Source organism: Puniceibacterium sp. IMCC21224 (assembly GCF_001038505.1).
GTDB lineage: Bacteria > Pseudomonadota > Alphaproteobacteria > Rhodobacterales > Rhodobacteraceae > Puniceibacterium.
The window spans coordinates 227,380-441,716 of sequence record NZ_LDPY01000002.1; the positions used below are offsets into that span (position 1 = coordinate 227,380).

The 214,337-nt window shown below is 60.1% G+C and carries 192 protein-coding genes and 15 pseudogenes (1 of these 207 running past the window's edge); 108 read left to right on the plus strand and 99 right to left on the minus strand.

Going from position 1 to position 214,337, the window contains the following annotated elements; genetic code table 11:
• From IMCC21224_RS20520 to IMCC21224_RS20535, 4 genes are all read right to left on the minus strand, one after another.
• Positions 1 to 793 carry the 5' portion of an SMP-30/gluconolactonase/LRE family protein gene (locus tag IMCC21224_RS20520; protein WP_047997444.1) on the minus strand. Its footprint begins 188 nt before the window's first position, so the window shows 793 of its 981 coding nt (coding positions 1-793); its start codon is at positions 791 to 793; its stop codon lies off the left edge, out of view.
• A gap of 14 nt (positions 794 to 807) precedes the next feature.
• Positions 808 to 2,088, minus strand: a complete 1,281-nt coding sequence (locus tag IMCC21224_RS20525; protein ID WP_047997445.1) for a TRAP transporter large permease — start codon at positions 2,086 to 2,088, stop codon at positions 808 to 810.
• Between the two features lie 2 nt (positions 2,089 to 2,090).
• Positions 2,091 to 2,657, minus strand: a complete 567-nt coding sequence (locus IMCC21224_RS20530) for a TRAP transporter small permease (protein WP_053079115.1) — start codon at positions 2,655 to 2,657, stop codon at positions 2,091 to 2,093.
• A 110-nt stretch (positions 2,658 to 2,767) separates the two neighbouring features.
• A complete protein-coding gene (locus tag IMCC21224_RS20535) occupies positions 2,768 to 3,781 on the minus strand; it encodes a sialic acid TRAP transporter substrate-binding protein SiaP (RefSeq protein WP_053079116.1) in 1,014 nt (337 codons plus the stop codon).
• A 144-nt stretch (positions 3,782 to 3,925) separates the two neighbouring features.
• Between IMCC21224_RS20535 and IMCC21224_RS20540 the strand changes: the two genes are divergently transcribed.
• From IMCC21224_RS20540 to IMCC21224_RS20575, 8 genes are all read left to right on the plus strand, one after another.
• Positions 3,926 to 5,470 (plus strand): UxaA family hydrolase, encoded by a 1,545-nt coding sequence (locus IMCC21224_RS20540; protein WP_047997648.1) that lies wholly within the window; start codon positions 3,926 to 3,928, stop codon positions 5,468 to 5,470.
• Positions 5,467 to 6,456 (plus strand): GntR family transcriptional regulator, encoded by a 990-nt coding sequence (locus IMCC21224_RS20545; protein WP_231582164.1) that lies wholly within the window; start codon positions 5,467 to 5,469, stop codon positions 6,454 to 6,456. The genes IMCC21224_RS20540 and IMCC21224_RS20545 overlap by 4 nt, the downstream gene beginning before the upstream one ends.
• 163 nt (positions 6,457 to 6,619) lie before the next feature.
• Positions 6,620 to 6,940, plus strand: a complete 321-nt coding sequence (locus IMCC21224_RS20550; RefSeq protein ID WP_047997447.1) for a YciI-like protein — start codon at positions 6,620 to 6,622, stop codon at positions 6,938 to 6,940.
• Positions 6,941 to 7,066: 126 nt separating this feature from the next.
• On the plus strand, positions 7,067 to 7,342 hold the full coding sequence (locus IMCC21224_RS20555) for a hypothetical protein (RefSeq protein ID WP_047997448.1): 276 nt from the start codon (positions 7,067 to 7,069) through the stop codon (positions 7,340 to 7,342).
• 252 nt (positions 7,343 to 7,594) lie between these two features.
• Positions 7,595 to 8,653: an ABC transporter substrate-binding protein gene (locus IMCC21224_RS20560; RefSeq protein WP_231582165.1), complete on the plus strand. Its 1,059-nt coding sequence runs from the start codon at positions 7,595 to 7,597 to the stop codon at positions 8,651 to 8,653.
• 71 nt (positions 8,654 to 8,724) lie between these two features.
• Positions 8,725 to 9,483 carry an ABC transporter ATP-binding protein gene (locus IMCC21224_RS20565; protein WP_047997450.1) on the plus strand — a complete coding sequence of 253 codons (759 nt, stop codon included), beginning with the start codon at positions 8,725 to 8,727 and terminating at the stop codon, positions 9,481 to 9,483.
• A gap of 4 nt (positions 9,484 to 9,487) precedes the next feature.
• Complete coding sequence (locus IMCC21224_RS20570) at positions 9,488 to 10,294, plus strand: ABC transporter permease (RefSeq protein ID WP_047997451.1); 807 nt, start codon at positions 9,488 to 9,490, stop codon at positions 10,292 to 10,294.
• Between the two features lie 32 nt (positions 10,295 to 10,326).
• Positions 10,327 to 11,838: an amidohydrolase family protein gene (locus IMCC21224_RS20575; protein WP_047997452.1), complete on the plus strand. Its 1,512-nt coding sequence runs from the start codon at positions 10,327 to 10,329 to the stop codon at positions 11,836 to 11,838.
• Between the two features lie 34 nt (positions 11,839 to 11,872).
• On the opposite strand, the gene IMCC21224_RS20580 is transcribed toward IMCC21224_RS20575, so the two are convergent.
• The gene (locus IMCC21224_RS20580) at positions 11,873 to 13,993 is read right to left on the minus strand and encodes a calcium-binding protein (RefSeq protein ID WP_197089269.1); all 2,121 of its coding nucleotides are present in this window, start codon (positions 13,991 to 13,993) and stop codon (positions 11,873 to 11,875) included.
• Between the two features lie 433 nt (positions 13,994 to 14,426).
• On the opposite strand from IMCC21224_RS20580, the gene IMCC21224_RS20585 reads away from it, so the two are divergent.
• The 6 genes from IMCC21224_RS20585 to mnhG are packed head-to-tail and all read left to right on the plus strand — an operon-like array spanning position 14,427 to position 20,350.
• A complete protein-coding gene (locus IMCC21224_RS20585; RefSeq protein ID WP_047997453.1) occupies positions 14,427 to 17,306 on the plus strand; it encodes a monovalent cation/H+ antiporter subunit A in 2,880 nt (959 codons plus the stop codon).
• 1 nt (position 17,307) lies between these two features.
• On the plus strand, positions 17,308 to 17,664 hold the full coding sequence (locus IMCC21224_RS20590) for a Na+/H+ antiporter subunit C (RefSeq protein ID WP_047997454.1): 357 nt from the start codon (positions 17,308 to 17,310) through the stop codon (positions 17,662 to 17,664).
• On the plus strand, positions 17,661 to 19,202 hold the full coding sequence (locus IMCC21224_RS20595; RefSeq protein ID WP_047997455.1) for a monovalent cation/H+ antiporter subunit D: 1,542 nt from the start codon (positions 17,661 to 17,663) through the stop codon (positions 19,200 to 19,202). The genes IMCC21224_RS20590 and IMCC21224_RS20595 overlap by 4 nt, the downstream gene beginning before the upstream one ends.
• 1 nt (position 19,203) lies before the next feature.
• The gene (locus tag IMCC21224_RS20600; protein WP_047997456.1) at positions 19,204 to 19,704 is read left to right on the plus strand and encodes a Na+/H+ antiporter subunit E; all 501 of its coding nucleotides are present in this window, start codon (positions 19,204 to 19,206) and stop codon (positions 19,702 to 19,704) included.
• Entirely contained in the window at positions 19,701 to 19,988 is a 288-nt protein-coding gene (locus IMCC21224_RS20605) for a K+/H+ antiporter subunit F (protein WP_047997457.1), read from the plus strand. The genes IMCC21224_RS20600 and IMCC21224_RS20605 overlap by 4 nt, the downstream gene beginning before the upstream one ends.
• Positions 19,985 to 20,350: a monovalent cation/H(+) antiporter subunit G gene (gene mnhG, locus IMCC21224_RS20610; RefSeq protein ID WP_047997458.1), complete on the plus strand. Its 366-nt coding sequence runs from the start codon at positions 19,985 to 19,987 to the stop codon at positions 20,348 to 20,350. The genes IMCC21224_RS20605 and mnhG overlap by 4 nt, the downstream gene beginning before the upstream one ends.
• Before the next feature lie 245 nt (positions 20,351 to 20,595).
• Here the strand turns inward: mnhG and phnE (IMCC21224_RS20615) are convergent, their stop codons facing one another.
• From phnE (IMCC21224_RS20615) to phnD, 4 genes are all read right to left on the minus strand, one after another.
• Positions 20,596 to 21,408, minus strand: a complete 813-nt coding sequence (gene phnE, locus IMCC21224_RS20615) for a phosphonate ABC transporter, permease protein PhnE (RefSeq protein ID WP_047997459.1) — start codon at positions 21,406 to 21,408, stop codon at positions 20,596 to 20,598.
• Positions 21,405 to 22,211 carry a phosphonate ABC transporter, permease protein PhnE gene (gene phnE / locus IMCC21224_RS20620; protein WP_047997460.1) on the minus strand — a complete coding sequence of 269 codons (807 nt, stop codon included), beginning with the start codon at positions 22,209 to 22,211 and terminating at the stop codon, positions 21,405 to 21,407. Before phnE (IMCC21224_RS20620) ends, phnE (IMCC21224_RS20615) begins: the two co-directional genes overlap by 4 nt.
• The gene (gene phnC / locus IMCC21224_RS20625; protein ID WP_047997461.1) at positions 22,211 to 23,029 is read right to left on the minus strand and encodes a phosphonate ABC transporter ATP-binding protein; all 819 of its coding nucleotides are present in this window, start codon (positions 23,027 to 23,029) and stop codon (positions 22,211 to 22,213) included. The genes phnE (IMCC21224_RS20620) and phnC overlap by 1 nt, the downstream gene beginning before the upstream one ends.
• 69 nt (positions 23,030 to 23,098) lie before the next feature.
• Entirely contained in the window at positions 23,099 to 24,049 is a 951-nt protein-coding gene (phnD, locus tag IMCC21224_RS20630) for a phosphate/phosphite/phosphonate ABC transporter substrate-binding protein (RefSeq protein WP_047997650.1), read from the minus strand.
• A 346-nt stretch (positions 24,050 to 24,395) separates the two neighbouring features.
• Between phnD and IMCC21224_RS20635 the strand changes: the two genes are divergently transcribed.
• Positions 24,396 to 25,412: a siderophore-interacting protein gene (locus tag IMCC21224_RS20635; RefSeq protein ID WP_231582166.1), complete on the plus strand. Its 1,017-nt coding sequence runs from the start codon at positions 24,396 to 24,398 to the stop codon at positions 25,410 to 25,412.
• A gap of 45 nt (positions 25,413 to 25,457) precedes the next feature.
• On the opposite strand, the gene IMCC21224_RS20640 is transcribed toward IMCC21224_RS20635, so the two are convergent.
• Positions 25,458 to 26,426 carry a LysR family transcriptional regulator gene (locus IMCC21224_RS20640; RefSeq protein ID WP_047997462.1) on the minus strand — a complete coding sequence of 323 codons (969 nt, stop codon included), beginning with the start codon at positions 26,424 to 26,426 and terminating at the stop codon, positions 25,458 to 25,460.
• Between the two features lie 167 nt (positions 26,427 to 26,593).
• Between IMCC21224_RS20640 and chvE the strand changes: the two genes are divergently transcribed.
• The 6 genes from chvE (at position 26,594) to IMCC21224_RS20670 (ending at position 34,154) form a co-directional block, all read left to right on the plus strand.
• Positions 26,594 to 27,658: a multiple monosaccharide ABC transporter substrate-binding protein gene (gene chvE / locus IMCC21224_RS20645; protein ID WP_047997463.1), complete on the plus strand. Its 1,065-nt coding sequence runs from the start codon at positions 26,594 to 26,596 to the stop codon at positions 27,656 to 27,658.
• Positions 27,659 to 27,751: 93 nt separating this feature from the next.
• Positions 27,752 to 29,287 carry a multiple monosaccharide ABC transporter ATP-binding protein gene (mmsA, locus tag IMCC21224_RS20650; protein ID WP_047997464.1) on the plus strand — a complete coding sequence of 512 codons (1,536 nt, stop codon included), beginning with the start codon at positions 27,752 to 27,754 and terminating at the stop codon, positions 29,285 to 29,287.
• Positions 29,284 to 30,495 (plus strand): multiple monosaccharide ABC transporter permease, encoded by a 1,212-nt coding sequence (gene mmsB, locus IMCC21224_RS20655; protein ID WP_047997465.1) that lies wholly within the window; start codon positions 29,284 to 29,286, stop codon positions 30,493 to 30,495. Before mmsA ends, mmsB begins: the two co-directional genes overlap by 4 nt.
• A 3-nt stretch (positions 30,496 to 30,498) precedes the next feature.
• The gene (gene araD1, locus IMCC21224_RS20660) at positions 30,499 to 31,491 is read left to right on the plus strand and encodes an AraD1 family protein (protein ID WP_047997466.1); all 993 of its coding nucleotides are present in this window, start codon (positions 30,499 to 30,501) and stop codon (positions 31,489 to 31,491) included.
• 7 nt (positions 31,492 to 31,498) lie between these two features.
• Positions 31,499 to 33,241, plus strand: a complete 1,743-nt coding sequence (araD, locus tag IMCC21224_RS20665; RefSeq protein ID WP_047997467.1) for an L-arabinonate dehydratase — start codon at positions 31,499 to 31,501, stop codon at positions 33,239 to 33,241.
• On the plus strand, positions 33,228 to 34,154 hold the full coding sequence (locus IMCC21224_RS20670; protein WP_047997468.1) for a Gfo/Idh/MocA family protein: 927 nt from the start codon (positions 33,228 to 33,230) through the stop codon (positions 34,152 to 34,154). The genes araD and IMCC21224_RS20670 overlap by 14 nt, the downstream gene beginning before the upstream one ends.
• Positions 34,155 to 34,176: 22 nt before the next feature.
• Here IMCC21224_RS20670 and IMCC21224_RS20675 read toward each other — a convergent pair whose 3' ends face one another.
• From IMCC21224_RS20675 to IMCC21224_RS20700, 6 genes are all read right to left on the minus strand, one after another.
• Positions 34,177 to 35,031 (minus strand): shikimate dehydrogenase, encoded by an 855-nt coding sequence (locus IMCC21224_RS20675; RefSeq protein WP_082135371.1) that lies wholly within the window; start codon positions 35,029 to 35,031, stop codon positions 34,177 to 34,179.
• The gene (locus tag IMCC21224_RS20680; protein WP_047997469.1) at positions 35,028 to 35,711 is read right to left on the minus strand and encodes a class II aldolase/adducin family protein; all 684 of its coding nucleotides are present in this window, start codon (positions 35,709 to 35,711) and stop codon (positions 35,028 to 35,030) included. Before IMCC21224_RS20680 ends, IMCC21224_RS20675 begins: the two co-directional genes overlap by 4 nt.
• 18 nt (positions 35,712 to 35,729) lie before the next feature.
• Complete coding sequence (locus tag IMCC21224_RS20685; RefSeq protein WP_082135393.1) at positions 35,730 to 36,455, minus strand: class II aldolase/adducin family protein; 726 nt, start codon at positions 36,453 to 36,455, stop codon at positions 35,730 to 35,732.
• 91 nt (positions 36,456 to 36,546) lie between these two features.
• A complete protein-coding gene (locus tag IMCC21224_RS20690) occupies positions 36,547 to 37,665 on the minus strand; it encodes an ornithine cyclodeaminase family protein (RefSeq protein WP_197089270.1) in 1,119 nt (372 codons plus the stop codon).
• On the minus strand, positions 37,646 to 38,098 hold the full coding sequence (locus IMCC21224_RS20695) for a tripartite tricarboxylate transporter TctB family protein (protein WP_047997470.1): 453 nt from the start codon (positions 38,096 to 38,098) through the stop codon (positions 37,646 to 37,648). Before IMCC21224_RS20695 ends, IMCC21224_RS20690 begins: the two co-directional genes overlap by 20 nt.
• Positions 38,088 to 39,599 (minus strand): tripartite tricarboxylate transporter permease, encoded by a 1,512-nt coding sequence (locus IMCC21224_RS20700; RefSeq protein ID WP_047997471.1) that lies wholly within the window; start codon positions 39,597 to 39,599, stop codon positions 38,088 to 38,090. The genes IMCC21224_RS20695 and IMCC21224_RS20700 overlap by 11 nt, the downstream gene beginning before the upstream one ends.
• Before the next feature lie 215 nt (positions 39,600 to 39,814).
• Between IMCC21224_RS20700 and IMCC21224_RS20705 the strand changes: the two genes are divergently transcribed.
• From IMCC21224_RS20705 to IMCC21224_RS20720, 4 genes are all read left to right on the plus strand, one after another.
• Positions 39,815 to 40,678, plus strand: coding sequence for an NAD(P)-dependent oxidoreductase (locus IMCC21224_RS20705; protein WP_047997472.1), 864 nt, complete (start codon positions 39,815 to 39,817; stop codon positions 40,676 to 40,678).
• Between the two features lie 109 nt (positions 40,679 to 40,787).
• Complete coding sequence (locus tag IMCC21224_RS20710; protein ID WP_047997473.1) at positions 40,788 to 41,363, plus strand: cupin domain-containing protein; 576 nt, start codon at positions 40,788 to 40,790, stop codon at positions 41,361 to 41,363.
• A 12-nt stretch (positions 41,364 to 41,375) separates the two neighbouring features.
• The gene (locus IMCC21224_RS20715; RefSeq protein WP_047997474.1) at positions 41,376 to 41,972 is read left to right on the plus strand and encodes a cupin domain-containing protein; all 597 of its coding nucleotides are present in this window, start codon (positions 41,376 to 41,378) and stop codon (positions 41,970 to 41,972) included.
• Between the two features lie 72 nt (positions 41,973 to 42,044).
• The gene (locus tag IMCC21224_RS20720; protein ID WP_047997475.1) at positions 42,045 to 43,250 is read left to right on the plus strand and encodes a tripartite tricarboxylate transporter substrate binding protein; all 1,206 of its coding nucleotides are present in this window, start codon (positions 42,045 to 42,047) and stop codon (positions 43,248 to 43,250) included.
• Positions 43,251 to 43,302: 52 nt separating this feature from the next.
• Here the strand turns inward: IMCC21224_RS20720 and IMCC21224_RS20725 are convergent, their stop codons facing one another.
• The 9 genes from IMCC21224_RS20725 to IMCC21224_RS20765 all read right to left on the minus strand — a co-directional run bounded on the left by IMCC21224_RS20725 (position 43,303) and on the right by IMCC21224_RS20765 (position 51,789).
• Positions 43,303 to 44,547 (minus strand): MFS transporter, encoded by a 1,245-nt coding sequence (locus IMCC21224_RS20725; RefSeq protein WP_047997476.1) that lies wholly within the window; start codon positions 44,545 to 44,547, stop codon positions 43,303 to 43,305.
• A complete protein-coding gene (locus tag IMCC21224_RS20730) occupies positions 44,544 to 46,301 on the minus strand; it encodes a thiamine pyrophosphate-binding protein (RefSeq protein WP_047997477.1) in 1,758 nt (585 codons plus the stop codon). The genes IMCC21224_RS20725 and IMCC21224_RS20730 overlap by 4 nt, the downstream gene beginning before the upstream one ends.
• Positions 46,302 to 46,338: 37 nt before the next feature.
• Complete coding sequence (locus IMCC21224_RS20735; protein WP_047997478.1) at positions 46,339 to 46,854, minus strand: hypothetical protein; 516 nt, start codon at positions 46,852 to 46,854, stop codon at positions 46,339 to 46,341.
• A complete protein-coding gene (locus tag IMCC21224_RS20740) occupies positions 46,851 to 47,450 on the minus strand; it encodes a hypothetical protein (RefSeq protein ID WP_047997479.1) in 600 nt (199 codons plus the stop codon). Before IMCC21224_RS20740 ends, IMCC21224_RS20735 begins: the two co-directional genes overlap by 4 nt.
• A 10-nt stretch (positions 47,451 to 47,460) precedes the next feature.
• Positions 47,461 to 47,913: a hypothetical protein gene (locus tag IMCC21224_RS20745; RefSeq protein ID WP_047997480.1), complete on the minus strand. Its 453-nt coding sequence runs from the start codon at positions 47,911 to 47,913 to the stop codon at positions 47,461 to 47,463.
• 48 nt (positions 47,914 to 47,961) lie between these two features.
• The gene (locus tag IMCC21224_RS20750; protein WP_053079120.1) at positions 47,962 to 48,768 is read right to left on the minus strand and encodes a sulfite exporter TauE/SafE family protein; all 807 of its coding nucleotides are present in this window, start codon (positions 48,766 to 48,768) and stop codon (positions 47,962 to 47,964) included.
• A complete protein-coding gene (locus tag IMCC21224_RS20755) occupies positions 48,765 to 49,319 on the minus strand; it encodes a hypothetical protein (RefSeq protein ID WP_047997481.1) in 555 nt (184 codons plus the stop codon). The genes IMCC21224_RS20750 and IMCC21224_RS20755 overlap by 4 nt, the downstream gene beginning before the upstream one ends.
• A gap of 3 nt (positions 49,320 to 49,322) precedes the next feature.
• Positions 49,323 to 50,609: an aromatic ring-hydroxylating dioxygenase subunit alpha gene (locus tag IMCC21224_RS20760; protein WP_047997482.1), complete on the minus strand. Its 1,287-nt coding sequence runs from the start codon at positions 50,607 to 50,609 to the stop codon at positions 49,323 to 49,325.
• Between the two features lie 64 nt (positions 50,610 to 50,673).
• Positions 50,674 to 51,789: a cupin domain-containing protein gene (locus tag IMCC21224_RS20765; protein WP_047997483.1), complete on the minus strand. Its 1,116-nt coding sequence runs from the start codon at positions 51,787 to 51,789 to the stop codon at positions 50,674 to 50,676.
• Between the two features lie 121 nt (positions 51,790 to 51,910).
• Between IMCC21224_RS20765 and IMCC21224_RS20770 the strand changes: the two genes are divergently transcribed.
• The 6 genes from IMCC21224_RS20770 to IMCC21224_RS20795 all read left to right on the plus strand — a co-directional run bounded on the left by IMCC21224_RS20770 (position 51,911) and on the right by IMCC21224_RS20795 (position 58,304).
• The gene (locus IMCC21224_RS20770) at positions 51,911 to 53,650 is read left to right on the plus strand and encodes an ethanolamine ammonia-lyase reactivating factor EutA (protein WP_047997484.1); all 1,740 of its coding nucleotides are present in this window, start codon (positions 51,911 to 51,913) and stop codon (positions 53,648 to 53,650) included.
• Between the two features lie 77 nt (positions 53,651 to 53,727).
• Entirely contained in the window at positions 53,728 to 54,561 is an 834-nt protein-coding gene (locus IMCC21224_RS20775; protein WP_053079121.1) for an IclR family transcriptional regulator, read from the plus strand.
• A gap of 37 nt (positions 54,562 to 54,598) precedes the next feature.
• Positions 54,599 to 55,594, plus strand: coding sequence for a 2Fe-2S iron-sulfur cluster binding domain-containing protein (locus IMCC21224_RS20780; protein ID WP_047997485.1), 996 nt, complete (start codon positions 54,599 to 54,601; stop codon positions 55,592 to 55,594).
• A 30-nt stretch (positions 55,595 to 55,624) separates the two neighbouring features.
• Positions 55,625 to 56,611, plus strand: coding sequence for an ABC transporter substrate-binding protein (locus IMCC21224_RS20785; protein ID WP_047997486.1), 987 nt, complete (start codon positions 55,625 to 55,627; stop codon positions 56,609 to 56,611).
• A gap of 20 nt (positions 56,612 to 56,631) precedes the next feature.
• Complete coding sequence (locus IMCC21224_RS20790) at positions 56,632 to 57,453, plus strand: 3-methyl-2-oxobutanoate hydroxymethyltransferase (protein WP_047997487.1); 822 nt, start codon at positions 56,632 to 56,634, stop codon at positions 57,451 to 57,453.
• Positions 57,453 to 58,304, plus strand: coding sequence for an alpha/beta hydrolase (locus IMCC21224_RS20795; protein WP_047997488.1), 852 nt, complete (start codon positions 57,453 to 57,455; stop codon positions 58,302 to 58,304). Before IMCC21224_RS20790 ends, IMCC21224_RS20795 begins: the two co-directional genes overlap by 1 nt.
• A gap of 65 nt (positions 58,305 to 58,369) precedes the next feature.
• On the opposite strand, the gene IMCC21224_RS20800 is transcribed toward IMCC21224_RS20795, so the two are convergent.
• Complete coding sequence (locus tag IMCC21224_RS20800; RefSeq protein ID WP_047997489.1) at positions 58,370 to 59,314, minus strand: hypothetical protein; 945 nt, start codon at positions 59,312 to 59,314, stop codon at positions 58,370 to 58,372.
• Between the two features lie 9 nt (positions 59,315 to 59,323).
• On the minus strand, positions 59,324 to 59,617 hold the full coding sequence (locus tag IMCC21224_RS20805; RefSeq protein ID WP_047997490.1) for a hypothetical protein: 294 nt from the start codon (positions 59,615 to 59,617) through the stop codon (positions 59,324 to 59,326).
• Positions 59,618 to 59,726: 109 nt separating this feature from the next.
• On the opposite strand from IMCC21224_RS20805, the gene IMCC21224_RS20810 reads away from it, so the two are divergent.
• The 5 genes from IMCC21224_RS20810 to IMCC21224_RS20830 all read left to right on the plus strand — a co-directional run bounded on the left by IMCC21224_RS20810 (position 59,727) and on the right by IMCC21224_RS20830 (position 63,906).
• A complete protein-coding gene (locus tag IMCC21224_RS20810; RefSeq protein ID WP_047997491.1) occupies positions 59,727 to 60,830 on the plus strand; it encodes a zinc-binding dehydrogenase in 1,104 nt (367 codons plus the stop codon).
• 4 nt (positions 60,831 to 60,834) lie between these two features.
• Positions 60,835 to 61,806, plus strand: a complete 972-nt coding sequence (locus IMCC21224_RS20815) for a GTP-binding protein (protein WP_047997492.1) — start codon at positions 60,835 to 60,837, stop codon at positions 61,804 to 61,806.
• 13 nt (positions 61,807 to 61,819) lie between these two features.
• Positions 61,820 to 62,515, plus strand: a complete 696-nt coding sequence (locus tag IMCC21224_RS20820) for a 4-carboxy-4-hydroxy-2-oxoadipate aldolase/oxaloacetate decarboxylase (RefSeq protein ID WP_047997493.1) — start codon at positions 61,820 to 61,822, stop codon at positions 62,513 to 62,515.
• Positions 62,516 to 62,518: 3 nt separating this feature from the next.
• Entirely contained in the window at positions 62,519 to 63,544 is a 1,026-nt protein-coding gene (locus IMCC21224_RS20825) for an amidohydrolase family protein (RefSeq protein ID WP_047997494.1), read from the plus strand.
• Between the two features lie 140 nt (positions 63,545 to 63,684).
• Positions 63,685 to 63,906, plus strand: coding sequence for a DUF1127 domain-containing protein (locus IMCC21224_RS20830; protein ID WP_047997495.1), 222 nt, complete (start codon positions 63,685 to 63,687; stop codon positions 63,904 to 63,906).
• Positions 63,907 to 63,909: 3 nt separating this feature from the next.
• Here IMCC21224_RS20830 and IMCC21224_RS20835 read toward each other — a convergent pair whose 3' ends face one another.
• The 4 genes from IMCC21224_RS20835 to IMCC21224_RS20850 are packed head-to-tail and all read right to left on the minus strand — an operon-like array spanning position 63,910 to position 67,092.
• A complete protein-coding gene (locus IMCC21224_RS20835; RefSeq protein ID WP_369796058.1) occupies positions 63,910 to 64,851 on the minus strand; it encodes a LysR family transcriptional regulator in 942 nt (313 codons plus the stop codon).
• A 12-nt stretch (positions 64,852 to 64,863) separates the two neighbouring features.
• Positions 64,864 to 65,841: an EamA family transporter gene (locus IMCC21224_RS20840; protein ID WP_047997496.1), complete on the minus strand. Its 978-nt coding sequence runs from the start codon at positions 65,839 to 65,841 to the stop codon at positions 64,864 to 64,866.
• A 19-nt stretch (positions 65,842 to 65,860) separates the two neighbouring features.
• A complete protein-coding gene (locus IMCC21224_RS20845; RefSeq protein WP_047997497.1) occupies positions 65,861 to 66,463 on the minus strand; it encodes a cupin domain-containing protein in 603 nt (200 codons plus the stop codon).
• 2 nt (positions 66,464 to 66,465) lie between these two features.
• Positions 66,466 to 67,092 carry a cupin domain-containing protein gene (locus IMCC21224_RS20850; RefSeq protein ID WP_082135374.1) on the minus strand — a complete coding sequence of 209 codons (627 nt, stop codon included), beginning with the start codon at positions 67,090 to 67,092 and terminating at the stop codon, positions 66,466 to 66,468.
• Between the two features lie 252 nt (positions 67,093 to 67,344).
• Between IMCC21224_RS20850 and IMCC21224_RS20855 the strand changes: the two genes are divergently transcribed.
• Positions 67,345 to 67,668 carry a non-heme iron oxygenase ferredoxin subunit gene (locus IMCC21224_RS20855; protein ID WP_047997498.1) on the plus strand — a complete coding sequence of 108 codons (324 nt, stop codon included), beginning with the start codon at positions 67,345 to 67,347 and terminating at the stop codon, positions 67,666 to 67,668.
• 95 nt (positions 67,669 to 67,763) lie between these two features.
• Here IMCC21224_RS20855 and IMCC21224_RS20860 read toward each other — a convergent pair whose 3' ends face one another.
• The 5 genes from IMCC21224_RS20860 to IMCC21224_RS20880 all read right to left on the minus strand — a co-directional run bounded on the left by IMCC21224_RS20860 (position 67,764) and on the right by IMCC21224_RS20880 (position 73,574).
• Positions 67,764 to 69,281, minus strand: a complete 1,518-nt coding sequence (locus tag IMCC21224_RS20860) for a tripartite tricarboxylate transporter permease (RefSeq protein WP_047997499.1) — start codon at positions 69,279 to 69,281, stop codon at positions 67,764 to 67,766.
• Between the two features lie 70 nt (positions 69,282 to 69,351).
• The gene (locus tag IMCC21224_RS20865; protein WP_053079123.1) at positions 69,352 to 70,302 is read right to left on the minus strand and encodes a tripartite tricarboxylate transporter substrate binding protein; all 951 of its coding nucleotides are present in this window, start codon (positions 70,300 to 70,302) and stop codon (positions 69,352 to 69,354) included.
• Positions 70,303 to 70,388: 86 nt separating this feature from the next.
• Positions 70,389 to 70,898 carry a tripartite tricarboxylate transporter TctB family protein gene (locus tag IMCC21224_RS20870; protein WP_047997500.1) on the minus strand — a complete coding sequence of 170 codons (510 nt, stop codon included), beginning with the start codon at positions 70,896 to 70,898 and terminating at the stop codon, positions 70,389 to 70,391.
• Between the two features lie 4 nt (positions 70,899 to 70,902).
• Complete coding sequence (locus IMCC21224_RS20875) at positions 70,903 to 72,375, minus strand: ethanolamine ammonia-lyase reactivating factor EutA (RefSeq protein ID WP_047997501.1); 1,473 nt, start codon at positions 72,373 to 72,375, stop codon at positions 70,903 to 70,905.
• On the minus strand, positions 72,372 to 73,574 hold the full coding sequence (locus IMCC21224_RS20880; protein WP_047997502.1) for a cupin domain-containing protein: 1,203 nt from the start codon (positions 73,572 to 73,574) through the stop codon (positions 72,372 to 72,374). Before IMCC21224_RS20880 ends, IMCC21224_RS20875 begins: the two co-directional genes overlap by 4 nt.
• 198 nt (positions 73,575 to 73,772) lie before the next feature.
• Here IMCC21224_RS20880 and IMCC21224_RS20885 point away from each other — a divergent pair, with 198 nt between their 5' ends.
• Positions 73,773 to 75,560: a thiamine pyrophosphate-binding protein gene (locus IMCC21224_RS20885; protein ID WP_231582167.1), complete on the plus strand. Its 1,788-nt coding sequence runs from the start codon at positions 73,773 to 73,775 to the stop codon at positions 75,558 to 75,560.
• Positions 75,561 to 76,272: 712 nt separating this feature from the next.
• Here the strand turns inward: IMCC21224_RS20885 and IMCC21224_RS20890 are convergent.
• The 5 genes from IMCC21224_RS20890 to IMCC21224_RS20910 all read right to left on the minus strand — a co-directional run bounded on the left by IMCC21224_RS20890 (position 76,273) and on the right by IMCC21224_RS20910 (position 82,835).
• Complete coding sequence (locus tag IMCC21224_RS20890; protein WP_047997503.1) at positions 76,273 to 76,833, minus strand: hypothetical protein; 561 nt, start codon at positions 76,831 to 76,833, stop codon at positions 76,273 to 76,275.
• Between the two features lie 4 nt (positions 76,834 to 76,837).
• Positions 76,838 to 78,346 (minus strand): tripartite tricarboxylate transporter permease, encoded by a 1,509-nt coding sequence (locus tag IMCC21224_RS20895; protein ID WP_082135375.1) that lies wholly within the window; start codon positions 78,344 to 78,346, stop codon positions 76,838 to 76,840.
• A gap of 80 nt (positions 78,347 to 78,426) precedes the next feature.
• On the minus strand, positions 78,427 to 79,467 hold the full coding sequence (locus IMCC21224_RS20900; protein ID WP_047997504.1) for a tripartite tricarboxylate transporter substrate binding protein: 1,041 nt from the start codon (positions 79,465 to 79,467) through the stop codon (positions 78,427 to 78,429).
• Between the two features lie 252 nt (positions 79,468 to 79,719).
• On the minus strand, positions 79,720 to 80,637 hold the full coding sequence (locus IMCC21224_RS20905; protein ID WP_197089271.1) for an EamA family transporter: 918 nt from the start codon (positions 80,635 to 80,637) through the stop codon (positions 79,720 to 79,722).
• Positions 80,634 to 82,835, minus strand: a complete 2,202-nt coding sequence (locus IMCC21224_RS20910) for a xanthine dehydrogenase family protein molybdopterin-binding subunit (protein ID WP_053079125.1) — start codon at positions 82,833 to 82,835, stop codon at positions 80,634 to 80,636. The genes IMCC21224_RS20905 and IMCC21224_RS20910 overlap by 4 nt, the downstream gene beginning before the upstream one ends.
• A 258-nt stretch (positions 82,836 to 83,093) precedes the next feature.
• Between IMCC21224_RS20910 and IMCC21224_RS20915 the strand changes: the two genes are divergently transcribed.
• Complete coding sequence (locus IMCC21224_RS20915; RefSeq protein WP_047997505.1) at positions 83,094 to 83,672, plus strand: TRAP transporter small permease subunit; 579 nt, start codon at positions 83,094 to 83,096, stop codon at positions 83,670 to 83,672.
• The gene (locus tag IMCC21224_RS20920) at positions 83,672 to 85,063 is read left to right on the plus strand and encodes a TRAP transporter large permease subunit (protein ID WP_047997506.1); all 1,392 of its coding nucleotides are present in this window, start codon (positions 83,672 to 83,674) and stop codon (positions 85,061 to 85,063) included. Before IMCC21224_RS20915 ends, IMCC21224_RS20920 begins: the two co-directional genes overlap by 1 nt.
• Before the next feature lie 56 nt (positions 85,064 to 85,119).
• Here IMCC21224_RS20920 and IMCC21224_RS20925 read toward each other — a convergent pair whose 3' ends face one another.
• From IMCC21224_RS20925 to IMCC21224_RS20945, 5 genes are all read right to left on the minus strand, one after another.
• Positions 85,120 to 86,214 carry a TRAP transporter substrate-binding protein gene (locus IMCC21224_RS20925; protein WP_047997507.1) on the minus strand — a complete coding sequence of 365 codons (1,095 nt, stop codon included), beginning with the start codon at positions 86,212 to 86,214 and terminating at the stop codon, positions 85,120 to 85,122.
• 146 nt (positions 86,215 to 86,360) lie between these two features.
• Positions 86,361 to 87,314 carry an NAD(P)-dependent oxidoreductase gene (locus IMCC21224_RS20930; protein WP_047997508.1) on the minus strand — a complete coding sequence of 318 codons (954 nt, stop codon included), beginning with the start codon at positions 87,312 to 87,314 and terminating at the stop codon, positions 86,361 to 86,363.
• A gap of 27 nt (positions 87,315 to 87,341) precedes the next feature.
• On the minus strand, positions 87,342 to 88,637 hold the full coding sequence (locus IMCC21224_RS20935) for a TRAP transporter large permease (protein ID WP_047997509.1): 1,296 nt from the start codon (positions 88,635 to 88,637) through the stop codon (positions 87,342 to 87,344).
• Positions 88,634 to 89,155: a TRAP transporter small permease gene (locus tag IMCC21224_RS20940; protein WP_047997510.1), complete on the minus strand. Its 522-nt coding sequence runs from the start codon at positions 89,153 to 89,155 to the stop codon at positions 88,634 to 88,636. Before IMCC21224_RS20940 ends, IMCC21224_RS20935 begins: the two co-directional genes overlap by 4 nt.
• 109 nt (positions 89,156 to 89,264) lie before the next feature.
• Positions 89,265 to 90,236, minus strand: coding sequence for a TRAP transporter substrate-binding protein (locus IMCC21224_RS20945; RefSeq protein ID WP_082135377.1), 972 nt, complete (start codon positions 90,234 to 90,236; stop codon positions 89,265 to 89,267).
• A 214-nt stretch (positions 90,237 to 90,450) separates the two neighbouring features.
• On the opposite strand from IMCC21224_RS20945, the gene IMCC21224_RS20950 reads away from it, so the two are divergent.
• The 3 genes from IMCC21224_RS20950 to otnC are packed head-to-tail and all read left to right on the plus strand — an operon-like array spanning position 90,451 to position 93,065.
• A complete protein-coding gene (locus tag IMCC21224_RS20950) occupies positions 90,451 to 91,119 on the plus strand; it encodes an FCD domain-containing protein (protein ID WP_197089272.1) in 669 nt (222 codons plus the stop codon).
• Between the two features lie 48 nt (positions 91,120 to 91,167).
• Positions 91,168 to 92,418 (plus strand): 3-oxo-tetronate kinase, encoded by a 1,251-nt coding sequence (gene otnK / locus IMCC21224_RS20955; protein WP_047997513.1) that lies wholly within the window; start codon positions 91,168 to 91,170, stop codon positions 92,416 to 92,418.
• The gene (gene otnC / locus IMCC21224_RS20960) at positions 92,415 to 93,065 is read left to right on the plus strand and encodes a 3-oxo-tetronate 4-phosphate decarboxylase (RefSeq protein ID WP_047997514.1); all 651 of its coding nucleotides are present in this window, start codon (positions 92,415 to 92,417) and stop codon (positions 93,063 to 93,065) included. Before otnK ends, otnC begins: the two co-directional genes overlap by 4 nt.
• 113 nt (positions 93,066 to 93,178) lie before the next feature.
• On the opposite strand, the gene IMCC21224_RS20965 is transcribed toward otnC, so the two are convergent.
• The 5 genes from IMCC21224_RS20965 to IMCC21224_RS20985 all read right to left on the minus strand — a co-directional run bounded on the left by IMCC21224_RS20965 (position 93,179) and on the right by IMCC21224_RS20985 (position 99,127).
• Positions 93,179 to 95,065, minus strand: a complete 1,887-nt coding sequence (locus IMCC21224_RS20965; RefSeq protein WP_047997515.1) for a bifunctional sugar phosphate isomerase/epimerase/4-hydroxyphenylpyruvate dioxygenase family protein — start codon at positions 95,063 to 95,065, stop codon at positions 93,179 to 93,181.
• Positions 95,062 to 95,913, minus strand: a complete 852-nt coding sequence (locus IMCC21224_RS20970) for a shikimate dehydrogenase (RefSeq protein WP_047997516.1) — start codon at positions 95,911 to 95,913, stop codon at positions 95,062 to 95,064. The genes IMCC21224_RS20965 and IMCC21224_RS20970 overlap by 4 nt, the downstream gene beginning before the upstream one ends.
• Positions 95,910 to 97,418: a tripartite tricarboxylate transporter permease gene (locus tag IMCC21224_RS20975; RefSeq protein WP_047997517.1), complete on the minus strand. Its 1,509-nt coding sequence runs from the start codon at positions 97,416 to 97,418 to the stop codon at positions 95,910 to 95,912. The genes IMCC21224_RS20970 and IMCC21224_RS20975 overlap by 4 nt, the downstream gene beginning before the upstream one ends.
• Positions 97,418 to 97,993 (minus strand): tripartite tricarboxylate transporter TctB family protein, encoded by a 576-nt coding sequence (locus tag IMCC21224_RS20980; RefSeq protein WP_047997664.1) that lies wholly within the window; start codon positions 97,991 to 97,993, stop codon positions 97,418 to 97,420. The genes IMCC21224_RS20975 and IMCC21224_RS20980 overlap by 1 nt, the downstream gene beginning before the upstream one ends.
• Before the next feature lie 135 nt (positions 97,994 to 98,128).
• Positions 98,129 to 99,127 (minus strand): tripartite tricarboxylate transporter substrate binding protein, encoded by a 999-nt coding sequence (locus tag IMCC21224_RS20985; RefSeq protein ID WP_047997518.1) that lies wholly within the window; start codon positions 99,125 to 99,127, stop codon positions 98,129 to 98,131.
• A gap of 165 nt (positions 99,128 to 99,292) precedes the next feature.
• Here IMCC21224_RS20985 and IMCC21224_RS20990 point away from each other — a divergent pair, with 165 nt between their 5' ends.
• Positions 99,293 to 99,976 (plus strand): TetR/AcrR family transcriptional regulator, encoded by a 684-nt coding sequence (locus tag IMCC21224_RS20990; RefSeq protein ID WP_047997519.1) that lies wholly within the window; start codon positions 99,293 to 99,295, stop codon positions 99,974 to 99,976.
• 383 nt (positions 99,977 to 100,359) lie between these two features.
• Here IMCC21224_RS20990 and IMCC21224_RS20995 read toward each other — a convergent pair whose 3' ends face one another.
• The 11 genes from IMCC21224_RS20995 to IMCC21224_RS21045 form a co-directional block, all read right to left on the minus strand.
• Complete coding sequence (locus IMCC21224_RS20995) at positions 100,360 to 101,529, minus strand: CaiB/BaiF CoA-transferase family protein (protein ID WP_047997520.1); 1,170 nt, start codon at positions 101,527 to 101,529, stop codon at positions 100,360 to 100,362.
• Positions 101,522 to 102,340 carry an SDR family NAD(P)-dependent oxidoreductase gene (locus IMCC21224_RS21000; RefSeq protein ID WP_047997521.1) on the minus strand — a complete coding sequence of 273 codons (819 nt, stop codon included), beginning with the start codon at positions 102,338 to 102,340 and terminating at the stop codon, positions 101,522 to 101,524. The genes IMCC21224_RS20995 and IMCC21224_RS21000 overlap by 8 nt, the downstream gene beginning before the upstream one ends.
• On the minus strand, positions 102,340 to 103,434 hold the full coding sequence (locus IMCC21224_RS21005; RefSeq protein WP_047997522.1) for a CoA transferase: 1,095 nt from the start codon (positions 103,432 to 103,434) through the stop codon (positions 102,340 to 102,342). The genes IMCC21224_RS21000 and IMCC21224_RS21005 overlap by 1 nt, the downstream gene beginning before the upstream one ends.
• A gap of 2 nt (positions 103,435 to 103,436) precedes the next feature.
• Entirely contained in the window at positions 103,437 to 104,774 is a 1,338-nt protein-coding gene (locus tag IMCC21224_RS21010) for a phenylacetate--CoA ligase family protein (RefSeq protein WP_047997523.1), read from the minus strand.
• A gap of 138 nt (positions 104,775 to 104,912) precedes the next feature.
• The gene (locus IMCC21224_RS21015; protein WP_197089273.1) at positions 104,913 to 105,410 is read right to left on the minus strand and encodes a TetR/AcrR family transcriptional regulator; all 498 of its coding nucleotides are present in this window, start codon (positions 105,408 to 105,410) and stop codon (positions 104,913 to 104,915) included.
• A 19-nt stretch (positions 105,411 to 105,429) separates the two neighbouring features.
• The gene (locus tag IMCC21224_RS21020; protein WP_047997524.1) at positions 105,430 to 106,605 is read right to left on the minus strand and encodes an acyl-CoA dehydrogenase family protein; all 1,176 of its coding nucleotides are present in this window, start codon (positions 106,603 to 106,605) and stop codon (positions 105,430 to 105,432) included.
• Positions 106,602 to 107,582, minus strand: coding sequence for a branched-chain amino acid ABC transporter permease (locus tag IMCC21224_RS21025; protein WP_197089274.1), 981 nt, complete (start codon positions 107,580 to 107,582; stop codon positions 106,602 to 106,604). Before IMCC21224_RS21025 ends, IMCC21224_RS21020 begins: the two co-directional genes overlap by 4 nt.
• Before the next feature lie 7 nt (positions 107,583 to 107,589).
• Positions 107,590 to 108,456 carry a branched-chain amino acid ABC transporter permease gene (locus IMCC21224_RS21030; protein ID WP_047997526.1) on the minus strand — a complete coding sequence of 289 codons (867 nt, stop codon included), beginning with the start codon at positions 108,454 to 108,456 and terminating at the stop codon, positions 107,590 to 107,592.
• Positions 108,453 to 109,199, minus strand: coding sequence for an ABC transporter ATP-binding protein (locus tag IMCC21224_RS21035; protein ID WP_047997527.1), 747 nt, complete (start codon positions 109,197 to 109,199; stop codon positions 108,453 to 108,455). Before IMCC21224_RS21035 ends, IMCC21224_RS21030 begins: the two co-directional genes overlap by 4 nt.
• The gene (locus IMCC21224_RS21040) at positions 109,196 to 109,981 is read right to left on the minus strand and encodes an ABC transporter ATP-binding protein (RefSeq protein ID WP_053079127.1); all 786 of its coding nucleotides are present in this window, start codon (positions 109,979 to 109,981) and stop codon (positions 109,196 to 109,198) included. The genes IMCC21224_RS21035 and IMCC21224_RS21040 overlap by 4 nt, the downstream gene beginning before the upstream one ends.
• A 25-nt stretch (positions 109,982 to 110,006) precedes the next feature.
• Positions 110,007 to 111,125: an ABC transporter substrate-binding protein gene (locus tag IMCC21224_RS21045; protein WP_047997528.1), complete on the minus strand. Its 1,119-nt coding sequence runs from the start codon at positions 111,123 to 111,125 to the stop codon at positions 110,007 to 110,009.
• A 451-nt stretch (positions 111,126 to 111,576) separates the two neighbouring features.
• On the opposite strand from IMCC21224_RS21045, the gene IMCC21224_RS21050 reads away from it, so the two are divergent.
• From IMCC21224_RS21050 to IMCC21224_RS28615, 14 genes and pseudogenes are all read left to right on the plus strand, one after another.
• Positions 111,577 to 112,368: an enoyl-CoA hydratase/isomerase family protein gene (locus IMCC21224_RS21050; RefSeq protein WP_047997529.1), complete on the plus strand. Its 792-nt coding sequence runs from the start codon at positions 111,577 to 111,579 to the stop codon at positions 112,366 to 112,368.
• A gap of 3 nt (positions 112,369 to 112,371) precedes the next feature.
• Positions 112,372 to 112,932 carry a hypothetical protein gene (locus IMCC21224_RS21055; protein ID WP_047997530.1) on the plus strand — a complete coding sequence of 187 codons (561 nt, stop codon included), beginning with the start codon at positions 112,372 to 112,374 and terminating at the stop codon, positions 112,930 to 112,932.
• Complete coding sequence (locus tag IMCC21224_RS21060) at positions 112,932 to 113,312, plus strand: Zn-ribbon domain-containing OB-fold protein (protein ID WP_047997531.1); 381 nt, start codon at positions 112,932 to 112,934, stop codon at positions 113,310 to 113,312. Before IMCC21224_RS21055 ends, IMCC21224_RS21060 begins: the two co-directional genes overlap by 1 nt.
• Positions 113,309 to 114,466 (plus strand): acetyl-CoA acetyltransferase, encoded by a 1,158-nt coding sequence (locus IMCC21224_RS21065; protein ID WP_047997532.1) that lies wholly within the window; start codon positions 113,309 to 113,311, stop codon positions 114,464 to 114,466. The genes IMCC21224_RS21060 and IMCC21224_RS21065 overlap by 4 nt, the downstream gene beginning before the upstream one ends.
• 15 nt (positions 114,467 to 114,481) lie before the next feature.
• Positions 114,482 to 115,396 carry an SDR family NAD(P)-dependent oxidoreductase gene (locus tag IMCC21224_RS21070; RefSeq protein WP_047997533.1) on the plus strand — a complete coding sequence of 305 codons (915 nt, stop codon included), beginning with the start codon at positions 114,482 to 114,484 and terminating at the stop codon, positions 115,394 to 115,396.
• Positions 115,396 to 116,253 (plus strand): MaoC/PaaZ C-terminal domain-containing protein, encoded by an 858-nt coding sequence (locus IMCC21224_RS21075; protein WP_047997666.1) that lies wholly within the window; start codon positions 115,396 to 115,398, stop codon positions 116,251 to 116,253. The genes IMCC21224_RS21070 and IMCC21224_RS21075 overlap by 1 nt, the downstream gene beginning before the upstream one ends.
• Positions 116,254 to 116,269: 16 nt before the next feature.
• Complete coding sequence (locus IMCC21224_RS21080) at positions 116,270 to 117,430, plus strand: acyl-CoA dehydrogenase family protein (protein ID WP_047997534.1); 1,161 nt, start codon at positions 116,270 to 116,272, stop codon at positions 117,428 to 117,430.
• A gap of 3 nt (positions 117,431 to 117,433) precedes the next feature.
• Positions 117,434 to 118,558 (plus strand): NAD-dependent epimerase/dehydratase family protein, encoded by a 1,125-nt coding sequence (locus IMCC21224_RS21085; protein WP_047997535.1) that lies wholly within the window; start codon positions 117,434 to 117,436, stop codon positions 118,556 to 118,558.
• Complete coding sequence (locus IMCC21224_RS21090) at positions 118,555 to 119,574, plus strand: cyclase family protein (protein WP_047997536.1); 1,020 nt, start codon at positions 118,555 to 118,557, stop codon at positions 119,572 to 119,574. The genes IMCC21224_RS21085 and IMCC21224_RS21090 overlap by 4 nt, the downstream gene beginning before the upstream one ends.
• 8 nt (positions 119,575 to 119,582) lie before the next feature.
• Positions 119,583 to 119,864: a hypothetical protein gene (locus IMCC21224_RS21095; protein WP_047997537.1), complete on the plus strand. Its 282-nt coding sequence runs from the start codon at positions 119,583 to 119,585 to the stop codon at positions 119,862 to 119,864.
• A 186-nt stretch (positions 119,865 to 120,050) separates the two neighbouring features.
• Complete coding sequence (locus IMCC21224_RS21100) at positions 120,051 to 121,187, plus strand: TAXI family TRAP transporter solute-binding subunit (RefSeq protein WP_047997538.1); 1,137 nt, start codon at positions 120,051 to 120,053, stop codon at positions 121,185 to 121,187.
• Entirely contained in the window at positions 121,187 to 123,199 is a 2,013-nt protein-coding gene (locus tag IMCC21224_RS21105) for a TRAP transporter fused permease subunit (protein ID WP_082135378.1), read from the plus strand. The genes IMCC21224_RS21100 and IMCC21224_RS21105 overlap by 1 nt, the downstream gene beginning before the upstream one ends.
• Before the next feature lie 85 nt (positions 123,200 to 123,284).
• Positions 123,285 to 124,466, plus strand: coding sequence for a beta-ketothiolase BktB (gene bktB / locus IMCC21224_RS21110; protein ID WP_047997539.1), 1,182 nt, complete (start codon positions 123,285 to 123,287; stop codon positions 124,464 to 124,466).
• 65 nt (positions 124,467 to 124,531) lie between these two features.
• Positions 124,532 to 125,142 (plus strand): annotated as a pseudogene (locus tag IMCC21224_RS28615) (IS5 family transposase); the annotation flags it as partial.
• A gap of 52 nt (positions 125,143 to 125,194) precedes the next feature.
• On the opposite strand, the pseudogene IMCC21224_RS27325 reads toward IMCC21224_RS28615, so the two are convergent.
• The 3 pseudogenes from IMCC21224_RS27325 to IMCC21224_RS29005 form a co-directional block, all read right to left on the minus strand.
• Positions 125,195 to 126,138 (minus strand): annotated as a pseudogene (locus IMCC21224_RS27325) (transposase).
• A 107-nt stretch (positions 126,139 to 126,245) separates the two neighbouring features.
• Positions 126,246 to 127,189, minus strand: a pseudogene (locus tag IMCC21224_RS29000) (dihydroxyacetone kinase subunit DhaK).
• Positions 127,183 to 127,323 (minus strand): annotated as a pseudogene (locus IMCC21224_RS29005) (dihydroxyacetone kinase subunit DhaK); the annotation flags it as partial. The pseudogenes IMCC21224_RS29000 and IMCC21224_RS29005, both read right to left, overlap by 7 nt.
• 360 nt (positions 127,324 to 127,683) lie before the next feature.
• On the opposite strand from IMCC21224_RS29005, the gene IMCC21224_RS21130 reads away from it, so the two are divergent.
• From IMCC21224_RS21130 to IMCC21224_RS21155, 6 genes are all read left to right on the plus strand, one after another.
• Positions 127,684 to 128,502 (plus strand): IclR family transcriptional regulator, encoded by an 819-nt coding sequence (locus tag IMCC21224_RS21130; protein ID WP_047997540.1) that lies wholly within the window; start codon positions 127,684 to 127,686, stop codon positions 128,500 to 128,502.
• 138 nt (positions 128,503 to 128,640) lie between these two features.
• The gene (locus IMCC21224_RS21135; RefSeq protein ID WP_047997541.1) at positions 128,641 to 129,120 is read left to right on the plus strand and encodes a tripartite tricarboxylate transporter TctB family protein; all 480 of its coding nucleotides are present in this window, start codon (positions 128,641 to 128,643) and stop codon (positions 129,118 to 129,120) included.
• A 17-nt stretch (positions 129,121 to 129,137) separates the two neighbouring features.
• Positions 129,138 to 130,607: a tripartite tricarboxylate transporter permease gene (locus tag IMCC21224_RS21140; protein WP_231582168.1), complete on the plus strand. Its 1,470-nt coding sequence runs from the start codon at positions 129,138 to 129,140 to the stop codon at positions 130,605 to 130,607.
• Between the two features lie 151 nt (positions 130,608 to 130,758).
• Positions 130,759 to 131,736: a tripartite tricarboxylate transporter substrate binding protein gene (locus tag IMCC21224_RS21145; protein ID WP_047997543.1), complete on the plus strand. Its 978-nt coding sequence runs from the start codon at positions 130,759 to 130,761 to the stop codon at positions 131,734 to 131,736.
• Between the two features lie 62 nt (positions 131,737 to 131,798).
• The gene (locus IMCC21224_RS21150) at positions 131,799 to 132,719 is read left to right on the plus strand and encodes a dihydrodipicolinate synthase family protein (RefSeq protein WP_047997544.1); all 921 of its coding nucleotides are present in this window, start codon (positions 131,799 to 131,801) and stop codon (positions 132,717 to 132,719) included.
• 106 nt (positions 132,720 to 132,825) lie between these two features.
• On the plus strand, positions 132,826 to 133,788 hold the full coding sequence (locus IMCC21224_RS21155; protein WP_053079131.1) for a tripartite tricarboxylate transporter substrate binding protein: 963 nt from the start codon (positions 132,826 to 132,828) through the stop codon (positions 133,786 to 133,788).
• A gap of 633 nt (positions 133,789 to 134,421) precedes the next feature.
• Here the strand turns inward: IMCC21224_RS21155 and IMCC21224_RS21165 are convergent.
• Both IMCC21224_RS21165 and IMCC21224_RS21170 read right to left on the minus strand, forming a co-directional pair.
• Complete coding sequence (locus IMCC21224_RS21165; RefSeq protein WP_047997546.1) at positions 134,422 to 135,525, minus strand: AbrB family transcriptional regulator; 1,104 nt, start codon at positions 135,523 to 135,525, stop codon at positions 134,422 to 134,424.
• A 64-nt stretch (positions 135,526 to 135,589) separates the two neighbouring features.
• On the minus strand, positions 135,590 to 138,205 hold the full coding sequence (locus IMCC21224_RS21170; protein ID WP_197089276.1) for a CoA transferase: 2,616 nt from the start codon (positions 138,203 to 138,205) through the stop codon (positions 135,590 to 135,592).
• Positions 138,206 to 138,426: 221 nt separating this feature from the next.
• On the opposite strand from IMCC21224_RS21170, the gene IMCC21224_RS21175 reads away from it, so the two are divergent.
• The 5 genes from IMCC21224_RS21175 to IMCC21224_RS21195 all read left to right on the plus strand — a co-directional run bounded on the left by IMCC21224_RS21175 (position 138,427) and on the right by IMCC21224_RS21195 (position 143,106).
• Complete coding sequence (locus IMCC21224_RS21175; protein ID WP_156178388.1) at positions 138,427 to 139,449, plus strand: tripartite tricarboxylate transporter substrate binding protein; 1,023 nt, start codon at positions 138,427 to 138,429, stop codon at positions 139,447 to 139,449.
• 83 nt (positions 139,450 to 139,532) lie between these two features.
• Positions 139,533 to 141,050: a tripartite tricarboxylate transporter permease gene (locus tag IMCC21224_RS21180; protein ID WP_047997548.1), complete on the plus strand. Its 1,518-nt coding sequence runs from the start codon at positions 139,533 to 139,535 to the stop codon at positions 141,048 to 141,050.
• Positions 141,047 to 141,538 (plus strand): hypothetical protein, encoded by a 492-nt coding sequence (locus tag IMCC21224_RS21185; RefSeq protein WP_156178389.1) that lies wholly within the window; start codon positions 141,047 to 141,049, stop codon positions 141,536 to 141,538. Before IMCC21224_RS21180 ends, IMCC21224_RS21185 begins: the two co-directional genes overlap by 4 nt.
• A gap of 12 nt (positions 141,539 to 141,550) precedes the next feature.
• Entirely contained in the window at positions 141,551 to 142,669 is a 1,119-nt protein-coding gene (locus tag IMCC21224_RS21190; protein ID WP_047997550.1) for a thiolase family protein, read from the plus strand.
• An 11-nt stretch (positions 142,670 to 142,680) separates the two neighbouring features.
• A complete protein-coding gene (locus IMCC21224_RS21195; RefSeq protein WP_047997551.1) occupies positions 142,681 to 143,106 on the plus strand; it encodes a Zn-ribbon domain-containing OB-fold protein in 426 nt (141 codons plus the stop codon).
• 8 nt (positions 143,107 to 143,114) lie between these two features.
• On the opposite strand, the gene IMCC21224_RS21200 is transcribed toward IMCC21224_RS21195, so the two are convergent.
• From IMCC21224_RS21200 to IMCC21224_RS29010, 3 genes and pseudogenes are all read right to left on the minus strand, one after another.
• Complete coding sequence (locus tag IMCC21224_RS21200; RefSeq protein WP_047997552.1) at positions 143,115 to 144,152, minus strand: LacI family DNA-binding transcriptional regulator; 1,038 nt, start codon at positions 144,150 to 144,152, stop codon at positions 143,115 to 143,117.
• 184 nt (positions 144,153 to 144,336) lie between these two features.
• Positions 144,337 to 144,582 (minus strand): annotated as a pseudogene (locus IMCC21224_RS21205) (transposase); the annotation flags it as partial.
• 12 nt (positions 144,583 to 144,594) lie between these two features.
• Positions 144,595 to 144,690: pseudogene (locus IMCC21224_RS29010) on the minus strand (helix-turn-helix domain-containing protein); the annotation flags it as partial.
• 143 nt (positions 144,691 to 144,833) lie between these two features.
• Between IMCC21224_RS29010 and IMCC21224_RS21210 the strand changes: the two are divergent.
• From IMCC21224_RS21210 to IMCC21224_RS21240, 7 genes and pseudogenes are all read left to right on the plus strand, one after another.
• Positions 144,834 to 145,733: an SMP-30/gluconolactonase/LRE family protein gene (locus tag IMCC21224_RS21210; RefSeq protein ID WP_053079133.1), complete on the plus strand. Its 900-nt coding sequence runs from the start codon at positions 144,834 to 144,836 to the stop codon at positions 145,731 to 145,733.
• 441 nt (positions 145,734 to 146,174) lie between these two features.
• Positions 146,175 to 146,418: pseudogene (locus IMCC21224_RS27335) on the plus strand (transposase); the annotation flags it as partial.
• A gap of 555 nt (positions 146,419 to 146,973) precedes the next feature.
• Entirely contained in the window at positions 146,974 to 148,716 is a 1,743-nt protein-coding gene (locus IMCC21224_RS21220; RefSeq protein ID WP_047997554.1) for a PQQ-binding-like beta-propeller repeat protein, read from the plus strand.
• 80 nt (positions 148,717 to 148,796) lie between these two features.
• Complete coding sequence (locus IMCC21224_RS21225) at positions 148,797 to 149,651, plus strand: ABC transporter substrate-binding protein (RefSeq protein WP_047997555.1); 855 nt, start codon at positions 148,797 to 148,799, stop codon at positions 149,649 to 149,651.
• Positions 149,648 to 150,643, plus strand: a complete 996-nt coding sequence (locus IMCC21224_RS21230) for an ATP-binding cassette domain-containing protein (RefSeq protein ID WP_047997556.1) — start codon at positions 149,648 to 149,650, stop codon at positions 150,641 to 150,643. The genes IMCC21224_RS21225 and IMCC21224_RS21230 overlap by 4 nt, the downstream gene beginning before the upstream one ends.
• Entirely contained in the window at positions 150,640 to 151,461 is an 822-nt protein-coding gene (locus IMCC21224_RS21235; RefSeq protein WP_231582169.1) for an ABC transporter permease, read from the plus strand. Before IMCC21224_RS21230 ends, IMCC21224_RS21235 begins: the two co-directional genes overlap by 4 nt.
• A gap of 23 nt (positions 151,462 to 151,484) precedes the next feature.
• Positions 151,485 to 152,264 (plus strand): ABC transporter substrate-binding protein, encoded by a 780-nt coding sequence (locus tag IMCC21224_RS21240; protein WP_197089277.1) that lies wholly within the window; start codon positions 151,485 to 151,487, stop codon positions 152,262 to 152,264.
• Between the two features lie 3 nt (positions 152,265 to 152,267).
• Here the strand turns inward: IMCC21224_RS21240 and IMCC21224_RS21245 are convergent, their stop codons facing one another.
• The 4 genes from IMCC21224_RS21245 to IMCC21224_RS21260 form a co-directional block, all read right to left on the minus strand.
• Positions 152,268 to 152,873 carry a hypothetical protein gene (locus tag IMCC21224_RS21245; protein ID WP_047997557.1) on the minus strand — a complete coding sequence of 202 codons (606 nt, stop codon included), beginning with the start codon at positions 152,871 to 152,873 and terminating at the stop codon, positions 152,268 to 152,270.
• Between the two features lie 19 nt (positions 152,874 to 152,892).
• Positions 152,893 to 153,396, minus strand: a complete 504-nt coding sequence (locus IMCC21224_RS21250; protein WP_197089278.1) for a cytochrome c — start codon at positions 153,394 to 153,396, stop codon at positions 152,893 to 152,895.
• Positions 153,397 to 154,472: 1,076 nt separating this feature from the next.
• A complete protein-coding gene (locus tag IMCC21224_RS21255; protein WP_047997559.1) occupies positions 154,473 to 154,766 on the minus strand; it encodes a CcdB family protein in 294 nt (97 codons plus the stop codon).
• Between the two features lie 12 nt (positions 154,767 to 154,778).
• A complete protein-coding gene (locus IMCC21224_RS21260; RefSeq protein WP_047997560.1) occupies positions 154,779 to 155,000 on the minus strand; it encodes a type II toxin-antitoxin system CcdA family antitoxin in 222 nt (73 codons plus the stop codon).
• A gap of 426 nt (positions 155,001 to 155,426) precedes the next feature.
• Here IMCC21224_RS21260 and IMCC21224_RS21270 point away from each other — a divergent pair, with 426 nt between their 5' ends.
• From IMCC21224_RS21270 to IMCC21224_RS21280, 3 genes are all read left to right on the plus strand, one after another.
• Complete coding sequence (locus IMCC21224_RS21270) at positions 155,427 to 156,377, plus strand: TAXI family TRAP transporter solute-binding subunit (RefSeq protein WP_047997562.1); 951 nt, start codon at positions 155,427 to 155,429, stop codon at positions 156,375 to 156,377.
• An 86-nt stretch (positions 156,378 to 156,463) separates the two neighbouring features.
• Positions 156,464 to 158,377, plus strand: coding sequence for a TRAP transporter fused permease subunit (locus IMCC21224_RS21275; protein ID WP_053079135.1), 1,914 nt, complete (start codon positions 156,464 to 156,466; stop codon positions 158,375 to 158,377).
• A 31-nt stretch (positions 158,378 to 158,408) separates the two neighbouring features.
• Positions 158,409 to 159,425 (plus strand): amidohydrolase family protein, encoded by a 1,017-nt coding sequence (locus IMCC21224_RS21280; RefSeq protein WP_047997563.1) that lies wholly within the window; start codon positions 158,409 to 158,411, stop codon positions 159,423 to 159,425.
• A gap of 377 nt (positions 159,426 to 159,802) precedes the next feature.
• Here the strand turns inward: IMCC21224_RS21280 and IMCC21224_RS21285 are convergent.
• Positions 159,803 to 160,393: pseudogene (locus IMCC21224_RS21285) on the minus strand (IS6 family transposase); the annotation flags it as partial.
• Between the two features lie 174 nt (positions 160,394 to 160,567).
• Between IMCC21224_RS21285 and IMCC21224_RS21290 the strand changes: the two are divergent.
• Positions 160,568 to 161,101, plus strand: a complete 534-nt coding sequence (locus IMCC21224_RS21290; RefSeq protein WP_197089279.1) for a MarR family winged helix-turn-helix transcriptional regulator — start codon at positions 160,568 to 160,570, stop codon at positions 161,099 to 161,101.
• Here IMCC21224_RS21290 and IMCC21224_RS26745 read toward each other — a convergent pair.
• The 9 genes from IMCC21224_RS26745 to IMCC21224_RS21335 are packed head-to-tail and all read right to left on the minus strand — an operon-like array spanning position 161,098 to position 171,599.
• Positions 161,098 to 162,180: a mandelate racemase/muconate lactonizing enzyme family protein gene (locus IMCC21224_RS26745; protein WP_053079137.1), complete on the minus strand. Its 1,083-nt coding sequence runs from the start codon at positions 162,178 to 162,180 to the stop codon at positions 161,098 to 161,100. The genes IMCC21224_RS21290 and IMCC21224_RS26745 overlap by 4 nt on opposite strands.
• On the minus strand, positions 162,177 to 164,114 hold the full coding sequence (locus tag IMCC21224_RS21300) for a TRAP transporter fused permease subunit (protein ID WP_053079138.1): 1,938 nt from the start codon (positions 164,112 to 164,114) through the stop codon (positions 162,177 to 162,179). Before IMCC21224_RS21300 ends, IMCC21224_RS26745 begins: the two co-directional genes overlap by 4 nt.
• Before the next feature lie 57 nt (positions 164,115 to 164,171).
• Positions 164,172 to 165,308, minus strand: a complete 1,137-nt coding sequence (locus IMCC21224_RS21305) for a TAXI family TRAP transporter solute-binding subunit (protein ID WP_053079139.1) — start codon at positions 165,306 to 165,308, stop codon at positions 164,172 to 164,174.
• A 45-nt stretch (positions 165,309 to 165,353) separates the two neighbouring features.
• On the minus strand, positions 165,354 to 166,340 hold the full coding sequence (locus tag IMCC21224_RS21310; protein ID WP_047997564.1) for a nitronate monooxygenase family protein: 987 nt from the start codon (positions 166,338 to 166,340) through the stop codon (positions 165,354 to 165,356).
• A complete protein-coding gene (locus IMCC21224_RS21315) occupies positions 166,337 to 167,956 on the minus strand; it encodes an AMP-binding protein (protein ID WP_047997565.1) in 1,620 nt (539 codons plus the stop codon). Before IMCC21224_RS21315 ends, IMCC21224_RS21310 begins: the two co-directional genes overlap by 4 nt.
• Entirely contained in the window at positions 167,953 to 168,732 is a 780-nt protein-coding gene (locus tag IMCC21224_RS21320; RefSeq protein WP_047997566.1) for an enoyl-CoA hydratase/isomerase family protein, read from the minus strand. The genes IMCC21224_RS21315 and IMCC21224_RS21320 overlap by 4 nt, the downstream gene beginning before the upstream one ends.
• Positions 168,729 to 169,919 carry a CaiB/BaiF CoA-transferase family protein gene (locus tag IMCC21224_RS21325; RefSeq protein ID WP_047997567.1) on the minus strand — a complete coding sequence of 397 codons (1,191 nt, stop codon included), beginning with the start codon at positions 169,917 to 169,919 and terminating at the stop codon, positions 168,729 to 168,731. Before IMCC21224_RS21325 ends, IMCC21224_RS21320 begins: the two co-directional genes overlap by 4 nt.
• Positions 169,916 to 170,668: an enoyl-CoA hydratase/isomerase family protein gene (locus IMCC21224_RS21330; RefSeq protein ID WP_047997568.1), complete on the minus strand. Its 753-nt coding sequence runs from the start codon at positions 170,666 to 170,668 to the stop codon at positions 169,916 to 169,918. The genes IMCC21224_RS21325 and IMCC21224_RS21330 overlap by 4 nt, the downstream gene beginning before the upstream one ends.
• Positions 170,655 to 171,599: a hydroxymethylglutaryl-CoA lyase gene (locus IMCC21224_RS21335; RefSeq protein ID WP_047997569.1), complete on the minus strand. Its 945-nt coding sequence runs from the start codon at positions 171,597 to 171,599 to the stop codon at positions 170,655 to 170,657. The genes IMCC21224_RS21330 and IMCC21224_RS21335 overlap by 14 nt, the downstream gene beginning before the upstream one ends.
• A 219-nt stretch (positions 171,600 to 171,818) precedes the next feature.
• Between IMCC21224_RS21335 and IMCC21224_RS21340 the strand changes: the two genes are divergently transcribed.
• The 4 genes from IMCC21224_RS21340 to IMCC21224_RS21355 are packed head-to-tail and all read left to right on the plus strand — an operon-like array spanning position 171,819 to position 175,873.
• Positions 171,819 to 172,784 (plus strand): tripartite tricarboxylate transporter substrate binding protein, encoded by a 966-nt coding sequence (locus IMCC21224_RS21340; protein WP_047997570.1) that lies wholly within the window; start codon positions 171,819 to 171,821, stop codon positions 172,782 to 172,784.
• A gap of 6 nt (positions 172,785 to 172,790) precedes the next feature.
• The gene (locus IMCC21224_RS21345) at positions 172,791 to 173,912 is read left to right on the plus strand and encodes an enolase C-terminal domain-like protein (RefSeq protein WP_047997571.1); all 1,122 of its coding nucleotides are present in this window, start codon (positions 172,791 to 172,793) and stop codon (positions 173,910 to 173,912) included.
• Positions 173,905 to 174,363, plus strand: coding sequence for a tripartite tricarboxylate transporter TctB family protein (locus IMCC21224_RS21350; protein ID WP_047997572.1), 459 nt, complete (start codon positions 173,905 to 173,907; stop codon positions 174,361 to 174,363). The genes IMCC21224_RS21345 and IMCC21224_RS21350 overlap by 8 nt, the downstream gene beginning before the upstream one ends.
• 4 nt (positions 174,364 to 174,367) lie before the next feature.
• Positions 174,368 to 175,873, plus strand: coding sequence for a tripartite tricarboxylate transporter permease (locus IMCC21224_RS21355; protein ID WP_231582170.1), 1,506 nt, complete (start codon positions 174,368 to 174,370; stop codon positions 175,871 to 175,873).
• A 78-nt stretch (positions 175,874 to 175,951) separates the two neighbouring features.
• Here IMCC21224_RS21355 and IMCC21224_RS27980 read toward each other — a convergent pair.
• Positions 175,952 to 176,113 (minus strand): annotated as a pseudogene (locus IMCC21224_RS27980) (ISKra4 family transposase); the annotation flags it as partial.
• On the opposite strand from IMCC21224_RS27980, the pseudogene IMCC21224_RS27345 reads away from it, so the two are divergent.
• The 4 genes and pseudogenes from IMCC21224_RS27345 to IMCC21224_RS21375 form a co-directional block, all read left to right on the plus strand.
• Positions 176,097 to 176,418: pseudogene (locus IMCC21224_RS27345) on the plus strand (IS6 family transposase); the annotation flags it as partial. The pseudogenes IMCC21224_RS27980 and IMCC21224_RS27345 sit on opposite strands and share 17 nt — an antisense overlap.
• 257 nt (positions 176,419 to 176,675) lie before the next feature.
• Entirely contained in the window at positions 176,676 to 178,289 is a 1,614-nt protein-coding gene (locus IMCC21224_RS21360; RefSeq protein ID WP_047997574.1) for a BCCT family transporter, read from the plus strand.
• Between the two features lie 145 nt (positions 178,290 to 178,434).
• Positions 178,435 to 179,567 (plus strand): IS3 family transposase gene (locus tag IMCC21224_RS21370; protein ID WP_156178390.1). Its coding sequence is split into 2 segments (ribosomal slippage): positions 178,435 to 178,675 and positions 178,675 to 179,567, totalling 1,134 coding nucleotides; the frame shifts between segments, so codons are not numbered across the junction.
• Between the two features lie 27 nt (positions 179,568 to 179,594).
• Positions 179,595 to 179,801, plus strand: a complete 207-nt coding sequence (locus IMCC21224_RS21375; RefSeq protein WP_047997577.1) for a DUF3500 domain-containing protein — start codon at positions 179,595 to 179,597, stop codon at positions 179,799 to 179,801.
• A gap of 90 nt (positions 179,802 to 179,891) precedes the next feature.
• Here the strand turns inward: IMCC21224_RS21375 and IMCC21224_RS21380 are convergent, their stop codons facing one another.
• A complete protein-coding gene (locus IMCC21224_RS21380) occupies positions 179,892 to 181,940 on the minus strand; it encodes a tripartite tricarboxylate transporter permease (RefSeq protein ID WP_047997578.1) in 2,049 nt (682 codons plus the stop codon).
• Between the two features lie 473 nt (positions 181,941 to 182,413).
• Between IMCC21224_RS21380 and IMCC21224_RS21385 the strand changes: the two genes are divergently transcribed.
• From IMCC21224_RS21385 to IMCC21224_RS21395, 3 genes are all read left to right on the plus strand, one after another.
• Complete coding sequence (locus IMCC21224_RS21385; protein WP_082135386.1) at positions 182,414 to 183,412, plus strand: tripartite tricarboxylate transporter substrate binding protein; 999 nt, start codon at positions 182,414 to 182,416, stop codon at positions 183,410 to 183,412.
• Positions 183,413 to 183,483: 71 nt separating this feature from the next.
• Positions 183,484 to 183,924: a tripartite tricarboxylate transporter TctB family protein gene (locus IMCC21224_RS21390; protein ID WP_047997579.1), complete on the plus strand. Its 441-nt coding sequence runs from the start codon at positions 183,484 to 183,486 to the stop codon at positions 183,922 to 183,924.
• Positions 183,924 to 185,453 carry a tripartite tricarboxylate transporter permease gene (locus IMCC21224_RS21395; RefSeq protein ID WP_047997580.1) on the plus strand — a complete coding sequence of 510 codons (1,530 nt, stop codon included), beginning with the start codon at positions 183,924 to 183,926 and terminating at the stop codon, positions 185,451 to 185,453. Before IMCC21224_RS21390 ends, IMCC21224_RS21395 begins: the two co-directional genes overlap by 1 nt.
• 167 nt (positions 185,454 to 185,620) lie before the next feature.
• Here the strand turns inward: IMCC21224_RS21395 and IMCC21224_RS27350 are convergent.
• Positions 185,621 to 185,872 (minus strand): annotated as a pseudogene (locus IMCC21224_RS27350) (transposase); the annotation flags it as partial.
• 165 nt (positions 185,873 to 186,037) lie between these two features.
• Here IMCC21224_RS27350 and IMCC21224_RS21405 point away from each other — a divergent pair.
• Together IMCC21224_RS21405 and IMCC21224_RS21410 are read left to right on the plus strand one after the other, a co-directional pair.
• Positions 186,038 to 186,685, plus strand: a pseudogene (locus tag IMCC21224_RS21405) (IS110 family transposase).
• A gap of 370 nt (positions 186,686 to 187,055) precedes the next feature.
• On the plus strand, positions 187,056 to 187,376 hold the full coding sequence (locus IMCC21224_RS21410) for a replication initiator protein A (RefSeq protein ID WP_047997581.1): 321 nt from the start codon (positions 187,056 to 187,058) through the stop codon (positions 187,374 to 187,376).
• Here the strand turns inward: IMCC21224_RS21410 and IMCC21224_RS27355 are convergent.
• Both IMCC21224_RS27355 and IMCC21224_RS29015 read right to left on the minus strand, forming a co-directional pair.
• Positions 187,319 to 187,892: pseudogene (locus IMCC21224_RS27355) on the minus strand (transposase); the annotation flags it as partial. The gene IMCC21224_RS21410 and the pseudogene IMCC21224_RS27355 overlap by 58 nt on opposite strands.
• A gap of 49 nt (positions 187,893 to 187,941) precedes the next feature.
• Positions 187,942 to 188,169, minus strand: a pseudogene (locus tag IMCC21224_RS29015) (recombinase family protein).
• Between IMCC21224_RS29015 and IMCC21224_RS28620 the strand changes: the two are divergent.
• The 4 genes and pseudogenes from IMCC21224_RS28620 to IMCC21224_RS28855 all read left to right on the plus strand — a co-directional run.
• Entirely contained in the window at positions 188,092 to 188,280 is a 189-nt protein-coding gene (locus IMCC21224_RS28620) for a hypothetical protein (protein WP_231582171.1), read from the plus strand. The pseudogene IMCC21224_RS29015 and the gene IMCC21224_RS28620 sit on opposite strands and share 78 nt — an antisense overlap.
• 121 nt (positions 188,281 to 188,401) lie before the next feature.
• On the plus strand, positions 188,402 to 189,499 hold the full coding sequence (locus tag IMCC21224_RS21420; protein ID WP_231582172.1) for a GSCFA domain-containing protein: 1,098 nt from the start codon (positions 188,402 to 188,404) through the stop codon (positions 189,497 to 189,499).
• Positions 189,496 to 190,266: a hypothetical protein gene (locus IMCC21224_RS21425; protein ID WP_047997582.1), complete on the plus strand. Its 771-nt coding sequence runs from the start codon at positions 189,496 to 189,498 to the stop codon at positions 190,264 to 190,266. Before IMCC21224_RS21420 ends, IMCC21224_RS21425 begins: the two co-directional genes overlap by 4 nt.
• 628 nt (positions 190,267 to 190,894) lie before the next feature.
• Positions 190,895 to 191,059 (plus strand): annotated as a pseudogene (locus IMCC21224_RS28855) (transposase); the annotation flags it as partial.
• Between the two features lie 39 nt (positions 191,060 to 191,098).
• Here IMCC21224_RS28855 and IMCC21224_RS21430 read toward each other — a convergent pair.
• Positions 191,099 to 192,115: an ABC transporter substrate-binding protein gene (locus tag IMCC21224_RS21430; protein WP_047997583.1), complete on the minus strand. Its 1,017-nt coding sequence runs from the start codon at positions 192,113 to 192,115 to the stop codon at positions 191,099 to 191,101.
• 376 nt (positions 192,116 to 192,491) lie between these two features.
• On the opposite strand from IMCC21224_RS21430, the gene IMCC21224_RS21435 reads away from it, so the two are divergent.
• From IMCC21224_RS21435 to IMCC21224_RS21450, 4 genes are all read left to right on the plus strand, one after another.
• Positions 192,492 to 193,529 carry a tripartite tricarboxylate transporter substrate-binding protein gene (locus IMCC21224_RS21435; protein ID WP_047997584.1) on the plus strand — a complete coding sequence of 346 codons (1,038 nt, stop codon included), beginning with the start codon at positions 192,492 to 192,494 and terminating at the stop codon, positions 193,527 to 193,529.
• A 134-nt stretch (positions 193,530 to 193,663) separates the two neighbouring features.
• Positions 193,664 to 194,518: an amidohydrolase gene (locus IMCC21224_RS21440; protein ID WP_047997585.1), complete on the plus strand. Its 855-nt coding sequence runs from the start codon at positions 193,664 to 193,666 to the stop codon at positions 194,516 to 194,518.
• A 93-nt stretch (positions 194,519 to 194,611) separates the two neighbouring features.
• Positions 194,612 to 196,660: a tripartite tricarboxylate transporter permease gene (locus IMCC21224_RS21445; RefSeq protein ID WP_047997586.1), complete on the plus strand. Its 2,049-nt coding sequence runs from the start codon at positions 194,612 to 194,614 to the stop codon at positions 196,658 to 196,660.
• 52 nt (positions 196,661 to 196,712) lie between these two features.
• Entirely contained in the window at positions 196,713 to 197,243 is a 531-nt protein-coding gene (locus tag IMCC21224_RS21450) for a carboxymuconolactone decarboxylase (RefSeq protein WP_047997587.1), read from the plus strand.
• Here the strand turns inward: IMCC21224_RS21450 and IMCC21224_RS27985 are convergent.
• From IMCC21224_RS27985 to IMCC21224_RS21460, 3 genes are read right to left on the minus strand one after another with little or no spacing between them, the layout of a single operon-like run.
• Entirely contained in the window at positions 197,191 to 197,652 is a 462-nt protein-coding gene (locus IMCC21224_RS27985; protein WP_156178391.1) for a hypothetical protein, read from the minus strand. The genes IMCC21224_RS21450 and IMCC21224_RS27985 overlap by 53 nt on opposite strands.
• Positions 197,649 to 198,500, minus strand: a complete 852-nt coding sequence (locus IMCC21224_RS21455) for an HpcH/HpaI aldolase/citrate lyase family protein (protein WP_047997588.1) — start codon at positions 198,498 to 198,500, stop codon at positions 197,649 to 197,651. Before IMCC21224_RS21455 ends, IMCC21224_RS27985 begins: the two co-directional genes overlap by 4 nt.
• 21 nt (positions 198,501 to 198,521) lie before the next feature.
• Entirely contained in the window at positions 198,522 to 199,496 is a 975-nt protein-coding gene (locus tag IMCC21224_RS21460; protein WP_047997589.1) for an ABC transporter substrate-binding protein, read from the minus strand.
• A 429-nt stretch (positions 199,497 to 199,925) separates the two neighbouring features.
• Here IMCC21224_RS21460 and IMCC21224_RS21465 point away from each other — a divergent pair, with 429 nt between their 5' ends.
• The 3 genes from IMCC21224_RS21465 (at position 199,926) to IMCC21224_RS21475 (ending at position 203,166) form a co-directional block, all read left to right on the plus strand.
• The gene (locus tag IMCC21224_RS21465; protein ID WP_053079142.1) at positions 199,926 to 200,960 is read left to right on the plus strand and encodes a tripartite tricarboxylate transporter substrate binding protein; all 1,035 of its coding nucleotides are present in this window, start codon (positions 199,926 to 199,928) and stop codon (positions 200,958 to 200,960) included.
• 102 nt (positions 200,961 to 201,062) lie between these two features.
• A complete protein-coding gene (locus IMCC21224_RS21470) occupies positions 201,063 to 202,337 on the plus strand; it encodes an MFS transporter (protein WP_047997590.1) in 1,275 nt (424 codons plus the stop codon).
• A 16-nt stretch (positions 202,338 to 202,353) separates the two neighbouring features.
• The gene (locus tag IMCC21224_RS21475; RefSeq protein ID WP_047997591.1) at positions 202,354 to 203,166 is read left to right on the plus strand and encodes a glutathione S-transferase family protein; all 813 of its coding nucleotides are present in this window, start codon (positions 202,354 to 202,356) and stop codon (positions 203,164 to 203,166) included.
• A gap of 16 nt (positions 203,167 to 203,182) precedes the next feature.
• Here the strand turns inward: IMCC21224_RS21475 and IMCC21224_RS21480 are convergent, their stop codons facing one another.
• From IMCC21224_RS21480 to IMCC21224_RS21505, 6 genes are all read right to left on the minus strand, one after another.
• Entirely contained in the window at positions 203,183 to 204,034 is an 852-nt protein-coding gene (locus IMCC21224_RS21480; protein ID WP_047997592.1) for a fumarylacetoacetate hydrolase family protein, read from the minus strand.
• On the minus strand, positions 204,031 to 204,903 hold the full coding sequence (locus tag IMCC21224_RS21485) for an amidohydrolase (protein WP_197089281.1): 873 nt from the start codon (positions 204,901 to 204,903) through the stop codon (positions 204,031 to 204,033). Before IMCC21224_RS21485 ends, IMCC21224_RS21480 begins: the two co-directional genes overlap by 4 nt.
• Before the next feature lie 15 nt (positions 204,904 to 204,918).
• Entirely contained in the window at positions 204,919 to 205,893 is a 975-nt protein-coding gene (locus IMCC21224_RS21490; RefSeq protein ID WP_047997593.1) for a 4,5-dihydroxyphthalate decarboxylase, read from the minus strand.
• A 155-nt stretch (positions 205,894 to 206,048) separates the two neighbouring features.
• A complete protein-coding gene (locus tag IMCC21224_RS21495) occupies positions 206,049 to 206,612 on the minus strand; it encodes an NADPH-dependent FMN reductase (protein ID WP_047997594.1) in 564 nt (187 codons plus the stop codon).
• A gap of 69 nt (positions 206,613 to 206,681) precedes the next feature.
• Positions 206,682 to 207,659, minus strand: coding sequence for a VOC family protein (locus IMCC21224_RS21500; RefSeq protein WP_047997595.1), 978 nt, complete (start codon positions 207,657 to 207,659; stop codon positions 206,682 to 206,684).
• A gap of 3 nt (positions 207,660 to 207,662) precedes the next feature.
• A complete protein-coding gene (locus tag IMCC21224_RS21505; RefSeq protein WP_047997596.1) occupies positions 207,663 to 208,547 on the minus strand; it encodes a phosphate ABC transporter substrate-binding protein in 885 nt (294 codons plus the stop codon).
• A 548-nt stretch (positions 208,548 to 209,095) separates the two neighbouring features.
• Between IMCC21224_RS21505 and IMCC21224_RS21510 the strand changes: the two genes are divergently transcribed.
• The 4 genes from IMCC21224_RS21510 to IMCC21224_RS21525 all read left to right on the plus strand — a co-directional run bounded on the left by IMCC21224_RS21510 (position 209,096) and on the right by IMCC21224_RS21525 (position 214,195).
• Positions 209,096 to 210,358 carry a LysR family transcriptional regulator gene (locus tag IMCC21224_RS21510; protein WP_047997597.1) on the plus strand — a complete coding sequence of 421 codons (1,263 nt, stop codon included), beginning with the start codon at positions 209,096 to 209,098 and terminating at the stop codon, positions 210,356 to 210,358.
• Positions 210,359 to 210,490: 132 nt separating this feature from the next.
• Complete coding sequence (locus IMCC21224_RS21515; protein WP_047997598.1) at positions 210,491 to 211,516, plus strand: amidohydrolase family protein; 1,026 nt, start codon at positions 210,491 to 210,493, stop codon at positions 211,514 to 211,516.
• Positions 211,517 to 211,524: 8 nt separating this feature from the next.
• Positions 211,525 to 213,198 (plus strand): thiamine pyrophosphate-binding protein, encoded by a 1,674-nt coding sequence (locus tag IMCC21224_RS21520; RefSeq protein WP_156178392.1) that lies wholly within the window; start codon positions 211,525 to 211,527, stop codon positions 213,196 to 213,198.
• Between the two features lie 85 nt (positions 213,199 to 213,283).
• A complete protein-coding gene (locus IMCC21224_RS21525) occupies positions 213,284 to 214,195 on the plus strand; it encodes a hypothetical protein (protein ID WP_047997600.1) in 912 nt (303 codons plus the stop codon).
• Positions 214,196 to 214,337 lie beyond the last annotated feature (142 nt).

A 214,337-nucleotide genomic window follows, 5' to 3' on the forward strand; every position in this document is an offset into this window, starting at 1 on the left:
AAATTCCTGCGTGGTAATCGGCTTCCATTTCTTCCAAACGGGCATCCGGGTCCTCGAACACCACGAACGGAGCCTCGCCCGGCACCAGCCGGATGAGCCGGTTCGAGATGACGCTGGTAAGCCAGATACCGCCTTCGGCATCAAACGCCATGCCGTCAAGAAAGATTCCGTGGCCGAACTCCATGACCGTCTCGCGCGGGCCAAGGCTGCCGTCCGCACCAAGCGAAAAGCGTGTCAGGCGGCGCCCAAAGGTTTCGTTGACATAGATGTAGGCGCCCTGGGGATCGACCACCGCCTCGTTGGTAAAGCCAAACCCCTCGGCCACGATACGTGCGCCGCGGTCGTCGACCAACACCAGGAAACCTTCGGCGGCATCCGCGTGATAGGTGTCGGTTCGTGGCTGGCTACGGGCGCTTACGGTGATCCAGATCCGGCCCGCCGCATCGCGCGCCACAAAGTTCGCCGGCAGCAGCGGCATACCGTCCACCTCGGTGATGTGGGGTGTCGTTTCACCATCCAGAGCGATCCGCCAGACGCCGCCCTCATCAGCGAGATTGGCGGCAAGAAAGCTGCCGTCGGGCATCATGGTGATGCCGTTAGGCACCAGCGGCCCGCCCCAAGGTTCGCCCATATTGCCAATGAAATGCTGGCTGCCGCCGGATCCGATCCGCATGATGCCGCCCCGCGCATCACAGCAAAAGACTGTTCCGGATCGGGTGGCGAGTACGCATTCGGGGCGCACAAGGTCTTTGCCGACTGGCGTCAGGGTGGCCGGATCAATGGTTAAGTTCATCGCGATCTCCCGATTCAACGGTAAAGGAGGGTGGGCAGCCACATCGAAACGGCTGGAATGAAGGTCACCAGAGCCAGAACGACAAGCAGCGGCAGGATGAACGGCATCGTGGCGCGGGCCGTGGTTTCGAAACTGACGTCCGACACCTTGGCCAGGATGTAAAGGACCATGCCGACCGGCGGCGTCAACAGCCCAAGCATCAGGTTCAGCACCATGATCACGCCGAACTGCACCGGATCGACACCGGCCGCAACCGCCAGAGGAAGAAGCACAGGCACCAGAATGGTAATCGCAGCCACCGTTTCCATGAAACATCCCACCACAAAGAGGATCAGGTTGATCAGTATGAGGATGGCAAAGCGATTGTTTGTCAGTTCCGAGATCAGCGCGGCGAATTCCTGTGGTACCCGGTTCTGCGTCAGCACCCACGAGAAAATCGAAGCCGCAGAGATCACGAACATAATCACCACCGTCGTTTCCAGCGACGCGAGGCTCACACGATAGAGCGCCCGGAGCGGCAGGTTGCGATAGACCACCATGCCAAGGAACATTGCCCAGGCGACGGCGGCGATGGCCGCTTCGGTGGGGGTCATGATGCCGAACAGGATTCCGCCGATGATGATTGCGGGGGTAATCAGCGACAAGGCAGCGGCGCGAAAGCTGGTCCAGAGCACGCACAATGAAAAGGCATTGGCACGGGCATATCCACGACGGCGGGCGTATATGTTGACCATCACCATCAGCGCCACAGCCATCAGCAACCCGGGAATGACTCCGGCGGCAAAGAGCTGACCGATCGAAGCTGAGGCCAGAACACCGTAGATCACCATGGGCAATGACGGCGGGATCAGCGGACCGATGGTCGAAGATGAGGCGGTGATGCCGATTGCGAAATCGGTGTCATAGCCGGCGTCCCGCATGGCACGAATCTCGATCGCCCCTAGCCCGCCCGCATCGGCAACCGCTGCACCGGACATGCCCGCAAAGAGCACCGAGGCGCCAACATTTACGTGCCCCAGTCCGCCGCGCATCCAGCCAACCAGCGCCTGAGCGAAGGCGAAGATGCGCGCCGTGATACCGGCAGAATTCATTAAGTTGCCGGCAAGGATAAAGAAAGGCACCGCCAGCAACGGGAAGCTGTCAACACCAGCAACCATTCGGTGCACGACGACCAGACCGGGCACCTGTCCTGCAACCAGAACATAGACCAATGATGCGCCCGCAAGGCTTAGCGCGACTGGCAGTCCGATGATAACAAAGACGGCAAGTGCGCCAAAAAGGATAAGGATAAGCATTGTCAGCCGCCGTTCTGTCTATGTGCGCGGACACGGCCCACAAGAGCGATGGCACTGCGCAGGGTCATACCAGCAAAACCGACTGTAACGGTCCAGTAGATGATGCCGGTCGAAAGGTCGATTGACGTCATAGGTTGATTGCCCATGAGATTGGCCACCTGCGCACCGTAGTAGGTCAGCGCGGCCAAAAGCGCGACCGAGCAGAACCCGACAGCCACGTCGAGCCAGCGGCGCGGCCCGGGCGTAAGGCGGTCAGCAAAATAGGTCAGAGCGATGTGTTCGCCGCGTGCAAACACTGCCGAGGCTCCGATAAAGGTCATAGCGATCAACAGATAGCGGGCGATCTCCTCGGTCCAGCTCAGAGAGTTATTGAGTGCGTACCGCGTGAAGAACTGCAAGAAAACGGTGATCCCTGTCGCCCAAAACAGGATAAGCGCGACGATGTCTTCGGGCGTGGCGCGGATCTGGCCTGTTTCCTCGTCGGCAAGATGCTTGTCTTGCTCTCCGAGATGGTCGAGAAAACCGGCGCCCGCGCGGATCTTGGCGGGGCGTTCATCCTTGTCTTGCATTTGTCCTCCTGGGTGTTGGATCGCCGACCCGGTCTATGAGCTGAGCGGCACCGGCACCGTCTGGGATGCCGGTGCTGCGGGTGGCGCGGCGAACCGCGCCGCAAGCCTTATCAGATGGCTTGGACCTGTTCATATTCCGCCGTCGACCACGGCAGGTCGTCACCGGTCAGCATCGGCTCGACCGCGGCCTTGAACGCATCGCGATCAACCTCGTTCACCGTTGTACCCGCGTCCCGCAGTGTCTGGACCAGCGCCTCCTCCTCGGCGCGCACGTCGCCGGTGCACTGTGCCATCGCGTCCTGGAACACAGCCGAGAACACCTCTTTGTCCGCATCCGAAAGCCGTGACCAGAGCGGTCCGCTTGTCTGCGCAACCAGCGTGTCGATCATGTGATCGGTCAGCGCGACATGGCTCTGCACCTCGTGGAACTTTTGCGCATATATTGTCGGCAGCGGGTTTTCCTGCCCGTCCACGGCGCCCTGCTGCAGGGCCAGATATACCTCGGAAAAGGAAATCGGCGTGGGGTTCGCCCCAACCGCGCGCGGATAGATCAGATAGAGGGGCACGTTGGGCACACGCAGCTTCATCCCCTTCATGTCCTCAGGCGTTTCGATCAGCCGGTTTGAACTGGTCTGGCGCTGACCATAATAGACGCTCGCCATGGCATGCAAACCGGACCGCTGGTTGTATTCAGTCATCACATCCGCGCGGGCCGTGCTGTCACGGTAGGCGGACCAGTGATCGAAGTCGCGGAACATCATCGGCCCACCGATGATTGCCATCGGGCCAAACGTCCGGCTTGCCGAAGCGCTGCCGGTCAGGCCCATGTCGATTGTGCCCAGCGTCATACCCTGAAGGATATCCACTTCGCCACCCAGCGAAGACGAGGGAAAGACCTGAATGTTATAGCGCCCGTCTGTCTGTTCGCGGATCTGATCAGAGGCCCAGACGCACCATTTATGGAATGGCTGTTGCTCGTTAAAAATATGCGCCATGCGCAGTTCAGTTTCCTGCGCGAAAATCGGCGTGGCGCCGAACCCCAGTGCCGTAGCGGCGCCAAAGGCCCCCGTTCGCTTGAGAAACCCGCGTCTCCCGAGCCCCGCAGTCGTTGCGTTTTTGTTCATGTCTTTCCTCCCTTTTAGCAAAGTATTCCGCTCCACCCGACGCGATTCTGGCCAGCGCCGTCCCTCAGTCGGCAAAATACCGGTTGACTTGGGCGCAAGCTGGCATAAATGTTTTCTGCATGCAACAATCATTTTGGAGTCAAAATGCCATCCCAGCCCGATGTCGCGCCGTTGATCTGTCTCAGCCCGGATGACAACGTGGGAGTGGCGCGGTCGCTGATCCCCGCCGGTACACCGCTTGCACTCGACACCGCGCGCTTTTCGGCGGCCGTCGATATTCCGAGCGGGCACAAGGTCGCACTCCGTCGCATTGAAGTGGCCGAGACAGTGCGCAAATACGGTCAGGCCATTGGCGTGGCGACAGCCGATATCATGCCCGGAGATCACGTACACCTTCACAATATGGCGATGCAGGACACCGTGGGCACGCATGATTTTGCCACCGATGGCGGGCCGACGCCGCTCTTGCCTGCGTCCGAGCGAAAGACGTTCATGGGCTATTTGCGCGCCGATGGGCAGGTGGGCACCCGCAACTATATCGGCATAGTGACTTCGGTAAACTGCTCGGCCACGGTGGCGCGGGCGGTTGCGGATCACTTCAACCGCTCGGACGAACTTGCGGCCTGGCCGAATGTGGATGGGGTCGTCGCGCTGACGCATGGATCTGGCTGCGCGATGAGCACAAAGACCGAAGGCTACGCCATACTACAGCGGGTGCTGTCCGGCTATGCGCAGAACCCTAATTTTGCCGGCATTCTGATGATCGGCCTCGGGTGCGAGACCAACCAAATAGCGCCTATTGTCGAAAAATTCGGCCTCAAGGAAGGCGCATTTTTGCGTACGATGACCATCCAGCAGCTTGGCGGGACGCGCCGAACCGTCAAGCAGGCAAGCGAAATGATTCGCGAAATGCTGCCCGAAATCAGCGCGATGCAGCGTGAAGAGGTGCCGCTATCCGGTCTGAAGCTGGCCCTGCAATGCGGCGGATCGGACGGCTATTCGGGGATCTCTGCCAACCCTGCCCTTGGGGTTGCCTCAGATCTCGTGGTGCGCAATGGCGGCACCTCGGTGTTGTCGGAAACGCCGGAGATTTATGGCGCTGAGCATCTTTTGACGCGGCGCGCCGTTACTCCGGCGGTTGCGCAAAAACTGATGGACCGGATCGCATGGTGGCGCGCCTATACCGAGCGTCACGAGGCAGAACTCAACAACAACCCCAGCCATGGCAACAAGCTTGGCGGACTCACCACCATCCTGGAGAAATCGCTGGGCGCTGTTGCCAAAGGCGGGACCATGCCGCTGATGGCGGTCTACGAATACGCTGAACTGGTCCGGACGCCGGGGTTTGTCTTTATGGATACACCCGGATACGATCCGGTGGCTGTGACGGGACAGGTGGCGGGCGGCTGCAACCTGATTGTCTTTACCACTGGACGTGGTTCCGTTTCGGGGTTCAAGCCTGCGCCCTGCATCAAGGTTGCGACCAACACCGAAATGTACACACGGATGGACGAGGACATGGATATCAACTGCGGCGGCATCGTCACTGGTGACGACAGCATCGAACAGGCCGGCCAGCGATTGTTTGACATGATACTCGACGTTGCGTCGGGCCGACATACCATGAGCGAGGATCAAGGCTTTGGCGACAGCGAATTCGTGCCGTGGCAAATCGGTGCGGTTACTTGAGGCCAGCCGTTTCCTCTGTCGACCGAACGCCGGTCTATTCCACGATTGCCGATCACATCCGCACCGCAATCGACACTGGCACGCTGCCCGAAGGAACGGTGTTGCTCGAGGGACCTCTGGCGGTGCTGTTTCGATCCAGCAGATCACCGGTCAAGCAAGCCTTGCTGCTTCTTGAGTCCGAGGGACGCCTTGCGCGTTTTGAGGGCCGCGGGCTTGTTGTCGGGCAAGGGTCCGCGCCGCAGCGCCGACAACTGACCCCGAGCATGATCGGCCTGCCCGAGCATGCGTTGGCCGAGGTCCGCGCCCCGGCTTGGCAATCGCTCTGGTACGAGTTTGAACGCGACATCATTCTGCGATCGCTTTTTGGCGAAGGGCGGATCAACGAACTGGCGCTGGCACGGCACTTTGATGTCGGCCGGACTGTTGCGCGCGATCTTTTGCTGCACGCGCAGACCATTGGCATCGTGGCGCGGGACGACCGCGAACGCTGGTCGCTGGTACCCTTTGATCTGGCCCGCTTTGCCAATCTCTACGAGTTGCGGTTGATGCTGGAACCCGCCGCAATCCAAAGCGCCGTGGGCCGCGTTGCACCATCCGATCTTGACAAGATGGTGGCGCGCTGCAAGAGCGCGGCCGAGCACTATCCGCAGGTTGAGGGCGAGCTGCTGGACCGGCTTGAAACCGACTTGCATATCGACTGCGTCGCGCACGCCGCCAATCCGGAACTGCCGCGCGCACTGTGGCATAGCCGCAGCATGCTATTGGCAGGCAAACACATTCAGGACGCCGCCAGCAGGATGCCCGCACGCATCGACCCGTTTATGGGCGAACATCTCAAGGTGCTGCGCGCCATGTCTGAGGGGCGTCCACATGCCGCCCGGACGGCAATGGAGGACCACCTGGAATCGTCGCGCGACAAGGCCGCACACCGGTTTGAGATGTTCCGCAGTCAGAGCGAAGTCTATCCCCTCGGGTATGTGACCTGACCAACCCACCCCGTTTTCAAACCGTGGCATTCTGCGACAAAGACGCCAGGGCTGCTCACTCAGGTGACTGAGACCTTCAAATACCGGCGCTCGACGCGCCGGGACATCCCGCACCGCAACCGGAGGGGCGTTCCATACATCCGGTCAATTCTGAGAGGCTTCCATGCGTCACTTTCTTCTGTTTTACGACCTCGCTCCTGACTATGCCGAGCGTCGCGGCGCGTATCGCGACGCCCACCTTGTTCACACCTGGGCCGCCAGCGATCGTGGCGATCTGGCGTTGGCGGGGTCGCTTGCCGATCCGACGGATACCAATGTGCTGTTCTTCAAGGGGGATGGCCCGGAAGCGGCCGAGGACTTCGCTCGGACAGACCCGTATGTTCTGAACGAAATCGTCACCGGGTGGCGGGTCCGGGAATGGATGACTGCGGTTGGCAAAGAGCCAGCGTCGATGGCCCCCCGCCCCCAGATTACTTCAACCTGAAGCTGCGTCCGCGACGTTTCAACGCCCCTGCCCAGTCTGGCCTGAACAGACGGCCGACACGCGGCGATCCTTGCAAATGGCGGCTTGTTAATGTGACAAAACGATACGCGCCATTTTAGTCAGGCAGTGCGGCACCTGATAAACCTGCGACAACTTGCTATCGGTGCGGTTCTGCTACCTGCTTGTCCGCTGGTCGAAGAGGGTATCGGCGTCGCCGTTGTCGATCGGATGACCTATGTCGCGGGACAGTTCCCCAACGTCGTAGCGGTATCGTTCACCAGCATGATGGAAACCAGCCGAGTGATGATCAGCCATGCGCGAAAGCATGCGTTATCGCGCAGTAGCACCATCTTTATTGAGAGATACCTGCGACATCGTCTGGATGCCCTGAACTCTGGTTAAGACGCCGGACGGCTCCTGATTGAGGTTTAAAAATGGGCGCGTCGCCTATTTGATGTGCATTCATTCATCGCGAGAGCATGTCACCCTCTCGCCTCTGCATGCTTTTCACAAAGCACCAAAGAGGTCAAAGCCCATCAGGGCATGGGTTTGCGCCCATTGATGTTGATACTGAATAACCTGAAGTTATTCTACTGAGCTTTTAAATAATTTGTCGTGATGGACGGCCGGTGTCCAACGTTATGACTAGCGTAATTGCGCAATGAAAAACGAAGCCAGCTAACAGGAAAATTAATGTTGACCCTTTGCAAACATACTAACAGGTCCATGCCCCTTGGTTCAGTCGCAAGCGCAGCCCTCTTGTCCGTCACGATGGCCCTGCCTGTGGCGGCTCAGGAAATCCAGAATGTCAGCTTTATTCTGGATTGGATTCCGTCCGGCGAAATGGCCGCCTATTACTCGGGTGTTGCCAACGGCTTTTTCGAAGAAGAGGGCATCAACCTGTCGATCAGCCGCGGCTATGGCTCGTCTGACACCGTCGCGAAAATCGCAGGCGGCGTTGCCGACTTCGGGATTGCCGACATCGCAGCGGTCTTCACAGGCCGCGCAGTTGCACAAGCGCCGGTCAAGGCGATCAGCGCGGTTTACACGCATTCACCCCATTCGCTTTTCGTGCTTGAAAGCAGCGGCATAGACGGCTTCGACGACCTGGAAGGCAAAAGCATCGCCGTTTCGGCGGGAAACAGTCACCGGCTGTATTTTCCGGCCGTCGCAGAGCGGTCCGGTATTGATGCGGACAAAATCAAATGGGTGACAGCAGATGCGTCATCAATGGCGGCCTTGTTGATCGCCAAACGTGTTGACGCGGCCCCGTTCTTTTCGATCCACGAATATTATCAGAATAAGGCCGCCGAAACGCAGGGCGAAAAGATCAAGGTTCTTCCCTTTGTCGAGGCAGGGTTTGCAATCTATTCGACCTCCGTGATCGCCACTGAAGAGACGCTGGAAAAAGACCCGGAACTAGCCAAAAAATTCCTGTCAGCTTTGCAGAAATCTCTGGTGTGGGCGAATGACAACATTGACGAGGCATGCGACCTGCACGTGGCAGCCGTTCCCGAAGTGGCGCTGGATGACTGCGTGGGCAGCCTGACCGCGATGCTCGCCTTTGTGTTCAACGATTCTCAAGAAGAATTCGGACTAGGTCGGTTCGGGCAAGACCGCCTTGATTTTACTTACAAGCAGGTCGCCGCTGCGCAGGATCTGGCCACGGATTTTGATACGTCGACAGCGATCGACGAAAGCTATCTTCCGTAACTTCGGACAAATTCGCATCTGTCCTATGTCCGGCCCCCGCACGAGGGGATCGGAACAATGAAAGACCCCAAATGACCAACATTTCCATCGACGGGGCCACAAAGGTCTTCAATTCCCGCGACGGTGAAAAGATAGTCGCGTTGCAGGACGTGACTTTGGCGGTCCGCCCCAATGAATTCATCTCACTTGTGGGGCCGTCCGGCTGCGGAAAGTCGACGCTGTTGCGCATGATCGGGGGGCTTTTGCCGACGACCGATGGTGCTGTTTTGATCGACGGAAACGTCGTAGACGGACCACAGATCAAATGCGGTTTTGTGTTCCAAAAGGCAACATTGCTGGATTGGAAAACAATCCTGGAAAATGTGCTGTTTCCATTGAATGTTTTGAAAACCCGCACGTCGGCCTCGGTAGACAGCGCACGGGAATTGCTGGCCTTTGCCGGACTATCTGATTTCGAAAGCAAATATCCGTCGGAGCTTTCGGGTGGAATGCAGCAACGCGCCGGTATTTGCCGGGCTTTGATGCACGATCCGGATATCCTGCTTATGGACGAACCCTTTGGCGCCCTCGACGCGTTGACGCGCGAGGATATGTCGCTCGAACTTTTGCGGATTTGGCGGGAGCGTCCGAAAACAATCGTGTTTGTGACGCATTCGATTGCAGAGGCCGTTCTTCTTTCTGACCGAGTGGTTGTCATGTCGGCGCGCCCCGGCAGGGTCAGTGAGATTGTTGATATTCCGTTGCCGCGTCCACGCAGCTTCGAAGCGCAAAAAGACGTGCTCTTTCAGGAAAAAGTGGAACACATCCGCTATCTGATCACGGGAAAGTAGAGAAATGGCTGACACAAACATCACATTCGGCCAAGGTCTTCGCCGCATCTGGTTCCGCTCTCAGGGGGTCCTGATGCCAGTGATTACCCTGATCATTCTTCTGGCGATCTGGGAAATCGCAGTCGTGGGTTTCGCGATTCCTGAATACCTTTTGCCTGCGCCAAGCCAGATTTGGATCGCGACCAGCGCTCAGCCGGCTCTGGTCTGGGGGCATACGATGGCGACCCTCAAGACAGTGTTACTGGGTTTTGGACTGTCGATCAGCGTTTCGTTGCCATTGGCATTCGCGCTAACCGCGTCACAGACCGTGGCAAGCGCCGTCTATCCGCTGCTCATCCTGACCCAGTCGATCCCAAAGGTCGCCCTGGCCCCGATCCTTGTGATAGCCCTTGGTGCCAACGAGATGCCGCGCATCATCATCACGTTCCTTGTCGCCTTTTTTCCACTTGTGATAGCGATCACGACGGGCCTTCTTTCTGTTCCCTCAGATCTGGTCGAACTTGGACGGTCCTATCGCGCCTCGCGCTTGCAGCAGATGGTGATGATCCGCATGCCTTATGCAATTCCGTTCATCTTTAGCGGTTTGAAAACAGCGGTGGCCCTTGCTGTGGTGGGGGCCGTCGTCGGCGAATTCGTGACCTCTGATCGCGGTCTTGGCTATCTGATCCAGACCTCGACTGCCTTTTTTCGGATGCCTCTTGCTTACGGAGCGATGCTGGTTTTGTCGGCGATGGGGATAATCCTGTTTCAGCTCGTCGCGGTGACTGAACGGCTTTTGTTCCCGTGGGCCACGGCGAACCGCGAACAGTAATCACTCAACTTTTGAATACGTGGAGAACCGGTATGACCGAGAGTTTCAAAATCATTCGCAACGGTCTTTTGCCCGATGACAAAACCGGTCGCCCGGAGCGCCGCGATATCCTTGTGCAAGACAACCTGATCGTCGAGATCGGCGTACATGGCATGGACGCGCCAATCGGAGCGGAAGAGATCGACGCCGAAGGTTTCCTGTTGATGCCCGGCCTGGTCAATGCGCATTCCCACGGTCACGGTGCATTGGGGCGGGGCCTTGGGGATCGCTGGACCTTGGAGCACCTCCTTCATGCAGGCCCATGGATGAACGGCGGTCGCGAATTGGAAGATATGGCGCTGACCGCGCGCCTGAATGCGGCCGAGATGCTGTTGAACGGCTGCACGTCTGTTTACGATTTGTATTTCGAATTTCCCGGCCCGACGATCCAGACGATAGATGCGGTCGCCGGAGCCTACGAAGAAGTCGGTGTGCGTTCGGTCATTGCACCGATGATGGCTGATTTGTCGCTCTATCAGGCTCTGCCTGAGCTTTTGGCCGCCTTACCAGAAGATAAACGTGCCCGGTTCGAAAATGTGAGGATGGCGCCGACCGAAACGCTGCTATCAACCTGCCGCGAACTTCTGTCCAACTGGCGGTTTGACACGCGCCGGACAAAGATCGCGCTGGCGCCGACGATTCCCCTGCATTGCACCGAAGAGTTTCTGATCGGATGCCGCGATCTTTCGGCCGAATTCGAGGTTGGATTGCACATGCATCTTGCCGAAAGCCGAATTCAGGCGGTTACGGGGATGCAGCGATATGGTCAGACACTGACATCTTACCTGGACGGTCTTGGGATGTTATCGGAACGCTTTACAGGCGCGCATTGTGTCTGGATGGACGATGATGATCTGCGCCGCATGGGCGATAACGGCGCCAGCATCGCGCATAATCCCGGATCCAACATGCGGCTCGGAAACGGTATCTCACCCGCACGCCGCAGTCTTGCGGCAGGGGTAAATCTGGGTATCGGCACGGATGGGTCTAGCTGTTCTGACGACCAGAATATGTTCATCTCCATGCGCCTGGCTTCGTTTGCCTCACGCATTGTCAGCCCTGACACCTCCGACTGGCTGTCGACCCGCGAAGTTTTGGATGCGGCAACCAAAGGCTCTGCCAAGGCTCTCGGCTTTGGCGACAGCATCGGCAGGATCAAAGCCGGGGCCGAAGCGGATATCGTCTTTCTGGATCTTGATTCCATTGGCTTCGTTCCCCTGAACGATCCGGTCAACCAGATCGTCCATGCCCAGGACAGCTCGTCCGTTCGTCATGTCATGGTTGCCGGCGAGATCGTTCTGAAAGATCGGAAATTCACTCGGATTGATTTTTCCAGGCTGCGACACGAGGCCCAGACCGCCGCAGACCGGCTGCTTGCGAACCAGAGCGAACTGCGGGATTTTGCCAGTAGTCTCAACAAATATGTCTCTGGTTTCTGTGTCGGCATGGCGCAAACCCCGTATCACGTGGATCGCTGGTGCAACCACCACAGCCATTCCCAATGACCATGGCGTGATGCACCAATCGGCCGTGCGGCAATCAGATGAAGATGATGTCGTCGAGGGTGAGTTGGGCCGCCGTGATGCCGAGGATCTCGATAATTTGGCCGTCATAGTTCAGAACAACACCGGCCTGTCCATCAATGTCTGCATCCGTCACTGACAGCGCGTCGAGTTTACCCTGAAGGCCGGAGCCTGGCGCATTCACGATGCCAGACGCGTCAAGTCGGAGGGTATCAATATTGTCCTCGAAATCGGTAATGCGGTCCACCGCTTGTTCATCGCTAACGGTCCAGACGAAGGTGTCTGCCCCCGCGCCGCCCGACAGAAGATCACTGTTGACACCCCCGTTCAGGGTGTCGTCGCCAGTGCCACCCACAATCGTATCCGAGCCATCGCCGCCAGCAAGGAAATCGTCGCCTTCATCGCCGGTCAACATGTCGGCGCCCAGACCGCCACCGGCAAAATCATCGCCCGCGCCGGCCTCAATCGTGTCCTGCCCGCTGCCACCACCAAGGTTGTCGTTGCCCGCGCCGCCGTCCACAAAGTCAAAGCCGTAAGACGCACCCATCGTGTCGTTTCCGTCACCACCTGTCAAATGGTCGTCCTCGTTGCCACCCGCGAGCACGTCATCCCCTGCGCCAGCCATGATCGTATCATCTCCGCTGCCGCCGCCGATGGTGTCATTGCCGATACCGGCGTCGATCAAATCCGCCCCGGGCCCACCGCCAAGGCGGTCGTTTCCGTCGCCTCCGCTCAGTGTGTCATCGCCGTAGCCCGCCGCGATGTTGTCGTTGCCGACACCCCCAATGAGCACATCATCGCCGTCACGCCCGATAAGACCGTCGTCACCCGTGCCGCCGTCAAGTGTATCGCTCCAACTGCCACCCTCAAGCCGGTCGTCGCCCGCGTCGCCGCTAAGCATGTTTGGACCCTCGCCGCCCTCAAGGACATCGTTCCCACCACCCCCCGAAAGGGTGTCGGCGCCATCGCCGCCAATGATGGTTTCACCGGCCACACCCCCGGTCAGGCTGTCATCGCCGGGTGTGCCGTCAATCGTCAGCGCAAGTGTTTTGATATCCTGAAAACTCAGGATCTCTCCGCCGATCTCAATCTGTTCCACGTCGTCGGCGACAAAAACAGTGAAATTCGATGTCGGCGTAAGGCCCGCCAGGGTGACTGCATAGGTCTGGACATCGATCCGGACGGTTCCGTCCTCCTCAAGGCTATACTCAGTCTCTGACGTGCGGCTCTCGGACAATTGTGCAGCGTCGTACATCAGCAAAAGGTCGGTTCCGTCGCCACCGAATACTGTGCGGGTGCCATTACGACCTTCGATCGTGTCGTCACCTTCGCCGCCAAAGACTGTGTCGATAACGGGACTGCCGTCGGCGGGAGTCGAGGACCGGATGAGGTCGTTCCCCTCATCGCCATACAGCACGTCGGTGCCCCCGCCACCAAGCAGGGTATCGTCGCCGACACCACCGCGCAGAACATCGTCGCCATAGTTGCCGACAACCTGGTCATTGCCGGCACCGCCCATCAGCACGTTGCCCCATGTCTCAGGCCCGCGCCCGCCACTCACCGTGTCGTCGCCGTCGCCCCCGTCGATCGTATCCGCACCATCGCCGCCATAGATCGTGTCGTTCCCGGAGTTGCCGAACAAGCTGTCGTTGCCGGCCCCACCATCCAGACTGTCGTGCCCCGCACCGCCTGACAGGGTGTCATGCCCATCGCCGCCGTTCAGGTCATCATCATCGCCGCCACCCTCAAGGCTGTCGTTGCCGTCACCGCCGTCAAGGTGGTCATACCCTGCGCCGCCGTCCAGCGTATCGTCGCCATCCCGGCCAAAAAGCCGGTCGTTGCCAGGGCCAGCGGCAAGAAAGTCGTCGCCCGGTCCGCCGTCAAGATAATCTTGCGCCGCGCCACCATCGAGATTGTCGTTGCCGTCGCCCCCGAAAAGGTCGTCTGATCCGTCGTCGCCCTGCAGTATATCGTCGCCGGAATCCCCGCGCAGGAGGTCGTTGTCATCACCGCCGCTGATAACGTCGTCACCGCCACCGCCGAACAAAGTGTCCCTGCTCCCAAGGCCAAAAATGACGTCAGCTGCTGCTGATCCAGCGATGCTATCGGGGGAGGAGGTTCCGTTAAACTGTGGCATCTTAGTAAATCCTGATAGTGCTATATTGACCTTGTTGTACGCCTTCCAAAAGTGCAGACGCATCGGTCCATACGATATCCCGTGTGCCTCGTGAGTCCATGGCGCACGAAGAAAAATTATTTATTCACGGTGCAAGAACAGAAGTCTGAAAACCCGCGTGATCCCATTCATCCTGCCGCTACCACACCGCAATCATCGATCAGCAGACAGTTGCAGGCCTGCCTATCCGCAAAAAAATGGCCGACCGTGGAAGAGAGACTGTCGGGCACAAGCACCTACCCCCACATCCGCGTTGCCGGAAACCAGAAGCACGCCCCAAGAACCAGTTGCGCAACAATGCCTCACCAATGAGGCCTTGTAGGCTGTCGCGTCGTCTGTATAATTTTGGTCTGCTTTATTGCACTTAGACAGACTAACCGGGTAGAGTTTCAACGTGTCACTTTTCTTCATCGTTTCCTTGCCGTTCTTCGGTGCCTTGCTTCCTGGTCTGATGAACGCCGCAGGGCGGTCAGCCTGCGCTGGTGTGACGTTTGCTGTCTCTCTTATTGCGTTTCTGGGTCTGCTGACCAATCTTCCCTCGGTTCTGGCGGGCGAGGTCGTGATGGCCCGGATCGACTGGATGCCACTGCTTGGGCTGAATTTCACGCTTATGCTTGACGGGCTTGGGTTTTTCTTTGCTGTGCTGATCCTTGGCATCGGGCTTTTGATCATCGCATATGCGCGGCACTATCTCAGCCGCGATGACAATATGGGCGAATTCTTTACCTATCTCCTGCTGTTTCAGGGCGCGATGGTGGGCATCGTACTCAGCGACAACATTCTGCTCTTGTTGATCTTTTGGGAGCTGACATCGCTGTCGTCATTCCTGTTGATCGGGTACTGGAAGCATTTGCCAGAAGGGCGACAGGGCGCACGGATGGCCTTGGTCGTGACCGGCATGGGCGGGCTGGCGATGATCGGTGGCATGCTGATCCTGGGTCAGATCGTCGGCAGCTATGATCTAAGCGTCATTTTGCAGCACCGCGAACTGATCCAGGCGGACCCGCTTTATGTTCCGGCGCTGATCCTGATCCTGCTTGGCTGTTTCACCAAATCGGCACAGTTCCCGTTCCACTTCTGGTTGCCACATGCGATGGCCGCCCCGACACCTGTCTCGGCTTATCTGCACTCGGCCACGATGGTTAAGGCCGGGATTTTCCTGATGGCCCGTATGTGGCCGGTGCTGTCAGGCACGCCGGAGTGGATTGGGATCGTGACGACGGCGGGGCTGATCACAATGGTTCTCGGGGCGTTGATCGCCCTGTTCAAACACGACCTTAAGGCGCTTCTGGCGTTCTCGACTGTCAGTCACCTTGGGTTGATCACCATGCTTTTGGGAACCGGCACCGCCTTTGGCGCTATGGCGGCCGTGTTTCATATCCTGAACCATGCCACCTTCAAGGCGGCCCTGTTCATGTCTGCCGGGATTGTCGATCACGAGGCCCACACCCGCGATATTCGCCGATTGGGTGGGTTGCGCAGACTGATGCCAGTGACCTTTATGATTGCGACGCTCGCCGCCTTGTCGATGGCGGGCATTCCACTGCTGAACGGGTTCTTGTCCAAAGAAATGATGCTGGAGGAAACGCTGCACACCACGCTCTTTGGCATGCCGCTGTTGGTTCCCGTGCTGGCAACTATCGGTTCGCTGTTATCCGCCGCCTATTGCTTTCGTCTGATCGGGCACGTTTTCCTTGGGCCGGTGCGCGACGACTACCCGTCCAAGCCGCATGATCCGGGCCCCGGTTTGTGGCTACCGCCCGGCATTCTGGTCACTCTTGTCGTGGTGATCGGCGTCGCTCCGTTTCTGGCCGAGCCATTTGTAAAGATCGTTACCGCATCGCTGCTGGGCATCGAAGCAGACGTTCCTGATGACCATTTCAAGATTTGGCATGGTTTGGTGCCGGCGCTCTATATGTCGATTACCGCGGTGATTGGCGGCGTACTCTTGATGGTTCTGTACCGCCCACTCCTGCGCGCATGGGAAGCGGCGCCGCGACCCGAGGCCAAAGTAATCTTTGACATGATTGTCGAAGGCGCAGCGCGGCTGGCGCAAAAAATCATCTTTGCACTGCACAACGGCGCTTTCACGCGCTACGCTGTCATTGCGACAATTGCGATGCTCGCTGCGGGATTTCATGCGTGGAGCACAGGAACAGTTTCCGCGCCGACACGGGCCATGCAAGCTGCCAACCCCGTGGCCATTGCGGGTTGGGCCATGCTTGTCGCCGCCAGTTGTGCCTTGGTTCTCTTGCACCGCAACCGGCTCTTGTCATTGATCCTGATTGGTATCGTGGGTCTGATGGTTTCGATCGGATTTGTGTATCTGAGCGCGCCGGACCTTGCCATGACACAGTTCACGGTTGAGGTGGTGACGATCATCCTGCTGCTGCTGGCGCTGAATTTCCTGCCAAACTACACGCCGATCGAAAGCTCGGTTCTGCGTCGAGTGCGTGATGGTGTCGTGGCCGTCGCGGGGGGCCTGGCGACATTCGCGCTGGCCTATCACTACCTTTTGCGCGATGCCGTCGGCACGCCAATTTCCGAGTTCCACCTGGCAAACTCGTACAAAGGTGGCGGGGGGACCAATGTGGTCAACGTTATCCTGGTCGATTTCCGGGGCTTTGACACGTACGGCGAAATCATCGTTCTGGGTATTGCGGCCCTGCTGATCTACGCGTTGACGGAAACACTGCTGGACGGCCCGGTGCGCGCGCGTCTGCTGAACCGAAAACCGGATCAACCACGGGCAGGTGACAAGCATCCGATGATGATGGTTGTCCTGACCCGCGTCATCATGCCCGTGGTTCTGATGGTGGGCTTTTACATCTTTCTGCGGGGCCATAACGAACCCGGCGGCGGCTTTATCGCAGGTTTGATAGTCTCTATCGGTGTGGTGATGCAATATATGGCCAGCGGTTTCGCCTGGACCTCTGCGCGACTGAGATACCCTTACCACGGGGTCATTGGCGCGGGTGTGCTGATCGCCGGGTTTACCGGAATGGGGGCGTGGTTTGTCGGCAAACCTTTCCTGACGTCTGATTTCACCTATGTTCGCATTCCGCCTTTTGAAAAATTCGAACTCGCAACGGCGTCGATTTTCGACCTTGGTGTTTTTCTGGCCGTGGTCGGGGCAGTTATGCTGTCACTCGAGAGCTTCTCTCGACTGGCCCGGCGCGCGAATATGAAAGACAGCGAACATCCGATGGACATCGACCCGTCGCGTGATGAACTGCCACTGGATGAACACGATCCGATAAAGGGGGGCGCGTAACATGGAGCTTCTCGTTGCCTCCGCCATTGGCATCCTGACCGCAAGCGGGCTGTACCTTACGCTGCGGTTGCGCACCTTTCCGGTGATCCTGGGTATTTCGCTGCTGACCTATGCGGTGAACGTGTTTCTGTTTGCCTCCGGTCGCCTGACCGTCGGCGCGCCACCAATCCTGGCCGATGGCGTGACGGTGTATACCGACCCTCTTCCGCAGGCGCTGGTGCTGACGGCCATCGTCATTTCCTTTGGGATGACAGCTGTCGTGGTGATGATCAGTCTGGGCGCATATCTTGGAGCAGATGACGATCACGTCGATGATCAACCTGTTCAGAGTGACACCCCGGCGGAGGAGACATCATGATCCACTGGATCATCGCGCCCGTCGTTTTGCCTGCTTTGCTGGCACCGTTTATCGTGTTGGCCGCGCGCTATCACATTCAGATTCAGCGCGCCTTTTCAGTCGGCGGTGTTCTGGCGTTGATCTTCATCGCGGCCGGACTTTGTTGGGAGGTTTCTGACGGCAGCGTCGTACTCTACCAACTGGGCGATTGGGCGGCACCGTTCGGCATCGTGATTGTCGGCGACCGATTGTCGACCTTCATGGTTCTGCTGACATCCGTATTGGCGTTCTTTGTGCTGCTTTACGCCATCGGATCGGGCTGGGACAACAGGGGGTGGCATTTTCACGCGCTCTTTCAGTTTCAGCTTATGGGCATTCTGGGTGCGTTTCTGACCGGGGATCTTTTCAACCTGTTCGTGTTCTTCGAAGTGCTGTTGATCGCCTCATATGGGCTGATGATTCACGCTGGTGGAAATGCAAGGTTACAGGCTGGCGTGCAATACGTGCTTTTCAATCTGATTGGCTCAACGCTGTTCCTGTTTGCCTTGGGCGCGATTTACGCCGAAACCGGCACGCTGAACATGGCCGATCTGGCGCAGCGTGTTGCGATGATCGGTCCGGAAGAGACGGTGGGCATTCGCGTTGCATCGGTTCTACTGTTGCTGGTGTTTGCGATCAAGGCGGCTATCGTGCCTCTGCATTTCTGGCTGCCGTCAAGCTATGCCGAAGCCCCCGCACCGGTGGCGGCGCTATTTGCCATCATGACCAAGGTGGGCGCCTACGCGATCATCCGCGTTTACACGCTGATTTTTCCGCCTGACCTGGATGTCACATCGGGTCTTCATGACCTGTGGTTGCTCCCCGCTGCATTGGTGTCGCTCGCGATTGGAATGGTCGGCGTTCTGGCCGCCAAAAGGCTGGACCGGCTGGTCGCCTTTTCCATCATCGGGTCGATGGGGATGGTGATGGTGTCGATATCACTGTTCACCCCGGCGGGCATCGCGACGGCGCTGTACTATACCGTACATTCGACGCTCGCCGGAGCTGCATTGTTCCTGATCGCAGATCTTGTGCGTACCGGGCGCGGGAATCTGGAACTGACACCGCAACCGCCAATGGCCGGAACTACGCTGACGGCGGCGCTGTTTTTCCTGGGTGCCATTGCGATGGCCGGCTTGCCGCCCCTTTCGGGTTTTCTTGGCAAACTTCTGGTGTTGGAGGCGGCCTATGACACGGATCTGATGGTTTGGATCTGGGCGGTTGTCCTGATTTCCAGCCTGATCAGCATTATTGGATTTTCCCGCGCAGGCAGCATCCTATTCTGGAAGGCCCATAGCATAGAGGTGCCGGACGGCGCAGCTCAGACGACGCCACCAACGATCCTGTCATATGTCTCAGTAGGTGGGTTGTGTGTGCTGCTTGCCGCCCATACGGTCTTTGCCGGGCAGGTACATCGGTACACAACAACCATGGCGGCCCAGTTGTTCGCGCCGGAAACCTACATCTCGACCGTGATCAATACGCCCGGCAAGCTCAGCGAACCGACGGAGGATCACTGACATGACGCGCGCATACCGCTGGCTCTTGCCACACCCATTTTTGACCCTCACTCTGGTGGTCGTCTGGATGCTACTGCAGGATGGGATATCCGCAGGGATGGTTGTGTTCGGGATTATCCTGGGAATCATCATCCCGTGGGTCACGTCAATCTGGTGGCCAGATACGCCCAAGGGATTCCGGCTGGGCAAGATGGTCAGCTATAGCATCATCGTCATGTGGGATATCGTCGTTGCCAATATTCAGGTCGCCTGGATTGTTCTGACGGTCCCGAATACGAAACTGAAACCTGCCTGGATTGTCGTGCCCCTCGAATTGCGCCAACCCGAGGCTATAACGGTGCTTGCGGGCACCATCACCCTTACCCCCGGCACCGTTTCCTCGGACCTCTCCGACGAAGGCCACAGCCTGCTCGTGCATGTTCTGCACACAGATGATCCTGATGCGATACGGGATGACATCAAGATACGTTATGAACGCCGCCTATTGGAAATTTTCTCATGACCTTTGCTATGGGACTTATGAATGCAGCTTTGATCATCGCCTTTCTGGCGCTTGCGCTTGGCCAGCTCATGTCGATGGTGCGGCTGGTGGTTGGGCCGACACCGGGTGACCGAATACTCGCTCTGGATACGATGGTCATCAACGTGTTGGGGCTGGTCGTTGTGTTAGGTATTCATCAGGGCACGCAAATCTACTTTGAGGTGGCGTTGCTGATTGCGATGCTGGGGTTTGTGTCAACGGTCGCTTTGGCGCGCTTCATTTTGCGGGGGGACATTATCGAATGACGTTTCAGATCATCGGAACCTGCGTTGCCGCACTTTCGTTGCTGATCGGATCGGGCTTTGTGCTGGTCGGTGTCATTGGCCTGCTGAAATTCAACGATCCGATGACCCGCCTTCATGCACCGACCAAGGTTGGCACAATCGGAATTGGCATGCTGCTTTTGGCGTCGATGTTAAATGCCTTTGTATCCGGTAAAGGGTCGCTCAATGAACTCTTGATAATGGCATTTCTGTTTGTCACAGCACCGATCTCTGCAAACTTTATCGCAAAGGTCAGTATCCACCGCCGAGCCTGCGCAACCCCGCCGCCACCGCCACTCGACAACACATGGTCAACGCTCCAAACCCCCGAATCCGAGCAGTAAGTCCCAGAGGTCGTGACCCGCGCGTCAAAGACCGGACTGGAAGGGGCGGCGCTGACTGACGCCGGTTTCCAACAGGCTCTGTTGTCTGGCATCTGACTATCAAAGATATCGACACAGCCAACCTGTATTGGTTTGCCCGTTGCAATGCAGTGTCAACCGACCGCGCGACTGTCGTGCCACGTCCGTCGCGGGTGTTTGATCCGAGGTGACGTTGAACTGAGCAGTGTATGAGCACACAAATTCGATCAGATTATCGCATGCCGCACACGTGCAGAGATCCATTCACTCAGCACGACGGTCGCCAGAATCAAAAGCAGGATCACCGAAATCTGGCTCCAGGCCAGGGTGTTGAGAGAAGCCTGCAGCTTGAGCCCGATGCCACCCGCACCCACAAGCCCAAGGATGGTACTTTCGCGGATATTGATATCCCAGCGGAATACGGTGATGCCCCAGAAGGTTGGCATGATTTGCGGCACGATCCCATAGCTCAGAACCTGCGCCCCGCTGGCACCGGTGGCTTCGATTGCTTCAATCTGCGTCGCGTCGGTTTCTTCGATCGCTTCGTACAGCAGTTTCCCAATAAAGCCGATGGATCTGAGCGCGATTGCCACGATGCCGGCCAATAGGCCCGGGCCGATAATCGCCACCAGCAATAATGCCCAGATCAACGAATTGATCGAGCGCGAGGCCACAATGATGAACAATGCGACGGGTCGCAGAAACGCGGCGGAAGGCGTGGTGTTGCGAGCGGCCAGAAAGGCGACGGGCACCGCCATGATCACGCCGCCAATGGTGCCAAGCGTGGCAATGTTAAGCGTGTCCCAAAGCGGCTGCATCAACTCGGGCAGGTAGAACCAGCGCGGCGGCAGCATCCGACCACCGATATCGGCGGCCTGACGCGGCGCATCCTGCACGAAATACCAAATTGTATCCCGCGTCATGATCTGCCAGCAAAAGACGAATAACGCGACCAGCGCCAGCCATCCCCCCCAAAGCAGCAGCCGTCCACGCGGACTGCGATACGACCAAACCTGACTATAATGCGAAATCTCGGTCATTGCAGGAACTTCCGCAGATAGCTTGAACTGTATTCGGCGACCATCACGATGGCGATGATGATCAGAAGGATCGCGCCCGCGCTATCGTATTCATAGCGATCAATTGCCGTGTTCAATGTCGCGCCAATCCCGCCGGCGCCGACGATACCGATCACCGCGCTTTCACGGAAATTGATATCGAGCCGATAGAGCGATAGACCGATCAGCCGCGGCATGACCTGCGGCTGCACGGCATAATTGACCAATTGCGCCCACGACGCGCCGGTGGCGCGCACCGCGTCGGCCTGTGCCTCGTCTATTTCCTCGATATTGTCGGCCAGAAGTTTGGCGATAAAGCCAATGGTGGCAAAGGACAGTGTCAGAAACCCAGCAAAGGGGCCAAAGCCGAACATCGCGACAAAGAAAATCGCGATTATCACCTCTTGCAGGGCGCGGCTGACCGCGACGATCGACCGGCAGATGTAATAGATCCAGCGCGGCGCCAGGTTGCGGGCCGCCCCGATGCCGATGGGGATCGATATCACGATGCCTACCACGGTTGATGTCAGCGTCATTGTCAGGCTTTCGACCAGACCCTGACTGATGTCATACCAGCGGCTGGTAAAGTCGGGTTGCAGAAATCCCATGACAAAGCGTTGCCCACGCTCCAGCCCATCATAGACGCGCGTCCAGTTTACCTCGACCGTACCAACGGCGAGCATCAGATAGACGACGATGGCGATCTGAACCGCCAACCGCCAGCGCCGATCCTTGAGGATCTGCGGCGGGCGGCACCAGGTTGTTGGATAGGACGGCGCAGTCATCAGGTGAGCGCCGCGATACGATCACGGGCGTCGGCCTCGGCGCTGGCCTGTTCTTCGTCGCCCTGGCGCATCGCGTTCCAGTCTTCTTCGCCATAAATCGTGGTCAGGGCCTCTTGGGTCAGTTGGTCGGGCGGGCCGTCGAACACAACCCGGCCTGCGCGCAGGCCAATGATGCGCTGCATGAACTGCTGGGCCAGCGGCACGTCATGGATGTTGACGATGGCTGACAGGCCACGCTCGGCGCAGATTTCGGTAAGCAGCCGCATGATCTGGCGGCTGGTCTTGGGGTCCAGGCTGGCTGTGGGTTCGTCGACCAGCAGCAGTTTGGGATCCTGCGCCAGCGCCCGTGCGATACCGACGCGCTGTCGCTGTCCGCCCGACAGCGCATCGGCGCGGTTGTCAGCCTTGTCCAGCAATCCGACCCGGTCTAGCAACTGATAGGCGCGCTGGATGTCGGCACCGGGATATTTGCGGAGAAAGCTTCGCCAGAATGGCACGTAGCCAAGCCGCCCGGACAGGACATTTTCCATCACGGTCAGGCGCTCGACCAGTGCGTATTCCTGAAAGATCATCCCAATCCGGCGACGCTGCTTGCGCAGATCGGCCTTGCCCAACCGCGCCAGATCGACACCTTCCAGCAGCACCTGGCCGCCGGTCGGTTCCACCAACCGGTTGATACAGCGAATGAGCGACGATTTGCCTGCACCCGACGGTCCGATCAGGCCCAGTATCTGACCTTTGGGGACGGACAATGTGACGTCTGATAGCGCAGCATCGCCCGTCTTATAGGTCTTGGAGAGCGCTTGGATCTTCAACATGCGGGTAACTTTTCAAAAACGCAGACGGGCGGTGATAAACCGCCCGTCTGGTGTTTCGGTCAACAGGGGTCAGTTACAATCGTAGGTGACGCCGGTCGCCTCGTCGATGGTGCGGATCACCGACCATTCGTTTTGGAACGTGATCGGGATGAACTGCTCATCTCCGCTGCGACCAAATTCCTCGGCCAGCTTGCTGCCGTCCCAATCAAAGGAAAAGAACCCTTCCTTGATCTTGTCCTGCAGCTCGGGCGTCAGGTTGTACGCCACGCCATACCCGGTGGTCGGAAAGGTCTGCGAGGTGTAGATTGTGACCAGTTGATCTGCCTTGACGACGTCACGTTCGATCATGCGGCCCTTGACCGAGTTGGCGATCGAAGCGGCCAGGTAGTCCTTGTTCGCCACACCCAGGATCGAGTTGTCGTGTTTTCCTGAAAAGGCGGGTTCGAAATCGCGGCCTGCTTCCATGCCAAATTCAGCTTTCAGGATCGCCGAAGGGGCCTTGAAGCCCGAGTTCGAGGTTTCCGATGTAAAGGCCAGCTGCTTGCCTTTGATATCTTCGACCGTTTCGATGCCCGATCCGGGATAGGTGATGATCTCCATCTCGTAGCCAAAACTGCCGTCCTTGGCCGCCATCATGGCGAAAGGGCGGAAGCCAGCGCATGCCACGGCCAGCGGGTTCGAACCGGTGTTGAAGCCAGCGATGTGCAGCCGACCAGCGCGCATCGCCTCGATCTGGGCAGCGTTCGACTGAACGGGGAAAAACTGGACGTCCTTGCCAGTGACCTCGGACATGTGGTCAAGGAATTCGGCCCAAACCTCGGCATAGACCGCCGGATCCTCGACGGGGGTGTAGGCAAAGATCAGCGTGGAGGGATCGACGAGTTGTGCCGGATCCGTTGGGATGTCTGCGATCAGGTCACCGTCGGCATCAGTGAAACGGTCGTTCAGCTGAAACTCGGCATGAGCAGGCAGAGCAACAGCAAGTAGCGCGGCGGCGGTAAGGCTAGTGGCAGATTTCATGGTTTTCCCCAAAAATTCGATGTTTCCGGGGACCAATATTGACTGTCTGTGACAGTTTCGTGATCTTAGGCGATTTTTGTTTTTGCTCAAACAGGGCGCTGTTTGCGCCGGTCGGAGTAAACCCCGTGATCTATCCGCCGACGACTAACGCCAATCGCCCCTGAACGACATCCGGACAAATCGGGGTGCAAAAGCCACTACATAACCGCTCAGCCGCGATCTCTTTTGAGCATGGCACATATTGGCGAAGCCAGAGGGCTTCACAATATCAGAGTGTTTCACTATGAAATAGACTTCAGCCAGCACCAAGCGAGCAAGCAATCCCTAGAATATGTGCGGCAAAGCAATGACCATACACGAAGGCAAGGCGTATTTCGATCTCCCGGTGGTTCGCGCGATTGACAATTTCATCACCGTGGCACAGGCCAGTGGCCTCGGATACGAGCGCACGGAACAGGCACTGCATGTCATCGGTCCGCTCGGCTCATTCCGGCTGTCGGGCACGGGTCAGGGGACCGCGCTCGTGATTTCATCCGACAGGATAGACAAGCTGCAAGACATGCGCGACCAGATGACAGCGCGGATCACGGCACTTGGCCTCACCCTCAATTGGCAGGATCAAAAGGTCGCAGGGCGCCCCGTGAACCTTAGTTTGGCGCGGATTGAGACGATCACCCGTCTTTCGCCGTCCTATATGCGCATCACCATGTGCGGACCGGATTTGGCGCGCTTTGGCACCGGTGGCCTGCACTTTCGGCTGTTGTTCGGGCCAGCGGGTGCCAATTGGCCACAAATCGACGCTGCGGGCGTGACTCAATGGCCCGGGGGCGGCATGACGGCATGGCATCGCCCGGTTTACACCACGCGCCGTTTCGAATTGCTGGGGTCATCCGGCGCGGCACGGATCACATTTGACGTTTTCCTGCATGACGGCGGCAGGGTCACAGAATGGACCCGCACTGTGCAGCCCGGCGACAAAATCGCCATAACTGGTCCCGGCGGCAGCAAACTGCCAGACCGCAGTGGCTGGCTTGGCGTGATCGGCGACGAAACCGCCGTCCCGGTCGCGGCCCGCCTCCTCGCTGGGGTCGACCCCGCCACCCGCGGCGAGGCGATACTCTTTGTATCTGATCCCGCCGATATCCAGCAACTGGCCCACCCCGAGGGGGTTTCGCTGCGTTGGATCATACGTGGCGGCACCGAGACACCGGTAAGCGCCTTTGATTCGATGGCTTACCCCGAAGCTGATCGCTTTCTTTTTTTCGCCGCCGAACGCCGCGCGGCCGTCGAACTTCGGCCGAAATTGACCGATGCCGGGTTTCAGAAATCCGAATATCACGCTGCGGCATATTGGACGGATTAGACCCTTGGTCCTGCCCAGAGGACGCCGCGGACCCACGATAGCGCCCTACTCCACCCGCGCCAGTTCGGCTTCGATTCCCGCTATCAGGCGATCCGTGGCAGGGGTGCTGGCTTCGCCCGCCCGGCGCACCAGACCATAGGCGACCACGGCGATGTCTTCTGCGACGGGCAAATGTGCCAAACGGCTGCCCAAGGCTGCACGCGCGATAAAGAAATCAGCCGCCTTGCGCGCCAGTGGTGCGACCGCATTGGTGTCGCTGATCATCGCGAGTGTGAACAGGGTCGAGGTTGTGCTGACCGTGCGCGCGGGCAGACCATAGCCGCGCTCCATCAGATAGGCCTCGACTGTGCGGCGCAGCAATCCCCCGGGCGGCTGCATCACCCAGTCGAATTCGAGGCATTGCGCCAGATCCAGCGCGCGACGGCTCAGCAGCGGATGATCCATCCGCACGATCAGCGCCAGCGGTTCCGGTCCAATCGCGCGAAAGGTAAACAGCGACGGGTCCGCCGCATCCGGTACCCGCCCGATATAGACATCCAGATGATAGTTCAGCAGCGATTCTGACATTTCGTCTGAGGTCCCAACCTCAACCGAAATCTCAATCTGCGGATAGCTTACGCGCATTTTGCGGATCACCGGCAGTACAAGATCGAGCGACGGTCCGGTGACCGCACCAACGCGGACATGCCCGCGCATGCCGTGTGTCGTCTCCGATATCCGTTCCTGCGACAGATCAAGGCCGCGCAGCGTGCGTGCCGCCTGATCGGCCAAGATCATCCCGGCCTCGGTCAGACTGACGCCGCGCGTGTGTCGTACATATAATGGCGCGCCGACCAGCTCTTCGAGCTGGCGCAGCAGGCGCGAAGCGGCAGGCTGCGTCATGCCAAGGCGGTCTGCGGCGGCACCCACCTGTTGCGTGGCCGCCAGCGCATCTATCAGCCGCAATTGCGAGAATTTCAGCCCGCGGCGGACCAGATCATGCGGTTTCGCGGGCGCATATCGATTCTGAGACATACCCAACCTGCTATATCAATAAGCCACATCCGAATTTGACCGTTACATCGCTTGCTGACAAGTCTAAGCGCAAGTTTTTGCATCACCCTGTGGAGGAGCCGGGACGCAGAAGCGACAAGACAAGCGTCGCCCAGCAGGGTTGCGCCAAATAGTTCGGGAGGAACAAAATGCATTTTACAAGACGCGCACTGGGCGCGACGGCGCTGGCTGCCCTGATGGTATCGCCTGCTCTGGCGCAAGACAAAGGCACCGTTGGCATCGCCATGCCCACCAAATCCTCGGCCCGATGGATTGCCGACGGTAGCAACATGGTCAAGCAATTCCAGGCGGCCGGCTACGACACCGACCTGCAATATGCAGAAGATGACATTCCCAACCAGCTCGCCCAGATCGAGAACATGATCACCAAGGGTGCCGATGCACTGGTGATCGCTGCCATCGACGGCACCACCCTGACCAACGTGCTGGCCAATGCCGCCGCACTCGACATCCCGGTTGTGGCCTATGATCGCCTGATCCGCGATTCCGGCGATGTGAGTTATTATGCCACCTTCGACAACTTCAAGGTTGGTGTGCAGCAGGCAACCACTGTGGTCGATGGCCTCAAGGAACGCTTTCCGGATGACAAGCCGTGGAATGTCGAGCTGTTCGGCGGCAGCCCGGACGACAACAACGCCTATTTCTTTTACAATGGCGGCATGTCGGTGCTGCAACCTCTGATCGACTCGGGTGATATTGTCATCGGTTCGGGCCAGATGGGCATGGACACCGTCGGCACTCTGCGCTGGGACGGCTCGGTTGCGCAGGCCCGCATGGATAACCTGCTGTCTGCCAACTACACTGACAAAAAGGTCCACGGTGTTCTTTCGCCATACGACGGGTTGTCTATCGGGATTATCTCGTCGCTCAAGGGCATCGGCTATGGCTCGGGTGATATGGCGATGCCGATTGTGTCGGGCCAGGATGCCGAAGTTCCGTCGATCAAGGCGATTCTGCGCGGTGAACAATATTCCACCATCTTCAAGGACACCCGTGAACTGGCAGGTGTGACCGTCGGCATGGTCAACGCCCTGCTCGCCGGTGGCGAACCCGAGATCAACGACACCACCACCTATGATAACGGCGTCAAGGTTGTGCCGTCCTACCTGCTCGAACCGCTACCCGTCACCGCGGCGAACTGGGAAGAGCTGCTGATCGACTCTGGGTACTACACCAAAGACCAGATCGAATAATCTCTCTGTGGGCGCGCGCCAGTCGGCGCACGACCGCAACTTGCCCCCGGACGGAGTGCCGGACCGGGGGCATCCAGTCATTGGAGAGGACCTATGGCCACCATTCTAGAAATGCGCGGCATCACCAAGGAATTTCCTGGGGTGAAGGCGCTCGACACCGTCAACCTTCGCGTTGAAGAGGGCGAAATCCACGCGCTTGTCGGCGAAAACGGTGCGGGCAAATCGACGCTGATGAAGGTGCTGTCCGGGGTCTATCCGCACGGCAGCTATACCGGGGACATCGTCTATGACGGCGCGGTCAAACAGTTCGGCGGTATCACCGACAGCGAAGCCTGCGGCATCATCATCATTCATCAGGAACTCGCGCTGATCCCGCTGCTGTCAATCGCGGAGAACATCTTTCTGGGCAATGAACGCGCGACGCGCGGCATCATCGACTGGCCCGCAACCCAGCGCCGCGCCGCTGAACTGATCCAGCGTGTCGGCCTGCGCGAAAACCCACAAACGCTGGTCGACGATCTGGGTCTGGGCAAACAACAACTGGTCGAAATCGCCAAAGCCCTGTCCAAGAACGTCCGCCTGCTGATCCTGGACGAGCCGACCTCGTCACTGAACGAAACCGACAGCCAAAAGCTGCTCGATCTGCTGGTGGAATTTCGCACCCACGGCGTGACCTCGATCCTGATTTCGCACAAGCTGAACGAAATCTCCAAGGTGGCTGATACTATCACGGTCATCCGCGACGGTGCGGCGGTGTCGCGGCTCGACTGCTCGGGCGGCATTTCAGAGGATCAGATCATCCGTGACATGGTGGGGCGGTCTTTGGATGACCGCTATCCACCGCGCGAAAACCACGCGACCGACACTGTCGCCATGGAAGTCACAGACTGGACCGTGCATCACCCGCTGCATCCGGAACGCAAGGTCGTCGACAAGGTCAGCCTTCACGTCAAAAAGGGCGAAGTTCTGGGCATCGCCGGGCTGATGGGTGCCGGGCGCACCGAACTCGCGATGAGCCTGTTCGGGCGTTCTTACGGGCGCGGCATCTCGGGGAGTGTCAAGATCAACGGCGCCCCGGCAGATCTGTCAAACGTGCGCGCTGCCATTAACGCCGGGCTCGCCTATGCCACCGAGGATCGCAAGACCTATGGCCTCGTCCTCGACCAGACGATCCGGCGCAACGTGCCTCTGGCCAAACTCGAAGAGGTCGCTGACGGCATGATCGTCAACCGCCGCCGCGAGGCCGCAGTGGCAGAGCGCTACCGTTCCCGGTTGAACATCAAGTCAAGCTCGATCGAGCAGGAGACGGTGAACCTTTCTGGCGGCAACCAGCAAAAGGTCGTGCTGTCGAAATGGTTGTTCGCTGATCCCGACGTTCTGATCCTAGATGAACCGACCCGCGGCATCGACGTCGGCGCGAAATTCGAAATCTACACGGTGATTCGCGACCTTGCCAAAGCGGGCAAGGCGATCATCGTGATCTCGTCGGAGATGCCGGAACTGCTGGGCATCACCGACCGCCTGTATGTCATGAACGAAGGCCGGTTTGTCGGAGAAATGCCCACCAGCGACGCCAGCCAGGAAAAGATCATGACCGCGATTATCAAATCCGGGGACCGCAGCCAATGACCGACACAACCAACTCAACGCCGACCGACGCGCAGGACGCCCCCGTACGCGGCGACAGCTTGCGCTTTCTCAAAAATCATCTGCGCGAATACGGCATTCTGTTCGCCCTGATTGCAATCATGGCATTCTTTCAGGTCGCCACCGGGGGCATTCTGCTCAAACCGGTGAACCTGACCAACCTGATCCTCCAGAACTCGTATATCGTGATCATGGCGGTGGGGATGTTGCTGGTCATCGTCGCCGGGCATATCGACCTTAGCGTCGGATCGGTGATGGGCTTTGTCGGTGCGCTGGCGGCGGTGATGATCGTCAACCTTGATGTCCCCTACCCCATCGCTGCGGTGATCTGTCTTGCTGCCGGGGCGGTGATCGGCGCTGCGCAGGGGTTCTGGATCGCCTATTTCCGCATTCCGTCCTTTATTGTCACGCTGGCGGGTATGCTTGTGTTCAAGGGGCTGACGCTCTGGCTGCTGGCCGGACAGTCGGTCGGTCCGTTCCCCGGTCAGTTTCAACTGATTTCATCCGGATTCATCCCCGATCTGTTCGGTGGCGAAGGCTACAATCTGTTTTCGCTGGTGATTGGGGTTATCGTGGCGACAATCCTGCTGGTCCTGGCGGTGCGCAGCCGCCAGGCGCAGGCCAGAACCGGGACACCCGAAGAACCCTTTGCCTTCTTTGCCGCCAAGAATGGGCTGATCTTTCTTGCGCTGATCTACATGAGTTGGCTGATGGCCGATTTTCGCGGCCTGCCCAATGTGTTCATTGTCATGGCGCTGCTGATCGCGGTCTATTCCTTTGTCACCAGCCAGACCACCATTGGTCGGCGGATTTATGCCATTGGCGGCAATGAAAAGGCCGCGTCGCTGTCAGGCATCAACTCTCGCCGCCTGGTGTTCCTGACTTTTGCCAATATGGGGATGCTTGCCGCGTTGGCCGGGTTGGTGTTTGCCGCCCGGCTCAACACTGCTACCCCAAAGGCCGGTATCGGCTTTGAGCTGGACGTGATTGCCGCAGTGTTCATCGGCGGCGCGTCGATGTCCGGCGGCGTCGGCACTGTGGTCGGGGCCGTGATTGGCGCCTTCATCATGGGCGTGATGAACAACGGCATGTCGATCCTGGGCATCGGCATCGACTGGCAACAGGTGATCAAGGGTCTTGTGCTGCTGGCGGCGGTGATCTTTGACGTCATGAACAAAAAGAAAGGCTGAACAATGCTGCTCTCTCAATACAGAACAGTTGCAGGCGGGATTCAGGTTGTCGCACGCTCGGGGACCGAGGCCTATGATGTGCGCACCGACCAGTCGCTCCATGAACTTGCGATGGCCTGCGCCACAGACGGCAAAAGCCTGAACGACATGGTACAGTCGCTTGGCCTGAACGGCGCGGTCGACCTGGACCGGCTGTACGCCGAGGGGCGGCTTTTGAACCCGATCTCGCATCGCGATCCGGCGCATATGCACCTGACAGGAACCGGCCTTACGCACCTTGGGTCTGCCGCGACGCGATCCTCGATGCACGAACGGGCGCCAGAGGACGAAACCGACTCGATGAAGATGTTTCGTATGGGTGTCGCGAATGGCAAACCCGCCGGAGAGCTGGCAGGCGTGCAGCCAGAGTGGTTCTACAAAGGCACCGGTTCCGCGCTGATCGCCCCCGGTCAGCCGCTTTGCAGCCCCGGCTTTGCCGAGGATGGCGGCGAAGAGCCTGAAATTGCCGGCATCTACGTCATTGGTCCGGACGGCACCCCGTTCCGCATCGGTTTTGCGCTTGCCAATGAATTTTCGGATCACGTGATGGAGCGGCAGAACTACCTATATCTTGCGCATTCCAAACTGCGCCCCTGCTCGCTTGGGCCCGAGTTGCTGGTCGGCGATTTACCCGCCAGCGTGACCGGCACCAGCCGGATCCGGCGCGGCGACAGCGTCCTGTTCGAAAAGCCGTTCCTGTCGGGCGAGGCGAACATGTCCCACACCATTTCCAACCTCGAACACCACCACTTTAAATACGCCATTTTCCGTCAGCCTGGCGATGTGCATGTGCATATGTTCGGCACGGCAACCTTGTCCTTTGCGGATGGGGTCAGACCGCAGGATGGCGACGTGTTTGAGATCGAGGCCCCTGATTTTGGCCTGCCCCTGCGCAACCCGCTGGCCTGGACCCGTGGTCCGTCGCCAGAAACGCGCATCAATATCCGAACCCTGTGAGGCATCCATGACGTTTGAACCCGCCTCGTGGCCGCGCCGCCTGCGTTCGCAGGATTGGTACGGTGGCACTTCGCGCGACAATATCTACCACCGGGGCTGGCTAAAAAATCAGGGCTATCCGCATGACCTGTTCGACGGTCGCCCGGTGATTGGCATCCTCAACACTTGGTCGGACCTGACCCCCTGCAATGGCCACCTGCGCGAGCTGGCAGAAAAGGTTAAGGCCGGGATCTGGGAGGCGGGGGGCTTTCCCCTCGAAGTGCCGGTCTTCTCCGCGTCTGAAAACACGTTTCGCCCGACAGCGATGATGTATCGCAACCTTGCGGCCATGGCGGTCGAGGAATGTATGCGCGCGCAGCCGATCGACGGTGCCGTGCTGCTTGTCGGTTGTGACAAGACCACGCCATCGCTGATCATGGGGGCCGCCAGCACCGACATTCCGTCGATCGTCGTCACCGGCGGGCCGATGTTGAACGGCTGGTTCCGGGGCGAACGGGTCGGGTCGGGCACAGCCCTGTGGCAGATGTCCGAGGACATCAAGGCCGGCAAGATGACGCAAGAGGATTTTCTTGAGGCCGAACAAGCGATGAGCCGCTCTTCGGGCACCTGCAACACCATGGGCACCGCCTCGACAATGGCCTCCATGGCCGAGGCGCTTGGCATGGCGTTGTCGGGCAATGCCGCGATTCCGGGTGTCGATGCGCGTCGCCGAGTGATGGCGCAACACTCTGGCCGGCGCATCGTCCAGATGGTCAAGGACGACCTGAAACCGTCGGACATCATGACCAAACAGGCATTTGAAAATGCTATCCGCACCAATGGTGCCATTGGCGGGTCGACCAACGCGGTGATTCACCTGCTTGCCATGGCGGGCCGGGTCGGCGTTGACGTGACGCTTGAGGATTGGGACCGGCTGGGCCGCGAGGTGCCGACCATCGTCAACCTCATGCCCTCGGGCAAATATCTGATGGAAGAGTTCTATTATGCCGGCGGTCTGCCGGTAGTGCTGAAGCGGCTGGGCGAAGCCGGGATGCTGCACCGCGACGCGCTGACCGTGTCCGGCGCGACCGTCTGGGACGAGGTCAGCACTGCCGTCAACTGGAACGAGGATGTCATCCTGCCGGTGGACAAGGCGCTGACGCAATCGGGCGGGATCGCGGTGCTCAGGGGCAACCTCGCGCCGCGCGGTGCGGTGTTGAAACCCTCGGCCGCCAGCCCGCACTTGATGCAGCATCGCGGTCGCGCGGTCGTGTTCGAGGATATCGACGACTACAAGGCCCGCATCAACGACGACGCGCTCGATATCGACGAGACCTGTGTGATGGTGCTGCGAAATTGTGGCCCCAAGGGGTATCCCGGCATGTCCGAGGTTGGCAATATGGGTCTGCCACCCAAAGTGCTTAAGAAGGGTATCACCGATATGGTCCGACTCTCGGACGCCCGGATGTCTGGCACGGCCTATGGTACGGTGATCCTACATGTGTCGCCCGAGGCCGCAGCAGGCGGGCCGCTGGCGGTGGTGCAGTCCGGTGACATGATCGAACTCGACGTCGCCGCGCGGCGGCTGCATCTGGATATTTCCGATGCTGAGCTGGCCGCGCGACTAAAGGCGTGGATTCCAACCGTCGACGCCCCCAAAAGCGGATATGCCCATCTGTTCGTAACGCATGTCGAGGGCGCCGACACCGGTGCGGATTTCGATTTCCTAAAAGGATGCCGCGGAAACGAGGTGCCACGTGACAGCCACTAAAATCGCCATCATCGGTGTCGGTAAAATCGCCCGCGACCAGCACGTGCCTGCGCTGGCGGACGACGCCCGGTTTGATCTGGCCGCCACGGTCAGCAGCTCTGGCGGGCTGGTCGGGATCGAAAACTTTGGCAGCATCGCAGCGCTTTTGGCCGCGCGTCCTGATATCCCGGCGCTGTCGTTGTGTATGCCGCCGGTGCCGCGCTTTGCCGCAGCGCAGGCGGCGATTTCGGCGGGTCGCCACGTCATGCTGGAAAAACCCCCCGGCGCCAGCGTCGCAGAAGTGCTGCGGCTGCGCACGATGGCCGATGCGGCGGGCGTGACGCTGTTCGCGACCTGGCATTCACGCTACGCCACTGGCGTGGCCGCTGCCCGCGCCTGGCTGGCACAAAACCCACCACGCCGCGTCCGCATCGACTGGAAGGAAGATGTGCGAAAATGGCATCCCGGACAGGGTTGGATTTGGGAACCCGGTGGGTTGGGGGTGTTTGATCCCGGCATCAACGCCCTCTCGATCCTGACCGAGATTCTGCCGACCCCGGTACATTTGACTGCCGCCACTCTGTCGTTCCCGGAAAACCGCGCCACCCCGATTGCCGCAGAACTGGCGTTCACCGGCGCGGATTCATTGACTGTCACCGCCGATTTCGACTGGCGTCATGGTCGCAAAGAGCTATGGCAGATCGAGGTAGAGACCAACGCGGGCATCCTGTGCCTGTCCAACGGCGGCGCGACGCTCACGATTGATGGGCGCGATCAGGTGGTCACCGGCCCCGGCGAATACCCGGCGCTGTATGATCGCTTTGCCGGCCTGCTTGAGTCTGACGCCAGCGATGTGGATGCCGAACCGCTGATCCACGTCGCTGATGCCTTTATGCTGGGCCGTCGTGTCGTGGTTGACCCGTTTCCGGACTAGGACAGACCTGGTCGAGCGCTGGTCACAAGCCCGGGTCACCGCCAAGACTGCGTTCCATCCTGTGCCGCAATTCGGGCGTGATCTCGGGGGTCAGGTCGAACCACGATTGCCATGCGGCGGGCCCCTGATGCATCAGCATCCCAAGCCCGCCGACAGCGGTGTTTCCCCGCGCACGGGCCGCCTGGACAATCCCGGTTACAAGCGGCGTGTAGACGATGTCAGCAACCACCGCGTTTGGATCGAGGTGTTCGAGAGAAAGGTCAAGTTCAGGCTGAGCAACCATCCCGCAGCTGGTTGTGTTGACCACAGTCGCGGCACCCTGCAGCGCCGTATGACGCTGTTCCCAATCGAGTACGGTGATCGGGCCTCCCAGCGCGTGGGCGACATCCTCTGCCCGCGCACGGCTGCGGTTGACAAGCCGGATCTGGGGCACATTTTCCTGCATCAGTGCATGACAGATCGCCCGCGCGCCACCGCCGCCGCCAATCACCACCGCCGGCCCGGCGTCACCGCGCCATTCGGGCGCCGAAGCGCGTAGGTTAGAGAGAAAACCCCGCCAATCGTTGTTGGTGCCAAACAGGGTGCCATCCTTGCGAACCACAATGCAGCTTACCGCGCCGATTTTTGCGGCTACCGGGTCAAGCTCATCGACGAGCTCCATCGCGCGTTGTTTATGGGGGATCGTGACATTGACCCCTGCAAAGCCAAGCGGATGCAGGCCGCGCAAGGCCGGTTCCAGCTGATCGGGCGGAATTTCAAGAAAGAGGTAAGCCCCTTCGATGCCCTGCTGTTCCATCCAGTGACCGTGCATCAACGGCGACAGCGAATGCATCACCGGATAGCCCATCACCCCGGCAAGCGCGTATTTGCGGCTCACGTCCTATCCTCCAGCTTGGCCGCGAAATGATCCCAGGTGCGCTGGAACAACTTGGCATTGCGCAATTTGGTCTTGGCGGCGGCGCATTCGACGTGGCTAAAGCTGTAGGGCTGGCCGATTTGGAGCGCCATATATTGACGGCGGGCGTTCTCTTCGAGGTAGGTCATCAACACAAACGCTTCGGTTATATCGCCGCCGACAGTCACTGCGCCATGGGATTTCATCAGGGCTGCAGGGCGGTCCGTCAGCGCGCAAACAAGCCGGGCTGACATCTCTGGCGAATTGATGGAATCCGGCGTGTCAAGAACCGGAACCGGATACAGCAGCGCGCCCTGTGCAAAAACGGGAGCATAGGGGTGGCCAGTCATGCTCAGATAGGTCGACCATTGCGGGTGCGCGTGGATCACCGCATCGACCTCGGGGCGCGCTTTGTAGATCCCGGCGTGAAGGTGAAATTCCAACGGCGGGTTTCCCGCGCCCTCCAGCAGGTTCCCGTCCAGATCAACTGTGCAGATATCCGCGGCGGTCAGGCGGCTGCGCTGCGCTGAGCCGACATTGATGAACATCCGATCACGTCCAGCACGAATGCTTGCGTGGCCGTTGTAGTCGATGATACCGCCCCGCTCTAACATGCGCAGGCAAAGGGCAAGCTCAGCCTTGGGATCTTTGGTATCGCTCATGTGGTCTCCTTGGGTATGTTACCAGCCGGTTTCGGCGCGGATCTCTTGGCGCCACAGATCCCAGGCCCGCAGGCCTGCCGTCTGGTTGGGTTGATCGGCCAGCGCCCCCTCTTCGGGGCTAAGGGCTGCAAGCGGGCCACCTCCAGCCAGAGCGTGGCTCCAATGTTGAATCCGGGCGCTGACTTCGGTGTAGACGGCTCGGAATACGGCAGTTTGCAGAGTCGGGCCGCACGCAATAGAGCCATGGGCGCGCATCAGCGCCACGTCCTTGTCACCCAGTGCCTCGGCCAGCGCGACGCCTTTGGTACAGTCGCAGATCAGCATGTCGGTCGCCCCGAACCTGTCGGAAATATCAAAAACCGGCACACCCTGGGCCAGAAATGCGGCGTTGTGAAACATCGCCTGCATCGGTGTATCCGTCACACCAAACGGGATGACCGACGGCGAATGACTGTGAACCACGGCGCAGATGTCCGGGCGGGCACGATAGATTTCGCCGTGAATGTACCGCTCAAGAAAGCCCTTGGGCGCGGTCGTCTCGACCGCCTCGCTGTCGGAACCATAAACAACGATGTCCTCCGGCGTCACCAGCGCTGGCGCCAGAGCACGCGACATCAGGAACCGGTCCGGCGCAGAGGGGTGCCGCATTGAGACATGGCCAAAGCCATCCACCACGCCACGGGCGGCGAGGATGCGTGCGGCGGCGGCGAGATCGGCGATGATGTTGTCTGACACGTGCTGCATCAGACACTCACCCATGGCAGGCTGCGCACGCAAACGGCGCAGAACCGTCGTTGCACGGTGGCATATTGAAATGTGGTCACTGTGGGCATTCCTAGTTGCGGATATTCTGAAGAAACCATTCGTCGGGCAACTCGTGCCCCAGGTTGGCAGCACGGGCCGCTTCGTAAACCCGCGCGGCGACGGCATAGAACTGGGCCCCTTGCAGATTGCCGCGTTCAGACCACGTGATCTGAGCGTCGCTGGTGCGTCCGGGTTTTTCGCCGCGGATCAGTTCGTCCAGCGTGACGCGTTTATCAGGAAGCATGTTGCCGTGGGCGCGTTTCTTGTTGCCAACCGTGGCGCCGGGGGCGCGGGGCCGCCAGGCGAGGTATTCGTCATCCAGCGTTTCGTGGCCGTCGGGGGCGGGCGCATCCCCCATCCGCAGGTAAGTATCGACCCGCTCAAGTGTGCGGGTATCGGGCAATCCACCGCCGCCGATATTGACAACATGGGTTCCCCGCTCAAGCAGGTCACCGTTCAGCACAGGCTGGGCGGCATCCGTCAGCGCCGCAACGATGTCGGCCCCGCGATATATCTGTTCCGGGCTGTCGCAGACCACGGTTTCGATACCATGACGTTCCGCCATACGGGCGGCAAAGGCGTCGCGGTTGGCCTGTGTCGGGCTGAACACCCGAAGCTTGCGGATCGTTGGCCGCGCCTCGATAAAGGACAACATATGGGTGTCCGCCATACCACCCGAGCCGAGCATCCCCACAACTTCTGCCCCCTCGCGGGCCATATATTTGACACCGATCCCACCATCACCCCCAACACGCATGTGTTGCAGATTGCCATCGTTGATAAAGGCAAGCGGCAGACCGGTTTCGGCGTCAATCAGAAAGATGATGCCGCAGAACTGGCCGGGGTGACCGCAATACTTCTCTTGGGTGCGGGTGCCGTCCGGGGCGGTCTGGTGATAGATCACGTCGGATTTCATCCGAATAGCGAAATAGCCACCAGCCGACCCGCCCTCCATCGTACCCCAGCGGTACATCCTGTCCGGGTCCGAGGTGGGCAGATTTACATCAATCCGTGGGCGACAAGCCACGGTGCCGCGGGCAACGCCAAGATAGCTTTGTTCCAGCGCGGCCATCGTATCGCGCATGGTCAACAGCTTGTGAACGGTTTCATTGTCGATCAGCAGCATGATTTCACCCCAAAAGCGGGCCAAGAATCAGCCCCTCGAACAGTGACAGGCCAAGAAGCCAGATGAAGACGCCCCAGAGCACAAGAAAGGTGCCGGCGGCGGCAAAGAGAGCGGCGCGCCAGCTTTCGCGACTGGAAATCCGGATGAACGCCCCGACAAGCAGCGGCCCACCGACCACAAAACCCAGCGAAAGCAGGACCACCATAAAGGCGGCGAGCCAGGCAAACACTTCGGTTTCTGATCGCCCGCCCTCGGTTTCCTCGATCAGCACAGTGGGGGCGATGCGCGGACGGAACAGGTCGATCGCCAGTTGCACGCCGCACAGGATCGCGCCCGGGATACCGATGAGCAGAGGCATGAACGCAGCCTTTGTCGGCAGCCCTATGGCGAGGACACATGCCGTGGCAAACAGGGCGAACATGATGAGGGAAATCAGGCTGCGGCCATCAAATGTCATGGTGAATCTCCCGACCTTTGGGTGCGGTGCGTTGACGCCAGATGTAGGCCCCGACGGTCAGCACGATCATAGCGATAAAGACCAACGACAGCGGGCGCAGGAAAAAGGTCGGGCCCCAGATTGCCAATGCCTTGTGAATCGAATCCTCGGCGATTGAGCCAAGCACGAGACCGATCACAAACGGCGGGCGGGGCCAGCCATATTTCTTGAGGAAGTACCCAAGCACGCCTATCGCGGTGAGCAGGCACATGTTTTCCCACGAGGATTCCGACAGGTAAGCTCCCAGATACGCAAGGACCAGCACAAAGGGGATCAGCAGCGCACCGCGCACATAGACCAGCAGCGAAAATGCCGGTGCCATCGCCAAGAATACAAAAACCGAGAGAAAGTTCGCCAGCGCCAGCGCCCAGATCAGCGACCAGACAAGGTGCATGCCGGTCAGCGCGATATGTGGTCCCGGCTGAATGCCAAGCATCACAAACGCCCCCAGCAGGATCGCCATACCCGAGGAACCGGGGACGCCGAAGAACAGCGTCGGCAACAGCGACCCGCCCTCTTTGGAATTGTTAGCGGTTTCCGGGGCGATCACGCCGCGCACGTCACCTTTGCCAAAGTTTTCCGGATTCTTGCAGGTTTGCACCGCGTGGCCATAGCACAGCCAGCTTGCCGCATCGCCGCCCAGGCCAGGAATCGCCCCGATGGCCGCCCCGATAATCGATGTCCGCACCGTAAGCCAGGGATGGCGGAACACGTCGCCGATCCCCTGTAGCACCTGGCGAAAGTCATAGCCGGCCATTTTGCCGGTAACGCGCGAAATTGCCCCGCCTTTGACCCCGAGCGATAGCATTTCGGGGATCGCAAACAGGCCAAGAACGGCAGCGACGATATCAACGCCTTCCCAAAGCCAGAGTTGATCAAAGGTAAACCGTTGCGACCCGGTGTGCGGATCAAGGCCGACAAGTGACACCATAATGCCAAGAAACCCGACGGCGATGCCTTTGGTCAGGCTGCTGCCCGACAACATCGCAATAAAGGTAATCCCGAAAAGCGCCAGAAGAAAGAATTCAGCTGGTGAAAAGGCCAGCACCACTGGCTTGAGCACCGGCAGCATCGCCGCGAGGAACAGGGCGCCAATCACGCCGCCAACGCCCGATGCGCCAAGGGACGCGCCCAACGCGCGCCCTGCCTCGCCGCGTTGGGCCATCGGGTAGCCATCAACAATGGTGGCGGCGTCCGGCCCGGTTCCGGGCACGCCAAACAGGATCGAGGGTACAGAGCCGCCGGTGTGCACAACCGCGTGCATCGCCAGCAGAAAGACCGATCCTGCCAGCGGATCCATCCCGAAGACAAAGGGAATCAGCAGCACGATACCAAGTTTACCGCCCAGCCCCGGCACCGCCCCAAAGAACATCCCTATCGGAATTGCGAGCAGGATGAGCCCCATCAAATAAGGCGATGTCAGTATCTCAAACAGTGGTCCGAATGCTGCCTGGAATTGCATATGGAGAATCCTCCCTACGCATCTTGGGGGTCGGCAGATGCCGCGACGCACCGACCCTCCCGTGACGGTGTCCCTGCAAAATGCGCTCGGCTTACCTAAGCGTGGGTCAGACCGCTAGCAAACCAATAATGGACCGATGTTCCGCAATATGAAACGACATTGCATTCCTGAAGCTCACGCGACGCGCTAGCATATCCATAACAGGGGAGGATGAAATGAAAGTTGGATTTGCAGGAGTTGGCGCGATGGGTGCCGCGATGGCCGGCCACGTTCTGAGGGGCGGCCACGGAGTACTGGCCTATGACCCCGATGACGAAGCGCTGCGTCTTGCCGCCACGGGCGGTATTCGTGCCGCAGGTGATCTGAGCGAGCTTGCGGCCAACTGCGAGGTGATCATCGTGATGGTTGCCAATGACGCCCAATCGCGCAGCGTGACCGAAGAAATCATCGGCGCATCCCCCGCGCCCGGCACCACCATCGTGGTCGCGGCCACCAACCATCCCAAAACGATGATTGATCTTGGCGTGCTTTGCGGCGCTGCCGGGTTGCGATTTGTCGACGCGCCGGTGTGCTACGGCCTTCAGGGGGCGAAAGACGGCACACTGATTTCGCTCTGCGGCGGCGCAAAGACAGATGTCGATCACATTACGCCTGTGCTGGAATGTTACTCGCGCAGCGTCGAGCATCTGGGCGGGCATGGCTGCGGCCAGTTGGGCAAGACCTGTAACAACATGATGCACTGGGCCGCCTGCGTGGCGAATTACGAGGTGCTGGCCCTAGCGCGCAGTTGTGGGATCAATGCACAGTCGATGCGCGAGACCCTGCTGAAATGCCCGGCACGCAACACCACATTGGAACGCTGGGACACCACCCGTTTCACTTGGCACCAAAAGGACATGGATGTCGCATTGGAGCTAAGCCAGCAGGCCGGGTTGCCACTGCCGCTTTTTGGCCTGGTCGATCAGCTGGTCAAACGGCTTGGCCCTGACCGTGTGCACGAACTTCTTCACGAGGGCAGCGCCGAATACCTCGGGCTGCCGATTGCCGACCAAACGTTGGACGAGGTGTCGAAACGCTAAGCCAGATTGATGCGCGCTGCGATCATTTCCCTTATGCGGAACGCTGTGCCATTGACGGGAACCGATCAGGCTCCCTATTCTGAAATCCAACTGAACAGGGAGGAGCCGGATGTCAGACGCGGATAACGAGGCAGGCGTTGGCCACAACAGCGGCACGAAAGAGAAAGTTGTCTGGGAGCGCTGGACCAAAAAGCGCACCTTTGTACGGGCTCTCGAAGGCACCTATGGGCAGCTCAAGGAAGAGCTGTACAACCAGCCACGCGTGTATCGCACCAGCGATCTCAAGTGGAAGGGCGGGCCGCATAACTTTGGCAAAAAGGTCATCAACCCGCAGGCCAACAAGATCGCCCAGTCGATCGAGGCCCACGTGGACGCATTCGCGCCCAAGGGGTATGGCCAGATCCACGGCCACATGAATTCGGCCGTGTTTTTTGTGCTCAAGGGTAAGGGGCACGATATTCACGACGGTCGCAAGATTCCATGGGAGGCCGGCGACGCGCTAATCGTCGAAAATGCCTGTGTTCACCAGCACCTCAACGACAGCGACGACGAGACATTTGTCCTCGTCCTCAAGGCTAAGCCGCTGTTTTTGTTCATGCACATGATCTTTCAGAAAATGGTGCAATTCCCACCCGAAGAGCCGGTGCCCGGCCACGAAGACTACGCGCCGCCGGCGCATCTGTAAGGGAGCAGAGATATGGGACTTGATCCGACGACATTTGCCGATGACATTGAACGCCAGCGTTCGAAATCCAGCGGCCCCGAGGTAAGCTTTTACAAAGAGGCGCTGGAAGAGAGCCAGCGGTTCCGCAAGGAATACGATGACCGCGTAAACGTGGTGAAATGGGACGACATGCCCATGGAGCGTTCCGCGGACGGGCTTATCAAGCACGTCATCAACGAACGGATGAACACCAAGGAATGCTGCATCGACATCTACATGCAGTTCCTTGCCGCCGGTAAGGCCACGGGCACCAGCCGACACCTGTCCGAAGAACTGGCCTTTGTGATCGAAGGCACCGGGCATGATCTGCATTTCGACGTGCAGTTCGAATGCAAGGTCGAGTTCGAGTGGACTTGGGACACAACGCCAAAAACCTACGACTGGGGCCCCGGCGATTTCATCTATGTGCCGCCCTATGTGGCGCACAAACGCGTAAACACATCCGATATCGAAGCCCGCATCATCGTGTGCAACAGCCGCGTGATGAAGGCCATCGGGCTGGACTGGTTCGACCAACTTGAACCGGCAGAAGGCTTTGAGGATGTCTGGGTTCCCCCGGCGGACGAATAATCCTCCGGGGTGACAAGGCGCAGGAGGGGGTCGTACTGGCCCGCTCCTGTGTGCACACTAGGGAGGAATACCATGAAACGCATTTTGGGCGCGATTGCGCTCGCCTTGACAGCGGCGATACCCGCCGGCGCGTCGGAATATTTCGACGGTAAAACAGTGACCTACATTGTATCGACCAATCCAGGCGGCAATTACGATGCCTATGCCCGGCTGGTCGGGCGCTACCTCGGCGACAAACTTGGCGCCGACAAGGTGATGATCAAGAACGTTAACGGCGCCGGGCATATTATCGGCACCAACACGCTATATGCGTCCAAGCCGGACGGCTACACCATCGGCACTTTCAACACCGGGCTGATCTATGCCCAGATCCTCGGCCGAGAGGGCGTTGCCTTTGACCTCAGCAAGATGGAGTGGATCGGCAAGGCGTCATCAGATCCGCGGGTACTGGTGTTGTCCAGCAACTCGGGGTTCGATAGTTTCGAAGCCCTGAAAGCCACCGACAAGGTCACGCGTTTTGCCGCGTCCGGCATCGGCTCTGCTGCGTTTACCGAAACCAAGATGCTGGCCGATGGTCTGGATCTGCCGATCACCCTGATCCCGGGCTATCAGGGCAACGCCGGCGAAATGGCGATGCTGCGCGGCGAGGTCTCTGGCCAGCTGGCCTCGCTCTCGTCGATTCAGTCGTTCATTGATGCGGGCAACGGCTTTGTTGCCATCGCGGTAGGCGGTGCCGAGGAACCAAAAGCGATGGACTATGCCCAAACCGACAAGGCAAAATCCATCATCAGCCTGATCGACGCGATGTCGACGCTGGGCCGTATGACCGCCGCCCCTCCGGGCACTGACCCGGCGGTCGTGGAAGAGTTGCGCGATGCCTATATGGCGGTGATGGAAGACCCTGATTTTCTGGCCGAGGCCAAGAAACTGGGCTTGCCGATCGAACCGACACGGGGCGATGAGGTGGCGACCCTTGTGCAAGCGGCGCTGAAGCAGAGCCCAGAAACCGTCGCCATCATCTCATCGGCCCTCGACGTAGAAATTCCGACCGTGAGCGTGTCGAGCGAGATCATCTCGCTGGAAAACAAGAACAAGGTCGTCGGTTTCAACAGTGATGAGGGCGGGGCTACCGGCGAAGTATCCGGCTCGCGCACCAAGGTCATGGTAAATGGGTCCGAAGCTGGCCGAGGAGATCTGGCCGTGGGGATGGCGTGCGAGTTTGAATACAACCCCGACACCAGTCCTGTCGAGTTTGCTGCGGTCAACTGCAAAGGCTGACAGCTAGCCTATCGCGTACTGGGGGCGCCTTGTCGGCGCCCCTTTTTTGACCTCAACTTTCTTGTAGCAGGCTGCGAATGCGGCGCAGATCAGGAAAGAGCCGCGCCCAAAGGCCCACCACAACCAACGTCCCGACCCCGCCAAGGGCCACTGCGGCCACCGGCCCGATAAAGGCAGCCATTGTACCAGCGCGAAAGCCGCCAAGCTCGTTGGAGGCTCCAATAAAGACCTGATCCACCGCATTGACGCGACCGCGCAGTTCATCGGGCGTCCAAAGTTGTATCAAAGTACCACGAATGTTGACGCTGATCATATCCGCGGCCCCCATCATCGCGAGCATAAGCACCGACAACCAGACAATTTCGGACAACGCAAAGACCAGCGTGAAAGCTCCGAAAGCGGCAACGGCGATGAACATCACCACACCGGCCCGGTCCTTGATCGGGCGCATAATCAGGAAACTCCCCATCAGGATAGCCCCTATGGCCGAAGCCGAGCGCAGCATCCCAAGCCCGGCTGGACCCACATCCAGCACATCGCGGGCATAGACTGGCAACAGCGCCACAGCTCCGCCCAGCAACACCGCAAAAAGGTCGAGAGATAGCGCCCCCAGCACCACAGGGTTGGACCCGATGTAGCTAAAGCCGGCGCTGAGGGTCTTCCAATTGGTCAGGGCAGTGGATTTCTTCTGTGCCGGCTTGGGGATCGACAGCATCAGCACCGACGCCGCAAGCAGGCAGATCACCGTGGCGCCATACGCCGCGACCGGGGAAATCCCATAGAGCAGACCGCCCACAACCGGACCACAAATCGTCGCCGTCTGATTACCAGTGGTGATAAGCGCAACAGCGGTAGGCAGATCCTTGGGCGGCACAATGTTAGCCGCAAGCGCCTGACGTGCCGGGTTGTAGAACGCCCGCGCGGCGCCAAAAACCGTGATAAGCGCAAAGATTGGCCAGACCACCCCCGGATCGCTTTGGGTGTGGATGACCAGACCCACGGCGCAGACGCTCATCACCGCCAGGGCAACACCCAGGATCATCCGACGCGGCAACCGGTCCGCGACCGACCCCGTCACCAGCACAAGCGCCAGCGCCGGGGCGAATTGCGACAACCCGACCAGACCAAGGTCGAGCGGGTTGCGGGTGATGTCATAGACCTGCCACCCGACCGCAACTGTCTGGATTTGCTGGGCGAACCCGGCAAGTATCAACGCACACCAGTAGCGCGAAAACCCCCGATGGCGGAACGCGCTGAAACGCTCGCTCCGCGCAGATCGGGGGGCTGCGTCGCTCACCTGTGCCGTGTGATCACATCGACAAGCGCGGGCTTGCCGGATTTCACGATCTCAAGCGCGCGTGCCACCGCCGGTCCAACTTCGGCCGGGTCCTCGATCGGGCCTTCGGCCCAGACGCCCATGCCTTTGGCGATGGTGGCAAAATCGGGTTCCGGGTCAAAGATGTCCATGCCGATATGCGCCTTGCCCTCATCCGTGCCCCGCATCCGCGCCATGCGGATTTGGTGGTGCCAGTCGTTATAATATGCGCGGTTGTTAAACATCACGATCAAGAGCGGAATTTCATGTTTGGCGGCGGTCCAGAGGGCCCCTGCATCATACATCAGGTCGCCATCAGGCTGAAAGGTCACAACAACCTTGTCCGAATTCTTGTGCGCCAGCGCAACCCCAAGGCCCATCCCAATTTGCGTCGAAGTCCCAAGAGCTTTGCCAGGATGACGGTGCTCTTTGTCGAAATCCCACAGCTTACGGGTCCATTGCCGCAGCGTGCCTGCGGCCAGCACCCAGTCTTCGTCCTTGATCACCTCGTAGACCTCTTCGGCCAGCCGGGCGGTGGTCAGCGGTGAGGCGTCGCGCTCAATCTTTGCCTCTTCTTTCCAGCGGGCAAAGTTGGCGGCGCTGATAGCGCCAATGCGGGCCTTACGTTCCGCGATCCGGGCCGCAAGTGCCGGGTCCGCGTCGATCCGCGCCTGGGCGATCCGGGTCATCTGCGGCATCACCAGACGCGGATCGCCAAGCGCCGACAGGGTCTTGGGCAAATAGCGTCCATAATCGAGCGACCAGGAGCCAATGCCGGTTTCGTGGAAACCAACATCCATCCACAGGCAATCTTCGCGCAGATAGCTGCTGAGCTTGCGGTTGGTGCTGTCGAGTTTGGCAACCGCTTTTTCCCAATCGGTGACATCCAGCGCAAGGATCGCATCAGCCTGACCAAGGCTTGCGGTGTCCATCGATAGCGACAGCGGGTGTTTGTTGGGAAAACAAAGCGCCGAGTTCACGTCCCAGACCGCAACGCCCAGGGTTTCGGCCAGCGTTACCAGCTTGTCAAAGTTACCCGGATGGCGGCCGGTGAATTCGGCCATGATATAGGGGAAATCGGCGGCCAGCAGTTTGTCAACAATCTCGGTGATCACCGTCTCGTCCGCCGCCATCGGGGCGGGTGCCTTCATCATCGCCGGATTGATCGGCGGCAGGGTCTTGGTCAGCGGTTTTTCCTGCAACATCGCGTCGTAGCACAGGTACGTCGGGCCGGCGGGTTCGGTCACCATCGTGGAATAGGCGCGCATAAAGCTGTCGGGTACGCCTTCGATATCATGCGGCTGATAGTCGAACTTGGTAAAGTTGCGCACCGCGTCACCCTGACTTTGCGCGGTGTGGTGCCAGTCCGACCGCGGGCGGCGTTTGCTTTCGTCCATTGGACCGGTCGCGCCAAGGATGAACACCGGCGCGCGGTCGGTGAAGGCATAGTAGACCGCCATCTGGCCATGCAACAGACCAACCAGATCGTGCAGGATACAGGCCATTGGTTTGCCAAGCGCCTTGGCATAGCCGTGCGCGATCTGAACGGCGGTCTCTTCGTGCTGGCAAACCAGCATCTTGGGTTTGTCCTCGCCGTAATTCACAAGGCTGTCGTGCAGACCCCGGAACGACGCGCCGGGGTTGATCGCGATATATTCGAAATCATAGGCCTGAAGCAGATCGACGATCACGTCGGATTGATATTTCTGGTAGGTTGTCTTTGAGCCATCGGCCATTGTGGGTCCTCCCCCTTTTGCCCGTTTTGGTCCGGTCTCACATCGGGTCGGGCGCCCCGAATGAGGTGATGAGGCCTGCGAGCATCGCCAGCACCCCCGCAAACAGCGGAAGCACCAGTACTGACGTCACGCGCAGGCGAAAAAATGAGCCCCCCAAAAGCGGCAGTTCGTAAATCAGGATGCGATGCGCAGCAAAAAGGCTCCATGAGGTGATGAAAGTGATGATCGCGGCCGGTGCAGCCCCGGCTTTGGCAAAGATCGCGGCGATGGCAAAGGCGATCACCGGGCCAGCCGGAATGAGCAGCCCGGTGGCCGCCGCCACGGGCAGCGCGAGCAGTCCGGCGTCCGGCCCCATGAAACCCGATATTGTCTCTTTCGGGATCAGCTCGGCAATAAATCCTGCCGCAACGAGGGCGCAGAGCATGCGGGGCACCAGTTTGGAAAATTGTTCACAGAACCGCATTCCCACCGCCTCAAAGTCGGTTCCGGCACGGATGGCCAGCAGGATCAACACCATCAGCAGACCGACAAGGGCGATAAATCCGCCGTTCATGCTTTGACCCGGCCCGGGCCGTCCTCTTCCTTGAGTTTCATTTCAAACGGCAGGCGACGGGCAATTAGGCCGGCAATGATCGGCAGCGGCAAGGTGATCAGGATGCGAAACAGGGCAAATTCGGTGCCCATGAACGGCAGATCCCAAACCAGCACACGCTGAAGGCCCAGCATTGCCCAAGCCGAGATATAGGCCACCATCGCCCCGCGATCCGCGCCGGAAACACCAAGAACGGCAAGCAACGCATAGGCCGATGACGGGCCGCCGGGGGTGACAGTCCCGGCGATCGTGGCGATGATCAGACCCTTGATACCGGACTCGGTCCCGACCAGCGCCGATATCTTGTCGCGTGGCATCAGGAACCAAATCAGTGCGGCGATCGAAAGCGCAACACAAACCCGAGGCAGAAGTTCGAGGACAAGGCCACCATCGCGACCAAGCGCATGAGAGAATGCTTCGGGCCCGCGGATCAGGTAACAAGCGCCGCCGGTAAGCACAGCAATGCCAAGAAAGCCCCAAAAGCTGGCCCCGAACCCGTCGATCAGGACGGCGCGCCTCCAGCTGCGGTTGGATAGAAATCCGAAACGGAGCGCCATACCGGCCCCCTCAGTGTCGGTGGGCGCTGGGGTCGCCCTCGTGATGATGGCCGTGATCGTGGTGGTGATGATCGTGGGCCGAGGCGCTGGCCTGTTCGGCAGCGACCTGCGCCCCGTCGCTATGACCATCCGTCAACGACGAAATCGTTGCGCGAAACAGATCTGCCTCGGGGGGGAGATGCCCAGCGAGGTGCCCCGCGAGCCGAGCCAGGGCAATTGCCTGGCAGGCCAGCGCATCTATCGCCTGGTCATCATCAGCGCCGGCGATCCCAGCGAACGCACGGGCTAGTCCGTCGCGATAGATCGCATCCATATAAGCTGCGCGCCCGCTTTCGGTTTGAAGCGCCTCGGGTGCGCTTCCAGCCGCTGCAACTGGTGTGACACCTTGCTCGCGGGCAATTGTGCGAAGACGGTCTTGCAATTCGCCACCAATCGCCGCCTGTTCGTCGATTTCACCGCACATGACCTGTCTCCTCCCAGAGTGTGTCGCTTGGTCAAAAGACCCGCCGTTTCAGAACAACGCCATTCCACCGAAACTTTCGTAGGCCAGTGCGCTGCCGATTGTGACCGCAAGTGTGCCGATCGCCACAGTGGTGACGCCCTGCATCCATGCCGCGCTGCGCTGGAGCCGCTCCAGCGGCCAGGATGCCAGCGTGGTAAGCGCGGTCATCCCCAACATGGTTCCCAGCCCGAAGGCGGCGAAATACCCGATAGCCTCGCCAGTCGAATCCGCAGTTGCGACCGCCAGCACCACAAGGCTGGCCGACCCCGCCGCCCCATGCACAAGGCCTATCCCAAGGGTCGCCATGCCGCCGCGACGGTGCTTGTGCGCGTGCCTGGCCTCGGCATGGTTTTGCGGATCCCCGGCGTGGCTGTGCAGGTGGACGTGCTGCGCCTGTCCGTGGTTGTGAACATGCAGGTGAATACGCTCGCTGCGCAGTTTCCAGAGCACCCGCAGTCCAAGCCCAACAATCATCACACCGACCGTAAATTCCAACGCCGCTTCGAGCTGACCAGAAATGGTAAGCCCAAGCAACACAACCGAGGTACAGATCACCATGAGCGCAAGAGTGTGCCCAAGACCCCAGAGCGCGCCCCGAGCCGCCATCGCCCTGCGCGGTTCGCGCCGGTTGATCATCGCGGCAACAGCGGCAAGATGGTCACCATCCAGCGCATGCGCCAATCCCAACAGCACGCCAAGAGAAAAAAACGATGCGCCCCCTGCCCCGCCAAGAAGCGCGGTATCCTGAACATGGGCGCAAGCAGCGCCCGCGGCCATCATCGCCATTGCAAAGGCGGGAACAAACAGCCGCCTCATGCGCGTAACGCCGTCAGCATCGCGGGGATGAAATCATCATCCCGCGCCACAACCAGAACCGTGGCAAAGCGGCGCATCGAATTCACCGCCCGATCCACCGAACGGTCACTGGCCCCTTTGGCCAGCGCAAGGCCCGCACACATGATCTTGCGATGATAGGCCTCTCGCGCAATCACTTCTGCTGCGCCTTCGTTGTCGCCATTGGTGGCCAGCAGCACCACAACATCCGCGCCCTCCAGTTCGTCACCCAACGCCGCCTGAGTGCCATCGGGATGCGCCAGCGGAAGATCCTTGGCATCGGTTGCCTCTGGGTCCACCGGCGTGGCATTGGCGAGCGTCAGGAAATGCGCGCCGTTCCAAGGATCTTCGGTAATCCCATACATCGCCTCTGCCGCGCCGCCATCAAGCGCAAAGATCCGCGAAGCACGGGTGCGCGAGTTGGGGTATTGGATGCGAAACCGGGCCTCCTCCGCCGTGGTAGCCCGCGCGCAGCTTGCCCCCAGTGTCGGATGATTGGCATCAAAAAACAGGTCGCGGATGTCGGTTGTCATGCGTTACACCGACGTCTGTTTGACGCCGGGGCGCACGGTGAGGTCTTCCATCATTGCATCCTTGAACGGCTGGTCGGCGGGCAGAACCCGCGCGGCAGAGCGCACCATTTGATGCGCCGTATCGCGCCCCGGTGGCAGTGTGCCCTTGTCCCGGAGGGCTGTGACCGCTTTGCGCAGGCGGTGGCGGGCCATGATGATGCCGTTGTCGGTCGAGACGAGGTTTTCGCGCGTGCGATCGACAATCGGCCCCATGCTTTCCTGCAACGACGCGTCCTGCATTGCGATGCCCCAGACGCCAGAGAACGTCTCGCCCCGCTTTTGCGCCTCGCGGTCCATCTGGTAGTCGTTGTCCTTGTTTTGCAGCGGTCGAAAGCTGCCGGGGACGTATTGGTTGTGGACGCCGTAGCCGTCGATCATCGCCTGCCGCTCGGTCGTGGTGAGGGCGCGGGTGGGATGGTAGTCGAATGACCAGGCCCAGCAATTCTCGTCGTCGATCGGCACCCAGAAATGGCCATGCACCGGATGGTCGCCACGCGGCGGCACCATCGAAAAGCTTGGCATAACCCAGGGCGTGACGCGCCAGTAATACTGGTCATTCTCGGCCATTCGACGCGCACCGATCATCAGCCCGCCGTCGCTTTCGACCACTTCAAAGACCGGTTTCTTGTCATTCTGATTGTATTGGTTGCCTTTGGCGCCTTTGAACAGCGGATCGGTTCCCAGGCTGCCGGAGTGCAGCCAAGACACGTGCGAGCTGTCGATCCCGCCCTCAAGCGCCTGCAACCAGTTGCTTTCCTGCCAGCGTTTCGAGGTATAGGTCTGTTCGGCGGGAACGGTGGCGAATTCCCACGCGGGTTCAGGCGGGCGGTTTTCCTTGTCGCCCATATGTGTCCACAGGACATCACCGATCTTGATCAGCGGATAGCCCTTGAGCTTGATTTTGGTGCAAAAGCCGGATTCTTCGGCTTCGGAAGGAACGTCGATGCATTGGCCGGTATAGTCATATTTCCAGCCATGGTAGGGGCAGCGCAGGCCCTCTTCCTCGTTGCGACCGAACCACAGCGACACGCCGCGGTGGGCACAGAACTCGTCGATCAGGCCATAACGGCCTTTGCTGTCACGAAAGGCGATCAGCCGTTCACCCAGCAGTTTCACGCGCACGGGCGGGCAATCGTCTTCCGACAGTTCCGACGCCAGCAGCGCCGGAATCCAGTAATTGCGGAAAAGGTCACCCATCGCGGTTTCGGGCCCGGTCTGGGTGAGCAATTCGTTGACTTCCTTACGAAGCATCGGCTCCTCCTTTGGCAGGCGCCGCAACGGCGCCCTTAGCTAGTTTGATATGCGCATCACCGGATCAGGATTTCGGCGGGAGATCGGGGATCTCGGCCTCATATGCGCGGTCCATTTGCGGCGTCAGGCCGTTGGTGGCAAGCGCCTCGGCAAACATCGAACGGACCTCTTGTGACTCGTCGGCATAGTCGATCTGATCGCCGCCGATCCGCTGCGAAATCCACGCCTTGGGCACGCCCTGCGCGTTGCGGATGGCGACGCCTTCGTATTTGAAGGCGAGGTAGCGGGCCGGGGTCTTGCCGGTGTTGAAATGCTGGTGATACCACATGTTGGGTGGCACGATCATGCTGCCGGGCTTCCATTCATAACGCTGCGGCTCGGACCCTTCGGGCCACATCAGGCTGAAACCTTCGCCAGACAGGATGATCACATGCGCGCCCGGGCCGTGGCGGTGGCATTTCTTGTAGGTGCCAACCGGGAACTGGCTGATGTGGCTGTTCATCGAACATTTCGCCAGCTGGAACCGGATGTGACCGCCGCCGGCACCGCGTTCCTTGGCTTCGATCAGCGGCAGATTGACCGCGTCGGCGACAAAGTTCGTTTCCATCATCAGGCCGTTCTGTTCGCCCTGATCGGCGAAATACTCGGGCTCACCGTTGAACCGGCCCTCGAAGTTGAAGGATGTACCGAACAGGAACTCGGGATCTTCGAAAACGTTCATCAGGGGCGGCATGTTGGTCACGGACACAAAACGCGCCGGTTCGCTGCCCGAGCCGTTGAAGTGCTGATGCTGCGCGTTCAGCGGGATGCCAAAGATCGCGCCCGGGCCCCATTCAAAGCTGACTTTGCTACCCTTGTCGTCCCAAACCACGGTCGACCCGCGACCGGACAGGATCAATATCGTCTCTTCAAAAAGTTGGCGGTGGGGGGTCAGCTTGCTGCCCGGCGGGATCTCCATGACGTAGCAGTCATTGGTAGTGCGGCTGGCATCATGGTTTATGAACACCGCATTGCCGCCGCGACGGGCCCAGGGCTTCAGCTCGACCTCGTGCAGCGAGGGCACATAGGTGCCGCTGATGATGTCCAGGCCCTCGGCCGCAACAAAGCGGGTATAGGGCGTTTCCTTCTCGGTCTTGAACTTGTCGGCAAGCTTGTCTGACACGATGGCATGCGTGTTCATGGGTGATTTTCCTCCAGTAAATGCGCCGCCTCTCGGGGCATCATTTTTTCCATTGCAATCACGATACGTCAGCGGCTAGGGTGTCGTCAATGGACCGATGGTCCATATAGAGGAACACTGAATGGCCGACGAAAAGAAATCACCACGCCACACGATCGACGACCATATGTTCGGCGAGTTCTATGCGCACGAGCATGGCCCGGACGCCGATCACGAACATGACGACATCGACCCCGGCCCGCTTGAGGAAAATCCGATCTGGCAACGCGACAATGTTGCGCTGACCAGCGTTGGCATCGACATCGGGTCGTCGGGGACGCAGGTGATCTTTTCGACAATTCATTTGCAACGCGTCGCCAGCAGCCACGCCTCGCGCTATGTCATTGTTGATCGCAAGACGGCCTATGAATCTCCGGTCGCCTTTACCCCCTATGACGGGGAAACCGAAATCGACGCCCGTGCATTGGGCGAAATCATCGACAACGCTTATGCTCAGGCGGCAGTGCGCCCCGCAGATATCGACACCGGCGTGGTGATCCTGACCGGCGAAGCGCTGCGGCGCGAAAACGCCGAAGCCATTGCCGAGATCGTCGCGCAGAAAGGCGGGGATTTTGTCACAGCGACTGCCGGCAACCATATGGAAGCGATGCTTGCCGCCTATGGATCAGGCGCTGCTAAGGCCAGCCATGATGGCCAATGCAAAATTCTTAACCTCGATATCGGCGGCGGCACCACCAAGATGGCGTTGTGTGAGAATGGGCAGGTGCGCTGGACGGCAGCGTTGCATGTCGGCGGACGGCTGATCGCGACCGAGGATGGACATGTCAGCCGCGCCGAGCCGGTCGGCCGCCATCACGCCCGCGCCGCCGGGATCGAGCTTGAGCTGGGCAGCCCCTGCCCGCCCGACGCGCTCGCCCGGATTGCCGCCCATATGGGGCGGATTCTTGTTGCTGCGGTTGCGACCCGGCCGATGCCGCAGGACGTGGCAGAACTGTTCCTGACCGACACGCCAGACTCGATCGAGGGGCTTGCTGGGGTGATGGTTTCAGGCGGGGTTGGCGAATACGTCGCGGAACGTGAAAGCCGGGATTTCGGCGATCTTGGCTACCATTTGGGGCCCGTCCTGCGCGCGCATATCGACTCCGGTGACTTTGGCGCGCCACTGATCGAGGCCGCGGCCTGTATTCGGGCAACCGCCCTCGGCGCTTCGGAATACTCGGTGCAGCTCTCCGGGCAGACGTCGACTATCACCTCGCCGGGTCGCATATTGCCGCGCCGCTCGATGCAGGTCCTGAAGCCGGGGATTGATCTGATGACCACCCCCGCAGCCGATGAGATTGCGCGCGTCACCCGCGCACATTTCGAGGCGTTTGACCTTAGACCCGACGCGGATGAGGTGGCTCTGGCCTTTGAATTCAACGGCGCGCCCGACTATGCCTCAATTCGGCGCCTTGCCGATGGGATCGTCGCTGCGATGCGCCCGCGCCTTGATGGCGGGCATCCGCTCTATGTGATGATCGACGGCGATATCGCCCAGACTCTGGGTGGCATCCTGCGCGATGAACTGAAGCTTCCGAACGATTTGCTGGTCCTCGACGGATTGTCGCTACGGGATTTCGACTATATCGACCTTGGCAAGATCCGCCTGCCGTCATTTACAGTGCCGGTGACAGTGAAATCGCTGCTGTTCTCAGAAGACCCCCGTGGACCCAGACGACAAGAGCGCATACAGTTCCAGCCACCCGAGCAAGGCCATTCCCAGCCGCACGGACATACCCATGACCATAGTCACGGACATGCGCACCATCACGGGACAGTCCCGGCGCAGGATTCCGGCCCCAAGGGCGGCACGCAGGGATGACCTATTTCGCGTCAAGCATTGACTCAACAGCATTGTCATCCGAAAAATGGAACATGGTTCTACATAACGGAATGAGAATGACTGATAGTGAAACCCCCCCCACCCGCAAGGAAGTCAACCGCAACCCGCGCCGCGACAGCACCCGGCTGTCGTCGGTCACAACCGCGATACACCTTCTTAAAACATTTTCCGAACAAGACACAGAGCTGGGCATCAGCGACCTGGCCAAACGCCTTGGCGTCGCCAAAAGCACCGTGCATCGCCTTGCCGGCGCGCTGCTAGAAGAGGGACTGCTACAGCAGAACCCCGAGAACGGTCGGTATGCGCTTGGCGTCGGGCTGTTTTCGCTCGGCTCTCTGGTGCGATCGCGCCTTGACGTGACCAGCGAAAGCAAGCTGGTGCTGAACGCGCTGCGCGACAAAACCCAGGAAAACGTGCGCCTTGCCGTGCTTGAACGCGCCAGCGTGGTCTTCCTGCACGACTTTGAAAGCCCGCAAACTCTGCGCCTGAGGTCGAATACCGGCCAGCTTAAGCCTGCGTTCTGTACCGCCGAGGGGCTGTGCATCCTGTCGGGACTACGGGACAAATCACTCGACGCGTTTATGGCATTTGACCGTGAAAAGCGGACCGAAAAAACCGAGATCGAGGAAGAAGCCCTGCGCACCCGCATCCGCAAGGTCAAGCGGCAGGGCTATGCCGTTGAAGACGAGGAATGCGATGACGGCACCCGCTGTATCGCGGCACCGATCTATAACGGCGATGGCCGCATCGTTGCTGCTGTCGGCATTGCCGGCCCGCGCCTGCGGATTCGCAAGCGTCAGTTCCCGCAACTCGCCCCGCTGGCGATGGAGGCGGCGCAGGATATCTCGCAGCGTCTCGGATATATCAAACGACAGCCGATCTACATCTGACCGGACAAGGCTGCGAAGACGAGGAGAGCATAGGCCGATGGCAAGGATTACCAACGATCGCGACGGAGAAAGTTTCGATTGCAACCCCGACGATACGATCCTGCGGGCGGCTCTGCGGGCTGGGCAGGGGATGCCGTATTCGTGCAACGTCGGCTCGTGCGGCAATTGCCGATTCGAGCTGATCGAGGGCGAAGTGGTGCACCTGCGCGACGACGCCCCGGCCTGGAGCGAACGGGATCTCAAGCGCAACAGATGGCTGGGCTGTCAGGCCCGGCCCGTTGGCGATTGCCGGGTGAAATTTCGCGTCGACCCTGTGGCCGTACCACCAGCCCCGCCAATTCGGCGCGAAGCCGAATTGCTGGAGACCCGGAAGATCACCCGCGACATCACCGAATTCACCTTTGCGATCCAAGGGTCGGATGATTTCCGCCCCGGGCAATATGCCCTGCTCTCGGCCCCCGGGATCGACGGCGGGCGCGCCTATTCAATGGCGAACCTCCCCGGCGAAGGTGTCTGGCGGTTTATGATCAAACGGGTGCCCGGAGGCGGCGCGACGGGCTATCTGTTTGACAGCGCAACGCCGGGCGAGCGGATTTCAATCGACGGCCCCTATGGAACCGCCTGGCTGCGCCAGGGCGAAGAGCGCGATATACTGCTGATGGCGGGCGGTTCCGGCCTGTCGCCCATGGTGTCAATCGCCCGCGGTGCCCGCGCCGCCGGGATGCTCGACAATCGCAAGCTCGAATTCTTTTATGGCTGCCGCGCCACGCCCGATCTTTTTGAGCCGGACAATGTGCTTACGCCTGAACTGGCCAAACACGTCCACTTTACCGCCGCCTTGTCCGAACCCGGTGAGGGCTGGACCGGGCAGACCGGGTTCCTCCATGACGTGGTCAAGGCCACGACAGGCGAACGGTTGGCGCAGATGGATATCTTTTTTGCCGGCCCACCCGCGATGGCGCAGGCCATCCAGCTGATGGCCCATGAGGCCGGTGTACCGCAATCACAGCTATTTTTCGACGAGTTCTATTGAGCCGCAAGGCCATGCAAGGGGGAGGACAGAATGAGCAACATCAGCCTGACGCTGGGGTGCTGGGATTACGACCGGGTTCAGCCGTTGATCGATGGGCGGGTGCGTCCGGCGGGGATCGACCTCACCTTTCTTAACATGATTGTCGAGGAAACGTTTTTTCGCATGCTGCGCAATCACGAGTTCGATGCCTGCGAAATGTCGATGTCATCTTACACGGTTTCCCTGACACGGCCTGACCGCCCGTTTGTGGCGATCCCGGTGTTTCCCAGCCGGTTCTTTCGACACTCGTGCATTTACGTCAATGCCGCTGCGGGGATCGAAAAGCCCGAGGATCTGATCGGCAAACGGATTGGCGTTCCCGAATACCAGATGACCGCGCCAGTGTGGATCAGGGGCATCCTTCAGGATTACCACAACGTGCCGGTCGACAGCGTGACCTATGTTACGGGCGGCGAAGAAACCCCGAACCGCGATGAGAAACTCAAGCTTGACTTGCCCGACCGGATCCGAATCGAACGGATCGGGCCGACTGATACGCTGGCGCAGATGTTGGCCGACGGGCGGATTGATGCGCTGCACACCGCGCGCAAACCATCGACGTTCGACGGGCAAAAGGTAAAACGCCTGTTTCCCGATTTTGTGCCGGTCGAACAGGCCTATTGGCGCGACACCGGGATCTTTCCGATCATGCACGTGATTGCCATCCGGCGCGACGTCTACGAGGCAAACCGCTGGGTCGCGATGAACCTGTTCAAGGCGTTCCGCGAGGCGCAGGCGCTTTGCTACGAGGGATTGCAAGAGACGGCGGCGCTCAAGGGGATGCTGCCATGGTTCAACGCCCACGTTGAAGAAACGCTGGCCATGATGGGACCGGATTTCTGGCCCTACGGGCTGGATAAGAACCGCGACACGCTGGAAACCTTTCTGCGCTACCACCACGAGCAGGGGCTGTCGCCGCGCAAACTGGAGGTGGAAGAGATGTTCGCCCCAGAGGTGCTCGAAGAATTCGTGATCTGAACACCGAACAAGGAGTCGCTATGGACAAGGTGACAATCCCGGAGTTGCACCGGATGAAGCGCGACGGCGAAAAGATTTTCGGCGTTGTCGCATGGGATACGCACATGGCCGCGATTGCCGATCGCGTCGGGGTCGAGATCGTGTCGGTGGGCGATACGGTCGGAAAGAATATGTGGGGCCGTGACACGATGTTTGACATCTCGATGGACGAGATGATCTGCGTCACCCGCGCCGTGCGTCAGGGTGTCAAGCGGGCTCTGTTGTCAGCCGATTTTCCCTATGGCCCGCTGCAAGAAGGCGTTAACGAGGCCGTGCGCGCCGCGATCCGTTTCGTGAAAGAGGCCGGCGTCGACCTGATCAAGCTGGACGGCGCAGCGGACTACCCCGAGGCGGTCACCGCGCTGACCCGCGCGGGCATTCCTGTCTGGGCACAGTTCGGCATGACACCGCAGACGGCGATGGCGATGGGCATACCTTACGAAAATCAGGCGGCGGCGGGGCAGGATGTGGTGTCCGGCATGGAGGCCAAGATGCTGGCCGATGCAAAGATGCTCGAGGATGCCGGGGCGGTGCTGCTGGATTTCACCAACTCGGGTCCGGTGGTCGGTCCCAAAGTGGTCTCGGCCTCTGGCGTGCCAGTGATCGGCGGTTTTGGCGGGGGTCCCTGGCTGGACGGGCGCGTGCGCCTGGCGCAGGCGGCGGTCGGCTACAACGCCGCCGCGCTCGACAAGGAACCGAAAGGTTATGCCAATGTGGCGCGCGTGATCCACGACGCTTTGGCGGAATGCGCCAGCGACGTCCGCGAAGCCCGCCAGATCAAGGGTCAACCGGGGAGAAACTGATGCCAATTGCTGAAATCGACGGGATTGAAACCCGTTACGAGGTCATGGGCGATGGTCCGCCCCTGTTGATGTATTCCCCCGGCGGGTTTGACGCGCGGATCGAAAAGTGGAGCGACCTGGGCGTTTACAAGCGTATCCGGCTGCTCGACCACCTGCCACAGCACTTTCGCTGCATCCTGTTTGACCGCCGCGAGAACGGCCAGTCGGGCGGGCGTGTCGAAGTGGTGACATGGCAACATTTTGTGCGTCAGGGTGCCGGACTACTGGATCATCTCGGGGTGGACAAGGCGCATATCATGGGCGGGTGCATGGGATGCTGCCCGGTGTCGGCCTTTGGTGTGGCCCTGCCAGAGCGTACGCTTTCGATGGTGCATTTCTGGCCGGTTGGTGGCCCTAATTATCGGATCAGCGGCCACCAACGCTTTGCCCGCCACCTCGCCTATGCCGAGGAAAACGGCATGCAGGGCGTGGTTGATCTGGCCCGCAGCCATGACAAGAACTTTTCCGCTGATCCGCGCTGTGGTCCCTGGGCGCAACCGATCCGCAATTCCGAGGCGTTTGCCAGCGCTTATGCCGCAATGGATTTGTCGCGATATCTGCTGACAGTCAACGCCATGTATCGCGGGCTGATTGACCGCGATACATCGCCGGGCGCCGAACCAGAACAGTTGATGCAGCTCGACATTCCGTCGTTGATTGTACCTGGGGCGGATAATTTTCACTCTACCTCCGCTGCCCGCTATATGCAGGAATGTCTGCAAGGATCGGAGTACTGGGACATCCCGGCTGATGACCTGACCGAACAGAACGCCCCGACGCGACTGATCGACTTTCTCAAATCAGCAGACTGATTTGCCTCGCATTTGATAGCTGAACCCCCGCCAGAGGTGTAACCCTCTGGCGGGGTGGATGCAGCTTAGCCCACCAACTCAAGCACTTCTGGTGCAAACAGGTCTGTCAGCGGTACCGGCGCAGGGATGATCCCCTGAGCGACGGCATGTGACATCAACCGCTCAAGAATGTCCTGATTTGGAGCGATGCCATAGGGCAGCGGATCGGGCTGTGTTTCCATCACTGCGCTGTGCACCTTGTCGATGGCTGTCGGATTGGCAATCTGACCCGCCCGCAGCGCCGCGACATAGCGCCGTTTGGATTGCGCAAAACCCTCAAAAAGCTGGGTCGCCAAACCGGGATTGGCCGCGAGCACATCATTGCGGATCGCGACAAGGTGGTTGATCGGGTAAAATCCACGCTCGCGAAACGCCCGTAGCCCTGCATCACCGGGATTTTCGATCAGCGGTGCCATGTGGTCGCCCGTCGCCCCAAGGCCGACGCCGGCATCCAGCGTACCCGCCGCAATCTGCGCGGCCACATCGCCCGTGCCACCCAGATCTTCGACAAATGTCGGGGGAGCATAGCTCGCAACATGTTCAACATCCGAGCGGGCCCATGTCACTGTTTCCGGCTCTACCCCATGCTCTTCGGCCAGAACTGCGCGGGCCCAGACGCCAGTGGTGACAGTATAGCCCCGCTGCACCCCGACACGTTTGCCAATCACGTTGCGCGGCGTCGTGATCGACCCGCCAACGCGCCGAACTGCCGCCTTGTGGTGGAAGTCACGCACCAGAAAGACCGGGATCGCGGTCAGTTCGGCCCCGTGCGCGCGGGCGCAGATATAGGTTGTCAGCGCCAGTTCAGTAACCTCATAGGCCCCTTCGCGCACCATTTTGCGAAACGCGCGCACCAGCGGGTCCACCTCTTCCCACTCCAGTGCAAAGTCGGGCAACGCGACCTCGCCTGCCTTGATCGCGCGATTGTTGCCTTGCTGGCGCGATATGATGTGTATTCCGGTTTTTGGCATCTTTCCTCCTTAACAACAGTCAGGTTCGCCTGTGTCTTTGAGCGTGGTCAAAAGCCATCCCACAGGCAGATCGTTTTCTTCCACCGCACGGGCGGGTTTAAAGACACGCAGGCGGTATCGCTCGCCCGCCTGGTCGCGAAACCTTACGACAGTGTCGCGCGGTGGCAGGCCGGGAACGGCGGTCTCTTCTTCGCTCACCAGTACGAGGCAGTTTCTATCGAGCGAAAACCGCGCCCGCACCCAGACTTCGATACGCTCAAGCGCGGCGGTGTTTTCTACCGGGCCAGCAAGTCTGCGAAACATTGTCGGTGTCCTTGGTCAAAATCAATTAGTTCCTCTATATGGAACTTGGTTCTTGAATGCAGTCTGACGCTTTGCTACCGATGGGTCAACCGACAAGTGGGAGGAAACCTTGGCAGAATCTGTCCTTGCCGCCGTGCGAACGGCGCCCGAAACAACCGAATTTCGTGAATTCGATATGCCCGACGTGCCCGATGATGGCGCACTGCTAAAGGTCGAAGTGGCCGGCATTTGCGGCACCGATGTAAAGTTTTATTCCAAGCCGCCGATCACCGATCCGGTGATCATGGGGCATGAAAATATTGGCTACATCGCCAAGGCTGGCAAAAGCTTTCAAAAGCGGCGCGGGCTGAAAGAAGGTGATCTGGTGTTTGCCGAACATTACGTCGGCTGCATGAATTGCGAACATTGCCACCGGGGCGAATATCGCCTGTGCATGGCAACGGACTGGCGCAAGAACCCCGAGGGCATTCGCTTTGGCTACACCAGTGCCAACCGCGCACCGCATCTCTGGGGCGGCTTTGCGCAATATATGTATCTGCCGTGGAATGCGATCCTGCACAAAGTGCCCGATGGCCTGTCACCCGAACTGGCTGGCGTTGTCACCCCAATGGCGAACGGCATCCAGTGGGCGCTGTTTGACTGCGGTGTCGGCTACAATTCGCGCGTGCTGGTACAGGGTCCGGGGCAGCAGGGGCTAAGTCAGGTTGTGGCCTGCCGACAGGCCGGTGCCGCACTGATCATCGTGACCGGCACCAACAAGGACGTGAAACGACTGGACGTCGCGCTAAAGTTGGGTGCCGATTACGTCATCAACGTCGAGACAGAAGACCCGGTTGAACGTATCCGCGAAATCACCAGCGGCGAAGGCGTCGATGTTGCGCTGGATTGCACGGCGGGTGCTGGTACAGCGCCAATCCTGCTTGGGATTGAGGCGCTGAAGCGCAAAGGTGGCAGTCTTCTGGTACAACAGGAGGTGGGCGAATTCCCCAACTTCCCGCTTGCCAAGTTGTGCAACAAATATGCCACTGTCAAATGCGCCCGCGGCCACAACTACGAATCTTGCGAACTGGCGCTGCAACAGCTTAACTCTGATCGGTTCGATCTGGATTTGATCACCACGCACCGCTTTGGGTTGAAGGACACCCATGACGCGATCAAAGCGGTTGGCGGGTCCGGGGATGTGATCCACGTCTCGATGATGCCCTGGCAGTAGAGTGATGAACCCGCGCATCCCTGTAACGGTCGTGACCGGATACCTGGGCGCGGGAAAAACGACGCTGGTGAACCACCTGCTCAAGCAGGAAGGCATCGGACGGGTCGCGGTGATCGTCAACGAATTTGGCGACATCGGGTTGGATGGCACCCTAATCCAAAGCGGCGACGAAGAGCTGTACGAGCTTAGTTCGGGCTGCATCTGTTGCGTCGTCCGCGTCGACCTGATCCGCACCCTGCGCGCCATCACCGAAGCCACGCCAAAGCCCGACCGGATCGTGATCGAAACCACGGGCCTCGCCAACCCGTCACCCGTGATCCAGACGTTTTACGGCGACCAGCTGCTTGCGGCGCGCTGCCGTCTTGATGCGGTAGTGACCGTGGCTGACGCGCTGCATGTCGCCGCGCAGATGAGCGACAGCGACGACGCGGTGGATCAACTGGCCTTGGCCAGTGTGATCCTGCTGAACAAAGCGCGCGATGCTAAGGCGCTGGAGGATGTCGAGGCGAAAATTCGCGCGGTGAACCCGTTTGCCCCGATCCACCGCATCGACAGGGGTCGGGCCGATCCCGGCCTTGTGCTGGATACCGGCGGGTTTGACCTTGACCGTGTGTCGGATCTGGGCCCGCCAGAGACAAACGACGACCATCACCACGATCATGGCCCCAGCGGAATCACCAGTGTCACCGTCAGTACCGACGCGCCGCTTGACGCTGATGCGCTCGAATTCTGGTTGGCCGGGTATCTCGGAGTTCATGGTCCATCCATTCTGCGCACCAAGGGGATCATCTGGGCCGCAGGAGCACAGCGCAAATTGGTGATTCAGGCGGTTCACATGCTGCTCGAAGGGGATTTCACAACCCCTTGGGACACAGATGGTCCACATCAGTCCCATATGGTTTTCATCGGGCGCAATCTCAATCAAACTGAGCTGCGCGATGGGGTGTTGTCCTGTCGCGCCACGATATCCGCCTAAAGGGAGCCCCCAAATGCCTGTTGTTCTGACCAATATCAAACGCGCCGATCCCGAGGCCACGGCCCAGCTTGGGAAATACGGTGTGGCGACTGTCCACGAAGCAATGGGACGCGTCGGCTTGATGCATCAGCGGCTAAAGCCGATCTACAAAGGCCCGGTGATCAGCGGCACCGCCGTGACCTGCACTTTGCCGCCCGGGGACAACTGGATGATCCATGTCGCCATTGAGCAGTGCCAGCCCGGCGACATTCTGGTCGCGGCGCCGATTGCCGAGGCGCATTCCGGCTATTTCGGTGATCTGCTTGGCACGCTGTGCAAGGCGCGCGGACTCAGGGGGCTGATCATCGACGCCGGTTGCCGGGATATTGACGATCTTGCCGAAATCGGGTTTCCGGTCTGGTCCCGCTCCGTCTGCGCCCATGGCACGGTCAAGGAAACGCTGGGCGACGTGAACCTACCGGTAAGCTGTGGCGACACTCTGGTGAACCCCGGCGATGTGATCGTCGCCGATAGCGACGGGGTTGTCGTGGTGCCCAGACGCAAAGCCGCCGAAGTGGCGGCAGCCGCGCAGGCCCGTGAGGAAAAAGAGGCGCGCATTCGCGTCCGTTATCAGCAAAAAGAACTGGGCCTCGACATGAATAATATGCGCCCGACGTTGGAACAAAAAGGTTTGACGTATATGGATCAGGCAGATTTTGAGGGAGAGTAAGATATGATCATCGACTGCCACGGCCATTATACCACCGAACCTGCGGCCTTTATGGGGTTCCGCAAAGCGCAGATCGCACATTTTGACGATCCGACCGGCACCGCTGCGCCCGTTTTGGGTGCGATTTCCGATGACGAAATTCGCGAATCGATTGTCAACAACCAGTTGAAGGCCCTCAAAGATCGCGGCGCCGATATGACGATCTTTTCGCCGCGCGCCTCGGGTATGGGACATCACATCGGCGACGAGGCCGTGTCGCTGGAATGGACGCGACTGTGCAACGACATGATCCACCGTGTCACGCAACTGTTCCCCGAAAACTTTATCGGGGTCTGCCAACTGCCGCAATCACCCGATGCGCCGATCGAAAATTCAATTGCCGAGCTTGAGCGTTGCGTGAACGATTTGGGCGTTGTCGGTTGCAACCTCAACCCTGATCCGTCGGGCGGCATGTGGACGGGGCGCCCGCTGACTGACAAAACTTGGTATCCGTTCTTTGAAAAAATGGTCGAACTGGATGTCCCGGCAATGATCCACGTCTCGGGATCATGTAACCAGAATTTCCATGCCACCGGCGCGCACTATATGAACGCCGACACCACCGCGTTCATGCAATTGTTGCAGGGGGATCTGTTTACTGATTTTCCTGAACTGCGGCTGATCATTCCGCATGGTGGCGGTGCGGTGCCTTATCATTGGGGCCGGTATCGCGGTCTTGCCGACATGCTGGGCAAACCGCATCTGCGCGAACATGTGATGAAGAACGTCTATTTCGATACCTGCGTCTATCACCAGCCCGGCATCGACTGCCTGTTCAAAGTGATCGACGTGGACAACATCCTGTTCGCCTCTGAAATGTTCGGCGCTGTCAAAGGTGTCGATCCCGAGACCGGACATAACTTTGACGACACCAAACGCTATGTGGATGCGCTGGACATCCCCGCTGCGGACAAGGCGAAGGTTTTCGAGGGCAATGCACGGCGGGTTTACCCACGCCTAGACACAGCGCTGAAGGCGCGCGGCCTTTAAAGGCAATTTGTGGACCGGCGTTCCAGACTGCCGGTCCACAAGCTCTGCGCCTGCGGAATACCCGTCATGGCGGAGACTATGTAAGCTTGATTTATTGGTGTTTTTGCTTATGTTGCGGTGCAGCATAAAGGACAACAATTATGACCACTCTTACAGCAAACCCAACCCCGTCTCTGGCACAGATCCTCGCTTCGATTGCGCCCCAAAAGCGCGGCTTTGATCTGTTCGGTTTTGGCCTCGGGTATCGTGCGTACCAGACGTATACCCATCTCTCGGCGATGTCGGATTCGCAGTTGAACTCCCTGGGCCTCAAGCGGGCAGAGCTGGCCGGTGTGGCGATGGATTCAGTGAGCAATCGCTAATCCTTAGGCCAGCTTGCGCGTAATCGGACCCTCGGCCGAGCAAAGTCTGTCGGCGATCGCATCAATGAAGGCGTCAAAATCGGGGCCGATCCCGGTCAGCGCCCGGTCTTGTGGCGCCACAAAAGCGAGCGTTCGCACAACGGCGGGCGAAATGATCCGACGGGCAACAAATTCGCCCTTCGTAATCTCGCCTTCAGCCGCGCCCCAGGGCATGACAGCTGCCGCTGCCCCTTTTGATACCAGGTTTTTGACCGCACGGATCGATTGCACTTCGTAGGCGACATTCAGCGTCATTCCCAGACGCTCGCAGATCGCGCCCAGCGTACGCGTCACAACATCCTGAGTGCCAGTCAGCGCCAGCTCGTGTGAGATCACTTCGCGGAAAGTGATCGGCCCCTCTTCACCGCCTTCGGTCTTGGCCGCAAAAAAGAACAGGTCTTCCTCGAGCAACGCACGTCGGCTGAAACGGCTGTCGATATCCAGTGCAAATGTCAGGGCGCAGTTCAATTCACCCTGTTGCAACTGCCGCATCAGCACAAAACTGAAATCTTCGATCAGATGAAGATTGGTGCCGGGCAGCATATCGCCAAGCTGGGTGACGATTTCATCCCCCACCAGCCGGACGATGCTGGGTGTGACCCCCAGGCGCACAGTTGAATTTCGCCCGGCGGCCATTGTTCGCACCGCGCGTTTGGCTTCATCAACCTTGGCAAGGATTTCTTCGGCGTGGAGCCTTAGCAATTCCCCGCTGGGCGTCGCACGAACACCGCGCGAATGACGCTCCAGCAACGCCACGCCCAACTCTTCCTCAAGGTTGCGGATCTGAATGCCCAAGGCGGTCTGAGCCACGTGCAGCTCTTTGGCGGCGCCGGACATATTGCCGGTTTCCAATGCCTTGCGAAAGTAAATGAGCTGCTTAAAGTTGATGGCACGACCCTCGGCTATAAATACTTGCGCTCAGACCAACGGTTTCGCCAGTTGTTGCGCCAGTATTTCGGGAACTTGCAAAAAACCAAGCAGCATTTCGGTATCAGCCGCCAGTGCAACCGCCCCCAGCACCGCAAGCAGGATCGAGAACACCACCCAGCGGTCAAACACCTCATGCTCGCGGTTGATCAGCGCGTTGAATATCAGGCGGAATACGACCGACAGTCGCTGGATTGGCACCACCACGGACAACGGCGCAACCGCCAGGGCGAGATAGCGGAACAGCTGCGACAGGGCGACAAAGATCGTCGACAACAGGAACCAACGGGCCGAACTACGCTCGATACTGCGCATGTAGCCAAATCCGCCGGCAAAGATCACCAGCACAACCACGACGACCGCCGCCGCCGTGTAGGACACCAGGACGCCGCCGACACTATCGGCCAGCGTCGCCCCTTCGCCCAGGCCAAGCGCGATGAACAATGGCGAGATGCCGTATCCCAGTGCCGATACCCCGCCCCAGAACAGCCCCGGCCCGATCTGTGGTTCAAAACCCTTGGCCGCGCCGGCCTTTTTCGCAGCTGTGCGGCGGCGTACCACCATCATTGGCCCGACGATTACCAACAGGATGCCGATGACATTGATGGTATTCACGCTTTCGTCGAGAAAGATGAACCCCAGTACCAAAGCCACCAGGATCGACACTTGCTGAACCGGTGTTGAAAGGGTGGAACCGAGGGTCTGGGTGGCGCGATAGTTGCCGTAGCGGCCGATGACAAAGTGGATCACCCCGGCCGCCATCATCCAGATCCAACTGTCGAGTTCCCAGTCGCGCAGCGCCTCGAATCCACCCATGACAGCCGCGAAGCCGATAAAAATCGGCACCCCCAGTGGCACCGTGATCGCCATAGCCTGCATGACGCTTGCCCGCAGCACACCGCGGCGGACAGTGGCATTATTCAGCCCGAAAAAGCCCGCCGAAGCAAAGGCAAGGATGGCACCCAGCATGTGTCAGTGTACTCCCGGCTTAGCGCGCGCCGCGCAGAAACGCGCCCACGATTTCGGGTGTCAGGGTCACGTCGGGGTCATATTCTGGCGCATCCTCAATCTGCTCAAGGTCATTCAGCCCGCATTGTTTGAAGATCCGGTTGATGACCGAAATCAGCCGCAAGGGCCGTTCGGGATCGGCGTTGAAATGCTGGTGGATCGTGTTCGGCGGCACATAGATCACATCGCCCGCCTCGTATTCCCATTTGGACACCTTGTCCTGCGGTTTCCAGAAATAGGTGTCGGTTATCTCGACATCGCAATCCTGATGCAGATCGTACCCCTTGCCTTCGACCACATACAGGCACTCTTCGGCAAGGTGGCGGTGCTTGCCCGATTTGGAACCGGGCGGAACAATCTGCATATAGGCGTCCATCGTTTCGATCCGGGTGTTCATCGACTCGTTGATGAGGTGCTTTAGCAGCCCCTGGCGGGACATTTCCCACGGCATATCCTGCGGATGGACAACCTTTTTTCGCTCGGCATCGCGCGCCGGACGCGCGGCGGCATCATCCAGCAGATCCTGATAAAGGCCCATATTCTCGGTCCCGTCGAGCCAGACGGAAGTCTCTCCCCATGCCATGATCAGTAGCCCTCTTCAGGATGATTAAAATCGTCTTCTTCTTCGCGCACGGTAAAGTTTTCGCCACCGGGTGCTGGGGTGGTATCGCGCGGTTCAACAGTTTTCTGGAACAGCATGTTCATGAACACGAACATTGGTTTGGTTTTCAGCACCAGCGCGCGGGCGGGTTTGGTATCTGACGCGTTAAAGTGTTGATGGACGCAGTTGTTGTGAACAATCGCCACGTCTCCGGCCTTCCACTCGTACTTGATCTCGTCATGGATCTCGTAACCTTCGCCGTCGAGGATATAAAACGCGGCCTCGTTGACGTGGCCATGCTTTTGGCTTTTGCCGCCGGGGCCGTATTCCTCAAGATGCAGGTGGAATAGCTGGGTGATACCGTCCTTTGGCTCCACATAGTGGCGCGAGTAGGCCTGTGGCCCGTCAACAAATTTTATCTCGCTCGCCTTACGGACACGGGGCATGGCGCGCAGGCGTTCCAGTTCCCAGCCCAGATTATACCCGCCCTGAATTGGACGCACAAAAATCCGGTCTTTCTGGCTGTGATAATAGCCCGCAGGTCCGGGGGCCGTGCTGTCGTCATGATCGTGGTCATGCGCCTCTTGCGGTTCATCTGTTTTCTTGTCCATTTCGGATCCTCCTTGGGGCCGACTGTAGCGCGCAACGTTATGCAGAACAATATTCTTTCATGTGGAATACTCACGGGAGGTTGCGAATTTTGGATGCGAATTTAGTTGAAAACAAAGGGTTTTCAGTGGCAACTTACCTCTTGCCCGGCCCTTCCGCATCGCGGAACGACTCAAAAAAATCAGCGTGCTATTTCTTGTATATGAAACAGTGTTCCACTTATTATCCTCGCAACGGTAATTTTTGAGGATCCCATGACAGATACTGAAAACCTGATCGAACTTTGCGCCAAATCTGACGTTCCCGAAGGTGGAATCATCAAGGTTGAAACCGACCGCCTCGAACTTGCGGTCTACCGCGTCGAGGATGAGTTTTTTGTCACCGACAACATGTGTACCCATGGCCCCGGTGAACTGTCCGAAGGGTATCTAGAGGGGCATGTGATCGAATGCGACTTTCATGGTGGCCAGTTTGATATCCGGGATGGTCAGGTCGTGGCGCCGCCCTGCCTGGTGCCACTGCTCATTTACAAAGTGGTGCCACATGAAACGGCGGTGATGATTGAGCCGCCTGAATAGCGGATGCACGCGTCGTCTGATCAATGCGTTTCGGGGGGCCAGATATTGGCCCCCCGTTTGGTTTCGCGTTAAAAGTCACAGCCGACGATCAAGCGTCAGACACGCTCGCGCCGCATCTTGCCACCAAACAGGCGCGTCTTGCGCAGCCCCGGCAGCAACAAGGTCAGAAGGATCAACACAATCAGGACAAGCGATTGCGGCCGTCCGGCCATAAAGCCCAACATGTCATAATCCGAGATCAGCTGAGTCTGGTGGAACGATCGCTCGGCGGTTTCGCCCAGCACCAGAGCAATCACCAGAGTCAGGCGCGGATAGTCAAAGCGGATCATCAGATAGCCCACCACCCCCATAACCATCGCAAGGATCACATCGCCCAGCTTGCCATCCAGCACGTAAACCCCGGTCAGTGACACCGCGACCACCACTGGCACCAGAAAATGGACGTTGACGTAGGTGATAAGCACCAGCCAGCGCGACAGCAGCAGCCCAATCACCGAAGCTCCAACCGCCGAAAGGGTCAGCGCGAGGATAAGACCGTAAACCTCGGCCTGATTCTGAAGCAGGATCGTTGGCCCCGGCTCAATCCCATGCAGCACAAGGATGCCGAGGAAAAGCGCAGTTTCAGCACTGCCGGGAATGCCAAAGGCCACCGTCGGCACCAGTGATCCGCCATCCTTGGCGTTGTTCGCGGCCTCTGGCGCGATGACGCCAAGGATGTTGCCCTTGCCAAAGCTTTCCGGGTTCTTGGACGATTGCACGGTCGACGTATAGGCGATGAAGCTGGCCACCGTGCCGCCCAGTCCGGGGATCGCACCGATGATGGTGCCGATGGCTGATCCACGCAGCAGCACCGTCCAGTTTTTGAAGACGGAAAGCACACCCTCCCAGACACCGGTGATCTTGCGGCCGGCGTCTTCACCCTTGGCGGCAACCGATCCACCTTTTAGCCCCAGTTCGATCATCTGGCTCAGGGCGAACATCCCGGTGAGCGTCGGCACCAAAGGCACGCCGTCCCATAGGTAGTCGCTGTCCAGAGCAAAGCGGATTTCGCCCGACACGGTATCAGACCCGACAAAGGCCAGCATCAGCCCGAAACCGCCGGCGATGAGGCCGCGCAGCAGCTTGCCTCGGGCCGAAACGGCAATGGCCACAAGGCCAAAGATGGTGAGCAAAAAGAACTCGGCAGGACCAAAGGCCAGCACCAGCTCGCGTGCCACCGGAATGACAAGCAGCAGGGTGAACAGCCCGATAAGACCGCCCATCGCAGAGGCTGCGGCTGAGGCACCGATCGCCAGCCCGGCCTTGCCCTGCTGCGCCAGCGGGTAGCCGTCAAAGGTGGTCGCGGCGTTTGGGGCGGTGCCCGGCGTGTTCAGCAGGATGGCGGTGATCGACCCACCAAACGACGTCGCCCCCATCACCCCGCCAGCCAGGTACATCGCATCGAGGCTTTCCATTGTGAACGTCACCGGGATCAGCAGCGCCAGCGCAGTGGTGCCGCCCAACCCCGGTATCACCCCAAAGCACAAGCCCAGCAGTACGCCGAGAAAAATATAAATGATCGAACCACTCGTGAAGACGGTAAAGGTCGCGTCGAGCAGGATATCCAAGCCCATGGTGTGGCTGCCTCGTGTTATATGTGGTGCGGGGCGGGCCGCATTTGGCGCCGCCCCATTGGTCAGGCGACTACTCGGACAGCACGTCTTTGTACTGCGCATAAAAGGTCATCAGATCCGACATGATCTTTGTGGCCGCAACTGCGCCCACCGGGTCCATCGGGTTGTTGGAGCTTTCGGACCATTCCGCCACCGAAGCCGAGTCGGCCGCCGCGATCAGCGCATCTGACAGCGCGTCGCGGATGTCATCGGGGATGCCCGGAGGGCCACCAACGATCCGGCGCAAGTCGAAATTGGCGAAGTCCGGGTACCCAAGTTCGGTCGAGGTTGGCACATCTTCGATCGAGCGTTCATTCTCAAAAGTCATGAGGATGCGTACATCGCCGCTCTCGGCATATTTCTGCAGCTGCGCCACCGGTTTGATGGTTGCATCAACTTCGCCGCGCATCAGGCCAACGATCGTATCTGTCGACCCTTTGTAGCCGGTTACGTTGATGATAGGACAATCAATCAGCGACATGGCGATCCGCGCCGTCACCGATGAGGTCGAGGCCGGGCCGGTATCCGAATGCTTGAACGGTTTGCCCTGTCCGCAGATGTCCTCAAGGCTTTGAAAGCTGCTGCCGGCCTTGACAGCAAGCGCGTATTTCGATGTGGCAAGGTTGGCGATCCAAGTCACATCCGTCAGATCATAGCCCGACGATTTTCCCAAAAGCTGCGGCACCGTCAGGCCCGGCACGTTAAAGATGCCGATGGTATAGCCGTCCGGGTCAGCACGATAGACCGTCGATGCCCCCTTTTGTCCGCCTGCGCCGGGAATATTTTCGACCACTACTTCGGTCCCGAGGATCTGTTCCAGCTCGGGCGCGACAGCGCGGACATAGGCATCAAAGCCGCCGCCGGGGCTGTAGGGCACCACAAATATAATCGGTTCTTCGGGCCATTCGGCGAATGCCGCCCCGGCGCTGGCGCCAAGCGCGGCGAGCGCCATAACGGCGCCCCGGATCAATTGATTTGGCATGTCGTTTCCTCCATTTTAGGTTTCTGTCCGCGTTGCTATCGCGGTTTCTGGTGGGTGCCTGGCGTGACCGGAATGCCCCGCCCCCTTCACCAAAGGCCCAGACCCTCGGCACCCAAAAGGACGCCGCGGTAAAGCCGGTAATCGAGCAGGATTTCAAACACGACCACCACGAATCCCAACACCACCAACCCCGAGATCAGCGAGGCCAGCCAGGGCTGTTTGCCCCGCAGGATCATGTAGCCAGTGATGAACAGAGGGATTGTCGGCAGGATGCCGATCAGCAGGAAGGCGACAATACAGCCGATCATCCAGCCAATTTGCATCAGCTCACTGCGCACAGTTGGGTCGTGAGTCATTTCACGATTGTTAAAATCGGCACCCAGTCCGATTTGCAGCGCGCGACCGACCCGATTGTCAAGCCGCGACACCATATCCAGCAGGCAAAGCAAAATTGTCACCGCGCCGACAACTGTGGGCATAAGCCGCGCCACCTTGCCATAGTCCTGCGCCCAGATCGTATAGCCAAGCGCGGCAGCACCAAGCAGCAGCGGCGGCCAGATCGCGCGAATTTTGCGGGGTATATTTTGTGAGGTCATAGGATCATCCGGTGGGAAACAGCAAGGATTTCACAACCACGGGCGCGGCCCCGGTTGCGCGGATTACGGCGCCGATGTCAACAAAATCGAACTCTGACAACTGTATACCGTCGATCGAAACGATTGGGCCGGGCACGTTCTCTTCGCTGCGCGCCTGCATACCAAGAAGGCCGCCGATATCACCGTCGCAGACCACCACCAGCGGATGACCCGTATCGATAAGCGGTCGCAATCCTGCCACCAGCCCCTTGGCCAGGGCGGCAAGGCGGTCGTAAGTGGCAGATCCTTGCCACGGTATCGCAATCGCGCAGGGGCTCTCACCGTGAGCCAAACCCATGCGTTCGATCGCGATACCGACCTCGACGGCAACCGCGTCAGCGTCGATCTCGTCGCCCAGCGAAAGCTTCGGCGCAATCACCGGTAAATTGCGCAGCGGCAAAGCGTCGCCCGGGTCAAGAAAGATCGTCGCCCCAGAAACCTGCACGGTGTATTGCGAAGCCCCGACAACAGTTGCGCGGATGCGCTGACGTGCCGCAACGATGGTGGCGGATCTAAGTTGTTCGATCACCGCGAGGGCAAGCTCAGGACCGAGATCGTCGGACAGCTGGCCGGGGCTGGCGATGTATTCCGAGACGCCGCCGGAAAAGACCAGCCGCGCCGTATCAGGCGGCACAATCGGTGCAAGGCGGAGGTAGCCCATGGGGTCCTGCCCGCAAAGCGCCTCGCAAATTCGCGTCGCCATGCCGGCGGCCAGGACAGTGCGTTCCTGCGCGCTCAACACTTCACCCAGCCCCTTGGCGATGCCTGCATCCGCGAGATGCCGCGCGCCATGCGGTTCGAGCCGCACAATGCGCCCGGCGCTGTCAAACGCCAGCAGCCGCGCCCCTACATCCAGCGCTGTCACAGCACCAACCTCACCGTCTTCACAAACGGCAAGTTTGGTTGTGCCGCCGCCGATATCAACGTTGACCACCGGGCCTTGCATCGACAGTGCCGCCGCGCCCGACCCTTGCGCCGCCATCAGTGTTTCCAGCGCATCCCCGGCGCTTACGGCCACAAATTTGCCCGCCTCACCGGCAAACAATTCGCCGATTGCACGCGCATTGGCGCGGCGCGCGGCCGTGCCGGTCAGGATCAACGCACCGGTATCGATCTTTTCGGGGGTCAGTCCTGATGCCACGTATTGGGCCGCAATAAAGCGACCCAAAGCACCCGCGTCGATGGTGTTTTCGGCCGCATAGGGGGTCAGCAGGATCTCGCTCTCGAACAAGACTTCGCGCGCCGCCACAATATAGCGCGTGTCCATCCGCTCTAAGGTGATCGACGAGAACAGCAGGTGCGAGGTCGACGACCCGATATCGACCCCGACCGAGATCAGCGCTATCTCATCCTCTTCGATCAGGCTGCGGCCCGCCTCAGAGAAAAAGATCCGCCCGCCGTCCTGTCCGGTTTCCGCAATCTCGCTCATCGCGTTCATTCAGGCTTCTCATAGAGCGCCGGATCCATCCGCACAGTTCCGCCGGTATCCTTGAGGTGCTGCTCGAACTCGGCGCGGATGTGCGGGTCTTCCATCCAGTAAGGGATCGAAGTGCCGCCTTCGGTGACGTCCATCGCGGTGTAGTCGATCTGCTTTTCGCCGGGCGGCAGGCCCGTCACCAGGCTGGGATGGTTCGGGCCGAACCAGGCCGAGAGGCGGAAGGGCTCTGGCGAAGTGTTGAAGTGCTGGTGATACCAGCGCGCGCCACCCGGCGCCGCACTGACAAGGCCAACTGGTTCATAGTCAACCCGCTTCACCTTGTCGGCGTGGCCATCTTTCCACGGGTTCACACCGCAATCTTCGGGCCACGTGTAGGTATACCCCTTGCCCTTGACACAGACCAGAACGGCGGCCGAGGTGTGGGCATGAGCCTTGGAATACTTGCCAGTCTCGTGCTGGCCGATCCACAGGTAGAACTTGTTGCCGGTCATGAAGGGTTCGACCCGCCGATACCCCGGCGAGCGGCGGTTATCGAGCGGCAGTTCGCAATTTATGACATCGGGCACGAGGTTGGTACGACGCATGGCCAGACCACGGATCGGATCGGGCTCCAGCTCTTCATTGGGTTTGTAGAAATCTTTTGAACCAGTGAAACGGCTGGTAAATTCATAGGGGCAGTCAAAGATGGCGTCGGTGTCGCCGATCAGGTTCATCAGATTCGGCGCCGTGGTTCCGCCCAGCAGCAATGCTGGGGAATTCGTGGCATTGACGATGCGATGATAGGCATTCACCGGGATTGAGAACATCGAACCGGTCTGCCATTCGAACACGTGTTTTGGTCCACCCTCGGTCAGCCACACCTCGGTCGAGCCGCGCCCCTCAACCACAAAATAGATCTCTTCATACAGATGTTTTTCGACCTTCAGCGCACCCGCCGACGGCACCTCAACCACGTAGTTGCCCCACTTTCCCTCAGTGCCGTGAAGCTGGATATAACTGCCGCGACCGCCCATCCGGTCCCATTTCACCAAAGGCAGGTTCTGCACCTTTGAAATGCCAACCTCGCGAAAGATCGGGATGCCGTCAGCCTCCATAAAGCGGTCATAATCCGACTGCGGCTGACCGAACCTGCCAAAGCCGGCCCGCTCACCCTGCGTTGGCTCGTGCCAATGCACCGAGCCATCCATGTCATGGGGCATTCATAGTTCCTCCCGATCCTTGTTGGGCGCATTGTGACTCCGATCTCGCCGGGGGTCAAAGTTTTTGGAACCTCGTTTTATATAGCAGAACACTTTCTGCGATCAGGCCGCCATTGCATTTTGACAGCTGTCACTACGGTGCTGATACTTGGTAGCGCAACAGAGTTCCGCATAGAAAACCGCAAGGGAGGTGGCTGAATGCCCGAAGACATGAGTGAATCCGACTGGAAGGCCGAAGTCGTACAAGGTCCGCTGGATGAAACGCTAAGCTGGGGTTCAGATGTACCGGCGGCAATGCTGCGTCAGCTGGGCATTCCCTATATCGCGCTGACACCGGGAGCGAGCTATCGCGGATTTCACGACAGTCTGGTCAATCATCTTGGCAATGAGCGGCCCGAGATGCTGTTGTGCCTGCACGAAGAACACGCCGTCGCAATCGCGCACGGTTACGCCAAGGTGACAGGCGTGGCGATGGCGGTGGCCCTGCATTCGAACGTCGGGTTGATGCACGGGACGATGGCGATCTTCAACGCCTTTGCGGACCGCGCGCCGATGCTAATTCTGGGGGCCACCGGCCCGATGGATGCAACCGAACGCCGCCCCTGGATCGACTGGCTACACACCACGCAGGATCAGGGTGCGATGATCCGCCCGTTTATCAAGTGGGACGATCAGCCCGGCTCGGCCGCTGCGACGCCCGAGGCAATGATGCGCGGCTGGAAGATCGCGAATTCGGCGCCCTATGGTCCGGTTTACATCAACCTTGACGCCGGCGATCAGGAATCGCCGCTTGAGTCGCCGCTGGCCCTGCCCGACCCCGCGCGCTTTGCCCCCCTGCCCGAGGCACGGCCCGACGGCGCGCTGATCGCAAAAGCCGCTCAGGCGCTGCTGAATGCCAAGGCCCCAGTGATCCTGTTTGGGCGTGGTGCCCGCACAACTGCCGCGATGGAAGCCCGCGTCGCGCTGGCCGAACGCCTGGGCGCGGCGATGCTTTCAGACCTCAAGGCTGGCACAATGGTACCGTCCGATCACCCCAATCACGCCGGTGCCCCGTTCAATAAATTGCAAGCCACGGCACGGGCTGTGCTGGAAAAGGCTGATGTGATCCTATCACTTGCCGCGGTGGATCTGGGCGGCGTGCTCAAGCAGGCATATGGTGATGAATCGCCCACAGCGACGATCATCCACGCCTCGCTCGATCAACAACTTCATTCTGGCTGGAACCAAGAGCATTTTGCCCTGGCGCCGGTGGATATTGAACTGAATTGCAGTGGTGACGCGGCAGTGGCCGATTTGCTCGCCGCGCTGCCGACCGGCACGGCAAAGCGGCCCGATCTGCCGCCGACCGCCGTCCCCGACAAGGCCGTCGGCACCGCGCTGACCAACCGGGACATTGCCACGGCACTGAAATCCTGTGTGGGTGACAGCCCCCTGACGTTCGCCGGGTTATCGCGTGGTTTTCCTGTCGATATCATGCCACATCGCCACCCTCTCGACTTTATCGGCAAGGATGGCGGCGGCGGGGTTGGCTCGGGCCCTGGCCTGACCATTGGCGCGGCACTCGCACTAAAGGGGTCGGGGCGAATCGTGGTTGGATCGCTGGGGGACGGCGACACATTGATGAGCACAAATGCGCTCTGGACGGCGGCCAAGTACCGCATCCCTGCGCTGTTCCTGATTTCCAACAACCGCAGTTACTTTAATGACGAACTGCATCAGGAATCTGTCGCCAAGCGGCGGGGGCGCAACCCGGCCAACGCCTGGGTTGGTCAGCAACTCGACAATCCTGCGCCTGATATTGCCGGCATCGCACGCAGCCACGGGGTCGAAGCGATTGGTCCGATTGAGACCCACGAGCAGCTAAATACCGCAATGGCCGAGGCAGTTGCTGCCGTACGCGCGGGGCGTCCCTTCCTCCTCGATATTTTGATCGACCCACGCCAGGGCCGTGAGAAGGAGGTCAAACGCAACACCAAAGGCGGCTAAAGAGGCCGGGTATAGCCGTCAGTGGCGGCGCATGCGGCGGCGCCACTGGCCAAATATGCTTTCGTTTACGAGAAGCGTGCCAAACTCAGATGCGCGTTTGCTGTCTTCGCTTTCAGTGACCCACCGAACGGCGAGGCGGGCAAATTTACAAAGCTCCCGGCTCAGTCGCTGGCGTGGATTTCGCAACCAACGTGCGCATACATTTGTTGCGCCTTGACGTGCGCAGCTTTTGAAACGATCAAACCACCGACATCGGACCACTTTGCCACTTCGAAAGGGAACAGTACCCAGCTTTTTGGATGAGGCCAGTATGATGGCAGATCCCGCTTTCGAAATTATTGCTCGGCCTCTTCGCCGGTGCCGATTGTGATAGCCTGATCCTGGTGGACGCCTGTCGCCCCGATAAAGCAAACGTCGGGGCTATACCTCTCGAGCCAGGTGATAGTGGCCGCACCACAGGTCACAATCGAATGTCAAAACAGTCGGCAACCCACAATTTCAACATCCAGATTCGTGTGGTTGATCAGTTCCATCGCGACGTTTGGACTATGGTGAAATCCTTTACGCCAAGACAACCATCCTATTGCAGCGTCTGACGATCGCGCAATTGAAGCGAGAGACCAAATCATGATGACGTGGTTTAAGGCCTCTACTGACCAGCAAAAGGGCGGCGCAAATGGCGCCGCCCCCAATTCATCGCCGGATCCTTGGATCAAAAGAGCCGGTAGCCCGCAAAGTAGCGGTAAATCATGCCTTTATACAGTTCGACATCAAATCCGATCTCGAACAGCACGTAGAGCGCAAAGGTCGTGCCAACCGCCACACAGGCCGCGAGCAGGAACTTTTCCTTTGCAACCCACCACATCAACGCGAAACTGAAGGCAGCGATCCCGACAAGATGCCCAAAGATCAGGATCAGCACCATCAGCGCCACCATCCAACAGCACATCGACAGCACCTTGGAGAAATGAGCGTGCCCGCCGCCGCAAACGCGCCTAAGCTGGGTTACAAAGTCGGAATCTTCACGCCGTTTGCCCAACCGGTAGCCCTGAACCACGATCAGCGCAAAGAGCGGCACCATGATGACAAAGGGCGTGCGGGACGAGACGATAGAATAGCTTGTTGCCTCAAGAAACGCGGCAAAGACAAGCACACCGATAAAGGCCAGAAAGCAAATCTCAAGCGTTATCAGCCCTTTGCGGCGTTCGGTTTCGTCCTGCAATACAGCGCCGGGATCTGCAGCCGCCTCGGCGGAGGTGTCGATATCAGTCATTTTCTCAAACCTCGATGAGTTTGCGGCGGTCACGGTAGATCCCGTAGACGTTGATAGCCAGGAACACGATGGTGATGATGGCCAGCGTCAGCGGAATCGGCTGAAACACAAAGTACGGCCCGTCAAGCAACAGCGCGAGATACAGGTTCTTCTCGACTGCGAAGCCCAGCACAAAGCCGATCAGAAGCGCCGCGCGCGAATAGTTGAGTACCTTCATCACATAGCCGACCAGACCAAAGACCAGCGCAATACCGATGTCGAACACCATCCGATCCCCCGCATAAGCGCCGGTTACGATGATCGCCATAAGCACCGGCACCATGATCTCGGAACGGATCGAGGTTGCGCGGCTGAGTGGGTTTACCAGCCACATACCGATGATGGTGCCGATCAGATTGCCGATGATGATGGTGAAAATCATGATAAAGACGATGTCGACATGGTCGTTCAGCATCTTCGGTCCGGTTTCCAGCCCGAGGATGAACAGGCCCGACAGCAGGATCGCCATCGACGACGAGCCGGGGATACCAAAGGCGATGGTCGAGGCAAGCGCGCCACCTTCGACCGCATCATTCGCAGCCTCCGGGGCGATCACGCCTTCGACTGTGCCTTTGCCGAACTGATCCTTGTTCTTGGAGCTTTGCTTGGCATGGCCATAGGCGACAAAAGCTGCGGGGGCCGAACCCAGGCCGGGGATTAGCCCCATCACAGTTCCGATGGTCGAGCAGCGCAGCACCAGCCACCAGTTTTTGAATGCCAGCCCGATGCCGGTAAAGATCTGCCGCTGGGTATCGCGGGCCGAGAGCGGCTGCTGCACACCACGCGCCAACGCGCCGCCACGGGCAAACAGGTCAATCATTTCGGCCACAGCGAACAGACCCAGGATCACCGGCACAAGCGAAAGACCGTCGGCAAGCCGCTCGGATCCCATCGTAAAGCGGTGGGTGTTGGTCACGTTGTCCACGCCGATCATCGCCAACAGAAGCCCAAGCAGCGCCGCGATAAGACTGCGGGTCATATCCTCTTTGCCCAGGACCGCAACAAAGGTGAGGGCGAGGAATGCCAGCACCAGCACCTCGGGCGGGCCGAAAAACAGCACGACGTGACGCAGTACCGGAATCAGCAGCGCCAGTGCGACCGCACCAAACGTCGCGCCAAGGAAACACGACGCCATTGCGGCACCGACAGCGATGCCAGCCTGACCTTTGTCGCGCATCGGTGGACCATCGAGCAGCGTCGCCGCGTTTTGCCCAGTGCCCGGCGTCGAAAACAGGATCGCGGTCAACCCGCCACCCTGCGCGACCGTAGCATGTGCGCCAAGGATAAAGGCAATGCCTGCGGCGGGCTCCATTTCATAGAGAAATGTGACCGCCATCGCCATTGCAAAATGCCCCGACAGTCCTGGGATCACGCCAATCACAAGGCCGAAAAAGGCCCCGGTCACAAGGTAGGGCAGCACGCTCAGGCTGATCGACTGCAAGAACCCGCTCATCATTCCGTCAATTATGGTCATCGTGTCCCGGCTATTTTTCTAGGTTGGGTAAAGGCGCACCCCGGCCATACGGCAGGATGCGCCCGAATGCCTGGTGCCGCTCAGAGCTCGCCGCGAATGGCCTTTACGAAAAGCTCGTTGATATCGTCGTCAAGCTCGGTCGCCGCTTTGGCGATCGTCACCATATCGGTGCCGCTGGCAAAGGAAAGGTCGCGTTCAGCTTCGGTCATCTTTGTGACGAAAGCTTCGTCCATCATCGCCTGCTCAAAGGCATCGCGCAAAAAGGCGAGCCGATCCTCGGGCACACCTGGAGGGGCCGCGACCGGGCGACCAACCGCCGAGAGCGCATCCCAGGCTTCCAGAATGCGTATTGCGCGCTCAGGATCCTTCGAGGCGTCTGCCTTGTCCCAAACCGACGGCACCCCTTCGAGCACACCGGTCGGCTTTTTCTCGCCGTGCAGGATAACCTTGTGATCGCCCGAATTGACCCCGTCAATCGCAGAGCCAAGCGAGCCCCACATGCCGGTCACATCGCCGCGCAACATCGCTGTTCGAATGTCGCCAGACGCATCAAAGCCGGGGATCACCCGCTGATCTATTCCAAACGCCTCGCCGACGATCACCGCGTCCACATAGGTCGACCCACCAAGTCCGGTGGCCCCGACAACAGCAGTTTTGCCATCGGATTGAAGATCCTCAAAGGTGTCGATCCCGCTGTCGGCACTTACTACAAAGACGCGCACATCGGCGACCATGCGACCGACATAGCTGTACTGACTGACCTTGTAGTCGGCGCCCGCGATCCCGGCGAGCTGGTTGGTAACCATCGCAGAGCCGTTGATGATACCGATATGAGTTCCATCGGCCGGCGAGTTAAAAATTTCAACCGCGCCTTTCATCCCGCCAGAACCGGGCATGTTGACGATATCAACCCGGGAACCAGTGTACTTTTCGAAATAAGGTGCCAGCACGCGGGCATATTCGTCGTAGCCGCCGCCGGGGTTATAGGGAACAATCCATTTGATCACGTTGCCTTTGTAAAACTCGGCGGCGTCCTGCGCCTGGGCCGCAGCCGGCACAGTCAGTCCGGCAACAGCGAGCACAGCGGTACTCACCGCAGCTTTCAGAAATGTTCTTCTCATTGTGTCCTCCCAAGACAGTTTTCGCCTGCGCGTTGGCCGACGTCGCGGTGGTTGTGGGGACGACCTGTACGTGTCTGCAATGACGTATCAATACGTCGGTTTGGCACTATGTCCAAACCTCCCCTCCCTGCGCCCGGGGGCGCCCTCCGTAATGGAGCCTAATGTCCTGCTGCCATGTCCGTCAATGGGACAGCGGTCCACATAAGGGAACGATTTTCAGTGCGTTGCTAGCTGAAAATCAGTGACCTGCTCTCAGCCCGCCGCGACCAGCACGACTCCGGCCATAGCAAGGGCCGCCGCCAACAAGATCGCAACCCCGGGCAACCGTTCGCTCCGAAACACCACGACCGACAGAAAAATGGCGATAAAGATTTCGAGCGACGCAATCATCACCACGGTCGAGACGTCCTCGTAGGCCAGCGCCGAAAACATCAGGATCTGACCCAATGAGACCATCACCGCGCCAATCACGATCCATTTGTCCAAGTGCCGGAACATCCCTTTAAAATTAGCGCGGTAGCGTGGCCAGATCACAGCAAGGACCGCATAGGCGGCAAAGCCGCTCGCCGCGCTGACAAAGGTGCCAAAAGTCGGCGCACCCATCTCGTTCAGGCCCACCTTGCGGGCCACATAGGCTGACCCATAGGCCAGCGCCGCGAACACGCCAAAGAGGTAATCCCGAGGCGGCGGGACGTCCGCCAGCACCGCCCCGCGCGACCGAACAGAGTCGCGGATCAACAGGACAAAGGCCAGCGCTATCGCCACCATGCCCAGCCCGTCCAAGCGGGTGAATGGTTCGGCCAACAGGATTGTAGCAAGGATCACCGAAAAGAAGGGGTTCAAGCGTTTGACTGATGTGGATCGGCTTACCCCAAGCCGACGGATCGACTCAAAGACCAGTGTGCGCCCGAATACCATCGCCAGCAGTCCCGCCAGCACGAACATGCCAAGGGCATGAGCCTCACCTTCGAGCGACGGGGTGCCATAGCGCGGCACCTCTATCGCCAGCCAGAGCGTAGCGGATAAGCCCACGGTGACCAGCACCGAAAACATCACCCCCTTGTCGCCGCCCGAGGTGCGGGTGCGCGAAATACACACATTGGCAAAGGCAAAGGCGGTGGCCGACAGCACCGCGAGGATCTGACCAAGCAGGGGGGCCTGCTCAATCACTGCGCGGACGCATCCCGGATCGCCTGCCACACCTGGCATGGGGTTGCAGGCAATTCGAAATTCCTGACGCCGAGCGGGGCAAGTGCGTCCCGGATCGCACTGGAAAACGCCGCGGTCGATCCGACGGTTCCGGCCTCACCCACGCCCTTCGCGCCTAACGGGTTCAATATCGTCGGAACTTCAACCATGCCGAGCGAAAACATCGGAAGATCAGCGGCACGAATCATCTGATAGTCCATGAAACTGCCAGTCAGCAGCTGACCATCGTCATCGTAAACAATCCGCTCGCCCAATCCAAAGGACAGGCCCATCGCCACGCCGCCCATCACCTGCCCCTCAACCAATTGCCGGTTGAGCACGCGACCGACGTCTTCGACAGCGGCATAGCGCGTGATTTTCACCGCCCCGGTTTCAGGGTCAACCTCAACTTCACAGACGTGGCTGCCGTTGGGATAGGTCGCGGCATCGGGGGTGAATTCAGCCTCCACCTCCCACAGCCCGCCCTTCTCGGCGGCAATTTCGGCGAGGGGCATGTTTTCGTTGCTGCCTTCGCGGTAAAAGGCACCGTCGCGGAAACTCAGATCGCCCGGCGCGCAACCGAACCGATCCGCCGCGTGTGTCCGCCCCTCGTCGATCAGCCGGTCGAGCGCCGTGACCAGCGCCCCGCCCGCCACCGCCAACCCAGAAGAACCGCCGCTGCCGCGCCCGAAACTCAGCGCCGCAGTGTCGCCGTTCACATAGTCGATCTGATCGCGCGGGACGCCGAGCCGGTCAACAACAATCCCGGCCATTGAGGTTTCGTGCCCCTGCCCCACCGACATCACACCCGGCGCAAGGGTGATCCGCCCCGCGGACGAGACGCTGAGTTTGGCGTTGTCTGGCTTGGGGCTGCGTATAGGGCCTGCGGCACTTTCGATACAATTCGCAAAACCGACACCATAGAGCATTCCGCGTGCCCCGGCCGCGGCGCGCCGTGGCGCGGGATCGCCCGCAAGGTCCTGCGCCGTTTGCATGACACGGGCAAAATCGCCGCTGTCAACGGTGTTGCCAAAGGCCGTGGTGAACGGCATCGCCTCTTTGGGAACCAGGTTCATACGGCGCAGATCGACCGGGTTGACGCCCATCACCCGCGCGGCATCGTCAAGCGCCCGCTCAATGCTTTGTGCAACTTCGGGGCGTCCGTTGCCGCGTAAGGGCGCAAGCGGCGGGCGCGCCGACAATTGGCCCGTGATGCTGGCAGCCGCCACTGGCACGGCATACATGCCGGCAAGGCCCGGAATGTTATTCACAATGCCCATTGCTCGGCGGCTGGGGTAGGCGCCGGCATCGACGTCAAAAGCGGCGTCAATCCCGATCAGACGGTGATCGCTGTCAAAGGCTAATTGGATGTCGCCGGAGATGGCGCGCCCCTGAGCATCCGCCAACAGTGCCTCGGACCGGGTTGAGAACCAGCAAAGATCCACACCAAGTTGGCGCGCAGCCCAGATCACAGCGGCATCTTCTCGCGCCATCGGCCCCTTCAGCCCGAAAGATCCCCCGACATCACTGGCCTGAACATGGACCGCGCTTTTCGCCAACCCAAAGTGTTTCGCAATATCTGCGCGCAATGCAAACGGGTTCTGGGTCGAGGCCCGCACATGCAGCCCACCGTCGCGGTGACGCACAATCAGGCCGCGCGGTTCGAGTGATGTTACCGTGGCGCGGGCAATTTCGATATGTGTGGTGCTGGTATGGGCGGCTTTGGCAAAGGCGTCCGAGGTGGCAGACGCATCGCCCACGTTTCGACAAAAGCAGACACCTTGCGGTGGCACCTCTTCGTCCATGTCGACCCAGACAGCGTCGATCGCATCACCCAACGCCGCCTTGCTTTTGGCCACGACCAACGCCACAGGTTCCCCCATGTGGCGCACATGTGTGCCGCAAAGCACCGGGATTGGAAACAACTCTGCCGTGCCGCCATCGTCGCGGGGCAGCGGATCATGGGTAAGCGGAGCAAGATCGGCCATATCGGCTGCGGTAAAAACCCCAAGCACCCCGGGCATCGCGCGAGCATCGTTAGCCTGGATCGCGAGGATTCGCCCGGCAGCCATGTCCGAGCGGACAAAACCCGCAAACCGCACGTCGGCATCCAGATCATCCGCCGCATACAGGCCGCCCCCCCTCAAAAGCCGAAGATCCTCATTTCGCCCTGCTGTCATATGATTTTCCTCCCGTCTCGATCATTGCCGCACCGTAGCGTTCAATTTGGCCGCATTCAACATAATAGAACGATGTTCCGCATACCGGAAAACTGCCTGAGCAAAGCTCCCAGCATGCGGGCCTCTGACATCGGCAAGGAACGACACCCGCACACCGCTTGCACATACGAAACCCACATCTAAATCTTGACTTCTTGCCGCCGCACTTTGATTGACGTCCCAGACAAACTTCAGCAACGTTCAGAAAAGGGGCGAAAGTTGCGTTTTCTTGCCGGGATTGCCGCGTTGATATGCGCCGTAAACCTTATCATTGGAAAAACCTTTGCCTGGCTGTCACTCGCCATTGTGGTGGTGTGCTTTACGGTGGTGGTTCAACGCTACCTTTTTGCGATCAGCTATGTGTGGATGCAAGATCTGTATATCTGGTTGAACGGTGCAATGTTTACCGCTGTGGCAGGATTTGCGTTGCTGCGCGATGATCATGTCCGGGTGGACATCTTCTATCGTCCGGCGCGGATACGGACACGGGCACTGACTGATCTGATCGGAGTGGTCCTGTTTCTGCTGCCGTTTACATGGGTGGTTTACGTCTACTCCATGCCATTCGTGTTGCGCGCCTGGGGCTATCACGAGGCATCCGCAAATGTTGGCGGCATGCCGGGCCTGTTCATCCTGAAATCCTTTGTCATCGCCTTTACCGCACTGATCGCTATGCAGGGGCTGGCGATGATCATCCGTTCGGTTCTGGTCCTGTCTGGCAACGTACAACTGGTTCCAAAGTCGATGCAATACAGTCCGGACAAGCGCCCCGCTGACCTGCCAGAGGAAACCGTTTGATGGATCCGGTAATGATTGGCGAAATCCTCGCCGCTTTGATGTTCTTTGGTGTGATCGGCTTTCTGCTACTTGGATTTCCCGTCGCATTCACGCTGGCCGGCGTGTCCCTGCTGTTCGGCGGAGTCGGCATGGCGTTCGGCGTGTTTGACCCGTCGAACTTTGGCTCACTTCCCAGTCGCTATATAGGCTTTATGACGAACGAGGTGCTGGTCGCGGTCCCGCTGTTTATCTTTATGGGGGTGATGCTGGAACGCAGCCAGATTGCCGAGAAACTGCTGCTCACGATGAGCAAGCTGTTCGGGAACATGCGTGGCGGGCTGGGTTTTTCGGTGATCCTGGTTGGCGCGATGCTGGCGGCCTCAACCGGCGTGGTTGGCGCAACCGTGGTGACGATGGGCCTGATTTCGCTGCCGGCGATGCTGCGCGCGGGCTATGATCCCAAACTTGCCACCGGGGTTATTTGCGCCAGCGGCACATTGGGTCAGATCATCCCGCCGTCGACCGTACTGATCTTTATGGGGGACATGCTGTCGGGCATCAACTCTCAGGTGCAGATGGCCAAGGGGAACTTTGCCCCTGTGCCGGTATCGGTGGGTGATCTGTTTGCCGGAGCATTGTTGCCCGGCCTGCTGCTGGTGTCGCTCTATCTGATCTATGTGCTGTTCAAGGCGGTGACCGATCCCGCCTCGTGCCCCGCAACACCGGTCCCACCCGAAGAAAAGGCGGCGCTGCTGCGCGACGTCTTTGTCGCACTGGTGCCGCCACTGTTGCTGATCCTTGCGGTGCTTGGCTCCATCCTCGGGGGCGTTGCCACGCCGACCGAAGCGGCGTCGGTCGGGGCAGTTGGGGCCATGCTTTTGGCCGCGCTGCGCTGGCGCCTGTCGTTCACGATCCTGCGAGAGACGGCAATCGCAACGGCAACGATCACCAGCATGGTCTTTGTCATCCTGCTGGGGGCATCGGTGTTCTCAATCGTGTTTCGGATGATGGGTGGTGACAATCTGGTGCATGAATTCCTGAGCAATCTGCCGGGCGGCACATTGGCGGCGGTCGCGGTTGTGATGCTGATCATGTTCTTTCTGGGATTCATTCTGGATACGTTCGAGATCATCTTTATCGTGATCCCGATCACCGCGCCGGTGCTGCTGGCGCTGGACGTTGATCCGGTCTGGCTGGGTGTGCTGGTTGGAGTGAACTTGCAAACCTCGTTCCTGACGCCGCCCTTTGGCTTTGCGCTGTTCTATCTGCGCGGCGTGGCACCGCCCGATTTGCCAACCAGCGCAATCTACAAGGGCATACTGCCGTTTGTCATTTTGCAGATCGTGGCGATTGCGATCCTGTTTGCGTTCCCTCAAATTGTCACTTGGCTGCCGCGCCTGGTGGCAGGGTAAAACGAAAAAAGGCCCGGTGTTCCAACCGGGCCTTTTGTGTCGCAAGATCTGACGGATCAGTACTTGAGGTACTTTTCACGCGCACGTGTGTACGCAGAATCGATGCGCTCGGTACGGGTCCGCACAATATTCATCGCCTCGATAAAGCTCTCGGTCGTCTTTTTGACCAAGGGATCGTCGCTGTTGCGCAGCTCTTCGACCACTTCGATCGACGCTTTGGCGCCGGCCTCCATGATATCCTCGGGGAAATCACGCACCATCACGCCGTGATCTTCGACCAGCGTTTTCAGAGCACGCGGATCGTTGGCGATAAAGTCGGCCGAGACCTGATCATATTCCGCCTGGCTGACATCGCGGATGATCGCCTGAAGATCGTCAGGCAGTTCCTGATACTTCTTCTTGTCGACGACCAGTTCGGTCGCCAGACCGGATTCCACAAACGACGGCATGTAGTAGTTTTTGGCGACCTGATAAAAACCCAGCGCCAGATCGTTGTACGGACCAACGAATTCGGCAGCGTCCAGCGTACCCGATTGCAGCGCCTGGAAAATTTCGCCCGCAGCCATGTTGGTGACTGTCGCGCCCAGCTTTTCCCAGACCCGACCGCCCAGACCCGGCGTGCGGAAACGAACGCCTTTGATGTCCTCAAGGCTGGTCAGTTCATTGCGGAACCAGCCGCCTGCCTGAGTGCCGGTGTTACCCGACAAAAAGCCCTGTACGCCAAACTGGTCATAAATCTCGTCCCAGATTTCCTGGCCACCCAGAAAGCGCACCCAGGCCGTCAGTTCGGGCGTGGTCATGCCGTAGGGAACGCCGGTAAAGAACGAAAGCGCAGGCGATTTGTTCTGCCAGTAATAGGCTGCGCCATGGCTCATTTCCGCGCTGCCGTCGATGACAGCATCCAGCGACTGAAGCGGCGGAACCAGCTCGCCTGCCGAATAGACCTGAACGGTCAAACGCCCGCCCGACGCGGCGGTGATACGATCCGCCAGCCGCTGCGCCCCAACGCCCAGACCGGGGAAATTCTTTGGCCAGGTTGTAACCATACGCCAAGTGATGTTGCCCTGAGCAACCGCCGGAGCCGCCAAACCAGCGGCTGCAGCCCCGGCGCCCATCACCCCGGCTGTACGAATAAAAGAACGACGATCCATGATATCTCCTCCCGGAATCGAAAACCCTTTGAAGGCATTTCTGACAATTCGACAAATCCGCCCCGCCCGCAGATAATCCCCGGCTGCCAGAAATGTCCATGGATCTATCGGCACTGTTTGCCGCGAATGCCTTTCGTCGCGCCGACTCAGCGCGGATCTTTGTCCAGCCAGGTTTTGTAATCCGCCAACCCTGCGTCGATATTGGCGTATTTCGGTGCAAACCCCAGTTTACTTTGCGCTTTGGAAATATCCAGCGGCGCGCCGCGCGGCGTGAACGGCCCCGGTCCCAGGGTCATGCCGCTCTCTTTGCCAAGAAGTTTCGCCACCCGGTCAACGATGTCGCGGTGCTGGTAGGCAACGCCGCAGGAAATATTTACCGCTTCGCCATTCATGCCCTCGGCGTTCAGCAGCGCAAGGATGCCCGCAGCGGTATCCTCGACATGGGTCCAGTCCAGTTCCTGATCGCCGCCATTGGCCGAATGCACATCAGACATCCCAGCAAGTGGGCCGAACATCGCCTGATAGAGCGGGTGCATGATCTCGGGCCGCTTGCCGGGGCCGTAAACGAAATAGAGCCGGGCGTTGCGCACATCAAATCCATAGGTCGCACCGTATTGCGTCGCCAGAACTTCGTTCGCAACCTTGGTCGCGCCGTACAGGTCGGTCACGGTGAACGGCGTGTCTTCGGTCTGACCGCCCGGGCGATCACCATAGACAGCGCCGGACGACAGATTGACGAATTTAGGTACACCCAGAATGCGCGCCACTTCGAGCGCGTTCAACAACCCCATGGTGTTGATCGAAACGTTCCGAAACGGCCGATCCTTAAAGGTCGGGCCGGCAATGACCGCCACGCCGAATACGATCGCATCAATCTTGTCGCGATATTTCAGCGCCATCTCGATCATCGTATGCGAATCGAGCACATCCACCGACTCAAGCGTGATGCTGTCACGCACCTCTTCGAGATAATCGAGGCCAAGGCTGCTGAACCGGGCGGCGCCCATGTCAAAGATGATCACCTCTTGGCCCTGGTCAATCAGTTTCCGAGCCACCCAAGACCCGACATGCCCGAGTCCGCCATAAATCAGAACAGCCATGACTGTCTCCTTTTGTCGTTTCTAGATTCAGTGAAGCAGAAGCTGCGGCACAAAGGTCACCAATGCAGGAAGAAAGGTGATCGCCAGCAGCATCCCGAAGAGAGGAATGTAAAACGGCACGATCTCACGCACGAGCTTGCCGAACGGGATGTCCGCGACCCGAGACACTGTAAACAGGACCGTGCCCACCGGTGGCGTCACCAGACCAATCATCAGGTTAAAGATCATCATCACACCGAAATGCACCGGGTCGATGCCGTATTGCTGGACCAGCGGTGTCAGCAATGGCGTCAGCAGGAACAGCGCGGGCACCGAGTCGATGAAGCAACCGATGATCAGAATAAAGACATTCAGCAAAAGCAGCAGGACCAGCGGGTTGTCGATATTCGCCGACAGGAACCCCGTGATGTCCGATGTCACCTGATACCGGGCAAGCACCCAGGAATAGATCGCAGATCCCGCGATGATAACCAGCAGCGCGGCGGTATCCACCGCCGTTTCGCGGAAAATCCGCCACAGCTCGCGCCCTTTGACCGTGCGATAGACGACAAGCGCGATAAACAATGTGTAGACCAGCGCGACGGCAGATGCCTCGGTCGGAGTGAACAGTCCTGACAGGATGCCTGCGATGATGATGACCGGGCTCAGCATCGGAAGGAAACCACGCGCCACCGCCCGGCGGATTTCAGGCGCAGTTGCGCGTCGGGCGACCGGGTACTGACGCTTGGACGAAATATAGGCCACAAGCGCCATCATCCCAAGCCCCATGAGCAACCCCGGCACCATCGAGCCAAGGAACACATCAGCAATCGAAACGCCCGCCAGCGCACCGTAGATGACCGCCGGGATCGACGGCGGAATGATCGGACCAATGGTGGCCGACGATGCCGTCACAGCGGCGGAAAAGCCGCGATCATAGCCGTCTTTTTCCATCGCGCGCATCTGCACCGGACCAAGGCCGCCGGCATCAGCAACCGCCGACCCGGACATGCCGGCAAACAGCATCGACGACAGCACGTTCACATGGCCCAACCCGCCGCGCAGATGCCCCACCATGGCGCGGGCGACATCAAACACGCGATCGGAAATGCCCGATGCGTTCATCAGCTTGCCGATAAGCAGGAAGGCCGGGATTGCCAAAAGCGTGAAGTTGTTAACGCCGTACAGCGTGCGCTGCGCAATCATGTCGAACGGCACCGACTCTAATCCACCGCGTGAGATCGCGAGAACAATACTCGAAGCACCGATCATCGCAAAGCCAACCGGCACTCCGATGAAGATGAACAGCAGAAGACTGCCAAAAAGGGTCGCGAATATTATCATATCTTGGCGCTCTGGTCTGAGTGGTCAACGTGGTCCCAGTCGGTGATGTCTTTCCAGAGATCCCGCATCACGAGCAGGACCATCAGCACCACGCCGACCCCCTGCACCGCATAGAGCCACGCAAAGGGTACCGGCAATGTTGAGGCCATGACGCTGGAGGTGCGGTCAATCATGCCCCAGGAGCCCCACACCAGCCCGGCGGCAATCAGGATTACCAGAACATGGCTCACGATCTCAAAGATCTGGCGCACCTTGCTGGGCAGGACGTCCAGCAACACCACGATACGGATCTGTTCGCCGTACCGCTGGGCGATGGCTGCACCCAGGAAAATCTCGGCAATGAAGAGAAAGCGTGACGTCTCGTCGGTCCAGGGAACACCGGCGCCGATGGCATAGCGTGCGACAACCTGTATGAACATCACCGCGAGCATGCCCAGAAAGCTTGCCACCATGATGACTTCGACGGCAGTCCAGAACATGTTCGCGGGCGCATATCGCCTTGCGGGGCTGTCTTGCATTCCCTCATCCTCCTCACTGAACGACTTGCGCGCTCTGTCCGCAGGGACAGAGACGGCGCGGGCAAAAAAAGGAGGGTGCGTCGCGCACCCCCCCCCTTTCGGAGCCTGTTTAGTCGATGAACGACAGCACGTAGTCGCGCACTTTGGGTGCGAACCCGTCGGCGACTTCGCGGATCGCGGGCGTCGCAGCAGCACGGAACGCATCTTTGTCGACTTCGACGACAGTCATGCCGTTGGCCTCAAGATCTGCGTACAGTTCGCTCTGCATCTCATCAGTGCGGGTATCGCCCCAGGCGATGGCCTCGTCGATTGCGCCCTGGACCATTTCACGGTCCTCGTCCGACATCGAGTCGTAGAACTGCTCGTTCATCAGCCAATGGAAGAACGAGAAAACGTGCTCGGTCTTCATGATGTAATCCTGCACCTCGAACAGCTTGCCCGCGTGGATAAAGTTCACAGGATTTTCCTGCGCTTCGATCACGCCGGTCTGAAGCGACGTGTACACTTCGGGCCATGCAATCGGGCTGGGGCTGGCGCCGATACCGGACCAGATTTTGACCCAGGGCGCGATTTCCGGCACCCGCAGGCGCAGACCGTCTACGCCGTCGGGCGTTTCGATCGGTTCGTTGGCGGTCAGGTTGCGCGGGTTGCGCTTGGACAGACCGACAAGGCGAAGCTGGCCGTTCTGGATGAAAGCGTCGTTGATCGCCTCGCCAAGTTCGCCCTCGTAGACGGCGCGCGCCTCGTCGGTCGAGGTATAGACAAACGGCAGATCCGAGGCCGCGTAGTCAGGCGCATACAGGGTCATTGGCATCGACCCGCCAAGGGTGATCTGATATTCGCCAAAGCTGGCACCCTCGAGTTGGTCGCGCTCGCCACCCACTTCGGTTCCAAGCAGGGTTACAGTGTAGTCACCGCCCGAACGCTCTTCGACCAGCTCTTTCATCTTGCGACCGACGTCGAACATCAGGTGTGTCGGGTCAACGTGCAGTGCAATGGCGATGTCCGCGGCCTGTGCGGCCATCGGTGCGCCGACTAGCGCGGTTGCGCTCATGAGACACGCAATAATTGATCGTTTCATTCTGGCTCCTCCCAATTGAATATTCCGGCGACAGATGAGCACAGCGTTTGGACTTATGGTCCGCTGGCCTACTGGTCTGCCCAGTTGACCATGCAGCAAGTTTCTGGTTAGTTCAAGAGGCGAATACAAAAGCAGGCGAACGCAACCCCCATAGGGAACGGACCGGTATATGTTGAACGACCAAAGCAATCGCCGGATCTCAAAGCCGCGCCGGATGAGCGAAGATCTCGTTGAAATTCTCACGACTGACATCCGCAATGGCATCTACGAAGAAGGCGATTCGTTGCCGTCCGAGCGCACCATGGTCGAAGAATTTGGCGTATCGCGTATCACCGTACGCGAGGCGCTCGCTTCGCTCGAACGGTCTGGCCTCATTGCGCAGCATCCGGGAATGCGGGCCAAAGTGCGGATTCCCGATTCTGCCACGGTGGTCGAAATGCTGTCCGGCGCCGCTACGCTGCAACTGGCGCAGTCCGGCGGGGTCGAACATTTTCAGGATGTGCGCACTCTGGTCGAAACCGGCGTGGTCCAACTCGCGGCCGAGCGCATTGACGACACGCAGATCGCGCATCTGCGGGAGCTGCTGGCGCAAAACCAGGCTAGCCTTGGCGATGTTGAACAGTTTGCCCGAACCGACATGGCATTTCACGCGGCAATCGCCGAGGTCCTCGCCAACCCGATCATCCTTGCCTTTTACCTCGCCGTGGATCGCTGGTTGTCGGATGTTCGCCGCACAACCCTGGCACGCGACGGGCAGATGGAAACGGCCTTTGCTGCGCACTGCGACATTTTCAAGGCCATCGAGACGCGAAACCCACGGGACGCGCAGATCGCGATGCGGGCACATATCGAACAGGTAAACCGCGTTTACGGGGGCGGCTGATCCACAAACGGGCAGCCGCTGATCACAACAGATAACGGAGAACACACGATGCTGCTTGGCTGTATCGGCGACGATTTCACAGGCTCGAGCGATCTTGCCAACACGCTTGCACGACAGGGGATGCGGGTCACTCAGTATTCGGGCATCCCGGCGGTGCCCGCAGATGCCGCGGTCGAGGCCGGGGTGGTTGCGCTGAAATCACGTACCGTCCCGTGCGACGAGGCGGTGCGCCAGTCCCTTGCCGCGCTGGAGTGGTTGCAGGCGCAGGGCTGCACCCAATTCCTGTTCAAATACTGCTCAACCTTCGATTCCACCCCCGACGGCAATATCGGTCCGGTCGCGGCGGCCCTCGCCGAGGCGCTATCGGCCCGCAAGGTGCTGGTTTGCCCGGCCTTTCCAGCGGCGGGACGAACGATCTATCAGGGCCACCTGTTTGTTCAGGATACCTTGCTGAGTGAAAGCGGTATGGAGGATCACCCCCTCACCCCGATGACCGACCCCGACATACGACGCTGGCTGGCGCGGCAGACCGGGATGCCGGTCGGGCATGTTGCCTACGCCGACGTGGCCCAAGGCACTGATGCCGTCGTGGCGGCGCTTCAACGCGAGGATGCCGCCGGTCGCCGCCTGATTGTCGCAGATGCCGTCGCTGATCATGACCTGATGTCGCTGGGCACCGCCGTAGCCGACCTGCCCTTTCTGACTGGCGGATCGGGTATCGCGCTTGGCTTGCCCGCAAATTTCCGGGCCAAAGGGCTGATCACGCAGACCAGCAATGGCTGGGCGGGGGTTTCCGGCCCGGCCGTCGTGCTGTCCGGTTCATGCTCGCGGGCGACCCAGGGTCAGGTGGCCCGCCATATAGAACGCGGTGCACCCGCCTTTCGGGTCACAGTGGAAGAGATCCTCGATGGCACAATCACCGTCGACAAGGTCTGTGACTGGGCGCAGCAGCAGCAAGGGCTGCCATTGATCTATTCCACCGCCACCCCGGAAGAGGTGCGCGCCACTCAGGACAGATTCGGACGCGAAAGAGCTGCCGAGGCCGCCGAAGGGCTGATGGCCGACGTGGCGCGCCGACTGGTGGACACAGGATTCCAGCGTATTGTCGCCGCAGGCGGCGAAACATCCGGCGCTGTGGTCGAGGCCCTGAACGTCACCGCGCTAGAGATCGGGCCCGAAATTGCGCCCGGCGCACCGGCGCTGCGGGTCGGGGATATCGCCCTGGCGCTCAAATCTGGCAATTTTGGCGATGCGGATTTCTTTGAAAAGGCCGTGACCGTCATGGCCACCGCGATATGAGCGAACTTTCCAAGCTGCGTGAGCAGATATGCACGCTCGCCAAATCCATCTTTGATCGCGGTCTGACGGGCGGCGCGTCGGGGAATATCTCGGTGCGGCTGGATGATGGCGGAATCCTTGTCACACCGACCGGGTCTTCGATGGGGCAGCTTGATCCGGCGCGGCTGACGCAGCTTGACCACACCGGCCGGATTGTCAGTGGCGATGCCCCAACCAAGGAGATTCCGCTCCACTCCGCCTTTTACGAGACGCGAAGCGAAACCGGCGCCGTGGTGCATCTGCATTCGACGCATTCGGTTGCGCTGTCCATGTTGCCCGACACTGACCCGGAGAACGCGATCCCGCCGCTCACGGCCTATTCAATCATGCGTCTTGGCAAGGTCAAGCTGCTGCCGTTCTTTGTGCCGGGCGATCCGGCGATGGGGCAGGCAATTCGCGGACTCGCCGGCAAGCGCAGCGCAGTCCTTTTGGCCAATCACGGCCCGGTCGTCGCGGGCAAAGATCTTGAAGCTGCGATCTACGCCACCGAAGAGCTTGAAGAGACGGCGAAACTCGCTTTGCTGACCCACGGTCGCAACCCCATCGGGCTAAGCGACGCGCAAATCGTTCAGGTGGTGAAAAAGTACGGCATCGACTACACGTCCTGACCCGAGCAACGCCCTGGTTCAGGTTTCATTGCGTTGTGGTCAGAGCACGTCAGTGACCGCCGGATTCGCAGTGTCCCAGGCATGGGATACTGCGACCCGCGCCAGATGTTCACTCACTGCTTTGGCATTCCTTTGGGGCGCATCAGCCTTTTCTGTGCGGCGATCCGAAACGGTGCATTGGGCGCGCCATATCCTTTGTAACCCCCGCGCCGCTCAACGACCTCAAAGAACATTCCGCCTGCATAGGGTCGGGAATAAAACTGAAAATAGGCGCCGGTCGCGTCCTCGTCATAGAGGATGTTGCCCGCTCGCAGCGCGGCCAGCATCTCTGGATCGAGGCTGAAGCGCGCCGCGAGATCAGCGTAATAGTTCTCGGATATCGGTAACGGACTAAAACCTTGCCCGGCCATTGCCGCGCTTGTTGCAAAGATATCGTCGCTGGCCAGCGCGATGTGCTGCACCGAGGCGCCAAAACTGTCTGCCAGAAAGTTCCCAGCCATCGTCCGATGCGTTTCCGCCCCATTCAAGGTAATTCGAAACGCCCCATCTGGTGTTTCAAGAGCTTGGCTGCGCACCAACCCGTCAGGGTCAACCACATCAACCATCGGTGATTTCTCCATTTGGAACAGCGTGGTATAGAACAATGACCAGCTAAGCATCTCATCGTAGCTCATGGTTTGCGCGAGGTGGTCAATACGTTGCAGGCCCGCGCCAACGCCGTTGGCCGCGTTGTTGGTGAATTCGACCGACCAGACATCCAGCAGCCCAGAGGTTTCGTCTATGAAGTGCAGGACGCTGCCACTCAGCCCCCGGATCGCTGGAATAGCAAGTTCGCCCGGCCCGATGGGCTGCTTGAACGGATCAGCGCCTAGATGTTGGGCCCGCTCCACTGTTTTGGCGGCGGCATCAACCGAGATCCCTATATCACAGACGGTTGTGCCATGCATTGTATAGGCGCTGCTCGCAAATCCGGTGGTTTCGCGGTTCACAATAATCCGAATATCGCCTTGGGTCCAAAGCACCAGTTTCTTGGCGATATGTGTACCGGACTGCTGAAAACCAAGGGTTTTCAACACTGTTTCCAATGTGTCAGCTTCATCACCGCGTGTCGCAAACTCCACAAATGAGACGCCACCCACTTTGGAGCGAGCCGGCATCAATGGCACATCAGGATTAGCGGCAACACCCGCTCGACGCACATCATCCATCAAGGCAACAAGCGATCGGTAGCCATCTTTGGCGACTGTCCGGGGCTGCCCGCCCCGGAATTGATCATTGAAGATTTCGAGCGAGATCGGCCCACCATAGCCGGTCGCCATCACAGCATTCATAAAATCGGAAACGGCCAGATCACCTTCGCCCGGCATATTGCGAAAATGCCGCGACCAATACAGCAAATCCATTTCAATCTGTGGCGCATCTGCCAGTTGCACAAAGAATATCTTGTCGCCCGGAATCCGCCGGATGGTTTCGGGGTCAATCTTGCGCGCCAGCGTATGAAAACTGTCAAGAATAAGCCCGACATTTTCATGATCAGCCCGCCGGACCACCTCCCAGGCATCCCGGTGGTCGTTCACATGCCGCCCCCATGCCAGGGCCTCGAATCCCACGCGCAATCCGCGTTTGGCAGCGCGTTCGCCCAGTTCTGCAAAGTCCGCCGCCGCTCGGTCGATGCCTCCGAGCGCGTCAGCGTGGCAGCTTGAGCAGACCAGTAGCAGATCGGTCCCCAACTCCTGCATCAGGTCAAATTTGCGCTCAGCGCGATCAAACGCCTTTGCGCGCAGGGGTTCCGGCAAACCTTCGAAATCGCGAAACGGTTGGAACAGCGTAATTTCCAGGCCCATTGACCGGATCAGATCACCGACATCACGCGGATTGCCGTCGTGGGCGATAAAATCCTGTTCAAAAATTTCGAGGCCGTCAAAACCTGCTGCTGCGATGGCTTCCAGTTTCTCGGGCAAATTGCCCGAGATGGATACGGTCGCGATTGAGGTCTTCATATCTCGTCTCCTTGAATGGCGTCGCGTAGTGCCGCCTGGTCGAGCGGGATGCCGGTAAAGATATCCCAGGCATCGACGCCCTGTCCGAAAAACAGCTCGTAGCCTGAGATTACCGCAAGTCCGCTACGGGTCGCATCCTGTAGAAACTGGGTGTCAATCGGCGTGTAAACTGCATCAAATACCCAAGTGGCATTCTGCATCGCCTCAGCGGGCAACGGCGTCCCGCCGATGCCAACCATCCCCAAAGGTGTGCAGTTGACGATGCCGTCGACATCGTGCGCGGCGGTAACAGCATCGTTTGCGGTCTCGATCCGAGTGGCGGACCCCAAGGCGCGTAAAGCGTCAGCCAGCGCCTTGGCCTTGTCAGAATCCAGATCCACGCAGCGGATAGTCCTGGCATTGAGCCCGATCAGACCAAAGGCAACTGCTTTGCCGACACCGCCCGTCCCGATCAGGCAAACGGTACCGGGATTCTGATCGCCGCGCACCAGCATGTAGGCGCTCATGAAACCTGTGTAGTCAGTGTTGAACCCTTTGGGACCATCGGCGTTAAAAACCACCGTGTTGACGGCCCCGATAGCGCGTACCAGCGGATCGCTCACCGTCACTTTTGCAGTCACGGTTTCCTTGTATGGATAGGTGATATTTATCCCGCGAAACCCCGATGAATACGCTTGGTCAAAGACCTCATCAAAGGTCAGTCCCATGTCCTTTGGGATCAACCGGTCATAGGTGATCTGTTGACCTGTCAACGCCCCGGCTGTGCGATGCAGTCTCGGGGACTTTGATCGGTTGATGTTATCCCCAATCAAGCCAAGCTTGATAAGCGATGGCGCCGCGGCGGTCATGACGATGCCTTTCCCGACAAGCGGGTCTTGGTGGCAGCCCACAGGGGCGTTTGACTGACAAAAATCAGGATGACCGAGCTGAACAGAACAAACGAAAGTGGGCTGGTCAGGATACCTTCGAAAAAGCGGCCCAAATCCTCACGTTCCGAGATGATAGCGCGCCGCCAGTTTTCGTCGAGTAGCCGTGACAGGATCACCCCCAGGATCACCGGACCCAACGGATAGCCGTAGTGGCGCATAAAATAGCCAAAGACGCCAAAGCCCAGCATCCAGTAGACATCCGTGATCGAGTTGTTCACCGCATAGGCCCCGACGATCGACAACAAAAGAATCAGGGGGATGATGATCGCACGCGGCATCTCAACGATTTTAGTAAAGACCTTGATGCCGGTCAGACCAAAAATCAGCATAAAGATGTTGGCTGTGAACAACGCGCCAACGATGAACCAGAACATGTCCGGTTGGTCGATCATCAGCATCGGACCGGGGTTCAGGCCGTGGATAAACAACGCGCCAATCATGATGGCCGTCACCGCGTCGCCGGGGATTCCAAGGGTCATCATCGGGATAAACGCCCCCCCCACAGCCGCGTTGTTGGCGGTCTCTGGGGCGACAAGCCCCTCCATCGCGCCCTTGCCAAATGGCACTTCGGGGTTTTTTGTCACCCGCTTGGCGTGATCATAAGCCATGAGTGCTGCAATATCTCCGCCGGTACCCGGCAGGGCACCTATGATGACACCAATGCTCGAAGTTTGCAGCGAAAGCGGTAGATATCTTTTGATGGTTCCAAAAGACGGAACAATCCTGTCTATCTTCTGACGAACCGCCTTCATGTTGACGTTCTGCAATTGTTGAAGCGCTTCGGAGACACCGAACATCCCGATCATCACGGCAATGAATGAAATCCCGCCTTCCATGATCCGCAGATCAAAGGTGAAGCGCTCAGTGAACGTCAGTGGATCACGGCCAACTGCGCCGATCGCGATACCCAAAGCACCCGCAAAGATGCCTTTGACCAGTGAACCGCTTGAGAGCGATCCGACCAGAAGAATCCCAAGTACGGCCAGCAGCATATAGTCTCGTGGTTGAAACTTTAGCGCGAAATCCGACACAAAGGGGGCGGCGACGGCCAGCACGATGATACCGATCAGGCCGCCGAAAAACGACATGACCGTCGTCACGCCGATGGCTTGCCCCGCTTCGCCTTTTTGCGCCATCGGATAGCCGTCCATGGCGGTGGCGATGGCAGATGGCGCGCCGGGGATGTTCAACAGGATCGCCGTGCGCGAACCACCATAGACACCCCCCATATAGATTCCGACCATCAGCGAAATCGCGGGATAGACGTCCCAGGAAAAGGTGAATGATATCAGGATCGAGACTGCCATCGTGACCGACAGACCGGGAATAGCACCGATATAGATGCCAGCGAACGTGCCGACGCCGACCAGAATCAAAAGCTCGGGCTGGAGGAACACCATGACCATGGCGAGGAAAATATCCATCAATTGGCTCCGCTGGACACAAGATTGCGGAACAATTGGATGAATTCGGCTTCTGGCACGATGCCTGCCGGCAAGAGCACCGTAAAAACCACGCGGAAGACGATCCAAATGATGAACAACGCGCTCATTGCGGTCGCGAATGAGTAGCCCCACCCTTTGCGCGCCAGCACTTTGATCGCCAGGATTAAAAACAGCGCCGCCGTGGGCACGAATCCCAGCGGTTTAAGCAAGAGACCAAAGACAATCAGGAACCCGATGAACAAAAGCACTTTGCCTGGCAGGATGTCCCCGCTCAGGGTTTCGGATTGAACCTTTTTTAGTCGCGCGGTGCGATACGCCACGACCATGGCAGAAATCGCCATGACAAGCGTGGTGGCCATTGGAACAGCCCCCGGCGCAGAGAGCGCCTCGAACTCGGAAATGCCGTAGGCGCTATAGAGCAGGAATAGGCTGGCCGCCGTCAGGAAAAGGGCAAAGCCCAACTCGCCTGGTCTGCGCTGTTCAACATAGCCGCCCGGCGTTGCATCGGATGTGCCGTCGTGATGATCGCTGTCACCTCTGAAATCCGGATTCATGAACCTCTTCTCCCCCTGGGTTACGCGGGGAACTTCGCCCCGAACGCGATGCGCCGCCCAGCGATTTTCGGCGCGGGCGGCGCCATTTTCGATGGGCCAAGGGCCCATCTTAGATCATTTCGGGCAGTGCGGATGTTACGGACGGGTGATTCCGAACTCTTCCGGGGACTTTTTTGTCAGACCGGCATCATCAAGAAGCCAGGCTGTACCTTGCTGCCACTTTGTCAGAAAGGCAGTCGCTTCGTCGCCGCTGATGTTCATCATTGTAAAACCGCGGCCATCCATCAAAGCAACAAAGTCAGGATTCTCAGCGGCCGTCGAATAGGCTGTCGTCAGCTTAGCGATAACGTCATCAGGTGTGCCATTCTTGACAAACACACCAAAGAACGGACCCCAAGGCAGGTAGGTCGAATAGTCGGCGTTCACATCGGTTGCGACGGCAACTTCGGGAAGTGTGGCGTTAGTTTCAATGTCGAAGATCATCAACGGTTTTATGGCGCCTGCGCGGACCCCTTCGATCGCAGCGCCCAGAACGGCGGGCATCACGTCGATTGCACCGCCTTGCAGCGCAGTCAGTGCGGGACCATCGCCGTCATAGGGCACCGCAATCACGTCAAGATCGCCTTCGACCGTATTCATCATCGCGGTGATCACCGACGGCAAACCGCCCGGCCCGGTTGCACCCATTTTCAATTCGCCCGGATGAGCGGCAATATAGGCCAGCATTCCGGGATAATCATCAAACGGCGCATCTTTGTTGGCGACCAGAATAGGTGTGCCACGCGCAAGAAGGTTGATCGGTGTGAACGCGGAATAGTCTTTGTCGCCCAATCCCATGATCTTGTAGAGCAGCGGATTTTCCGCGCCCATCATAAGCGTGTATCCGTCAGCTTCGGCATCAGCCACATAGTTCAGCCCAATGGCGCCAACGGCACCAGTCATGTTCTGCATCACAACCGTGCCACCCAGGATTTCCTCGGCGTGCGGCGTGACCGAGCGCATGACAGTATCTGTCGATCCCCCGGCCCCCCATTGAATGATGCCCTGGATTTCCTTGGCGGGGTATTCCTGAGCGGTTGCAACGCATGCGCTCAGTCCGAACGCAACGAATGCGCCAATCAGCTTACGAGACATTCCTGTCCTCCCTTGGTGTTTGCCTGACCGACGATTCGTCTCCTCGGACCGTCAGTCACAGCAACGTTGTTGTACCTCGGGGTTAATTTGTCAATTAAAATGTACTTCGGGGTTAAATCAGTGATACTCAGCTATCAGAATCGGAAAAAGGATGAGGCCACGGAAATGGAAGGTAGCGCTGAGAGCCAGCCCCAAGAGCGGCGGACTTCGTGGAAGAAAGATCCCAAAGCCGTCAGAGAAAACATCTTGACCATCGCAACAGAAGAATTTGCGGCGCATGGGCTATCTGGCGCCAATATCAACGAGATCGCACGTCGCACGTCGACCTCGAAGCGAATGATTTACTACTATTTTGGCGACAAAGAGGGTCTCTATCAGCATGTCCTCGAGGGAATCTATTCATCTCTGCGTGACACGGAAAAGGCCCTGAACGTCGCCGATCTTGAGCCGGTTGCAGCCTTGCGCAAGCTTACAGAGGCAACATTTGATTCACATACGAACAACCCGAATTTTATTCGATTGGTAATGATCGAGAACATTCACAATGCCGAGTATGTAAAAAAGTCGGCAATCATTCCCAACCTCAACAAAACCATCATCGACAAACTGACAGACGTTTGCCTGCGAGGCAAAGCCAGCGGTGTCTTGCGCGAGGATGCGGATCCACTCGAACTTCATTGGATGACGAGTTCAGCAAGCTTTTACAATGTGTCCAACAGGGCGACATTCTCGTCGTCGTTCGGCGGTCGGCTCTATACCAAATCTGGCCAAAAGCGCCTTCGCAAACGCGTTGTCGACATGGTATTAGGCGCCGTTGTCATTGGATATGATCCGGATTCGGTCCCGTAGCAATGGCGACGACCTGCCCAATCCTGGCGCCAATTCGGCCAGCGGCGGGTCAGCCCGACCCGAAATCCCCGCGTGAGTACCACTCTGATGCGGGCACACGTCAGGTCGGCGCCGTGATGCCCAGCCGGATCACGTTCAAATCTGTCTCGCTTTTGTGCCGCTTCCTATGCTCGTTTAGGCCAGCTTGTATTTGGTTTTGGTCGGTCCCGCCGGATGCAATCCGCAATGCATCCATCGCCCAAATCGGTGAACGCAAAGACGGATCGCCCGGCGGCAGACAAACCCGTCAGCATGCCTTTCAGCTCGGCCATGCCCAGGGCGACGCGATGGTACACATCTCACATTGTCAGCACCGAATTGCTCGCTTCAGGATGACACCACCGTCACGCCTCTTGGATCTCTTGGTCGCCAAGCCAGCGTAGAACCTCTTCGGTATGCTCGCCCAGACGCGGCGGTGCCGCAGGCACGCGCACCGGCGTGTCGGAGAACCGCAGGGGCGACTGAACAAGGCGCAGCTGGCCATGCAGTGTGTCCGGTACCGCAGTGATCATCCCCCGTTCCATGACATCCGGCGACGTAAACACCTCGGACACCGTACGAACCTTGCCACCCGGTACTTTGGCAGCCTTGAGATCGGTCAGCCAATCTGCGGTATTGCGTGTTTTAAATGCCGCCTCCAGCAACGGGATCAGTGTGTCGCGATTGTTGACGCGTTCGCGGTTGCGGGTATAGCGCGGATCGTGCGGCAGATTGGGCAGGTCCAGCACGTCTTGGCACAATGCCCGAAACTGGCCGTCATTCCCGCAGGCCAAGGCCAGAGTGCCATCAGCCGAGTCGAACAACTGGTAGGGCACCACTGTTGCATGGGCGTTGCCATAGCGCGGGCTTTGCTTGCCGGTCTGAAGGTAGCCGGACGCCACGTTGGCCAGCAGCGCGACGGCGGAATCAAACAGCGCAATATCCAGATGCTGGCCCCGACCGGTCTGTTCGCGCGCGATGATGGCGGCCAGAATAGCCTGAACCGCGTTCATCCCGGTGACCAGATCCGAAATGGCAACGCCCAGCTTCATCGGCTCGCCATCTGGCTGGCCGGTGATCGCCATCAGACCGCTTTCTGCCTGAATGGTGAAATCATATCCGCCCTCGGCGGCACGCGGCCCACTGCGCCCGTAGCCCGATATCGAGCAGTAGATCAGGCGCGGGTTGACCTTCGCTAGGGTTTCCGGATCAAGCCTGAATTCCGCCAGCGCGCCGGACCGAAAATTCTCCACCAACACATCCGCCTTGGCAGCGAGACGGCATAATGTCTGCCGCCCTTCGGGCGATTTAAGATCTATTGCGACAGATTTCTTTGAGCGGTTGCAGCACATGAAATAGGTCGACTCGCCGTCCACCTCGGGTGGCATCCAGCCGCGCGTGTCGTCACCGGCAACGGGATTTTCTATCTTCCAAACCTCTGCGCCCAGATCGGCCAGCGTCTGGGTGCAACTGGGGCCAGCCAAAACGCGCGACAAATCAAGCACCCGAATCCCGGTGAGGGCGGGATCATTCATCGCTGTCACCACTGATCATATGCAAGCCCGCCCCCAGATGTGCAGCGCCGTCGATCTGTATCAGCTGGCCGGTCATCAGCGCGCCTGCCGGACTGGCGAGAAATGCGGTCAGCTCTGCCACCTCCTCGACACTTGTGGTGCGGCCCATCGGGGTGGCCGCAACGAGACTGTCCAGCATCCGGCGCGCGGCTTCGTCCGACAGGCCGGCGGTTACCACGGTGCCGGGGCCGAGGCAGTTCAGCCGGATGCCATCGCTGGCCCATTCCAACGCCAATGTCCGGGTCAGTCCAAGCACACCTGCGCGCGCCGCGACCGAATGGGCCAACCCCATAGAGCCGCGATCTATCCCGGAAAGCGAAATGTTGACGACGGCGCCGCGCGTCGCCTTGAGATAGGGGTAGGCCGCTTTGGTCGCAGAGAAGACAGCATTCAGGTTCAGTTCCACCACAGAATCCCAGCCCTTGCGGCTGATCTTGGTCGCGGGGGCAAAGAACTGCCCGCCGGCATTGTTCACCAGCAGGTTGATGCCATGCTGGTCCCCGGCGCGGGCCAGCGCCGCGTCCAGCGCTTCGGTGTCGCGTACGTTCAGTGCCTCAAAGTGAAAGGTGCCGGAGAGCTCCGCCGATAAATCAGCGGTCTCCTTCAACGCCTCTTCGCGGCGGCCAATGCCCGTCACGGCCATTCCCAACGCGCACAGGCGCAGTACGATGGCGCGGCCGATACCGCTGCCGGCGCCACTGACAACGGCACCTTGTCCGGTGAAAATACCATCCTGCAAAACCGGTTGCGGTGTGAAATCTGAGACGCTCATTAGGATGATCCTTGCTGAAATCCGGGGATGGTACTGCCAAGCAGTGGCGCAGGCGCGCGGGCAATGCGCGCGCCATCAAAAAGAGCGGGAAAGCTGGGCACATGCTCGCCCGTCGATAATGCCTCGGCACCGCCACCAGGGCGCAGCGCCTGAATGCGCGCAATGCCGTCGGCCGGTTTTCGCACGGCCCCCGACGGAATGCCGCTGGGGCCAAGCTGCGCCAACACATGTTCGACGCTGTGCTGGCGCGTCCAGTTCTCGATCATCAGGTCAAAATCGTCGGCGCGGGCCAGCCGCTCGGCCTTGGGTGCGTCTTCGCCGCCGACAATCGGGCGAAGCCGCGCCCAATAGGCATCCAGCCCGCCATAAATGTATACATGGCCGTCGTCGCAGGGATAGACGCCGGACGGCGCCGATGCACGGTCGCGATTGCCCGAAGGTGGCCCGATTTGCGCACCCTCCATCAGCAGGATCGCGGCGGGGCCGAGCAACATGGCAGACGCCACTTCCAACATAGTCAGGTCTATGACGGTGCCCTTTGTCGCAGGATCCATCAGCGCCATTGCCGTGGCGTATGAGGCGTATAGCCCCGAGTAGAAATCCACCGGCCAGCTAGAGGACACACGCGGTGTGCCATCCAGATTGCCATTCATCCAGGCAAACCCGCTTTCGCATTGCGCGATCGTGTCCATGCAGGTGCGATCATCCTGCTGGCCAAAGCCAGAGATCAACGTGACCACCAGATGCGGATGCCGCCTGCGCAAGCTGTCGCCGTCCAGCCCCAGTTTGCGCAGGGTACCAGGTGCAAGGTTGCACAAAAGCGCATCAGCCTCTGTCAGCAGCGCCTCGAACTGCGCCCGCCCCTCTTCGCTGCCCATATCGACAACAAGGCTGCTCTTGCTTGTGTTGAAGCACCTGAAATAGGCGCTGCCGAACTCGGTTCCCGGCAATTCGCGCGATCCATCCCCGCGCGCCGGTTCCAGTTTGATCACTTCGGCGCCGAAATCGGCCAGTAGCTGACCTGCTGTCGGTCCGGCAATGAACTGCGTGAATTCGATCACGCGGCGGCCTGTCAGGGGCTTGGGGGTGGGCATGGCTACTCCTTTACGACGCGGGTTGCCTTGTGGACCGTGCGGGGCAGAGCGCCGGCATCCAACACCTCAACTTCGAAGCTGACATTCAGCTGCGCGCGCAGCGCCGCCTTCAGCGTATCGCCAAGCGTGGCATCGTCGGCGTCTTCACGTTCGACGCGCAAGGTGATGCGGCGCAGCATCCCGGTGTTGGGGTCTTTCATGCTGTCGTTGACGACCAGCACATATTCGTTGGTGGTGCCAGGGTGGGCGCGCACGACATCCTCGACCGCGCTGGGGAACAAATTCACCCCCCGAACGATCAGCATGTCGTCACCACGGCCATGAACGCCGCCGACCAGCCGCGCATGAGTGCGCCCGTCAGCGGCGGGCGTGCTATCGCGCACCACGATATCACCGGTCCACCAGCGCACCAGCGGACAGGCCTCTTTGTCCAGGTGGGTCAGAACCAGCACGCCAGGGGTACCGTCAGGCACAGGCTCGTCCGTCTTTGGGTCCAGGATTTCGACATAGATAAAATCCTCGGCCAGAGTCGGGCCCGTCTGGGCGGCGGTATCCCAGCCGATTGGCTGACATTCCAGCGCGCCGTAGCAGTCAAACATCTTTGCGCCAAACTGGCGCTCGATTTTCTCGCGGGTGCCGGGGATGCTGGCGCCCGGCTCGCCGCCGACGCAGACCATCTCGACGCTGGAACTTGCCAGATCAATGCCACGGGCGATGGCGGCCTCGGCGATATGGGCCATGAACGACGGCGTGCCGATGACGCAACGGGGCTTGTACTGCAAGATCGTGTCAATCTGCCGCTGCGTATCGACAGACCCGCCGGGAATGACCAGCGCGCCCAGTTTTTGCGCCGCCATCGACGCGCCTAGGCCGCCGACAAACCATGAATAGCCGAACATGCAATGAAACACGTCGGTTTTGCGCAAACCCTGCGCATATAAATATCGCGCATAGAGGCCAGCCCAGCGATCCGCGTCAAACGCGCTCCATAGAACCGGGGCGGGCGCTGCGGTGGTGCCAGAGGAGAAATGCACGCGCACCGCGTCTTCGACGTCTACCGCGCGGAAGGTGCCAAACGGCGGATCCTGGGCCAGCCCGGCCACATAGTCCTTTTTGCGTGTCAGCGGCAGACGGCGCAAATCGTCAAGCGATGCAAAAGTTTCAGGATCAAAGCCACATGCGGCGAAAACCCCGCGGTAATGCGCGCTGTTGCGTCCGACGCGGACCAACTGGGTTTTCAGCTGTTCGGTCTGATACGCGGTTATCCGGTCACGCGGCCACAGTTCGCAGGCGTCCCAAACAGTGTTTGAAAAAGGACTCTCAGCCTTGTTTTGGCTCATGGTTCGTTTCCTTCTGAATACCTTGCATGGCGAAGGAAACCAGTGTTTCCACGATCATGCGGTTGCTTTGGGCGTCCTGTATCTTGCGCGGGCGATACCAGACGGTGACCCAGTTCAATGCGCCAAAGAACGGTTTGGTTAAAAGGCGGGGGGCATGTCATTGAACAGGCCTTCACGGGCGCCCTGATCTATGACCTCGGCAAATATCTGCTCGTACGTGTCGCGCAGCTGATTTATTTCGCGCAATTCATTGACATAGCGATAGCCCGATGAATGGAACAAATACCGCTCAAGGCCCTGGACCGACACCTTCTGGATCGGCAGATCGGCCAGCAACATTCCCAGATGTGCAGCGGCCATGCCGCGTAGCTTGTCAGCGGGACCAAGGTCACTGCGCGCGATCGGTTCGACCTCGGCCATCAGGCGACCCATGGCAGCGCGCTGGATGTCAAAGAAGATGTCGGCCTTGCTTTTGAAGTAGTAGTAGACACGCCCCTTGGTCGCGCCCAGCCGTTCGGCGATTGCGTCAATCGACGTCATGGCATAGCCAAGATCGGTAAAAAGCTCGGCAGCCGCCTGCAGGATTTCTTCGCGGGCTGCTGCTGCGGCGTCGGTGGTGGGCTGGGCGCGGGACATGGATACTCTCCAGTTGGGGTCAGGCCGATGCCTCTTGCGCGGCCTTTTCCACGTTTTTACGTACCGCACGCGCCAGGACAAGGCGCTGGATCTCGGATGTTCCTTCGTAGATCTCTAAAATCCGCTGGTCGCGATACAGCCGTTCGGCCACATTCGGCTTGCAATAGCCAAAGCCGCCCCAGACCTGCACCGCAACATCCGCCGCTTTGTGCGACACTTCGGATGTAAAAAGTTTGGCCATCGCGCCCAGGTTGGTCACGTCCTCGCCAGCGTCATAGGCGCGGGCAGCCTCGTACAGCATCAGTCGCGCAGCCGAAATTTCGGTTGCCAGATCGGCCAGTTTGAACCCGATCCCTTGGTTCTCGATGATCGGACCGCCAAAAGCCTGTCGCTCAACCGCGCGTTCTGCGGCGGTACGATATGCCGCCAGCGCCAGACCAACCGACTGTGCCGAAACCATGATGCGTCCCACGTTCAGTGTCTTCAACGCCAGACGCAGCGCACGTCCCTCTTCACCGATCATGGCGTCAGCCGCCACCCAAGTATCCAGCTTGAGATTAGAGGTTTGAGTGCCGCGAATACCCATCTTGTCGTTCAGCTCGTCGATGCTGACGCCCTCGGCCTCCTTGTCGACCATGAAGGCCGAGATACCGCGCCCGCCAGCCTTCGGGTCGGTCTTGGCGAAGACCACATAATAGCGCGAGGCCCCGCCATTGCCGATCCAATATTTCTCGCCTTTGATCCGCCAGCCTTCACCCTCGCGGTCGGCTGTAGCGGTGATGGCAGCGGCATCCGATCCGGTCGATCGTTCCGACAAAGCAAAGCTGGTGGCGGTACCTTGGGCCATTTCGCCCAAATACTTGCGCTTTTGATCGTCGCGACCGCCCAGAAGAACCGGAAACGCGCCCAGCTGGCAGGCGCACAAGATTGCGGCGGTGGACGAACAGGCGCTGGCGACACGTTCAACCGCCGCAATGGTGGCTGTCAGGGGCGCGCCGCCGCCGCCGAATTCCGTGGGAATAAACAGTCCGGCCAGGCCGGATTTCACCAGCTCATCGATGCTCTCCCACGGATAGCGTTGATCGCGGTCCAGCTCCTCGGCCAGAGGGCCGAATTTTTCGTCGCTCAAGCGCGCGGCGATGTCATGCCATTTCTGCGCGTCTTCATTCAGCTTGGGGGTCCAGATTACAGTCACTGGTGCGGCTCCTTTTTAGATGTGTATGTTTTTATGTTTTGAGCACGGTACTTGAGCCAGCGCAGCACATCGCTGACTGGCCCCGCCAGACCGCGCGGCATGAAGGACAGGACGACAATCAGAACCGATCCCAGAATGATCCGGTCCACATAGCCGCCGAAGGACAGGAACTTTTCCTGACACAGGATCAAGGCCACACCGATGAGAGGGGCCAGCAGGATGCGCCGGCCGATCAGCACGACGGCGGTCAGCATCAGGATCAGGAAATACATGTCCACCACATCGGCACTGATATAGGCGCGCTGATAGGAATAAAGCCAACCGGCAACCGCTGTGATGGGCGCGGAAAACAGGAACACCTGAATGCGCACGCGGTGCGGGTCAATGCCCGACATCGTGGCAAGGCGCGGGTTGAGATGCACGGTCATCGCTTCCTGTCCCAGCCGCGAACGGCGGAAACAGCGCACCAGATAGAGCGCGACGACCAGCAACAGCCAGGCAACGGGCCACAATTCGCGGTCCGTTTGGGCGCTGTAGCCAAAGATCTTGAACACAGGGATGCCGGTAATGCCGTCCGAGCCGCCCAGAAACGACCAGTTCGCGGCCAGCGTCATGCCAACCACCGTTACGGCATACGTGACCAGCGAGAAGACAAATTCCCGCATCCGCAATGTGACGATGCCGATTCCGGTCGCAATGATCGTGGCGGCGGCAATGGCAAGCAGCAGGGTCGTGATGGGATCAAACCCCCAGCGCGACGACCCGATGGCTGATGCATAGGCGCCAGCGGCAAAGAACACCGGATGCGCCAGGCTGACTTCGCCAAGGTCCGAGATGATAACATCAAGGCCGTAGGACATGACCGCAAAGATCGCGATCAGCACAAAGGCAGAGTAAACCGCGCCCGAACCACCCAGCAACGCAGGGGCGACCAATATCAGGCCAAGGCCTGTTAGCCATGAAAGAGGTGTCAACATGCGCATGTCAATGGCCCCCCGGGCGCGACGCAAGTCCGCCGGGGCGCACCACCAGCACGACAATCAAAAAGACAAACATCGCCGCTGTCGAATAAGCCGCCGAGACGTAAGCCCCAAAGAACGCTGCAAAAAGACCCAGTGCGATACCGGCCACATAGCTGCCGGTAACGCTGCCGATCCCGCCCAACACCACCACGACAAACGTGATGATGACCTGATCAAACCCCATCGAGGTCAGGATCGGGGTGCGTGGCGCAATCAAAGCAGCGGCAATCGCCACGGCGGCGCCTTCAAACGCAAAGACGCCCAAATAAACCTTGCGGATATCAATACCGGCCAGCAGCGCCAGCTTGGGGTCTTCGGCCACCATGCGGACCAGACGGCCCACGCGGGTTTTCTCGACGACATATTTCAGCAGCGCAAAGAACAGGATCGCGACGATGATGATGGCAATGTCCTGCCATGTGATCCAGATATCCCCGATATAGATGTCGCGCACCGACAGCGGCGTGTCCAGAATCTGCCCGGTCGAACCAAAGAACAGCGCCGCGACACCCTCGAGCACATGGCCAAAGCCCAAGGTCACGATCATCACCGATACTAGATCCTGCCGGACCGTCAGTTGCAGCATGGTGCGCTGCATCAGGTAGCCGACGCCGATACCGACCGCCATGGCAATGGGGATGGCCACGACATAGGGCAGGCCAAAGCGAGACATGACAAACCAGGTCACGAAAGCACCCACCATATACATCTGCCCGTGGCCAAAATTGACCAGCCGGGCAACGCCCAAAAGAACGGTCCAGCCGATGGCAATCAGGGCATAGGAATGACCCAGCACCAGACCATTGATCAGCTGTTGGGCAAAATTCATGAATCCGCTCCCAGATATGCGTCGGCGACACGAGGATCTGCCTTCATCTCCTCGACCGGGCCTTCGGCCAGGATCTGACCGCGCTCCAGCAGGATCAGGCGGTCAACGGCGCGGATGGCGGCCTTGACGTTTTGTTCGACCAAAAGGACGGTCAGCCCCTCGTTCACCAGCGTACGCACGGTTTGCAGCACCACCGACACCAGCTTGGGCGCGAGGCCGATCGACGGCTCGTCCAGCATCAGCACCCGCGGCGCCAGCCGCAGCGCCCGCGCAATGCCCAGCATCTGCCGCTCGCCTCCGGACAGTTGTCCGCCCAGATGATCGCGCCGTTCAGCGAGATTGGGGAATAGGTCGTAAATCTCATCCGTGGTATAAATTCGTCGGCCACTTGCCTGCGCTGGACTGGCAGCATGCGTCAGATTTTCGGCCACGCTCATGGTGGCAAAGACAAGATCGCTTTCCGGGATCAGCAGCAGACCGCGGCGCACCCGTTCGGGCGTGTTCAGGGCACTGATCGACTGACCATCCAGCAGCACATCGCCCGTCACCTTGGGCGCGCCGCGCGACCAGCCGAGCAAAGCGTTGGCAAAGGTCGATTTACCCGCACCATTGGCGCCGACGATGCCTGCCAACTCTCCCTCGTGCAGCTGGAATTGCGCAACCGACAGGGCGCGGTTCCCCGCATAGACAACGGACAGGTTGCGCACGTCCAAAACCGGTGTGGGGGGGTTGGGGGCGCTCATTCTTCGCGTCCCAGATATGCTTCGAGAACGTGGGGATCGTGGCGGATTTCGGTGGGCGTGCCGTAGGCCAGCCGCCTGCCACGATCCAACACGACAATGCGGTCGGTGATCTGCATGACAAGGTCCATGTGATGTTCGATGACAACGATCGCCATACCGCCCGCACGCAGCGCCAGCAGGCGGTCGCACAGCGCGCGCATATCCTCACCGCCAAGCCCGGCGGCCGGCTCGTCCAGCAGCAGGATGCGCGCGCCGGTACCGTTGGCCAGAGCAATCGACAACATGCGCTGCGTGCCGTAGGGGATTTCACCCGGCAGGCGATCGTGGAATTCGGGCGGTATGCCCATTTGCGCCAGCGCACCCGAAGCAATCTGACGGGTATGCGCCGCCCTGCGATGCTCGGACAAGGGGCGGAAAATCGTGCCCAACAGGCCGGTCCCATGCTCTGACTGAATGACGGCGATCATGTTCTCCAGCACCGTCAGATGGGTGAAAAAGGCATTCTGCTGGAACGCCCGCCGCAGACCCAGTGCGGCCAGTCGGCTGGCGGGCACATTTGTAACCTCGCGCCCGTCTATTTCAACTTTCCCGGTGCGATTCACCATGTTTGTTGTAGCGTTATAGCAGGTGCTTTTACCTGCGCCGTTGGGACCGATGATCCCCAGAATTTCACCTGGGTTCACTTCCCAGCTGACATCCTCCAGCGCGACCAGGGCGCCAAAGGCCACGCGCAGGTCCTCGACCCTGAGGGTGCCGCCATCTGTCTGGAACATGTTGTTCATCGGTCCCGCTCGCTCCTGCTTGCGATCAGTTGGCGCTGTCGCGAACGACGATCTGCTGATCGGTCACATCAAAGATGTAATGGTTGCTGTTCAGCTGACCGTTCTCGCCAAAGCTGACATCGCCAAGGATGGTGTTTTCGAAATCTCCGCCGCGGATACGGGGCGCGACCACCTCTTTCTCAAGACTTTGGACATCATTCGCGGCCATCGCCCAGACCTGAAGCGCTGTTGCGCCAAGGGCCATAAATTTGTCTGGCGTATAGTCGTGCAGGTCTTCTGTGATCGCGATAAAGCGCTGGTTCACCTCGTTTGAGGCGAACGGCTCGACCTTGGGAAAGTAGATATCGGCGCCGACCAACCCGTCGGACGCATCACCTGCCACCTCGATCACACTGGGCGCCACCGTGCCTACCGCCGCAACCAGCGAGCCGGGCAGACGGCTGCGTTTGGATTGGCGAATGATGGCCGGCATTCCCAGTCCTTCGTTGGCGTTGATCGCGATAGTGATGTCAGGATTGGCCGACTTTACATTTGACAGCTGCACGCGAAAATCGGCCTGATCAAAGGGGAACAGCTCTTCTGCGACCTTCTCGTACTCGTATCCCATCTCTTTCAGGGACGCCTCGATAGAGGCCTGTGCGCCTGTACCATAGGCATCGTTTTCGGTCAGGAAGGCGATGCGCGTGGCACCCGCATCAGCAATGAATCGCGCAACGACGGCACCGTCCTGCGCGTTAGAACTGTTCAGACGCACGGCCAGCGGATTGCCCTCGCCTGACAGGATCGGATCGGCCTTGGAAATGGCCGTTATATCCATGATGCCCGCGCGGGCGATGACCGGCTGCATTGCCAACGTGACGGGGCTGTTCCAGCCTTCGATGATCACGTCGACGCCTTCTGAAATCAGCTCGTTCGCCCGCGACACGCCGACAGCGGGCGTCGATTCGTCGTCGCGGCTGATAAGTTCCAGCTGACGGCCCATCACGCCGCCATCATCGTTGATCATCTTGGCCATTGCTTCGATGGCCCAGTTAACATGTTTGCCCTGCGGGCCTGCGCCGCCACTGAGCGGGAAAATCACGCCGACCTTGATTGGATCCTCCTGCGCCTGCGCACCGGATGCGAGCAAACCTGCAGCCATCATGGCGACGACTGCTGTTCTTGCGAATGTCGAAAATACCATTCTCTTCCTCCCATAAGCGGCCGCACTTTACGTGCCACCAAATCTGATCGTCTCGTCAAACCTGTGCGACCCTCCCGCCGCTGTGCCGGTTTGCGTGCTGTCTTGCGGACGCATTTCCGCGCCCGAATGGCAGTCGCACAATGCCACTGAACTCAAGAATACTAACTGGTATGTAATTTTGTCAATCGTTCTGTGATCTATTTTTCGCCAGGACGTTTATCTGAGGGATCTCGCTAAATATTCGATTTTGTGTCCATATTTGATAATTATATTACCTATTATCTCCAGTTTTCGCACGAAACTTTTTTTCGTGCGCCCGTTCGCATCGCCGAAAGACATCATTGGTCGCTTTGAAAATTTCACTTGTTAAGATACCAGTTAGTATGTCAGCCTATCGCAAAGGGGAGAATCCATGAGCTCGATTCAAACAAAACCAGGGGACTTGATCCGGTTTGATCAGCAGGGTGTCGTTGGGGTTGTCACGATGTACAGGCCGGATGCGCGCAATGCGCTAAGTGTTCCGATGCTCGAACAACTGGCGCAGATCATGGGCGCGTGCGACGCGGCCCAAGATGTGCGCTGCATCGTCCTGACCGGGGGTGACACTGTGTTTTCCGCCGGTGCGGATATCGATGTTTTGTCCGGCCACACTGCTGCCACCTATCCTGATTCGATCAACCGCCGCGCCTTTGATGCGATTCGCGCAACCCGCACGCCGGTTGTGGCGGCCGTTGCGGGGTATTGTCTGGGCGGTGGCTGCGAAATTGCGCTGAGCTGCGATCTGATCGTCGCCGCCGATACCGCACAGTTTTCGCAACCTGAGATCAATCTGGGGTTCATTCCCGGCGCAGGTGGCACGCAACTTTGGGCGACACGCGCCGGGCTGGGCACGCAGGCGCGCGCGGCCTTGACGGGAACCATGCAGGATGCGTTTGCGGCGCGCCGCGCTGGGATTGCTGATATGGTGGTGCCCGCTGGCGCGTTGGCTGCAGCGTCGCTTGAGCTGGCGCAAGACATCGCCAGTAAGGCGCCGCTGGCCACGCGCGCGGCCAAGGCTGCGATGCGTGCGCCATGGGGTGCACCGTTGAACGCAGCACTGGAGCAGGAAGTCGCCCTGATGTCCGGCCTTCTCGCCAGCTCTGACGCGAGCGAGGGCATTGCCGCCTTTCTGGACAAGCGCAAGCCCCGCTTTGAAGGGTTCTGAGCAATGGAGAAGGTTGTGCCACAGGTGATCGAAATTGACGGCGGCGTCGATGATGCAGCGCTGACCGGCGCTCTGCGCAAGGCATCGCGCGATGCGGTATGCCTGATGATTGCGGGGAATCTTTCTGCAAATCTGGGCGGGCCTGCGGGCTGGGTTCCGCTGTTGGCAGATACGCCGGTCCTGCTAAGTATATCGGTGGAGGGGCCGGTCGGCACGCGCGGTATCGCGTTGATTTTGCTGGCGGATATCGTCGTCATGGGCGCCAATCCTACATGCGACGGCACGGATATCCCCGCGCTGGCCGAGCTTGCCGCACTTCGGCTCGGGGCTTTGAACGCGCGGCGCGTGCTGCTGGCCACCGATCCCCTGTCCGAGTTGGTCGCGATTGGTCACGCCACCCGCGCCGAGGCACCGCGTGATGCGGCGCGCAGCCGTGCCGCCGCGTTTGCACCCGTGGCGCACCGGTTGCGCCAGGGCTGGCGCGCGGCACGTGATCTGCCCGCAGGCGAGGCGCTGGCCTATGCCGCCTGGTTTAACTCAATCACCAATAAGGAGGCGTCGTAGTGCCCCAAGATCCGCGTTTTGATGGCCCCGGACCTGATGCCCAATGGCAAGCCGCGTTGGCAGAGGGGCAATTCGTAATTCAGCACTGCGACACTTGCGGCGCTGCGCAATTCCCGCCTGCCGTGACTTGCCGCGCCTGCCATGGCGCAATGCTCAGGATGGTGCCGGCATCGGGCAAGGCGACGGTTTATTCCGCGACCACTGTTCGCAACCGCGAGGGCGCGCATAACGTCTCGATCATTGAGATGGCAGAGGGGCCGCGCATGATGGCCAGTGTCGAGGGCGATCCCGAAGCGGTGCGCATCGGCCAAGCGGTCACCGTACGCGTCGAGGGTGGCCAATCACCGATGGTTGTCTTTTCACCGGCGGACGCGGCATGAGCGATCCATTGCGCGGCAAGGTCGCCATCGCCGGCATCGGCAACACGCGGCGCTGGCATGCGCCCGGACGGTCAGCCTACGACCAACTGGAAGAGGCCGCATTTCTGGCGCTTGAGGATTGCGGCCTGACGCTGGGCGATGTGGATGCATTGTATTGCGCGCATTCCACCTCTGGCCTGCCGGTGCTGAACGTGGTCGAACGTCTGGGCCTTGGCCCGAACCTGCGCCATGCGGATGGCACCATGGTGGGCGGCGCGTCGTTCCTGTTCCATCTGCGCGGCGCGGTGTCGGCACTGAACGCTGGCCAGTGTGACGTGGCGCTGATTTGCTATGGTTCCAATCAAGCCAGCGCCGGCGGTCGGCTGGTGCCAATGCCGGACCCGCAACCTTACGAGGCGCCGTACAAGCCGCGATATCCGATTTCCAGCTATGCGCTGGCCGCGGCGCGGCATATGCACACCTTCGGCACTACTCGTGAACATCTGGCTCAGGTGGCGCTGGCCGCGCGGGCTTGGGCACAGCTGAACCCCGATGCGCAACAGCGAGGGCCGCTGACGCTGGACGAGGTATTGGGCGCGCGGATGGTGTCCGATCCGCTGAGCAAAGCTGATTGCTGCCTTGTCACCGATGGCGGCGCAGCGCTGGTTCTGACCCGCGCTGACCGGGCCCGTGATCTGGCACGCCTGCCAGTACATGTTCTGGGCACGGGGGTTGCAGTCAGTCATCGTCAGATTTCCCAAATGCCGGATCTGACGACCAGCGCCGCCGCCATATCCGGCGCTGCGGCACTGCGCGAGGCCGCGCTTGGCATCAAAGATGTCGATCACGCGATGCTGTATGACGCGTTCACCATCTGCACGCTGATGTTTCTTGAGGATCTGGGGTTCTGCACCAAGGGCGAGGGCGGCGATTTCGTCGCCTCCGGGGCCATTTCACCGGGCGGCGCAGTGCCGGTGAACACGAATGGCGGCGGTCTGTCGTGCAATCATCCGGGTATGTACGGGATTTTCACCCTGCTGGAGGCCGTCACCCAGCTGCGTGGGGATGCCGGCGCGCGGCAGGTTGCAGGCGCCGAGGTGGCGCTGGCCCATGCCAATGGCGGCGTTTTGTCCAGCCAGGCAACCGCGATCCTCGGCACCGCGGCGACGATATGAAACAGGAGATTTGAGATGAGCAAGATACTGGACGGCAAGGTTGCCATTGTCACCGGCGCGGGCCAAGGCGTAGGCGCTGCCATCGCCAAGGGGCTGGCAGCCGACGGCGCAAAGGTTGTGGTGAATGATGTTGGCGTCACCCTTCAGGGCGAAATCGAAAATGCCTCGGCGGCCGATGAGGTGGCGCAGGCAATCTGCGACGCGGGCGGCACAGCGGTGGGCAACGCCGACTCTGTTTCGGAATGGGACTCGGCGCAGCGCATTGTCGAGACAGCGATCGACACCTACGGGCGCGTCGATCTGATCGTGAACAATGCCGGCATTTTGCGTGACGCAATTTTTCACAAAATGCAGCCTGATCAATTTCAGGCGGTTCTGAACGTCCATTTGCACGGCGCGTTCAACGTCAGCCGCGCCGCCGCCCCGCATTTCAAAGAGCAGCAGAGCGGCAGTTATGTCCACATGACGTCAACCGCCGGGCTGATTGGCAATTTCGGACAGGCCAACTATATGGCCGCCAAGATGGGGATTGTCGGCCTGTCTCGGTCAATTGCCATGGATATGCAGCGCTCGAATGTGCGATCCAACTGCATCGCGCCCTTTGCCTGGAGCCGTATGGTCAGCTCGATCCCGACAGAAACCGAAGCTGACAAGATCCGCGTTGCCAAGCTAAAGCGCATGACACCGGAAAAGATCGCGCCCTTGGTTGCGTTTCTTGGCTCAGATGCCGCGGAAAAGATCAGCGGCCAGATATTTTCCGTCCGCAACAACGAGGTTTATCTGTTCAGTCAGCCACGCCCGGTGCGTACGCTGCATCGCGGCGACGGCTGGACGGCCGATACGCTTGCGGAAATGCTGCCCGATGCGTTTGGCACATGGCTGACACCATTGGAACGGTCGGCAGATGTCATCGCATGGGATCCGGTCTGATGCCCCTTGATCCGGACGCCTTGCTGAACATGCGTATCGACCCGGTGCGTCGGCGCTATGATTGGCGCGACAGTGCACTGTATGCGCTGGGTTTGGGATATGGCGCCGATCCGGTGGACGAGGTTCAGCTGCGTTTCGTCAGCGAGCGCGACCAGCAGGCAATGCCCACCATGGTCAACGTGCTGGGCCATGACGGAGCGTGGATGAAACGCCCCGAGACAGGTATTGATTACACCAAGGTCGTGCATGGCGAACAGGCCATGCAAATACGCACCCCCCTGCCCGTCTCGGGCGAGATCATTGCCCAGACCCATATTGACGAAGTCGTCGACAAGGGCGAGGGCAAAGGCGCGCTGGTCACGGCCCGGCGCGAGATCCGCGACGCCGAAACGAATGTGCATTATGCCACGGTGCGGATGACGATCTTTTGCCGCGGTGCAGGCGGATTTGGCGGCGCTGGCGCCGGAACGCGCCAGCGCAAAGCGCAGCCGACCGATCTGCCAGAGACGTCAACCACGCTTGCCACCCGTCCCGAACAGGCGCTGATCTACCGTCTGTCGGGCGACTACAACATGCTGCACGCCGATCCGGAGACCGCCCGAATGGCCGGATTTGACCGGCCCATCCTGCACGGCCTGGCGACGTTCGGCATCGCCGGTCGCGCCTTGATGGACCGGTTCTGCTGTGCCGATGGGGCCCGCGTACGCGGCCTTGAAGGACGATTTTCTGCCCCGGTTTATCCCGGTGAGGCGATCACGATTGACATGTGGCCCCAAGGGGCTGGGCAAGCCGCCTTCAGGGCCCGCGTGGAAGATCGCGAGGTTCTAAGCAACGGGCAGTTTGATTTCAGCGAATAAGAGTGAGGCGGAACCTATGGATTTCAATCTGACTGACGATCAAAGACAGTTGCAGGACAGCGTGCGCCGCTTTGCGCAGGCCGAACTTCCTGCACTGGCGATCGAGACCGAAGAAACCGGCCATCCGATCAACGACACCTGGATGCGGCGGTATGCCGATCTGGGCGTGCTGGGCGTCAATACACGAGAGGACCATGGCGGGCTGGGCCTGCCCCACCTCGACGCGTTTCTGGTGATGGAAGAGTTCGCCAAGGTGTCGGTCGGCGTCGCCTTTCCGGTGTTCGAGACGTCGGCCGGTCCCGTGCGCATCGTCGAAGCATTGGGCCATCCCGATCTGGCGGCGCGCGTTGTCCCCGCCTCGGTGCAGGGCAAGATGATGGTCGCCATCTGCATGTCCGAGCCAGGGGCCGGCACCGCGCTGACCGACCTGCGCACCAACGCGCGTATCGACGGCGACGAAATCGTGATCAACGGCGCCAAGCGCTGGTGTTCGGGTGCCGGCCATTCGCAGGGCTATGTGGTGTTCTGCCGATTTGACAACACCCCCGGCGCCAAGGGTATCGGCGCGGTCTTTGTGGACAAGGACACGCCCGGCCTGACCTTTGGACCGCAAGAGCGGTTGATGGGCTTTCGCGGTGTGCCATCCGCCGACATCATGCTGGATGAGGTGCGCGTGCCGCGCAATCACCAGCTGATCGGCGCGGGAGGCTTCTCCCAACTGATGGGCTTGTTCAATCTGGAACGTCTCGGTAACGCAACCATGGCGCTGGGTGTTGCGGCCGGCGCGCTGGAGCAGGTTCAGTCCTATGTTCAGGAGCGCAGCCAGTTCGGCAAGGAAATCATCGACTTTCAGGCCGTTCAGATGCGTCTGGCCGAAATGGCGATCAAGGTCGAGGCCTCTCGCCTGATGATCCACCGTGCCGCCGCGAATGCCGGTACCGGCCTGCCGAAATCGGATGAATCGGCGATGGCGAAATGCATGGCCAACGAGATCACGCGCGAAGTGACGATCGCTGCGATGCAGCTGATGGGCGGCTACGGCTACGCACGCGAATACGGAATGGAACGGCGCGTGCGCGACAGTTTCGGCTGGGGCATCGCTGGCGGTTCCATCGACATCCAGAAGGTGAACATCGCCGCCGGCTTGATCGGGCGACGTTTCAATCAACGGGGATAAGGTATGACCGATCACGTTCTGATCGCAGGCGCGTCGGGCGTCATTGGGCAGGCGGCGGTTGCTGCCTTTGCCGCCAAGGGCTGGCAGGTGACGGCACTGTCGCGCCGCCGTCCGATGGTCGATGTCAATTTTCGCCATCTCGCCGTCGACCTGACCGATCCCGCCACCAGTCGCGCTGCGCTGGAGACGCTGCCGCCTGTGACTCATGTGGTTTATGCGGCCCTGTTTGAAGAACCTGATCTGGTAAAGGGGTGGCAATCACCAGCGCAGATGGACACCAACCTTGCCATGCTGGACGCCGTAATTGCGCCGCTGACCGCGCGCGGCGACCGCCCGCATGTGTCCCTGTTTCAGGGCACAAAGGCATATGGCGTGCATATCCGCCCCTTTCCGGTGCCCGCGCGTGAAAGTTGGCCGCGCCACGACCACGCCAATTTCTATTGGTTGCAAGAGGATTATCTGCGCGCGCAGGCGGCTAAGGGTCATGTCACCCTGACCATCTGGCGCCCGCAGGTTGTGTTCGGAAACGCCGTTGGCGTTGCGATGAACCTGATCCCGGTGCTGGGCGTCTGGGCTGCGCTCTGCGCGGCAGAGGGCCGCGGGCTGTCCTTTCCCGGCGGGCCTGCCTATCTGTTGGAAGCAGTCGATGTGGGGCTGATCGCAGATGCGCTGATCTGGGCCGCCAAATCGGATCGTGCGGCGGGTGAGACGTTCAATATCACCAATGGCGATGTTTTTGTCTGGCAGAACGTCTGGTCCACCATCGCCGAGGCAACCGGGCTGGCAGTCGCGCCCCCGCAAAAGGCCGTGCTGGCCGAGGTGCTGCCCACCAAGGCAGACAAATGGCGCAAGATCGCCAAGGATCACGCGCTTGTGCAGCCGGACCTTGCCGCGATGATCGGCCATTCGCATCACTACGCGGATTTCACCTTTGCCACACATGCCAAACGCGAGCCCGCCCCGGCACTGGTCAGCACGATCAAACTGCGGCAGGCCGGCTTTGACGGCTGCATGGATACCGAAGCGATGTTCCGCCGCTTGATAGCGGATCTACAGGATCGCAACCTACTGTCAGCCCCCAGGGCGCTGGCGGATCTTGCGACACACAAAAAAGGAGCGCCAGATTGACACAGCGTTGGAAAAACCGCCCAGAGGGATCGAACTGGGGCGATTTCGGTCCCAACGATCAGATCGGGCGCATGAATCTGATCACCCCCGAGTCCCGCCTGCGCGGCGCCCGCGAAATACGAGAAGGGCACAGCTTTTGTCTGTCGCTGCCCCTGGACTATCCGGGCGGCAATGTGCTGTTCCCGCTGCGCCGCGAGCCGGTGTTCCACCACGAGCCGCGCGGTGACGGCCACAATTTCAACTACGAGATGAGCCAGGTGTCGGGCTGCTATTGCGATGTCATCTCGGACGATGCGGTGACGCTGTTCACGCAATATTCCACCCAATGGGATGCGCTGGCGCATGTCGGAATGATGTTTGACGCCGATGGCGACGGAGTGCCGGAAAAAGTCTACTACAACGGCTACCGCGCCGGGATCGACATTGTCGGCCCTGACGATCGCACCGGCGATCTGGGCGCGCAAGCGCTGGGGATCGAGAACTTAGCGGTGTCCGGCGTCCAGGGGCGTGGTGTCATGGCGGATCTCGAAGCGCGCTGGGGCCGCGAGCGGCATCTAGTGGGCTATGACGATCTGATGAGCGTGCTGGACGAACAGGGCGCCGAAATCGAGCCGGGTGATTTTCTGTGCCTTTACACCGGCTTTGCGGATCTGATCCTGTCAATGAACAGGAAACCCGACGGCGATGTGCTGGCCAAATCCTGTCCGGTGCTGGACGGACGCGACGACAAGCTGCTGAACTGGATCACCGATAGCGGGCTGGTTGCGATCTGCGCCGATAACTTCGCGGTCGAGGCGTATCCTGCCCGCATACCCGATGGCGACAGCTTTCCGGCGCTACCGCTGCACAACCTGTGCCTGTTCAAACAGGGTATCCATCTGGGCGAATTGTGGTATTTCGCCGAACTGGCGGCGTTCCTGCGCGAACACAAACGCTCGGCCTTTTTCCTGACAGCGCCGCCGCTGCGTTTGCCCGGTTCTGTCGGATCGCCACTGACGCCAGTGGCAACGGTGTGAGCCAATCCATGCGCATCAATTCGGTCGCTTTTATCGGCGCGGGGACAATGGGCGGTGGCATCGCCATCGGTTGCCTCGCTGCCGTGCAGAACCTTGCCGGGCTGGGCGCCTTTTATGCGCCCTCTGCCGTGCTTATCGCTGCGGGCAATACAAATAACCCATGGCGGATCGAAGAAGGTCTGGCACCCTTGACCGACGCCATTTGGCACAAGATCGCTGACCGTTTGCGCGCAGCTCTTTTTCTGCCCCGTGCTCGAGGCGATGCGCGCTCTGGGCTGCGCCCGCACTGAGGACGTGATCAAACCACTGATCTTACAATACGGCGCCGAAATGCCGACAGCGGAGCTAAAGCAGGCCATGGGCTGATCGCCCGGCATAGCGACACGGAGGCCAGCGCCCCGAGGGACAACAAGGGCCGCGATTGAAAGACTGAACACCACAGACAAGATACAGACCACTGAACAGGGAGGAAAAATATGAAGCACTTCTTTATTCCAACGATATGTGCGCTAGGCCTGACGCTCGCACATTCGGCAACCGCCCAGACATCGGTCGATTTGCCCGATGTTGTGACCTGGAGCGCATATGGCCAGGGTTCGACCGGCAACGCGCAGGCCGTCGCGATGGGGGCGGCGCTGAAAAACGAATTTGGCAAAACGCTTCGGATTCTTCCGGGTAAAAATGACGTGTCACGCATGATTCCGCTGCGCGACCAACGGGTGATGTTTTCTGCCGCCGGGATTGCCTCGTATTTCGCGCAAGAAGGCATCGAACAATTCAACGACAGAGAGTGGGGCCCGCAAAAGATAAGGGTGCTAATTGCCTCGAACCCGGATCACAATCAGGGCCTTGCCGCGACGCAAGAAAGTGGCATTGCCTCTGTGGCTGACCTGAAAGGCAAGCGGGTCGCAGCAGTCGTCGGCTCAGCGGCGATCAACAACGGGGTCGAGGCTATACTGGCATTTGCCGGGCTTGGTTGGGAGGACGTGGAGCGGGTGGATTTTCCGGGCTACGCCGCCTCGTGGAGCGGTATGAATTCTGGTCAGGTTGACGCCGCATGGGGCGCGACCACGATCAGTGGCGCCTACCAGCTCGAGAATTCGACCCGCGGAATCACCTGGATACCGGTGCCGCAAGACGACAGCGAAGGCTGGGATCGTCTGCAAGCCAAGGGACCCCATATCATCCCGCACATCGCGACCGAAGGCGCCGGGATTTCTGAGGACGCCCCCCATGAAGGGACGAACTATCCCTACCCCGTTTTGATCGCGTATGCGGATCAAGACCCTGATTTGGTGCAGTCCATGACGCAGGCGCTGATTGACACCTACCCGGTCTACAAGGACGCCGCGCCCGGCGCGGATGGGTGGGCCTTGGACAAGCAATCTTTCGATTGGATCATCCCGTTCCATGATGGCGCGGTCAACGCGATGAAAGACGCCGGTGTTTGGAGTGATGCATCAAATACTTACAATGTTGCGCTGATCGAGCGGCAGGAAAAACTTGCGAAATCGTGGCAGGGCCTGATCGAACAGGGTCTTGAAGGCGCTGATCTGCAACAAGCCTGGCTTGAAGAACGTAGTGGTATCCCGATGCCAAGCGCCGAGGACTGATGAACGTGGCGCCGCATAGTTCAAATACCGCTCCTGCACCGCGTGCGGGGGCGTCTGGCAAAACCGATACATCAGGCGGGACAGATATGCGCGGGTTGCGCCAAGGTCCGATTGTGTCCAATCTGGTTGCTATATTGACTTTGGTGGCAATCTTTTTTGCTGTGAACCAGGTCTTTAATTTTCGACTGTTTGTCGGCGTCACTATCCTTCAGAATGCGTACCTTTATACGCTTGGCGCGGTTTTCTTAACAATTGTTTTCCTGGTGTATCCGCTTTCGAAAACTCCGCACCGCGCGTTAGAGATTGTCGACTTTGTCGCCGCCGGCACGGCGTGGTTTATTTGCTCGTATTTTGGACTGACCGGAGAGCAGAGCCTGAATGAGGGCTGGGAATATGCTCAGCCGTTGATGCCCAAAGTCCTTAGCTTTGTGCTATGGGCACTGATCGTCGAAGCGATGCGCCGGGTCACTGGCACATTGATGGCGATAATTGTCTTGGTTTTTTCCCTGTATCCCGTTTTTGCTGGATCGATGCCAGGACCGATTGCCGGATTTTCGCAGCCAATCGGGGATATTATTCCATTCCACATTCTATCTAGTGAAAGTAGTTTTGGAATCCCGATGGAGGCCTTTGGCACACTTGTGTTGGGTTTCGTCCTGTTCGGCGCGGCACTGCAATTCACTGGCGGCGGATCATTCTTCAACGATCTTGCGTTTCGCATGGTCGGAAAATATCGAGGTGGCGCTGCAAAGGTTGCCACTGTCGGCAGCGGCCTGATGGGCTCGATGAGCGGTTCTGTCATCTCTAACATTATGACCACGGGTGCGGTTTCCATTCCTGCGATGAAACGCACCGGATTTTCATCCAACTATGCCGCCGGTGTTGAGGCTTGTGCCTCGACCGGGGGGGTGATGATGCCACCGATCATGGGCGCGGTCGCGTTTGTCATGGCCGCTTTCGTCGGCGTTGGCTATGCTGAAATCGTGTTGGCGGCAATTATACCTTCGGCCCTTTTCTATTTTGGGCTCATCATTCAAATCGACAGCTATGCTGCCCGCAGGGGGCTGATAGGGCTAGAAAAATCAGAGCTGCCCAATCTACGGAACACACTCAAAAATGGGTGGCACTACATCATTGTCTTCGCCGTGCTTGTCTGGATGCTGATCGGTCTCGAGCAAGAGAGGATCGCGCCGTTTATTTGTACATTCCTTCTTTTGCTGGTGACGCAGCTTTTCCCAGGCACACGTCTGCCCATCGCCAAAATCCGGGACTTGCTTAGTTATGCCGGCATTGCACTGGCCGAAATGGCAGCCATTTTGATGGGTGTCGGGTTCATTGTCGGAGCATTCTCCGCAACCGGACTGTCTGGTACTCTGGCGAACGATCTGGTGTTTCTGGCAGGTGATGGGATGCTGGCATTGTTGTTCATGGGCGCCTTGACCAGCTTCATTTTCGGCATGGGAATGACGGTTACCAGCTGCTATATTCTGTTGGCTGTCGTTTTGGCGCCTGCGCTTGTTCAGGCTGGGTTGCATCCAATAGCAGCGCATCTTTTCATAATGTACTGGGGGATGGTGTCCTATATCACACCACCCGTTGCTCTGGGGGCTTTTGCCGCGGCTACGCTGGCCGGAACAGGCCCGATGCGCGCAGGTTTTACGGCCATGCGACTCGGTTCAATAATCTACGTTCTTCCATTTCTGTTTGTTCTGGAGCCAGCCTTGATTGGGGTGGGCGAATGGAGCGACGTTGTCCCCGTCACTATCCTGGCCTTTATCGGCGTCTGGCTGATTGCATCCGGCATTCAGGGATATCTCGCCGGGTTTGGCACGCTGGGATATGGCCGCGTTGGTATTCTAACACAAATCAGTATCATCATAGCGGGTGCCGCGATTGCTATTCCAGCCACGCTGGTCCCCGCTTTTGGCCATATTGGTATGACTGTAATTGGCGTTGCTATCGCGGCAATCGGCCTTGGGTTTTGCACCGCTATGATGCGGCACCAATCCTGAAAGGGACCATCGTTCAAAACGTCGTGCCTTGGTTGCCTGATATGGCCTTGGGGCGTATTCTGAATCTAGTAGGAAGGAACCTCGCGTGACCAGATCCATCGTTATCACCTCGGGCGTGCGCACCGCTATTGGTACTTTTTCCGGGTCACTGGCGGGCACGTCCCCTTGTGATCTGGGCGCTGCAGTCGCAACCGAAGCCATCGCGCGCGCGGGAATAGGCGCTGCCGAGGTGCAGCAAACCGTATTGGGCAACGTCCTGCACACCCATCCTGAGGATATGTATATCAGCCGAATCGTCGCCATCCGCGCAGGCGTACCGGACACCGCGCCGGCTCTGACATTGAATCGCCTTTGCGGCTCGGGGCTTCAGGCCGTTGTCACGGCTGCGGAACAGATCATGCTGGGCCACGCGGAAATCACGCTGGCAGGCGGCGCCGAAAACATGAGCCGCGCAGGCCATCTGCTAACGACGGCACGGCATGGCCAGAAAATGGGCGATAGTCGCGCGATCGACATGATGATCGGCGCGCTGACAGACCCCTTCGGCAATGGCCATATGGGTGTCACGGCGGAAAATATCGCAAAGCGGTATGGCATCGACCGTGACGCGCAGGACGCCTTTGCGCTGGAATCGCACCGCCGCGCTTCGCAGGCGATTGCAGAGGGCCGATTTTCCGATCAGATTCTACCCATGAACGTCCGCCAGGGCCGGAGCGAGGTAACCTTTGATACGGACGAACATGTGCGTGGCGATATCTCTGCCGAGCGGCTGGAGGGGCTGCGCCCCGCCTTTACCAAGGACGGCAGCGTCACAGCCGGCAATGCCAGTGGTATCAATGACGGCGCCGCCGCGCTGGTGCTGATGGAAGAGGACACCGCCCGCCACAAAGGCGCCGCGCCGCTCGCGCGGATTGTGGCCTATGGGCTGGGCGGTGTTGCGCCCGAAATAATGGGCATGGGCCCGGTTCCCGCCACGCAGCAGGCGCTGTTGCGCGCGGGTCTGAATGCCAACGACCTGGATGTGATCGAAAGCAACGAAGCCTTCGCGGCCCAAGCCTGCGCCGTATCGCAGGAGCTGGGGTTAGATCCGGCCCGCGTTAACCCCAACGGCGGCGCCGTCGCTCTGGGCCATCCCATAGGTGCATCCGGCGCGATTATTCTGGTCAAGCTGATATACGAACTTCAGCGCACCGGCGGGCGCTATGGTCTTGCCACCATGTGCATAGGCGGAGGTCAGGGTATCGCAGTGATTGTCGAGCGAATATAAATGCCCGGCACCGGAGGTGATCCGCAGGTGGCATAAGCAATCTTTATTGGCTGAACGCCGCGTAGATAGCCAAGCTGGAGCCTTTTTTCCCGAAGTCCCACGGCAAGCCATGCGCGGACGACAAACGGGTGTTGAGCGGAGGTATCTTCATCAATCGCAATAGCTTGCGGTGACGCGATGTGTCTGCGGAATACGGTCCGCACAAGACCCTCTATAGCCGTTGGAAGCGGTGGAGCGAGATAGGGTATCTTCGCGCGGATGCTTCTCGAACTGGCCGATCGAGGCGGCTAAATTGATAAGCCGATGATCGACGCGACACATCTGAAGACACACCGCACGGCCTCCAGCCTGGGGCTGAAAAGGGGGGGACCAAGGGCGGGATGAACCCAAAATTGCACGCCGTCACAGACGCGGCGGGCCGCCCGCTGCGGATCTTTCTGACGGCGGGCCAGCGCGCCGCGACGACATTGGCGCGCGAGCGCTTCTGGATGCGTTGCCGCCTGCAAAACATCTTCTGGCAGATCGAGGCTATGATGCCGATTGGCATCGCCAAGCCCTTGAAGACAAGGTGATCAAGCCGTGCCTCCCGTCGCGGAAAAGCCGTAAGGTCGCGATCCCGCACGATGAGGGGCGCTATCGAAAGCGCCACAAAATCGAGAACAGCGTTGCCCGCCGCTAGGACTGGCGACGGGTCGCGACACGTTACGATAGTCGACGTTGAACAACACCTACGCGGCGATTTGCAGTGCTATTGATCGGACGGTGAAGGCGTTGATCGCGCGCGGCGCCCGTGACAGGCCCTCGAACAACAGGACCAAAAGGGCCCTCAGGCGGGCCAGGATCTTGCGGATGTTGTGCCCGCAGCCGCACAGGACAGCGAAGAGCGCATCGCCCTTGGTCCCTTTGAGAGGGCAGCGCGCGAGGCGGCCATCGGTCTTCATGTGGCCGATCTCCGGCTCGATCGCACTGCGCCTTCGGAGCTGCGCTTTCAGCCCATCCGTCAGCCCGCGACGCATTCCGGAGATCAACACATGGGTTGTTCCGACACCGTGTCCACGGTAGCCGCGGTCCACGACGGCGAGGTCCGGGCGGCGAGGTCCTTTGCCAGCGCGACCAACTTCACCCGCGCCTTCTCGTAGAGCCTGGCGTTCATTGCCCGGCAGGCGCATCCGCAGGATGCTGCCGGGAGGTGGTTGGATACGCGATATTCTTTTCCATCACGGTGGTGTCGACGGAGACGCGCGCCAGGCTGTCGTCGTCGATGATACCGACAGACCGGCCCGCTTGAATCGTTTTGGTCAGCAGCCACTCCGCGCCCTCTTCGCCGATGCGATCACGCCAGCGGCTGAGCGAGGACGGATGAATCGGCGGCTGATGCTGGAAGAACGTCTCGCCTGTGAAATGCTGGACATACGGGGAGTCCACCCAGCGGGCGATCACGGCCTCGTCCGAGAGCCGATAGGCATGCTGCAGATACATGAGGCGCCACCAACCGTGGCGGCGTCGCAGGCCGCCCTGTCGCCGACGGGAAGAAACCAGCCCACTCCCGTTCGAAGACCTCCCAGTCGATCAAGTCTGCCAGCTTTACAAGCTCGTGGCGCATGTCGATCATGTCGACCAATCGGGGGCGGAGGAGATCATCCTGTTCCTCAGGACGCGAGCGGTGCTTCATGGCAGGATCCAAACTGCAGCCTTTTCAATTGGATTCTACGAATCCCTGCAGTTTGAAGCCAGAAAAATATCCGATTTATCTCGGTTATTCAGCTACATGGCAGTTGTTCAAGCCGAACTCATAAGTGTTGCTGGGTCGTTGTAAGCCGCTTCAGGAAGCGTGCGCAGCGCTTCGGCGGCGCGGAACATGCTGGCACCAAGGTCGCCGTCGCCTGCGCGGCTGTCGAGGTCCGCCAAATGCGGTTCTGCCTCGGTCAATGCCATTGCAACGCGGGCGACACCGGCCTTGAGGACCGCGGTCAGGCTTTGGACAGGTTTTTGGGGAAGGGTGACAGTCTTCCCTGTTCCAATCTGCGCCGAACACGGCCATGCCCGCACGGCAGAGGGGGCCTCAAGCAGCGCCCTACGTGTGGCATCAAGCGGCAGCAGCGAGAGCGAACATCCCGGCATTTCAAGCGCCGCCATGAAATCGCCGATCCAGACCAGTTCGACCTGCGCGCCCCGAGCCCTGAGCGCGGTCAGCGCATCACCTGCGACGATCGCAAGTCCAGTGGCGGCGTTGCCCCAGGGCCGTTTACCAAAAGACCAACCGGGCCTTTCAGGCGATCGCCCAGCTCGGCCTCAAGCGTATCCAGAATTCGTGCGACGATCTCGGCAGACGAGGCCGTCGGACCGCACTCTACGCCCTTCTCGCCATGGATACCAAGGCCGAATTCAACCTCGTCTGCGCCAAGCTCAAAGCTTGGCTGGCCAGCGGTGGGTACGATGCAGGCGCCAAGGCCGACACCCATTGTGACCAGATCCTCAGCGGCATCGCGGGCAATCTGCGCGATTTCGGCCAGTGGCTTGCCTGCTGCCGCAGCTGCCCCGGCCAGTTTGTGGATCAGAACCGTTCTTGCCAGTCCGCGACGACGATCCCGCGCCACCAGATTTCGAAGCCCCGCGTCATCAGCGACAAACACGATCTCGCAGGGGATTCCGTCTGCCTGGGCCAATTCGGCAGTAAGCGAGAAATTCAAGCGGTCGCCAGTATAGTTCTTGACGATCAACAACGCGCCCGCCGGGCCGACGCTGGCCTGCTTCGCTGCTTAGACCGCGTCGACACTGGGTGAGGTAAGACATCGCCCGCAACGGCGGCACTGAGCATGCCAGGGCCGACATAGTCGGCATGGGCGGGTTCGTGACCGCTGCCCCCCCCGAGATCAGTGCGACGGACCGGTCGGTCGGCGTTTCGGGGATGTCACTGCGTAGGATGACCGCGTCTGTTTCCAGTAAGGCCAGTGACGGACCCGCCGCGACCAAAGCGGTCAAAAGCTCGCGGACAACGGTCCGCGGGTCGTTTATCAGTTTTTCAACTTTTCGCTCCCGCACAATTATTCCGAATAACGGATTAATAGCAAATTATTGCTCGATTATTTTATATAAAATTACAAGACGTCAACAAACTTTCCATCATCTCTCAATTTTCTTCGTCTCGAGGGGTGAGAGGACATTGATCTGTATTGTGGAAAATGAGAGGTAGAGGGACACAGAAGATGGGTGTCAAATGAGTGATCATGTCCTGAAGGTGGTTGAGGAAGAAGGTTTTGGCGATGCCGGGGCAAAGTCATTCTTCAAAATGGCGCGCGTGCTTGACTGTTTCAGCCGGACCAATGGCAGTTTGTCGCTGACCCAACTTGTTGAGGGCACCGGCCTGCCCCGCACCACCATTCACCGGATCGTCGCGTCACTGCGCGAAATCGGTATGATCGATCAGGACGGGCGGCGCGGCGACTATCGGCTTGGGCTGCGCATGTTCTATTATGGCAGCGTTGTTCTGGCCAATCTCGACCTGAACCGGCATGCCCATTCTCATGTGGTATCGCTACATCAGGTGACCGGAGAAATCGTTCATCTTCATATGTTTGACGGAAGTCACATGGTCTGTATCGAACGCGAGGAAATGGGCGATGCTCGCAATACAACCCTGACGACGATCGAAGCGGCCCCAATCCACTGCACCAGCGTCGGCAAGGCGTTTTTGGCGTTTCAGGATCAACGCCTGATTCGCAAAATTGTTGCGGAAGAGGGGCTTGCCGCGCGCACCGTCAACACGTTGGCCACCTATGATGCGTTGGCCGAAAACCTCGCCCTGATCCGAGAGCGCGGCTATGCGACGGATGAGGAAGAGAACGAGATTGGTATTCAATGTGTAGGTGCGCCTTTGCGGGACTCTCGGGGGCGTGTTTTCGGCTCGATCAGCGTTTCCGGGCCCACGCTTCGGATGCCCTTGTCGCGCCTGTCGGGATTGTCGCACGCGGTCACTCAGACCGCGAATGCGATTTCGGCCGAGCTTGGTTGGGATCCTTCTAAGAAGCGGCGTTAGAGCGTAATCTCACATCTATTTTCCGAATAGCGGATTGACTGACGGGCAATGTCTTCGTAAACCCATTTTGGGGAGGAACAGACATGCGCGACCTATGTCCGGCCGTTTTCGTCGTCAATTCGCACGGGGGGACCTCGAGTGAAGCTGCATGATGCCCTGCTTGGCGTGATCTTTGTGGCGCTTGGCGCGACTGTGATCGCCTTTTCCTACTCATTTCCGACCCCCCGACATTTGGCGTATGGCCCAGGCATGTTTCCGCGCCTGATGGGGGCCGGAATGGCGCTGAGCGGTGCCGCACTGGTCGTGATGGGGCTGCGCCATCGTGCGGCGTTGGTCGAATGGCCCGCTTGGCTTTCGGATCGCCGCCTGACACGCAACGTGCTGCTGATCCCAAGCGTCTGCCTGTTCTACTATCTTTTCGTAACGTCGCTTGGCTTTCACATCACGGCGACACTTTTATTGCTGGCGTTGCTGTTATCAGGCGAAGTCGCGCCGCTGCGGGCGTTGATTGTGTCCCTGTCCGTGGTTTTCATCACAACCCTGCAATTTATTTCAATTCTGCACGTCCCCCTTCCCTGGGGGGTGCTGGCACCGATTTCAGGGTGGTTTATATGGTAATTTTGGAGGTTTTCAGTTTGCTTGCTGATCCCGTGCTGTTGCTGACGATCGCAATAACGGCCTTTTACGGCTTGGTGATCGGGGCAATTCCGGGGCTTACGGCGCTGATGGCGACGGCGTTACTGGTGCCTTTCGTGATCTTTATGGACCCCATTCCAGCGGTTGCCGCCATCGTGACTGCCTCAGCCATGGCGATCTTTGCGGGCGACATTCCCGGCGCGCTTTTGCGGATGCCGGGAACCCCGGCCTCGGCGGCCTATACGGATGATGCACATGGTCTGGTGCTCAAGGGACAGGCGGCGGTGTCGCTGGGGGCGGGCGTGATCGCCTCGGCCTTTGGCGGGTTGTTCAGCGCGATGGTGCTGACACTAGCCGCGCCATCGCTGGCCAAGATTGCGCTGACCTTCAGTTCGGTGGAATACTTTTGGCTTGGGATGATGGGGCTCAGCTGCGCCACGCTGGTATCCAGCGACTCGCTTCTGAAAGGGCTGTTGTCGCTGTTCATCGGCCTGACCCTTGCGACCGTAGGCATGGACCCGGTCAGCGGCATTCCGCGTTTTACCTTTGGGTCGGTCAACCTGCTGAGTGGGTTCGGCCTGATTCCGGTTCTGATTGGATTTTTCGCAATGGGCGAGCTGATGCGCAATGCCAGTGTCCCGGTCGAGGACCGCCCTAAGTTGCCTCCGGTCGGTCCGATGCTCGGGCCCAGCCTGCGCGGTCTTGGAGCCCATAAGATGGGCGCGATGCGGGGCGGGTTGATCGGGACAGTGGTCGGTGCTCTGCCCGGCGCTGGGTCTGATATTGCTGCGTGGATTTCCTATGCCATCTCGCGGCGCGGCACCCGGCGCGGGCGGGCGATGAGCGATGATGGCGCGGTAGAGCGTATCACCGCCGCCAGTGCAGCGAACAACGCCAGCCTTGGTGGTGCCTATATCCCGGCCACGGTCTTTGGCATTCCGGGTGATGCGATCACGGCCATCGTGATTTCTGTTATGTTCATCAAAGGCATAAACCCCGGTCCGACGCTGTTCCTGAACCAACCCGAGATGATCTATGCGATCTTTGCCATCTTCTTTCTGGCCAACCTCCTGATGATCCCGCTGGGGATTGCCATGGTTCGGGCCTTTGGCGCGGTGCTGCGGTTGCCGCCGGTCTATATCTCTCCGGTGATTGTGTTGTTCTGCATTCTTGGGGCGTTTTCGGTTGAAAATACGTTGTTTGCTGTGGGTCTGATCGTAGTCTTCGGTGTGCTTGGGTACATGCTAGAGGCTAATGGCATTCCGTTGGCCCCAGCGATTCTCGGGCTCATCCTCGGCCCGCTTATTGAGCAGAATTTCATGACAACGATGCTGAAATCCCGTGGCGATCTGGGAATTTTCTTCGACCGTGAGGTCGGCTCGTGGTTGGGATATGCCACCATCGTGATCTGGGTACTGGTGCTGGGCGCGCGGACGGTGACGTCCCTGCGCAGCCGTTCTAGGTCTTAAATTCCAACTATCGGAATAAGTGTCAACAACTTATCTCCAATACCACTTTCCTGTTGACTGACGCCTAGATTCACTCAATTCTCATATATGGGATATGGCGCAATAATGAGCGCCACAATTCTCTAATTAGGAATATCTGGGAGGAGAAATCATGTTGAAACAAACCCGCGCCCGTGGGGTAGCTGCGCTTGTCTTGATGGCGGCCGGCACCATGTCGATGGCAACGCAATCCGATGCGGCCTGGCCGACCAAACCCACGTCCTTGATCGTGATCGCCGGTGCCGGAGGTGGCAGTGATTACACTATGCGCCTGCTCGCGAGAGAGCTTGAAGCGAGCGCTGATCAGCCGATCAGTGTAGTCAATCAGGCGCAAGGCGCTGGTGTGGTCGGCATGACAACCTATGTCAACGCCGCACCCGATGGTACAACCGTGGGGCAGATGTCACCCTTTGCCCAATACCGGATGCTGGGGCAGGCAGATTTCACCTCTGATAGCTTTACGCCAATCGCCATGATCAACATGGATCCGGCAAGCGTGTCGGTTGCCGAGGGGTCTGATCTGACCTCGATCAACGACATCATTGCCAAACTCAAAGAAGATCCGACCAGCCTTAGTATCTCTTGTGGTGGTGGCTGCAATGCCAGCTGGGACATCCCCTTTGTGTCGCTGATGCTTGACGAAGGCATCGATGTCGCCCAGCTGAACCTGATCCCCGCCCAGGGGTCTGCTGCGGGCCTTCAAGAGTTGACCTCCGGCGGAATGGATATCGTTCTGTGCTCGCTTCCGGAAACCGACGCACTGCGTGATGCAGGGCTGGTTCGCAACGTTGCTGTGTTTTCGGGGGCACGACTGGACCGCTACCCGGACGTACCAACGGTTGAAGAGGAAACCGGTAGATCCGCCACGGGCGGCACTTGGCGCGGCATCGCCGGCGCGGCCGGCATGGATGCAGACCTTGTTGGCGAGATCGAGGCGTCAATCAAGGCCGCCTATGACAGTGATGGCTTTCAAACGGGCATGAAAGATCGCGGCTTTGGCGCGGTCTGGATGGATTCCGCAGAGCTTGGCGCCTTTATGCGTGAGCATGAGGCGCAGACAGAACGCGTTATCGACGCGCTCAACCCCTGATCGGCGACGGGCGTCGTGTGGCGCCCGCATCCCGGTCAACCGTTCATATAGAAGGAAACGGCATGAAACACGACCTGAAAGGGATCATTCCTCCGCTGGTGACTCCGTTCACAGCGGACGAAACCATCGACGAGGCGGCGCTGCGTGAAAACGTCCGCTTTATGATGCGCAAGGGGGTCCACGGGATCTGCCTTGGTGGCTCGACCGGCGAAGGCCACACCCTGTCCACCGAAGAACTGGCGCGCTCGATCGAGATCGCTTGCGAAGAGGTGGACGGCTCCATTCCCGTTGTGGCGGGCATTATTGCCAACTCGACCCGCAAAGCTATCGAAATGGCCAAAGCGGTGTCGCAATACGATGTGGCCGCGCTTCAGGTGACGCCGGTGCATTACGTTTTCAAACCCGATGACGACGCCACCTATGCGCATTTCAAGCGTATGACCGAAGAAGTCGATCTGCCCGTGCTGATCTACAACGTGGTGCCGTGGAACTACCTGTCGCCCGCGCTTTTGGTGCGGCTGATGGAAGGTCTTCCCGGCATCATCGGAGTGAAGCAATCGGCAGGCGATCTTAAGCTGATGGCCGATCTGATGATCTCCATTCCCCAGGGAAAACTTGTCTTCACTGCGGTTGATGCGCTGCTCTATGCCTCGTTCGCGATGGGGGCACATGGCACAATCGCGGCCAACCCGGCGGCGGTTCCCGGTGTCTGCGTGGCGCTTTGGAACGCTGTGCAGGCGGGCGATCACGCCAAGGCACAGGAAATCCATCGCGCGCTGCTGCGGTTCTGGAACACGATCTTTGCGGACAATTTGCCCGCAAACGTGAAGTATGTCCTGTCAAAACAGGGCGTCAATGCGGGCTTGCCGCGGATGCCAATGCCGGTAACCAGCCCGGAGCAAGCCGCCAAGATTGACGTACAGCTGGCCGAAGTTCTCAAGTATGACGAGAGCGAAACGGCATCAATGCAGAAAGCGGGCTGACGCCAGATGCGGCGGCGCTTTATTGTGCCGCCGCCCCGCCTTTGTAGGAGGGCGGACGACCACGCGGATGACGCGCCATCCGATACGATCTCAGGGAGGAGATATCATGTTGAAATACATTGCTTTGGCTGTGCTCGCACTGGTGCCCGTCTCGGCCCAGGCAGAAGCCGTTTTTGATCGCCCTTTAACCATTGTCGTACCCGCGGGCGCGGGCGGCGGGGGTGACACGACAACGCGCCTGTTGTCACGCGAGTTGGAAGGCGCGCTTGGCCAACCGATCACCATCGTCAATCAGGGACAGGGCGGCGGGGTCGTCGGGCTGACCACGATGAAGAACGCCGCGCCAGACGGGCTGACCGTCGGTCTTTTGTTTCCCTATGCGGGTTACAAGATGACCGGCCAAGCCAATTTCGAAGGTTCAGATTTTTCACCCATCGCCGTGTTCAATGGCGACAGCTCCGCGCTTCTGGTCGGGGCGTCGTCGCCGTTCGAAGATCTGACATCCGCCCTCGACGCTATCAAGTCCGATCCGGGTGCTTTCACGATACATTGCAGTGGTGGCTGCGGCAGCGTCTGGGATGTTCCGGTCGCTGGCATGATGTTGGACTATGGTATCGACGTCGCCAAGGTGATCTGGGTTCCAGGGCAGGGCGCGGCAAGCGGTCTGACCGAACTGGCCTCGGGCGGGGTTGATTTCCAGACGGCCTCTTTGCCGGAGGCTTCCGCCCTGATCTCCGCTGGGGCGGTGCGCCCGATTGCCGTCCTTAGTCCCGCGCCAGTTCCAGGCTTCGAAGACGTTCCGCTGGCGGGCGAGGTTCTCGGCGTACCGCTTGACGGCGGCACCTGGCGCGCATTGGGTGGACCGGCAGGCCTGTCGCCTGAACATGTGACTGCTTGGGAAACCGCTGCGCAATCAGCTTATGACTCGCCGCGCTTTCAGACCGCGATGATCGAAGCCGGGTTCGGGTTGCGCTGGCTAGATGCCGCTAATCTGGCCGAACTGATGGCCAAGCATGAGGCAGACACGCAACGAATCATGATCGCTCTCGGTTACGCTACTAACAATTGATCCTCTTGTCGCCGTCTAGTTCGGGAGTGGGCAAATAGGGTTCTGATGGATTGGACATCTCCCAGCTAGCGTTGTGCTATGTATTTGGTCCCATGGTTTGATGGTGCGATCCTTTCTGAGGAATGAAAGGAAGGCATGTGCGACAAGTTCGTCACGGGGGCGCCACGTACTGTCCACCCTCTCATGGTTTGCAAAGCAAACCATGAGAGGGCATGCACGCCGTCAGAGTTGCAATACAGCGATCCACTGCCCAGCAGGGTATTTCCGCAGGAACCCTCGGGCCTGATCTCGTTTGATGAGCCATTCATGAAAAAATGTGCCGACGCGGGCGCCGCGTTCCTTGGTGTTGGATTCGATGCCTTTTTGTTGCGGGATGCCACGCTGGAGCGCAATGTGGGATTAAGCCGCTCCGGTCCTCCAGCCAACCAGGCCGATCCCACGCTGCGGTTGCCCATTGAAAGATGGGCACCGCTTTTTCGCTGTTTCGACAGATCCTGTCGCCGGGATTTGAGGGCAAAGAATGGGGCGTGGCGTTCTAGCGGGACTTACGCCATGAACGTCCGCCTCGGACACAGGCTGACGGTGGGGCAAAGAGCCTTGTCCTTTTATGGCCAAAACCCTTGATACCGCTGTTCACGTCGATGGGTCGCGGTTTTTGTGAAAAAGGGCTCTGTAGAGTGGCGGTGCCACGAACAGTACGAGTGACACGCGCAAGAGGTGGTGTATCGCAACCAGCGCAATATTGCCGCCTACGGCCAGCGTGATGATGCTCATCTCGGCAATACCGCCCGGAGCATATGCCAGCACAAGTTCAATCATGTCATGACCGGTCAAACGAGCCATCACAACCGCTGCGGCGGTCGCTGAGCCGAGATGAACCGTGACAAGCAGCAGGGTTACGCACCCCAGCCGTAAAAGCGTGTTCCGGTCGACTCCCGCGAACCGGCCGCCCATGTTGATCCCGATCACCGCCTGTGCCGATGCCACGACAAAGAACGGCAGCTTGAAATCGGTAAATCCGCCAACGTGCAACAGCGCGCTTAGAAACAAGGGGCCAAGCAGTTCCGGGGCCTGCAACCTAAGCTTTCCGGCTATTGGCTTGCCAAGCAGAAGACATAACAGGAGCCAACCGGCACCCTGCCATTCCAGCATGCCCTGGCTGCTGGCGGCCTGCGCTCCGTTGGTGATCGGCGCGTCGGCCAGTAGGTTCAAAAGCTGGGGAAGGATCAGCACCACGAGCGAGACGCGCAATGTGTGGATGAGAAACGCCGACCGCATGTCACCGCCGAAATGCTCACTCATCAGGGACATTTCGATCAGGCCGCCGGGCGTCGATCCGAAAAACGACGTTGGCGGATCAAGGCGGCCAAAACGGCGAAGTATAAAATAGGCGATTGTCGAACTGATGGTGGAGGCGACGATGAGCCCAAGAAAAAGCATCCACCACGAGGCTATCTGAGAAAAGATATCCAAGGTAAAGCTTGCGCCCAGCATGGATCCGATGATCCCGATCATGGGTGCGTGGACACCCGACATCGTGCTCACCGGACGCCCGACACTCAGAACCAGAAGCGTGGACAGGATCGGCCCGATCAACCAGGGAATCGGAACGCCAATCCATTGTGCGGCCAGACCACCCAACGCTGCGGCGATCACGGTCAGGATAGTCCGGGCATAGAAATCGCGACTGCGCAAATGCAGCGCCGCGTCCCGCCAGATCTGTGCAACCCCGCTCACCCTCGCAGCCCGTTCGCCGGATGCTGAGACGCACAACGCCTGTTCGCTTGCAGGCGCGATAACATCAGATGACGTCTTCGTCTTTGAACCGTCGGATATCTGCCATGGAATATCCCAACAGTTCACCGAGAATATATTCGTTATCCTCGCCGTAACAGGGCGCGGCACGATCAATCGGACCACCACTATAGACCGGTGTATCGGTCAGTTTCGGCGAGAATTCCGCAACCGGCCAGCGTCCGATTTTGGTTCCGTCCACCTCGGTCAGCCAGTTGAGATGTGGCAGTTGCGGATCGATGTCGCACCGGTCGCCCGCCGTTTGACAAACGCCTGCGGGCACCCCGGCAGCCTGCAGCCGTTGCATGGCGTCGTAGCGTTCCTGCGCCTGTGTCCATTGGCTGACCAACGCATCCAGTGCATCCTGATGCAGGAGCCGAGCTTCAAGTGTTGCAAAGCGCGGATCATCGCCAAGCGACAGTCCGCTGACCTTGAGAAAGCCCTGCCATTCGGGCTCTGTGAAACACGCGATGGCGAGCCAGTTGTCATCTCCATCACAGCGAAATGCGCCGTGCGGTGCCGCCTTCTTGAACGGGGACCGATTACCGTATCGCTGCCATTCCCGTCCATTCGCAGACCAGTCGAGGATTGCAGTCGCGGTTTGAAAAATTCCGGATTCACATTGCGATGAGTCGATCCACTGTCCTTCGCCTGTTCGGTTTCGGTGATGAATGGCGCCAAGTGATGCGAGTGCGAAGCCATACGCGCCGATCCAGTCAAGATATGAATATCCCCAACCTGCCGGCATTGCAGGCTCTGCAAGGCCTGACATTTCAGTCGTGCCGGCGAAAGAGGCCGCAATAGGCCCGACCGTTCGGAACCTGCCGTAGCTGCCCTGACTTCCCATCCCGCTTTGCTGGACATAGATGATATCAGATTTCAGCTTTTTCAGTTCGTCATACCCAAGCCCCATACGGTCCAGCACACCAGGTGAAAAACCTTCTGCAACCATATCTGACATCGATATCAGATCGCGGGCGATCTTAAGCCCGCGCGGATCGCGTATGTTCAGCGACAAACCGCGTTTGCCTGAGTTCTTGTTATTGAACTGTCCGCCCATATCCGGGTCTGTGACCCCTTGCAGCGGGGCTTTTGCACGCTCTCGTGCCGAGCGTCCGCCGACAGGGGCCATCGCCGCCAGCCGGGTATCGGGGTGCGCCTTCCATTCCACCTTGATCGCCTCGGCTCCCATCGCTGAAAGGATGCGAGTGCCACCCGCAGATGCGAGAAACCAGGAGAAATCGAAGATCCTGAATCCTTTCAACGGAAAATCACTGCCGTGCTTTGACTTGCCGATCATCCGTTTTTCCGACGCGGGTGGGCGGGCCTTTGCGGCCGACTTGGCAGGCTCTTTGCGCGTGGTCCGGTCGTTGAGGACAGCCGCCCGGTCCTGATCCAGTCGCGGTGCACGGCGGCCGGGCTGCCAATCCGTTGCACTGCTCATCCACTTGCTGGTCGGATACACAAAACTGGCATTCAATTCCGGATGCTCGATCTCGGCAAAGGTGTTCCGTGCCAGCCAGTGCGGGTCCAGCGCATTTTCATGAGGCTTGCGTACAGGCGACCACAGCAGCCCTGTTTCCTGCGCCTCTCGCCAGGGCAGACTGTCGTAACCAAAGGCCCGCACAAAGCGTTGAATAACGTCGAGAGTGTGTGCGGTTTCTTCGTTGGCATCCGCCGTTCCGGGAATTTGCCGCGCCGATAGGTCTGCATCGTCGGACGGCCGGACGAGATCCGCCGCCATGCCGTAGCTATCCAGAAACGGCACAAGCTTGGCCTTGTCGCGGGCCGAAACGCCCCAGGTCATGCACCAGCGGCCATCCTTGGTGTGGCTGATGTTCTGTGCCCGGTTGGGGGTTTCTGTCGCGTGCCGCGCGGTTTGCCGATAGAGCGGTGCGCGGCGCATAACCCAGGACATCAGGTCCAGCTCGGTATTCTTCGACACGGCCTCGTGAATCGCAATCGATACATCCTGGGCGTCGCCGCCAGTCTGGCGATGCACAAGGGCCGCCACAATGCCGCACGCAAGCTGTTCGCCAGCAATGTGGTAGGCATGCCAGACCTGCGGCGCAATCGGAGGTAGGTCATATCGGCCATCCGGTTCGGCGTCATATCCGCAATTGGACATAACACCGCCAAGCGCAAGATGCACAAGGTCCGAAGACTTGAAATCCTTCCAGGGGCCATCATCGCCAAAGGGTGTAATGCGTGCCGTGACGGGGCGCTTGGCGGCGGCGTCAAAGCCTGCGCACTCCGACAGCAACTTGAGCAAACCGATGTTCTTTGAATCAAGAACAACATCAGCGGTTGCCGAGAGGCGAAGGTACTCGGCCCTGCCCTGCGATGACTCGAGGTCGAGCGTGACCGACTTCTTGTCGCGATTGTAAGCCCAAAAGAAAAGGGAGTTTTCCAGATCGTCCCGGTCTTCGTAGAACGGCCCGATCCGACGCGTGACTTCACCTTCGGGGGGTTCGATCTTAATGACATCCGCGCCCATCCCGGCAAGCAGCAGACCGCAGTATTCGCCAAGTTCGTCGCAGGTTTCGAGCACTCGAACGCCTTTGAGCATGCCGGGACGCAGCTGCTCTGAGGCCCCGCGGTTTAGATCTTCAACTTGCTGCAACGGCTTTAACCCCTTCGTGTCGTGTCAAATTCTATCTGGCCGGTACACCTCGAGCTTTGCTCAAAGCTCGTTTCTCTCGGGGTACCGACAATGGTGCTTGACGAGTGCAAAGCCACTCGCATAGCCTTTTTGTAAGCGCTTACAAAAAAACTGCAAGCGCTTACAAAAAAGAATGCCCGCGTTCGAGGAGGAGCGCGGCGTGCTTTAACCGGGAGGAAATCGTGAGACATATCAAGAGATTTACCGCATTGGCTACGGCCTGCTGTTTGAGCGTCAGCACCGTTTCGGCGCAGCAAACCCACGCGCCGCAGGTCGAAGACTATCCAAACCAGCCGCTGACGATTCTTGTGCCCTACGGCCCTGGTGGCCTGACAGATTCGCGTGGCCGCATCTTCCAGCAAGAGATGGAAAGCGTGATCGGTCAGCAGGTGCGCGTGGAAAACATCTCCGGCGGTGGCGGCCTCGTCGGGGCCAACGCCGCCTTTGCCAAGGCCTCTGACGGCTACACAGTATTGACAGCAGCCACGGTTGATGGGCCGCACGCGCATTCGGTCCTGTCCCCTGCGGGGCTGCCATGGACGTGGGACGACTGGACGCCACTCGGCATGTTTACGCTGTCGGTCTTGGGCTTCGTGGCATCCAGCGAATCCAAGTATCCGACACTTGGAGCCATGGTAGAGCAGGTCAAAGCCGATCCGGGATCGGTCACGCTCGCCTCCATCGGACCAGGGCGTCTCGATGATCTCGAGATGATCGACTTTATGCAAACCACGGACACGCTGGGCGACTGGAATTGGGTTTTCTACAGTTCGTCCGCGGACATCCAGGCCGACCTGATCAGCGGTGATATTGATGTCGGATATCTGGGTGTTTCGCGCACAGACATGATTGACCACCCGGATTTCAAAGTGCTGGCCATGGGCATCGCACCGGACGCAATCCCGGATGAGAATTTCCCGTTCGACTGGCCCACCGTCGAAGAGGCCATCGGCGCAAAGCTGAATGTTCTGGGCAACGGTTTCGGGGTGATGTTCGTCAAATCGGATGTACCCGAGGACCGCAAGGCGTACCTGGAATGGGCCTTCAAGACCACAACAGAGCAGCCGGGTTTCGTCGAAAACCGCATGGCAGCTGGCGAACCTCCGATCTGGATACCACGCGAAGAAGCGCAGAAACGCCTCGATAATCTGGTCGCCAAGATGAATGAGCTAAAGCCGGTTCGTGACGAGAACCTGAACAAATAGAGCCATTCCCATAAAAAAGACGGCGCTTCTCTGCGGAAGCGCCGCCGACCCTATTCGTCCTGGAATCCGCAGCGCGAGGTCTCATGAGCAGCCCAATTCTTGACGCTATAATATTTTTGTTCTCACTGGATAATCTTCTCTGGCTGGCACTTGGTACGTGCCTGGGCCTGATCGCCGGAACCTTGCCTGGCATCAGCGGCGTTTCAATGATGGCGCTTTTGCTTCCGTTCACTTACGGCCTGCCGCCGCAGACCGCGGTGCTGATGCTTGTGGGCGTCTATGCCGCGTCAGTCTATTCGGCCAGCACTGGCGGCATACTTTACAAGATCCCCGGCGACGCGGCGGGTGTGCCGGCGACGGTCGAAGGCCATGCGATGGCGCAGAAGGGAAAGATTGGTCTTGCATTGACCGCTGACATCTATTCGTCGTTTATCGGTTCGGTCATCGGCTTTCTGGGGACACTGGCGCTGACGCCGGTGTTCATCGAAATCGCACGGTCTCTTGGTACGGCAGAGCGTGGGCTCTTTGCGCTGTTCGCGCTGGTTCTGGCTGGAACGGGTGCGCTCTCTCGGGCCGACCCGCTGCGAGGGATGTTGGCCATCGGAATCGGTTTGATGGTTGGCACAATCGGGATGCATCAAGGCACCGGATTCATCCGCTACTTTCAACCCTATCCGCAGCTTTGGGATGGCATCAACCTCGTCTGGTTGATCGTGGGACTATACGCGATCCCTCAGACCTTTCGGCTGGTCACGCTCGAAAGCTATATCAAGGAAAACAAGGTCAGTCTGAAATTCGAAATTTGGCAAGAGACCAAGGCGTTCTTTGCCTACGTATCAACCCGAAAATGGCTTGTCCTCAAGACTGGTATGATGGGCACGATCGTTGGGGCGCTGCCCGGACTGGGCACGATCGCGGCGTCCTGGATCGGGTATCAGGAGGCATACCGAACGAGTAAGAATCCAGAAGAATTCGGCAAAGGGGCGCTAGAAGGGCTCATCGGGGCCGAAACGGCCAACAACGCCGCGGTTCCGACAACGCTTGTCCCGCTCCTTGCGCTTGGCATTCCGGGCAGCGCCGCATCAAGCCTGATCCTGGGGGCATTTCTGCTGGCCGGAGTCTATCCGGGGCCGCAGATGATGACCGTAAACCCGGAAATTATCTGGAGCATTCTGCTGGGCCTGTTTCTGACGGGCTTTTTCTTTGTCGCCTTCGGCCTGCCGTTTCATGGCCTGGCCGTGTACATCACAAAGGTACGTACGGCTTATCTGATACCTTGTATCGTCGGGTTTTCGATCATCGGCACCTTCATTGCGACAGGCTTTGTCGAAGGACTGTATGTCACCATCGCCGTCGGGATCTTCGCCGTCATTCTCGAAAAATGTGACCTGCCCGTTGCGAATGTACTGCTTGGCGCGATCCTTGGACCCATCATCGAACGCGAACTTTTGCGCGCCTTTCAGGTGGGCGGGATCGAGAGGTTCTTTCGCCCAGTCTCGGGTGTGCTGATTGCCATGATTGCGCTGCTACTGGCGGTCTCAATCTGGCGCGCGCTTGCAAGCACAAGGGGACCCCAACAGCGAAAGGAAGGTGCGGCGTGACATTCACAAACCCAATGAAAGACGGGCTGCTGGGGATCACGTTTCTTCTTGCGGCATTTCTCATTTACCTCGGAGTAGAAGATTATCCGCAGGTTGCAGCGGTATTTCCCAGGCTCATAGCAATCGGAATCTTCGCTGTATTTGGTGGGCTACTGATCGTCCGCGCGACGTTTCGGTGGCGTCTCGACACCGTCCCTTGCCAAAAGGCGGTGGATGACCCGGCGAACATGTCAGTGCAGTTCGATGCCAGAACCCTGGTCATGTCGGCGATCATCTGCAGCGCATTCTTCCTCGTCGGCTCTGTCGGTTTTATCGAAACCATGGCGCTTTTGTCGATCGCAAGCTGCGTGGTTTTCAAGATGAAGGCCAGCCATGCGGCGACCTTTGTTGTCGTGTTCTGCGCCATCCTTGTCGGCTTTCTGCTGCTTATGGGCGTCAGACTCCCCACCGGCCCGGCTTCGGGCTTTCTTTTCTCACTCTTCAACTGATCTGGAGGATTCATGGATCATTCCCCAAGCGGAAGGTTTGCAATTGCGGGGGTCGGAACAACGGCCTACGGCAACTTTCCCGACAAAGATGACTATACGCTTGCCGCAGAAGCATTTCAGGATGCGTTAGAAGACTGCGGTCTCGACAAGTCGCAGGCCGACGGCCTGCTGGTCAGCCGTCTTCCCCATTATGCACGCATGTCCGAAATCATCGGTATCGAACCCAGATGGACGCTTCAGCTTCCCGCGCACGGCCGCATGTCCGGCATCGGCATAATCGAGGCAATGGCCGCCATCGACGCGGGATACTGCGATTATGCCGTCCTGCTTTATGCCAACATCGGTCGGTCGCGCCGCGTGCATTATGGCGGCGACGAGGATCCCGGCTTCTGGGATCCGTGGGGCTTTACCTCGATGGGCGGTATTCACGCGATGATGTTTCGCGAACACATGGAACGCTACGGCACAACCACCGAACAGCTTGCCGAGGTTTCAGTCGCCTTCCGCCATCATGCGCAGCTTAACCCGTCTGCCGTGATGAAAAAGCCAATGACGGTCGAAGATCACGAAAATGCCCGGCCAATCTGCGAACCGCTACGCCTGTTTGACTACTGTCTGATCAACGACGGAGCGGTCTGCCTGATCGTCACGACAACCGAACGCGCCAAGGATCTCAAGAAGAAGCCGGTAAAGATTCTCGGTTCGGGAGCAAAGGATTCACTCAGGCATTCCTCCTACCCCGAGATGGATTTCTGGTACGAGCCGACGAAACTAGCGGGCAGGTCCGCTTACGAACAGGCTGGAGTCAGCCACAGCGACATCGACGCGCTGATGTGCTATGATAACTTCAGCCCGACGGTGCTGTTCAGTCTCGAAGGACTTGGATTCTGCGAGCGTGGCCAAGCCGGTCAGTTCGTCGAGGGAGGAGCGCTAAAGCTGGGCGGTCGCCTACCCACCAACACCGATGGCGGGCATCTCTCCAATTCCTACATGCAGGGCTGGGCGCTCAACATCGAAGCTGTCCGGCAGTTGCGCGGAGAATGCGGTGCGCGGCAAGTTCCGGATTGCAAGATCGTGCAATACGTCCAGTCGACGCCCTGCACACGTTCCATCATCTACGGCATCGAGTGAGGAGAGCTATAATGACACCTTCTGAAACCTCCCGCCTGCTGCGGCCCGAACCGAATATCACCAACCTCTCTGCTCCCTTCTGGGATCTTGCGAACGACAGAACGCTTGCAACCCCTAAATGCAGCAATTGCGGCGATCGTCACTTTCCGCCCGGGCCGAACTGTCCCACCTGTCTGTCAAAGGACCTGAAGTGGGTTTCAGTTTCAGGCCATGGCAAGCTCGTATCCTGGGTGATCTTTCATCAGGTCTACTGGGATGATGTGCGCGACGATGTTCCCTACCTTGTTGCAACTGTCGACTTGGACGAAGGCATTCGCCTGCTCAGCAATCTTGTCGGGTCAGCCGCAGAAAACCCAGAATACGGGATGGCATTGCAGGTCACTTTCCGCCCAAACACATCCGGTCGGCTGCTGCCGGTGTTCGAACGGGCCGACTGACCACCCGATTAGTCCTCGGACCAGAGATGCCTGATCTGGTCCGGGGGCGGCGCCGTAGTGCCGCGGATTTCAAGATGCGAGGCCAGCCGGATGTGATCCGGCACCACGTTTCCGGCCATCCGCGCCACCAGATAGTCGGCTGCGGTCTGGCCGATCTCGTACTCCGGCAGCCTTACCGTAGATAACGGAGGCGAAAGTTCAGACGCGAAATCGAAATTGCCGTGCCCGAAAATCGACAGTTCGCCGGGTACGTCCAGCCCCAGATCCTGCGCCGCAAAAAGCGTTCCCATCGCCAGAAGATCGTTGCCGCAAACGATCGCTGTAGGACGGTTATCCCGTCTGAGAATCTGCTTGGCAATGCTGCGCGCTTCGGACACCGAATAGCCGGATATCACGATATTTTCCTCTCGGAATGACATCTTCAGCCGCTTAGCCGTCAACCGCGCGACCTTGAGCCGCGAAGCCGCCCTGTCGTTGATCGAAATGTCACCAATGATCATGCCAAGTTCAGTATGACCAAGGCCCGCCAAATATTCGACGCTCGGTCCGATGGTCTGCGCATGGTCGAAACCACAGGACGGATGGGGCGAGGCCGCGTTGTAGACAAAGGTATTGATGAACGGAATCTTGCGTTGGTTCAGCAGGTCATAGATCGCTGGGTCGCGCTGCTCCCCGATCAGCATGATCCCATCGACACTCTTTCCGATAAAGGTGTGGACGCGTTCGAACTCGGCCGCGAAATCGTATTCGGTCGTTGCCAGCAGAAGAGAATAATTTTGTTCGGTCAGACGTTTCTGAAAGGCCGTGATAACCTTGGCAAAAAACGAATTCTCAATCGTCGGTATGATCGCGCCGACAGTTCGAGTGTGCTGCAACGCCAGCGCCCTTGCAACGCCGTGCGGAACGTAGCCCAACCGCGTGATCGTCTCAGTGACTTTGACACGGGCCTTGTCGGTTACGCTCTTGGGCTCGTTCAGAGCCCGGGAAACGGTGGCCGTCGACAATCCCGATTCCCGCGCGACATCCAGAAGAGTGACCCGTTCCACACCGGGAACATTGCGCCGCCTCCGTAGTCTGGAGGGCGTTGGGGGCGCCATTTTTGGGTCTGCATCTCCGCCTTCGTCAACTGCCATTCATTGCCATCCGTGCAAGTTATCGCCCTCCCGACATCGTCAGGGTTGTCGCAGTACATGTGAAGTCACGCTGAAGCGCGATTTCTGTAGGTTCAGGTTATCTTGTTCCAGGCTTTCCTTCCAACAGTTTTGCGCGGAATACCTCGGCAGGGGGTTGATAGCCGGGGCACTTGGGCGGCGTCGCGTTGAGGCGGGCGCAAATCGACTTCAAATATCGATTTGTGAACGCAGTGGGATCGGCCTTGCGTGGCAGGTAGCGGCGCAGACGGTTGTTGGTGTTCTCTACCGTACCTTTCTGCCACGGTGACTGCGGATCACAGAACCACGGATCAACGCCTAAACCCGCGCGATGCAGATTGTCGGCGATCTCTTTGACAGCTAGCTTCGCTTCAAGCCATTTGGCCAGCTTGCGACGTTCTTCGAGGTTCAGGTGAGGGTAGCAGCGTCCCATTGATCAACTCCATGCAAGGTTCTGGTTTAATACAGAATTTGCACTTCATTTGTGAATCCATCACTGCTATCGCTTGAAAGCGGATAATTTTTACTATCTTGCGATACCGAACAATAAAAATCTAGTAAAATAAGGCATTAAGTATGGAAGGCAAAGCTTTTACGGTCGTGCACGAGTCCTTCAAATACACGGTTCACACGGCTTCTGTCGACGCTTTGGGCGAGGTTCCCACGTGGCGTCCAGAAGAGCAGGCGCTCTACTGGATCGATGTGCGGCGGCCGTGTCTCTATCGGCGGGATTGGGCCACAGGCGCACAGAGGCAGTGGATAATGCCAGAGACCATCGGTACATATGTTTTCCGCGATGACGGCAATGTGCTCGTTGGCTTACAGTCCGGGATCGGAGTGTTCGATCTGAACAGCGGGACGCTGAGGATGGTCGCCGCACCTTATGCGGATCTCCCGGACATGCGGTTCAATGACGGCCATTGCGACCGCCAGGGTCGGTTGTGGATCGGTACGATGGACAATCTGAAACGTGGCGCAGATGGCGTGCTGTTCCGATTGGATGACCGTGGACTGGTGCAGATGGCGGATCAGGTCGTCGTTCCCAACAGCCTTTGCTTTTCGCCTGATGGGACGGTGATGTATTTCTCGGACGGACGGGATCCGACCATTTGGGCCTTCACGCTGGACCCGGAAACCGGAGATATTTCCGATCGTCGGGTGTTTGCAGAGATGCAGAGCGGCGGGGCCCCGGATGGGGCCACTGTGGACTGCCAAGGCTGCCTCTGGAGCACACAGTACGGTGCGAGCCGGATCGACGTGTTTGCGCCGGACGGATCTCTGAAGCGGGTCATTCCCGTGCCAGCCGTGCAGCCCACCTGCGTCGCTTTCGGTGGGGCAGAGATGCAGACTTTGATCGTCACAACGGGGCGACAAAACATGAGCGACTCGGCGCTAGCTGCCGATACGTTGGCCGGGGCTGTGTTATCTCTGGAAGTAGATGTGGCGGGTCTTGAGGAGACACCGTTTCGGTTCTGACTAAGCGGCGCTATTCCGGTCAGCGGTTTGCGAAAGCCTCCAGTGCCGCCCCCGCAGGCATCGAGGCGGCCGAGCATAGTTTGACCGCGCTCTACGCTTTCGGCCTGAGATTGAGGCTGTGCAGGGAGCTGCCCACCCACAGCCATACGAGATGCCCCGGAGTCCATATGGTGCCAAGGATAGCGAGCTTGGTCGTATTCTCGTACAGCAGGTTTCCCGGTGCGTAGGAATCCGCCGGACAGAGAAATTCATGTCCGATATGTCCTGCCCGGCGCGCATTTCCGAGGCCTGAACAATTTTGATCTGGATGCGCCGATCCGGCACCTTGAGGAAGCGCGGCAGACGAGCCTTGGCGAAAATGGCGATATCGGCCCGAGAGAGGTGTGCGCGATCCTGGAAATGTCAGCCCAGGTCGGGGACGCCGACAATCTGCATCGCGCGGGTTTGGGCGTTGATCCGTGGCTCTGTGATCCGCAGTCACCGTGGCAGAAAGGCACGATCGAGAACACCAACAACCGTCTGCGCCGCTACCTGCACGCAAGGCCGATCCCACTGCGTTCACAAATCGATATCTGAAGTCGATTTGCGCCGCCTCAACGCGACGCCGCCCAAGTACCTCGGCTATCAAACCCCTGCCGAGGTATTCCGCGCAAAACTGTTGGAAGGAAAGCCTGGAACAAGATAACCTGAACCTACAGAAATCGCGCCTCAGCGTGACTTCATAAGACCCGGGGCGACTTGAAAAATACTTACCTCGATGGGACGCCGTGATCGTTTAGATGTCGAGGACGTCATAGTGTTCGCGGAACAGACTCGAAATCAACGTCGCGTGGTCGGTGACACATTGTTGCAGGCTGGCTTTCTGAGCCCGCCTCATGAGTCCTCAAGATCAGGAGTCGCCACACCACAGATCAGACGCTGTTACGATGACAGACGCGCAAAAAGCCTTGTCCCCCAAATGAACGGCGTAAAACAGTGATAATGCCGATGAAAATAAGAGATTTTGCAAGCTGGAGCGGACCGTCAAGCGCTGGTGAGCGCAGTCAACACGACCGCTCTAGGGAAGAAATCTGTGGACACTTTAACTTTTGTCTTTGACGGATGAGCGGGCCGAACATACGATCAAAAATGTTAAGACCAGTGCGACGATCGGGCGCAGAAACGGCGTTCCGGAGAACAGAAAAGTTGCGCACCGGTGGAGCCGGAATATACCGTTCCGCTCCGGGAGGAGGATTTTCTAATGACGAAGTTGAAGGCCACGTTCCTGGTGTCCGCGGTCGCCCTAGGGGTGAGCGCGACATTCGTGATGGCGCAGGAGAGCGCGATCGACAAGGTGACCCCGGTCACCGATGAAATGCTGCTGAACCCGCCCGATGGTGACTGGCTGCAGTGGCGCCGCACCTATGACGGTTGGGGCTACAGCCCGCTGGATCAGATTAACAAGGAAAACGTCAAGGATCTGAAACTGGCCTGGTCCTGGGGCATGACGCCCGGCGGCCGGTCGCAGGAGACTCCGCTGATCCATGACGGGATCATGTACATCCAGAACTCGACCCACCTGATCCAGGCGCTGAACGCGGCCACCGGCGATCTCATTTGGGAATACCAGTACGATCTGCCCGATGACGTGCCGCCCAACGGCGAACGGTCCAAGTCGATCTACGGCGACAAGCTGATCATTTCGACCCGCGATGCGCATCTGATTGCACTCGACACCAAGACGGGCAAGCTGATCTGGGACCAGCAGGTCGCCAACAGCAAGTTCGGCTTTGGTTTTACCAGCGGATCGATCATCGCCGACGGGGTCATCGTTCAGGGCATGACCGGGTGCAGCAACGCGCAACCCGGGGGCTGCTTCTTTACCGGCCACGACGTCGAGACCGGCGAAGAGCTTTGGCGCGTCAACACCATCGCGCGTGGCGATACGCCCGAGGGCAACAGCTGGAACGGCATTCCGCTGGAAAGCCGTCATGGTGGCTCTGCCTGGATCGCGGGGTCGTATGATCCCGAGCAGAAACTGATCTTTGCCGGTGTTGGCCAGCCCTATCCATGGATCGCCGAGATCAGCGGGCTGCTTCCCAAGAGCTCGGATCCGAACGTCACAAACAACGCTCTGTATACTGACTCGACCCTCGCCATCGACGTCAAGACCGGTGATCTGAAGTGGTATCACCAGTATCTGCCGAACGACTCCCTCGACCTTGACTATGTCTACGAGCGTCTGCTCATCGATCTTCCGCACGACGGGACGGACCGGAAGATGGTTGTGACCAGCGGCAAAATCGGCATCATCGAGGCGCTCGACCGGACCACGGGCGAATGGCTGTGGTCGAAAGAGACTGTGCCGCAGAATGTGGTGCTGTCGATCGACCCCGAAACCGGCGAAAAAACCATCAACCCCGATGTCATTCCCCATATTGGCGAAACCACCTACAACTGTCCGGCCGATCCGGGTGGTCGGGCATGGCAGGCCACCGCATACAGCCCGCGGACACAGGCACTGTATATGCCGACGGTCGAATTCTGCTCGAACACAACACCGCAACCCTTGGATCCCGGAGAGATCTACACAAGCGGTGGCCGGGCAACCTTTGACCGGGTGCCGACGGCAGACAGTGACGGCAACATCGGCCAGGTCCGTGCCATCAAGCTGACTGACCAGTCGGATATGTGGATGTACCGCCAGCATCCGCCGATCACCAGCTCGACCCTGCCGACAGCCGGCGGCGTCGTCTTTGTCGGCAGCCTTGACCGCAAGTTCTTCGCTCTGGACGACGAAACCGGCGAAGTATTGTGGACCAGCGGCAAATTGCCCAATGCGCTTGAATCCTTCCCGGTCAGCTACGAGGCTGACGGCAAGCAGTACATTGCCGTGGTTACGAACTGGGCCTCTGGCCTTGGCCGTCTGGCGTCGCTGACACCAGAAGTAAAACTGCCGTCGGACAATCCGCACGCTGTCTATGTGTTTGCACTGCCCGATTGATCGCCTGAACGTATGGTGAAACCCGGCGCGGGCGGGTCTGGAGGTTTCCAGTCCGCCCGTTGCCTGTCCGAGGTCAGAATTTGCCCGTCACTTGTCTGTTTCCACGCCTCATCGGCGCGGTCCTATCGCTTGCAACGGTCGTGCTGCTCTGCCCGCCGGTTTCGGCGGACGAGCCGGAGTTCTTTGACGTCCCCTTTGCAGATGGTCAGTGGAATATCGGTCGGCGGCTGGACGAATCCAAACTGCGCTATTGCGTCGATCCGCGCGATCCGGGGTGGGAGGTCGCCGGGGCGATTGCGGATGCAATCGCCGGGGCACTTCTGCTCGAACCCGAGCGGTACGTGGTCACAAGCGAGATCGTTTCCGAGGACATCACCAAGGCCTACGAATTGTTGCTGAAACATTGTGACATGCACATGGGTTTCAAGCTGATCCCAGACGGATATGCCACCTGGTCCTTCCTGACCCGACCCTATTTCGAAACGGACTATGCCTTTGTGACCGCTTCACCTGCGCTTGAAAAGCTCGGCGATCTGGAACCGGGGGGCAAGATCGGCGCTACACTGGGAACCTCGGCGCATCTGCGTCTGGTGTCCTATCTCACGGCCATGCCGGTCGCGGATCGCTGGTCGGCATTTCCCATGGGCACCAACACCCAGGCGCTTGCCTCTCTTGTCGCCGGAACGGTGGACCTCGCGCTGGTCTGGGCGCCGAGCCTGTGGGCGATGCAGCGCAGCGACCCGAACGCGGCCAAACTGCACGTGATCGCCCCGGCCCCCCTGCCCCAGACAACGCTGGGTGTGGGCGCCTTGATGCTGTCAAACCAGACGTTCCTGCGCACCGCCGTAGACGAAGCCATCGCCGCCCTCAGCGCTGACGGAACGCTCGTGGGTATCCTCGACAGCTACGAATTTCCGGCGTCGGTGGTGCCATGAGCGCCGACTCGCGGACACCGACCGCGTTGCGGGTCGACGGCGTGTCGAAACGCTATGGGCGAACGCTGGCGCTGGATGATGTCAATTTCGAGGTGCCGTGCCGGTCGCTCTTTGCCCTGCTTGGACCGAACGGCGCGGGCAAGACCACGCTGATGCACATTCTCAGCACTCTGTTACGGCCCGACAATGGCAAGGCCTTTGTCGCGGGGTTCGACACCTCGACACAGCCACTTTCGGCGCGGCGCAAGCTGGGTATCGTTTTTCAGGAGCCCAGCCTTGATGACCGGCTTTCGGTGCGCGAGAATTTGGAACTGCACGGTCTGGTCTATGGCGTGCCGCGCAAGATCAGGCGCCAGCGCATCGACGCGCTGATGGCGCTGGTGGAACTGACCGACTGGGCCGACAAGCCCGCGCGCACCCTGTCGTCGGGCATGAAACGGCGACTCGAAATTGCCCGCGCGCTGATCCACGACTCAGAGATCCTGCTATTGGACGAACCCACGGTCGGGCTGGATGCACAAACCCGCGAGCGGATCTGGCATTATATCCGCGAGCTTCAGCGCGAACGTGACATCACCGTTCTGGTCACCACCCATTACATCGAAGAAGTCGAAGCCTGTGACCAGGTCTGCGTGATCGACCGCGGCAAGGTGCTGGCCGACGGCAGCCCGGCAGAGTTAAAACAGCGCTACGGGCAGCAACTGCTGCGCGTCGTGCCAAAGACCGAGGCGGATCATGCCGCGCTCGCCGCGCGCTACGTCGACCGGATCAGCGCGGACCGCGCAGATGCGCTGATCCTGACCTCTGACGATGCCTTTTCCGAGGGGTTTCTGGCCGAGCACGGCGCGCGCATTCGGGCGCTGTCAATCGAAGTGCCCAGCCTAAATTCGGTGTTCCTGACCCTGACAGGGCGCGAGATCCGCGATCAGGCCGCCAGCGCGCGGGATCAGACGCGGGCGTTCGGCAAGATCGGCGGGGAACATACGCGATGACAGAACGCTCGGTTCTGATGGTCCAGGTGATCGGGATCTACGCGCTGTGGCTGCGCGAGGTGAAGCGGTCGCTGCGGGACCGCGGGCAGCTGATCGGCGGGGTCAGCCGACCGATTCTGTGGGTGCTGATCATGGGCATCGGACTCAATCCCTATTTCCGGGGCGAGGTCTACGGTCAGGTGACTTTTGTCGTGCCGTACACCTACCTTCAGTTCATCTTTCCCGCTGTCATCGCGCTGAACATCCTTTTCACCTCGGTGCAGGCGGCGGTCTCAGTCATCTGGGACCGCGAATTCGGCTTCCTGCGCGAGGTGCTTGTGTCGCCGCTATCGCGCGGCTCGATCCTGCTGGGCAAGGTGCTGGGCGGGGCGACCGTGGCGGTGCTGCACGGCTGTCTGGTCCTGCTGCTGGCCAAGTTTGCGGATGTCAGTCTGACCCTGCCCAAGATCCTTGAGACGCTGGGGCTGATGGCCATGCTGGCCTTTGCTCTGACCTCGCTCGGGGTGGTCATCGCGAACCACATCCGCAGCTTTCAGGGGTTCGGCGTGTTTTCCAATGCGGTCATCCTGCCGCTCTATTTCACGTCGAGTTCGGTGTTCCCGCTGGATCCGGCCCTGACAAGTGCGCAAACGCGGGTGGTCTATCCCGACTGGCTGGTGACGGTGGTCGAATGGAACCCGCTGACCTATGCGGTGGATGCCCTGCGCGGCGCGCTGATCGGGTTCAATCAGTTCGACCCGCGCCTTGGCATCGCGATTATGGGTATCTCGGGCGTGGTGTTGTTCGCTGTCGCGCTTTACGAATTCCGCCGGGCGTGATCCCGGTGGTCGGTTTGCACAGGGTGGCACGGGATCTCGCGGGGCTGGCCACTGTTGTCGCCCTGCTGTTGCTGGTTACGTTCCTGCCGCCGGATACCTCACTGTCGGAACTGCGCAAGACCGGCACGCTCAAGGTCTGCGTGCCGACGGCCTATCCGCCGCTGGTGACGGGCGACGCCGCCGCACCCGGCATAGATATCGAGCTGATCCGCGCCATTGCCGACCGCCTCGAGCTGGCCGTGTCGCTGAACGAGAATCCCGCCATGGGCCGCGATTTCAACCCGCGGAACTGGCGGCTCAGCCGTGCAGCCTGCGAAATCATCGCCGGCGGTGTGGTCGACACCGACCTGACGCGGTCCTTTCTGGAAACAAGCCCGTCTTACGCTACGACCGGCTGGGCCAGCCTGTCCCCTGAACCGCTGACCGACGGCCTGTCGGGCCGCACGGTTGGCGTTCTGACGATCTTGTCGGGGCTCGACCGGATCGGGCTGTCCAGCTACCTGCGGGCGCAGGGCGTCACGGCCCGCATCCTGCCCCGCCCCGATGCGCTGGTCGCCGCGATTGCCGCAGGCGAGGTTTCCGTCGGCATCACCGAGGCATTGCTGGCCGCCAGTCTGGCACACCCCGAGGGCTGGACAACGCGACCCCTGCCGCCCGAGCTGACCCGCTACAGGCTGGTGTTCGGCCTCTGGAAGGGCGATCTGACTCTGAAGCGCGCAGTGGACCGCGCCATTGCCGACATGGCCGCGGACGGCGAAATCGAGGCGATCCTGAAAAAATACCTTGGCGCGCGGCGGTTCTAGGCCTTAGCCATTCGTCACCGTCAAGGACAGCAAGGCAAAGACTGGCATCAACACCGATTGCAGGACGCCAGTTGTCAACAGCACCAGCAACAGGGCTGTCGTCACCCAGACGGCCTGAACGGGCACCTTCAGCCCCACCGCCGCCAGCAGGTGCGCGCCGGTCAGGGGTGGAATCGGCAACAGGTTCAGGATCGCCATCCACAGGCACATCCGTGCCGCAGTGCGCAAAACAGCCGCCGCCGTCAACGCGGTGGTGTAGGGCAATCCCTCCAGCGCCGGACGCACCAATGCGAGGCAGACCAGCGCCGTGACAACTAACGCAACGGTCCCCGCGAAAACCACAACCACCAGCCCTGCACGCCCCGACCGCATCGCGCCCGGGTCGATGGCAACCGGCCGTGTCCAGCCTATGCCCGTGACCACGGCCGCCAGCGCGCCGAAAAGATCGAGATGAACAATGGGCACAGCCGTCAGGCGTCCGTCGTGACGCGGCCCCCTGTCACCCAGCAGAACTGCCGCGCCCGCCACAGCGGCCCCGTGAAGCCCCGCAATGATCACGATTGCGACAAGCCGCATCCCGATCTGCGAAAGTGTCAGATCGTTCAGCATACCGACCGACCGGCCGCGATCACTTGGTCATGGTCAGAAGATCGAGCGCATCAAGGTCGTCGGGCAGCGGCGCCCCTTCGGAAAAGCCGTTCCGGTCAAGGATATAGGCCATGAGGTCGGCATATGTGCTCGCCGAATACCGCCCCGGGTTGCTCGGCGGCATCGCGCTGCTCATGTACCCGAACAGACCCGAGGCATTCATGTCATCCGAGTATTTCGTGAGGAAACTCACACTGCGCAACGATGCCCCACCGTTCATCCCGCCCTTGAGATCCTTGCCATGGCAATCCTCGCAGTCTTTCTGGTACTGCGCCTTGCCACGATCGGACTGTTCGGCCGAATAGGACACCGGACGTTCTTGCGGCGTCGCGTCGGCCTGCGCGAGGAAAATCCTCTCGGGGCTGTCGGCTGCATCGGTCGTACCGTGCAGCGGCGATGCCGACGACAATAGTGGCACCGCAAAAGCACTGAACCCCAGGGTCAGCGCGACGCACCTTGCGGTGCGTGAAATGGTCAGCGTCATTGATGTCCTCCCAGTCATCATCCGGTCGCCCAAGGACAGGGCGCCGGGCCACCGTTCAAGGAACACGCGGCCCGTCAGAAGGCCAGAAAAGCCCATGCAGGGATCGTATGCAAGGCCGATTTTCACATCCATCAGAGGGTTGCACCTCCTCTTGCCGAGATCGAAGTCGGCAGCGCACCTGCCTGTCCCGGTCTGGTCTACGCTGGTGCCACATGGACAACCGAAGGCGTGCTCGGCCCTGTCGATATCTTGTGGACAATTTCTGGCGTCGGACAGGTACAGTCACCGCTACCTAACTGAAAGTAGGCATATATTCAACGAACGGCGCTCCATCACGCCGAACACCTAGCCCCGTCAGCTTTCTATATATTTGCGCGCACTTACTGATGAATTCGTTGTTGAAAACAAGAGCTACGCGGGCAGAGCAGCATGAGAAACCTTCTGGGCTCAGAAACGCTTGGTGCCCTCAGTGAAATACTGGATGTGTCAATCTCGGCGACAAAAGGGGGCCATTTATTGGCGCAAAATTGGGCCACGCGGCAACCCGCACCATCCAAGAGGAGAGCAATTCGTCACGGAATGGACGAGGAGCCACGGGAAGCCGGATCACCCCGGTCATACTGGCACCGGGGACTGCATGTTTTTTTCGAGATTGGCGGCGACCAGTCTGCGTCATCGACATCAATGGCAGAACCAAGTTGTCCCCAAAACTTTCGACATCAAGCCTTTCCCGGTCAGAAAAAACGATCGCTTCCGCTGCGGTCTCCATCAAACGAAATATGTGCGCCGTCACACCGGAGGTCAGCATAAGGATTCGTGCCCTAGTCGCCGCGCTGGTCAGATCGGATGGTTTGCGCGATGGCAAGATGTGCCGATGCTTTTCAAAAGCTCGGCAAAATCCGCATCGTTCTTCCAGGGCTTCAGATGAAAGGCTTCGAACCGCTCCGCCAGTTGGGCATCCAGTCGCGCGACGGTTAGAGGCCATCAATCGCACCCTTCCCGTGCGAAGGCAGCGAGAAAGGTGATTGCCTGACGAAGCCATAAGGCTCCGCTCCTTTGAGGTTGGGATCGGGGGGCTAAACGCCGTCGATCAAGATATCCAGAGCACGCTTTAATGCGTCTCGATGCTCGGCGAGAGACCCAATGCGGTCAATCAGTTCCACACCGGGAACGGCGGCCAGTTCCTGCGTACGGACGATCCACGTCGCCCCATCCACCTCGACAGAAGGTGTCAGATCCGGGAACGCTGTATAGCGCCCGGCTTCACGCAGAGGGGCCACGATGCGAGACGCGTCGATGCCGATCAGATCGGTTTGCAAGTCAACAACAAGCTGCCCGCCCCTAAGGCGATAGAGATCAAACTGTGCCATGTCAGAGAAACCCTAGAAGCTTCGAAACTGAGTGAGCGGCAATCCGTCTTTGGCGACCTCCTTGGCATAGGCATTGATCGCGTCTTCGTTCTCAATCCGCCACAGACGGTTGCGCTCAGACTTGGCCGCATCGGCGATCGCCGCCTCCGCAAGGCGAGACATGTTAAGCCCAAGCGCGCGAGCGGCTTCGGCCACGTCCGCATCCAGCGTCAAATTCACTTTTATCCGCCCCATCAAAGCCTCTTGGAGTATACGTATGACTAAGGAGTATAAGTCAAACACCTCAACATCGCAAGACGGGTCAGACCTATTGCTCTGCCCTCTCACGTCGCAGATTCCGGTGCACTCGATCAGCTAGAAACCGCACGGGATTACGGTAGCCCTCAAGGCGGCGTCCGGAAATCTGGCTGAACATCGGCACGCGCTACGACCAACCAACATTATGGTCAACAACTTGGCGATGCCATTTGAGGTTCTGTCGGTGGTTGGTTCCGACTTTCGCATGGCTCGGCCAGCTACGACAAAATTCGGTATTGTATATCTCAACTTTATAATGTTGAATTTCCCGGAAGCGTCTGGGCTACTGTGGACCGCTGCCAAGACCGTAAATGCGATCCAAAAAAATCCGGGCGCAACGACGTTCATCCAGGGAGGAAGACAATGAAAATCCGTATACTTGCCGCCGCAGCCACGTTCGGTGTGCTGGGGGCCAACGCTGCCATGGCGCAACCGCTGGGCATTGGCACCATGGGTCAGGGCACATCTGGCTATTCGATGGGGGCCGCGATCTCTTCTGTTCTGGCAGACAACGGCGTCAACGCGCTGGTGCAGCCGGCCGCAGGCACCAGTGCCTTTTTACCGCTGGTGCAGACCGGAGAGTTGGATTTCGGTATTGCCAACGCCATGGAGATTGGCGAGGCGATCAGCGGACAGGAAGCATTCGAGGGTCGTCCGCTGGCCGATCTGCGCATGGTGACGCGGCTGTTCCCATTTCGGGTCGGCGTGTTTGTACGCGACGACAGCGGGATCGAAGCGATTGCCGACCTTGCCGGTCACAGCCTGACCTATGGATTTACCAGTCAGGTCACGCTGAACCGGGCGCTGAACGCGATTCTGGCTACCGCCGACCTTGGCGCCGATGACATCGAACCGGTGATGGTGCCCAACGTGGTGCGCGGCGCCGATGATTTTTCCGCCGGACAGGCCGATGCGGCGTTCTTTGCCATGGGGTCGGGCAAGGTGTCCGAAGTCGATGCCTCGGTCGGCGGGCTGCATTTCCTGCCGCTGGCAGATGATGCGGAATCGTTGGCCCGTTTACAGGCCATCGTGCCGCAGGCCTATATCCAGACCGTCGACCCGGCCCCCAACCTGACCGGTGTGGACGCGCCGATGCCGGTGATGTCCTACGATTACGTGCTGGTTGCCGGAACCCATGTCCCTGATGAGGTAATCGCCCAGGTAGTCAAGGTTCTGAATGAAAACCAGCCTGCGCTGGCCGAAGCATTCGCCAGCTTTTCCAAGATGGAGCCGGACGCCATGTACCGCGAAATGGGTGTGCCGTGGCACGAGGGCGCGCTGGCAGCCTATCGCGAACTTGGTCAGGTTGACTGAACAGTGATGGCCGCTCGCGTGGTGGCCAAACTCTTGCGCCGTCGGGATGAAAATCCGACGGCACATTCCGCTGGACGAGAGAACACATGACCATGACCGCATCACGACTGGACCGGACGCTTGCGGGTATCGCCTGGCTATTGGCGACGCTGATGACGCTGGCCGCCATCAGCTATGCGCTGGACGTGCCGCGTCGCCTGTCGATGGCGCTGTTCACAGAACAATATCTGGCGCTGATCCTCGCCTTTACACTGGGGATTGCGTTTCTTAAATATCCGCTGTTCTCGGGCTGGTTCCGGCTGCTGGATCTGCTGTTGTCTGTTCTGGGGTTTGGTGCAGCGATGTATGTCGCGCTGTTCTACCCCGTTCTGGTCAACGAGCTGGTGTACAAACCACTGAGCGGCGTCATCATCGCAGTGATCATCACGCTTTTGACGGTCGAGGCGGTGCGACGCGCCACCGGCTGGGGGCTGACGCTCGTGGTGGCGGGGTTCCTGCTGTACGGCTTGCTGGGGCATCTGCTGCCGTTCGGGCTGTCGCGCCAGATCCTGCCGGACCGGTTGTTTATCTATTCCGCCATGGACACCAATGCGCTGATCGGACTGCCACTGATGGTGGCGTCGATTGTGGTCTACGGCTTCATCCTGATGGGGCAGGTGCTGCAACGGTCGGGCGGCGGCGCGTTCTTTAACGATCTGGCGCTGGCGCTCGTCGGGCGCACAACTGGCGGGGCAGCCAAGATCGCGGTGGTTTCGTCCTTCCTGTTTGGCTCGGTCTCGGGCAGTGCGGTGGCCAATGTGGTGGCGTCGGGCGTGGTCACGATTCCGATGATGAAGCGCGCGGGCTACAGCCCGAAATTCGCCGCCGCGACCGAGGCGCTTGCCTCGACCGGTGGTCAGCTGGCGCCGCCGATCATGGGGGCTGCGGCCTTCTTGATGGCCGAATTTTTGCAGGTCTCTTACGCCACGGTGGTCGCGGCGGCGCTGATCCCGACGCTGCTCTATTACTTCTCCATCGGGCTCTATGTGCATATCCATGCCAGTGCGGCGGGCCTCAGCATCCCCGACGATGTCGAGATTCCGCGGGTGCGCGATGTCGTGCTTGACGGCTGGCATTTCATCCTGCCCTTTGTGATCCTGATCTGGACCCTGTTTGGCCTGAATTGGCGGCCCGAAGTGTCAGCCCTGGCGGCGGCGGGTAGTCTGGCGGCGCTGTCGCTGGTCGTGCCCTACCGGGGTCAGCGGGCGCGGCTGCGCGACATCCTAAAGGTGATCCCCGAAACCGGCAGTTCGGTGGTCGAGATCATCGCGATTTCCGCCGCGGCCGGCATCGTGATCGGGGTGCTCAACCTGACCGGGCTGTCGTTTGCGCTGACCTTGCAGTTGGTGCAGCTGGCGGATGGCAACATGATCCTGCTGCTGGTGATCGCGGCGTTGGTGTCGATCGTACTCGGCATGGGAATGCCGACCGTGGGGGTCTATGTGCTGCTGGCCAGCCTTGTCGGCCCGGGGCTGGTGCGGGCCGGGATCGACCCGGTCGCGGCGCATATGTTCCTGCTGTATTTCGGGATGTTGTCGATGGTGACGCCGCCCGTCGCCATGGCTAGCTTTACCGCCGCCGCCATTGCGCGCGCCGACCCGATGCAGACCGGCTGGCAGGCGGTCAAGATGGGCTGGGTCGCCTACCTTATCCCCTTTGTCTTTGTGTTCGAGCCGGGGCTGGTGATGCGCGGCACCTGGGGCGACGTGATCTGGAGCGCGGTGCCCGCCGTGATCGGTGTGATCTTTGCCACCGGCGCGATCTACGGCTATATGTGGCGCCCCCTGCGGCTGGCCGAACGTCTGGCGATGATGGCGCTGGGGCTGATCGCCCTGCTGCCGCTGGATCTGGGGGGCCAGTCCCGCCATCTGATCAGTCTTGCCGCGCTGGCGGCGGGGCTGGCTCTGCTGCTGATGATCCGTCGCAACGCCCCGGCCCGACCCCTTGAAACCGGCCATTGAGAACAGGCCAGAACAACCCGATGGAAAACACATGAAAAAGATCGACGTCTTTAACCACATCTGGCCCGAACCGTTCTTTGAGGCGCTGATCAAGCAGATTGGTAGCATGAGCGACATGACCAAGCGGTCGGGTGACGTGCCGATGATGACTAGCCTCGACCGCCGGTTCGAGGTGATGGACATGTTCGGCGACGACTATTGCCAGATCCTGTCGCTCGCCTCGCCGCCGCTGGAAAAGTTCGGCGATCCGGCCATCGCGCTTGAGCTGTCGCGCATCGGATCGGATTCCATGGCCGAGCTGTGCCAGAAATACCCCGAGCGGTTCCCCAGCTTTATCGGCACGGTGCCGATCACCCACCCCGACGGGTTGGTCGAGGAATCGCGCCGCGCGATCGAGGATCTGGGCGCCGTGGGGATGCAGGTGTTCACCAATGTCGCGGGCAAACCGCTGGACCTGCCGGAATACGCGCCGTTCTTTGACTATATGAACAGCGTCAAGAAACCGGTCTGGCTGCACCCGGCGCGGGGCCAGAACTTTGCCGATTACGACAGCGAGGACCGGTCGGAATACGAGATCTACTGGACCTTTGGCTGGCCATACGAGACCTCGGCCGCGATGGCGCGGATGGTGTTCTCAAAATTCTTCGACCAATGGCCCGATCTCAAGGTCATCACCCACCATGCGGGCGGCATGATCCCCTATTTCGAAGGCCGCGTCGGCGCCGGATGGGACCAGATGGGCGCGCGCACCTCGGACCGCGACCTGTCGGTGGTCCGCACCTCGCTCAAGCGTCCGCATCTTGAGTATTTCAAGGAATTCTATGCCGACACCGCGTCCTTCGGGTCGCGCAAGGCAGTGGAACACGCTATCGAATTCTTTGGCGAGGATCGGGTGCTTTTCGCGTCGGACGCGCCGTTCGATCCCGAGGGCGGGCCCTATTACATTCGCGAGACGATCAAGCTGATCGAGTCGCTCGACATCAGCGATGAGCTGCGCCGCAAGATCTTTGTCGGCAACGCGGAAACACTGCTGGGCCGGAAATTCTGAGACACGCCATCCGGCCCCGGGGAAACCCGGGGTCGGTCGAACATGCGCCCGGCCCAGACTGGGTGCGCCGAGGGTCCAGGCCTGTGGCAGCACCCGTCCCGCCGCTTGTGCAAGACGGGTCAGCGCAGCGTCTTCGTCCAGGGTCAGGTCGTGGCTGGCTAAGCGCCCCGCTGTTTGCCCCACGGCCCTGAGCGGGCCAGAACAACCCGGTTGCGGCGTCAGCGCAGCCAGCAAATCCAGCTGGATCTTTTCCGCCGACAGCTCTGCCGCCTTGACCTTGTCGCGCACGGCCTCGGTGACCGGGGGTGGCGCGGGGGTGGGGGGAGGTCCCTATTTTCAGCTGACGCCGCACCGCAGGTCAACCACCTGACAATGCCGTATAAAGTTGTGGTACGTTGATAGCGGCGGGGGCGAAAAATAAGGTTGATTGGTCATGCGCGGATAGAAACCTCTGAATATGTAGGTGGGATTTGAACCGGCCAAATATCTTCTCTCGTTTGCGGGTCGGGTGGTGCGACATTTAGATCGCGTTGTTTAGATCTTTGTTGGCGCGATGGTCAGCGTCCGGGGCGAGTGTTTTGATCGGTTTGATAGAGTTTCGCAATTTGTCGGTGACGACCGCCCCCGGTTGGTCAAACCTGGCAACCAGTCTTTTGAAAAGCGCTTTGCCGCTTTGGCATTTCTGCGGGTTTGTACAAGAATATCAAGTACGTCTCCATCCACATCGATCCCGCGCCACAGCCAGTGTTTCTTGCTACGGATCATGATCACAACTTCGTCCATGTGCCACTTGTCCTTTGACCGTGGACGATCCCGTCTGATGCAATCTGCAAAGTCTTGACCAAAGTGATTGACCACAGCCGGATCCCTTCCCGGCTGACAATCACACCCCGCGCAGCTAATAGGTCTTCAACATCGGCCGTGCTCAAGACCAACCGGCGGTACGCCCAGACAGCGTGGGCAATGATCTCACCAGGGCAGCGGAAGCCTTAGAGGCGCGGCATATCATTTGCAAAATTCATGGGGCTGACTGCAACACGGTCACAAAACTCCAATCGTCATCACAACACTCTGTTCTTGCGCCTGAAACCATATAGGTTACATTGTCAACAAGTAGGTTTTGACGTTATATGGAGCTCTTCGTGAGGATTGACGGGATCGGGCAGGATGACGACGACATCCGTTATCTGTTCTCCTACAACCTTCAGCGGTTAGCCTCCCTGTCGTCACGGATTGCGTTGCTGGACATCAAACCTAGCTTTGGCATCAACATTCATGACTGGCGGGCGATGGCGGTGCTGGATTTCCTCGGCGTTGCGCCTCTGCACACGCTGGCTAAACGCGCGGGCGTACAGAAAAGCCAAATGAGCCGCACCGTCTCGGCGCTGGAAGAGCGCGGCTTCATCGAGCGTGAGGTGAATCCCGAAGACAAGCGCAGCGTGCATTTGCGGCTGGCCCCGGCAGGACGCAAGCTGGTGGCCGATATCCTGTCCGCATCGCGGGAACGCAACCGTCAGATGCTGCAGCACCTGACCGAGGACGAGCGTTGCGAACTCATGCGGCTGATGGAAAAGATCACTGTGGGATCGCTCGACTACCTGCGTGCGCTCAAGGGCGAAGGTGAGACCCGCCGCCCGCCTCCGCCCGCCACAATTTTTGAGACCGAGATCCTTTAACCCGTCCACTCCGCCAACCACGGACTCTGACGAATCTGTCCGAAACCCGGTCCTTTCTGGGGGATCAACAGGCCGTCCCTGACGGTGGGCCAAAGGTGGTCGCCATCATCGAAATGGGCGAATTCTGCGCATTCCGCCGGTCCCTTGGTCGGGCACAACGCGGCAAGCGTAGCGGTGGCGAGGGTGACAAGCGGGCCGCCAAAGGCGGTCCCAAGTCGGGCATAGACACCGCGACCCGCCCCGCGCAATGCCATGTCGCGCGAGGGCAGCAGCCCGCCCGAGCGGGCAAGTTTCAGGCTGATGCCATCGGCAGCCTCTGCCGTCAACACGGCGTCAAGATCATCGGCGTCAAACAGCCCTTCATCCGCCTCGATCCGCGCGTGCGACTGCTGTCGAACCGTGGCCAGTGAAGCGCGGTCGTTGGCGGGCACAGGCTGCTCCAGCGACCAGATGTCGTGGGGGCGCAGGGCGCGCTCCAGTCGCAGGGCGCCGCAGGTGTCATAGGCCTGATTGGCGTCCACGGTCAGGGTGATGCCCGCTCCCACGGCGCCGCGCACGGCGGCGATGCGGGCGATATCAGCTTCGTGGTCTCCAGTCCCCTTCAGCTTCAGGGCGCGATAGCCCTCGGCCACCAGCGACCCGGCGATGTCGGCCATGCGGACCGGGGATTTCACCGGGATGATGCGCAGAACCTCGACAGCCCGTGGTGCCCCACCCAGCATCGCGGCAACAGAGGCACCGGCACCGCGCGCCGCAAGGTCGAGCAGTGCCATTTCAGCGGCGGACCGGGCAGCGTTGCGCGCCCTTGAACAGGGTCCAAGCCGCGCCACGCAAGCGTCCAGATCCGACAGATCCGCCGCCAAGAGACCCGCTGCGATGCTACAGGCGGTGGTCTCAAGCACCTCGGGCGTGGTGTCGAGATGCGGCAGGAAGGGCGCATAACCCTCTCCCATCCGGTCACCGGCCCGAAGCGCCACCCGCACGCCGAGCAATTCCGGCACATCCCGGCCCGCATAGTGCCACTCGGGGTCAAGGTTGCGGTGCGTTACCGGGGCGACGGACCAGGCCTCAATCCTCATCGCGCAGTGGCGCGCTGTTTGCGCCTCAGCAGACCGTAGCCCATGATACCCACGAACAGCGCCAGCCCCAGCACATCGGTATGCGCCTCGGGGATCAGCAGGCTCAGCCCCGCCGCCCCGGCGATCATGCGAGGGATCAGGGACAGACGGCCTACGAAGTGCAGATAACCCTCAAAGGCGCAGGCGATAAGCCAGATGGCGATGCCCGCCGTGCCGATGGATTGCAGCACCTCCCACAGCCCGCCGCGCAGGATCAGCGCGGGGTTCAGCACAAAGGCAAAGGGCAGGATGAACAATACCGAACCCAGGCGCATCGCCTTCAACCCGGTGCGCAGATTGCCGCTGCCTGCGATCCCTGCCGCGACCACGGCGGCGAGCGCCACGGGCGGGGTGATGTAGGACAGCATCCCCCAATAAAGGATGAACAGATGGCTCGCCACCACGTCTAGTCCCTGCTGGGTCAGCGCCGGGCCCAAGATGATGGCGAGGAAAATGTAGCAGGCCGAGGCCGTCATTCCCATACCCAACACAAAGCTGGTCAGCGCGCCAAAGATCAGCAGCAGGTAGACATTGTCACCCGCCGCAAACACCAGCTCGCGCGACACTGAACTGCCGACGCCCGTGATCGACAGCGATCCGACGATCAGCCCGATCCCCGCAAGGATCCCGTAAAGGTAAGCAGACGAGCGTCCGGTTTCGACCAGCGTTTCGGTGATCAAGCCCCAGATCGCGCGCGGGGTGCGCAGGATGGCGATGGCCAGCATGAACCCGGCGCTGAAGAAGGGCGCGCTACGCTCCATATGGGCGAACAGGATCAGCCCGACCAGCATCAGCACACCGACCAGATGTGGCCAGCCCTCGCGCAGGGTGTCGCCAAGGTTCGGCAGTTCGTCTTCCGGCAGGCCGGACAGCCCGTTGCGCGCGGCATAGGCGTCGACCTGCAAGAGCAGCGCCGCATAGAACAGCACGGCGGGCAGGATCGCGGCGGACACGACGGTGGAATAGGGCACGTTCAGGAATGACGCCATGATAAAGCCCGCCGCCCCCATCACCGGCGGCATGATCGACCCACCAGTCGAGGCGCAGGCCTCCACCGCGCCGGCGTAATGCGCCGGGTAGCCGCAGCGCTTCATCGTGGGGATAGTGAACGCCCCAGTCGAGATGACGTTCGACACCACCGACCCCGAAAGCGAGCCGAACAGCCCCGACGAGATGATCGACACCTTGGCAGGCCCACCCCGCGCCCGTCCCATCAGGGCCGAGGCGAAATCCATAAAGAACTTGCCGCCCCCGGTCACGGTCAGCGCCGCCCCGAACAGCAGGTAGCCAATGACCAACTCGCTCACCACCTGCACCGGCACGCCGACAATCGCGCCCGAGCCCATGACAAAGGCCGAAAGCGTCTCGCGCGGGGTATACTGGCTGCCCCACAGCAGGCCGGGCATGTGATCGGCAAAGATCGGGAAGACCGCAAAGGCGAGGCAGATGCAGAACAGGACCGTGCCACCCGTGCGTCGCAGCCCTTCGAGGATCAGCAGAAACAGCGCAAGCGCCGCCAGCGTCGGGGCAGTCGGCGCTTCGAAATCCCAGCCCCGGTTGATGATGTCCCCAGCGATCGAGGCGAAATAGCCCCCTGTCGCCAATGCGATGGCGGCAAAGGCCCAGTCGTACAGTGGCACGCGGAATTCGTCTGCCTGGCGCATGGGAAAGGTCAGGAAAAGTATCGAAAAGAACATGCCGATCAGCGCGTAGTAGAACCCGGTGGAGGGAAGCTGAAAGCCCCCGATCCGCAGCAAAAACACTTGGTTCGCTACCAGCAGCAGCGCCAGCGCGGTGATCGGAAAGACCACCCAGCGCGTCTGATGCAGGCGCGTGGTTTCGGGTCGGACGTCAGTTGCGGAAATGTCGGGGTGAGTCATTGCAGCGTCGACCATGGCGAACCTGTCTGGAAAAGAGGGTGCGGCCGGGAAAGTGTCCCGACCGCAGGGGCATCACAGATGCTTGGCGCGGAACTCGTCCCAGAACGCCGACCAGTCCTTGTCGGCAAGGCCCTGATCGTCCGCCGCTTCGGTCGCGGCAGTCCAGGCCTCCTGCACCGAGGCGAGGCGGGCGAGTCGCTTGGTGTTCCAGACTTCGTCAGCCTCGGTCCAGACACCGATCTCCTCAAAATATCGCTTGGCGCCGTCGTGGCAGGGGGAATCATAGGGCGGGTGTCCGGCCTTGTTCGGGTCGTAATTGACCATCACCGGCGCGGCGTCCTTGTACAGCGGATAGCCTTCGACGATGGCCTTGGTGATATCATAAACCTCGTCCTCCGGGGTCTCGCCAAAGACCGACAGGATCGGGTAGCGGTACCCCACCAACGGCACCGGGGCTTCGGGCGTGGCGCCCGGACCCTGTGTCATAGTTGACGGCGCGAACAGCGGCGCGGTATTGTTGATCCGCTCCCAACCGGTCGCGTCATCCGCCGGAACCGGCAGCCAGCCGATGCCCTTTGGGCTGGCCTCGATCTCGCGCAGGATGGATGCGCCGACCACGGCGCCTGCCGCCTCTACCGTGCCGTCCAGCACCGCCTGAAGGCCCTGACTATAGCCCGGCACTTCGATCGCCTCGACGTCGTCCCAGGTGAGCCCGGCAAAGGCCAGCACGCCGGCAATCTTGAAGTTTGTCGACGGATGCGCCTGGATCTTCGCGACACGCTTGCCCTTGAGGTCAGCGATCGTCTTGGGGCCGTCGCCGGTCGTCACGATGCCGAACAGCGCCTCGCGGCCCATCAATGCACGCAGATCTTGCGGGCCCCATTCACGGGTCGAGAAATCGAACAGCGCCTCGGTGGCGAAATAGGCCTCGTTCGCCAAGTAGCCCAGCGACACGCGACCGGATTTCAGCATCATCATCCGCCCGACCGAGGTTCCCGATGGCACCACCCGAATGCGCGAACCGTGCTGTTCGATCAGCGCATTGGCAACCGCCGTCGCTTCGATATAGCCCGACGAGCCAACATCGGCGGCGGTCCACTGCATTTTTTCGGGCAGTTCGGCCCGCAGCGCGCCGGGCATGGCAAGGGTTGCCCCCGCCGCCATGGTGGTGCGCTTCAGGAACGCCCGTCTGGTTAGATCGCAAATCATGTCTTTCTCCTCCTCTGGTGTCGGGCATTTTCGCCCGCTTAGGGTCTAAAGCGCCGGTTGCGGCGCATTGGTCGGGACGGGCTGCGGCAAGGACCGCACGCAGACAACGTAATCCCTAGCAATTTCGGCCACGATCTCGGCGGCGGGCATGATCCGGCTTACAAGACCGGCGCTTTGGCCTGCCTCCAGCTTGCCGCGGCGCATGTCGCCATCGAAGGCCGCCATCTTGAGCGTGCTGGCGGCAAAGGTTTCGCGGCGCTGATCGTCGGGCGCGGCGGCGCGTTCCAGCGCGGCCATCTCTTCGGCAAAGTCATTGCTCAGGGTGCGGATCATGCCAAAGCCACGCCCCACGGTGCGGGTGTCGGCCACGCCAGCGCCGATGACCGCCTGTTTGTAGCCGTCGACAACCCCGGCCTCGGGCGTCGCAATAAAGCGGGTGCCGAAATTCGCCGCCCCCGCCCCCAGCGCCAGCGCAGAGGCCAGTCCCTGCCCGTCGGCAAACCCGCCCGAAGCGACCAGCGGGATGCGCCCCTCTGTCGCCTTGGCCACGGCCCGTACCAGCACCAGAGTTGACACCAAGTCCGCAGGCGGATGCCCCCCGGCCTCTCCGCCGACGACGATCAGACCGTCGACGCCCTTTTCCGCCGCTTTCACCGCATGAAGCTCGGATGCGACGACGTGCAGGCAGATGGTGCCCACGGCGCGGAACCGGTCGAGGTATTTCTGCGGTCCGCCCTGCGAGGCGATGAGAATAGGGATGCGCTTGGCTTCCAGCAGGTCCAGCAAGTCCTCGGCACCCTTGCGGTAAAGCGGCATGTTGACGGCAAAGGGCCGGTCGGTGCCCGCGCGGATCGTATCAATCGCCTCTTCCAGCGCATCAAGCCGCATCGGCCCAGCCGCGATCACCCCCAGCCCCCCGGCGCGCGACACCGCCAGTGGCAGCGCGGCGTTGGACGACGCCCAAGACATCCCCGCCTGAAGGATTGGCAGGTCGATGCCCAGCAGCCGGGTAACAGAGGTTTCGATCTTCATGCGGCGTGCTCCTCTTCCAGCAGGGCGCGGGCATGGGCGGCCAGCTTGGTCTTTTGAATCTTCGACGAAGCGGTCATGCCGATGTCTTCGAACCCGTTGACGATCCAGACATGACGCGGCACTTTGAACCCGGCCATCTTGTCGCGGGCCCAGTCGATCAGCGCATCGGGGGACAGGCTTTCGCCCTCGTTCAGGATGAGGAAGACGGCGCAGACCTCGACCAGACGATCATCCGGGACACCGACCACCTGCGCCTGCTTGATCGCAGGGTGTTGATGCAGCCGGTCCTCGACCTCTTCTGGCGACACGTTCTCACCCCCGACCCGCACGATGTTTTTGAGCCGCCCGACAAACTCCAGCCGCCCGTCTTCGCCGATGCGGCCAAGGTCGCCCGTCGACAGCCAGCCATCGGCGGACAGGGTTTCGGTAGTCTTGTCGGGCATGTCGTAATAGCCCTGCATCACCGACCAGCCACGCACCCGGATTTCCCCTGCGCCGCCGGGGCCGCAGGCCGCACCGGTGGCAGGGTCGATGACGACCACCTCCAGTCCCGGTTGCGGACGCATCCGTCCGCCTGTGCGCACGTCCTCGGGTTCCCACCAGCAGGATTGGGCGATGTTGGGCGAGGCTTCGGACAGGCCATAGCCCGACACCACCTCACGCGCGTTCATCTCTGTCGCGACGCGGCGCAGCACCGCCTGCGACCCGGCAATCCAGCCGCCGCGAAGGCACAGCTTGCGCGCCGCCCGGGACGGATGGTTGAGCAGCATCAGCGCCATGGTGTCATTGCCGGAGAAATGCGTGCACCGTTCGTCTTCGAGCATGAGCAGAGCCTGTTCCGGCTCGAACCGCGTCATCGTCACCAACGTGGCGAGATTCTGAAGGCAGGCGAGGATCGACAGGGTTGAGCCCGCGACATGAAAGAACGGCCGCGAGGAATGAAAGCGATCCCCCGTGCGCAGCCCGATGCGCTGCCCAGACACGAACCCGTTGCCAAGCATGTTGCGGTGGGTCAGCATCACCCCCTTGGGAAAGGCGGTGGTGCCCGAGGTATACTGGATTAGCAGTGTATCGTCAGGGGTGGCCTGCGGGCCTGGGTCAGCTTTGCCATCGGCCATGAAATCGCCCCACGCCATGCAGGCGGCGGGCACATCGTCCCCCAGTACGACAATCTCACGCAGGTCGGGCAGTGCCGCATCCGGCAGGCCCGAGACGATGCCCGGCGCGATGTCGCGCAGGATCGCGATGAAATCCGCGTTCAGCAGGGTGTCGGCGGTGAACAGGCGGGTGACGCGGGACTGGCGCAGCGCGTAGGCGATCTCGTCCGCCTTCAGCCGGGTGTTCACCGGCACGCTGATCGCACCGAGGGTTCCGAGGGCAAGAAACAGCGCCTCGAACGCGATTCCATTGCCTAGGCAGATGCCCACGTGGTCGCCCTTTCGCACCCCGCTTGCGGCCAGCGCGGCGCGGATTCCCGCCACACGGTCGGCCAGCTGGGCAAAGGTTGCGCGGCCATCGGGGGCGACCAGCGCCTCGACATCCGGGGCTAGGGCGGCGGCGCGAAACAGCGCATCCTGCACTGACACCGGGCAAAGGGCGTCGATGACAAAGCTCATGCCTTCTTCTCTTTCGTGTCCGACCCGACCTGCGCGCTGAACCGGTCCACGCTGCCGCGCCAGTCGCTTTCGGAAAGCATCCTGTCGATAGCGGCCAGTTCGATGGCGATCCCCGAGGCAAGGTCCGTGCGCGCGCCAGCGTCGATGCAATGCTTGGTCAGCTTCAGCGACAGGCCCGGCGCGTGCAGGATCCGTTCGGCGGTCTCGTCCACGGTCTGCGCCAGCGCTTCGGGCGTGGTCAGGGTGGTGATCAGGCCAATGCGCTGCGCCTCGTCCGCCTCCATCACGCGGCCGGTGTATAAAAGCTCCTTGGCCCGGCTGACGCCGACCACCCGTTGTAATCGCTGGGTGGCGCCGACTGTGCCCCATTGCGGTTCGGGGAAGCGGAAAGTGGCGGCTGTACTGGCGACAATAAAATCGCAGCTCATGGCGATCTCGCCGCCTGACCCCACGAGCGCGCCCTGCACCTGCGCGATTACCGGCACAGCGCAAGCCCCGACGGTTTCATAGGCCCGAAATGCCGTACGGCGGCGCATCATCACCCAAGCCTCGTCCCGACCCTTGCGTTCTTTCATGTCGGCCCCGGCGCAGAACACCGGCCCGTCCGAGCGCAGGACCACAATGCCGATCCCAGGCGTCGCTGCAATCTGGGCGAAGGCGTCGATCAAGTCTTCGCACATTGGCAGGTTGAGCGCGTTGCGCGCCTCGGAGCGGGCCAGGATCACATCGGCGCGGGGGCCGTTCACCTCAAGCCTGATGGTGCCGTTTTGGGTCATGCCACGATGCCTTTTTCATAGAGCGCCGCGATCTGGTCCGGGGTCAGGCCCAGTTCGTCGGCAAGAATGGTGCGGGTGTCGCCGCCCAGCTTGGGCGGTGCTTCAAAGCGGTGAAGATCATAGCCAGAAAACCGCGCCGGCGTGCGCAGGCCAGGGGTGGGGCCGCGGTCCGGGTCGTCGAAGCTGTCGACCATGCCGCGGGCCTTGATATGGCGGTCGTTCAGGATCTCGGGCACGGTGTTGATCTCACCCGCAGGGACGCCCGCCGCGCGCAGACTTTCTGCCAGTTCTTCGCGGTTGCGTGTGGCGATGGCCGCCGACAGAGCCGCCATCACCGCCTCACGCCTTCCTACCCGGTCGCGGTTCCTGGCCAGCCCCGCATCTTGCGCCATCGCTGTCAGGCCCAGCACATCGCATAGAACGGGCCAGTGCTGATCGGAGGCCGAGATGAACAGCCACGCCCCATCGTTGCATTGATACGCCGCCGAAGGCACCCGGCCCGGATGCTCGGTGCCGGTGCGCTCGGGCGTTTCCCCAAGCGCAAAGTGGCGCGCGGCAGGCAGCGTCAGCAGCGACACCTGCACATCCATCATCGCCAGATCCACATGGCAGCCCTTACCGTGCGCGGCGCGACCAACCAGCCCGGTCAGTGCGGCAATGGCGATCCACAGGCCCGACGTCAGATCCGCGAACGGCAGCCCCACCTTGGCGGGTGCGCCCCCGGAATGCCCAGTCAGATCGATGACACCTGATAGCGCCTGAAAGATCGTGTCATAGCCCTTGCGGTCCTTGTATGGTCCGGTCTGGCCAAAGCCAGTGTTGGAAACATAGATCAGACCAGGATTGACTGCGGCCACCGCGTCATATCCCAGCCCCAGCTTGTCCATACCGCCGGGCAAAAAATTCTCGACCAGCACATCTGCCTGCGCGGCGAGGTCAAAGGCCACCTGGCGCCCCGCGTCGGATTTCATGTCGACGGCAATAGAGCGTTTCGATCGGTTGAAAGCCGAGTAATAGGCGCTTTGCCCGCCCTCGAACATCGGCTCGAAGACGCGGCTTTCGTCGCCAGTGCCGGGGCGTTCGATCTTGGTCACCTCGGCCCCGCACTCGGCAAGGATCTGCGTCGCCATCGGCCCCGCCAACACGCGCGAGAAATCCACCACCCGTATGCCGTCGAGCGGTCTCATGCCTCGGGCTCGCGGAACGAGCGCATCAGCGCGTTCACGTCGCGCCCGGCCATCATCGCGGGCTCAAGCGGCAGATCTTCGACCCGGTAAAGCAGCGATTTGGCAGCCTTCATGGCGCGGGGATCGTAGGCGGCCCAGGTCTCGGCGATCTTTAGCGCGGCGGGCAACGGATCGCCTTCGATCACGCGGTTGATCAGACCCAGCGCCAGTGCCTCCTCCGCCCCGATCAACCGACCGAGCGAGATCATCTCGAACGCCTGTTTCCGACCCAGCGCCCGAACGAGGCCTGTCATTACAAGAGCGGGAACAATGGAATGCTTCAGTTCCGGATAGCCAAATTTCATCGAAGTCGCAGCGACAACCATGTCACAGCCGATGGCAAGCCCCGCGCCGCCGCCCACCGCCGCACCCTGTACAGCTGAAACCACTGGTTTGGCCATCTTTTGCATCGCCATCTGGGTGCGACACGTCAGATCCGCCCGCGCCTCAACCGCACCGGACTGCGCCGGTGTCAGGTGCTTGAATTCCGACAGATCCGCCCCGGCACAGAACCCGCGTCCCGCGCCGGTCAGCACCACGGCGCGCACCGCTTCATCGGAATCCGCCGCCAAAAGCGCATCCAGAAGCCCCTGCGTCAACGCGGTGTTCAGCGCATTCAACTTGTCGGGGCGGTTCATCGTCACGATGCGCACGGGACCGCGATCTTCGGTCAGCACCAGCTTGTCTTCGGCCACGTCAAACACTCTCATTCTCCTTTTTTCTGGCACGCCACAGCCCGGTCCGGGCCACCCGCGACAACAGGGTGCGCCCCAGCGCGGTCTCGCAAGCTTCTGATGCGCGCATCATCGCATCAAGGTCGATGCCATGCCGCAGACCCTCGGCCTGAAACAGTGTCACCAGATCCTCGGTCGCGACGTTTCCCGTGTCACCGGACCCATAGCTGATGCGGGTCGGATGCCCACCAACGCCGCCCATTGCGCTGTCGAAGTGGGTCACACCAGCCTCAAGCGCGGCGATGCAATTGGCGATTCCGGTGCCGCGCGTGTCGTGCATATGGGCGATTGGCACGATCTGCGGCACGTCGTCCAGAAGCCGACGGAACAAGGAACGCACCGTTGAAGGCGACCCGCTGCCAATGGTGTCCCCGATTGTGACCAGATCGCAGCCGAGATCTGCAAATCGCGCGGCATCCGCAACCACCGAACCGGTGTCGACCACGCCTTCGAACGGACAGCCCAGTGCCATCGAGATCACGCCGACCATGCGTACCCGCCCGCGAGCCAGTTTCGCCATCTGTTCGACCCGCTGCCATTGCTCAGCACGGCTGGTGCGCAGGTTGCGCTGGGTGTGGGATTCGGTCGCCGAAACGAGAAAGCTCAGCTCCTCTGCGCCGTGTCCGGCGCCATGATCGGCCAATGCGCGCTCAACCGCGCGGGGGTTCGGACAGGTTGCCTTGTGCCAGACGCCCGCCCGTCGCGGCAGGCTCGCCAGCAGGTTCGACGCATCGGCAAAGCCGGGCACATGGGTGGGATGGGCATAACTTGTCACCTCGATCCGGCGAAACCCTGCAGCCCGGAACATCCCAAGTAGCTGCAGCTTGCTATCTGTGTCCGGGATTTGCAGTTCGTGCTGAAGCCCGTCCCGTGCGAAGCATTCACATATTACTATGTCTCTGGTCACTTACTTCTCCAATGTAGTTGTTCTTATCAACCATATTGCCTCGATGAGCAACCACTTTATTTCCAACTGTTTTCCTAATTAATTCAACAAGGAAACATCCTATTATCGCCGGAAGACGCATAATGATCACGCTCCACACATAATTTTTGTTGATCTACACAACAACTTTAGTGAATACTGCAACGAATTCGCGCAATCATTTCACGGGAGGAGAGAATGATGAACCGCCGTACATTGCTGAAACTGTCGGGGGCCACGCTCGTGCTTGTGGCCACAGGCGCACGTGCCACAGTTGGCTATCCGGACCACGCCATCGAAATCCTGATCCCCTTTTCCGCCGGAGGCGGAAACGATCAGGTGGCCCGCGCGCTGGCCGCCGAACTGGAAGACATCCTTGGCCAATCCATTGTTCCGGTGCAGAAAACCGGCGCGGGTGGCTTTGTCGCCGCGCAGGCCGTCGCGACCGGTTCGCCCGACGGCTACACCCTGGGGCACCAATCACTAGGCACGCTGATGCTGGGGTCGCTGATGAAAGAACAGGTCCTCGACCCGATGACAGAGCTTCGGTTCGTCGCCCAGATGGCGCTGATCCAGTCGGCCATCGCGGTCAAGGCCGACAGCCCGTACAAGACCCTCGACGATCTTATCGGCGCGATGCAGGCCGAACCGGGCGCGCTGGCCTGGGGACACACCGGGCGCGGCGGCTTTCATTTTGTCAATGGCGCGTCCCTGCTGGCCGCCACCGGGACCGAAGCACTGGATGTACCATACAAGGGCAGTTCCAACACCGTTGCGGCCCTTCTGGGTGGCGAGATCGACTATGCCTTCCTGTCGACGTCCAACTACCTTGGGTTCGAGGACGAGATGCGCATCCTCGCCTTTGCCGCAGATCAGGGCGACGAACTGCTCCCCGATGTGAAGACGGTCAGAGACCTGCGTGTCGACATGGTGACGGTGGCAACACCTTCAGTCATCACGGTGCACAAGGATACGCCCAACGACATCGTTTCGGTGATCGAATCCGCCATCAAGGAAGCCGTCGCCCGCCCCCGCTACCGTGAGACGCTGCTCGGCATGGGCATCGCGCCGGTGTTCAAGGATGGTGCAGGGATCAACGCCTATCTCGACGCCAATATGGGGCCTTGGAAGACCCTTATAGATGCCGCCGCCGCGACGGCGGGCTGATCCGTAATGCCCCACCTCACTCGCGCTGATTTATGGGAGCTGCGGCTCCCGCTTCGGACCGCCGTCGACTGGACTGTCGGGGGTGCAGAAGCGGATGTGCCCTATCTTCTGCTGCTGCTGGAGGACGACGCGGGTCGGCGCGGGGTGGGGGAAATCACCTGTCGGCCAGAGTGGAACGGCATGACGCCGGGCCTGCTGGCCCGGGCGTTTGTCGACATTGCCTGGCCCCGGATTGTGGGGCTGGATCTGTCCACTTCGGCCGCACAGACCCTATCCGGGGTGCGGGGGGCCGTCGCGCTGCGGGCACTTTGCGACAACGCCTGGCGCGACCTGACCAGCCCCGTGCCGACGGGAGCGCCGGTGCGGGTCGCCTCGGTCCTGACGCGAGGGGTGCCGGGGGATATGGCAGAGGCCGCGCTGAAGGTGCGCGACGACACCGGCATCACCGCTTTCAAGGTCAAGCTGGGGCAGGGCATCGCCCGGGATGGTGCGGTGCTGGCCGCGTTGCGCCGTAGTCTGGGCGATGTGGACCTGTCCGGTGACGCCAACAGCGCCTATGCGCCTGAGGATTTGCCCGACCTCTTCGCCCTTGCGTCTGACATGGGCCTGACCTTTCTCGAAGATCCCTGCCCCCTATTGCCTGACACCGCCACCGCACGCGCCTGCGCAGGTGCCCCGGTGCCGGTGTTGGCTGACAAGCCCATCGAAGGCCCCGATCTATTGCCCGCCTTTGCCGAACGCGGCCTGGTGCAGGTTTCGGCCAAGCCGGGGCGGTTGGGGTTGACGGCGGCGCAAGCCATCGCGTCGGTTGTCGCCACGCAACGGGGACGGATCTGTAACGGCACCTATTCGGAAAGCGCCCTTGGTGCCGCCGCCCAGATCGCATTTGCCCAGGGCCTGCCCACAGGCCTAGCCCATCCGCACGAGATCGATTTTCACCGCCACTTGTCGGCCCAGATCGCCCCCCTGCCCGAGATTCGTGACGGCTTTGCCGCACCAGTTTGCGGGCGCATCGCGGACCGGCTCGACCTGGCTGCGCTGAAGCGGCTTGGGACGGGGCAAATCAGATTGCGGCACGGGGCTGCCGCGCGCCCTGCCAGAAAGACAAAGGACCACGCCCATGGATGAGGCCCGCAAAGACATTCTCGGCGGCGCGCTGCTCTGCCTGATCGGGGCCGGCATTGCGCTCTACTGCTGGGCGAATTACGATCTTGGGACCCTGCGCAGGATGGGCACCGGGTTCTACCCGATGTTGACGGGAGGGCTGCTGGCAGGACTGGGCGCGTTGATCGCCCTGCCCCCGCTGCTGCGCGGCACGCGACCCGGGGCGATACCCTTGCCTCCGATGCGCGCCTCGGTTTTCGTTCTGGCGGCGGTATCGGCCTTTGCGCTGCTCTGCCGCCCCTTCGGGTTATTCCCTGCCATCGCGGCGCTTGTGGCCCTGTCGACCCTCGTCGGCCCCGAACGGGTGCCGTTGCGCGACAGCCTCATTATGATCGCCGCCCTATGCGCTCTGGCCTGGGGCGTCTTTGGCCTTGGCCTGTCGCTGGGGCTGCGCATGATCCATTGGCCATGGTGATATGATGCTCGACAATATCCTGCTTGGCCTTGATACCGCCCTGACGCCGATCACGCTTGGCTACTGTTTTTTGGGTGTTTTTCTTGGCACGCTGGTCGGCGTGATCCCCGGTATCGGGCCGCTCACGGCGATCTCCATGCTGTTGCCGCTGACATATCACCTCGACCCCGCGACCTCGCTTATCATGCTCGCGGGGATCTGGTACGGCACCGGATACGGAGGGTCGACCGCCGCGATCCTTGTCAACATCCCCGGCACCACATCCAGCGCGATTTCCTGTCTCGACGGCCACCCAATGGCGTTGCAAGGGCGCGGCGCGGCAGCCCTGTTCATGACCTCGATCGCGTCTTTTGTGGGGGGGATGATCGGCATCCTGTTGCTGATGATTTTCGCACCGACGATTGCCTCTTATGCGCTCAGCTTTGGATCGGCAGAGTATTTCACGCTGATGGTTCTGGGACTTGTCGCCGCAAGCGCTGTCAGCGACGGATCGGTCCCCAAGGCGCTGGCCATGGTCGTGCTGGGCATCCTGTGCGGCACCGTAGGGATCGACCTTTATACCGGCGACGAACGGCTGACCTTCGGCATTCTTGAGATGTCGAACGGCATCGGCCTTGTGCCGCTGGCTATGGGCATCTTCGGTATCGCCGAGGTGGTGGGCAACGCCCAATCCGGCGCGCGCCGGTCCTTTGATCAGAGCAGTGTGTCGCTCAGGTCGATGAAACTGCCCCGAGACGAGGTCAAACGCTCGATCCTGCCGATGCTGCGCGGCAGCGGCATTGGTGCGTTTTTCGGTGCTCTCCCCGGCACCGGGCCTTCGGTCGCGTCGTTCTTTGCCTATGCGCTGGAAAAGCGCATCTCGAAAACGCCGGAGCGTTTCGGTAAGGGCGCAATCGAAGGCATCACCGCGCCGGAAGCCGCCAACAACGCAGCCGACCAGACCGCCTTTGTGCCCACCCTTACACTCGGCATTCCCGGCAGCGCCACAATGGCACTGATGCTGGGTGCGCTGACCATACACGGCATCGCGCCGGGGCCGAAACTGCTGACCGACCAGCCCGCGCTGTTCTGGGGCCTGATCATGAGTTTCTGGGTCGGCAACCTCATGCTGTTGGTGCTCAACATTCCGATGATCGGGATCTGGGTAAAGCTGCTGCTGGTGCCGAACCGGTTCCTCTATCCCGCCATCTTGATGTTCATCGCCATCGGCACGCTCAGCCTGCACAACAACACCTTTGATGTCTGGCTCGTGATAGGGTTTGGCCTGCTGGGTATCCTGATGCGATGGCTGGCCTTCCCCGCAGCCCCGCTGCTGCTGGGCTTTGTCCTTGGTCCGATGATGGAGGAGCATTTCCGCCGAGCCATGCTACTGTCGCGTGGCGATCCCGCCACCTTTGTCGAACGCCCGATCAGCGCGACGGTGCTGGGGCTGGCGGTGCTGATGCTGGTATGGGGGGTGGTTTCGCATCGCAAAACACGCAAGCGAATTGAAGCAACGGTGCAGACCTAGCTGTCACATCCCGGCAGGTGGTATGGCAGTTTTTTTGAACAGCTATGGTTCGAGTTGGGGGTGGGCAAATCCTGGTGGTCAAGCAGCCGTCTTTGTGATGATCAGCCTCCCGTCAAGTATTGCCGCCAGTGTGACGGCAACACGATGCGCTCCAATCGGAGGCCCCCTCATGCGCTGACGTTTGGCCATAATACGGGCGTTGCCAATTTCGTCGACACAGCCTTCTGCGCGGCATATTGAGGACTTTCTCGCAGAACGAGGGATCATGGTCAGCTATGAAACGGTCCGGGCATGGGGTGGGAAATTCGGCCCAAGTATCGCGAAAAAGATCCGCTCAAAGCGTAAGCCGCCCAGCGATAGATGGCATCTCGATGAGGTTGTTATCACAATCCGTGGCAGGAAGTATTGGCTTTGGCGTGCGGTAGATAGCAACGGCGCGGTTCTTGATTTACTGGTCCAAACGCGCCGGAACACTCGGACCGCCAAACGCTTTATATCCAGACTGATGGCCCGTTTGGGGTAAGCCGCGCGTCAGTGTGACGGACTGATAGCCATCGCCCCGCGCAACTGAACCGCGCCCTACGGATCACGCTTATCTTTTAGGTTGTTGATTTCCACCCAGACGTGATGGGGTGAATGCCCCTTCCGACGACATCAACAGAGCCGTTTGCGTGGACGACATCTATCACCGCAGGTCTCAAAACTTGCAGATTTCAAGGCGTCATGCAAAGCTACCTTTTATAATAGCAAAGTTAGCCCGTTGTGTTTTGGAATGACGGAGCCTCAACAGCGGGTGCGAACTATGGCGGATCAAGCAACTGAAAGTGGCCAAATCGATACTGATTTCGAGGTTGGACAAGACAATATTGACGGCAAACTCGGCCCCTTGGGTTTCGATATCCACAACCCGGTGTTTGCTATTTCCGGATTGACCGCTGTCGCCTTTGTCATCCTGACACTAATTTTTCCAAGCCAATCAGGTGCGGTATTTCTAGCCGTGCGCGACTTTGCGACCACCAAACTTGATTGGTTCTTTATGATCATCGTGAATATCTTCGTGATATTCTGTCTCGCGCTGATTTTTCTGCCAATGTCTAAGGTAAGGCTGGGCGGAGAGGACGCCGTGCCTGAATACTCCTACCCCGCGTGGTTTGCGATGCTGTTCGCTGCCGGCATGGGGATTGGTCTTTTGTTCTTTGGGGTTCTCGAACCAGTATACCATATGAACGTTTCGGGCCCATTGGGTGTGCCGTCGCCCATCGCGGCTGATGGCAGCATCATCGCCGAAAACGTCGACGCCGCACGCAGAATGGGGCTGGCCGCTACCTTTTATCATTGGGGTCTGCACGGTTGGGCCGTCTATGCCATCATGGCGCTGGCGCTTTCACTTTTCACCTATAACAAAGGTTTGCCATTCTCCATCCGATCCTGCTTTTACCCAATCTTAGGCGATCGTGTCTGGGGTTGGTGGGGACATTGCATTGATATCCTTGCCGTCTTTGCCACGCTTTTCGGTCTGGCAACATCTTTGGGACTGGGCGCACAACAAGCCAATGCAGGGTTAAACTTTGCGTTCGGGCTTGGAATCTCGACCAACGCCCAGGTTATTATCATCATTTTGGTGACGGCCGTGGCCTTGGTTTCGGTTTACCGTGGCCTTGATGGCGGCGTAAAAGTTCTCTCTGAATTCAACATGATCCTTGCGGTTCTGTTCTTTCTTTTCGTCCTGTTTGTCGGGCCGACATTGGTTGGTTTGAGCGGATTCTGGACCGGGCTTATCGCCTATACCCAAGAGATTATCCCGTTATCCAATCCGTTCGGGCGCACCGACGACGCCTACCGCCAAGGCTGGACTGCGTTCTATTGGGCATGGTGGGTATCTTGGGCACCTTTCGTCGGCATGTTCATCGCCCGCGTTTCCAGAGGCCGCACCGTGCGTGAGTTTATCGTCTGTGTCTTGTTGATCCCGTCGCTTATCATCTTTATCTGGATGGGTGTCTTTGGCGGCATTGCGATTGACCAGATACTCACGAGCCCGGAAACCTCTTTGGTCAAGGCGAACGTGATCGACAGTTATTCGCCCGAACTTTCGCTGTTTGGTATGCTCAATGGGTTACCATTCACCAAGATTGCGTCGACAATCGCCATCTTCCTTGCGCTGGTTTTCTTCGTAACCTCGTCGGATTCGGGCTCTCTTGTCGTTGATACGATTACGGCCGGCGGCAAGATTGATGCACCAGTACCCCAGCGTATCTTCTGGTGTGTGGTCGAAGGTTTGATAGCCATTGTGCTTTTGATCGGTGGTGGCTTGTCAGCACTTCAGGCGGGCGTGACCGCAACTGGCGTGCCATTTTCAATCCTTATGCTGGTCATGTGTTATACCATCTTCCAAGGCCTACGTAGCGAACCGCGCTAGGGTCATCAGGATTCATAACCGGAACATGACCACGGCATCCAAGGCGCAGGCTGATAGGAAGAGCTTCGGGCACCTATCGTAATGGACTTGTCCCGATTTAGTTCCGGTCTCTTTCGAGCGATATTCGCAATGAAGGAGACACAAATTGGCACCAAGATACAGCGACGAGTTCAGACGTGATGCGGTTCGCATTGCAACAAGCAGTGGACTGACGCGACCTCAGATTGCGTCTGATTTAGGGGTTGGTGTTTCGACACTGAACAAGTGGGTTCAACACCATCAGAATGATGACCTGATGTCCGGCCCGCATGAGGATGTGGAGAAGGAGAACGCCCGCCTTCGCAAAGAGAACCGGCTACTCCGCGCGGAGAGGGAAGTGTTAAAGAAGGCGACGATCTTCTTCGCAGGCCAAAAGGCGTGAGGTTTGCCTTTATCGACACCTGGAAGAAGATCTGGCCCATTGAGTTTCTATGCCGCGTTTTGCGGGTAACTTCCCGTGGGTTTCGCGCCTGGAAGATCCGCCCTATCAGCCGAAGCCAGCGAGATGACATGGTGCTGTTGGCCCATATCAGAGAACAACACCGCCTTAGCCTGCAAAGCTACGGCCGACCTCGCATGACGGAGGAACTGCGCGATCTCGGTCTTGTTGTCGGGCACCGCCGGGTAGGCCGGTTGATGCGTGAGAACGCGATCAAGGTTATTCGAACCCGTAAACATAAAGTCACGACTAACAGCAATCACGCCTTCAATGTCGCCCCCAACTTTCTTGATCAGGACTTCTCTGCTGATGGCCCAAACCAAAAATGGGCAGGGGACATTTCCTACATCTGGACGAGCGAGGGATGGCTGTATTTGGCAGTGACCATCGATCTTTACTCCCGCCGGGTCATTATTGGCTGGGCGGTCAGTAACCGGATGAAGCGGGACCTGGCCATCAAGGCATTAGACATGGCAGTAGGGCTGCGAAAGCCACCCAAAGGCTGTATCCATCATACGGATCGTGGCTCTCAATACTGTTCAGGTGACTATCAGAAAAGTCTGAAGCAGCATGGATTTCTGGTCTCAATGAGCGGCAAGGGAAATTGTTATGACAATTCCATGGTCGAGACCTTCTTCAAATCTCTGAAAGCCGAACTGATCTGGCGTCAGAAATGGGCGACCCGCAGACAAGCAGAAGGAGCAATATTCCAATACATCAATGGGTTCTACAACCCGCGAAGACGGCATTCATCCCTTGGCGGGAAAAGTCCCTTGGCTTTCGAGAGACGGGCTGCCTAACATGAGCTGAGAGACCGGAACTTTTGCGTGGCAAGTCCATTCGACCACCAGCACGGCGTGGTTCTGACCGACCCGACGCCCAAACGGTTTCACATCCACACCATCGTGCGCACGCCGAGCGGCAATGACTACGGCATGGAACTGTTGTGGATGCACTACGCGCAATCCAATCACCATGGGCACGGCCACTCGCATGATCACTCGCATGGAAAGCTGCGCCACCGCGATGACTGAGCTGCCACCGTCAAGGCTGCCGCGAGACATAAAAACACCCGCCTGAGTATCTCGGGCGGGTGTTTTCCGTTTCGCCAGTGCTGGGGAAAGCTACATCGACGGCACGATCCGCGCCAATGCGGGCACCAGATCGCCGAGCACCGTGGGCGGCCATGGCACATGGATGACCCGTTCAAAGATCGCATAGACTGCCACTGTGACGCAGGCCGCGTAGATCAGCGTCAGTTTCCACGGCTCATCCCCCTCCAGCCGCATGTAGGCGACGATCATAACCGGCACCGTCGGGATCAGACCGATGGTGGCCATCGACCCGAGAAACGCCAGAAACCAGCCAAAGAAGATCGCCGCGCGGATCAGGATGACGCGGGTTTCGCCGCCGTCTTCGGAGGCCAGGTCCATGTGGATTCCGCGGTGCTCCGTGCTGGCCTGAACCCCGCTGCCGCGCCCCGAAAAGACCAGATAGATCAGGCTGAGCGACCCGGCGATCAGCAGGACCGTGGCCACCGCCGTCGGCCCGACGCGGGCGCCAAAGCTCCAGTCCTGCGCCTGGTACAGCATCCAGCCGCCGATCCCCAGAAAGAACGCATAGAGCAGGTCGCTGGCCCGGACCGATAGCCGCCCCGACGGCAGCAGCGCCCGCGCGCCACCGTGGCGCATCTCGGTCCAGATCGGCCGCAGCAGCACCAGCGCCGACATCACCAGAAGGATCACGACCACAGGACGCAGCAGCCATTCGGCATCGTACCGCTGGATCGAGATCGCCATATAGCGTTCGATCAGCGCGCCCAGCACCAGCCCCAGGATCAGCGGCGGGCGCGGCCAGCGCAGCCGCTTCATTGCCCAGCCGAGTAGCCCAAAGAACAGCAGCGCATAAAGATCACCCCAGCTGCGCGACCCCTGGAACGCCCCGACATAGACCACCGACATGATCGCGGGCAGCACCAGCGTATAGCGCAGGGTCGAGATCTTGGCGAAATAGCCGCTCATCAGGAAACAAATGCCGGCGCCGAAAACGTTGGCCAGCGCGATGCTCCAGACCAGCGTGTAGGTCACGTTAAGGTCGGTGGTTAACATCGCCGGGCCGGGCACAAAGCCATGTACCATGATCGCCCCAAGCAGGATCGCCTGCGCCGCGCCGCTGGGCACGCCAAAGGCGATGGTGGGCACAAGACTGCCGCCTTCCTTGGCGTTGTTGGCCGATTCCGGCGCGATCACACCACGCACGTCGCCCTTGCCAAAGGTTTCGGCCGCACCCTTTTCGGTGCGCAGCGCGTGGCCGTAGGCGATCCAGTCGGTCACCGAACCGGTGATCCCCGGAATGATACCCAGAATGGCCCCGATGGACGAACAGCGCAGACACAGGAACCAGTTGTCCATCACATCTTTGGCGCCCTGAACCATGCCGCTGACATGGCTAAACTCGATCTTGTCGGCCACGGATTTGCGCTTGATCGCGATGTCGCACAGTTCAGGCAGCGCAAAGATCCCCAACAGCACAGGAAGCATTGGCACCCCGTCCCAGAGGTAGAGCACATTTTCCGCCCAGCGGACGGTGCCGGTTTGCAGGTCGGTGCCGATCATGCTGATCAGGATGCCGAAACAGGCCACGATGATGCCGCGCAGCGGGGCGTTGCCCGACAGCGACGACACCATGGCGATGCCAAAGATCGTCAGCCCCAGCAGTTCGGGCGTGCCGATCGACAGCACAAACGGCCGGATCACCGGGATCGAAACCGCCAGCACCAGCGCCCCGAACAGGCCACCCAGCAGCGAGGCACTGAACCCGGCGCTGAGCGCGCGCCCGGCCTCGCCCTTCTTGGTCATCGGAAAACCGTCAAGCACCGTGGCCTGCGACGCCGAGGTGCCCGGCACCCCGAACATTACCGCCGGGATCGTATCCGAGGTTGACGTTACCGAATGCATCCCCAGCAGCATCGCAAAGGCGGCATATGGGTCCATCGAATAGGTGAACGGCACCAGCAGCGCAAATCCGGTGATGCCGCCGATCCCGGGCAACAACCCGATGGCAAGGCCGACGAACACGCCGATACACAGAAACCCGATGCGTTCAAGTTGAATGATGGTGCCGAATGCCTGTCCGGCGGCATGCAGCATATAGGCGAAATCAAAAGCTTCCATTGGTCCTAGCCCCTTCCGTCCGTGATCGCGCGCCCTTTGCGTGTCGCGGATGTCGGTGGCCAGGATGCCCCGGTGTTATCCCGCGTGAACGTTGTCCTCAGTCTGGTACGCATGGTTTCTCCCTCAGGGCGTGCCGGGGGACGCAGTGAACGCTGCATCTGCCAGCCAGATTGCGTGGCCATGACGGTGATCTGTGGACGCGCGCCCGGCAAATCGTTTTGCCCCACCTTGCCATAGGTTTCCGGTGCAGGTGTTGCGCGGTTATTCCTCTTCTGCCAAGAATCTGATTGGTGGTGACGTGGTCCCGATGGGCCATCGCGCGAACGGTCTGCCATAATAAGGGTCGCAGTGCCGAGCCGCCCTGACCGCGTTGCGCAGATCCGGATCGGATAGCGCTGCAATTGGTTCAGGCCCGGCGCGCAAAGCTGCGCGTCCGGGCCAAAGGCCGCAATGGGATAACCAGGAGGAACACTATGATAACGACGACCAGACGGGCCTTTTCCCGCGGGGGTATGCTGATCGCCGCCGCTGCCATCGCCTCGACACTTGGTGTGGGCAGTGCTGCGGCACAGGATTACCCCAACAAACCGGTCGACATCGTGCTGGGCTTTGGTACCGGCGGCGTTTCGGACATCATCGCCCGCACCCTCGCGCCAGAGCTGGAAGCAGCCCTAGGCCAGCGCTTTGTCGTCAAGAATGTGCCGGGTGCCGGCGGCACCGTGGCGTCGCAGACGGTGACCGAAGCGGGCAATGACGGCTACACGCTGCTCAACGTCGGCGCGTCCGGCCCGATCAAGAAGACGCTTCTGCCGAACCAGCCGTTCGATCAGGTCGACGATTTCGAACCAGTGGCCCCGGTGGCCAACTTTGGTCTGGTCGTCGTGGTGGCGCCGGACGGACAGTTTGCCTCGCTGGACGATCTTCTGACCTTTGGCCGCGCCAACCCCGGCGCGCTGAACGTCGGGACGGTGCAGGTCGGCAGCACGCAGTTTCTGGCCGCCAAGCTGTTCCTCAGCGTCGCCGGTATCGACGCGGTGGTGGTGCCGTACAGCTCGACCCCCGAGCTGATGGGCGGCGTTGCCCGCGGCGAGGTCGAAGTCGCGTTCGAGATCATTCCCGGTGCCAAGGCAGCCGTCGACAACGCGCAGGTCCGGCCGGTGGCCACGACGATGAACACCCGTTCGGCGCTGTTCCCTGATCTGCCCACCGTCGAGGAATCCGGCGTGGCCCCCTATGACGTGTCCAGCTGGAACGGCTATTCCGCGCCCATCGGTGTGCCCGACGAGGTCAAGGAAACGCTGTCCTCTGCCGTGCAGACGATCCTGCAAAAGCCCGAGATCAAGGAAAAGCTGGCCGCCGTCGGCGCCGAGCCGTATGTCGGCACCGCTGCCGACATGGTCAAACGGCAGGAACAGGAAACCGAGATGTGGGAAAAGGTCATCGTAGAGGCCGGTGTGCCCATCGAAGGCTGAAGCCGCGCGAATACGTTGAAGGGGCGCCCTAACAGAGCGCCCCTTGATGCACGATACGGAAGGATTAGAACATGACGAGACGGGATATGGTTGCGGGTCTGGCGCTGATCGTGATGGGTGGGGCCTATGCGGCCCATACTCTCGCGACGCTGCCGATCGGCACGTTGCGGCAGATGGGGCCGGGGATGTTTCCGATGGGCCTCGGCCTGCTGCTGGCCGGTCTGGGTGTCGGCGTTGCGGTGCCAGCCCTGGCGCGTGACGTGCCGATGCCGACTGTCCCGCACCGCAGCCTGTGGATGTGCATCGGCACCGTCATCGCATTTGCGCTGATCATTCCGCGCTTTGGGCTGATCCCGGCGGTCGTCGCCTCGACCATCATCGCCGCGCTGGCGATCCGCAGCAGCCGATGGCAGGTCATCCTGCCGATGGCCGTGCTGATGGTGCCGCTGTCCTGGTTCGTCTTTGTCTTTCTGCTGCAAATCGACATCCCGCTAGCGCAGTGGAGGCTGTGATGGATTTCCTTGCACAGTTCGGCGCCAACCTTTCCATCGGGTTCGAAACGGCGTTTTCGCTGGTCAGCCTGGGCTATGTCACGCTCGGTGTTCTGGTCGGCATCTTCATCGGCGTGCTGCCCGGCATCGGTGCCGTCACCGCCATTGCCCTGCTGATGCCGCTGGCGTTCCAGCTCGATGCCACATCTGGCCTGATCCTGCTGGCAGGCATCTGGTACGGGTCGACCTTTGGCGGGTCGATCACCGCGATCCTGCTGAACATTCCCGGCACCACATCCAACGCCGTGACCTGTATCGACGGCAACGCGATGACCCGTCAGGGCCGCGCCAGCCTGGCGTTGCTGACCGCAGTCGCTGCGTCGTTTATCGGCGGCAGCATCGGCATTCTGATCATCATGCTGTTCACCGCCCCGATCGCGCATTACGCGGCCGAGTTTTCCTCGGTCGAATATTTCTCGCTCATCGTCTTTGGCCTTGTCGCGGCGTCGTCGATCAATGCCGGGTCGGTGGCCAAGGGGCTCGCGACGGTCGTTTTCGGCATCATGGTCGGCGTTGTCGGCACCGACCTCTATACCGGGCAGGGGCGAATGACCTTTGGCAACCTCGACCTGATGGATGGGATCACGCTGGTTTCGGTCTCGATGGGCGTTTTCGGCGTCTCCGAAGTGATCGCCACCATAAAGGAGGCCCGCACCCGCGCCTTTGACCGCAAGGGCATCACCTTTCGCGCGATGATCCCGACCCGGGCCGAGGCGCGCGCCACGTTCGGGCCGATCCTGCGTGGCAGCGGCGTCGGCGCGTTCTTCGGCACGCTTCCCGGCACCGGCCCAGCGATTGCCGCCTTCATGGCCTATGCGGTCGAAGGTCGGGTGTCGAAGAACCGCGCAAACCTGGGCAAGGGCGCAATCGAAGGCGTAGCCGCACCCGAGGCCGCCAACAATGCCGCCGACATGACCGCGTTCATCCCAACGCTGGCGCTGGGTATTCCCGGCAGTGCCACCATGGCGCTGATGCTGGGCGCGCTGATCGTCAACGGCATCTCACCCGGGCCGCAGTTGATGGCGAACGAACCGGCGCTGTTCTGGGGTCTGATCGTCAGTTTCTGGATCGGCAACCTGATGCTACTGGTGCTGTCGATCCCGCTGATCGGAGTCTGGGCGCGGCTGCTGCTGGTGCCGTTCAACATTCTGATGCCTGCAATCCTGGTGTTCATCTGCCTAGGCGCCTACAGCGTTAGTCACAGCGCCACCGATGTCTGGCTGGTCGCCCTGCTGGGCCTGCTGGGGTACTTTGCCCGCAGCTACGGCTTTCCGCTGGCACCGGTGATCCTGGGCTTTGTACTTGGCCCCATGCTCGAGGAACATTTCCGCCGGGCCATGCTGATTTCGCGCGGAAATTTCGACGTGTTCCTGACCAGCCCGGCCAGCGCCGTGCTGCTGGGGCTGACCGCGATGATTCTGGTGTCCAGCGTCTGGAGCAGTGTCCGGCGGTCGCGGCCGCAGGTGGAGGTGGAGGTGGATGCAAAATAGGTTGGGGCCCCAAGCTAGAAGGTCTGGTTGGGCCGGTGCGCAGATTGCGCCAATCCCAATCTCGGAGAAAGACGACCGGAAGACGGCAGACGTCCTATTCTGTGGAAAAACACCGTGCTGCGACCGCGGGGATTTTGTCCTTGAACGTGCCGCAAGCGCTTTTCCCATCAGGCTTTTTGCAATTGCTGCGGCGCAGGAAACATCTTGGCCAATTTACGGAGGTTTTGGGCGGTGGCGGCGAGAATAAATTCGTCATTTGCGCCGTTCGGGCCGCGTAGTCGACGTCTTCCCGGCCCCAGAAGACGTTTGAGGTGAGCGAAGAGCATTTCGACCTTCTTCCTTAATCACATCGACACGGCATATTGATCGGTCTTCGCAATGTCGCGTGCGATTTTGCAGGCGTCCTCGTGTTCCGCACGGCAATGTAGTCCGTAACCGCCCTCCCGACGGCATCGATGTGCCAAGGTGGGTCAGCAATGACCCACAAAAGGAGAGCGGTCATGTCAGATATTATCACGGTCGGCGTCGATTTGGCGAAAAATGTGTTCCAAGTGCATGGAGCTGATAGTTGAGGCCGCGCAGTTCTGCGTAAGAAGTTGCGGCGCGCTCAGGTTCTGGATTTTTTCAGCCAACTTCCGCGATGCGTCGTTACGACGGAGGCGTGTGGCGGCGCCCATTTCTGGGCGCGCGAGATTGGCAAGTTGGGTCATGAGGTACGTCTGATCCCGCCCGCCTACGTCAAACCCTTCGTCAAGCGCCAGAAGAACGACATGGCGGATGCCGAAGCGATTTGCGAAGCGACGGTGCGCCCGACGAGCCAAGGAGAATGACCTGGCCCGGCGTCTGATGACTATGCCAGGCATTGACCCCCTGATCGCAACAGCAATCGCAGTGCTGGCCCCGCCGCCAGAGACGTTCCGCAAGGCACGCGACTTCGCCGCTTGGCCAGGTTTTAGTGCCGCGACAGCATTCGACAGGTGGCAAGCAGCGCCTTGCAGCCACGACAAGAATGGACGAGCGGTCGCTCAGGCGCCTTCTGATCATCGGTGCCAACGCGTCATTATCAAACGGCACACCCATGCTTCAGCCCAGCCGGGTACGTGGCTGGACGGGGTGCTGTCCCGCAAGCCGCCGATGCTGGTGCGGGTGGCGCTCGCGAACAAGATGGCGCGGATCGTCTGGGCCTTATGGCCCGCGGTGGCGTTTACCAGTCTCCGGCCACAGCGGCATAAGCCCGCTGTAGGTCGCGAGGACGTCGGAGCGGAAGAGGGCGCGCAACAGTCGTGAGACGGGATCGGGAGAACCAGTGTGCAACAGAGTGCCATTGAGCAGGAGGCTTTGATCTGGACCCGACCTTCGAACACCATACGGGCCTGCGGCATGCATGACGCCGCATCTTGAGGCCGGACACATGTCAGCACCCGGTGACGCGCTAAAATCAGCTCTGAAGTTTCCTCTTGCGCAAGGGGCGGTTATACATGTCAGCACAAATCTGTTGATGGGATTCACTGTATGGCTTCAGCGTGATAGCTGAGTGGGATGAGCAGTTTGGCCCCTACGAAGTACGAGACCAAGAATTGGTCGTCGTACATCAGCCAATGCATGGCCGCGCTGAGCGAAGGCTGCCAGGTCCATCGCAGCTTGCGCTTCAAGGCCTATGATTTGTTGGTTGCAACCAATCGTCAGACTTCGGGCCGCGGCTATGAGCTTTTGAAAGATGCCATGCGCCGCCTGCAAGGCACGCAGATCGAAACCAATCTGCGCCAGGGCGGAAAGGAATATTTCAAGATCCTCAGCCTGATCGATTCCGCCGAGATTATTCGGGAGACGCGCGACGGCCGCATGCTCGATATCGAAATCACCCTGCCCACTGCACGCTTGCGACCGCTACGTTTACGCACTGTTAACCCTTCTTCGCGGTAGAACCGATACAGCTTCTTCCAATTCACCGCCCAGCCTTCACGTTTGAGCAAGATGTGCAGCCGCCGATATCCAAAGCGCCGTCGTTCAGATGACAGCGCCTTCAATCGGTCCCGTAAATCGGTGTCAGCAGGCCGCTTCGATACACGCCGGTAGACGCGTGGATCAATCCCGGCCAAAGCGCAGGCTCGCTTCTGGTTGTATTGCTTCTCTTTCATGGCCCAGGCCGCAGCATTGCGTCGCGATCCAGGCCTCAAAAGTTTTTCCCAGCATCCCTTTGAGGGTCGACAGATCCATCATCTGCTCAGCAAGTAGCTTCTTGAGCTTGGCATTCTCCACTTCAAGCGCCTTCAGCTTCTTCGCGTCAGATACTTCCATGCCGCCATACTTGGAGCGCCACTTGTAGAACGTCGCATCGCTAACACCATGCTTGCGGCACAGATCCTTCGCGCCAAGCCCAGCTTGATGCTCTTTCAATATCCCAATGATCTGTTCTTCGCTGAAACGGCTTCTCTTCATCTTCTTTCTCCTCAGTTGGAGAACAGGCTAACCAAAAACGCCGGACTTTTCAGGGGAGCAGGTCAGTCGAACGGGCCAGCCGATCGAGCCGTGCCACGATCAACGTGTCACCGGCTTGCAAAGCGTCAAGCGCCTTGGCGAGTTGTGGTCGATCTGATCACGCCGCACCAATTATCTCCTGGAACAATAGGTCGCATCCATGTGCGCGCAACTGTTCAAGCTGAGCATCAAGGGTCTGGCCAGAGGTCGATACACGGGCATAAGCGACGGTTTTCATACCGCCATTATGCACGCGATTCTTGAACGCTCCAAGCTGTTGATTTCATTTACTAACCAAGTGCTTGCAAAAGTTTTGATTTCTGCACGCACTTACACGCCGGCTCAATGAGCAAAACTACCGGCGCGGCGCTTACAAAATGGCCGGATCGTTCAGGGCCGCAAAGGGTTGCCCGGGGCCTCGAAAGACGTCAAGATGTGTCAGAAACCGGCGCACCCGGGGAAGACGCGCGATGAATTTCCCGGCAATTGTGCACGACCTGGATATACCGGACGCGATGTCAGAGAATTTCTATTCCGGCCTGGAGGCCCGTTCCTTCTGGAAATTGGGGGTGGCTGAGACCAACCCTCTGGTGCCAGCCGACATCTACCGTAAGAAATGGACGATCGCGCCTGAGTGGGAGATCGGAACTGCCGGTAGCTGTTTCGCCCAGCATATCGCCCGCCACATGACGAAGAACGGCTATGACGTCGTCGATGTGGAGCCCGCGCCAAAAGGGCTTGCCCCTGATCTGCGCCAGTCTTACGGTTTTTCGCTCTATTCCGGGCGCTACGGCAATATCTACACCACGCGCCAGCTTCTCCAGCTGATCGAGGAGGTGTTTTCGCACGCCCCCCCGGAGCCGCTGATCTGGCAAAAGGACGGGCGGTTCTACGATGCCCTGCGGCCCAATATCGAACCCGGCGGATTTGCCTCGGTCGACGAACTTGTGGCGGCCCGCGCCTATCATCTGGCACGGCTGCGCCTGCTGTTCCGGCGCATCGACCTGTTCGTGTTTACCCTGGGGTTAACCGAGGCCTGGATGCACCGCGCCAGCGGGCGCGTGACGCCGTTGGCCCCGGGGGTGATCGCCGGTCAGGACGTGGCCGAGGACTATGCCTTCGTCAATTTCGGTTTCCCCGAGGTTCTGGGCGACTTTCAGGCGGCGATGGCCGTGCTGGCGCAGAACCGCGACAAGTCGCTGCGCACCATCGTGACGGTGTCGCCCGTGCCGCTGACCGCGACCGCGACCGGACAGCATGTCCTGCCTGCGACGAACTATTCCAAGGCGGTGTTACGCGCCGTGGCCGGTCATCTGAGTGAGACGCAGGACAGCATCGACTACTTCCCGAGTTACGAGATCGTCACCAACCCTGCGGCGCGGGGGCTGTTTTTTGCGCCGAACCTGCGTTCGGTCACCGAGCAGGGCGTCGCGACCGTGATGCAGACATTCTTTGCCGCGCATCCCGCGGTGCCGATGCAGCCGACCGCGGATTTTGCCCTGCCGCAACCGTCGTCGATCGAGGATCTCCAGTGTGAAGAGGCCCTGCTTGAGGCCTTTGGCAAATGAAGCGCATCTGCTTTGTCGGCAATTCCCATGTCGGGGCGATCAAGGGCGGGATGGATGCGCTGGAGGCGACCGGGGCGCTGGACGGCTTCGACATCACGATCTTTGGCAGCCACGGCGAATCCCTGAAATCCTGCTATGTCCGGGACGGCGTCATCACCTCGGACAAGGACTTTGTGCGCGAGCGGTTTGCCTGGACCTCCGGCGGGCAGAGCGAGGTTCGGATTGCCGATTTTGACGCGGTTTTCGTTATTGCCGGGCCTTCGCTTTTTTCGGTGATGTACCTGTTCTCGGACAGTCCCAAGGAGGCCCTGCGCGACATTCCGGAAATGAGCGCGGCTTTGGTCTCGGTGGTTCTGGACAGCATGAGAGACGCCTGGCATTTCGACCTGACGCGGCAGATCGCGCTGGCCCGGCCAGAGGTGCCGGTGACGCATGTGGGGGTTCCGTTCCGGTCGGAAGCAGCACCGCGTCCGCAGTTTGTCCTGCAAAACGCAGCGGATGTGACAACGGGTTTGGCCGGTAGACTTGCCCGGCTGAAGGAGAATATCCGCACCAGTGCCCTGTCCTTTCCCGACGGGCTTTTCGCGCTGTCTCATCCCCCCGCCGCGGTTCTGGAAGAGCACGGCATCTTCACACGCCACGCCTTTTGCCGGGGTTCGCAACGGTTTTCCCCGAACAAGGACGGGGCGCATCCTGAAGATGATTTCCAGCACATGAATGCCGATTACGGCGTACATATACTGCGGCATCTGCTGGATCTGGGCTAAGGGGGACGGGGTGCTGAGGACACAAAACTTACCGAAATCCAGGGGATTCTACCTTCGCGATTTGTCTCGGCCAAACCATTGATATCTTTTGGGAGGCTGTGATGGACAAAGGCACCGCTACTTGGGGAATATCGGTTGAAATCCAGCGTTTAAATTTCTGCGCTGAGACATTGCCCAAAAATTGGCTTTCGAAATTAGTTAATAAATACAAATACCTCAGGCCGCTCGCAGCCCTTCAGCAGCTCGTCCAGCAGTTCCTTGGTAATCGTCATCGTCCTTGCTCCCCTCAGGAAACATGGACCAGTTCACAAATACACGGAAGGTCGGACACTCTCAGGCGGATCGCAAGACCGCCTGAGAGTTCCTTGAACTTCTGCTCAAGGCCGTCCCCTATCGCATCCACACGATCCTGACTGACAACGTCCTATGCGAGGAATAATTGGCTGATTTGGCATCAGGTCATTGTCATATCGAGTTGCCTCGATACAGTTCATAAACTGTCTCATTTTGGCAATTTGGTCCACGACAGTCTCTCCCATAACAAACACAGAGTACGCTTTTGCGGCTCTCACGGTCCTTAAGACGAGATCATCGGGTCGCTAACACCAGAGGCCGGGACTGAACAACTAGTGATGCCGCCATTCAAACTTGTCTGACGCTGAAGATCGCGGTTGGCATGCCGCTTCGCCAGACAACTGGCTTCTGCACGATCTTGTTGTGTCTTGCAGCGGGATGCCGCCCCCCAAACGACATCGGATGTGTCAAGCTGGTTCCGCAACCGAGACCAGCTTGAACGATGATCAGAAGTAGTGGATCACCTGTTGTCAACCACCTATCCGAAATGCTTGGCCGCTTCCCTCGCCGCGGACATATCGGCGACCGCAGCGATGGGTTGCTTTTGTTTGAGACTGCCGAGACCGACAAACATGTCCTGCAAATAGTCGATGTCGGTGTCGCTGATGGACAGATCTCCCGAATATGGGCGCTGGTTCTGGTTGTAGTCCCAGATCGCCTGCGCCGAAGGTTCGTCGAAATCCTTTTGGGCGGCCTTTCGGGCCTCGAAAAAGGCATCTCGGGCCTCGGGCGTCATCAGATATTCATAGAGCGCACCAAAGGCTGCCATCACCGCTACAAGACCTTCGTGCTTGTCGCGGATCGCCTCGTCCGAAGCATAGGCGGTCTGGAAGGTGTAGTGCGGCAGCGCCTCCCACATGTTGCCCTGCTGAACCACGTCCAGTCCGTCGCTGTCGTTCAGATGCGACACGCTGGAACAGCAGGCGTCGGCCGAGCCGTCGACCACGGCCTTGTAGCAATTGTCGTTGCTGCCCTTGTTGACAAATGTCACCTCTGTCGGGTCGATACCGTTTTCCTTGAGCAACTGGAGCATCAGAGCGTGCAGCAGGCCAAGGTCGCCACCAACGGCAATGGTCTTGCCCCTGAGATCCGCGAGGGTCGCGATACCCTCGGGTTTTGCAAAGACTGTCAGCGCAGTCTTCTTCATCCCGGCGCCGACAATCTTGAGCTTGGCGCCCTGCTCGATCCGCGGCAATACCATGTTGTAGCCTGAAACCATGCATAGGTCTGCGGCCCCTGAGGCGATGGTGTCAAACGGGCCGGTGGCACCGGGGGCGTCGACGATCACAGTGTCAGCGCCAAATTTCCCGAGAAAGCCCTGTTGCGCCATCAGCGCGTTCAGCGTCCGGTTTTCCAGCCCCGGATTGGTGGCAATGGCGATCTGGGTTGCGGCGGCCCGCGCGATATAGGGCGCTGCCAGACCGCCGACGGCCAGGCCTAGCCCGGTCAGGCTTGCGGTGCGCAAGAACCGGCGGCGGTTGAATATCTGGGTCATTGATGTCTCCTCCTGCGGACATTTCCGCCGTTCCCGGGAACCTGGCGGGCCGACGGCATACCCAGGATCGACCGCGGAAGGCCGGAGCACCAATTCGAAAGCCATCGCCAAAGATAGGATGGTTGCCCGCTACCCGAGTCATTGGAAATTGTGACCGACGGGGCGCATCGCGAAACACGCCGCGGTCATTGGAATTCAACCCAGCCCTATTCTCAGATCATGGGCAGGTGGCTAACTTGCCTACGATCAGCGTATCGCCGTGATGCGTGAAGGGGATGGAGCTTCGGACGTGTCCGGCAAACCAAATGCCGGGCGTCGCAGAACGATATGTGGGCGCTACGACGCGCCCAAGAAGAAACCAAGAGGAGGAAACGAAATGGCACTATCACACCTAAGGACGCTTTGCGGACTGGCACTGGTGGCGGCAACAGCAATCGCAGCGCCTGCCTTTGGCCAGACGGTCGAGGAATTCTACAGCGACAAGGACGTGACAATGATCGTCAGCGCCCCGGCGGGCACGCTGACCGACACCATCGTGCGCCAGTTCGCGCAGTATTACGTCAAGCATATCCCGGGCCAGCCCGATGCGATCGTGCTGAACGTGGCGGGGGCCGGCGGCATGGTCGCGGCGGCATCGCTGCAATCGAAACAGGACAACGACGGGTCAGTCATCGGGTTTCTGCAACGCAACAACCTGTATGTGCCGCTGCTCGATCCCAGCCAGAACGCCTTTGACCCGCGCGAGGTCACCTGGCTCGGCAGTCTGGACAAGGTCTATTACGCCATGGTCGCCATGACGCGGTCGGGCGTGACCACCGCCGACGACCTGTTTGACAAGCCTTTGGTGATCGGCGCCACCGGATTTGCCAATGAAAATCGGACAATGCCGGCGCTGGTCAACGACTATCTTGGCGGTCAGATAAAGATCATTCCGGGCTATTCGGGCCGGGGCGAGGTTTATCTGGCGATGGAACGCGGCGAAGTTGATGGCTGGGCCTCGACGGTAGACGGGCTGTTTCAGGGTGAACCTGTGAACATGCTGGCGGATGGCACCATGAAGGTGCTGCTGAATCTGGGCTGGGTCAGCCACCCCGCGTTCCCGGATGTGCCGAACCTGACGCCCTATGTCACCGACCCGGACGTCAAGGCACTGCTCGATTTCTTCCTGCTGCCATTGCAGGCGGGTCGCCCCTTTGCCGTGCCGAATGGTGTGCCGCAGGACCGTGTCGATGCGCTGCGCGCCGCGTTTGACGCAACCATGGCCGATCCCGAATTCCTGGCCGCGATGAAGGCGAAGAATTATGGCGTCGACCCGATCAGCGGTGCCGAGGTCGAACAAATCATCGAAACGCTCTGGTCCACACCCGAGGTGCAGCTTGAAACCGCACGTCAGGTTGTGACGCCACAGGGCTGAGCGACTCCTGCGACAATCCTGGCGCGGACCTGGTTCGCGCCAGGCCGCTAAACGCCAGATCTCCGTCAGGAGGCAGGCAGTTCACGACCCGGTCGCCGCGCGTGACGGTCCATTTGCAAGAGGTCCCATTTCCCATGACACCCCGGATCATCGACATCCACCCGCATATCATCTCGGCGGACACCGACCGCTATCCGATTGCCCCGCAGGCCGGCCACCGGTCGACCTGGTCGGAAAAGCGGCCATCGAGTTTCGAGGAACTGATCGCCGGGATGGACGAGGCCGGGATCGCCAAGGCAGCCATCGTGCATTCCTCGACCACCTACGGCCACAACAACGATTATGTCACCGACAGCGTGGCGACACAGCCAGAACGCTTTACCGCCGTGTGTTCGTTCGACCTGCTAGCGCCGGATGCCCTGCAGACCTTTGAACACTGGCAGTCCCGTGGCATGGGTGGTGTCCGCCTGTTCACCGGCGGCGCCACCAAACAGACCGACGGGCGTTGGCTGGTCAATCCCATCACCTTTCCGGTGTGGGAACGCTGCGGCGAGCTAGGCATGTCGATGGTGATCCAGACGACCCCTGCGGGTCTGTCGATGGTGGCGGAACTGGCGGAAAGGTTCCCGAAGGTCAAGATCGCTCTGGACCATTGCGGACGCCCGGTGCTGTCCGAGGGTTCGCCCTACCCTGCCTGTGCTGCCCTGTTCGATCTGGCGAAATTCGATAACGTCTATCTCAAGATCACGCCAAAGACATTCGATCTGGCGCAGGCTGCGCCCGGGGGGGCGGACGCGTTCTTTGCGCATCTGGTCGGGGTTTTCGGGGCGAACCATCTGGCGTTCGGCTCGAACCACCCGGCATCGGACGGGTCGATGAAGGCGCTGATCGACCAGGGGCAGACCTGCTTCCGCGCCCTGTCCGACGACGACCGGGCCTGGATCTGGGGCCGGACGGCACAGACGCTGTATCCGATGCTGGCGGACTAACGACCGGGCATCGGCACCACACACACTTTTGGGGGCCACCGGCCCGGTCCTGCCGGGCGGCGGATGGCCGCGCCGACAAAGAGGTAGCACACCGTGGAATTTCTGAGCGACTCTGTCATGTTGTCTGCCGCTGGAGAGGCGCTTGGCATCATCTTGCAGCCTGAACGGCTGATGTTCCTGTGGCTGGGCGTGCTGATCGGGCTGGCGCTGGGGCTGATGCCCGGTATCGGCGGGTTGACCGGATTTGCGCTGCTGGTGCCGTTCACTTACACGATGGACCCTTTCGCGGCTTTTGCCATGCTGCTGGGGATGCACGCGGTCGTCACCACGTCCGACACCATCCCGGCGGTACTGTTCGGCGTGCCGGGGTCGGCGGCCAGTCAGGCCACCGTGCTGGATGGCCTGCCGATGACCAAACGTGGCGAGGCCGGGCGCGCGCTGAGCGCGAGCTACATGGCATCGCTGCTGGGTGGGTTGATCGGCGCGCTGCTGCTGGCAGTGACATTGCCGGTGGTGCGGCCACTGGTGCTATCCATCGCCACGCCGGAACTGCTGGGCCTGACCATTTTCGGCATTGCCATGGTGTCCACGCTGTCGGGCAACGCGCCGATGCGAGGCATGGTGGCGGCCTGTCTGGGCATCTTGATCGGCATGATCGGTACCAACGTCCAGACCGGGCAGATGCGCTGGACCGGTGGGCTGCTCTATTTACAGGACGGACTACCGCTGTTGCCGGTGCTACTGGGCATGTTTGCCCTGCCCGAGCTGTGCGATCTGGCGATCGGTCGCAAGGCGGTGGCCGAAAGCGTGAAATTCAACGCCCGCGAAGGGATGAAGCAGGGTGTCACCGACGTCTTCCGCAACTGGTCTCTGGTGCTGCGGTGCAGCGGCATCGGCGCAATCATCGGCGCCATTCCGGGCATCACCGGATCGGTGGTGGACTGGATCGCGTACGGCCACGCGCTGCAATCGGAAAAGGGCGCCAAGGAAACATTTACCAAAGGTGACGTGCGCGGCGTGATCGCGCCGGAGGCGGCCAACAACGCCCTGAACGGCGGCTCTCTGGTGCCCCTGCTGGCCTTTGGCGTGCCCGGAGGTGCAGCCACCGCGATCCTGCTGGGCGCAATGATGGTACATGGCTTTATCCCCGGCCCGGACATGCTGACCAAGGATCTGAACGTCACCTATTCGATGATCTGGTCGATCGCGCTGGCCAACGTCTTTGGCGCCGGGCTGTGTTTCCTGCTCTCCGGGCAGTTCGCCAAGATTTCCACCCTGCGCTACACGCTGATCCTGCCGGTCATCATGGCCATCGTCTATATCGGCGCCTTTCAAGGGTCGCGAAGCTGGGGCGACCTTTATGCGCTACTGCTGTTCGGGGCGCTTGGCTGGGCGATGAAGCGACTAAAATGGCCGCGCCCGCCGCTGATCCTCGGTCTGGTGCTGGGTGTGCTGATCGAACGGTATATGTCGATCTCGTTCCTGCGCTACGATATGGGTTGGCTGCTGCGTCCGGGCGTGGTGGTGTTTCTGGTCCTTTCGGCTCTGGTCCTGCTTGGCCCGCTGTTCACGATGCTGCGCACTGGCGGGCTGGCACGGCTGAAACCCAGCGGCAGGGTCGATGTCGGCCCAGCGGATCTGATGTATGTGCTGTTCATCGGCACCGGACTTTACATGCTGATCACCGCGCAGGCCTGGTTCTTTAACGCCAAGATCGGGCCGACGGTGATTTCGGCCACCCTGGTCATCGCGGGGACGATCAGCCTGGCCTACAAGGTGTTCGTCGGTCGGCCCGCCGCTTCGGTCGCCGAAGGGGGCGCGATCCACATGGATCTGGAATCAGACGGCGACGAGGCATTGCCGAACAAGGTGGCACTGGGCCGGGCAGCGCAATTCTTTGGCTGGTTTGTCGCCTTTCTGGCCTGCGTCGCGGTCATCGGGATGATCCCGGCGGTGCCGCTGCTGATCGTCGCCTACATGCGTGTCGAGGGACGCGAACCGTGGCGGCTTTGCCTGATCCTCGCTGCCTGTGTGACGGTCGTGATCTATGTGGTGTTCGATCAGATCATCGGTATCCCCTGGCCGGACAGCCTGCTGGGGAACTGGTTCCCGACGGTCGCGCGTTACATCCCCTCGATGTGAGCCGCTGGTCCGGGAACACTTTCAGACAAATTGCGAAACAGGAGAACGACACATGGCCAACACCCGCATTACCCCAGTCGATCCAGAGACCGCCAGCCCGGAACAGAGCGCGATCATCGCACAGCTTGGCGCCGGGCGCGGACGGATCCCGACGCCGTTCAACATCTGGCTGCACAACCCGCGCCTTGCCGAAGGGATGGAGATTATCGGCACCCATATCGACGCCTCCCCGGTGCTGAGCGAGGCCGAAAGCGAGGTGGCGATCCTGGCCACGGCGGTCCACTGGAATTCGCCCTATGTCATCGGCAACCATCGCCGCCACGCTCTCAAGACCGGTGTGCCAGAAGCGGTTGTCGAGGCACTGCTCGAACAACGGCGGCCCGAGAGGGTCCAAGGGCGCTTTGGCGCGATCTGTGACGCAGTCTGCGACATCATCGCCGGAGGCGAGGTCGATGACGCACGCTTTGCCCGCTACGACGCAGAGCTTGGCCGCGAGGTGATCGCCGAACTGCTGGTGACAGTGGGGTATTTCAGCTCTGTCTCGCTGGCCATGCGGCTGCATGACATGAAGCCCAAGGGCTGAGCGACGCGCGCGATGTGATGCCCTGCACTATGCCCCGTGGCGTCACTCTTCGTGCTGCAAACTCTGGATCGCGCGGCGAACCCCGCGTGATCGAGGCGCCAAGCAGCATTGCCGAGATCGAGGCAAGCACCGGGGTTGTCGCATAGGCCATCGCCAGCGCGGAAACCGCGCCAATGCTCCACCAGACCAGCGCGCTGTGGCTCAAACGCACGGCGCTGGACCTGCCAACAGTCACTCCGGCGATCACCGCCCCAATCGCTGCGGCACCCGACAGCACGGCCAGTCCGCTGACGTTGTCCACATGTACGATCAACGCCGCGGCCAGCCCCGGCCCGAGTGTCAACGCCAAGGCCGCGCACGGAAACGGCTGGGCCAGAGCATCCGCCCCGACCCGGCCAGGGTTGGTCACATCAGTGACTTGGCCTTTTCAAGCGTCGCATAGCTGCGTGACGGGCTGGTGAACAGGATATCATAACCTTCTTTTATCACCTCGGCGACGTTAGCGCCGGTCACATGCGGATGGGCGATGCGCACCCCCGCCTTTTTCGCAGCGGCAAGGATCTTGCGCTTGGCCTCGGCGACCACCGGGTGTTCGTACTGACGCGGAAACCCAAGCTGCTGGCTCAGGTCGCCTTCGCCGGTCATGATCGCGCCGACACCCGGTACGGCAAGGATCTCTTCGAGGTTTTCCATCGCCTCAACGCTTTCGATCATCAGGACCACCATGATCTCGCCCTCGGGGACCAGCGGCCAGACATCAGCGCGGGCGTAATATTCCGGCACCGTCAGACCCCAATACCGCGCGGCAGTGTTGGGCGCGTCGCCACGCAGCCCTTTGGGTTCATAGTTCGGCGCATCCTTGGGGCGGGCATAGCGGCAGGCGGCCACCGCGTTGCGGGCCTGATCGGCGGTCGCGATATGCGGGAAGATCACGCCATAGACACCCTGATCCAGCACCTGTTTCGCCATCCAGGTGTTCATCTCGGCGCCGTTTGCCGGGATGCGCACAAACGGCGTCACCTGCGGCTGCAACGCGCCGCCCTCGACGATGCGGCGACGGTTCAGCAGGAATTGCAGCGCGTCACGCAGTTCCGACGCGGAATAGGGCGTATGCTCCATCTCGAACAGCACACCGTCAAGAGGCGAGAGGCCGAACTGAATCGCCTCCTCTCTATCAGAGCGGCCAAAGGCCATGGTCGGCTTGCCGCCGTTTTCGAGTGTGGCGATGATGCCGTTCAGTCGGCCGATTTTTTCCATAAGTCTCTCCTTTTGTCGTGTTTAGAACCGCAGGAACATGTCTTCTGCCTTGAATAGTTTGGGGATCAGCCCCTGCTGATGGCCATAGCGGATCAGCGCGTCGATCGAGGCGCGGTTTGCCTCAAGGCCGTAGGGAATGGGATCGTCGCCGACGATCTCGATATGCTTGAGATCCTTTTCCACGGTCTTGCCGCTCGCGGTTCCGGCGTGCAGCGCGTCAAGGTACGGCTGCTTGGCCGCGACAAAGGCATCGTAGAGCGCCCGCGCCAGGTCGGGGTTCTGCTTCAGCACGTCCTCTTTGATGGCAAGGCAACCGTGGATCGGGAACACGCCGTCCTTTTCGTAGACTTCACGGTCCAGCCGCGCCGCATCGGCAAACAGCGGCGCAAGGTTGTCGGGCAGCGCCGGTGCCGCCTCGTTCCAGCCCTCGCCGGGCTTGCCCGCGCGACCGACGCCTGCATCGCCGGTCACCGCCGCATCAATTTCTCCTGCCGCCATCATCGATACCAGCGACGATCCTTCGGCCACATGTTTCACATTGGCAGGCAGCTTTAGCGCCTGAACGTGTTCCTCGTCGTCGACGAACCAGGTCATCTTGTCGATATCGACGCCGTATTCGTTCTGCAACAACCCGCGTTTCCAGACGCCCGTGGTTACCGAATAGGCGCGGACACCGAATTTCTTGCCCTCCAGATCCTTCGGTTCTTGGATCCCGGATTCGGGCCGCACCACGAATCCGGCGTGATGGAACCGGCGCACAAAGAAGATCGGCAAGGCGATGATCGGCGCGCCATAGGCGCGGGCGATGATGTAGGTCGTCGGCGCGATTTCACAGATGTCATAGGCCAGGTCCCGCACCATCGCGCGGAAGGCGGCGATATGCGGTTTGACATCGACAAAGTCGAGATTGGCACCGGGCACCGTAATCGCGCCGGATTTCAGCGCCTCGGTGTAGGGATAGGTGCGCATGGCCACCTTGAGGATCGGTGCGGGCATGGCGGGCTCCTGCTTGGGTACAAAAACGTGGGGTGCCCGGGACATTGCCGGGCTGGTTCCCTTTAACCGGAAACGGCGGGCGACGTTTAATAGGAGATCGCACCAACCTCATAGAATTGCGTCCGCTTCCGCGCGGGCTCGATCAGTTCAGGTCGGACAGGTGCGCCGATTTCGCAACTTTGGCATCTGGCCAGGGAACCGATGTGTGCCCTGCCGATAGGTTATTGCGATCCGGGCATCGGAACGCCTGCCGGGGCACGGGCATGGGATTGACCAAACACCCGCATGTGCGGCGTTAATCGTCGTGCAGCGCATTCGGGACCCACTCTGGCATATGCCATACGTCAAAGGTCCGCAGCGCCCTGTGTTGCATCATAGCCCGGGTGAACCCCATGGCGGATGCCTTGAAAAACTGGAGGAGGATCAATCATGTTGTTTGGCTTATCAGGTAAGATCTTTGGACTGGCTGTGGCGCTGGCCGTCGGGTCCGGCGTTGCGGCGCAAGCCCAATCTGTCGAAGAGTTCTATTCAGACAATACGCTGACCATGATCGTCAGCGCTGGCCCCGGCGGAGCCAGCGACTTTTTCGGACGTCAGTTCGCGCCCTATCTGTCAAAGCATCTGCCCGGCAACCCCGACATCATCGTGATGAACCAGCCCGGCGCCAGCGGCATGCAGGCAGCGCTGCTGTTGCAGGAACGCGGGCCATTCGACGGGTCGACCATCGCGCTGTTGCAGCGCAACAACTTTTACGTGCCGATCATCGACGAAAAGGTCAAGTTCCGCCCGCGCGAGATGCACTGGCTCGGCAGTCTGAACAAGGAATTCTATACCGTCATCGCGCGCACTGATTCTCCGGTGCAGACGTCCGAGGACCTGCTGACAACGCCGCTGATTCTGGGCGCCACATCGTTCAACAACGAAAACCGCACCTTTGCGGCGATGATGAACGAAATCATCGGCACCCAGTTCGACATTGTCACCGGCTATGACGGTAACGCGGCGGTCGGTCTGGCGCTGGAACGCAACGAAGTCCAGAGCCGGATGCAGACCGTCAACAGCCTGCAATCAGGCGAAGCGGGCGTGATGCTGGACGAGGGCAAGATCAACATCATCGCCCAGATCGGCATGGAAAGCGCGTCGCAGTACCCCGATCTGAAGAACATGATCGACTACGTGGCCGACCCCGAGGATCTGGCCTATGCCAGCTTCATGCTATCACCGCTGGCCGCCGGACGGCCGTTCGCGGCACCGGCCGGCGTGCCCGAGGACCGGCTTGCCGCCCTGCGCGCCGCTTTTGATGCGGCAGCCGCAGACCCAGAGTTCGTGGCCGAGATGGCGCGGCTCAAATCCGATCTGGAGCCGATCAACGGCGACGCTGTGCAAAAGATCGTCAACGATCTTTGGGATACACCCGCGCCGGTTCTGGAAAAGGTCAAGGCGCTGCTGACCCCGCCAAAGTAAGTCAGGCGCCCACATTCCGGGCAACAAGAATGGCACAGCCACGGGCCGAACATGTCCCGTGGCTGCACTTATGATCGGACGAGGTTGCTTGCGAGGCAGGACGTGAAACAGACGGAAGACGGCACCACGGCTTCTGACACGGTGCCGGGCAAGAAGATGACCGGCGGGCCGCGATTCCTGACCGCTCTGAAGCACCGCAACTATCGCCTGTTGTGGACCGGCACGCTGGTGTCCAACAGCGGCGACTGGCTGGACCAGGTGGCGCTGAACTGGCTGATCATCTCGCAGAGCGGATCGGCGCTGGATCTTGCGGCTGTCAACCTGTGCCGTGCGGCACCGCTGATCGGGTTGATGCTGGTGGGCGGCGCCATGGCCGACCGGGGTGACAAGCGGCGGTTGCTGATCATGGTGCAGTCGGTGGCGATGCTGTTGGCCGTGGTCCTGACCGTGCTGACCTTTTGCGGGACAACACCGGTCTGGGCGCTGTGCCTGATTTCGGCGGGGCGCGGGGCGATCATGGCCTTTAACCTGCCGCTGCGCCATGCGCTGATCCCCGCGCTGGTCCCACGAGAGGACCTGCCCAATGCCATCGCGCTGAATTCGGTGACGCTGAACACCACCAAGGTTCTGGGACCGCTGTCTGCGGGCCTGCTGATCGCGCAGTTCGGCCTCGCCACCTGTTTTCTGGTCAACGCGGTCAGCTACATCGGCGTGTTGTGGACCCTGGCCGTGATGCAGCTGCCTGCGCATCCGCGTCGTGACAGCCGCGGAGAAAGCCTGGCCGCGTCGATCCGGGCCGGGGTGCAACATGTAATCGGACACCGCGTGTTGTTGTTGCTGGTGCTGGTGTCACTGCTGCCGGTGTTCCTGGGCCAGCCGTTCATCATGCTGCTGTCGGTCTTTGCCTACAGCGCGCTCGATTGGGGGCCGGTGGGGCTGGGGGTGTTGACCTCGGCGGCGGGTTTCGGCTCGATCGCGGGCGCACTGCTCATCGGCGGGTTTTCAACGCTGACGCGACGCGGCGACACCCTGTTGGTGTTGCTGCTGATCTTTGGGATCACCCTGATCGCGCTGGCGCTGAACCCGGTGGCGTGGATGGCGCCGGTGATCCTGATCTTTGCCGGGGCCGCCTACATGGCCTACAACACCTCGCTCAACACGATCCTGCAACTGAAGGTCACCGACGAATACCGGGGCCGGGTGATGAGCACGATGCTGCTAAACCGCGGGCTGGTGCCGCTGGGCACCTCTGCCGCCGCAGCACTGTCTGCCGTGGCAAGCATCCGCGTAAGCTATGCGGTGATGGGCGGGCTGATCCTGCTGTTCACTGTTTGCCTGCTGGCGTTTGCCCCGGCGCTGCGCAAACTTCGAGTCTGACTGCAAAGGAAACACCATGCTTCTGTACCACGCCGCCAACAGCGTCTGTTCCCAAAAGGTGCGGCTGTGTCTGGCCGAGATTGGATTGGGCTATGACACCCATCGGCTGGACCTGATGAAAGGTGATCAGTTCGCGTCTGACTATCTGACGCTGAACCCCGATGCGGTGGTGCCGACGCTGGTGGATGCCGGGCATGTGATCGTTGAATCCAGCCTGATTTGTGATTACCTCGACCGGACCTATAACCACGGCCGCCTGATGCCGTCTGACCCGGCAGCCGGGATTGCCGTGCGTCACTGGCTGCTGCGGTCGCTGGCGCTGCACGGTGCGATCAATACGCTGACCTTTGCCACCGCCAATCGGGGCGCCAAGTTTCGGGGGCTGACAGCCGAGGAACGCGAGGCAAAGCTGGCAAAGATGCCAAACCCGGTGGCGCGGCTCAAACTGATATCGTTGACGGACGACGGGCTGGCGTCGCCATTTGTGGCGCAGGCACTCACGGATCTGTCGCGGGCCTTTGGGGACATGGGAACGGTGCTGTTGCGGCAGGACTGGCTGTCGGGGGCTGCGTTCGGGCTGGGGGACATCGGCGTGCTACCCTATGTCGACCGGCTAGAGCATCTTAGCTTTGGCGGGTTGTGGCAGGCGCGGCACCCCGAAATCGCGGACTGGTTGGCCCGGATGCGCGCGCGGCCGTCTTATGCGGATGCCGTGCTGGCGGTTGCCCCTGCTGGATCGCTGGAAAGGATGCGCGAGAACGGCACACCGCACTGGCCGGACATCGCCGCGATGTGGGCCGCGACTGACGCAGGATCGGGGCCGGTTTGACCCGGCCCGTAAGGCGTCAGCTTTCTTTGGCGACGGTGTTTCTCAGGGTGCCGATGCCTTGAATAGTCACCTCGACCACGTCCCCAGGTTTCAGGAACACCGGCGGATCGCGGCGTGATCCGACGCCCGCTGGTGTGCCGGTGGCGATCATGTCACCGGGGTTCAGCGGCATCCAATTGGTGATGTATTCGATCATTTCGGCAACGGGCCAGATCATGTCGGCGGTGTTGGCCCTTTGCATCGTCGTGCCATTCACCGTCAGTTCCAGATCCAGCGCCTGCGGATCGCCCAGCTCGTTCGCCGTCACGATCCACGGGCCGACCGGACCGGTGCCGACAAAGTTCTTGCCCGCCGTCACCTGGCTGGAGTGGCGCTGCCAGTCGCGCACGCTGCCTTCGTTCATGCATGTGTAGCCATAGACCAGCGGCAGCGCGTCGGCGGCCTGCACGTTGCGCCCGGTGGGTTTGCCGATGATGGCGACCATCTCCGCCTCGAAATCCAGCTTGTCCGAGATTTTCGGGATCAGCATCGGCGCATCGTGGCCGATCAGCGTGTCGGCCCAGCGGGCGAACAGCATCGGCTTGTCGTTCGGATCGCGCACGCCTTCGGCCTTGTGGGCCTGATAGTTCAGACCGATGCAGACGATCTTGCCGGGGTTCGGAACCACTGGCAACAGCGTCAGATCGGCCAGCGCATGATCGGGCGCATCGTCGCCGATGGCTGCCAGAGCCGCCTGTTCCGACCCATCAGTCATAAAGTCGACGATGTCGCGGTACGGCGGCAGGCGGGTCGAGAGGTCATAGACCCCTTCGCCCCGCACCAGACCGTAGCGGGCCGCCCCGTCCACGGCAAAGCTGACCAGCTTCATTCCGCCGCAACCTTTGCGTCGGCCAGACAGGGGTACAGCTTTTGCGCCGTGCCGGCGAAAATCTGTCGTTGCACCGCCTCGGGCAGAAAGCTCATCTGCTGCCGCGCCACGTCCAGATTGTCCATCAGTTCACCATCCGACGAAGGGTAGTTCGACCCCCAGGCCAGACGTTCGGCGCCGAAGGTTTCCACCAGCTTGGTGAACAGCGATGTCGGATCGGCACTGCCCTTGACGGCCAGATCGGTCGTGCGCGGGGTGATCTTCATGTAGATGTTGTCGAAGGCCGACATCGCCCACAGCGACACAGCGCTGTTGTAAGGCGGGCCGTCCTCGACCACCGGGCGCGACAGGTGGTCGAGGATGATGTTCACCTTGGGGAACCGTTTGGCCAGACCGGCGATCTGCGCCAGACCGACAGGTCCGGTCTGAATGCAGATCGACAACCCCTCTTGCCCCGCCAGATCCCAGGCCGGAAAGCTGGCCGGATCGTCCAGATCGCTGGTGTCGAACGCCTTGGTCGAACCGCCGGTGAACAGCCGCAGCCCGGTCAGGCCACGCTTCATCCACGCCTTGATCTGCTGTGTGGCATCCGGTGCCTTGAGGTCGACCGACCCCACCGCCGTCAGCCGGTCGGGATGTTGCAGAACCGAGTCGCAGACATAGGAATTGTCATAGCCGTAGCAGGTCGAACTGTGGACGATCGCCGCCTTGCCGACGCCCGCCGCGTTCATCGCGTCCAGCAGTCCCTGCACCTCCAACGGGCGCTCCTTGGACCAGTCCGACTGTTTGCCGAACAGCGGCGACGGCGGGTATTTTGTCTGATCGCCCGAGATGATGTGCGGGTGAATGTCTATGTATTTTGTCACCATGTCAGCGACCCCCTTTTATTGCTGTTTGTCCGGATCGAAAAAGATTTCGTCGATCTCCATCAGGCGTGGCGTCATGCCCTGTTTGAAGGCAGCAGCCCTGAGCGCGTTGACTGTCGGCAGGTTGGCCTCCAGACCGTAGGGCAGCGGGTCGCCGACGAATTTGGCGAGCTTGCGATACTTCTCGTCGTCCTTGGTGTCGCCGATGCCCTTTTCCCAGTCTGCCATCCAGTCGTCCTTGGCCTTCTGGAAGGCGTCGCAGATCGACTTGGCCACCCAAGGGTGTTTGGCCAGCACGTCGTCTTTGACAACAACAGTGCCGTGCATCGGGTAAACGCCGGTCGCCTGAAACGACGCCTTTTCGCGCTCGGCCGCGTCGGGGATCAGTTTCGGCCAGTCATTCTTGACCGTTTTCCAGCCGCCGGTGGGTGAGCCGGTGCGGCCCACACCCGAATTGCCCGAAGAGCCTGCGACAATCTCACCGTCCAGCATCATGTCATAAAGTGACCGGCCCTCGGGCGCGTGGACCACGTTGGGCGGCAGTTTCAGCGCGGTCACGTGTTCCTCGTCATCGACGACCCAGGTAATTTTCGAGGTGTCGACGCCGAATTCCTCTTCGAGGATCTGCCGGTTCCAGACGCAGGTGGTCACCGAATAGGCCCGGATGCCGACCTTCTTGCCCTCAAGGTCTTTGGGTCCGCTGATACCTGCGTCAGGCAATTTCACCATGGTGCCGTGGTGAAAGGTGCGCATCACAAAGATCGGCAGCGCAATGAAGGGCGAACCGTAGGCGCGCGCGATGATATAGGTTGTCGGCGCCAGTTCGCAGACGTCGAATTCGACATCCCGCACCATGCGGCGGAATGCGCCGATCTGCGGCACTACCTTGATGAAATTCGCCTCCACCCCGTCGATCGGAATCTCGCCGCTGATCAGTTTGGCTGTATGCGGATATTCCGCGATGGATATGTCGAGTGTTACCTTTTCGGACACGCCGCATCTTCTCCTTCTTGCCGCACCATGCCTCGCAATTGCGCGGTTGGTTGCGGAACTATTTCGTTGTTGAACCTTGACTGAAACCGCGCCCTGTCAGCCAATCAGAAATCGGACGGGGGGCATCGGGATATTGCATTGCGCCAGTCCGGGCGTCAGTCGAGCGCCTGAGACAGCTCTTGCAGTGCTGTCACAACTTCGTCTTTCTGCTCGGAAAAGGCGGTTGCCGGATCGGCAAGTCGGCCTGCTTCGGTATAGGCTGCTTCTTTTAGCGGCAGGGCCGGACGTGTGGCGACGGGGTTCAGGTGAATCCCCTGCATCACCTGCACCAGTTGATCCGCCGCCTTGCCACCACCGCGCGACCCGTAGGTCACGATCACGGCGGGCTTGTCCGCCCATTCGTGGTACAGATGATCCAGCGCGTTTTTCAACGACGCCGGATAACCCCAGTTGTATTGCGGTAGCAGAAAGACAAAGCCTGCGGCCTCCTGGACCTTGCGGCTCCAGGCACGACTGTGGTCATTTTGATAGCTGTCCATCGCCGGATACTGCTTGGGCTGGAGCGGTTCGTCATCCATCGGAAGATGCCAGTCGCGCAGGTCCACAAGGTCGATGTCCAGCGTGGGCACCCCCGCAGCCTGATCTACGATCCACCCGGCGATCTGGTCGCCGATGCGCGAGGCGCGGACGCTGGAAATAACAAGCTGGATCTTGTGCATAGGGGGCATTCCTTTTGACAGCCCGCAACCGGGTCTGCGATGGTATGAAGCGGGCCCGTCAGTCAGCGGTCACTTGCTGTCCGCCACCCAGCGCGCCAGATCGCCATCCGTGCTCAGCGGGACGCCGGTGAACAGCGTTGCCTCTTCGCGCCAGCGCTGCGACGCGGGACCGCCCCAGGGTACTACCATGTGTTTGTCGGCATTCGACCAGACCTTTGGCGGTTCGTCCGGATCCATGATCTGCATCGGCGGCAGGATCAGTTCGATCCGGTGGCCATCGGGATCGCGGAAATAAACAAAGGCGCTGTTGCCGGGGCCATGGCGGCCCGGCCCACGTTCGACCTCGTTGCCGATGCCCATTTCGCCGGCGATGTCGCAGGCGCGGAACATGGATTGCAGATCGGGCGTGATGAACGCAAAGTGGTGAAGGCGCGGGCCGGCCGCCATCGACAGCACGATGTCATGCGGATTGTTCTTGCGGTGCAGGAACATGCCGACGCGGCGCCCGGTGTCGCCCTGTTCGATCACCTCGGCGGCGCGAAAGCCCATGTTCAGGAAGGTGGCGCCGGTTGCTTCGACATCCGGCACGATCACCTGACAATGGTCCAGCCGCAGCGCGCCGCCACCTTTGCGCGCGCTGTACTCGGTCAGCAGGCGCGGAAGGCGGTCCATCCGCGCCGTCAGTTCAATCAGGATGCCCGACGGCAGGGTTACACCCAGAATACGCCCCTGCCCCGGTCTGTCACGCCAGACGGTCGCGATGTCCAGCCCGGCGAAATAGGCTTCGGCGGCGTCCAGATCCGAGTCCTCCAAAACGCGAAAGCCGACCACATCGCAGCTTGGCTCGTCACCTTGGGTCAGGATCAGGCTGTGGTGGCTGGTCTCTTCGACCGCACGCAAACAGGCGGTGCCACCGTCGCGATGACTCAGGATCAGACCGGCAAGCCGCTGGTAGAACTCCAGCGATGCCTCCAGATCGCGAACCTGCAAGGCGATGTGGCTGAGTCGGGTGATCCGGAACGGCGGCGAAACGTAGGTGTCGATCATGCCTCAGGCCAACCCGATCGTGGCATCGCTGAACAACTCTTCGACCGTCACATCCCTGGCCAGAAGATGCTGCTGGCGGCAATATTTGATCGCCAGTGCCAGCCCGGGGCGCAATGCCTCGAACCCGTAGGGACGCATGTCGATCTCGGGCGAAAGGTTTGCTCGCGCCTTGCTTTCCTTGAGCAGGCGGAACCATTCGGCGGCAATTTCGGGGCGGTCGCGGGCAAGGTCGGCGCGCATCACCGCCATATGGTTCATCGAGATTGCGCCAGTGTCGCGATACCAATCCTGCGCCGCCGCCTTTGGGTCGGGAATGACAGAGCGCAGGCGCGGGTCGTCGGGCATGTCGACCCCCAGAAGCGCCGCATCCAGTTCCCCGTCCAGCAGCATGGTGTCCAGCTTCTTGTCCTCGGCGGCGATCACCACGTTGGACGGATTGACGTAGCTGGCCACATGGGCGTCCTCGAAGGTGATCCATTCGACCTCGTCCAGATCGGCACCGAACTGGTTTTGCAGGATGCCGCGCACCCACATGCCCGTGGTCTGGGTATAGGCGCGCACGCCGATCCGCTTGCCCGCAAGATCGCCTGGGCGCACTTCGCCCAGGTCGGTGTTGTAGACGATGCACTGATGCTGGAACCGCCCCGACAGGGTGGCGGGCAGGAGTACCAGCGGCACACCGGCTTCACGCGCCTGAAGAAAGGTGACGATGGCCAGTTCGCCCGCGTCATAGCGCATCTCGCGCACCATCGGTTTGAACCCCTTGTTGGCACGGGGAAGCGGCGCAAACGCGAATTCGATCAGGTCCGACGCGATCTCGCCCTTTTTAAGGGCGGAGGTGACCGCATAGTCGGCAAGAAGGGTCTGTAGAACGATTTTCTGTGTCATGTGAATCCTTCCCGTCCGGTCGTACGGGTTCCTAGGGGTGGCCGTAGTTTGGCCTTGAGGCAATGGTGCGCCAGAAGCGCAGCCGTCCGCCAATCGGAAGCAGGCGCCTGGCGATAAGTTCCTTGGGTCGCGGGGCATAAGTTTCCTGATCCTGCCTGATGGTACAGGCGTATCTGTCCGCGATCTGTTCAGGCGCCGGGTCGTTCCGGTTGTCGGCTCGGTTGCATCCAAGAAATCAATGTCTTTTGCACCCCAGAATGCCGTAGCTTGGTCCCCACGGCACCCCGAAAGATAGGAGTATTTCGACGATCTCGACCTCGCCCTACGCTCGGCATACCTGTTGTCGTCTGGATCACACGCAAAAAGTGTGGCAAAAAAATTATGGCTTTGGGAAGGATCGAATTTGCCAGAATCGCCCATAGAGTCGAGGTTCAGCACCAGCGGAGGAGGAGCCTCGCTAGATTTCTGAAGAACCGGAAACGGCGCTCGGAGGAGGCAGTCTTGACAGGCTGTTGAGCGGATCGTTTTCCGTCTGGGAGGAAACCGGAATGACCAATTGCCCCGAGATACCCAATATCCGCCATCTGCGGATGACACAGGTCATCGGACGCCTTGGCGGCCTGAGTAGTGCCGCGCGCTATCTGAACACCTCGCAGCCTGCCGTGACCCAGGCGATTGCGAATCTTGAACTGCTGATCGGCACGCCGATCTTTGATCGTTGCACCACCGGCACCTATGCCACGGAAGCTGGCGCTATCTTTTTGCGCCGAGTGGACCGGTTCTTTGAGATCCTCGAAACCGGCATTCACGACGTGATCGGCGGGACCGAGGCGCAAAAGGGCCGCCCGCTGCCGCAGATCGAACGGATTGTCACCGGAACGCAGCTGCGTTCGCTTCTGGTGACTGCCGATCCCGCGACTGTTGCTGCGGCGGCGGCGCAGATGGATGTCTCGCCCGCCTCGCTCTATCGCTCTGCCCGCACGCTGGAACGGTCGCTTGGTCAGTCGCTGTTTGACCGTTCGGCCAACGGCCCGGTATTCAATCAACAGGGCGAGACGCTGGCCCGGCAGGTGCGCCGTGCGGTACGCGAGATCGAATTCGGTCTGGCCGAAGTGACAATTGCCCTGGGTTGCTCCAATGTCGAGATTGTCGTTGGTGCCTTGCCGATGTCCGGGGCCTTTGAGCTGGCCAACGCCATCACCGCGTTCAACAAAGAGCATTCGACAGTCCGCATCAAGATCGTGACCGGCAGCTATCATGCGTTGCTGGACGACCTGCTGAACTGCCGGGTCGACATGATCTTTGGGTTGCTGCAAAAACCCGACTGGGTCGATGAGATCGAAGAAGAGCCGCTGTTCAACGATTCCTATTGCGTTGTCACCCGGCCCGGCCATCCGCTCGGGCGGTTGCGGTCGGTGACTGCGGCGGCTCTGCTGGACTATGACTGGATCGTACCGGCCGAAGGGACGCCGCGGCGCGGACATATCGACAGCCTGTTCTGCGGCCTGAACAAACAGCCCCGGCGCAATATCGAATCGAATTCGGTGACCTATGCGCGCGCGTTGCTGCTGGGCAGCGACATGATCACGTTGATGTCGCGCAGCGAAGCGCAGCTTGATGCCAGCCTCGGCGCGGTGCAATGCCTGCCCTGCCCGAACCTTGACACGATCACGCGCAAGGGGCTGACCACGCGCAGCGACTGGTTGCCGACAGAAGTCCACGACAAGTTTCTTGACTGCCTGCGCGCCACCACCGCCAGCGCCGAACATTATGGCCCAGTCGCCCCCAAAGTGGTGGCATTGGCATCCTGATACTCGGCGCGGACGCGGAGCCGCAAATCTATGACCTTTGGCAGCTATCTGATTTTCTCTCAACGTGTGACGACCTTAGGCTAACGCCAACGGCCGCCCGGCCACGCATACGCCAGACAAGGAAACGACCGAATGATCATCGACTGCCACGGCCATTTCACCACTGCCCCGAAAGAATTGCGCAAATATCGCGATGCCCAGGTTGCGTCATACGAGGCGGGGCAAACGGATGGCTTTGCGGACCTGCGCGACTTTTCCGATGAGGAATTGTTCAAGGATCTTCAGGGCGAACAGATGAAGCTGCAGGCACAGCGCGGGATCGACATGGCGCTGTTTTCGCCGATTGCCGGGCTGATGGGCCACCATCTGGGCAACGAGGCGATGAGCCGCCACTGGACCACCACCTGCAACAACCTGATCGACCGCGTCGCCCGCGCCTTTCCGAAAAACTTTGCCCCCGTCTGCCAGTTGCCGCAATCGCCCGGCGTCCGCCCCGATAACTGTATCGAGGAACTGGAACGCTGCGTGCTGGAAATGGGCTTTGTCGGTTGCAACCTGAACCCCGATCCGGCGGGCGGCTACTGGACCGATCCGCCGCTGACCGATGAATGGTGGTATCCGCTCTACGAACGGATCGAAGCGCTGGACGTGCCCGCGATGATCCACGTCTCGGGCTCGTGCAACCCCAACTTCCACCACACCGGGGCACATTACATCAACGGCGACACGACCGCCTTCATGCAATTGTTGCAGTCGGACCTGTTCGCGACCTTCCCCAACCTGCGGTTTATCATCCCGCATGGTGGCGGCGCCGTGCCCTATCACTGGGGCCGCTATCGCGGTCTGGCACAGGACATGGGCCGCCCGCCGCTGTCGGAACTGCTGCTCAAGAACGTGTATTTCGACACCTGCGTCTATCACCAGCCCGGCGTGAACCTGCTGTCCGAGGTGATCCCGGTGGAAAACATCCTGTTCGGGTCGGAAATGGTCGGCGCGGTGCGCGGCATTGATCCCGAGACGGGTCACTATTTTGATGATACCAAACGCTACGTGGACGGGCTGGGCCTGAGCGCGGAAGACCAGCTCAAGATTTTCGAAGGCAATGCCCGGCGGGTGTTTCCGCGCCTCGATGCGCGTCTCAAGGCAATGGCAAACTGAGAGAACCGATGATCAAGCGCACCGCCGCCCGTATCCTTGTCGACCAGCTGGTGATCCAGGGCGTCGATACAATCTTCTGTGTTCCGGGCGAAAGCTTTCTTGCCGTCCTCGACGCGCTGGTCGATGCGCCGCAGATCCGGCTGGTGACCTGCCGCCACGAAGGTGCCGCGTCGATGATGGCCGAGGCGCATGGCAAGCTGACCGGGCGGCCCGGCGTGGTCTTTGCCTCGCGCGGGCCGGGCACCACCAATGCCAGTTCCGGCCTGCATGTCGCGATCCAGGATTCGACGCCCTACATCCTCTTCATCGGCCAGAACCCCCGCGACGTGATGGAGCGTGAGGCGTTCCAGGAGGTCGATTACCGCCGGATGCTGGCCACCCAGGCCAAGCTGGTGGTGCAGGTCGACGATGCCGCAAGGATGAGCGAATTTGTCACCCGCGCGTTTCAGGTGGCCATTTCCGGGCGTCCCGGCCCGGTGGTCGTGGCCCTGCCCGAGGATATGCTGACCGACGAGGCGGTCACCATCGACGGCAAGCGCTGCGAAGTGCCCGAAGGCGACCCCGCCCCGGCAACACTGGACAAGATCCGCGTGGCACTGGACACCGCCGAACGCCCGCTGCTGATGGTCGGCGGCGGCGACTGGTCGCTGGCCGAGGCCGACGATCTGCGCCGCTTTGTCGAGGCGACCGGCCTGCCCTGCTGCGCCACCTTCCGGCGTCAGGACAAGCTGAGCAACGATCACCCCAGCTACATTGGTGAAATCGGCCTTGGCGCCAACCCGAAACTGCTGGCGCGGGTGGCGCAGGCCGATCTGTTGCTGGTCCTTGGTGCCCGTCTTGGTGATATCGGCACCGACGGTTACGGGATCATGACCGCGCCCCGCCCGGCGCAAAAGTTGATCCATATCTACCCCGCCGCCGACGAATTTTCGCACGTCTACCAGCCCGATCTGGCCGTGGTCGCACGTCCCGGCCGCTGTGCGCAGGCACTGGCCGGCATTGCGCAGGTGGACGGGTCCCGCTGGGCCGACTGGACCCGTTCCGCGCGCGCCGACTTCGAGGCATGGACCGCCCCGCGCAAGACCGTCGGCGCGATGCAGATGTGCGAGGTCATGACATGGCTCGACGCGACGCAGCCCGACGACACCATCTACACCAACGGTGCCGGCAACTTTTCGGTCTGGCTGCACCGCTTTCACCGCTACCGGCAACTGGGCACCCAGGTGGCGCCGGTCTGCGGCTCGATGGGCTACGGCCTGCCTGCCGCAATCTCGGCCAAGCTGCACAAGCCTGACGCCCGGGTGATCTGCTTTGCAGGGGACGGCGATTTCCAGATGGTGCTGGCGGAACTGGCCACGGCGGTCGAAAACGACGCCGCCGTGATCGTTCTGATCCTCAACAACGGCATTCTCGGCACGATCCGGATGCATCAGGAACGCACCTATCCCGGGCGCGTCAGCGGCACCACGCTCAAGAACGGCAACCCGGATTTTGTCAAGCTGGCGCAGGCTTACGGCGCCTATGGCGAACGGGTCGAAACCGCCGATGCCTTTCCCGACGCCTTTGCCCGGGCGGTCGCCGCAGGCGTTCCGGCGGTGCTGGATCTGGTGATCGACCCCGAGACCATCACGCCCGCCGCCTCGCTCACCGAACTTCGGGAAAACGCTCTGAAATCACGCTGATCCCCGGCTTTTCTCCCTGGGCCGGGGCAAATCCTCGGGGGCCGCGTGCCCCCTGTTTTTTTCATATCGCACGGAGTGCCCCGACATGACCCGGACCTATCCCGCCACCGGCCCGCTGACCCTCAGCGCCAATATCGCCAGCTACCCGACCACCAAAGCATTGCTGGCGGGAGAGGTGTCCTCGGATCTGGTGACGCTGGAAAATGCCGGGCTGAAACAGGCGCACGCCGGTTTCAAGGCCATGCTACGCGAACAAAAGTTCGACGTGAGCGAGATGGCGGTCGCGACCTACCTTCAGGCCCGCGAGTTCGGCAAGGGCTTTTCCCTGTTGCCGGTGGTGGTTCTGGGCCGGTTCCAGCATCACTGCATCGGCTACAACGCCGACTTCGGCACGCTGACACCACAGGATCTGCCCGGCAAACGCGTCGCCGTGCGCAGCTATACCCAGACAACCGGATTATGGGTGCGGGGCATCCTGCAAAACGACTATGGCGTCGATCCCGACAGCGTCACCTGGGTCTGTTTCGATCAGCCGCACCTGACCGAATACACTGATCCCCGCAGCATCGAATGGGGTCCCGACGGCACCGATCCGGTCGAAATGCTGATGAAGGGCGAGGTCGACGCAGGCATCCTGGGCATGAACATGCCCGACGATCCGCGCATCCGCCCGCTGATCCCCGACCCGCATGAGGCCGCGAAGGCGTGGTATGCAAAAGAGGGTCTGGTGCCGCCCAACCATTTCATCATCGTGCCCGACGCCCTGTGCGAACAGCGCCCCGACGCGGTGCGGGCGGTGTTCGACATGCTGGTCGCCAGCCGCAACGCCAATCCCTCCGTGCGCGACGCGGTGCCCGATGCCGTCCCGGTAGGGGTTGAGGCGAACCGACGCGCACTGGAATGTGCCATCAAATATGCCTACCAGCAGCACATCATCTCGAAACCGGTCGCGGTCGACGACCTCTTCAACGACTTCACCCGCACGCTCGGCGCCTGAGTCAAACGCAATGTCTCGTGATGCCTGGTAGCACACTGCAACTTTTTTGCACCAAAGCCTGCTCTGCGGACTAGGCTGGGGGCACTTCAGGGTATCTTCGCACGGATGCTTCTCGAACTGGCTGATCGAGGCTACGATGCCG

Bases quoted from the DNA above. Each gene is read 5' to 3' on its own strand.
- IMCC21224_RS20525 (WP_047997445.1), bottom strand. From the start codon at position 2,088: ATGCTTATCCTTATCCTTTTTGGCGCACTTGCCGTCTTTGTTATCATC.
- IMCC21224_RS20530 (WP_053079115.1), bottom strand. From the start codon at position 2,657: ATGCAAGACAAGGATGAACGCCCCGCCAAGATCCGCGCGGGCGCCGGT.
- IMCC21224_RS20535 (WP_053079116.1), bottom strand. From the start codon at position 3,781: ATGAACAAAAACGCAACGACTGCGGGGCTCGGGAGACGCGGGTTTCTC.
- IMCC21224_RS20540 (WP_047997648.1), top strand. From the start codon at position 3,926: ATGCCATCCCAGCCCGATGTCGCGCCGTTGATCTGTCTCAGCCCGGAT.
- IMCC21224_RS20550 (WP_047997447.1), top strand. From the start codon at position 6,620: ATGCGTCACTTTCTTCTGTTTTACGACCTCGCTCCTGACTATGCCGAG.
- IMCC21224_RS20565 (WP_047997450.1), top strand. From the start codon at position 8,725: ATGACCAACATTTCCATCGACGGGGCCACAAAGGTCTTCAATTCCCGC.
- IMCC21224_RS20570 (WP_047997451.1), top strand. From the start codon at position 9,488: ATGGCTGACACAAACATCACATTCGGCCAAGGTCTTCGCCGCATCTGG.
- IMCC21224_RS20575 (WP_047997452.1), top strand. From the start codon at position 10,327: ATGACCGAGAGTTTCAAAATCATTCGCAACGGTCTTTTGCCCGATGAC.
- IMCC21224_RS20580 (WP_197089269.1), bottom strand. From the start codon at position 13,993: ATGCCACAGTTTAACGGAACCTCCTCCCCCGATAGCATCGCTGGATCA.
- IMCC21224_RS20590 (WP_047997454.1), top strand. From the start codon at position 17,308: ATGGAGCTTCTCGTTGCCTCCGCCATTGGCATCCTGACCGCAAGCGGG.
- IMCC21224_RS20595 (WP_047997455.1), top strand. From the start codon at position 17,661: ATGATCCACTGGATCATCGCGCCCGTCGTTTTGCCTGCTTTGCTGGCA.
- IMCC21224_RS20600 (WP_047997456.1), top strand. From the start codon at position 19,204: ATGACGCGCGCATACCGCTGGCTCTTGCCACACCCATTTTTGACCCTC.
- IMCC21224_RS20605 (WP_047997457.1), top strand. From the start codon at position 19,701: ATGACCTTTGCTATGGGACTTATGAATGCAGCTTTGATCATCGCCTTT.
- mnhG (WP_047997458.1), top strand. From the start codon at position 19,985: ATGACGTTTCAGATCATCGGAACCTGCGTTGCCGCACTTTCGTTGCTG.
- phnE (WP_047997459.1), bottom strand. From the start codon at position 21,408: ATGACCGAGATTTCGCATTATAGTCAGGTTTGGTCGTATCGCAGTCCG.
- phnE (WP_047997460.1), bottom strand. From the start codon at position 22,211: ATGACTGCGCCGTCCTATCCAACAACCTGGTGCCGCCCGCCGCAGATC.
- phnC (WP_047997461.1), bottom strand. From the start codon at position 23,029: ATGTTGAAGATCCAAGCGCTCTCCAAGACCTATAAGACGGGCGATGCT.
- phnD (WP_047997650.1), bottom strand. From the start codon at position 24,049: ATGAAATCTGCCACTAGCCTTACCGCCGCCGCGCTACTTGCTGTTGCT.
- IMCC21224_RS20635 (WP_231582166.1), top strand. From the start codon at position 24,396: ATGACCATACACGAAGGCAAGGCGTATTTCGATCTCCCGGTGGTTCGC.
- IMCC21224_RS20640 (WP_047997462.1), bottom strand. From the start codon at position 26,426: ATGTCTCAGAATCGATATGCGCCCGCGAAACCGCATGATCTGGTCCGC.
- chvE (WP_047997463.1), top strand. From the start codon at position 26,594: ATGCATTTTACAAGACGCGCACTGGGCGCGACGGCGCTGGCTGCCCTG.
- mmsA (WP_047997464.1), top strand. From the start codon at position 27,752: ATGGCCACCATTCTAGAAATGCGCGGCATCACCAAGGAATTTCCTGGG.
- mmsB (WP_047997465.1), top strand. From the start codon at position 29,284: ATGACCGACACAACCAACTCAACGCCGACCGACGCGCAGGACGCCCCC.
- araD1 (WP_047997466.1), top strand. From the start codon at position 30,499: ATGCTGCTCTCTCAATACAGAACAGTTGCAGGCGGGATTCAGGTTGTC.
- araD (WP_047997467.1), top strand. From the start codon at position 31,499: ATGACGTTTGAACCCGCCTCGTGGCCGCGCCGCCTGCGTTCGCAGGAT.
- IMCC21224_RS20680 (WP_047997469.1), bottom strand. From the start codon at position 35,711: ATGAGCGATACCAAAGATCCCAAGGCTGAGCTTGCCCTTTGCCTGCGC.
- IMCC21224_RS20685 (WP_082135393.1), bottom strand. From the start codon at position 36,455: ATGCAGCACGTGTCAGACAACATCATCGCCGATCTCGCCGCCGCCGCA.
- IMCC21224_RS20695 (WP_047997470.1), bottom strand. From the start codon at position 38,098: ATGACATTTGATGGCCGCAGCCTGATTTCCCTCATCATGTTCGCCCTG.
- IMCC21224_RS20700 (WP_047997471.1), bottom strand. From the start codon at position 39,599: ATGCAATTCCAGGCAGCATTCGGACCACTGTTTGAGATACTGACATCG.
- IMCC21224_RS20705 (WP_047997472.1), top strand. From the start codon at position 39,815: ATGAAAGTTGGATTTGCAGGAGTTGGCGCGATGGGTGCCGCGATGGCC.
- IMCC21224_RS20710 (WP_047997473.1), top strand. From the start codon at position 40,788: ATGTCAGACGCGGATAACGAGGCAGGCGTTGGCCACAACAGCGGCACG.
- IMCC21224_RS20715 (WP_047997474.1), top strand. From the start codon at position 41,376: ATGGGACTTGATCCGACGACATTTGCCGATGACATTGAACGCCAGCGT.
- IMCC21224_RS20720 (WP_047997475.1), top strand. From the start codon at position 42,045: ATGAAACGCATTTTGGGCGCGATTGCGCTCGCCTTGACAGCGGCGATA.
- IMCC21224_RS20730 (WP_047997477.1), bottom strand. From the start codon at position 46,301: ATGGCCGATGGCTCAAAGACAACCTACCAGAAATATCAATCCGACGTG.
- IMCC21224_RS20735 (WP_047997478.1), bottom strand. From the start codon at position 46,854: ATGAACGGCGGATTTATCGCCCTTGTCGGTCTGCTGATGGTGTTGATC.
- IMCC21224_RS20740 (WP_047997479.1), bottom strand. From the start codon at position 47,450: ATGGCGCTCCGTTTCGGATTTCTATCCAACCGCAGCTGGAGGCGCGCC.
- IMCC21224_RS20745 (WP_047997480.1), bottom strand. From the start codon at position 47,913: ATGTGCGGTGAAATCGACGAACAGGCGGCGATTGGTGGCGAATTGCAA.
- IMCC21224_RS20750 (WP_053079120.1), bottom strand. From the start codon at position 48,768: ATGAGGCGGCTGTTTGTTCCCGCCTTTGCAATGGCGATGATGGCCGCG.
- IMCC21224_RS20755 (WP_047997481.1), bottom strand. From the start codon at position 49,319: ATGACAACCGACATCCGCGACCTGTTTTTTGATGCCAATCATCCGACA.
- IMCC21224_RS20760 (WP_047997482.1), bottom strand. From the start codon at position 50,609: ATGCTTCGTAAGGAAGTCAACGAATTGCTCACCCAGACCGGGCCCGAA.
- IMCC21224_RS20765 (WP_047997483.1), bottom strand. From the start codon at position 51,789: ATGAACACGCATGCCATCGTGTCAGACAAGCTTGCCGACAAGTTCAAG.
- IMCC21224_RS20770 (WP_047997484.1), top strand. From the start codon at position 51,911: ATGGCCGACGAAAAGAAATCACCACGCCACACGATCGACGACCATATG.
- IMCC21224_RS20775 (WP_053079121.1), top strand. From the start codon at position 53,728: ATGACTGATAGTGAAACCCCCCCCACCCGCAAGGAAGTCAACCGCAAC.
- IMCC21224_RS20780 (WP_047997485.1), top strand. From the start codon at position 54,599: ATGGCAAGGATTACCAACGATCGCGACGGAGAAAGTTTCGATTGCAAC.
- IMCC21224_RS20785 (WP_047997486.1), top strand. From the start codon at position 55,625: ATGAGCAACATCAGCCTGACGCTGGGGTGCTGGGATTACGACCGGGTT.
- IMCC21224_RS20790 (WP_047997487.1), top strand. From the start codon at position 56,632: ATGGACAAGGTGACAATCCCGGAGTTGCACCGGATGAAGCGCGACGGC.
- IMCC21224_RS20795 (WP_047997488.1), top strand. From the start codon at position 57,453: ATGCCAATTGCTGAAATCGACGGGATTGAAACCCGTTACGAGGTCATG.
- IMCC21224_RS20800 (WP_047997489.1), bottom strand. From the start codon at position 59,314: ATGCCAAAAACCGGAATACACATCATATCGCGCCAGCAAGGCAACAAT.
- IMCC21224_RS20805 (WP_047997490.1), bottom strand. From the start codon at position 59,617: ATGTTTCGCAGACTTGCTGGCCCGGTAGAAAACACCGCCGCGCTTGAG.
- IMCC21224_RS20815 (WP_047997492.1), top strand. From the start codon at position 60,835: ATGAACCCGCGCATCCCTGTAACGGTCGTGACCGGATACCTGGGCGCG.
- IMCC21224_RS20820 (WP_047997493.1), top strand. From the start codon at position 61,820: ATGCCTGTTGTTCTGACCAATATCAAACGCGCCGATCCCGAGGCCACG.
- IMCC21224_RS20825 (WP_047997494.1), top strand. From the start codon at position 62,519: ATGATCATCGACTGCCACGGCCATTATACCACCGAACCTGCGGCCTTT.
- IMCC21224_RS20830 (WP_047997495.1), top strand. From the start codon at position 63,685: ATGACCACTCTTACAGCAAACCCAACCCCGTCTCTGGCACAGATCCTC.
- IMCC21224_RS20840 (WP_047997496.1), bottom strand. From the start codon at position 65,841: ATGCTGGGTGCCATCCTTGCCTTTGCTTCGGCGGGCTTTTTCGGGCTG.
- IMCC21224_RS20845 (WP_047997497.1), bottom strand. From the start codon at position 66,463: ATGGCATGGGGAGAGACTTCCGTCTGGCTCGACGGGACCGAGAATATG.
- IMCC21224_RS20850 (WP_082135374.1), bottom strand. From the start codon at position 67,092: ATGGACAAGAAAACAGATGAACCGCAAGAGGCGCATGACCACGATCAT.
- IMCC21224_RS20855 (WP_047997498.1), top strand. From the start codon at position 67,345: ATGACAGATACTGAAAACCTGATCGAACTTTGCGCCAAATCTGACGTT.
- IMCC21224_RS20860 (WP_047997499.1), bottom strand. From the start codon at position 69,281: ATGGGCTTGGATATCCTGCTCGACGCGACCTTTACCGTCTTCACGAGT.
- IMCC21224_RS20865 (WP_053079123.1), bottom strand. From the start codon at position 70,302: ATGCCAAATCAATTGATCCGGGGCGCCGTTATGGCGCTCGCCGCGCTT.
- IMCC21224_RS20870 (WP_047997500.1), bottom strand. From the start codon at position 70,898: ATGACCTCACAAAATATACCCCGCAAAATTCGCGCGATCTGGCCGCCG.
- IMCC21224_RS20875 (WP_047997501.1), bottom strand. From the start codon at position 72,375: ATGAACGCGATGAGCGAGATTGCGGAAACCGGACAGGACGGCGGGCGG.
- IMCC21224_RS20880 (WP_047997502.1), bottom strand. From the start codon at position 73,574: ATGCCCCATGACATGGATGGCTCGGTGCATTGGCACGAGCCAACGCAG.
- IMCC21224_RS20885 (WP_231582167.1), top strand. From the start codon at position 73,773: ATGCCCGAAGACATGAGTGAATCCGACTGGAAGGCCGAAGTCGTACAA.
- IMCC21224_RS20890 (WP_047997503.1), bottom strand. From the start codon at position 76,833: ATGACTGATATCGACACCTCCGCCGAGGCGGCTGCAGATCCCGGCGCT.
- IMCC21224_RS20895 (WP_082135375.1), bottom strand. From the start codon at position 78,346: ATGACCATAATTGACGGAATGATGAGCGGGTTCTTGCAGTCGATCAGC.
- IMCC21224_RS20900 (WP_047997504.1), bottom strand. From the start codon at position 79,467: ATGAGAAGAACATTTCTGAAAGCTGCGGTGAGTACCGCTGTGCTCGCT.
- IMCC21224_RS20910 (WP_053079125.1), bottom strand. From the start codon at position 82,835: ATGACAGCAGGGCGAAATGAGGATCTTCGGCTTTTGAGGGGGGGCGGC.
- IMCC21224_RS20920 (WP_047997506.1), top strand. From the start codon at position 83,672: ATGGATCCGGTAATGATTGGCGAAATCCTCGCCGCTTTGATGTTCTTT.
- IMCC21224_RS20925 (WP_047997507.1), bottom strand. From the start codon at position 86,214: ATGGATCGTCGTTCTTTTATTCGTACAGCCGGGGTGATGGGCGCCGGG.
- IMCC21224_RS20930 (WP_047997508.1), bottom strand. From the start codon at position 87,314: ATGGCTGTTCTGATTTATGGCGGACTCGGGCATGTCGGGTCTTGGGTG.
- IMCC21224_RS20935 (WP_047997509.1), bottom strand. From the start codon at position 88,637: ATGATAATATTCGCGACCCTTTTTGGCAGTCTTCTGCTGTTCATCTTC.
- IMCC21224_RS20940 (WP_047997510.1), bottom strand. From the start codon at position 89,155: ATGCAAGACAGCCCCGCAAGGCGATATGCGCCCGCGAACATGTTCTGG.
- IMCC21224_RS20945 (WP_082135377.1), bottom strand. From the start codon at position 90,236: ATGAAACGATCAATTATTGCGTGTCTCATGAGCGCAACCGCGCTAGTC.
- IMCC21224_RS20950 (WP_197089272.1), top strand. From the start codon at position 90,451: ATGAGCGAAGATCTCGTTGAAATTCTCACGACTGACATCCGCAATGGC.
- otnK (WP_047997513.1), top strand. From the start codon at position 91,168: ATGCTGCTTGGCTGTATCGGCGACGATTTCACAGGCTCGAGCGATCTT.
- otnC (WP_047997514.1), top strand. From the start codon at position 92,415: ATGAGCGAACTTTCCAAGCTGCGTGAGCAGATATGCACGCTCGCCAAA.
- IMCC21224_RS20965 (WP_047997515.1), bottom strand. From the start codon at position 95,065: ATGAAGACCTCAATCGCGACCGTATCCATCTCGGGCAATTTGCCCGAG.
- IMCC21224_RS20970 (WP_047997516.1), bottom strand. From the start codon at position 95,913: ATGACCGCCGCGGCGCCATCGCTTATCAAGCTTGGCTTGATTGGGGAT.
- IMCC21224_RS20975 (WP_047997517.1), bottom strand. From the start codon at position 97,418: ATGGATATTTTCCTCGCCATGGTCATGGTGTTCCTCCAGCCCGAGCTT.
- IMCC21224_RS20980 (WP_047997664.1), bottom strand. From the start codon at position 97,993: ATGAATCCGGATTTCAGAGGTGACAGCGATCATCACGACGGCACATCC.
- IMCC21224_RS20985 (WP_047997518.1), bottom strand. From the start codon at position 99,127: ATGTCTCGTAAGCTGATTGGCGCATTCGTTGCGTTCGGACTGAGCGCA.
- IMCC21224_RS20990 (WP_047997519.1), top strand. From the start codon at position 99,293: ATGGAAGGTAGCGCTGAGAGCCAGCCCCAAGAGCGGCGGACTTCGTGG.
- IMCC21224_RS20995 (WP_047997520.1), bottom strand. From the start codon at position 101,529: ATGAATGATCCCGCCCTCACCGGGATTCGGGTGCTTGATTTGTCGCGC.
- IMCC21224_RS21000 (WP_047997521.1), bottom strand. From the start codon at position 102,340: ATGAGCGTCTCAGATTTCACACCGCAACCGGTTTTGCAGGATGGTATT.
- IMCC21224_RS21005 (WP_047997522.1), bottom strand. From the start codon at position 103,434: ATGCCCACCCCCAAGCCCCTGACAGGCCGCCGCGTGATCGAATTCACG.
- IMCC21224_RS21010 (WP_047997523.1), bottom strand. From the start codon at position 104,774: ATGAGCCAAAACAAGGCTGAGAGTCCTTTTTCAAACACTGTTTGGGAC.
- IMCC21224_RS21015 (WP_197089273.1), bottom strand. From the start codon at position 105,410: ATGTCCCGCGCCCAGCCCACCACCGACGCCGCAGCAGCAGCCCGCGAA.
- IMCC21224_RS21025 (WP_197089274.1), bottom strand. From the start codon at position 107,582: ATGTTGACACCTCTTTCATGGCTAACAGGCCTTGGCCTGATATTGGTC.
- IMCC21224_RS21030 (WP_047997526.1), bottom strand. From the start codon at position 108,456: ATGAATTTTGCCCAACAGCTGATCAATGGTCTGGTGCTGGGTCATTCC.
- IMCC21224_RS21035 (WP_047997527.1), bottom strand. From the start codon at position 109,199: ATGAGCGCCCCCAACCCCCCCACACCGGTTTTGGACGTGCGCAACCTG.
- IMCC21224_RS21040 (WP_053079127.1), bottom strand. From the start codon at position 109,981: ATGAACAACATGTTCCAGACAGATGGCGGCACCCTCAGGGTCGAGGAC.
- IMCC21224_RS21045 (WP_047997528.1), bottom strand. From the start codon at position 111,125: ATGATGGCTGCAGGTTTGCTCGCATCCGGTGCGCAGGCGCAGGAGGAT.
- IMCC21224_RS21050 (WP_047997529.1), top strand. From the start codon at position 111,577: ATGAGCTCGATTCAAACAAAACCAGGGGACTTGATCCGGTTTGATCAG.
- IMCC21224_RS21055 (WP_047997530.1), top strand. From the start codon at position 112,372: ATGGAGAAGGTTGTGCCACAGGTGATCGAAATTGACGGCGGCGTCGAT.
- IMCC21224_RS21065 (WP_047997532.1), top strand. From the start codon at position 113,309: ATGAGCGATCCATTGCGCGGCAAGGTCGCCATCGCCGGCATCGGCAAC.
- IMCC21224_RS21070 (WP_047997533.1), top strand. From the start codon at position 114,482: ATGAGCAAGATACTGGACGGCAAGGTTGCCATTGTCACCGGCGCGGGC.
- IMCC21224_RS21075 (WP_047997666.1), top strand. From the start codon at position 115,396: ATGCCCCTTGATCCGGACGCCTTGCTGAACATGCGTATCGACCCGGTG.
- IMCC21224_RS21080 (WP_047997534.1), top strand. From the start codon at position 116,270: ATGGATTTCAATCTGACTGACGATCAAAGACAGTTGCAGGACAGCGTG.
- IMCC21224_RS21085 (WP_047997535.1), top strand. From the start codon at position 117,434: ATGACCGATCACGTTCTGATCGCAGGCGCGTCGGGCGTCATTGGGCAG.
- IMCC21224_RS21095 (WP_047997537.1), top strand. From the start codon at position 119,583: ATGCGCATCAATTCGGTCGCTTTTATCGGCGCGGGGACAATGGGCGGT.
- IMCC21224_RS21100 (WP_047997538.1), top strand. From the start codon at position 120,051: ATGAAGCACTTCTTTATTCCAACGATATGTGCGCTAGGCCTGACGCTC.
- IMCC21224_RS21105 (WP_082135378.1), top strand. From the start codon at position 121,187: ATGAACGTGGCGCCGCATAGTTCAAATACCGCTCCTGCACCGCGTGCG.
- IMCC21224_RS21130 (WP_047997540.1), top strand. From the start codon at position 127,684: ATGAGTGATCATGTCCTGAAGGTGGTTGAGGAAGAAGGTTTTGGCGAT.
- IMCC21224_RS21145 (WP_047997543.1), top strand. From the start codon at position 130,759: ATGTTGAAACAAACCCGCGCCCGTGGGGTAGCTGCGCTTGTCTTGATG.
- IMCC21224_RS21150 (WP_047997544.1), top strand. From the start codon at position 131,799: ATGAAACACGACCTGAAAGGGATCATTCCTCCGCTGGTGACTCCGTTC.
- IMCC21224_RS21155 (WP_053079131.1), top strand. From the start codon at position 132,826: ATGTTGAAATACATTGCTTTGGCTGTGCTCGCACTGGTGCCCGTCTCG.
- IMCC21224_RS21180 (WP_047997548.1), top strand. From the start codon at position 139,533: ATGAGCAGCCCAATTCTTGACGCTATAATATTTTTGTTCTCACTGGAT.
- IMCC21224_RS21190 (WP_047997550.1), top strand. From the start codon at position 141,551: ATGGATCATTCCCCAAGCGGAAGGTTTGCAATTGCGGGGGTCGGAACA.
- IMCC21224_RS21195 (WP_047997551.1), top strand. From the start codon at position 142,681: ATGACACCTTCTGAAACCTCCCGCCTGCTGCGGCCCGAACCGAATATC.
- IMCC21224_RS21210 (WP_053079133.1), top strand. From the start codon at position 144,834: ATGGAAGGCAAAGCTTTTACGGTCGTGCACGAGTCCTTCAAATACACG.
- IMCC21224_RS21220 (WP_047997554.1), top strand. From the start codon at position 146,974: ATGACGAAGTTGAAGGCCACGTTCCTGGTGTCCGCGGTCGCCCTAGGG.
- IMCC21224_RS21230 (WP_047997556.1), top strand. From the start codon at position 149,648: ATGAGCGCCGACTCGCGGACACCGACCGCGTTGCGGGTCGACGGCGTG.
- IMCC21224_RS21235 (WP_231582169.1), top strand. From the start codon at position 150,640: ATGACAGAACGCTCGGTTCTGATGGTCCAGGTGATCGGGATCTACGCG.
- IMCC21224_RS21245 (WP_047997557.1), bottom strand. From the start codon at position 152,873: ATGCTGAACGATCTGACACTTTCGCAGATCGGGATGCGGCTTGTCGCA.
- IMCC21224_RS21250 (WP_197089278.1), bottom strand. From the start codon at position 153,396: ATGACGCTGACCATTTCACGCACCGCAAGGTGCGTCGCGCTGACCCTG.
- IMCC21224_RS21255 (WP_047997559.1), bottom strand. From the start codon at position 154,766: ATGGCACAGTTTGATCTCTATCGCCTTAGGGGCGGGCAGCTTGTTGTT.
- IMCC21224_RS21260 (WP_047997560.1), bottom strand. From the start codon at position 155,000: ATGGGGCGGATAAAAGTGAATTTGACGCTGGATGCGGACGTGGCCGAA.
- IMCC21224_RS21270 (WP_047997562.1), top strand. From the start codon at position 155,427: ATGAAAATCCGTATACTTGCCGCCGCAGCCACGTTCGGTGTGCTGGGG.
- IMCC21224_RS21275 (WP_053079135.1), top strand. From the start codon at position 156,464: ATGACCATGACCGCATCACGACTGGACCGGACGCTTGCGGGTATCGCC.
- IMCC21224_RS21280 (WP_047997563.1), top strand. From the start codon at position 158,409: ATGAAAAAGATCGACGTCTTTAACCACATCTGGCCCGAACCGTTCTTT.
- IMCC21224_RS26745 (WP_053079137.1), bottom strand. From the start codon at position 162,180: ATGAGGATTGAGGCCTGGTCCGTCGCCCCGGTAACGCACCGCAACCTT.
- IMCC21224_RS21300 (WP_053079138.1), bottom strand. From the start codon at position 164,114: ATGGTCGACGCTGCAATGACTCACCCCGACATTTCCGCAACTGACGTC.
- IMCC21224_RS21305 (WP_053079139.1), bottom strand. From the start codon at position 165,308: ATGATTTGCGATCTAACCAGACGGGCGTTCCTGAAGCGCACCACCATG.
- IMCC21224_RS21310 (WP_047997564.1), bottom strand. From the start codon at position 166,340: ATGAAGATCGAAACCTCTGTTACCCGGCTGCTGGGCATCGACCTGCCA.
- IMCC21224_RS21315 (WP_047997565.1), bottom strand. From the start codon at position 167,956: ATGAGCTTTGTCATCGACGCCCTTTGCCCGGTGTCAGTGCAGGATGCG.
- IMCC21224_RS21320 (WP_047997566.1), bottom strand. From the start codon at position 168,732: ATGACCCAAAACGGCACCATCAGGCTTGAGGTGAACGGCCCCCGCGCC.
- IMCC21224_RS21325 (WP_047997567.1), bottom strand. From the start codon at position 169,919: ATGAGACCGCTCGACGGCATACGGGTGGTGGATTTCTCGCGCGTGTTG.
- IMCC21224_RS21330 (WP_047997568.1), bottom strand. From the start codon at position 170,668: ATGAGAGTGTTTGACGTGGCCGAAGACAAGCTGGTGCTGACCGAAGAT.
- IMCC21224_RS21340 (WP_047997570.1), top strand. From the start codon at position 171,819: ATGAACCGCCGTACATTGCTGAAACTGTCGGGGGCCACGCTCGTGCTT.
- IMCC21224_RS21345 (WP_047997571.1), top strand. From the start codon at position 172,791: ATGCCCCACCTCACTCGCGCTGATTTATGGGAGCTGCGGCTCCCGCTT.
- IMCC21224_RS21350 (WP_047997572.1), top strand. From the start codon at position 173,905: ATGGATGAGGCCCGCAAAGACATTCTCGGCGGCGCGCTGCTCTGCCTG.
- IMCC21224_RS21355 (WP_231582170.1), top strand. From the start codon at position 174,368: ATGCTCGACAATATCCTGCTTGGCCTTGATACCGCCCTGACGCCGATC.
- IMCC21224_RS21360 (WP_047997574.1), top strand. From the start codon at position 176,676: ATGGCGGATCAAGCAACTGAAAGTGGCCAAATCGATACTGATTTCGAG.
- IMCC21224_RS21380 (WP_047997578.1), bottom strand. From the start codon at position 181,940: ATGGAAGCTTTTGATTTCGCCTATATGCTGCATGCCGCCGGACAGGCA.
- IMCC21224_RS21385 (WP_082135386.1), top strand. From the start codon at position 182,414: ATGATAACGACGACCAGACGGGCCTTTTCCCGCGGGGGTATGCTGATC.
- IMCC21224_RS21390 (WP_047997579.1), top strand. From the start codon at position 183,484: ATGACGAGACGGGATATGGTTGCGGGTCTGGCGCTGATCGTGATGGGT.
- IMCC21224_RS21395 (WP_047997580.1), top strand. From the start codon at position 183,924: ATGGATTTCCTTGCACAGTTCGGCGCCAACCTTTCCATCGGGTTCGAA.
- IMCC21224_RS21410 (WP_047997581.1), top strand. From the start codon at position 187,056: ATGGCCGCGCTGAGCGAAGGCTGCCAGGTCCATCGCAGCTTGCGCTTC.
- IMCC21224_RS28620 (WP_231582171.1), top strand. From the start codon at position 188,092: ATGTGCGCGCAACTGTTCAAGCTGAGCATCAAGGGTCTGGCCAGAGGT.
- IMCC21224_RS21420 (WP_231582172.1), top strand. From the start codon at position 188,402: ATGAATTTCCCGGCAATTGTGCACGACCTGGATATACCGGACGCGATG.
- IMCC21224_RS21425 (WP_047997582.1), top strand. From the start codon at position 189,496: ATGAAGCGCATCTGCTTTGTCGGCAATTCCCATGTCGGGGCGATCAAG.
- IMCC21224_RS21430 (WP_047997583.1), bottom strand. From the start codon at position 192,115: ATGACCCAGATATTCAACCGCCGCCGGTTCTTGCGCACCGCAAGCCTG.
- IMCC21224_RS21435 (WP_047997584.1), top strand. From the start codon at position 192,492: ATGGCACTATCACACCTAAGGACGCTTTGCGGACTGGCACTGGTGGCG.
- IMCC21224_RS21440 (WP_047997585.1), top strand. From the start codon at position 193,664: ATGACACCCCGGATCATCGACATCCACCCGCATATCATCTCGGCGGAC.
- IMCC21224_RS21450 (WP_047997587.1), top strand. From the start codon at position 196,713: ATGGCCAACACCCGCATTACCCCAGTCGATCCAGAGACCGCCAGCCCG.
- IMCC21224_RS21455 (WP_047997588.1), bottom strand. From the start codon at position 198,500: ATGGAAAAAATCGGCCGACTGAACGGCATCATCGCCACACTCGAAAAC.
- IMCC21224_RS21460 (WP_047997589.1), bottom strand. From the start codon at position 199,496: ATGCCCGCACCGATCCTCAAGGTGGCCATGCGCACCTATCCCTACACC.
- IMCC21224_RS21465 (WP_053079142.1), top strand. From the start codon at position 199,926: ATGTTGTTTGGCTTATCAGGTAAGATCTTTGGACTGGCTGTGGCGCTG.
- IMCC21224_RS21475 (WP_047997591.1), top strand. From the start codon at position 202,354: ATGCTTCTGTACCACGCCGCCAACAGCGTCTGTTCCCAAAAGGTGCGG.
- IMCC21224_RS21480 (WP_047997592.1), bottom strand. From the start codon at position 204,034: ATGAAGCTGGTCAGCTTTGCCGTGGACGGGGCGGCCCGCTACGGTCTG.
- IMCC21224_RS21485 (WP_197089281.1), bottom strand. From the start codon at position 204,903: ATGGTGACAAAATACATAGACATTCACCCGCACATCATCTCGGGCGAT.
- IMCC21224_RS21495 (WP_047997594.1), bottom strand. From the start codon at position 206,612: ATGCACAAGATCCAGCTTGTTATTTCCAGCGTCCGCGCCTCGCGCATC.
- IMCC21224_RS21500 (WP_047997595.1), bottom strand. From the start codon at position 207,659: ATGATCGACACCTACGTTTCGCCGCCGTTCCGGATCACCCGACTCAGC.
- IMCC21224_RS21505 (WP_047997596.1), bottom strand. From the start codon at position 208,547: ATGACACAGAAAATCGTTCTACAGACCCTTCTTGCCGACTATGCGGTC.
- IMCC21224_RS21510 (WP_047997597.1), top strand. From the start codon at position 209,096: ATGACCAATTGCCCCGAGATACCCAATATCCGCCATCTGCGGATGACA.
- IMCC21224_RS21515 (WP_047997598.1), top strand. From the start codon at position 210,491: ATGATCATCGACTGCCACGGCCATTTCACCACTGCCCCGAAAGAATTG.
- IMCC21224_RS21520 (WP_156178392.1), top strand. From the start codon at position 211,525: ATGATCAAGCGCACCGCCGCCCGTATCCTTGTCGACCAGCTGGTGATC.
- IMCC21224_RS21525 (WP_047997600.1), top strand. From the start codon at position 213,284: ATGACCCGGACCTATCCCGCCACCGGCCCGCTGACCCTCAGCGCCAAT.